Genomic DNA, 230,686 nt, shown 5'->3' on the forward strand with positions numbered 1-230,686 from the left:
CTGCGTTTTTTATACATTTTGTCGCATCCCTAAAAGAATTTATTAAAAGTGCTAAATTGCTAAACCGGTTTAGGTTGCTGATACTAAACCCGTGAAATTTGGATCGGCAATGTTTTTTGCTAAACCGATTTAGTTTGTGTGATCGAGGCGACAATTCAGGCCGCCGACGGGCGGCCATGGGGGGGAATTACAGTTCGTGATGGTAAGGCAGCGCGGTCATTGCGCCTTTCGCCGTCGTGGCTAACGCGCCGCAGCGCTGCGCGAGTCCGATAACCGGAACAAGTTCCTGACCGGCGGCCAGTCCGTAGAGAAGACCGGCCACGAAGGCATCACCTGCTCCGGTCGTATCGACACACTCCACGGAGGTTGCCGGATAGTGTTTCACGGTGCCATCATGCCAGGCAATAACGCCCTCTTTGCCCAGCGTGACCAGCACCAGACGGGCCGGACAGCGGCGCATGAGTGCCTCCAGTCCGGGTTTAACCTGAGCGTCGTGGGTTAAAAACGTCAGCTCCTCAACGGAGAGTTTAACCACGTCTGCGTGCTGCAAAGCCAGTTCGAGACAGCGGCGAAGTTCGTTCTCATCAGCCCAGAGATCCGGGCGAATATTGGGGTCGAAACTGACGTAACCGCCCGCATCTCTGATGGAGGCCATCGCCTGAAACGCCGCTGAGCGGCTCGGTTCTGCGCTTAAGGCGATGGAGCAGACGTGCAGCCACTCACCGGCGCTGAAGGACGGCAGATCGGCGGGTTCCAGAAACAAATCGGCGCTCGGGCGCACCATGAAGGTAAACGAGCGTTCGCCATGGTCATCCAGATCGACAACCACCGTAGAGGTGCGATGCGCAGGGTCAAGGCGCATCTGCCGCACCTCAACCTTCTCATCAGCTAATATCTGATACATAAAGCGGCCAAAAGGATCGTCGCCCACTCTGCCGATAAACGCGCTGTTTCCCCCCAGCCGCGCCACACCAACCGCCACGTTTGCCGGTGCGCCGCCAGGGCATTGCAATAACCTGCCTTCCCCATCTGGCAGGAGATCCACTACGGCATCACCAAGAACCCAGATCTTTTTCATGTCACCCTCTTTGCTAAACAATGTTAAACCGTTTTAGCTATTTAAGCACAGCCTGGCATGAGGGGGAAATAGTCGAGGAAGAATTGTATGGAATGCGTGATCAACGCGTCATATGCGGCCAGTTAATATCAGACACGCCATTCAGCTGTGGGCGCGCAAACAAAAAGCCCTGAAAACGGCGTATTCCAGCAGACTCAAGCCAGAACCACTCTTCGAGCTTCTCGATGCCTTCGGCCACCAGGGTAATTTCAAGGTCGGTACAACAGCTAATGATTGAGCGCACAATCGCCTGCTTCGGACCGCTCAGGTGAATATTGCTGACAATCTCCCGGTCGATTTTAATTTTATCCGGCTGGAATCGGGTCAGCAGAGAAAGTCCGGCATAGCCAGAGCCAAAATCGTCAATGGCCAGACCAATCCCTTCTGCACGCAGCTGTTTGATGGCGCTGTTAAACTTATTGAAACCGGAAATCATCTCGTTTTCGGTCACTTCGATGATCACCTGTTCAGGCTGTAAACCGTGCCTGCCGATCTGTTCGACCAGAAACTCAACCGCGCCAGGCACATTCACCAGCGACATTGGCAGCAGATTCACTGCAATTTTGTGGCTCCCTATCCCCAGCTTTTCGGCCAGCGCAAAGGCATACGCTTTGGTTTGCAGATCGACCTCGTAAATCTTATCCGGGTCGAGAGCATTGAAGAAATGCTCCGGGCTTCCGCCGTCATTTCCTCGGATCAGCGCTTCAAAAGAGCTAATTTTGCCTTCCGAGGGTTCGACAATCGGCTGAAGGGCAAACTGGCAGGGCTGATCGGCAAACGGCCCCAGGGCGTGACTAAAAGAGGTGCTCTCGCGGGAAAGCGTCCATTTCTCCGGTTCGTAGTGTGAGCCAGACGATGTCGATTTATTGCCGGTAATAAACGACTGGATAAATTTAAACACCCGATCGTCAGATGTCAGATAACTCTCGAGCTTGCTGTAATGCAGAACCGATTCCAGAACCTCTTTCTGCGACTGGACCTGCAGATCAAACAGCAGCATACCGACGTTGTCGAAACGTCGGCGCGGACCGTAATCCCGCATGAGCTCCACCACGTCTGCATGCCGTTTATCTTCGCGGATCTTATGGAAGAGCTTCACCACGCTCTCTTCCTTTCCTTCGAGAATTTGCAGGATTTCGCTTCCGTTCGAGAGAAGAATACCGGTGATATTCTGCCCCGTATTACGGATCCTGGCCTTTTCAACCAGCGCGCTGAGCTCTGCAGAGCTGCAGGATAAATTCAACTGGCTTCGATAAATGAGAGTAGTAAGCACAGAATCGGGGTCCGAATATGAGGTAAACGTCTGGACGTTACTGTTTAACATACTTCCCCCTTGCGGCCTAATCTATTCATTAAACCAATTAATTCCCGTCGATGCGCCCGTTAATCCGCTCCTGCATATAGTCGTAAAACGGATTCGACGTGACCCGCATGAGCGCATCCTTTCCGACGCTAAGAACCGATGTCTCGCCCCACAGCGCAATGGTCCCCAGGCTGATGCCATAGCGGTTTTTGACCTCCGGATGACGGCCATACAGATCATCTTCAGGAGGAAACGGGATGGCCACATGCGAGAGCGAATAGACCTCTTGAGGATACGAAGTGGAGAGCGGAACTACAGTTTCACGCGTACTCTCCGCAGGCGTAATCTTAGCAACCGTGTCATCACTGTCTGCCCTGCTATTGGTCACCACCGTGACACTGTAACGCCTTTTTGCCGCAGGCAGGAGATCGGCAAGCGCTGTCCATGAAGAGGGTTTAAACAACGGGCGGAAACTCGCCGCCTGGTTGATATCAAATACCACCAGTTCACTGCCGTTTGCCGGAAGCTGGTCAAACAGCCCCGTCACCACTGCCCGGGTACTGACCGTCGAATCCATGATGGACTGAAACGCTATCACCGGCGCAAGCTGGTCGAGGCGGTGGTTCTGGGCATCATGGCTAAGCTGCTGCTGCAACGCCTGCGTCAGTAACCACGACTGTCGCGCCGCGTTCACCGGAAACGAATTATATTTGTAAGGGTTATATTCTGGAGCAATGTTGAGCCACGCTGCTTTGGCGAATGCCGGTAACATCGCGGGTAGCCCGGCGAATCCGGCAAAACGGGCGAACGCCGTGACGCCAATCATGGGTGACAGCAGAACCAGCTGCTGAGGTTTACGCAACGTCGGGGCGTCGAGCGCATCAAGGGCATACTTCATGGCCAGTGCCCCGCCGTTGGAATACCCCACCAGATGCAGCGGCACCGCGTCACCCGCCAGATGCGTCGCTTCACGTACGGCAAGCCGCGTCGCCGCCATCCACATCTCCCAGTCGACATCCGTTAACGCACCGGGCGCGGTGCCATGACCGGGCAGGCGCGGAACAACGGCGACAAAACCATGCTGCTGATAGTTAACCGCAAGGTGTTTTACGCTGTAAGGCGAATCCGTCAGCCCGTGAAGCAGCACCACCGCTCCGCGTGGTTTGCCTTTTGGCATCAGCACAAATGAACGGTTGGCATCGGGTGAAAATTGTCCGGGCCATACCAGGCTTTGGCGGTTGTAGCGGTTAAGGGGGGTCTGCTCTTCTGCTTCCGTTTTCGCCGTCACCTCGTTTTCCAGCGCGCTGAAAATGGCGTTTTCGCGGGTCAGGTACTGGGCGAAATTTGCCTTGTCCATCTCCTGGACGGACATTTCATCCGCGCGCCAGGTATGCCAGCGGTGCAGTTCCGGCCCCTGCTGCGAGAGATAAACCCGCACGGCGAGCAGTACAAACAGGATAATCCCCAACACCAGGATACTTTTCTTTGCGAACGCAATCAGCCGCACGCTGACACGCCAGGGCCAATTCGCCATGCCGATTTTCCTTTCCAGCTCAGTGTCCTTCAATCTTAACAAAAATGTGAAGGCACTGACGTATTCACCAAAATCATTCTCCTCGGCTTCGACCAATGCACCAAAAGTGAACTACGCTGCACAAATGTTGATCATTGGTTAAACAAATATTGCATTAACTTTGCTGCATAGCGGGTTTTACCCCCTCTGTGAAAATGGCACGCGTCCTGCATTGTTAATCAGGTAACAAAAAAACGGCAATTGACAGCCAGTTAACAGCGAGGCGGTATGACGACACAACCTGAAGTGCTGAGCCGTATCGAAGCGACCTTCAGTCAGCTCACGCCAAGCGAAAAGCGGGTGGCAAGCTGGATGCTGGCGCACGCCGCGCAGATCCCCTTTGAAACGGCAGAAAGCGTGGCGCTGATTACCGGGACCAGCGGGATCACCGTCGGGCGCTTCCTGCGCAAGCTGGGCTACCGCAATCTTGACGATGCCAAAAAAAGCCTGCGCGACCCTTATCAACCCTGGGGCATGAACGAACGTCTTGACTCGTGGCAGCAGCAGCAACCGCTGTCGGACCGCGTTCAGCACTCGCTTTCCCTGGAGATCGACGCGATTACACAGGTGTACCAGCTGGCGCAAAGCGAGGCCTTCAGGCAAGTGGTCAATCAGCTTGCCCGTGCAGACGCGGTATTTGTGCTGGGGATTCAGTCGACGCGCGGGATCGCTAATGCGTTCTTCAGCCATCTGGAATATCTGCGCCCGCGCGTGAGCTACTCAGAAGGGTTATCCGGCAGTTGGGTGGAGTCCCTGAACTCCGGATTTGCGAACCCCTACGTGGTGCTGACCGATACCCGCGCCTACTCCGCTATCGCCCGTCAGTACTGTCGCGTCGCGAGTGAAAAAGGCATTCCGATGGCGCTCATTACCGATATCTGGTGTCCGTGGGCGCGGGATTACCCTATCGATTTACTGCAGGTGAAAACCGATACCGGACACTTCTGGGATTCACTTGCCCCCGTCAGTTGCCTGTTCAACCTGCTGCTCTCGGGCGTGGTGGAAGCACTGGGTGAAGCGCTGCCGGAACGCCTCGCGGTAAACCGACAGCTACAACAAGAGTTTGGTCAATTCGAACGCTAAAGGAGTGGATCAATGTCCGACGAGTATCAACTGGTTGATGTGGCGAAGACGTTTCCCGCGCTGCATATCGATCTTAAATACGCCACCGATAACAACATCACCGGCAGGCCGATTTATCAGGAAGCGCGATGCTTGCTGCATACCGATGCGGCTACCGCGTTAGCGAAATCGATCGGCATTGCTACCCTGGCCGGACTGAAACTGGTGGTCTACGACGCCTACCGTCCGCAGGAGGCCCAGGCGCAGCTGTGGGATGCCTGCCCAAACCCGGAATATGTGGTTGATGTGGCCATTGGCTCGAACCACAGCCGGGGGACCGCCATCGACGTCACCTTGATGGATGAGCGGGGTCACGTGCTGGATATGGGCGCCGGGTTTGACGAAATGCACGACCGCTCGCATCCGTATCACCCTTCCGTACCGCCGCAGGCACAGCGCAACCGCCTGCTGCTCAACGCCATTATGTTTGGCGGCGGATTCGTGGGCATCAGCAGCGAATGGTGGCATTTCGAGCTGCCAAACGCCGCAGGCTACCCGCTGTTAGACGATCAATTTCCCTGTTTTTCGACCACACACGCTGCACGTTAATACTGGAGCCCGGCCATGAAAAGAACGCTTCTGACCACCCTGATCGCCGCTACGCTGGCGTTAACTTCTACCGCTGCACTGGCAGCCGTCCCCAAAGATATGCTGGTGATTGGCAAGGCGGCCGATCCGCAAACCCTCGACCCGGCGGTGACAATTGATAACAACGACTGGACGGTCACCTACCCGTCCTATCAACGTCTGGTGAAATACAAGCCGGGCACGACCGAGGTGGAAGGCGATCTGTCGACGGGCTGGAAAGCGTCCGACGACCAGAAAGAGTGGACATTTACCCTGACGGACAACGCCAGATTCTCCGACGGTACGCCGGTCACCGCCGAGGCGGTCAAGCTATCCTTCGAACGTCTGCTGAAAATCGCTCAGGGCCCGTCGGAAGCCTTCCCGAAAGATCTCAAGATTGAAGCGGTTGATGAGCACACGGTGAAATTTACCCTTAGCCAGCCGTTTGCCCCGTTCCTCTATACGCTGGCGAACGACGGTGCCTCCATCATTAACCCGGCTGCGCTAAAAGCCAATTCCGCCGATGATGCACGCGGTTTTCTGGCGCAGAACACGGCGGGATCTGGCCCGTTTATGCTGAAAAGCTGGCAGAAAGGCCAGCAGCTGGTGCTGGTACCGAACCCACACTGGCCGGGCGACAAGCCGCACTTTAAGCGCGTGTCGGTGAAGATCATCGGCGAGAGCGCATCGCGCCGCCTGCAGCTTTCCCGTGGCGATCTGGACATCGCCGACTCTCTGCCAGTGGATCAGCTTTCCGCCCTCAAGCAGGAAGGCAAAGTGACCGTCGCGGAATACCCGTCTCTGCGCGTGACCTATCTCTATCTGAACAACAGCAAAGCGCCGATGAACCAGGCTGATTTACGCCGGGCAGTCTCCTGGGCGACGGACTATCAGGGGATGGTGAAAGGTATTCTGAGCGGCAACGGCAAGCAGATGCGCGGGCCGATCCCGGACGGCATGTGGGGCTATGACGCCACCGCCATGCAGTACAGCTTTGACGAGGCCAAAGCCAAAGCGGCGCTGGAAAAAGTGAAGGATAAACCCGCCAGCCTGACGTTCCTCTATTCCGACAACGATCCGAACTGGGAGCCGATCGCCCTCTCCACCCAGGCGAGCCTCGGCAAGCTCGGGATTAACGTCAAGCTGGAGAAACTGGCCAACGCCACCATGCGCGACCGCGTGGGCAAAGGCGATTACGACATCGCCATCGGCAACTGGAGCCCGGACTTTGCCGACCCGTATATGTTCATGAACTACTGGTTCGAATCGGACAAAAAAGGGCTGCCGGGCAACCGCTCGTTCTATGAGAACAAAGAGGTCGATGCCCTGCTTCAGGCGGCGCTGAAGACCACTGACCAGGCCGAGCGCACCAAAGACTACCAACAGGCGCAAAAAGTGGTGATTGACGAGGCGGCCTACGTTTATCTGTTCCAGAAAAACTACCAGCTGGCGATGAACAAAGAGGTCAAAGGCTTCACCTTTAATCCGATGCTCGAGCAGGTGTTCAACATCGCCACCATGAGCAAGTAGCGGCTCTCGCCGGGGGAAAATGTATGACGTTCTGGAGCATTCTGCGCCAGCGCTGCTGGGGGTTACTCCTGGTGGTGGCCGGTGTCTGTATTATCACCTTTGTTATTTCACACATGATCCCCGGCGATCCGGCCCGCCTGCTGGCCGGTGACCGCGCCAGCGACGAAATGGTCCAGAGCATCCGCCAGCAGCTGGGGCTGGACCAGCCGCTCTGGGTCCAGTTTGGTCGTTACGTGGACGCGCTGGCGCACGGTGATTTAGGCACCTCCATCCGCACGGGGCGGCCGGTGGCGGAAGATTTGAAGGCCTTTTTTCCCGCCACGCTGGAACTGGCCTTTTGCTCCCTGCTGCTGGCGCTGGTGATTGGCGTGCCGCTGGGCATTTTATCCGCGGTCTACCGTAACCGCTGGCTGGATCACCTGGTGCGGCTGATGGCGATGACCGGCATCTCCACTCCCGCGTTTTGGCTGGGGCTGGGGGTGATTGTGCTGTTCTACGGACAACTGCAAATTCTCCCGGGCGGCGGCAGGCTGGATGACTGGCTCGATCCGCCCGCGCACGTGACCGGGTTTTATCTGCTGGATGCGCTGCTGGAGGGCAACGGCGAGGTGTTTTTCAACGCGCTGCAGCACCTGATTCTCCCCTCGCTCACCCTGGCGTTTGTTCACCTGGGAATTGTAGCGAGACAGGTTCGCTCGGCGATGCTGGAGCAGCTTAGCGAGGATTATATCCGCACCGCCCGCGCCAGCGGCCTGCCGGGCTGGTACATCGTCCTGCGCTATGCTCTGCCCAATGCGATGATCCCGTCGATTACGGTGCTCGGGCTGGCGCTGGGCGATCTGCTTTACGGTGCGGTGCTGACCGAAACCGTCTTTGCCTGGCCGGGAATGGGTGCCTGGGTGGTGACCTCTATTCAGGCGCTGGATTTCCCGGCGGTAATGGGCTTCGCGGTGGTAGTGTCGCTGGCGTATGTCTTCGTCAATCTGGTGGTGGATCTGCTTTATCTGTGGATTGACCCACGAATCGGGCGCGGAGGTGCCGAATGATGTTAACTCAGGAAACGTCCGTACCCGTAAAACCCGCAACGCAGCGCATCAACTGGGCAAAGTTGTTCTGGATGCTGCGCCAAAGCCCGCTCACGCTGATTGGCGGCGTGATTATGCTGCTGATGCTGGCGCTGATGGTGACATCACCGTGGATCGTACCGCACGACCCGAACGCGCTCGACCTGACCGCCCGCCTGCAGGCACCGTCTGCGCAACACTGGTTTGGCACCGATGAAGTGGGCCGCGATCTGTTCAGCCGGGTGCTGATTGGCAGCCAGCAATCCATAACCGCAGGGTTAGCCGTGGTGGCGATCGCGGGCGGTATTGGCTCGCTGCTCGGCTGTCTGTCCGGCGTGCTGGGCGGGCGCGGTGACGCCATTATCATGCGGATCATGGACATTATGCTCTCCATCCCTTCGCTGGTGCTGACGATGGCGCTGGCCGCCGCGCTCGGCCCGAGCCTGTTTAACGCCATGCTGGCGATTGCGATTGTGCGCATTCCGTTTTATGTCCGCCTGGCGCGCGGGCAAACGCTGGTGGTGCGCCAGTTTACCTACGTGCAGGCCGCACGTACCTTTGGCGCATCGCGATGGCACTTGATCAGCTGGCACATCCTGCGCAACGCCCTGCCGCCGCTGATTGTGCAGGCCTCACTGGATATCGGCAGCGCGATCCTGATGGCCGCCACGCTGGGCTTCATTGGTTTAGGCGCGCAGCAGCCCACCGCCGAATGGGGTGCGATGGTCGCCGTTGGCCGCAACTACGTGCTTGACCAGTGGTGGTACTGCGCCTTTCCGGGGGCGGCGATTCTGATCACCGCTGTCGGTTTTAACCTGTTTGGCGATGGGATCCGCGACCTGCTGGATCCGAAATCGGGAGGAAAGCAGTGATGAGTGATGCCGTTTTAGCGATAGAAGATGTACACCTGAGCTTCCCGATTTTTCGCGGAGACGTTCATGCGCTTAACCACGTTTCGCTGGAGATCAAACGCGGGGAAATCGTCGGCGTGGTGGGCGAATCCGGCTCGGGCAAATCGGTGACGGCGATGCTGGCGATGCGCCTGCTGCCGGAAGGCAGTTACCGTGTTCATCACGGAAAGGTCACTCTGCTGGGTGAAAACGTGCTGAACGCCACGGAAAAACAGCTTCGCCAGTGGCGCGGCGCGAAGGTGGCGATGATTTTTCAGGAGCCAATGACGGCGCTCAATCCCACCCGGCGCATCGGCAAACAGATGGTGGAGGTGATCCGCCAGCATCAGCCGCTTTCCCGGCGGGAGGCGCAGCAAAAAGCCGTCAGCCTGCTGGAGGAGATGCAAATCCCCGACGCGGCCAGAGTGATGGAGCGCTATCCGTTTGAGCTCTCCGGCGGTATGCGTCAGCGGGTGATGATTGCCCTTGCCTTCTCTTGCGAGCCGGAGCTTATCGTTGCGGATGAGCCGACCACCGCGCTGGATGTGACCGTCCAGCTGCAGGTGCTGCGGTTACTGAAGCATAAAGCGCGCGCCAGCGGCACCTCGGTGCTGTTTATCAGCCACGATATGGCGGTGGTATCGCAGCTTTGCGACCGGATGTACGTGATGTATGCAGGGAGCGTGATAGAGAGCGGTGCCACGCAGACGTTAATTCATCATCCCGTTCATCCCTATTCCATCGGCCTTCTGCAGTGCGCACCGGAAAACGGCCAACCTCGCGATGTTCTGCCCGCCATTCCCGGCACGGTACCCAACCTCAGCCAGCTTCCGCGCGGGTGTGCATTTCGCGAGCGCTGCTTTGCCGCTGGCGCGAAATGCGGCGAAACGCCCCGCCTGATGCCACATGGCGCTGAAGGCCAACAGGCGGCATGCTGGTACCCGCAACAGGGGGCACACCATGTCTGACATTCTGCTGGAACTGAACAGCGTGCACGTGAACTTTACCGCGCGCAAAAACTGGCTTGGGCGCGTTACCGAGCAGGTTCACGCCCTCAACGGGCTGGATCTCCAGCTCCATCGGGGGGAAACGCTGGGCATTGTCGGAGAGTCCGGCTGCGGCAAAAGCACGCTGGCGCAGCTGCTGATGGGGATGCTCAAACCCAGTACCGGCGTTTGCCAGCGGACACACCATGCTGGTGATATGCAGATGGTGTTTCAGGATCCGCTCTCGTCGCTCGATCCGCGCTTGCCGGTCTGGCGGATTATCACCGAGCCGGTGTGGGTGCAAAAACGCAGCAGCGTACGTGAACGTCGCCAGCTTGCTGAGGACCTGGCGCTGCAGGTCGGGATTCGTCCGGAATACCTCGATCGGCTTCCCCACGCGTTTTCGGGCGGCCAGCGCCAGCGCATCGCCATCGCCCGCGCGCTCTCATCCGATCCTGACGTCATCGTGCTGGATGAACCCACCAGCGCGCTGGATATCTCCGTGCAGGCGCAGATCCTCAATTTGCTGATCAAGCTGCAGCAGCAGCGCAATCTCACCTATGTGCTGATCTCGCATAACGTCTCGGTGGTCCGGCACATGAGCGACCGCGTGGCGGTGATGTATCTGGGGCAAATCGTTGAACTGGGAAGCGCCGCGCAGGTTCTGGGGGATCCTCAGCACCCGTATACCCGGCTGCTGCTGGACTCCGTCCCGAAAACCGGCGTGCCGCTGGATGAAGCGCTGGCGCTGCGTAAAACGGACCTTCCGGGTAACCGCCATCTGCCAGAAGGGTGTTATTTTCGCGACCGTTGCCCGATGGCAACGCAGGGGTGTGAACGTCCTCAGCCGTTACAGCCCTCGCGTGAGGGCCGGAACGTGCGCTGCTGGCGAAATGCGGGTTAGATTTGCGCCATTCCGCCGTCGACAAACAGCTCGACGGCGTTAATAAAGCTGGCCGCGTCGGAGGCCAGAAACGCCACCGCTTTACCAACTTCTCCCGGTGCCCCTAAGCGGCCCAGCGGAACCTGAGCGGCCAATGCGTCGTAAAGCCCCTGGCGTTGGGATTCCGGCACCAGGTCACCCAGTCCTGGGGTTTTGACTGGACCAGGGCTGACGACGTTGACGCGAATGCCTCGCCCCTGCAAATCCAGTGCCCAGGAGCGGGCAAAGTTACGCACGGCGGCCTTACTGGCACTGTACACGCTGAAGTTGGCGGTCCCTTTCACCGACACGGTCGACCCCGTAAGGATGATGGATGAGCCGGTGACCAACAGCGGCAGCGCTTTTTGTACCGTAAACAGTACGCCCCGCACGTTAATGCCGAAGATCCGGTCAAACTGCTCTTCGGTGATGGCCCCGAGCGGCAGCATGTCCCCGCCGCCTGCGTTAGCAAACAGGATATCCAGGTGACCTGCTTCCTGCGCAATTTGGGCGTAGATCCGGTCGAGATCGGCAAGCGAAGAGACGTCTGCACGGATACCCACGGCAGCGGCACCGATGCTGGTGACCGCGGCATCCAGCTCGGCCTGGCGGCGACCGGTGATATAGACCTTAGCACCCTGTGCCGCCAGCTCCTGCGCGGTTGCCAGACCAATACCTGTGCTGCCGCCGGTGACCAGTGCGATTTTTCCTGCGAGCGTTGTGTTCATTGTATTCACCTTTGATAAGGGGGTTGGGTTGAACACACTTTAGCGCTGGCGTTATTGGTGAAAAATGGGCAAAAATGAAAATGACTATTCACACAGAGAAATAATCCGGGGGTTCGCATGGATCAATTACTGGCGATGCGGGCGTTTACGCGAGTCGTCGAATCCGGCAGCTTCACGCGTGCGGCAGATTCTCTGAACATGCCGATCGCCACGCTGAGCAAGCTGGTTAAATCGCTGGAAACGCATCTGGAAACGAGGCTGCTGCACCGGACAACCCGCCGCGTCGTGACGACGCTGGAGGGGACGGAATACTATGAAAAAGCCATGCGGGTGCTGATTGATATTGAGGATATCGACACCTCGTTTCGTGCCTCCTGTTGTACGCCCAAAGGGCATTTACGTATTGACGTCGGCGGCTCCACCGCGCGCGACGTGCTGATCCCCCTGCTGCCGGACTTTATGCAGCGGTATCCGGATATTCGCATCGATCTGGGCGTTGCTGACCGCCCGGTAGATTTGATAGGCGGCAATGTGGACTGCGTGATCCGCGGTGGCCCGCTTGATGATTCAACGCTGATCGCCCGCCGCATCGGGGAGGCGGAAAGGGTGACCTGTGCGTCACCCGACTATGTGAAGCGTCACGGCATTCCCGCGTACCCGCAAGAGCTGCGCAATGGGCACAAGCTGGTGAGCTATCTCTCACCCGTGACCGGGCGGGCGTTTCCTTTTCGCTTCAGAGAAAACGGCGAGGCGCTGGACATCAGCGTGCCGCACTATCTTGGGGTGAACGAAAGCAATGCGCACCTGGCGGCGGCGGTCGCGGGGCTGGGAATTATTCAGACGTTTGGCTACGCGGCCCGTTCCTCTTTGAGAACCGGAGCGTTAGTTGAAATCCTTCATGAATGGCGTCCTGCAGATTATCCTTTTCACGTGGTTTATCCGCAAAACCGGCATCTGACGCATCGCCTGCGGGCATTTATTACGTGGCTGGGTGACGTGTTCCCGACAGCGTTGAAGGGCTAGCCGGGCGGGCGCCCGGCTTTAGACTTAGTTGAGCTTATAGTCCAGCGTGATTTCCGCTTTTAATACCTGCGATACGGGGCATCCAGCTTTGGCCTTCTGGATGATGCCGTCGAATTTCTGGGGGTCAATACCCGGTACGGTGACCTTACTGGTTAGCGCAATTTTTGTGATCGCAAAACCACCGTCGGCCTTGTCCAGTGAGACATCCGCCGTGGTGTCAATGGAATCCGCGGTGAAGCCCGCTTCACCAATCATCAGCGACAGCGCCATTGAGAAACAGGCGGCGTGCGCTGCGCCAATCAACTCTTCCGGGTTCGTGCCCTTAGCGCCTTCAAAACGGGTGTTAAAGCCGTAAGGTTGTTGATTCAGGACGCCACTTTCCGTTGAAACCGTCCCTTTTCCTGATTTGATGTCACCAGACCAGTGTGCCGAACCGTGCTTATGAATCGTCATTCTTGCTCTCCTTTTGGCTTACAAAGGGTTAAGTATAGACTATGCCTCTGGCACTCCCCTGAACCCAGACAATTCCGTAACTTACCTCTGCCCTACCGACAACAAGGATAAACATATGACACTCAAACTCAGGATGGTCCTCGCGGTAACAACGCTGGCTATGTCGCTGTCTCTGCTGGCAAAGACGCCGGAAAACTTTATTTATACCAGTTCAGGCGATCTCGACGCGGCGTTCCCTCTTATTGCGCGAAGCGACATCGGCGGTGTGCAGATCGTTTACAGCTGGCGCGCGCTGGAAAAAGAGAAGGACAGCTATGACTTCTCGCAGATTGAGCAGGATTTGGCGCGCCTCAAGGCCGCCAATAAAAAACTCTTTATTCAAATTCAGGATCGTTTTTTCGAAAAAGATGCCCGCTATGTTCCTGACTATCTGATGAAGGATAAGCAATATGGCGGCGGCATTGCGCCGCAGTTTGATAACCCTGGGGAAGGTAAACCGGTTGGCTCGGGCTGGGTAGCTCAACAGTGGGATCCCGCCGTGCGTCAGCGGTATCAGGCGTTACTGGCGGCCATTGCTAAGCAATTTGATGGCCGCGTGTATGGCGTGAATCTTCCCGAAACGGCGATAGATCTTGACGAGAAAAAACCACCGAAGGGATTTTCATGTGATAGCTATTTTGCCGGAGAAATGGAAAACCTGACCTATGCACGAAAAGCGTTCAGCCAGTCCCATGTCGTGCAGTATGTCAACTTCTGGCCGTGCGAGTGGAATAACGATCGCAATTACATGGGACGCCTGTTTGCCTTCGCCAGCGCCAATAACGTCGGCCTCGGCGGCCCGGATATCGTTCCCAACCGCAAGGCGCACATGAAGAACGCTTACCCGTTCTTCAATCAGTACAAAGGTAAACTGGCCCTCGTCGCCATGGCCGTTCAGGAGCCAACCCTGACCTACCGCAACCCGGCGACCGGTAAACCGTTCACCAAAAATGAGTTTGTGCAGTTTGCAGAGCATTACCTCGGCGCTGATATCATCTTCTGGAGCACGTCATCTCCCTGGCTGAATGCGAAATAGCCATCAGCCCTGCCGTGGGTCGTTTGACAGATAGCGCGCAATTTCGTCCAGAAAGACGCGCAGTGCTGCGGGCTGATATTCCCGGGACTGATAAATACCGTGGATGGCTAAGGTTTTGGGTTTCAGCCCGGTCAGCAACGGGACCAGCGTACCCTGCTCAATTGCGGCGTGTGCTTCCTGCTCTGGCAGCATCGCAATGCCGCAGTTCTTCTCTGCCGCATCCATCAACAACGATGAGATGCTGGCGCTGAGGTTGCCGCTTACGGCGACGCTGACGTTTTCCCCTTCCGGCGTCAGGAAGTGCCACGACTGGCCAGCGAAAAAGCTGTAATGCAGACAGTTGTGCTGCGCTAAATCATCCGCATGTACTGGCATGCCGTGGGTAGCGAGATACTGCGGCGATGCACAGAGTACGGAGCGGCACTCACCCAGCCTGCGGGCAATCATTCCCGGCTCCGGGTTATCTGTGATGCGAATCGCCACGTCAATCCGTTCTCCGACAAGGCTCACCGGGTGGTTGTTCACGTCCAGCTCAACGCGCAGCTGCGGAAACCGGGACAGCAGATCGGGCAGCACCGGCGCGATAATGTGCATAGCGGTAAAATGCGCGCAGGCCACCCGCAGCGTGCCTGAAGGCAAATCTTTTGCCGACTGATCTTCAATTTCCTGCGACAGCTGCGAAAGCGTGCGCGTTTTTTGCAGCACCTTTTCCCCTGCCGCCGTTAGCGTCAGCTTGCGCGTCGAGCGGTTTACCAGCCGCGTTCCCGCCCACTTTTCCATCTGTTCCAGATAGCGGCTGACCATTGGGCGAGAAATACCCAGCGCGCGGGCTGCCGCGCTCAGGCTCCCCAGCTCGCATATTCGGTTATAGACCTGAGCAGCAATAACGCGATCCATACAACACTCCATTTGCTCGATTTATGAAACAAAGCATGTCTTGTTTCAGGAATTCTGGCAAATGCGAATATCCGTACAATAGCGATATTACTGAACAACAGAGACAACAGCATGAAATTCACTCACCTTGCCCTGCTTTCCACCCTTTTTACTCCGGCTGTGTTTGCCGCGCCGTTGACCATTGATACCTATAACCCGCAGGAAAAAGGCATTTTTGCGGTCTCCTCCACGCTGGTCTCCGGCCCGAAAGAGGCGGTGCTGTTTGACGCGCAGTTCAGCGTGAAAGATGGCGAAGCGCTGGTAGAAAAAATCCGCAAAAGCGGGAAAACGCTGAACAAAATTGTGATCACCTCCGGCGATCCGGATTTCTATTTTGGCCTTCAGCCGCTGGTGAAAGCCTTCCCGAATGCCAAAGTGGTGGCCACGCAGCATGTGGTTGACCATATCAAAGCCACCAAAGACGCCAAGCTCGCTTTCTGGGGTCCGCAGATGAAAGACGGCGCGCCAACGGAGCTGGTTGTCCCGCAGGTGCTCGCGTCCACCACGTTTATGGTTGACGGAGAAAAGATCGATATTGAGGAGCCAGACAGCTACGTGGCCTATGTGTGGATCCCGTCAGCGAAGACTATCCTCGGCGGCACCGGCGTCTCCTGGGGCATTCACGTCTGGACAGCGGATACCCAAACGTCGGCTCGCCGTCAGCAGTGGCAGGAAACCCTGGATAATATGGCCGCGCACAAGCCAGAGCGCGTGATCCCGGGCCACTACCTCGGTACGCCGCCTGCCGGAACCGGCGCTATCGACTTTACCCGCACGTATCTGCAGCAGTTTGAACAGGCATTGGCTAAGCATAAGGATTCTACTGGCGTGATTGCCGCGATGAAAAAACAGCAGCCGGACCTGGCCGAAGTCAGTTCTCTTGAGTTAAGCGCTAAGGTGAATACCGGCGAAATGAAGTGGTAAGTTAAAATCTGCTCCTGCTATATTTCCGTGATAGCAGGAGCAACCCGCAAATATCTACCCACTCTCCCATTGATTCCCCCTCCTTTTTAAAAGCACATAAAAGCATGCACTTATGACTTTTTTAATTCTAAGATGAATCTTACACACAGCGCCGGAAATATTTGCCATTCTGAATGTGAATTATATTTTTGCACGCCGTAACATTAAACAGACAACGACACGGAGGCAGCATGTTTACTTATTACCCGGCAAATACTACAGCAGCACAACCGGAACTCGTTAACGCCATTGCGCAGGGTCTTCACGCCGAGCACGGTGCTGTGACTGAAGATGACATTTTGATGGAACTGACCAAGTGGGTGGAATCCACAGACAATGACATCCTCAGTGACATCTACCAGCAGACCATTAACTATGTTGTTAGCGGGCGAAACGCACCTTTGTAAAAACCTGCTAAGCTGGATCTGCAACCTAAGGGGTTACATTTCGTTTGCGTAAGCAAGCTTGTCCTTAAAACTATCAACAGGATTGAGGAGTTAACATGAAATCGAACCGTCAGGCACGCCATATTCTGGGACTGAACTACAAGCTTTCAAACCAACGTAAAGTGGTGATTGAGGGCGACAGTGAAACGCAGGTCACCCACGCCACGGGCAGAAAGCGCCACGCAGGCAAGTAAGTTCCAGTAAGATATTTACGACACCATCGGTAATCCCGATGGTGTTTTTGTTTATGTGTTGCGGTAATTAATATTTAGCTCCTTTATAATACCGCCGGACCGCACCCCGTAGCACAGGCCAGAAAGATGACAAACAGCAGTGTCAGGGACGGATCTTCATAAAAAGAGTGAGTGACATGGACAACAAACTGAAAAAACATCGTTCCTTATACATCCCATACGCCGGACCCGTTTTACTCGAATTTCCCCTGCTCAACAAAGGCAGCGCCTTCAGCATGGAAGAGCGCGGCAGCTTTAACCTGCTTGGCCTCTTGCCTGAAGTGGTTGAAACCATTGAAGAACAGGCAGAGCGCGCCTGGATCCAGTATCAGGGCTTCAAGACGGAAATCGACAAACACATCTACCTGCGCAACATCCAGGACACCAACGAAACCCTCTTCTATCGCCTGGTGCAAAACCATCTCGAAGAGATGATGCCGGTGATCTACACCCCGACGGTGGGTGCCGCCTGTGAACGTTTCTCTGAGATCTATCGTCGTTCCCGTGGGGTATTTATCTCTTATCAGAACCGTCACAACATGGACGATATTCTGCAGAACGTGCCAAACCACAATATTAAAGTCATCGTGGTGACCGACGGCGAACGCATTCTGGGTCTTGGTGACCAGGGCATTGGCGGGATGGGGATCCCAATCGGTAAGCTCTCCTTGTATACCGCCTGCGGCGGCATCAGCCCGGCCTATACTCTGCCGGTGGTGCTGGATGTCGGAACCAATAACCAGCAGCTGTTAAACGATCCGCTTTACATGGGCTGGCGTCATCCGCGTATTACCGACGATGAGTACTATCAGTTTGTCGACGACTTCATCCAGGCCGTGAAACAGCGCTGGCCAGACGTACTCTTGCAGTTCGAAGACTTTGCGCAGAAGAACGCGATGCCGCTGCTGAACCGTTATCGGGATGAGATCTGCTCGTTCAACGACGATATCCAGGGCACCGCCTCGGTGACCGTAGGCACGCTGATCGCTGCCAGCCGCGCAGCCGGTAGCCAGCTGAGCTACCAGAAAATTGTCTTCCTTGGCGCAGGCTCTGCGGGCTGTGGTATTGCCGAGCAGATTATCGCCCAGACGCAGCGTGAAGGGTTAAGCGAAGAGCTGGCCCGCTCCCGCGTCTTTATGGTTGACCGTTTCGGCCTGCTGACCGACGGTATGCCGAACCTGCTGCCGTTCCAGACCAAGCTGGTGCAGAAGCGCGAAAACCTGAAAAACTGGGATACCGACAACGAAGTCCTTTCCCTGCTGGACGTGGTGCGCAACGTGAAGCCGGATATTCTGATCGGCGTTTCCGGACAAACCGGTCTCTTCACCGAAGAGATTATTCGCGAGATGCACAAGCACTGCGAGCGCCCTATCGTGATGCCGCTGTCTAACCCGACCTCACGCGTGGAAGCGACGCCGCAGGACATCATCGCCTGGACCGAAGGTAACGCGCTGGTCGCGACCGGCAGTCCGTTCGATCCGGTGGTGTGGAAGGATAAAACCTATCCGATTGCCCAGTGCAACAACTCCTACATCTTCCCGGGCATTGGTCTGGGCGTGATCGCCTCCGGCGCATCCCGCATCACCGATGAAATGCTGATGTCGGCGAGCGAGACCCTGGCAGGCCACTCTCCGCTGGTCAATGACGGCGAAGGTCTGGTGCTGCCAGAGCTGAAAGACATTCACAAGGTGTCGCGCGCTATCGCATTCGCGGTAGGTAAAATGGCGCAGCAGCAGGGCGTGGCGGTGAAAACCTCTGCCGATGCGCTGCAGCAGGCCATCGACGACAACTTCTGGAAGCCTGAATACCGCAGCTATCGCCGTACCTCGATTTAATTCTGCGCGCCGACCGTTCCCTCTCCAACAGAGAGAGGACCGGAGACCGTAGTGCGGCTTAATCGCCCGGTGGCGCTTCGCTTACCGGGCCTACGGGCCGGGTGTTTTCCCTCTCCCTGTGGGAGAGGGTTAGGGTGAGGGCAACAGACCGCACCATCGAATACCCACTAGCCAAACCCCTTTTCCCCCGCTACACTCCTTTCATCCATTAACCCACTGAATATATAAGGAGGCCAATTATGCTGTACTGTGAAATTTTCAATGTTTCACATACATTTGGTGATCGCACCAGCTCAAGCGTTATCGGTATCGTGCTGCGATAACTTCTGCTTGAGCGAAGACACCAACCCCTGAAATCCCTTCTCTCGGGCTTACTGAGTTATCGTCAGCGATGTTTGACGAGGCATAAACATGCCTGTAACTCTTGGGTAAGCAACAATGAGCACTTTACTCACTGCACAATCTTTACGCGTTGATACGGCGTTTGGCACGCTCTTCGACTCACTCTCCTTTACGCTGAAAAAAGGCGACCGCATTGGCCTGCTGGGCGATAACGGCTGCGGCAAAAGTACGCTGCTGAAGGTGCTGGACGGCACTGACTCCCCTGCTGCCGGAACGGTAGCGCTGGCCGGGCACTGCCTGATGGCACGCGTTGAGCAACATCTCCCGGACGCCATTTTCCCGCTGACCATGCTGGATGCCGTACTCGCACAGCTGCCTTTTACTGAGCGCGACAGCCTGCGCTGGAAAGCCGAAACGCTGCTGGCAAGCATGGGCTTCACGCCGCAGGATATGATGCTGCAATCCGCAACGCTCAGCGGCGGGCAGCATACGCGTCTGCTGCTGGCGCGAGCGTTGATCCACGATCCGGATCTGCTCCTGCTGGACGAACCGAGCAACCACCTCGATTTGCCGACCCTGCTGTGGCTGGAACAATTCCTGCAGAACTGGTCCGGGAGCTTCGTGCTGGTCTCGCACGACAGACAGCTGCTGGATGCCGTCACCAACGGCAGCTGGATCCTGCGCGATAAAATGCTGCACTACTTTGCCCTTCCCTGCACGGCGGCACGCAAGGCGCTTGAAGCAAAAGATGAAAGCGACGCGCAGCGCCATAAGGCAGAGCAAAAAGAGATCGACCGCGTGACGGCCAGCGCGAAGCGGCTGGCAACCTGGGGAAAGGTCTACGATAACGAAGACCTTGCCCGCAAAGCCAAACAGATGGAAAAACAGGTTGAACGGCTCAAAGAGAGCCAGACGGCGCTTACGGCGGGCAGTCAGTGGACGTTAACCCTGCGCGGAGACGCGCTGCGGGCAGACCGTCTACTGGAACTGGAAAACCTCGACGTCCCGCCTGCGCCCGGGTTACCCCCGCTGTTTAACATCGAAATGGCGCGGCTGAAAAGCGGCGATCGCGTGGCGATTGTCGGTCGTAACGGCTGCGGCAAATCGTCGCTGATGAGGCTTATCTGGCAACAGTTTGCCGATAAGCCCGCAGACAGCGGGTTGAAAATCCATCCGCGCGTGTCGCCAGGCTATTACGACCAGACGCTGAACCAGCTGCCGGATGACGCCACGCTGCTCGACGCGCTGGAGCCCTTCGCGCCCGATCCGCAAAACAGGAAGATGGCGCTCATCAGCGCCGGGTTCCCGTGGTCCCGTCACGGGCAAAAAGTCAGCACGCTCAGCGGCGGCGAGCGTTCGCGCCTGCTGTTCGTTGGCCTGACGCTTGCCCGCTACAGCCTGCTGATGCTGGATGAGCCGACCAACCACCTTGATATGGAAGGCAAAGCGGCGCTGGCAGAAACCCTTCAGCAGTTCGAAGGCGGCGTGCTGCTGGTCAGCCATGACCGTCAGTTAATCAGCCAAAGCTGCAACCGTTTCTGGCTGATTGAAGAGGGAATACTGAGCGAATGGCACGATGCCGAAGCGGTGTTTGAGCGGATGCGTGAAAGCGCGGGTCTGGTGACATCCACCGCGCCTGTCATCGCCGCTGAGACAGTTCAACCCTCGCCGTATGACGATCTGCTTGAACGGCTGGTCGCGCTGGAAACGCTGCTGGAAGACGATCTGGCGCGCAAGCCTAAGCATCAAAAACCGCAGCTGCAGGCGCAATGGCGTAAGGAGATTGAGGAGATAGAAGCACAGCTGTAAGTCTGCGCCCGGCGAGCACCTCGTCGGGCCAGCATTTTCCCCCCTTAATTATTAGAGGATCGCCGTATTCTTAATCTGAAATCGAATCAAATGATGGCATTATGTTGCGGCAGCCTTGCATTACCAGGCTAATGTATTAATCCTTAAGGGGTATTACACCTGCTCTACCCGTCATACTTCAAGTTGCCTGTTCGTTGGCTGCACTCGTTCACCCCAGTCACTTACTTATGTAAGCTCCCGGGGATTCACTCCCTTGCCGCCTTCATGCAACTCGAATTATTTAGGGTATATACAGATTCTCATCATGAACAAGGAGATAGACATGAAGGCTGCTGTTGTCACACAGGACCACCAGGTCAACGTTACCGAAAAAACCTTACGTCCGCTAAAGCACGGGGAAGCCCTGTTGAAGATGGAGTGCTGTGGCGTATGCCATACCGACCTCCACGTGAAGAACGGCGATTTCGGCGATAAAACCGGGGTGATCCTGGGCCATGAAGGGATTGGCATCGTGAAGGAAATCGGCCCCGGTGTGAAATCACTGAAAGTTGGCGATCGTGCCAGCGTGGCGTGGTTTTTCGAAGGCTGCGGCCACTGCGAATACTGTAATTCCGGCAACGAAACCCTGTGCCGCGACGTGAAAAACGCCGGCTACTCCGTTGACGGCGGCATGGCAGAAGAGTGCATCGTCACCGCGGATTATGCGGTAAAAGTGCCGGACGGTCTGGATTCGGCAGCGGCCAGCAGCATTACCTGTGCAGGCGTCACCACCTACAAAGCGGTGAAAGTGTCTGGAATCAAACCGGGCCAGTGGATTGCAATTTATGGTCTGGGCGGGCTGGGCAACCTCGCGCTGCAGTACGCCAAAAACGTCTTTAACGCCAAAGTCATCGCCCTTGACGTTAACGACGAACAGCTGAAGCTGGCGGCCAGCATGGGTGCAGATTTGACCATCAACTCCCGCAGCGAAGATGCCGCGAAAATTGTGCAGGAGAAAACGGGCGGCGCACATGCCGCAGTCGTTACTGCTGTCGCAAAAGCCGCATTCAACTCAGCCGTTGATGCCGTGCGTGCCGGTGGCCGCGTGGTTGCGGTTGGCCTGCCGCCGGAAGCCATGAGCCTCGACATTCCGCGCCTGGTGCTGGACGGCATTCAGGTGGTCGGTTCGCTTGTCGGCACCCGTCAGGATCTGCAGGAAGCCTTCCAGTTCGCCGCTGAGGGTAAGGTTGTGCCGAAAGTGACGATGCGTCCGCTTGAGGACATCAACGCCATCTTTAAAGAGATGGAACAGGGCCAGATCCGCGGCCGTATGGTGATCGACCTGCGTTCATAACCGATCATCTTTCATCACCGCTCCTCTCCGGGGCGGTTTTTTTATAGCCATTTTCCGGCAATCCTTATCTTAATTCCTTTGTTCCCTTGTTTTCCCCCGCGCCCGATGATGAATCCGACGCTAACAAGAAGATAACAAAGGAATTCACCATGCAAACCCCATTTCGTCTGCCGCTGCTGACGGCGCTGATTCTGGCGACAACAACAGCCTGGGCAGCAGAAGCGCCCGTTAAAGGCGGTACGCTGATTTATCTGGAGCAACAGGCGCACACCAACCTCTATCCCCCCGCCGGTGGCTTTTACCCGAACGGCGGCATTCTGAATCAAATCACCGACAAGCTGACGTGGCAGAACCCGAAAACGCTGCAGGTGGAACCCTGGGTGGCAGAAAGCTGGACCACCAACGCCGATAAAACCGAATACACCTTTAAGCTTCGTCCCGGCATCACCTTCTCCGACGGCACGCCGCTGGACGCCAACGCCGTGGCGAAAAATTTAGATACCTACGGTTTAGGCAATAAGGCGCAGCGCCTTCCGGTGTCAGAAGTGATCAATAACTACGATCGTAGCGAAGTCATCGACCCGCTGACCGTGAAGTTCTACTTCAAAAAACCATCGCCGGGGTTCCTGCAGGGCACGGCCACCATTGGCTCTGGGCTGGTCTCGCTCAGCACGCTGAAGCGCAACTTCGAAGAGCTGGGGGATGCCCGCCATATCGTTGGCTCCGGGCCGTTTGTGGTTAAAGACGAAAAGCTCGGACGCGAAGTGACGCTGGAAGCCCGTAAAGACTACCAGTGGGGACCGAAAAGCCTGGCGCAACAGGGGCCAGCGAATCTCGACGGCATCAAGTTTATCGTGACCCAGGAGGACAGCGTGCGCGTCGGCGCCCTGCTGGCGGGTCAGGCCGACTTTATTCGCCAGGTGCAGGCGTATGACGAAAAGCAGGCGACCGATCAGGGCTATAAAATCTACGCAGCACCTACGCGCGGGGTGAATGACAGTATCAGCTTCCGCCCGGATAACCCGCTGGTCTCCGATATCCGCGTTCGCCAGGCGCTGCTGCATGCCACCAACGCCAAACAGGTAGTTGAGACCCTCTTCTCGCCTAACTACCCACAGGCGAAGTCGGTGATTGCCGATTCCGCCGCAGGCTTTGTCGATCTCAGCGATAAATTGACCTTTGACCCGGCTAAAGCCACCCGGCTGCTGGACGAGGCGGGCTGGAAAGCGGGAAGCGACGGGATCCGCGCTAAAGACGGTCAACGTCTGGCACTGACGGTATATGAATCCCTGCCGCAGCCGCAAAACAAAGAGGTGCTGCAGCTGGTTGCCCAGCAGTGGCGACAGGTGGGCGTGGCGCTGAGCGTCAAAGCCGGTGACGCAGGCAGTCGCACGCTGGATAACCTTGACCCGCTGAAAACCCCGCTGACCGTCTCCGAAGTGGGCCGCGCCGATCCGGACGTGGTGAAAAGCATGTTCTACCCCGCTAACCGCGACGCGCTGCTGCAAAAAGGCGGCTCCAGCGACAAGGTCAAAAACTTCCGTGACGACAAGCTGAATGAACTGCTGGTGAACATTTCTGCTGAAGTCGATCCACAAAAACGCCTGCAGCTGACGGGAGACGCCCAGCGCTATCTGCTGGATAACGCCTACGTCATTCCGATTTTCGAGGAGCCGCAGGTCTTTGCCGGTGCGCCGTGGTTAAAAGGTGTGAATTTTGAAGCGGTTGGCCGCCCGTCGTTCTACGGCGCGTGGATTGAGAAACACTGAGGAGCTGACGATGCGCCACGCACTTCTTCAACGTCTTGGGCACGGCCTGCTGGTATTGTGGGCTGCCTTTACCCTCTCGTTCGTGTTGCTCCAGGTGCTGCCGGGTGACGCGGTGCTGATCAAATTTCAGAACCCGGATCTGGGACTCAGCCCGGCACAAATCGAGGAAATGCGCGTGGCGTACGGCGCGGACAGCCCGCTGTGGCAGCAATATTTTCATACGCTGCTTGCTATGCTGCACGGTGATTTCGGCTACTCCTTGCAGGCTGGCGTACCGGTTAGCGAGCTAATTGCCAGCAATCTGCCGGACACCCTGAGCCTCGCTCTGCCCGCGTTTGTGCTCGCGGTCCTGCTGGCGTTTGCGCTGGCCTTTGCCTCCCGCCTGCCGGGTCTGCGCTGGTTGAGTAATACCCTTCAGTCTCTGCCGGTCCTGTTTATCTCCTTACCAACGTTCTGGCTGGGGATTGCCCTCATCCAGCTCTTTTCTTTTCAGCTGCGGCTGATCCCGGTGATTAACCCGACGCCGCTGCAGGGGCTGATCCTGCCGATCGTCACCGTCGCGATCCCGATCTCCGCCCCGCTGGCGCAGATTCTGATGCGCAGTCTCGACCAGGTGGCGGCGCAGCCGTTTGTCGCCGTCGCCCGGGCAAAAGGGCTGAGCGAAACCGCCGTCCTGTGGCGTCACGTCACCGGTAACGCCCTGCTGCCGGTCCTGAACATTGCCGGGTTGCTGCTGGGCGAGCTGATTGCCGGGGCGTTGATCACCGAAACGGTTTTTGGCCGCAGCGGGCTGGGACAGCTGACCCAGCAGGCGGTGAATAACCAGGATATCGCCGTGCTTCAGGCCGTGGTGATGATTTCTGCGCTCGGTTTTGTGCTGATTAACCTGATGGTGGATTTGCTGATGCCGCTCTTCGATCCACGCCTGCAAACCGTTACCGGAGGTGCCTCATGAGTCTGGTCGATTACGCTGCCGCCGCGCGCAAACGCGTCCCGACGTGGCAAGGGCTGCAGTGGCAGCCGGGACTCTGGCTGGCCTGGGCGGTCATTATCGCCGCCGCGCTCGCCGCCGTTGCGCCGGGTCTGTTTACCCACTACAGCCCGATTGAAGGGATTGCCGGGGCGCAGCGTCTGGCTCCGCAGGCCGATCACTGGCTCGGAACCGATCAGCTTGGCCGCGACGTGTACGCCCGAATTGTTTACGGCGCGTCGCACTCGCTGAGCGCCGCGCTGGCCGCCGTCACCATGGGGCTGCTGGTCGGCACCGGGCTGGGCGTGGTGGCCGGGGCGTTCGCCGGGCGCGTCGAATCTCTGCTGATGCGTTTTGTTGACGTATTGCTGTCAATTCCGTCCCTGCTGCTTTCCCTGACCGTGATCATCCTGCTCGGGTTTGGCACCGTCAACGCCGCCATCGCCGTGGGCGTCGCCTCGATTGCCAGCTTTGCCCGCCTGGCGCGCGGTGAAGTCGTGCGCATCAGGCATACCGATTACGTCGAAGCGGCGTACGGCAGCGGCGGAACGTTCTTCGCCGTGCTGTGGCGACACATTTTGCCCAACTCGTTAACCGCCGTCCTCGCCTTCGCCACGCTGCAGTTTGGTCAGGCTATCCTGGCGCTGTCTACGCTGAGCTTCCTCGGTTATGGCACTCCGCCCCCCATTCCGGAATGGGGTTTACTGATTGCGGAAGGCCGTAACTATCTCTCAACCGCCTGGTGGTTAACCACCTTCCCCGGCGTGGTGGTCATTGCCGTGGTGCTGGCCACCAACCGTATCAGCCAGCAGTTTAGCGGAGGTCGCTCATGACCGTTCTCTCAGTGGAAAATTTGACGATTAGCTACCGCACCGCCCGCCACTGGCAAGAGGTGGTGCATAACGTCAGCTTTACCCTCAAGCGGGGGGAAATGCTGGCGTTTGTAGGCGAGTCAGGATCCGGTAAAACCAGCACCGCACAGGCGATCATGGGGTTGCTGGCTGACAACGCCCGGCGTGATGCGGGCAAAATCATCCTCAACGGCGAGGAGATAAGCCAGTGGTCAGCTAAACGTCTCGATACCCTTCGTGGCGCGCGGATTAGCCTCGTCCCGCAGGATCCGGGTAATTCCCTCAACCCGGTGAAAACCATCGGTGCGCAGGTGGGTGAAATAATTGAACTACACCAAAAAGTGACCCGCGCCCAGCGTGATGAGCAGGTGCTCGCCCTGCTGACCAAAGTGGGGTTGAGCCACCCCGAACAGCGCATGAAGCAATATCCCCATCAGCTCTCCGGCGGCATGAAACAGCGCGTGTTGATTGCCATCGCCATTGCCCTGCGACCGGACGTGATCGTTGCCGACGAGCCGACCAGCGCGCTGGATGTGACGGTGCAAAAGCGCATTCTGGATCTGCTGGACGCCCTTCGCCGGGAGTCCGGTACCGCCGTACTGTTTGTGACGCATGACCTTGCGCTGGCCGCACAGCGCGCCGACAGGCTGCTGGTGTTCCGCCACGGTGAAGTGCAGGAGCACGGTGCGACCGATGATATCGTCCGCGCCCCGCAGCATGCCTATACCCGCCAGCTGTTAAGCGATTTACAGGGCCAGCGTCTGACTATCGCGCCGGTCTCGGGACGTCCGCTGGTCTCGCCTGCCATTCGCGCGCTGTCCATTAGCAAGCAGTTCTCGTTGGGTAAAGGGCATCAGCTGCAGGCGCTGGACGACGTCAGTTTTGACGTCACGCGCGGCAGTACACACGCGTTAGTCGGCGAATCGGGATCGGGCAAAACCACCCTTGCCCGCATTTTGCTCGGGTTTGAGCAGGCGGACAGCGGGCGGGTGATTATCGATGATATTGATGCCACCACGCTCAGCAGGGAGGCACGTCGACAGCTGCGTCAGAAGATCCAGTTCGTCTACCAGAACCCGTTTGCCTCGCTCGACCCGCATCAGACGCTGTTTGAGATTATTGAAGAGCCGTTGAAAAATTTCGCCCGTCTCAGTAAAGCGGAGCGTAGGACCCGCGTGGAGACGGTTGCGCAGCGGGTGGCTTTGCCGCTTAACGTGCTGGGGCGTACGGCGCGGGAACTCTCCGGTGGGCAGCGCCAGCGCGTGGCCATTGCCCGGGCGCTGATTCTGGAGCCGACCCTTATCGTTCTGGATGAAGCCACCTCCGCGCTGGACGTTACCGTGCAGGCGCAAATTCTGGCGCTTCTCCAGCAGCTGCAGCAACAGCTTGGCCTGACCTATCTCTTTATCACACACGATCTGGCAACGGTTCGCCGCATAGCCCACACCGTCACCGTGCTGCAGGGCGGTAAAGTCATTGAGCATGGCGCCGTTGAGACGTTGTTCAACGCCCCGCAGAACGACTATACCCGCGAACTGATCGACGCTATTCCCCATTTTTCACCCGCTACGGAGGAGTTCGCATGACGCGAAAACGCCTGGGCTTTTTCACTCGCCTGCTTGACGACGCCACGCCAAAGGAGCGCTATCGACTGGCAACCGAACAGATCCGCCACGCCGAACGCCACGGTTTTGACAGCGCCTGGATTGCGCAGCATCACTTTCATGAAAACGAAGGCGGGCTGCCGTCGCCGCTGCTGTTTTTGGCACACGTTGCCGCGCATACCGAAACCATCCGTCTGGGTACGGCCATCATTACCCTGCCGATGGAAAACCCTCTCCGCGTCGCAGAAGATGCCGCCGTGCTCGATTTACTCGCCAATGGACGTCTTGAAGTCGGTTTTGGTTCCGGCGGCACGCCGACCTCTTTTCTGCCCTTTGGCCTGACGTTTGAAGAACGCGGCGCGGTATTCGCTGACCATTTGCACGCGATCCAAAGCGCGTGGCGCGGGGATTCGCTGACCCATCCGGATAACCACCTTTATCCGCCTGCACCACAGCTGGCCGACCGTATCTGGATCGCCACCTTCTCCGTCGACGGTGCCGTGCGCGCCGCGCGGGCCGGTCATGGGCTGATGCTGTCTCGTACCCAGCCTCGCCCCCCTGAACAGTTAGATTTAACGCTCGACCAAATCCAAAACCCGATTGTTGACGCCTATCTTGACGCGCTACCCACCGGTATCGCGCCTCGGATCCTGGCCTCACGTACGGCGTTCGTTGCCGACAGCGATGACTATGCGCTGAAGGTGGCCACGCCGGGCTTAACCCGACAGGCGCAGCAGCATCGCGCGGCGGGCCATAGGGTAACAGGTGACACTGTCACGGATTATCGCAGACAGTTCGATGCGCATATCGGGTCGCCGGAAACGGTATTGAACTCGCTTAAAGCGGACGGCATCCTGGCGCGCGCCACAGATATCTCATTCCAGGTGCATTCGGTAGAACCTTCGCACCGGGACACCCTACGATCGATTGAATTGATTGCAGAACACATCGCCCCCCACATTGTTTGAGGAGACACGTATGGCTTTAAGTCAGGATATTCTCGCCGAACTGGCGGACATCGTGCCCGGTTCGCCGCTGGCAGAGGCGCGGGCCACGCGGGACGCCGCCACGCGTCACGCTCAGGGCAGTTATGAGATTTTATTCAGCCAGCAGGATGCAGCATTTGCGCTGGATGAACGCTTTGCCGTGGCGGCGAAGGTCGCAAAATGGCACAACGCAGAGGCGCTGGCGGCGCACTATGCTGGATTTGGGCTGGCCGATCCGACCTCCGGGCGCCTGACCGCTGCGCTGAACTTCGCCCGTCTGCTCACCTTCTCACCTGTCGACGCCACACCCGGTGCATTACAGGCGCTTGTAAAGGCGGGATGGAGCAATGACGGCATTGTCACCCTTGCTCAGCTTATCGCCTTCGTCAGTTTCCAGAGCCGACTCATTGCCGGGCTGCGTTTACTGAATGATAAACCCGTTGCGGCCAGTGATACGCCCGTCGTTGCGGGGGCATGGCACACCAACGCAGCCACTGCCACGGGTAAAGCGGCCCCCGTCGCGTTCACCCAGCAGGAGCTGGGCTGGGAGCCATGGATTGCCGCTAAACCTCTGGCAGAATTTAACGATGATGAAGTGGCCATTCTCGCCAAATTTGGCCATACGGAATCTGACTATTTCCGCCTGCTGGGGCGCAACCTGCCGGTTCTGGAACAGCGCACGTTAACGGATAAAGGGATTTTTTACACGGCGGGAGGATTACCGCGTGCTGAACGCGAACTGGCCGCGACGGTAGCCAGTAAAATCAACGGCTGCATTTACTGCGCATCTGTCCATGCGCGCAAAGCGAGCCAACTGTCAAAGGACGACGGCGCGGTGGAAACCCTTCTGGCCGTCAGGCCGGGACGCGCACTGAGCGAGGGGCAGTCTGCCCGCTGGCAGGCGGAAATCAACTATGCGGCGGCGCTGTCGGTCACGCCACCGGCCGCCACGCCGGGCCATCTGGCTGAGCTGGAAAAACAGAAACTGGATACGCTTGAACAGCTCGATCTGCTTCAATCAGCCGCGTTCTTTGCCTGGGCCAACCGTCTGATGTTGACCCTGGGCGAGCCCTGGCTTTCCTGAAAAAATCAGGCCAGCGCCCGCGCGTTGGCCTGACGCTTTTTGGCGCAGAGATGGCCATACATCAAAAACGAGGTCATCGCAGCGAAGGACAACAATGCCGCCGGTAGCGTGACATAGCTCCAGCTAAAGCCGAGCGTAATCATCATCCCACCAAAGTATGCTCCTACAGCGCTACCCAGATTAAAGGCCATCTGTCCGCCCGCCGCCCCCAGCATTTCACCCCCTTTCGCATTCTGCAGCAGAAGAATTTGCAGCGGTGCGGAAAGTGCAAACAGGCCTGCACAGCAGACAAAGCCCATCAACAGCGAGGCCGTTTTTAGTTCGCCAAAGGCGAAAAGCAGCAACAGTGAGGCGACAATGATCATGTCGGTGGTGGCAGCAATGCGCAACGGGCTAAACCGCCCCGAGAGTTTTCCGCTCAGCAGATTACCCAACACCATGCCGAGCCCCATCAGCATCATTATGACGGTCATCATGCCTTCGGAGAAACCCGATACATTGACCATAAACGGCTTAACGAAGCTGAACCACGCGAAGACGCCGGCGTTGCCAAACATGGTGGCGGCGAAAATCAGCCAGGGCTCCGGTTTCTTCAGAAAGTGGAACTGCGCGGTCAATTTGATCTCGGATTTATCGTGCAGAGTTGGCACCCACAGCAACACGGAGAGGATCACCAGCACATCAAAGGCAGCAATCAGGAAAAAGGTATAGCGCCAGCTGTACTCATGCCCAATCCACGTCCCGAGCGGTACGCCGACAAGATTGGCAACGGTCATTCCGGCGATCATACCGGCCACCGCGACCGTGACTTTTCCCGGCGGCGCAATTTTGGAGAGGATTATCGCCCCTACGCCGAAAATCGCGCCGTGAGGGAATCCGGAAATTAAGCGGCCTGTCGCCAGCCCGACGTAAGAATGCGAAAGGCTGAATATGGCATTCCCAATGACGCACATCGCCACTAAGAACAACAATGTTGATTTCAGAGAGAACCGGCTGGAAAACAGCGCCACAATAGGTGCGCCGATCACCACGCCGAAGGCGTAAAAGGAGATCATGTTCCCGGCCGAGGGAATCGAGATCCCGGTGTCCTTCGCCAGTTCCGTCAACACGCCCATCACGCCGAATTCGGCCATTCCCAGACCAAACGTACCAAGCGCCAACGAAAAAATTGTTTTTTTCATACTTCAACCACTGGTTAATCACTCGCGACGGGCATTATTGAATAATCTTGTATGGTGAGCCAGTTCAAATCAGCTGGCTGACACGTTAATCCATTAATTCAGGTGGATTACACTTCATAGTGCGGCCTCGCTTTTTCCCCGCGCCGGACAACCTGAGGATGACAGTCATGGGAAGTAAAAAGAAAACCAGTGTCGCTGTTGATGTCGAAACGAAGGCACCGCTTAAGACCAAAGAGTATGAACAAGAGCTTCGTCGCCTTCACGTGGAACTGGTTAAACTCCAGCAGTGGGTCGTCGCCAAAGGATTAAAGGTCTGTATTGTGTTTGAAGGACGCGACGGCGCCGGTAAAGGCGGCACCATCAAAGCGATCACCGAGCGCGTCAGCCCACGCGTCTTCCGCGTTGTCGCGTTGCCTGCCCCTACCGATAAAGAGAAAAGCCAGCTCTACTTCCAGCGTTACGTGCCGCATCTGCCCTCTGCCGGTGAAATCGTCATCTTTGACCGCAGCTGGTATAACCGCGCGGGCGTCGAGCGCGTGATGGGGTTCTGTACCGAGGAGCAGGTGGAGAAATTTTTGGACGGCACGCCGGTCATGGAAAAAGCGATGGTGGATGCCGGAATTATCCTGCTGAAATACTGGCTGGAAGTCACACCAAAAGAGCAGGAGCGCCGTCTGCGCGATCGCATTAACGATGGTCGTAAGATCTGGAAGCTGTCCCCGATGGACATCAAATCTTTCAACCTTTGGGATGAATACACAGTTGCCCGCGACGCGATGTTTAAAGCCACCGACACCGCCTGGGCACCGTGGTTTGTGGCGCGTTCAGAAGATAAAAAGCGCGTGCGGCTAAATATTATTTCGCATCTGCTTAAACAGATCCCATATAAAGACATTCACGTCGAAAAGGTCGACTTGCCGAAGCGTAAAATTGGCAAGTTAAAACCCACGAAATACCCGTTCCGGTATGTTGAGGAGCGGTTCTGATATTACTGGAAGACAGCTCGCAGAATGGAGATTACCAGGTTAAACGGTATTGTTTTTTGTTGGCTGCGGTTGATAATGACCGCACCAACAAAGGAGTTAAAAATGAAATCAAACCGAATCAAAGACTATGGCAAAAATAAGAGCGTGGCGAGTGGCGCCTCCCGTAAGGTCCAGACACCCGAGGCGCGGAGACGACAGCATCAGCAAGATAAGGAGTTCATAAGAGCCATGAATGAATTTACGGCTAAAGCGGGATTATTATCTGACGATCCTTTCTTTGGAGGGATTTAATGTGCTTTCAGTTTGACGTTTACCGTAATCCTTCAGAGAGAACACGCGACTATCAGCCTTATTTTATGATAATTCAACATGACTATTATGATGATTTATCAACAAGACTGATTATTCCATTAAGTTACCATAGTTTTTTACGTGGGCATATCCACGCCGCGACGCCACTGGTGAATATTGATTTTGAACGATATTTCCTTAATACCGCGGGTATAACACACGTGGAGAAAAAGAAACTAAATAATAAAAATTATGTATGCAATCTTCGCAGCGCGAGAAGTACTGTTATTGCGGAAATAGATGCGTTGGTAACCAATACATAACGTAGGCCCGCGCAAGCGCAGCGCCGCCGGGCAAAGCCGACGGCGCAGGTCTTACTTCATCCCTTCCGTACTCTCTTTTTTCGCTTCCAGACGTTCCACATCACGATACCAGCGCGGGTGGTGTTTCTGCGCCCAGCGGCGGCTCACCTTCCCTTCAATCATCCCTTTGATCGACCCTTTCACCCAGAACGCCATATACATATGGATCAGGATGGCGTGGATCAGAATGATGGCCGACGTGGCGTGGATGAGCAGCGCATAGCGAATCACCTGAATCGGGAAATACTGCGCAAAATAAGGACGCCAGATAATCACCCCGGTCACCAGCAGCACAAAAATCATGCTCATGATGGTCCAGAACATCATCTTCTGCCCGGCGTTGTATTTGCCCACCTTTGCGACTTTATGCTCGTTGCCTTTCAGGACTTCAACAATCCCTTTCACCCATGGGATGTCCTGTTTATCCGGGATGTTGTGATGAACAAAACGCACGAACATAAACATCAGCACCACGAAGATCAGCACGCCAAAGAATGGGTGCAGAATTCGCCCCATCTGCGGCGTACCGAAGGTTTCGGTCAGCCACTGCAGTGTCGGGAAGAAGAACGAGATCCCGGATACCGCCACCAGGAAGAAGCAGATCACCACCGTCCAGTGACAGGCGCGGTCGATAAACTTCGTGCGCACAATCATTTTTGACTTACTCATGGTGTTCCTCCTCCTCGTCGTCATCCACCTCTTTGTTTGGCCCGATCCCGATGTAGTGATAAATCAGCCCGGCAAAAGTGGCGATAAAGCCCGCCGCCGAGAGCGGTTTGAGAGCCCCTTTCCACAGGTTGATCGAGGTATCGATCGCCGGATCTTTCGGCAGATTGTGGTACAGCTCCGGCTGGTCGTTATGGTGCAGCACATACATCACGTGCGTACCGCCCACGCCCTGCGGGTTATAAACGCCTGCATTCTCGTACCCGCGCGCTTTCAACTTGTCCACCCGCGCCTGCGCCACGTCCAGCATCTCTTTCTTGGTGCCGAAGTGGATAGCGCCGGTGGGACAGGTCTTGACGCAGGCAGGCTCCTGCCCGACGCTGACGCGGTCCACGCACAGGGTGCATTTGTATACCCGGTTATCCTCTTTATTGAGGCGCGGGATATTAAACGGACAGCCCGCGATGCAATACCCGCAGCCGATGCAGTTGTCCTGCTGGAAGTCGACGATCCCGTTGGCGTACTGAATAATCGCACCGGCAGACGGGCACGCCTTCAGGCAGCCCGGATCTTCACAGTGCATGCAGCCGTCTTTGCGGATTAGCCATTCCAGCCTGCCGTTCTGGTCGGTTTCGCTAAAACGCATCACCGTCCATGATTTGGCGCTCAGATCCGCCGGATTGTCGTAGACGCCAACGCAGTGCCCGACCTCATCGCGGATATCGTTCCACTCCGAACAGGCCACCTGGCAGGCTTTACAGCCCACGCAGGAGGAGACATCGATAAGCTTGGCGACCTCTGCCTTATAATCCCGCGCGCGAGGCGCGGGAGTTATCGGGTTGGTCGCGGAGCGTTTGATAATGTCTTGTGTTTCCATCGCCATTGAATCGCTCCTTACGCTTTCTCGATGTTGACCAGAAACGCCTTGTACTCCGGCGTTTGCGAGTTGGAATCGCCGACGTTAGGCGTCAGGGTGTTGGCGATGTAGCCTTTCTGCGCCACGCCCTCAAAGCCCCAGTGCAGCGGAATACCCACGGTTTCAACCTGCTGACCGTGCACGTTCAGCGACTGCAGGCGGCGAGTGACCACGGCAACGGCGCGAATAAAGCCGCGCTTGCTGCTCACCTTCACGCGGTCGCCGTTGGTAATGCCTTTCGCCTTCGCCAGCGTTTCGCTGATCTCTACAAACTGTTCCGGCTGCGCGATGGCGTTAAGCCGCGCGTGCTTGGTCCAGGTGTGGAAATGCTCGGTCAGGCGGTAGGTCGTTCCGACGTATGGGAATTTGTCCTTCTTGCCCAGGCGCAGCACGTCCTCTTCGTAGATACGCACCACCGGGCTGGAGATCACGTTCGGGTGCAGCGGGTTCGTCCCCAGCGGCGTTTCCATCGGCTCGTAGTGTTCCGGGAAAGGCCCTTCAGCCAGCTTGTCGAGGGCGAACAGGCGCCCCAGTCCTTCCGGCTGCATGATAAACGGCCCGGTGTTGCTGCCCGGCGCGGCGGTGTTGTAGTCCGGGATATCGTTCCCCGCCCACTTCGCCCCGTTCCACTGAATCAGCATACGTTTCGGGTCCCACGGCTTGCCGTTTACGTCCGCAGACGCGCGGTTGTAAAGCACGCGACGGTTCAGCGGCCACGCCCAGGCCCAGCCCAGCGTATTGCCCAGCCCGGACGGGTCGGCGTTATCGCGGTTGGCCATCTGGTTACCCTGCTCCGTCCAACTGCCGGTGTAGATCCAGCAGGACGACGCCGTCGTGCCGTCATCGCGCAGCAGCGCAAAGCTGTTCAGCAGCTGACCTTTCTTCGCCACCAGGTTGCCGCTCGCGTCATAGAGATCCGCCAGCGCCACGCCGTTGTTCTCTTTGGCGACTTCCTCTGACTCAGGATGGTCAGGCTGCTTGTAGTCCCAGCCCATCTTCAGCAGCGGCTCCGCGCCTTTGCCACCTTCAGTGCGGTACATTTCGCGCAGGCGATGGTAAATTCCGGCGAGGATCTCACCGTCATTACGCGCTTCGCCCGGCGCATCCTGACCTTTCCAGTGCCACTGCAGCCAGCGGCCGGAGTTGGCAATAGAACCATCCTCTTCTGCAAAGCAGGTAGACGGCAGGCGGAACACTTCGGTCTGAATCGACGCCGGATCGACATCGTTTGATTCCCCGTGGTTCTGCCAGAAGGTGGAGGTCTCGGTCACCAGCGGATCGATAACCACCATGTACTTCAGCTTGCTCAGGCTGCGAACGACTTTGTTTTTGTCCGGGAAGGAGGCCACCGGGTTGAAGCCCTGGCAGATGTAGCCCGTGACGTTGCCCTTCTCCATCATGTTGAAATACTTGATGACGTCGTAGGCCTGGTCCCACTTAGGCAGCCACTCAAAGCCCCAGTCGTTCTCCTTCTGCGCCGCATCACCGTAGAAGGATTTCATCAGGCTGACGTAGAACTTCGGATAGTTGCTCCAGTAGTTCACCTGATCCGGCAGCGTCGCCTTAGGCGTATTCGCCGCCAGATAGGTCTGCAGATCGGCCTGCTTCTCAGACGGTAGCGTCAGGTAGCCAGGCAGGCTGGTCGACAGCAGGCCGAGGTCGGTCAGGCCCTGGATGTTGGAGTGACCGCGCAGCGCGTTCACGCCGCCACCGGCCATACCCATGTTGCCGAGCAGGAGCTGGATCATCGCCATGGTGCGGATGTTCTGCGCGCCAACGGTATGCTGCGTCCAGCCCAGCGCGTACAGGAACGTGGTGGTTCTGTCGGCGGCGCTGGTTGAAGCCAGCACTTCACACACCTTCAGGAAGTCCGCTTTTGGCGTGCCGCAGATGTTTTCCACCACGTCAGGCGTATAGCGGGATACATGCTCTTTCAGCAGATTCCACACGCAGCGCGGGTGCGTCAGCGTTTCATCACGCATCGCGTAGCCGTTTTCATCGAACTGATAGTTCCAGGACGATTTATCGTACTGGCGTTTTTCGGCGTCATAGCCGCTAAACAGCCCGTCATCAAAGGCAAAATCATCCCGCACCAGCAGATTCGCGTTGGTGTAGTGCTTAACGTACTCCGCGTTAATTTTGTTATTTTCGATCAGGTACAACAGCACGCCGGACAGGAACGTGATGTCCGTACCGGAGCGGATCGGCGCATAGATATCGGCCACCGATGCCGTACGCGTAAAGCGCGGATCGACGACGATCAGCGTCGCATCGTTGTTGTTTTTCGCTTCCATCGCCCAGCGGAAACCGACAGGGTGTGCTTCAGCGGCGTTACCGCCCATCACCACCACGACGTTAGCGTTTTTGATATCAACCCAGTGGTTGGTCATCGCACCGCGACCAAATGTTGGAGCAAGACTTGCTACCGTTGGTCCGTGTCAGACGCGCGCCTGGTTGTCTACCGCCAGCATGCCGAGAGAACGCACAAATTTTTGCGTCAGCATGCCGGTTTCATTACTCGCCGCAGATGCGCACAGCATCCCGGTGGAAAGCCAGCGGTTAACCGTTACGCCCTGCTCGTTCTTTTCAATAAAGTTGGCATCGCGGTCGGCTTTCATTAATTTGGCGATTCGGGAGAAGGCCTCATCCCAGGAGATTCGCTGCCACTTGTCGGAACCCGGCGCGCGGTATTCCGGGTAGCGCAGGCGGTTTTCACTGTGAACGTAGTCCAGCAGCCCCGCCCCTTTCGGGCAAAGTGCGCCGCGGCTCACCGGATGATCCGGATCCCCTTCAATATGGTAAATCGCTTCTCTGGCGTTCTTCGCGCCATCGCCCAGGCTATACATTAAAAGCCCACAACCTACGGAGCAGTATGTGCAGGTGTTACGGATCTCTTTCGCGCGCAGCAGCTTATAGTTGCGTGCCTGAGCCAGCGCCATTTTGGGAGCAAATCCCAGCATCGCGGCTGTTGTTCCGGCCATACCGCCCGCGCAGATTTTGAAAAATTGTCTGCGGCTGACGTCCATTGTTGTCCTCGTGTTCGAATAAGACTTCGCGCCGCAAACTATCAGCAAAGTCCCTGTTTTTTTTGCGTCAAATCAAGGTCGCCTGACTTCGCCCCCTTAATAGTCACCCTCGGCAGATTTAAATACCCCTTTTTGATTAACGGTTTAAGAGAATAATTGGCGACAGCGTCAGGATGAATGCGATACATTTTTCCTTTGATTTTATTGGCGATGAAGACGTAATGGACAGAAAAAGAGCAACGCTCATTGGATTGGCGGCGATACTGTTATGGAGCACGATGGTGGGCCTGATTCGTAGCGTGAGCGAGGGGTTGGGACCCGTCGGCGGTGCCGCGATGATCTACACCCTTAGCGGATTACTGTGCCTGGCAACGGTAGGATTTCCTGATATTCGACGTTTCTCTCCCCGCTATCTCATTGCGGGCAGCGTGCTGTTTGTCAGCTACGAAATATGCCTCGCGCTGTCGTTAGGCTATGCCGCCACGCGATCTCAGGCTATAGAAGTAGGCATGGTCAATTATCTCTGGCCAAGCCTGACGATTGTATTTGCGATTTTGTTCAACGGGCAGAAATCAAACGTGTGGGTGATCCCCGGGCTCGCGATCTCATTGCTCGGCGTCTGCTGGGTATTAGGCGGTGAACAGGGGTTACACGTTGATGAAATCATCCGCAATATCGTCTCCAGCCCGCTGAGTTATGCTCTGGCATTTGCCGGTGCCTTTATCTGGGCGGCCTACTGCACCGTCACCGCCAAATTTGCCAGAGGACAAAACGGGATCACCCTTTTCGTTTTGCTAACGGCGCTGAGTCTGTGGGTGAAATATGCGCTCAGCGATCAGCCGGAAATGGTGTTCAGCATCCCGGTGGTGGTGAAGCTCGTCATGTGCGGTATCGCGCTGGGGTTTGGCTATGCCGCATGGAATATTGGCATTCTCCACGGTAACGTCACCGTCCTGGCGGCGGTCTCCTATTTCACCCCGGTATTATCCGCCGCCCTGGCGGCCGTGCTGTTAAGTTCCCCGCTGTCGTTCTCTTTCTGGCAAGGTGCGCTGATGGTCTGCGCCGGTTCGCTCCTTTGCTGGTATGCGACACGCAAATAATCTCCCCATGCCGGGAGTATTTTTCATCCCGGCAACATAATTAACATTAATTTAAAATGTGAGCCTGCTCAGAATATTTATCAGAATTAGAGTGGCCTGTTTAAATTCTGTTTATATTAGCCTCGTGATGAAAGCTCACCTCTTCTCATATTGACATAAACTGACAACGCATTGTGACTAGTTCACTGCGTATATTAACGAGCTATATAGCACAGAATGCAATAATACATTTCTGGATATGTCAGGAAGTCCGTTATAAATTCAATGCAATAAAATCTTCATGCAACTGTTTTTACTGAACTTAAAATTATCACCTCACCCTTAAAAGATCGTTAATCACGAATATTCCCCTCCTGTACTACAACATATAAAAACTATTTACTGCGTAATATTCATGATGCGTAAATAGTCACTTTATGCGTGAATATTAATCAAATTCGCGGGTTTCACGGCAATTATTCCGATCAGGATCACACTAATTGAAATTATCTTTAATATTTTGAAACTTATTATTGAAAGCAGGCTACAAGATTTTTAAAAATAGTCTGCCATTGACGAACCGCCTCGTTTAGAAATCGTTCAAATTGGCTCAGGAAATACCTAAGAAAATTATAAGGAATGTTTAAGATGAAACTTAAATTAGTTGCAGTGGCAGTCACTTCTATGCTGGCAGCAGGCGTTGTAAACGCGGCTGAAGTTTTTAACAAAGACGGTAACAAACTGGATCTGTACGGCAAAGTAACAGGTCTGCACTATTTCTCTGATGACGCTGACAACGACGGCGACAAAACTTACGTTCGTCTGGGTTTTAAAGGCGAAACGCAGATCAACGACCAGCTGGCCGGTTACGGTCAGTGGGAATATGAGTTCAAGGGCAACCGCTCTGAAGCACAGGGCTCTGACGGTAACAAAACCCGTCTGGCATTTGCCGGTCTGAAATTCAACGAATTCGGCTCTTTCGATTATGGTCGTAACTACGGTGTTGCTTACGACATCGGCGCGTGGACTGACGTTCTGCCAGAATTCGGTGGCGATACCTGGACTCAGACCGACGGCTTTATGACTGGCCGTACCACTGGCGTTGCAACCTACCGTAACACCGACTTCTTCGGTCTGGTTGACGGCCTGAACTTTGCGGCACAGTACCAGGGTAAAAACGACCGTGATGATATCACCGAATCCAACGGTGACGGCTGGGGTCTGTCTTCCAGCTATGAGTTCGACGGCTTCGCGGCAGGTGCGACCTATGCGAAATCCGACCGTACTGACCGTCAGGTTAACGCAGCAAGCGAGCTGAACGCCGGTGGCGAAAACGCAGAAGTGTGGGCAGCGGGCCTGAAGTACGATGCGAACAACATCTACCTGGCAACCACCTACTCTGAAACCCGTAACATGACCGCGTTCGGTAACGGTCACGTAGCGAACAAAGCGCAGAACTTCGAAGTGGTTGCACAGTACCAGTTCGACTTCGGCCTGCGTCCATCCATCGCTTACCTGAAATCCAAAGGTAAGGACATCGGTTCTTATGGCGATCAGGATCTGGTTGAATACATTGATGTTGGTGCGAGCTACTACTTCAACAAAAACATGTCTACCTACGTTGATTACAAAATCAACCTGCTGGACGACAACACGTTCACCAAAGATGCCAAAGTGTCTACCGACAACATCGTGGCTGTGGGTCTGACCTACCAGTTCTAAGATTTGTCAGTACGAAAAGGCCAGCCATCGTCGCTGGCCTTTTTTATTCCAGGCTCTGTTCACTGCCCGCCGCCCGGCGTAGCCAGTTTTGCAGCAGTTTCCCGTCTTCGGTCATATCCGAGTCAGTGCGTACGCAGAGGTAGTAATCCCGTCCGTCGTCGATCGGCAGATCAAAGATCTTTACCAGTTCCCCGCTCTCAAGATACGGAGCAATGAGCGGCTCGCGCATCAGGGCACATCCCAGCCCGGCCTGTACGCCAGCCAGCGTCAGCAAGCCATCCTCAAACATCGGTCCACTGCGGCGCACGGGACGCTTCACCCCCTGCTGCATAAACCATTGCGGCCAGGTCGAGCGCTCCTCATCGTGCAGCAGCGGCATTTGCAGCAGCTGTTCGGGCGTATCAATATGACCGTGAATACGCAAAAACGCGCGGCTGCACACCGGCACCATCTGGCCGGAGATCAGTTTTTCGCTCTGATAGCCAGCCCACTGGCCGTTACCAAAACGAATCGACATATCGGACGCATCGCTCAGGTAGTTACGGTGGTTGGCGTAGACAACGTTGATCTCCGTCTGCGGGTTGGCGCGCATAAAGGTCGGCAGACGCGGAATAAACCACCCCATACCAAACAGCGGGATCAGGCTGATGGTCACCTGACGCGTTTGCGCCTGTTCCACCAGGTGTTCCGTCGCCTGCCGAAGCACGTTGAACGCGGCGCGAATCGAGCGGTAGTAATCCCGCCCCTGCTGGCTCAGGATCAGCCTTCGCCCCTGTCGCTCCGTGAGTGGCATCTGCAGATAGGCCTCCAGCACCTTTAGCTGATGGCTCACGGCGGAGGGGGAGATATCCAGCTCCTGTGCGGCCAGGGTCACGCTTCCCAGCCTGGCAATGGCTTCAAATGCCCGCACGGCCCGAAGCGGCGGATCGTTTGCCAGACGGCTTTCGGCATAGGCTGACACGGCGGTCGACTGTTCTGTTTTATTCATATATTGATTTCTTTAGGCTTTTCACCCTGCTGAAGGGTTTTAATATATTCATGTAAATCATAAAGATAAAACAATACCGGTTTATCATAAGAAATAATATATGTGTATTTTACAATTTTATTCATTTATTGGATGGTAGCCGCTGAAAGAGCAACTTGTCGGGTACGCACGTTGGATACACTGATACAACAACTGATCAACGGCGTGATGCTGGGAAGCATCTACGCGCTGATCGCGCTGGGCTATACCATGGTGTATGGCATTTTGCGCATTATTAACTTCGCCCACGGCGATATTCTGATGGTCGGCGCGCTAACCACGCTTTCCGCCATTAACGTTCTGAACAACACCTTCCCGCATCTGCCGCTGCTGGTGCAGCTGGGCTTTGCGCTGCTGGTTGCCATGGCGGTCTGTGCTCTGCTGGCGATGGCTGTGGAACGCTTTGCCTACCGACGCCTGCGCAACGCGCCGCGTCTGGCACCGCTGATCTCCGGGATTGGCGTCTCGGTGCTGCTGCAAACCGTGGCGATGATTATCTGGACGCGCAATCCGCTGATGTTCCCGCAGATCCTGCCGATGGACCCGATCGCCGTCACGTCCGGCAGCGAAGCCCATCCACCTGCGATTGTTACCGTCACCGGCATCGTGACCGTGGCGCTGGCGCTGACCGTCATGATCGGTCTCTGGCTGTTGGTTGAATACAGCCGCCTGGGGCGCGGCATGCGCGCCGTGGCGGAAAATCCGCGCGTCGCCATGCTGATGGGCGTGAACCCGAACGCGATAATTACCCTCACGTTTGCCATCGGCGGCATCTTTGCCGCGCTGGCAGGCGTGATGATGGCGAGCAACTATGGTAACGCCAGCTTCTCCATGGGCTTTCTGCCAGGGATTAAAGCGTTCACCGCCGCCGTGCTGGGCGGGATCGGCAATATTCGCGGCGCAATGATTGGCGGGATCCTGCTTGGCATCATTGAAGCACTCGGCGCGGGCTACCTGGGTGAACTGACCCACGGCGTGTTCGGCAGTAATTATCAGGATGTCTTTGCCTTCATCGTGCTGATTCTGGTGCTGGTCTTCCGACCGGCAGGCCTGCTCGGCGAACGCGTGGCAAACAGAGCGTAAGGAACACTATGACAACCGTACAACTCCAAACGCCGACCGCGACGCGCAAGTTCTGGTCCGGCATGACGCTGTTCTGCCTCGCGCTGCTGATTGCGCCCGTGGTCGCCAGCCAGATTGGCGGCAACTACTGGGTGCGGGTTATTGACTTTGCCCTGCTTTACATCATGCTGGCGCTGGGGCTTAACATCGTGGTCGGCTACACGGGCCTGCTGGACATGGGCTTTATCGCTTTTTACGCGGTCGGTGCCTATCTGGCCGCCCTGCTTGCCTCCCCGCACCTGTCAGAGGTATTTCCGATCCTCACCGTCTGGTTCCCGGAGGGGTTGCACACCTCCTGGCTGCTGATTATTCCCATAGCGGCTCTGGCTGCCGCAGTGTGCGGCATTCTGCTTGGCGCACCAACGCTGAAACTGCGCGGGGATTACCTGGCGATAGTGACCCTCGGCTTTGGCGAAATCATCCGCATCCTGATGCGTAACCTCGACCGACCGGTGAACATCACCAACGGCGCAAAGGGCATTACCGGCGTCGATACCCTGAACCTGTTCGGCCTGAAGTTCAGCGGCGTATATCACTGGTTTGGTTTCAAAGTGCCCGCCCTGTGGCTGTGGTACTACCTGCTGATGCTGGTGATTGTGGCGATTGTGTTTGTCTGCCTGCGCCTGCAGCATTCGCGCATCGGTCGCGCCTGGCACGCCATTCGTGAAGATGAAGACGTGGCCCGCGCGATGGGCATCAACGTGCGCAACTACAAGCTGCTGGCCTTTGCCATGGGCGCCTCGTTTGGCGGCGTGGCGGGTGCCCTGTTCGGCGCGTTTCAGGGCTTTGTCTCACCGGAGTCGTTTACCTTGCAGGAATCCATTGCCGTGCTGGCGATGGTAGTGCTGGGCGGTATGGGGCATATACCCGGCGTGATCCTCGGCGCGGTGCTCCTGACGGCCCTGCCGGAGCTACTGCGCAGCCAGGCCGCACCCGTTCAGCAGGCGCTGTTTGGCACGGTGCTGGTCGACCCGGAAATTTTACGCCAGCTGTTCTACGGTCTGGCGCTGGTGCTGGTGATGCTTGTTCGTCCTTCAGGCATCTGGCCGGTGCGCCACAAGGAGGTGAAAGCATGAGCCTGTTAACTGTACGCAATATGTCCAAGCGCTTCGGCGGGCTGACCGCCGTGGATGACGTTTCGCTCACCGTGAAAAAAGGCGAAATCTACGGCCTGATTGGCCCTAACGGCGCGGGCAAAACCACCTGCTTCAACCTGATTACCGGGCTCTATCCGGCGGACAGCGGTGAGTTCACCATTGCCGATAAGCCCTATTACCCGAAACAGATTGAAAAAGTCACCGCCGCCGGGATCGCCCGCACGTTTCAGAACGTCAGGCTGTTTAATGAGATGTCGGTACTGGAAAACGTCATGGTGGGCCGCCACGTGCGCACCCGCAACGGTTTATGGGCGGCGCTGAGCCGCAACCGGCGCGCCCGTAAAGAAGAAGCCGAAACGCGCGAGCAGGCGTGGCACTGGCTGGAATACACCGGCATTGCCAAGTTTGCCCACTATCGTGCCTGCGACCTGGCCTACGGGCATCAGCGACGTCTCGAAATTGCCCGGGCGCTGGCAACGGATCCGCTCCTGCTGGCGCTGGACGAACCCGCCGCCGGGATGAACGCGGCGGAAAAAGTGGCGCTCGGCGAACTGCTGACGCGTATTCGTGACGACGGCAGAACCCTGCTGATGATCGAACACGACGTCAAGCTGGTGATGGGCATCTGCGATCGCCTGACGGTGCTTGATTACGGCAAAACGCTCGCCAGCGGCACGCCGGAGAGCGTGCGTCGCGACCCGGCAGTGATTGCCGCCTGGCTTGGAGGCAACGCCCATGTCTGAACTACTGAAGGTTGAACGTCTGGACGTGCATTACGGCGGTATTCAGGCCGTACGCGATGTCTCTTTTACCCTGCGCGAGGGCGAACAGGCTACGCTCGTCGGCGCGAACGGCGCAGGAAAAAGCTCCACCGTGCGCGCCATCACCGGGCTGGAAAACTTTAGCGGCAGTATTGAATTCAACGGTAAAACGGTACGTAAGCACAGGCCCGAATCCCTGCTCCGGGACGGGTTGGTCATGGTCCCGGAAGGACGTGGGATCTTCGCCCGAATGACGGTACTGGAAAACCTGCAGATGGGTGCCTGGCTCAGGCGTGACACTGTCACCGTCAGGCAAGAGATGAATGACATTTTCGAGCGCTTCCCGCGCCTGGGAGAGCGCCAGCATCAGCTCGCTGGCCTGCTTTCCGGCGGTGAGCAACAGCTGCTGGCGCTTAACCGCGCCCTGCTCAGCCGCCCGCGTCTGCTGATCCTCGACGAACCGTCGATGGGCCTTGCCCCGAAGATGGTGGAGAACATTTTTGCCGTTATCGGCGGCCTGCGCGAACGCGGCGTTGCCCTGCTGCTCATCGAACAAAATGCCCGTCTTGCGCTTGAGGTAACCGACAGCGCGTGGGTGATGGACAGCGGCAGCATTGTCCATCATGGCGAGTCGAAAGCGCTGCTCAATGACGACCAGATTGCACAGATTTACCTGGGCGAAATGCCCGTTTAACCACACCAGCCAACATCAGGGAAATATAATGAAAACAGTAAAAATCAGTGCGCTCAGCGCCGCTATTCTCCTCAGCGGTTTTGCCTCGACGGCCGCGTGGGCCGCTGGCAGCGAAACCGTGACCATCGGCCTGGCGGGCCCGCTCACCGGCCCGTCTGCCCGTATCGGTAAAGATCTGGAAAACGGCGCGCAGCTGGCCATTGACGACATCAACAAGCAGCACCCGACCATCGGCGGCAAAGCGGTGACCTTCAAGCTGCAGTCCGAAGACGATCAGTCTGACCCGCGCACCGCCGTTGCCGTGGCGCAGCGTCTGGTGGACAGCGGCGTGGCGGGCGTAGTTGGCCACTGGAATACCGGCACCAGCATTCCGGCCGCACGCATATATCACGATGCGGGCATCGCGCAGGTGGCCCCGGTGGCGACCGGGCACGCCTATACCAAACAGGGCTTTGACACCAGCTTCCGCGTTATGGGCCATGACGATGACGGCGGACAGTTTGCCGGTCAGTACGCGGTCAATACGCTGAAAGCCAAACGCATTGCGGTGATCGACGACCGTACCGCCTTTGGTCAGGGTCTTGCGGACGAATTTATCAAATCGCTGGAAGCTCAGGGCGTGAAGATTGTCGACCGTCAGTACGTTGACGACAAAACCGTGGACTTCAGCGCCGTGCTGACCGCCATTCGCAGCAAAAACGCCGATCTGATCTTCTTTGGCGGCGTCGACAGCCAGGCTGCACCGCTGGCGCGCCGTATCAAACAGCTGGGCATGAACGCCACGCTGATGGGCGCAGGCGGCTTCGTCAGCCAGACGTTCCTTCAGCTGGCCCAGAAAGAAGGCGAAGGCGTTGTCGCCCTCGAACCGGGCCTGCCGGTTGAGCAAATGCCGGGCGGTAAGGCGTTTGAGCAGGCCTACCAGGCGCGCTACCACACGCATATTGAACTGCACGCTCCGTTCGCCTATGACGCCACCCGCGTGCTGGTTGCGGCCATGGAAAAAGCCGACTCCGTCGATCCGACCGAGTATCTGCCTGCCCTGCGTGCCATCAGCTATTCGGGCGTGACCGGACAGATCGCGTTTGATAAAGAAGGCAACCTGAAATCACCGTCGTTCACGGTCTACAAAGTCGTTGATGGCAAGTGGCAGCCGCAGACCGTGCTGGGCGGCGCGAAAGACAAGTAACCGCAGTGAGGCAATGTGATGAGTGATAATAATGAGCTGGGCATTCTCGCCCGCCGCAAAATTGAAGCAGAAATTATTAAGCCAATCTATGAAATCCTGGTGCGGGAGATAGGAAAAACCCGCGCGCAGGCGGTCATAGGCGAGGCCATTGAGCAGGCCGCGATTGACGCAGGCAAAGCGTTTGCCAGCAAAGAGCCCGACGGTGCGGACGTAAAGAGCTTTATCGCCCTGCAGTACCTGTGGGAGAAAGATAATGCCCTTGAAGTTAAGGTGATCGACGCCGACGACCAGCAGTACAACTACAACGTGACCCGCTGCCGTTACGCCGAGATGTACCACGAGATGGGGCTGGGTGAAATCGGTCACCTGCTTTCCTGCGCGCGCGATGAGAAATTTATTGTGGGCTACGCGCCGGACGTGGAGCTAACGCGCACCACCACCATCATGCAGGGCGGCTCGTGCTGTGACTTCCGCTACCGCAGTAAAAAGGACACGGCATGATTCGGGTCAACGCTGAGCGTCTGTGGACAACGCTGGAGATGATGGCGCAGATCGGCGGCACTCCCGCCGGTGGCGTTACCCGTCTGGCCCTGAGCGAGGAGGATCGCATCGCGCGTAACCTGCTGCGCGACTGGGCGCTGGAGGCGGGCCTCACCTGCGACGTCGACAGCATGGGCAATATGTTTATTCGCCGCGCGGGTACAAACCCGGCGCTTGCGCCGGTGATGACCGGCTCGCATGTCGATTCGCAACCTCTCGGCGGCAACTACGATGGTATCTACGGCGTGCTGGCCGGGCTTGAGCTGCTGCGGACGCTGAACGATAACAACGTACAGACTGAGCGCGACATTGTGCTGGTGAACTGGACCAACGAGGAAGGTGCGCGCTTTGCCCCGGCGATGCTCGCATCAGGCGTTTGGGCAGGTCAGCTTTCCGAAGATTTTGCCTACGCCCGGATGGACAGCAAGCGAGTAACGGTACGCGAGGCGCTTGAGGCGATCGGTTATCGCGGCGAAATCCCGGCCCGCGCTTTTCCGGTTCACGCCTGCTATGAACTGCACATTGAGCAGGGACCGATTCTGGAAGATGAATCCATCGATATCGGTCTGGTGCGTGCGGCCATGGGCCAGCGCTGGTTTACCCTCGCGCTGGAGGGTTTCGCCGCGCATGCGGGCACCACGCCCATGCACAGCCGACGCGATGCGTTAACCGCGTTTGCCGAGCTGGCGCTGAAGGTGGAAGAGATTGGTTATCGGCATGCGCCGGACGGTCGCGCAACGATCGGCATGGCGGAGATCACGCCGAACTCGCGAAACGTGGTGCCGTCTCGCGTCGTGTGTAGCGTGGAGTTCCGCCATCCGGAGCAGGATGCGCTGGAAGCGATGGAGGTGGCGCTGCATCAGGCAGCGGAAAGCCTGGCCGCCCGTGGCGTGACGGCTAACGTCGAGCGCATTTTTGACTACGCGCCGATTGCGTTTAACGCGGCGTGTCTGGCCCGCACGGAACACGCCGTGGCGGCGCTGGGCTACTCGTCTAAACCGATGGTTTCGGGTGCCGGGCATGACACCTGTTATGTCAGCAAAATCGCCCCGGCCAGCATGATCTTTATCCCCTGCGAGAAAGGGATCAGCCATAACGAAGCGGAAAGGATCCTGCCGGAGTGGTCAGAGAAAGGGGCCAACGTGCTGTTGCACAGCGTGTTGGCCGCCGCGCAGGAAATCTAAGCCATTACCGCGGCCTGATGCCCTCACCCTCTCCCTTTGGGAGAGGGGACAAACCGGGCGGGTTTTACGGCTTAGGCACCTTCGCCAGGCTAAACCAAATCCCTGTCGCCAGCATCAGCAGCATCGCTCCCGCGCTACCCAACGCCACGCTATGCGAGGTGATAAACGCCGTTTTCGCCGCCTCAATCACCGACTCCGCCAGTGACGGCGCCAGATCCTGCGCCACCTTCACCGCTTCACCAATTGAGGACGAGGCTTTATCTGCAAGCGACGGGTTCAGCCCCTGCGGCAGCTCAATCGACGCCGAGAAGCTGCGGGTTAACAGTAGGCCGAAAATCGCGATCCCCAACCCCGCGCCCAGCTCGTAGGACATGGTTTCAATCGCCCCTGCAGCAGCCGCTTTCTCTTTTGGCGCAGCGGCCATAATCGCAGAGGTCGAGGCCAGCAGCGCGCTGGCCGCGCTAAAGCCGAGCAGAACCATCAGGGCAGACGCCAGCAGCTGCTGAGTGCTGAAATCCAGCATCGACAGGCCGATAAAACTGACCGCGCTCAGCCCCATCCCCCCTGCCGCCACAAGACGCAGACCGAGACGCCCCACCAGAACACCTGCTATCGGGCCGCTAAACCCGCTGGCCACCATCAGCGGCAGCATAAACATGCCCGCCTCAAACGGCGTGAAGCCATGAACAAACTGCAGCTCCTGCGCCATCAGCAGTTCAAATCCCACCAGCGCGATCATCGCCGTCATCGCCATCACCACGCCGCTTAAAATGATGCGGTGGCAAAACAGGCGCATGTCGATCATCGGCACGCGGGCGCGCAGCTGAATGCGCACGAAAATAAACAGCATCACCGCGCCAGTCAGCAGCGTACAGGCCACCAGCCACGGCGACAGCACACCTTTCAACGCGGTTTTAGCGCTGTAGACCAGCAGTAAAATCGCCACGATCAGCATGATCGCATGGCTAATGTTCAACGGCTGCTCAGGCCGCCCCTGCTGCCGGGGAACAAAACGCGCCGCAAGCGTGACAACAATAAGCACGATTGGCACGTTGATCAAAAACACTGAACCCCAGTAGAAGTGTTCCAGCAACATACCGCCAATCAGCGGGCCAAACGCCGCGCCGCCGGAACCCACTGCAGCCCAGACCCCGAGCGCAATATTACGATCCTTCGCGTCGACAAACAGCGTGCGGATCCCAGCAAGCGTGGCCGGAATTATCATCGCTGCGCCTATTGCCAGCGACGCGCGCGCCGCAATCAGCCAGCCCGCAGAAGGCGCAAACGCCGCCGCCAGCGACGACAGGCCAAACAGCGTGCTGCCAATCATGAGCAATCGTTTAAAACCAATGCGGTCACCCAGCGCCCCCATCGGCAGTACCATTCCCGCCATCACCAGCGAGTAAATGTCGATGATCCACAGCAATTCATTGCCGCTGGCGCCCAGCGTCATGCTCAATGTCGGCGCCGCCACGTGCAGCACCGTCGCGTCGATCGCCACCGGGATATACACCAGCACGATAATCACTAACGCTAACCACTGACGAAACATAAATTTCCTTTTCTTTTAAAACATGGACACATGTCCAGGATGCGATCCTACGTAAAGTTGAACGCATGTCCAGCTTTTTGTTACACTCGTTTCGCCCCCATTGAGAGTGAGAAAAACATGCGTTATCTGAGCAAGGACGAGCGGCGTGAAGCCATCCTGCAGGCCGCCATGCGCGTGGCCCTCGCCGAAGGACTGGCGGCCATGACGGTGCGCCGTATTGCCGCTGAAGCCAGCGTGGCGACAGGACAGGTTCACCACCACTTTACCTCCGGTGGAGAGCTAAAGTCGCTGGCCTTTGTTCGCCTGATCCGCGAGCTGCTGGATGCCGACGCGTTGGACGAAAACGCCAGCTGGCGCGAGCGGCTGCATGCCATGCTCGGCAGCGATGACGGCAGGTTTGAACCCTACATTCGTCTGTGGCGTGAAGCCCAAATTCTGGCCATTCGGGATGCCGAAATAAAAGGCGCTTACGTACTGACAATGGAGATGTGGCACCAGGAGACCGTTGCCATTATTCGTGCCGGGGCGGACGCCAGCGAATTTACGCTGACTGACCGTGCAGAAAATATTGCCTGGCGTTTGATAGGGCTGGTGTGCGGGCTGGACGGCATTTACATATTAAATATGCCGGAGATGGATGACGCGGCCTTTAATAAGCATCTTGATAAACTCATTACGCTGGAATTGTTTTAATACCCCTTCCAGAGTATTAATTTTCGTGCATTTTACAATTAGTAACACATTAAGCGACCCCTTAATCCCATTCTAATCTCAGGGGTTCGCTTTTTTATCTATCCTTTCAGATGTATCCCAAAACATCCAATAAACCCTAGTCCCCACTCTCATTTATCTTTTTGTTTTCACTTCGTTTTTATCTCCATTATGGCAAGCAAGAGGGCGATATGTCACCACAAAGTGAAAAGAGTAACCCGCATCTTTTAAGTAACTGGAAACCTGAAAACGCGCAATTTTGGGAGAATAAAGGCAAACATATCGCGCGAAGAAATCTGTGGATCTCGGTGGCATGTTTACTGCTGGCCTTTTGCGTATGGATGCTGTTTAGCGCAATCGCGGTCAATCTCAATAAAGTCGGATTTAATTTCACCACCGATCAACTTTTTATGCTAACGGCATTACCTTCTCTCTCCGGTGCGATATTGCGCGTCCCCTATTCGTTTATGGTACCCATATTTGGCGGACGATACTGGACGGTATTGAGTACCGTCATCCTGATTATTCCCTGCGTCTGGCTGGGAATTGCCATTCAGAGCACCGCGACGCCTTACTGGGTCTTTATCGTGATTGCCCTGCTCTGCGGCTTTGCAGGTGCCAACTTTGCCTCCAGCATGGGCAACATCAGCTTCTTCTTCCCCAAGGCAAAACAGGGCAGCGCGCTCGGCATTAACGGCGGGCTCGGCAACCTGGGCGTCAGCGTGATGCAGCTGGTCGCACCCTTGGTGATATTTCTGCCGATGTTCACTTTCCTCGGCGTGCACGGCGTGCCGCAGGAAGATGGCTCGACGATATGGCTGGCCAATGCAGCATGGATCTGGGCGCCGCTGCTGCTTCTGGCAACCCTTGCGGCATTTTTTGGCATGAACGATATTGCCAGCTCTAAGGCTTCTATTGCCAGCCAGCTCCCGGTGCTGAAGCGCTTTCACCTCTGGCTGCTGAGCCTGCTCTATCTGGCGACCTTCGGCTCGTTTATCGGCTTCTCGGCGGGCTTTGCCATGCTGTCAAAAACTCAGTTTCCGGACGTCAACATCCTGCACCTCGCCTTCTTTGGCCCACTTATCGGTGCGCTGGCCCGTTCAGCGGGCGGGATGATCTCTGACAAACTGGGCGGCGTGCGGGTCACGCTGATTAACTTCGTCTTTATGGCCGTCTTTAGCGCCCTGATCTTCCTGACACTGCCCGGCTCTGGCTCCGGTAGCTTTGTCGCGTTCTATCTGGTCTTTATGGGACTGTTCCTCACCGCCGGGCTGGGCAGCGGATCCACCTTCCAGATGATCGCGATTATTTTCCGTCAAATCACTCTCGACCGCGTCAAAAAGCAGGGCGGCACGGACGAGCAGGCGCAGCACGAAGCGGTGACGGAGACCGCCGCCGCGCTGGGCTTTATCTCCGCTATCGGCGCCGTTGGCGGATTCTTCATTCCCAAAGCCTTTGGCACCTCGCTGGCGATGACCGGATCGCCGGTCGGCGCCATGAAGGTGTTCCTCGTGTTTTACATCGTCTGCGTACTTGTTACCTGGCTGGTGTATGGCCGCAAATCCGCAAAAAAAGAATAACTACACGTCCGAAGCAGGAGAAATGTCATGAGCAAACTGTTGGATCGCTTTCGTTATTTCAAAACAAAGGGGGACAGCTTCGCCAACGGGCACGGGCAGGTATACCACACCAACCGCGACTGGGAGGACAGCTACCGTCAGCGCTGGCAGTTCGACAAGATTGTGCGCTCCACCCACGGCGTGAACTGTACCGGCTCCTGCAGCTGGAAGATTTACGTCAAAAACGGCCTGGTGACCTGGGAAACCCAACAGACCGACTATCCCCGCACCCGCCCTGACCTGCCCAACCATGAACCGCGCGGCTGCCCGCGCGGGGCGAGCTACTCCTGGTATCTCTACAGCGCAAACCGTCTCAAATACCCGCTGGTGCGCCGCACGTTAATTGAACTCTGGCGCGAGGCGCTGGCGCAGCATACCGATCCGGTGCTGGCCTGGGACGCCATCCAGAGCGATCCGCAAAAGGCGCAGAGCTACCGACAGGCGCGCGGACACGGCGGATTTATCCGTTCGAACTGGAAAGAGCTAAACCAGCTGATCGCCGCCGCCAACGTCTGGACAATCAAAAATTATGGCCCGGACCGCGTGGCGGGTTTCTCCCCTATTCCGGCGATGTCGATGGTCTCCTACGCCGCCGGCACGCGCTATCTTTCCCTGCTGGGCGGCACCTGCCTGAGCTTCTATGACTGGTACTGCGACCTGCCTCCGGCTTCGCCGATGACCTGGGGCGAGCAGACCGACGTGCCGGAGTCCGCCGACTGGTACAACTCCAGCTATATCATTGCCTGGGGCTCGAACGTGCCGCAGACCCGTACCCCGGACGCCCACTTCTTCACCGAAGTGCGCTACAAAGGCACCAAAACCGTCGCCATCACACCGGACTTCTCGGAGGTGGCGAAGCTGAGCGACCAGTGGCTGGCCCCCAAACAGGGCACCGACAGCGCCCTCGCTATGGCGATGGGCCACGTGATCCTCAAAGAGTTCCACCTCGATAACCCCAGCGACTACTTCCTCAACTACTGTCGCCGCTATACCGACATGCCGATGCTGGTGATGCTGGACGAGCAGGAGGACGGTCGCGTGGTGCCGGGACGAATGCTGCGCGCCTCGGACCTTGTCGACGGGCTGGGTGAAGCCAATAACCCTGAATGGAAGACCGTCGCCTTTGATATTGCCGGGAACCTGGTGGTGCCCAACGGGTCGATTGGTTTCCGCTGGGGAGAAAAAGGCAAATGGAATCTGGAGCCGCAGGCTGCGGGCCACGAAACCGAACTGACGCTTTCTTTGCTCGTTACCCACGACAGCGTTGCCGACGTCGCCTTCCCCTACTTTGGCGGCAACGAAAATCCGCATTTCCGCAGCGTGAAGCAGGAGCCGGTGCTGACGCGCCGCGTGCCGAGCAAAACCCTGACGCTCGCCGACGGCAGCGAGAAACGGGTGGTCAGCGTTTACGATCTGGTGCTGGCGAACTACGGTCTCGATCGCGGTCTGGAAGACAACAACGCAGCAGCACACTACGGTGAAATCAAAGCCTACACCCCGGCCTGGGGCGAACAGATTACCGGCGTACCCGCTTATCTGATAGAAAAAATCGCCCGCGAGTTTGCCGATACGGCGCACAAAACGCACGGTCGCTCAATGATCATTCTGGGTGCCGGGGTGAACCACTGGTACCACATGGACATGAACTACCGTGGGATGATCAACATGCTGGTCTTCTGCGGCTGCGTCGGGCAGAGCGGCGGCGGCTGGTCACACTATGTCGGCCAGGAGAAGCTGCGCCCACAAACCGGCTGGCTGCCGCTGGCCTTCGCGCTGGACTGGAACCGTCCGCCGCGCCAGATGAATAGCACGTCATTCTTTTACAACCACGCCAGCCAGTGGCGCTACGAGAAGCTGACCGCGCAGGAGCTGCTCTCCCCGCTGGCGGACGCCTCGAAATTCACTGGCCACCTGATTGATTTCAACGTCCGCGCCGAACGCATGGGCTGGCTGCCGTCGGCCCCGCAGCTCAACCTTAACCCGCTGCACATTAAAGCCCGAGCGGAGGCGGCGGGCATGACGCCGCAGGAGTACACCGTACAGGGGCTCAAATCCGGTGACGTGCGTTTCGCCTGCGAGCAGCCCGACAACGGTAAGAACCATCCCCGCAACCTGTTCGTCTGGCGCTCTAACCTGCTCGGCTCGTCCGGGAAAGGCCACGAGTACATGCTGAAATACCTGCTCGGCACCGAGAGCGGCATTCAGGGCGAGGATCTCGGCTCTACCGATGACGTGAAGCCTGAAGAGGTGGAGTGGCAGACCGCCGCCATCGAGGGCAAGCTCGACCTGCTGGTGACGCTCGACTTCCGCATGTCCAGCACCTGCCTGTTCTCGGATATCGTCCTGCCGACCGCCACCTGGTATGAAAAAGACGATATGAATACCTCGGACATGCATCCGTTTATTCATCCGCTCTCCGCCGCCGTCGACCCGGCGTGGGAGTCCCGCAGCGACTGGGAGATCTACAAAGGCATCGCCAAAGTCTTCTCCGAGGTCTGCATCGGGCATCTGGGCACCGAAACCGACGTGGTGCTGCAGCCGCTGCAGCACGACTCTCCGGCGGAGCTCTCCCAGCCGTTTGATATTCAGGACTGGCGCAAAGGCGAATGCGACCTGATCCCCGGCAAAACCGCGCCGAACATTGCGGTCGTCGAGCGTAACTACCCGGAAACTTACGAACGCTTCACCTCTCTCGGTCCGCTAATGGATAAGCTCGGCAACGGCGGAAAAGGCATATCGTGGAACACGCAGAACGAGGTCGATTTCCTCGGCAAGCTGAACTACGTCAAGCTCGAGGGCCCGGCTAAAGGCCGCCCGCGCATTGAAACCGCTATTGACGCCTCAGAGGTGATCCTCGCTCTGGCACCGGAAACCAACGGTCAGGTGGCGGTGAAAGCCTGGGAAGCGCTTGGCGAACTGACCGGGCGCGATCACACCCATCTGGCGCTGAACAAAGAAGACGAGAAGATCCGCTTCCGCGATATCCAGGCGCAGCCGCGCAAAATCATCTCCAGCCCGACCTGGTCCGGACTTGAGAGCGAGCATGTCTCCTACAACGCGGGCTATACCAACGTCCACGAGCTGATCCCGTGGCGTACCCTTTCCGGTCGTCAGCAGCTTTATCAGGACCACGCGTGGATGCGCGCCTTCGGAGAGAGTCTGGTGGCCTACCGTCCGCCGATTGATACCCGAAGCGTTACCCATATGCGCGAGATCCCGCCAAACGGCTTCCCCGAAAAAGCGCTGAACTTCCTGACGCCGCACCAGAAATGGGGCATCCACTCCACCTACAGCGAAAACCTGCTGATGCAAACCCTGTCGCGCGGCGGGCCGATTGTCTGGATCAGCGAAACCGACGCCCGCGAGCTGGGCATTGAAGACAACGACTGGATTGAAGCCTTCAACGCCAACGGCGCCCTCACCGCCCGCGCGGTGGTCAGCCAGCGCGTGCCGCCGGGCATGACCATGATGTACCACGCCCAGGAGCGCATCCTGAACATTCCGGGTTCAGAGGTGACCGGACGGCGCGGCGGGATCCACAACTCGGTAACCCGCGTCTGCCCTAAACCGACGCACATGATCGGCGGTTACGCGCAGCTGGCGTACAGCTTCAACTATTACGGCACCGTCGGCTCCAACCGCGACGAGTTCATCATGATCCGCAAAATGAAAAACATTAACTGGCTGGATGGCGAAGGTCGGGATCAGGTACAGGAGGCGAAAAAATGAAAATACGCTCACAGGTTGGCATGGTTCTGAACCTCGATAAATGCATTGGCTGCCACACCTGCTCGGTCACCTGTAAGAACGTCTGGACCGGGCGTGAAGGCATGGAATATGCGTGGTTTAACAACGTCGAAACCAAACCGGGGATCGGCTACCCGAAAAACTGGGAAGATCAGGAGGAGTGGCAAGGCGGCTGGATCCGCGGCATTCACGGCAAGCTAACGCCGCGCCTCGGCGGCAAAATGGGCGTGCTGTCGAAAATTTTCGCTAACCCCATCCTGCCGCAGATTGACGATTATTACGAGCCCTTCACCTTTGACTATCAGGATCTCCACCGCGCCCCGGAGGGCGATCATCTCCCTACCGCCCGTCCGCGCTCGCTGATTGACGGCAAGCGGATGGACAAAATCGTCTGGGGACCCAACTGGGAAGAGCTGCTGGGCGGCGAGTTCGAAAAACGCGCCCGCGACCGCAACTTCCAGAAGATCCAGAAAGAGATGTACGGCCAGTTTGAAAACACCTTCATGATGTACCTGCCGCGCCTGTGCGAGCATTGTCTGAACCCGAGCTGCGTCGCCACCTGCCCGAGCGGCGCGATTTACAAGCGTGAAGAGGACGGCATCGTGCTGATCGACCAGGACAAATGCCGCGGCTGGCGTCTGTGCATCAGCGGCTGTCCGTACAAGAAAATCTACTTCAACTGGAAAAGCGGCAAATCAGAAAAATGCATCTTTTGCTATCCGCGCATTGAATCCGGCCAGCCGACCGTCTGCTCGGAAACCTGCGTCGGGCGCATCCGCTACCTCGGCGTGCTGCTGTATGACGCGGACCGCATTGAAGAGGCGGCCAGCACCGAGCATGAAACCGATCTGTACGAGCGCCAGTGCGACGTGTTCCTGAATCCAAACGATCCGGCGGTGATTGAAGAAGCGCTGAAACAGGGTATTCCGCAGAACGTGATCGACGCCGCCCAGCGCTCGCCGGTCTATAAAATGGCGATGGACTGGAAGCTGGCCCTGCCGCTACATCCGGAGTACCGCACCCTGCCGATGGTCTGGTACGTGCCGCCGCTGTCACCGATTCAGTCCTACGCCGATGCGGGCGGCCTGCCGCAGAGCGACGGCGTACTGCCTGCCGTAGAGAGCCTGCGCATTCCGGTACAGTATCTGGCAAACATGCTCAGCGCGGGCGATACCGGCCCGGTGCTGCGCGCCCTGAAGCGCATGATGGCGATGCGCCACTACAAACGTTCCCAGACCGTGGAAGGCGTGACCGATACCCGCGCCATTGAAGAGGTCGGCCTGACCGAAGCACAGGTTGAAGAGATGTACCGCTATCTGGCGATCGCCAACTACGAAGATCGCTTCGTGATCCCGACCAGCCACCGTGAAATGGCGCGCGACGCGTTCCCGGAGAAAAACGGCTGCGGCTTCACCTTTGGCGACGGCTGCCACGGCTCCGACACCAAATTCAACCTCTTCAACAGCAGCCGCATTGACGCGATTAACATCACCGAGGTGCGAGAACACGGGGAGGGAGAATAATGCAAATCCTCAAAATCATCGCGCTGCTGATCGAATATCCCGATGAGACCCTGTGGGATAGCCGTGAAGAAGCGCTTTCGTTGATTGAGCAGGACGCGCCCACGCTGCTGCCGTTTACCCGGCAGCATCTGAACGCCCCGCTGCTGGATAAACAGGCCGAGTGGTGCGAGGTTTTTGAGCGCGGTCGCGCAACGTCGCTGCTGCTGTTCGAGCACGTTCACGCTGAGTCCCGCGATCGCGGTCAGGCGATGGTCGACTTGATGAGCCAGTACGAGAAAGCCGGGCTACAGCTGGACTGCCGCGAGCTGCCGGACTATCTGCCGCTCTACCTGGAATACCTCAGCATCGTCACCGACGATGAAGCGCGCGAAGGATTACAAAACGTCGCGCCGATCCTGGCGCTGATTGGGGGACGTCTGAAGCAGCGCGGCGTGGCGCATTACCAGCTGTTTGATACCCTGCTGGCGCTGGCGGGTACGCGGCTTTCCAGCGACAGCGTGGCGAAACAGGTGTCCAGTGAAAAACGGGATGATTCCCGCCAGGCGCTGGACGCCGTATGGGAAGAGGAACAGGTCAAGTTTATCGAAGACAACGCCACATCGTGCGACAGCTCGCCGATGCAGCAATATCAACGACGCTTTAGCCAGGACGTCGCGCCGCAGTACGTGGACGTCAGCGCCGGAGGCCCAAAATGACACATTACCTGAACGTGTTTTTCTATGACATTTACCCCTACATCTGCGCCACCGTCTTTTTCCTCGGCAGCTGGTTGCGCTACGACTACGGGCAGTACACCTGGCGCGCCTCGTCGAGCCAGATGCTCAGCAAACGCGGCATGAACTGGGGCTCGAACCTCTTTCATATCGGGATCCTGGGGATTTTCTTCGGACACCTGTTCGGCATGTTAACCCCGCACTGGATGTACGCCTGGTTTTTACCCGTCGCGGTTAAACAGCAGCTGGCCATGATGGCGGGTGGGGTTTGTGGCGTATTGACGCTGATTGGCGGTTCTATGCTGCTTTACCGCCGCCTGTTCAATCAGCGCGTGCGCGCCACGTCCACCACGCCGGATATCATCATCATGAGCATTTTGCTGATCCAGTGCATTTTGGGGCTGACCACCATCCCCTTCTCCGCACAGTATCCTGACGGGAGTGAAATGATGAAGCTGGTCGGCTGGGCGCAGGGGATCGTGACGTTTAAGGGAGGCTCATCAGAAATGCTGAGCGGCGTGGCGCCGATTTTCCGCATCCATCTGGTGCTGGGGATGACGATCTTCCTGATCTTCCCGTTCACCCGTCTGGTGCACGTATGGAGCGCGCCGTTTGAGTATTTTACCCGTCGGTATCAGGTGGTGAGATCGCGTCGTTGATTTTGTCGGGTGGCGGCTACGCCTTACCCGACCTACGTTCAAACTCATGCAGGCCCGATAAGGCGTAGCCGCCACCGGGCTATAATCAACCTACAGAACTTCCGGTTACCAGAGAGAGAATAAATAACAGAAACAACACTGCGACGATCAGCCCGAACGCAAGCAGCACAGCATGAAAGGTCAGCGTTAGCCCTGAGAATAGAAGTGCCCCAGAGATACCCCAACGGCTCTCCTTGCACATTCCTCCGATGAACGAAAGTCCCAGTGCCACAACAGCGAGTATAATCCCGGCGTTAAGAATAATACTGTCGATATCAACCGTCGTTTTTTCGGTTCGGGCAGCAGGACGCTCTCCCTTTAACCCCGCAATTACCCCTTGTTTTACAGCTGAAACTTTCTCAGCAACAATAACCTCAAGCGCTGGCGGCTTTGGAGAAAACGGTCCGAATGAAAACTGAACGATTGAGAGAATGAGTGCAATTCCCCCCAAAAACATTCCCAATGAACTGAATTTATTTCGTAATACGATTTCCATATCAACATGCCTTCGAGTAATGCCGCCGCGTGAGCTGTAGGCCCGGTAAGGCGTAGCCGCCACCGGGCGATTAAGACTGAAGCATGCCGTTTTGCAGAAGAAAATTCCACCACGGAATGCCACAAACCATATGAATCAGAAACGTGCACAGCGCCACGAGCGTGCCAATGGTCCACCATGACCTGATGTCGTTATACCCGGCGGCGAAGATAATCGGCCCCGCTGCGCCGCCATAGTGAGTGATGCATCCCCCATAGGAGTTGGAAAACAGAATGGCGAGGGCAAGCAGAACGGGTGCCGTTCCGGTGACCAGCCCCACGGTTGCAAAGACCGGCACCATCGCCGCGACGTATGCTCCGCCGGAGGCAAAGAAATAGCGCACCAGCACGCTGAGAAACACGATAATAACGATGGTCATATTCCCCGCGCTGAGAAAATCGAGGTGCGCTGACAAGAAATCAGCCAGCCAGCGGAAAAATCCCTCCTTGCTCAGCGTGGCGCTCAGACCGATGATGCCCCCGTACCACATCAGGGTATTCCAGCCGCCTTTGTTTTTCTGTACGTCGCTCCAGCCGATAATATTAAACAGCAGCGCTGCCCCCATCGCGATAATGGCGACGGCGGATTCATTAAGCCCAAGGTGACGAGAGAAGATCCAGCCTAATAACGCGGCGATAAAAATGACCACCAGCCCCTTCTCTTTGATGCTCATTGCTCCAAGGCTTTGCAGGCCGTTGGTCGCAATTGCGACATTATCAATATGTTTAATTTCCGGGGAGGCAACTCGGTAGCAAATATAGGGAATAATACACAGCATCAATAGCCCCAACGGTGCTCCCGCCAGCATCCACCCAATCCAGCTAATATGAATATGGAAGATATCGGAAATTAGCTGTAGCGCTAACGCGTTTCCGGCAAAGCCCGTTAAAAACATATAGCTGGTCGTTTTAGTGACCATATAGACATTGACCATTAAATAACGCCCAGCCTTGCACGGTGTCTCTTTTGGCGTTGAGCCCAGTACCGTCGCGATGCTGTTGATAATAGGAAAAACCACACCACCTGCCCGCGCGGTATTTGATGGCGTGGCGGGTGCCAGCACCAAATCCAGCAAGGCGGTCACATACCCTAGCCTCAGCGTCGTGCTGCCAAACTTGAGGATAAACCAGTAGGCAAGCCGTTTCCCTAGTCCCGTAGTGACAAACGCCGCGCTCAGCGTAAAGGCGCTAAACACCAGCCATGTCGTGCCCGAGGCGTATCCGCTCAGGACATCCATTGATTTAACAGGAGAATCCGGGAATTTCGTTACGGTAAAACAGGTTAATGCCACCGCGACCAGCATGATGACGGGTTCGGGATACGGTTTAATGACCAGTCCAACGATAGCGGCCAGATATATGCCTGCCAGTATCCACGCCTCTTTGGTTAATCCATCAGGCGGAGGAATAAATATTGATAATAATATTATTACGGCAAGTAAGATTGTTTTTAAAACATTGGATTTAAGCATATCTCACCCATGAGAAAAGGGTCCCTGAATGGCAGGGACGACTCCAGAGAGACGCCTCTGCCGGCTAAATACATTTGCTAGATAAATAATAAGAAACTACAGGCTAACAATCTGGATATTATCACCTTCTGTGTTTTTATATTCTGCCAGGGTGTCAAAACTGAGATAGCGATAGATATTTTCCTGCGCGCCATGAAGTTTATCCGTATAGCTAAAATATTCTTCCACGGTTGGCATTTTACCCAGCATGGCCGCGACGGTGCTTAATTCAGCTGAGGCAAGGAACACTTTCGCATTCGTTCCCAGACGATGCGGGAAATTTCGGGTGGATGTTGATACCACGTTGCTCCCTTCACGCACCCTCGCCTGGTTCCCCATGCACAGGGAACAGCCCGCAGGCTCGATTCTCGCCCCCGCTTTAATAAACTGATTAAAATAGCCCTCGCGGGAGAGCTGTTGGGCATCCATTTTGGTGGGAGGCGCGATCCACAGCCGCGCCTGGCTTGCACTGGCATCGGCCAGGATTTCACCCGCAGCGCGGAAGTGACCAATGTTGGTCATACAGGAGCCAATAAAAACCTCCTCTATCGGCGTGCTGGCCACCTCAGAAAGTAAGCGTGCGTCATCCGGATCGTTTGGCGCGCAGACCACCGGTTCGGTGATTTCATTGAGATCGATCTCAATCACTGCCGCATATTCCGCGTCAGGATCGGCGCGGAGCAGCGACGGGTTAGCCAGCCACGCTTCGATTTCAGCAATGCGTCGTTCAAGCGTGGCGGCGTTCTGATACCCCTGCTTAACCATCCAGCGCAGAAGAGCCGCATTGGAGCGAAGATATTGCGCGACATTCTCCTCCGCCAGTCGCATCACGCACGCGGCAGCGGACCGTTCGGCGGAGGCATCAGCCAGTTCAAACGCCTGCTCTGCGCTTAACGTTTCCAGGCCTTCAATTTCGAGGATCCGGCCCGAGAAAACATTGCGTTTATTCTTTTTCTCGACCGTCAGCAGCCCCTGCTTTCTGGCGTAGAGCGGAATGGCATGCACCAGGTCGCGCAGGGTGATCCCTTTCTGCATCTCTCCCTTAAAGCGCACCAGCACCGATTCAGGCATATCCAGCGGCATGATGCCGGTTGCGGCGGCGAACGCCACCAGCCCGGAGCCGCCCGGGAAGGAGATCCCCAGCGGGAAGCGGGTATGGGAGTCGGCACCCGTGCCTACCGTATCCGGCAGCAGCATGCGGTTAAGCCACGAGTGGATGATACCGTCGCCCGGCTTAAGCGCCACCCCATTCCGGCGGGTGATAAACTGCGGCAGGGTTTCATGCAGCTGAACGTCGACGGGCTTAGGATACGCAGAGGTGTGGCAGAAAGACTGCATCACCAGGTCGGCTGAAAACGTCAGGCAGGCAAGGTCGGTCAGCTCGTCGCGCGTCATCCCGCCGGTGGTGTCCTGAGATCCCACGGTCGTGATTTTCGGCTCGCAATACTGCCCGGGGCGGATCCCCGCCACGCCGCAGGCTTTACCCACCATTTTCTGCGCCAGCGTAAAACCGGCTGCGGATGGCGCAGGGGCTGAGGGCTTGCGGAAGACTTCTGAAGGCGCAAGCATCAGCGATTCCCGCGCTTTTGCGGTCAGGCTGCGTCCGATAATCAGCGGGATCCGCCCGCCGGCGCGCACTTCGTCCAGTAGCACCTCGGTTTTAAGCGTAAAGCGCGTCACCAGAAGCTGGCTTTCCGTCTCACGAATTTCGCCTTTATAGGGATACAGATCGATCAGCATCCCGGTCGTCAGCGCGGAGACGTCCATCTCTACCGGCAGCGCGCCGGAATCTTCCAGCGTGTTGAAGAAAATGGGCGCGATTTTGCCGCCAAACACAAACCCGCCGTTACGTTTATTCGGCACGTACGGAATATCGTTCCCGATGTGCCATAAGATCGAGTTAGTGGCGGATTTGCGCGATGACCCGGTTCCGACGACATCGCCGACGTACGCCAGCGGCCAGCCTTCCTCTTTTAATTCTGCCAGCTGGCGCAAAGGACCGCGCACGCCGGGTTCATCCGGCTCGACCCCTTCCCTGACGTTACTGAGCATGGAGAGCGCGTGCAGCGGAACATCCGGACGTGACCACGCCTCCGGTGCCGGAGACAAATCGTCGGTATTGGTCTCACCGGGAACCTTAAACACCTTCAGGGTAATTTTTTCAGGCATGGCCGGACGGCGCGTGAACCACTCGGCATTAGCCCAGGACTGAAGCACCTCTTTTGCCCGGACGTTGCCGCTCTTCGCTTTGGCTTCCACCTGGCTGAATTTTTCAAAGATCAGGATGGTAGAAGAAAGCTGCCCGGCGGCCAGCGGTGCGAGGTTCGGATGGTCAAGAAGCTCAATCAGCGGCTGGACGTTATAGCCACCCTGCATGGACCCCAGCAGCGTTGTGGCCGCGTCGGGAGAAAGCCCGTTTACGCGATATTCCTGCAATGCCACCTTAAATAAAAAATCGGCTTTTAGCTTTGCTGCGGGATCAACGCCCGGTGGGACGCTGTGGGTTAATAAAGCCAATAATTGTGGATGCTGTGCGGACGCATCATTTATTAAACAATGTATAAGTGCTTCGGTTTGTTCCGCCGTTAACGGTTTCGGGGGAATACCCGACTTTACGCGCGCTTTCTGGTGCTGATGAAAATCATCTAACATAGGTTCTCCTGTTAAAGCTAAAGTTGTTCGCAAAATTCTGTTAATCGTTCGAGTCCGTACGGCCATTCGCCAAAACCGGACTCAGAATTAATATGTCCGGCCTCACCGATATCGATGAGATGGCCGCGCCAGCGCGTAGCCCAATAGTGAGCGCGCGCAAAAGGCATCAGAGGATCGTTTCGGCTGGCAAATATCATGCAGGGGACGGGTAATGGCGTTGGCTGAATGGCCTCTTCGAGGCCGAAAAACGCGGGCTCTGCCGGTGCGACCATCACCACCCCGGCTACGTTTACCCGCCGCGTTTGCAGCAGCCGACATGACGCCAGCGCGCCAAAGCTGTGGCCGACGAGGATGGCGGGCAGCGGGCACATTGCCAGCTCGCGGGTAATGGCGGAGACCCAGTTTTCGATATCGGGCTCTAACCAGTTTTTCTGCTGGATCCGTTTCCAGAAGGGAAAACGCCGCCCCCAACAGCTTTGCCAGTGATGTTCATCGCTGTCTCTGAGACCCGGGACCAGAACAAGGGTGTAAACCTTACTGAGCTGTTGCAGGCGTTGTTCAATCATGACGTTTTCCTGTTACGCTATTCGCGATTATTCGGGTGGAAACTGCGACAATAGCCAGCCAACGGAAATAAGATCGGCGCTACCGCCGGGGCTCAAATTGCGTTTGATAAATTCCGCGTCCATTTTGAGCAGCGCGTTTACTAACTTATCCGCCGTGAGACGTTTTATTTTTAATAACCGCCTCGCATAGCGTCTGGCGTAGATCAGACCTTCTATTCCCCCACGGGAAACCAGATTGGTATCTGGATTCGCGGCCATCAAACCCAGCAGCATCCTCAAGAGCGCCACGTCTTCGGGTTCGCCCTGACCTAACGCGGTGTGCAGGTGCGGGAGACCGGCCTGGCGGACGGTCATAAAACCGCTGGCCGCTTCCCCTCTCGCCCCGGTAAACCCGTATGTCTGGAACTGCTGCTCGCCCTTCGTTCTGGCGATGCCGGTCGTTTTCAGCTCCTGTTCAACGATGCCGGTACAAATAATGCGGGTCTCACGGCATAAACTACGCTGCGTGAGCATTTCATCCCTTTGCGTCAGACGTCCCGCCGCGGCGCACAGCAGCCCCAGCGAGAAGATCCCGCCTTTATGGGTATTCACCCCGCCGGTGGCATTAAACATCGCCTGCTCGCAGGCCAGGCCGGTCGGTCTTATGGCCCGCAGCGTTTGCGGGCCAGCAAGTCGGGCCGTCTCTCTGCCAACGTTAAAGAACGTTGAGAACCAGGGCGCAATCGCCGCGATGCTGGTCATGAACAGCGCAAAATCCATGTCGCTATGCGCCCCGCTGTTTACGCGATCCACCAGACCCGGCTTCGGGGTTAAGTGAATTTCCCGATACATGGCCTCGGCAGCCAGTTCAGCGACGGTGCGCTGAACGTCTGGCGCTTTACGCCTGGCAAGCGAAGTAGTCATCGGTTAACGCCTCGAGTATTCGCGCGAGTTCGGCCTGCGAATGACGCCGCGCGCGCGAGCAAACGTGGGCCGGTTCATGACAGATAAAGCATCTGCGCATCGGCTGCTGGATAGCGTTTCTTTTCAGCAGCCCTGTTTTCGGACACAGCACGTCGATGTCCCACAGGCGTCCCAGAGGATGGTTATCCTCCAGATGCGCCGTGACGTGTTTGATCATCCACGCGGGTGCCGACACCGACCAGAGCGCTTCGGGGCCGGTGACCGGCTGCAGGATCTGATGCCGGCAGACCGTCCACTGATGGGTGCGGAATACCTCGCCGAGCGCCTGATTCGCAGCGGCCATCACCCGCCTGGCCAGGTCGGTATCTTTCACCTCCCCCGGCCAGACCAGCGTGACGGATACAACCGTATGTTCCGACTGAAACAGCCACGCCTGCTGCCGACGGGCTCGCTGCTCTCTGGCGCTCAACACCTGTTCCAGAGAGACTTTCGCGTTCGAGGCTTTATCCGTCATGAGGATTACTCCTTCACCTGACGAACCACGTCAATCACGCTGCCGTCGCGGTAGCGCACCACGCCGACGATACGATCAGTGAACGCAACAGGCTTAGGTTCACCCGAGATGAGCAGCGCCTTTTGATACAACGCGTCGATGTCGACAACGGCCAGCCCGGCGTTAATCAGACGTTCGCGGATCTCCGGGCGCGCCGGGTTAACGGCAATACCGTGATCGGTAACCAAAACGTCAATACTTTCACCCGGCGTCACCAGGGTGGTGACCTGTCTGACGACGGTAGGAATGCGGCTGCGGATCAGCGGGGCAACCACGATGGTGAGATTTGCCGCCGCGGCGACGTCGCAGTGTCCGCCCGATGCGCCGCGCATCACGCCGTCGGATCCGGTCAGGACATTAACGTTAAACTGGGTATCCACCTCCAGCGCGCTGAGGATCACCACGTCCACCCTGTCGCAGCAGGCGGCTTTTGCGGCCGGGTTCGCATAGACGTTGGTGGAGATCTCCACATGGTCGGGATTGACCGCCATGGAGGCTGCTGCCGCGCCGTCAAAGCTTTGCGTATCGAGGATCTTTTCAATTAACCCTTTCTGATGCAGATCGACAATGCTGCCGGTGATCCCGCCGAGCGCGAAGCGGGCGACAATATTGTGCTTGCGCATACGGTTTTCCATAAACCGCGTGCAGGCGGTGGACGCCGCGCCTGAACCGGTCTGAATGGAAAAGCCGTTGCGGAAATAGCCGGAGTGTTCGATAACGTCAGCGGCAGAACGTGCAATCATCAACTCGCGCGGATTGCTGGTCACCCTGGCGGCGCCGACGCTGATTTTTGCCGGGTCGCCGACGCTCTCAATCTGCACCACATAGTCAACCTGATCCTGAATGATACTGGCTGGCAGGTTGGGGAAAGGCTTCAGGGTTTCGGTGAGCAAAACCACCTTTCTGGCATATTTCGCATCGACCATCGCATAGCCGAGAGAGCCGCACTGAGAGGTGCCCCCGTTGCCGCTGGCATTGCCGTATTCATCGCTGCACGAGACCGCCAGAAACGCGACATCAATGGCGATTTCGCCCTTCTGAATCAAATTCACCCGCCCGCCGTGGGAGTGGATCTGCACCGGCTCGTCCATCAGGCCGTGCGAAATCGCATCCGCCAGTTCGCCGCGCATCCCGGAGGTGTAGATTTTGCCGATCACACCATTGCGAATGTGCGCTATAAGTGGCGAATTGCACGACATCAGCGAGCTGGACGCGAGCGTGATCCCCTTCAGGCCGCGCTGAGCCAGCTTATCCATCACGTAATTGATGACCTTATCCCCTTCGCGAAAGGCGTGATGAAAAGAGACAGTCATGCCGTCATGCAGATCGCAGCGAGCCAGCACATCGTCCACGCTGGTAAACAGTTTGCGCTGAGACTTTTGCTGGCTGTCAGCAAGATAAGGCGTCGTCGCGTTAGCGCCGCTGAAGGCGACGTACTCACGGCGAGAGCCAGGAATGTGGTGCAGGGTTTCAGTTTGGTTTTTCATTTTTCATCCTGTCGCTTGCGGTAAAGGGGATTACTGACGAATGCCGGAGGCATTTTTGCGTTCGATCACGACGCGGGCATGGTTGATGATTGGCGCATCGATCATTTTGCCGTTTAGCGAAATCACCCCCAGTCCGTTGCGTTCACCCTCCTCTGCGGCGGCAAGCACGCGCTCTGCGTAATCCACCTCTTCCTGCGTTGGCGCGTAGGCGTTATGAAGAATTTCGATTTGTCGCGGATTAATCAGCGATTTACCGTTGAAGCCCATCCGGCGGATGAGATCCACTTCTTTCAGGAAACCGGCCTCGTCGTTCACGTCGGCGTACACCACGTCGAAGGCGTCAATACCGGCTCCGCGCGCGGCATGTAATACGGCGCACCGGGCATAGAACAGCTCCGTCCCGTCGCCCCGTTCGGTTTGCATATCCATCACGTAGTCAAAGGCGGCCAGCGCAATCCCCATCAGGCGGTCGGAGGATTTCGCAATAGCAACAGCATTAATTACGCCAACGGCAGATTCTATCGCCGCCATTAATTTCGTTGAGCCAACGGGACGCCCGCAGCTTTCTTCGATGCGGACGATTTCACGTTCGAGCTGATGAATATCTTCCGGGGAATCAGTTTTGGGTAAACGAATGACATCGACACCCGCCCTGACGGCGGCTTCAAGATCTTTTAATCCAAAAGGTGTGTTCAGCGGATTAATTCTGACAACGGTTTCAATATCGTTGTACATCGGATGTTGCAGGGCATGAAATACCAGAAGACGGGCGCTGTCTTTTTCTTTTAGCGCGACGGCATCTTCCAGATCAAACATGATGGAATCAGGTTTATAGATAAATGCCGTTGACAGCATGGCGGCACTTGATCCGGGAATAAATAACATACTGCGGCGTAACTTTTTCATTATAACGTTTCCCATGCAATGTCTTCCCGGGCCATTCCTCTGAGCAGAGCAGCCTGCACGCGGGCGCGGATCACGCAGTCCAGCGCGCCTTTATCATCAATAACGACAAGCCCCTGCTCGATGTTGAACGCGGCCAGGGTTTCATTGACAACCTCAGTAATTCGGTCGCCAAATTGCTTATACACTTCGCTCTGGATGACCACATCCAGCCCGCTCTCGACGGGGCTCACCTTCACCATCAGGTCGCTGGACTCCAGCGTTCCCGCCATGGCGGCTTGCACAATTTTCATATCATTTTTCCTGTAATATTGCGGTTAAACCGCTGCCGACATCGGTTCGGATAAACAAGGCTGATGCTGTACCTCTTTATTCAGAAACGCGCGCGTGGTGGCCGGCACCATGCGGCTGGCGGCAGAGAGTTTGTTTTCATTTAATAAACGACGAACGGCTGAAGCCGAGACAGGCACATTATTGCCATCCGTTTTTCTTTCTATTTCGTGTACGCTGACACGCACCGCTGAACACGTTTCGTCTTCCAGCCAGCGGTGCATCGCCCGGTTATATTCCGCAGTTAACGGGCAAAAAGGTTCGGTACCGACAAAACGATGAGTAATATTCAGCGCGGGGGCGATATAACGTCTGAACAGCATGAGGTCAATGGCAGCATAGGCTTTATCGATGACCTGCTTATCTTTCAGGAAATAGCCCGGGAATGTGCCGCGAGAAATAATATACGACGACCCCGGATGAACAGTGACATTCTGCAGATGCCGCGCGCCGTCTCTGACCATCGCAAACCGTTCTTTAAACGAAAAAGCGGAGACATCTTCCTGCACCACGAATACATGCAGCCAGTCGCACCGGCTGGCCGCATGCTCGATAAGATATTGATGGCCCAGGGTGAACGGATTCGCGTTCATCACAATCGCGCCAATGTTTTGCCCGGGTACGAAATGATGGCGACGCAGCTGGCTGCAGTAACGATGAATACCGACCGGCGAATTCTCCATTAATGCCGCACAGTTCTCGATCGTCACCAGGGGATAAAACCCGCATCCGCGAAATGACTTTACGTTATCCGGACAGGTAAAAAGAAAGAGCTGATGTTCGCCGTTTTGTGCCGCCAGAAGCTCGGCCTCATGAATTAACGTCAGGCTTAACGACGTGCCCCGCCACCCGGCATCCACGGCAATGCATTTTAGCGTGTTACCCGCAATGCCGGTGCAGGCGACAAGCTGGTACTGATAGCGCGCAACGATAAATTGCTCAATATCATTATCAATGCCTAAACCGTTGCGGGCCAGGAAGCGGGCTACCTCCTCTCTGGCCTGAACGTTACCGGCTTTAATCACCTCAAATTCTGGCGTGGTGGCGGTGTACATCGTCTCTCTCCTGAGCGTCTAGACGGTTAATTCTTGCTGCTGGGGTTGCGCTTCCACGATGGTGTTCATCAGGCGGCCAATGTTTTCGATTTCAACTTCGACGCGATCGCCATCGCGCATAAACAGAGGCGGATTACGTTTTTTTCCAACACCACCGGGCGAGCCGGTAATGATCACGTCCCCGGCGCTGAGGGAGGTAAACGTGCTGATATAGGCAATAAGATCCGCTACTTTGTGGATCATGCTGCCGGTGGAGTCATTCTGGACCAGCATGCCGTTCAGCCAGGTATAGATGGTCAACGCGTGAGGGTCGGGGATCTCATCTGCCGTAGTCATATACGGGCCGAAGGCGCCGGTTTGCTTCCAGTTCTTACCGGCGGTGAACCAGGCGTGCTGCCAGTCGCGGACGGAACCATCCATGTAGCAGCTGTAGCCTGCGACGTGGCTGAGCGCATTTTCGACGTCAATTCGGGTACCGGGTTTACCGATGATCACGGCCAGCTCGCCTTCGTAATCAAACTCGCTGGAGAGAACCGGTTTTAAAACCGGCCGCGCATGTCCGGTTTGGGAATCAGGAAAGCGGATAAACAGCGTGGGAGCATTATTCGTCTCGGCAAATTCTTTTCTTTTTTCCGCGTAATTCATCCCCACGCAGAAAATCTTTCCCGGCTCTTCTATCACGGGCAGGAAGGTAATGTCTTCAGGCATCATATCCACAGGGCAATCGTGATATTGCCTGGCGACGTCAACCGCATCCCATTGCAGAAGGTCTTTCAATGTCGCATAGTGATGACCGATTTTATTACCCAGATCGATAATGCCGGACTGTGTATAAATTCCGTAGCTTTTACGGCCCTGATGAATATAGCTTGCTAATTTCATAATAATACCCGATTGATATACGTGCTCATTCTGTGTTCACGCCCGGAGGCGTGAACACATTGCCATGCTATTTATTCAGCTGACTGCGCTGGAACCAGCACCTGTTTATTTCCGGATGCCAGATACGTTGCCACCACAACGCCCACGCCAAGTAATGCCAGAATAAATCCGGTCATTCCCTGCCAGCCCATTGAATGGAAGACGAAACCGTTGATAAACCCTATAACCGAACCGCCCATGTAGTAGAAGAATAAATAGAGCGCGACGGCCTGGCCTCTTGCATGCGTTGCGTTTTTACTGACCCAGCTTAAACCGATAGAGTGGCAGCCGAAGAAACAGCCGGTAAAAATCACAGCGCCAACAATGAAGGTGACGACATTTGACGTCAGCGTCAGCAGCATCCCCAGGGCCATCATCAGGAACAGCACGCGCAGGACTTTCATTGCGCCATATTTCGCCGATAATCGACCTGCCTGAGGAGCCGTAAAGAAACTCAGGGCGAAGCTAAAGGAGAGCAGACCCGCGTTTGCTGGTGAAATATGGAACGGCTCGCCTTTCAGGAAGAAGGCCAGATAGTTATATAGTGAGGTAAATGCGCCGAAAATAATGAAGCTGATAACAAACGCCAGCGCCAGATTTTTGTTTTTGAAATGCGATGCCGCCCCTTTCACCATGCGCATTACATTAAGATTTTGCGTAGGCGTAAAGTTTTTCGATTCTGGCAGCAGGAACTTTACCAGAATGGCAACCGCAATCAGGCTGACCGCAAACCCGTAAAAGATGACATTGATTGAAACGTGATCGATCAGCTGGCTGGCGACAATACGCCCGGACATTCCGCCCATCGAATTACCGAAGACAAAATATCCCGTCACGATGCCTGCCGCCACTGGTGCGACCTCTTCACTGATGTAGGCGGTTGCCGCCGCCGCGATGCCGCTCAGCGCCAGACCAATTACCGCACGCAGCGCCACCAGCATCGTCCAGGATTCCACCAGCGGGCATAGCAGCGTCAGAATGCCGCCCAGCAGGAGGGAGACGATAATTAACCGCTTCCTGCCATAGTGATCGGATAACGTCCCGGTAAACAGCAGCCCAATTGCCAGCAGTGCCGTTTCTGCGGATAAGATAATACTCACCTGACTGACCGGGACATTATATTCTACAGCAAGTGTCGGGAGCAGCGGTTGAATAAAAAACAACGAAGCAAGTTCCGCAAGCCCGGATAATGCCAGCGCCAGAATTACACGAATATGCGCGCTGGCTTTTACCGGATCGGGAGCTTTCAGGGTATTGTTAGCATGCGTTAACGCCATAATAACCTCAGTATTATAGTTAAGGTACAGAGTGTGATTTATTTAAGATGAATCAGTTTTTAGTTCAGGTTTTACTTAATCTACTTCAGAGAGCATTTTTTCTGGCACACAAACGACACCTTCAAATAACTTGCGCGACGTGCGAATAACCGCAGCTCGGGTATTTTCGATGTTATTTCCGTCCCTCAGCAACGATACGGATATTTTTCCACTGGGGTGTTCAATATCAATAATATTGGTAAAGCGTTCCTTTGGACGATCGGCAACAATTTTGGCGGCGACGGAGCCTTCAATCAGCGTTGCGGTTGAGATACCAATCGAGCCGGTAATCGCCAGTGATTTATGACAGGTATGCGGCATGAAATAACGCACCTGCAGCGTTCCGCCGTTACGCGCCCGGCTAAGAAGAACCGGTTTAGGGATGACTTTGTTGGACACGTCCCCTAACCCCATCGCCGCGCCAGCCTGGCGGCGCAGTTTCTCCAGCCTTTCCTTAAACGCCCTATCGCCATCTAATTCGGAAGGTGACTCCCCGCCTGTTTTGCCCAGCGCCGAGGCGTCAATCAGAACCATCGGCATCGCCATATCAATACAGGTAACTTCAATGCCGTCTAACATGTTTGTCACGCTGTCTGTTGGCAGCAGTTTCCCCGTTTTCGACCCCGCTGAATTCAGGAAGGTTAAGCCAATCGGTGCCGCTGTACCCGGCACACCGTCGATCTGGGTATCGCCTTCATACACGACGCGATAATCAGGCGTTTGCACTTCGGCATCCACCAGTGTCCCGGTGTTGAGATTGCGGATACGCACCGTCGTCACCGGGCTTTGCGCCATCACCAGCCCTTTTTCAATGGCAAAGGGGCCCACGGCACAAAGCATATTGCCGCAGTTAGGCGTGGTATCGACGCGACGTTCGTTCACCATCACCTGGGCGAATAAGTAATCCACATCCGCGTCCGGACTGTCGGACGGACTGACGATCGCCACCTTACTGGTTTGCGGGCTTCCACCGCCAATGCCGTCAATTTCGAGCTCGTGGCCTGCGCCCATCAGGCTGAGTAAAACCGCATCACGCGCTTCAGTTTCCGCAGGCAGATCGCTGGCCAGAATGACTGGGCCTTTTGAGGTACCGCCACGCATTAATACGCAAGGGATCTTTAACATGTCTTTTTCTCATTTCGCGTTTATCAGGAACGCAATTAGGTTTTCACACTCCCGTTGATAACTCTAATGTCAAAAAAAGCAGGATTAATACGTTTTGCACATTAATAGCCATTACGTTATCGTGGTTATAGGAAAGCAATAATCAGGTGCAGATATGCAGCATGAATTACAGGGAATACAAGCGTTTGTAAAAATTGCAGAAATCGGTTGTTTTACAAAAGCGTCGCAATTTCTTCATATTTCACAACCGGCTTTAACACGCAGAATTCAGAAGCTCGAAGAGAGCCTGGGGACCACGCTGTTTGAACGTTCCACGCGCAGCGTCAAGCTCACAACCGTGGGAAGGGAATTTTTACCTAAAGCGAAGAATTTAATCGATTTTTATGAAAGCGCGATCCTGAGTATTAAAGAGATGGCGACCCATCAGGCAGGGGTTATTACCGTTTCCTGTATCCCGACTGCCGCGTTCTATTTTCTGCCTTCAGTGATACGAGATTATAACAATGACTATCCAAACATCCGTATCCGCATACTTGAGCACAGTGCCAGCGATTGTCTCGAAGCGGTATTAAATGGCGACGCAGATTTCGGCATAAATATGATAAACGTCACACATCCTAATATCGATTTTGCGCCGCTGGTGAATGAACCCTTTGTTCTGGCATGCCGACGGGACAATGAGCTGGCGAAGAAACCGCTGGTGACATGGGACGATCTGGCAGGCATGAAGCTGATCGGCGTAAGGCGCTCCAGCGGGAACCGTTCGCTTATCGATCAGGCGTTCGAGAAAATGGCCTGGAAACCGAACTGGTTTTATGAAGTGCGTCATCTGTCAACGTCGCTGGGGATGGTGGAAGCGGGTCTTGGCGTGTCGGTCGTTCCCAGCCTGGCGATGCCGACCGATGAACATCATGTCCTTGTCAGCCGTCCGCTGATTGAGCCCGTCATACGCCGTACGCTGGGGCTGGTCCAACGCCGTGAAACGCCGCTCAGCCCGGCTGCGGAAAAATTCAGAGAGATGCTTGTTCAACTTTGGTCTGGTGAAAACAACAGCCCCTGGATCAGCAAGTTTATGCAGTAATTTGGCCCAAAAGTACCGTTATTGGTTCTTCAGGTCACTCCTGCCGCTGGAGACGGTGAGGAATAATGGCTCCCGAACACAACACAGAGGGAGTGATCGTGATGAAACCATTTTTTCGTACGGCAGTGATGATCGGCATGATGAGCGCCTTTTCCACTTGTGCTACCGCGCAGGAGACAACCCGCATGAATACCAAAACCATTCGCGCAATAACGGGCGCAGAAGCTACCCCATCCTTATCAGCGTCTGAAACTGCGTTAATCGTGGTGGATATTCAAAACGAATATTACGCATCAAGAGATTTTCGCGGTCAGATGGTGATCCCGGAGGGTGAAAACGTGCTGAAAAACAGCCAAAAACTGGTCACCTACGCCCACCGGGTAGGGATGCCGGTCTACTTCGTTCGTCATATGGGGCCGAAAGACAGCCCGCTGTTTGCCGAGGGCTCTCTCTCTGCGCAGTTCCATAAAGATCTGCAGCCTTCTGCACAAGACGCCATTATCACCAAAGCGACCCCGAGCGCTTTTGTTGGCACCGATCTGGATGCGCAATTAAAGAAAAAAGGGATTAAAAAGGTGATTGTTATTGGCCTGATGACGCATATGTGCATTTCGTCCACCGCGCGTGACGCTGTACCGCTGGGTTACAGCGTGATTATTCCTGAAGATGCAACGGCAACGCGCGATCTGGATGACGGCAAGGGCGGCGTGGTGGATCACAAAACGCTGCAGCGGGCGGCATTAGCCGGTGTGGCCGATGTATTCGCTGAGGTAATGACCACCAAAGGCGTTATGGCACTGCCGGTCACAAAATAAGACCGGACTTGATCCCTGGCGCCAGCCAGACTTCTATACTGGCTGGCACATGGAGGCTTATATGACGTTGAAAATTGGTATTGTGGTATTTGATGGCATCATCCCTTTTCACCTTTCGGTGCCGTATGCCGTGTTTGAAAAAGCGCTCACGCCACAAGGCGACCCCCTTTGTCAGTTAGTCGTTTGCGCCACGACGCCCGGCGTACTGAAAACCAATGCCGGATTTTCGATCGTTGTTGAACGCGGGCTGGATGCGTTGGTCGGAATGGATATGGTGATCGTCCCAAGCTGGGATGTTCCCGAGCGAGCCCCGGATCCCGACCTCCTGCTGGCGCTGCAAAAGGCCCATGCTGCGGGTGCACGCATTGTGGGTTTGTGCATGGGCGCATTTGTGGTTGCCGCCGCCGGGTTACTGGAACATCGTCCTGCGACAACGCACTGGCGATGGGCGGCTGATTTTCAGCGCCTCTATCCCTCCGTGCACATAGATAAAGACGTGCTTTATATTGATGATGGTGACATTGTCACTTCCGCCGGAACGGCGGCGAGTATTGACTGCTGCCTGCATCTGGTGCGTCAGGCATGGGGTGCTGAAGTGGCAAACGGCGTGGCGCGCTTATTGGTTGTACCGCCGCACCGCCAGGGCGGGCAGCGGCAGTATGTCGAGCTGCCGGTTCAGAATACGCGTCGCGGGGATTATTTCACCGATGCGCTGGCCTGGGCGACGGAGAATCTCCAGCTCGCACTCACGCTGGACTGCGTGGCGGAGAAAGCCTGCATGAGCCGACGCAGTTTTACCCGGCGGTTCCAGCAAACCACGGGGGAAAGTTTTTCGCGCTGGCTACTCAACCAGCGCATCATCGTCGCACAGCGCTATCTCGAAAAAACCGACCAGCCGGTGGATGACATTGCCGAGCGCGTCGGTTTTCCTTCGACGACCTCTTTACGCCGTCACTTTCACAATCTGCTCAATACCTCACCTTCCCGCTATCGACGCGAGTTTCGCGGCCGATAGCGAAGTGAGTTATTTTCCCTGCGTTTCAAAACCCGCCATCACGGCCGTGAGCTCAGCCAGTGAAAATCCGTGTTTTGCATCGTCAACGCCCAGTCCAAAGCGTTCCTGCATCAGTCGGTAAAGCGCTTCAGCGTCCGGCAAATGGATCTGCTCCACCACATGGCCATTTTGCCAGTGGGTAAAGTTGAAGTTAGTCAGCGTCAGCTTGCCGCCGTCAGGCAAGTGACGACACATCAGCAGATGGTGACGGAAATGCGACTGCGGCCAGTGCGCCGACCAGAAATTCCCCATCACATAATCACTGAAATACTGCGTCGTCAGGTCAAAATGATACATCGACTGCCAGTGCTCGTGGTGGCGGAACTGCAGCACCCAGTCGTTACCCTCACTCAGCAGACGATACAGCCCGTGCGGCGTCTCTTGTTCTCCATTGGCAATCAAACGAATCGGCGCCGTCAACGTCTGGCCGCCAAACCCTACGTCGGCAATCCAGCGTTCACCGTTAAGCTCCACCAGCAGCAGGCGGTGTGTACGCGGCGGCATTTGCGGCGGATTCGCCAGAACGACGCGCCCCAGCACGCTGCGTACCGTAAAGCCAACTTCGCGCAATACGCGTTCGAACAGGCCGTTTTGCTCAAAGCAATAGCCTCCGCGGCGCGCGGAGACCAGCTTGTCGACCAGATTCTGATCCTCAAGGTGGATCTCTCGCGGCAGGACGACATCAATATTTTCAAAAGGGATCGCACAGTTGTGGTGTAAATGCAGCGCGCGCAGGGTGTCGATATCAACCGCGGTCGGTTGCGTCCAGCCAATGCGAGCGAAATAGGCGGTCAGAAATGGGGACATTAATCAGTTTCCTTTGATTGTGATGTTCTGTTTATAAACTAATTTTATGCGCCCACTTTGATTTACGTGCTTTTTCGTCATACTCATCAAAGTAAATAAGGAGCCTCTATGAATCACTTTCGCCCTGTTGAATTACGTCATGCCAGCCGTCTGCTGAACCACGGTCCGACTGTGCTTATCACCAGTCGGGATGAAAGCCTCGACAAACGCAACGTGATGGCCGCCGCATGGTCAATGCCCGTTGAGTTTGAACCGCCGCGCATCGCGATCGTCGTGGATAAAAGTACCTGGTCACGTGAGCTGATTGAGCGCAGCGGGAAATTTGGTATCGTCATCCCCGGCGTGGCAGCAGCCAACTGGACATACGCGGTCGGTAACGTTAGCGGACGCGATGAAGATAAATTCAACTGCTATGGGATCCCGGTCGTGAACGGTCCTGAACTTGGCCTGCCGGTTATTGAAGAGAAATGTCTGGCGTGGATGGAGTGTCGGTTATTACCTGTAACTTCTGCGGCAGAAAAATATGACACCCTGTTTGGTGAAGTGGTTTCAGCAGCAGCAGACGAACGCGCGTTTGTCGCCGGACGCTGGCAGTTTGACGGGGATAAGTTGAATACGCTGCATCATCTTGGGGCCGGGACGTTTGTGGTGAGTGGGAAGATAGTGAAGGCGTTGGATTGATTTCGTAAATCATATCCTACTGAAATATAAAAATTTTCCATGGCATTTTATGTTTACCACGGCGAAATAAAACGGAGGATATTCTGCAGTTGTTGCATTAGCAATGCTCACACTAAGGAAATATCTATGTCATGGAATAAAAGGGAAGCCGTTTCATATGCCCGCAGTCACGCACATCAAAAAAGCTCTGGTTATTGTGCCCGCGCAGTGGCCGCAGCGATCCGTGCCGGAGGCTTGAAAATTGAAGGAGCTGATGCCAAAGATTTCTGGCGTTCTCTTGAGAAAGCCGGATTCACAAAAACTTACGGCACCCCAATTGAGGGTGATGTTGCTGTTATTGACGCACTCCCCGGCCCACACCAGAACGGACACGCATGCATTTATGATGGTTCTGGAACCTGGTATTCTGATTTCAAACAAAACAGCCTCTATCCTGGGTCAACATATCGAAAGCTCCAACCCAAAATAACTATTTACAGGCACAACTAATATGAAAAAAGCCTTATTGATTTTACTTCTGGGCTCTTGCTCAGCGTTGGCGCAACAAAACGATCCCGTTCAACAGGCTGTTAATTTCAATAAATGGTATGTTAATCAAATTAGCAAGGATGCCTTTCCAATAACTGACAGCCGCGAGATCGATAAATTTGTCACTGCATCCACAATGAAAAAACTTCGTCATGCTCAGGATCCTAACTACGCTGATGATGACTTTTATGACGCGGATATTTTTTTAAAAGCGCAGGATATTGGCAATGACTGGCCCAGCAATGTAGCCGCAATTGCAGGTGACACAGATCCTGTATGCGTAAATGTATATATCGCATTTGGAAAAAAGCAGGATCACATCGTCATTGACTGCATGGTCAAAGAAAATGGAGCCTGGAAAGTACAGTCAGTCGCCAGGGTAGAATTTTCAAGAAACGTTACTGCTACAAAATGACTTAATCGATGAAAAGCTAGGATGCTGATATTTAGAGATCTTTTAGGTCATAAAAGCACATGGTAGCCTAGCGACTACCATGTGCAGTTAATTAACTACTTAGCTCGCCGCGAAATAATCTCATCCGCAACATTCCGCGGTGCTTCTGCGAAATGATGGAACTCCATCGTATAGGTCGCGCGCCCCTGGGACATCGAACGCAGTGTGGTGGCATAGCCAAACATCTCTGCGAGCGGCACGTCGGCACGAATAATCTGGCTGCCGTACTGCTCTGCCATCCCCTGCACCATGCCGCGACGGGAAGAGAGATCGCCCATAATATTTCCGGCGTACTCTTCCGGCGTTTCCACCTCCACGTGCATCACGGGCTCCAGGATGACCGGATCCGCTTTACGCGCGCCCTCTTTGAAGCCCAGGATCGCCGCCATGCGGAAGGCCATCTCCGAGGAGTCGACGTCGTGATACGAACCAAACGTCAGGGTGGCTTTCACATCCACGACCGGATATCCCGCCAGCACCCCAGAGTTCATGGCCTCACGCAGTCCTTTCTCAACGGAAGGAATATACTCGCGCGGCACCACGCCGCCCTTGGTGGCATCTTCAAACTTGAAGCCGCTGCCCGGCTCTAACGGTTCAAGGCTGAGCACCACATGGCCGTACTGCCCTTTACCGCCGGTCTGACGGACAAATTTGCCTTCGATGTCCTTCACCGCTTTACGCAGGGTTTCACGGTACGTTACCTGTGGACGACCAATATTTGCCTCCACGCCAAACTCACGCTTCATGCGGTCGACGATAATTTCCAGATGAAGCTCGCCCATCCCGGAGATAATCGTCTGGCCAGACTCCTCGTCGGTATGGAGTCGGAACGACGGGTCTTCTGCCGCCAGACGCTGCAGCGCGATACCCATTTTCTCCTGGTCGGCCTTGGTTTTCGGCTCGATCGCCAGAGAAATTACCGGGTCCGGGAACTCCATACGTTCAAGCGTGATGACCGCATTAGGGTCGGTCAGCGTGTCACCGGTCGTGACATCTTTCAGACCCACGCATGCCGCGATATCGCCCGCGCGCAGTTCGTCCACCTCGTGGCGATCGTTCGCATGCATCAGCACGATACGCCCGATACGCTCTTTCTTCCCTTTTACCGGGTTATACACCGCGTCGCCTTTGCGCAGCACGCCGGAGTAGACGCGGATAAACGTCAACTGCCCGACGTACGGGTCGCTCATCAGTTTGAACGCCAGCGCCGAGAACGGTTCGTCATCACTCGGATGACGCTCCGCGTGCTGTCCTTTTTCATCCACGCCGTCAATGGCCGGCACGTCCAGCGGCGACGGCATCAGTTCGATCACGGCATCCAGCATGCGCTGCACGCCTTTATTTTTGAAGGCGCTGCCGCACAGCATCGGCTGGATTTCACCGGCAATGGTGCGAATACGCAGCCCCTTAATGATTTCAGCTTCATCAAGATTGCCCGTTTCCAGGTACTTATCCATCAGTTCATCGCTTGCTTCCGCCGCCGCAGAGACCATTTTTTCGCGCCACTCTTGCGCGGTACTGAGCAGATCGTCAGGTACCGGCGCATAGTTAAACGCCATGCCCTGAGTGGCATCGTCCCACAGAATGGTGCGCATCTTGATGAGATCCACCACGCCGGTGAAATGTTCTTCTGCGCCAACCGGGATCACAATCGGCACCGGATTGGCCTTCAGGCGTTCCTGCATCATCCGCACGACACGGAAGAAATCGGCACCCGGACGGTCCATTTTGTTGACGAACGCAATGCGTGGAACCTTGTATTTGTTCGCCTGACGCCAGACGGTTTCCGACTGCGGCTGCACGCCGCCTACTGAGTCATACACCATCACGGCACCATCGAGCACGCGCATGGAACGTTCCACCTCTATGGTGAAATCCACGTGCCCCGGAGTGTCGATGATGTTGATCCGGTGCGGCTCAAACCCCCGGTCCATACCCGGCCAGAAGCAGCTGACCGCCGCGGAGGTAATGGTGATACCGCGCTCTTGCTCCTGAGCCATCCAGTCGGTGGTTGCCGCGCCATCGTGTACTTCACCCAGCTTGTGGCTCATCCCGGTATAAAACAGGATGCGCTCAGTGGTGGTTGTTTTACCGGCATCGATATGCGCGGAGATACCGATGTTGCGATAACGTTCGAGGGGGATGGGTCGGGGCATGATATTTCCTTAAGTCTTCAAGACTGTATTGTGACGACCGGGATGGTCGTATATTCGTTCGTTTGTTATAATAGTCCTATTGTACGAGTATTATCGAACTATTTTTTAACGATTGACCTATTGTTGATATAGCTCAATCTGACATTTCACGCAGGAAAACCATGATCCCAAACCACCCCGAACCTGAACAAATACTCCTGGAAAACGTGCTGTTCGCCCTCGGCAACCCGCTCCGCCTCTCGATAATTCGCAGGCTTGCCGACGGCAGTGAACTGAGTTGCAATGCGCTACGCCCGGAGGATGTAGTGAAATCCACCATGACACACCACTGGCGCGTACTGCGCGACAGCGGCGTTATCTGGCAGCGCCCGCAGGGGCGGGAAAATATGATTTCATTGCGAAGAGAGGATCTGGATGCCCGCTTTCCGGGGCTGATGGAGATACTGCTGCAGGTTAAATAGTCTCTGCCCCTTCAATGCGATAAACGGGGATCCGTCGGGTTGTTTTGGTGAGCGTATCAAACACCTCGGCCTCAGATGTCACTATCCTGATCCCCGTTTTGCGTAACCTCTGAACATCCGCCGCGATGCGCTGAATACCAAACCAGAAAAGCCCGTCGAGCGCCGTCACGGACAGTCCGTTTTCCAGCGCCAGCTTGAGTCGTTCGCGGGGCGCTTTCACCTGCTGGGCGATTTGCCGGTAAGGGACTTCATTACATCCTGTCGCGTCACTGCGCTGGATCCGCGTTTTCAACTGATAGGTAAACTCGTCAGGTATTCCGTTGAGATCCTTTTTAAGGCTATAGACGCAGCCAAAGCGCTTGCCGTTAAACAGAACATTTTTCTGACTAAGCTGAAGCTCGTTTCTGACGCCGTCTATCAGCTGTGGCGCACGGGTGAGGAGAAGCCTGAAGGGAAGCTCGAAGCTGGTCACATAATCCACATTTAGCAGCGCGAGGCGCAAGCGCTCCTCAGCACCGGATTTTTGCTCACGACACTCTTCCAGCACCTCTGCCCACTGGCGCGTCAGGCGTTCCGGCTCGGCGGCTTCGGTAAGGAGATATTTTTCAATCTGGTAATCGACTCTTCCGGTCATAGTGGTGTATCCGGTCGCTGTGGATGGGGTAATTCTATCCAGCGCGGCGACTTTTATAAAGGACTGAACCGCAACGGCATTCACAAAATGCCGTTGTGATTCAGTCTCCTGATATTTCGAATCAGTGCGCCATTATCCAGCCCATCAGCAGCGTGGCGAAAATCACCGTCGATGCGCCGCCGATACGGGTAGCGATTTGCGCGAACGGCATCAACGACATGCGGTTAGAGGCGGATAAAATCGCCACGTCCCCTGTCCCACCCAGCCCGCTGTGGCAGCAGGTAACGATCGCCGCTTCCACGGGATACATATTCAGACGCGATGCAACAAAATAGCCGCTCAGCGCCATCGCAATCACGATCGATCCGCACACCACAACGTAGCCCACCGAGAAGACCGCCACCACGCTCTCCAGCGGCACGTACAGCATGCCCAGACCAATCATCAGCGGCCAGACCAGCGCTGCCGAGACAAACTTATAGCAACTGTGCGCCCCCTGTTCCATGGAACCGGGAATCACCCTGAAATACTTACACAGCACGGCGATGAGGATCATCAGCACCGGACCAGGGATGTGCACAAGTTTTTCAAACAGCCCACCGACGATGAAAAATGCGCACACCATTAGCAGCCCGCCCCCCATCAGGTGGAAATCCGTCTGCTGAACGCTTTGCACCCCCGCAAACAGATTCTGATCGTCCTTGCTGCGGGTTAGCATGCCGTTTCCCGAAAGTGCAGGACGTTTCGTTCCCAGACGCGCCAGCGTACCCGCACAGATGATGGCGAAGATATTACCGACGACGGCGGCAGGGGCCAGCTGTGCGACGTAAACGTCAGGCGCTTGTCCGAGTATGGCCGAATACGCCAGCGACAGTGGCAAAATTCCCTCACCAATCCCGCCGCCAATAATCGGCACGATGATGAAGAAAAATGTGTGGTAAGGCGTATAGCCAAACAGCGAGCCGACGATTAACCCGCTCATTACCGCCATCAGCGTCCCGACAACCAGGGGTACAAACATGCGGATCATCCCCTGGATAAGCAGCACCCGGTTCATCCCCAGAATGCTTCCCACCACCAGGCAGGCAATGACGAAATAGAGCAGATTCGCCTCTTTCATCAGCAGGTGTACGGTATCCAGCGTCTGTTTTTCGAACACGCCAAAATAGACCAGGATGGATGGCACCATCAGGCAGAGAATGGCCGGACCACCGATGTCCTTTAACAGCGGGATCTGACGACCGATTTTGGCAAAGGCGAAACCGAGCGTCATGATCACCGCCAGTCCACCGATCATATTTTTCGGCAGCAGCCCCGCCCATGCGGACGTCGCCACGATGGTCGCAATGCCCACAAACAACATCAGTGGGACAGCGCCCACTTCGGCATTACTCAACCCTAACGTAAAACGCGCGGAGAACGGAGAAGTCGATACAGGATTATCTTTCATATAATCACCTGATTAGTAGGTTCGGATATAAAAACAGGAGTAAAAACCGATAACTCCCGTGTTCAAAAATATTCTTTATATTTAATAATTTTAAATCGCCATTTATAAAATGGTTCAGCATGAAATTAGCACGAGCATTCAGCCAGAAATGTGAAGGCCGTAATGATTTCTTTTTATAAACTTAATTCATCTTTTCGTAAGTAAAGTTATTAATTACCACCCGTATTTTGAAATTAATAAAACCAGACAGAGTGTGACCCTTATCACCACCGCCCTGATTTTTAACCGCTAGATTAGCGCTAAATAAAAAACATAAACGCGCTTAAGAGCAGACCTGCTTCGCAAATCTTATTTAATCCGTTTTAACTATTTCAGGAGTCAACCATGTCTCGCAAAGAAGTGCTGTACACGCCCTATAACGGCGCTGTACTGCTGGAAAACCCATTACTGAATAAAGGCCTCGCGTTCATTAAAGAGGAACGTGATAATTTTAATCTGCACGGCTTATTACCGCATAATGTTGAAACCATTGAAGAGCAGACCGAACGCGCATGGGTACAATTCTGTCATTTCAAAAGTGATATTTCCCGCCACGTTTATCTGCGCAATATTCAGGACACCAATGAGACCCTGTTTTACAATCTGTTGCGGAAACATATGAAGGAGACGCTGCCGATCATATATACCCCAACGGTTGGTGAAGCCTGCGAACATTTTTCTACCATCTATCGTCGGGCGCGCGGGCTTTTTATTTCATGGCCGAATCGCCACCGCATCGATGAAATGCTACAAAGTTTCTCGCGTAATGATATTCGCGTGATCGTGGTGACTGACGGAGAGCGTATTTTGGGCCTTGGCGACCAGGGGATCGGCGGAATGGGCATTCCGATTGGTAAATTGTCATTGTATACCGCGTGCGGTGGTATTCATCCGGCCTCAACGTTACCGATTATGCTGGATGTTGGCACCAATAATCAGCAACATCTGGACGACCCGCTGTATATGGGCTGGCGTCATCCACGCATCAGCGACGAGCAATACGCTGAATTTATGGATATGTTTATCAGTACCGTCAGAGCCCGCTGGCCAACTGTTTTACTACAGTTCGAAGATTTTGCGCAAAAAAATGCGACCCGATTACTCCAGCGTTACCGCGACCAGCTGTGCTGCTTCAATGACGATATTCAGGGAACCGCTGCCGTCACGGCCGGCACGCTGATTGCTGCCGCCCATGCAGCCGGAACCCGCATTCGCGATCAGCGCGTGGTCTTCCTCGGCAGCGGCTCTGCAGGATGCGGTATAGCCGAAAAAATCGTGGCGCTGATGGTCGACGACGGGCTAACCGAGGCCGAGGCCCGCAGCCGGATCTTTATGGTCGATCGTTTTGGCTTACTGACCGACGATATGACCAACCTGCTCGATTTCCAGAAAAACCTGCTTACGGCGCGGGAAGCCATTCGCGACTGGCAGGTGGAATCGTGCAATATTTCGCTGATGGAGGTGGTCAAAAATGCCCATCCAACCGTGATGATTGGCGTATCCGGTCAGCCGGGGCTGTTCAGCGAAACGATAGTTAAAGAGATGCACCGCCACTGTCCGCGCCCTATTATTATGCCCCTCTCTAATCCAACATCACGCGCAGAGGCGCAACCTCAGGATCTGATCGAATGGACGCAGGGTAGCGCTCTGGTTGCGACGGGTAGCCCCTTCTCGCCGGTATTCTGGCAGAACGAACAGTACGACATTGCACAGTGTAACAATGCCTACATTTTCCCCGGTCTGGGGCTGGGGATATTGGCCAGCAACGCGCGGCGGGTTACCGAAGAGATGTTGATGGTGGCGAGCCGCAGCCTGGCGGCACAATCGCCGCTGGTCACCACTGAAAAAGGTGGATTACTCCCTCCCGTCGACCGCATTGACACCGTGTCGCGCAATATCGCGTTTGCGGTCGCCCGGGCAGCGATTGAGCAAGGCGTTGCGGAGGCAATGGATGACGAGACCTTGCTGGCGCAAATCGAAAAAACCTGGTGGCAGGCGGACTATGCGCCGTACCGCAGGTCGGCGCTGTAGTTTCAACGCCGGGTAGCGTTCCCGCCTGCCCGGCAACCCTTACATCGAATACCCAGGCTTCTTGATCAGCTCGTCCAGTTTCGGTCCGATCTCGGTATCCCAGACCTTCGCTTTCCAGTCGGCTTCCTGAACTTCATTCAGCGCCACCGAAATGGAGCGGTCTTTGCTGTTCAGATGGCGCGTAATCACCTCGGCGATATCCGCCGCCAGAGCGTTTTTTTGTTCATCATTCAGATCGCGGGGAAAACATTTGATATCAACGTGTGGCATGTGCAGGCTTCCTGTTGTGGGTGAGCGTTCCACGTTATCAGATAATCTCGTTTGCCTTTAACACCTTGTGCAGTTCCGGCAGCGCACAAACGGAATCGGCAATTGACGTCATATTTGGCGTATTGGCTGCAAACCATTCGTGTCGTGGCCCCCAGGTGCGTGCGACCGCAATATAGACGTCGAGCAGCGTCAGCCGCTCCCCCAGCGCAAAAGGAGACGCGTTAAGTTGGCTATCGAACCACAGATAGAGTGATTTCCGGTACTCAATGCAGTTTTTCTTCAGCTGTTCCGGCGCGTCGGGCACCCAGCGTTCCGGATAATCAGCATAGGTAAAGGTGGGATAGACGTTCGCCACAAACCAGATGAGCAAACGCTGAAACTGCTGGCGCTCGGCCTGGCCGACGGGCGGGGCAAGATCCGGGCAACGGTCGAGCACCATCAGGGCAATGGCCGCGGTTTCTGTCATGATGGCGCCGTTTTCAAGCTCAAGCGTAGGCACCTGACACAGCGGGTTAAGTTTTTGCAGCAGCTCACGCTGCGGGCCGGGCTGGTCAAACCCGTCCACGTTGATAAACTGATAAGGGATATCTGCCAGGGTTAGCATCACTTCGCTGATTGCCGAGCCCCAGCCGGGTACGCCATAGAGTTTAATCATGTTGCCCCCTCCCCCCTCAGGAATGAAAACCCTAAGTATAGAGCACCATTAGTAGGTTATCCCCGGCGGGTTGACCTCCGACTGCGTCACCGCTTCGCCCTGTTCACCCCAGCGCGCCAGCACCTTCTGGTACTCTCCCCGCTTGATCGCACCGTCCAGCGCGGCCTGCAGCGCGTACACCAGCTCATTGCCCTTTTTCGTGGTGGTGGCTACAAACGCCTTCTTCGGCCCTAATCCCACGACGCGCGTTTTTCCGGTGAGCGCCGCTTTGTAGGCCGAGACTGACTGAGGCCCGAAGAACACGTCTGCCCTGCCGGACTGAATATAGAGATTGCCGGAGGCATCGTCCTGGAGATAGACCGGCAGCGCAGGCGTCCGCCCCGCTTTTTTGTTCTCTTCGTTCCAGCCCAGCAGTATGCGCTCCTGATTGGTACCCGAGCCGACAATCACCTTTTTCCCTGCCAGATCTTCCGCGCTTTTGATTGACTGAATCTCGCTGGTGGATTTCACCGAAAACGCCAGCGAATCGACGCGGTAGGTGGCGAAATCAAACTTCTCTTTGCGCTGTTCGGTCACCGCAATGTTCACCAGCGCCACGTCGTAGCGCCCGGAGCTGATCCCCAGCGGCCAGTCTTCCCACGCCGTCGGCACCAGCTTCAGCTTTAGCCCCAGGCTGCCCGCCAGCAGGCGAGCGATATCCGGGTCACTGCCGATGCGCGTGCGGTTATCGCTTGCCAGCAGCGCCAACGGCGGTGAATTGAGGGCTGAAATGGCCACCGTCAGCGTACCCGGTTCAACGAATGTGTAGTTCGCGGGGATCTTCGCCACCGCCTGCGGATCGAGCGTTACCGGCAGCGGCTGCTCGTTGGCTATCACATCAATGCTGGCGTGGCTCACCGTCGTGAAGACCAGCCCCGCCAGAAGTCCATATTTCATCTGCGCTCCTTACAGCACTTTAGACAGAAACTGGCGCGTTCGCGCATGCGACGGACGGTTCAACACCTCGTCGCTACTGCCCTGCTCAACAATTTTCCCGTCAACCATAAACACCACCTGATCCGCGACTTCACGGGCAAAGCCGATCTCGTGGGTGACGACCACCAGCGTGGTGCCGGATCGGGCGAGCTTTTTGATCACGTCCAGCACTTCGCCAACCAGTTCAGGGTCGAGCGCCGAGGTGGGCTCATCAAACAGCATCACGCGGGGGTGCAGCGCCAACGCGCGGGCAATGGCGATACGCTGCTGCTGTCCGCCGGAAAGATGGCGCGACCAGGCATCGGCTTTATCCCGCAGCCCAACCACGTCCAGCAGGCTGTACGCCCTTTCCACCGCCTCTTTTTTGCTGAGCTTTTTATGCGCGATGGGCGCTTCAATCAGGTTTTCCAGCACCGTCAGATGCGGGAAGAGATTAAAGTTCTGGAACACGTAACCTACGTTGACGCGCTGTTTGAGGATCTCCTTCTCCTTCAGCTCGTAGAGCCTGTCACCCTGACGGCGATAACCGATGTAATCCCCGTCAATCTGGATAAATCCTTCGTCAACGCGCTCCAGGTGGTTAATGGTGCGCAGCAGGGTTGATTTGCCGGAGCCGGACGGCCCCAGGATGACCGTCACGGACCCGGGCGGGATCTCAAGTGAAACGTTGTCGAGCGCCTTATGGCGGCCAAAAAACTTGCTGACGCCGGTAATCGAAATATGTCCTTCAGGAGAGGCTTGCATGAACGGGCTCCTGTGCTGGCGTGGAGGTAACGGAACGGACGCGGCGAGTGGCGCGGTTCTGATTGACGGCGGAGCGGCGTTCGCTGCGTGCCAGACCGCGCTCAACAACATACTGAATTGCGGACAAGACGGTGGTAATGACCAGATACCAGGCAGCACCGACCATCAGCAGCGGGATCACCTCCTGCGTGCGGTTGTAGATCATCTGAATGGTATAGAACAGTTCCGGCATCGCCAGGACGTACACCATCGCCGTACCTTTGGCGAGACTGATGATTTCATTGAATCCCGACGGCAAGATGGTGCGCAGCGCCTGAGGCAGAATGATCCGCACCGTACGACGCCAGGCCGGGAGACCCAACGCGGCGGCCGCTTCATACTGACCGTGATCGACCCCAAGGAAGCCCCCGCGAATGATTTCGGCGGTATAGGCGCTCTGCACCAGCGTCAGCCCCACCACGGCGGTAGAGAACTGTCCCAGCACGTTGATGGTGTCGAAGCTGCCCCATGTGATACCGGTGAACGGCACGCCCAGAGAGAGCGTGTCGTAGAGATAGGAGAAGTTGTAGAGAATGATCAGCACCACAATCAGCGGCAGCGACCGGAACAGCCAGATATAGCCCCACGCCAGGCTGTTCAGCAGCCATGACGAGGACAGTCTCGCCAGCGCCAGCAGGCCGCCCAACACCACGCTCAGCGCGGTGCCGATCAGGGTCAGCAGCAGGGTCTGCCCTACGCCTTCGAGGATCACCGGGTCAAAGAACCAGCGGGCGAATACCGCCCACTCCCAGCGCGGGTTAAAGGCCACCGACTGAATCACGACGGCCAGGACAAACAGCGCCACCGCGGCGCCGACGGCCCGCAGCGGATATCGCGCCGGGACCACCTTAATGGTTTCAACGTTGCTCATCGTCGTTCCTCATGCGGTTTTACTGAACGCTTCGCGTACCAGCGTTTTAGTGAAGCGCAGCCGACCGTCAAACGGCGGCTGGCTGTACTCTTCCGGATCCCGGTTCAGATCGAACTGCGCCTGGTAGCCCTGGCTGAGATAGAGCCTCACCGCCTCCGGCTGGCGAAAACCGGTTGTCAGGTAGATTTGGCTATATCCTGCCAGAACCGCCCGGCGCTCAAGCTCCTGCACCACGCGCCCGGCAAGCCCCTGCTGACGCAGGGTTTTGTCCGTCCAGATGCGTTTGATTTCCGCGGTGCGTTCGTCGAAAGGTTTGTACGCCCCGGTGGCGATAATCTTTCCGTCGCGCTCCAGTACGATAAACAGCCCCTGCGGCGCTAAATACCACTCGGTGAGTTCAACTTCCGCGTCTTTAGAGAAATAGTCCCCATAACGGGCGGCGTATTCCCCGAACAGCCCCTCGATGATGGGCTGGAGCTCGGCATCTTCCGGCGAAACGTCACGAAATTGTTCGCTCATGCAGCCTCCTTAATCGCCCAGGCCAGCAGGGTTCACTTCGGACTGAGGAATGCGCTCAACCCCTTCCCCCCAGCGGTTCAGCACTTTGTCGTAATCGCCGTTTTTGATGACGCCGTTCAGCGCGGTTTGCACCGGCTCAACCAGCCCGCTGCCTTTTTTCAGCGTCACCGCAATGTGCGCCGCCTTTGGCCAGCCGCCGTCGACGCTACCCACCAGTTTGGTTTTCCCGTTTAGCGCCGCTTTCCAGGCGCCAATCACGTTCGGACCAAAGTAGGCATCCGCGCGTCCGGACTGCAGCGCCAGCGTTTGTGCCGCATCGTCTTTGGTGTAGATCGGGGTAAAGGGTTTGAGTCCCTTCTTCAGGTTTTCGGCATTCCATGCCAGCAGGATGGCCTCCTGGTTGGTGCCGGAGCCAACGATAATCCGCAGCCCGGCGATGTCCTCCGCCTTCTCAAGCGACGCGATCGGGCTGGTTGATTTCACGTAGAACCCGAGGGAATCTTTTCGGTAGGTGGCAAAATCAAATTTCTCTTTGCGCTCTTTGGTCACGGTGATGTTGCTGATGGCCGCATCGTATTTTCCGGAGGCCACGCCCAGCGGCCAGTCTTCCCAGGAGGTCGGCACCACGTTCAGCTCCAGCCCCAGGCTGTCAGCGACCAGACGGGCGACGTCCACTTCACTTCCCAGCAGCGTTTTGTTGTCATCGGAAAACACCGTCAGCGGCGGTTGATTGAGACCCGCCACCGCAACGGTAAATTTCCCCGGCACGGCGAAGCGGTAATCTTTCGGCAGCTGTGCCACCGCATCGTTGTTTTTGGCGGTATTAACCGGCGTTTTATTGGCCTCGATGCTCACGCCGGTGCCGTTAATATTCACATTCTCTGCCCAGACGGCAGGGGTAAAGGCCAGCGCGAGCGCCAGAATAAGCGATGTTTTCTGCATAGCGGGGTTCTCTTTTATTGTTGTGTGAATTGGTTTTTAGGTTCGTCTAAGCCAAGACTTTCGCGCAGCGTGGTGCCGGGATAGTCGGTCCGAAACAGTCCGCGCGCCTGTAAAACGGGCACCACCTGGTCAACAAAGCGCGGGAAAGTGTCCGGCGTACCGCCCTGAATAATGAAACCGTCCGCCGCATGGCCTTCAAACCAGGCCTGCAGGCCGTCAGCCACCTCTTCCGGCGTGCCGGAAAAGCGCGGGCGCGGTGATGCAGCTTCAAGGGCCACCTGACGCAGGGTTAAGTTACGCTCTGCGGCATTACGCTTAATTTCATCGGTGGTGCTGCGGAAGCTGTTTTTGCCTAAGTCGCCGATATCCGGGAACGGCTCGTCGAGCGGATACTGGCCGAAATCGTGATGCTCAAAATAACGCCCGAGGTAGTTGAGGGCATCGTTAATCGACACCAGCGCCGCCGTGGTTTGATACTGGTTTTCCACGTCATCGGCGTCTTTACCCACAATGACGCTGACGCCCTGGAATATATGCAAATCAGACGCGCGGCGTCCGTTAATTTCCAGCTGCTGCTTCACGTCGCGATAAAAGGCTTTCGCTTCGTCGAGGGTTTCATGATGCGTAAAAATGGCGTCTGCATGTTTCGCCGCCAGTTTTTTTCCGTCGTCCGACGCGCCCGCCTGAAAGACAATCGGTCGTCCTTGTGGCGTTCGACCAATATTCAGCGGACCGGCGACCTGGAAGAAATCACCGTGGTGATCCAGGGTATGCAATTTTGCCGAATCAAAGAATTGGCCACTCTCTTTATTGCGCACAAAGGCGTCGCCCTCCCAGGAATCCCACAGCCCTTTCACGACGTCGAGATACTCGTCCGCAATGCGATAGCGGAGCGCATGCTCGGGGTGCTTTTCACGGGAAAAATTCTTCGCTGAGCCTTCCAGCGGCGAGGTCACCACGTTCCAGCCCGCGCGACCGTTGCTCAGGTGATCGAGGCTGGCAAACTGACGTGCCACGGTAAAAGGCTCGCTGTAGGAGGTGGATAAAGTTCCCACCAGGCCAAGGCGTGAGGTAATACTCGCCAGCGCGGATAACACCGTTAGCGGTTCAAAGCGGTTTAAAAAATGCGGGATCGATTTCTCGTTAATATAGAGGCCGTCGGCCACGAATAAGAAATCGAGTTTGCCCGCCTCCGCTTTTAGCGCCGTCTCTTTAACAAAATCAAAATTGATGCTGGCATCCGCGATTGCCGCAGGATGACGCCAGGCTGACATATTTCCGGATGCACCATGCAAAATGGTTCCCAGCCGCAGTTGACGATGTGCAGACATATTCACCTCAAATAAATTAAACGTGTTGCAGGGCTTTTTCCGCAAGCTGTGCAAAATAGCGGGCAGCGGGTTCAATGAGGGCCTCATCCGGATTAAAGGACGGGTGGTGTAAACCGAACGGGCTGTTGCTGCCAATGCTGACAAACGCGCCAGGAATAGACTGCAGATAGACCGCAAAATCTTCCCCGCCCATGTGCAGCTCCGCGTGCTGGGTTTCGTACCCTGACTCTCTGGCAACAGAGGTGGCGAAATCTGCCCAACGTTCGTCGTTCACCAGCGCGGTCGGTCCGGCATACCAGGTGATGTCGATCTGCGCACTGAAGGCGCTGGCAAACCCGGCGGCGATTTCCCCGACGCGGGCCTTCACGTTTTGCTGCACTTCCGTGCGATGGGTGCGCAGCGTGCCTTCCAGCTCCACGCTTTCCGGCAGGACATTCCAGGTGTTGCCTCCGGCAATGCGCGTTACGCTCAACACCACCGAATCCAGCGTGTTGACGTTGCGGCTGGCAACGCTTTGCAGCGCCGTCACCAGCTGGCTCGCCAGCACAATGGCGTCGTTGCCTTCGTGTGGACGTGCGGCGTGCGCCCCCTTGCCGGTAATGCGGATCACAAAGCGGTCAACGTTGGCATAAAACGGCCCGCCGCGAGTGGCAAACTCGCCCACCGGCAGCCCCGGCTCGTTATGCATACCGAAGATGGCACTAACGTCACGCAGGGCACCGGCCCGCACCATGCTTTTTGCGCCGCCAAAGTTCTCTTCCGCAGGCTGGAACAGGATCCGCACCCGCCCGTCGAGCGACGCTTCACGCTCTTTCAGCTTCAGCGCCGCGCCGAGGATCACGCTGGTGTGGATGTCGTGTCCGCAGGCATGCATCACCCCCGCACGCTGCGAGCTAAACGGCACGCCGCTGCGCTCCTCTATCGGCAGCGCATCAATGTCTGCGCGCAGCGCAATCAGCTTATTACCCGTCCCGATTTCCGCCACCAGCCCGGTTGTCAGGTCATACGGCAGCGGCGTAATGCCAGCATTCGTCAGCCACTGGCGCAGGCGTGCAGTCGTTTCGACCTCCTGTCCGGAGAGTTCCGGGTTCTGGTGCAGCTCACGACGCCAGGCAATCAGTTGTTCGCCAAAACTCATACGGTGACCTCCTTGTTGAGACGCGCTTCGGCAAGCAAACGCAGCGACGCGACGCGCGTTGCCCCCTCCGCGACCGGCGTGTCGATGATAAATTCGTCAATGCCCCACTGCTCGTGCAGGGCGTTCAGTTGTTCAAGCACCGAGTCAGCAGTGCCCGCCAGCAGGGACTGCGCCCGGCGGGCAATACGCACCGGCTCGCTGCCTGCCTGACGCGCAAAGGCGTAGGCCTGTTCTTCGCTGGCGACGGTCACGCGCTGGCCGTTTGCCAGCTCAACGCCCCATACTTCGACCTTCTGCGCCAGCGCGTCGGCCTGCTCCTGCGACTCCGCCACAATGGCCTGCACTGCAACAATCACATCGCGGGTGCTGTTCTGACGCCAGGTTGACACCACCTCTCGCAGCAGTTCCGGATCGCCGTTCAGATGAGCGGCAAAAACAAAGTGCCAGTCAAGTGATGCGGCGAGCAGCGCGCTTTCGGTACTGGCTCCCAGCAGGAACCCCTGCGCAGGCACCGACGGCAGCGGCGTGGCGCGAACGGCCTCCTCCGCCGACTGATTTTCAGGGCGGATCCAGCCGTCCAGCTGCGTCAGCTGTTCTGCAAAGCTGCCTTTTTCCTGAGGATGTAATCCGAGCTGCAATGCGCGGGTAGAGAGCGGGAGACCGCCGGGGGCTTTCCCGACGCCCAGATCCACGCGGCCCGGTGCCAGCGCGGCCAGAAGATTAAAGTTTTCTGCGACCTTATAGGGGCTGTAGTGCTGAAGCATGACGCCGCCCGACCCCACGCGAATGCGCGTTGTTTGCCCGAGGATCCAGGCAATCAGCAGTTCCGGCGAGGGGCTGGCGAGCTGAGGGGTGTTGTGGTGTTCGGCAATCCAGAAGCGGTGATAACCCAGCGTTTCCGCCTGCTGCGCCAGTGTTAAGGTACGTGCCAGCGCATCGGCGGCGGTTTCGTGTTCTGCGACGGGGCTTTTATCCAGAATGCTGATTCGCCATGACATGTTGCGTTCTCGTTTGACTTAACATGTCGTCATTATTAAAGGCGCGATTAACCTCTGAGAAACAATTAATTTACATTTAGTTTGCCGGAAATCAGATATGTAAACCCTGCTAACGGTGTGATTTAAGCGATGAAATCAGCGCCTCCGCCTCCTGCCGACGGGTGATGCGGACAAAGCGAATGTGGGCATATTGCGGATTTTGCATATCGGCTTCGTAGCGTTCGCGATTGCTGCGCCAGGTTTTGAGGGTCCATATGATGATGGAGTCCCGGCTAAAAAACGAGCGGCGGAAGCTTTCACGGTTTCCGGTGCCGGGCCACAGTTCCTGCTGGTGCCATGCACGTTTAAACGCACGCGTCACCGCCTGCCAGAGCGTGCGGGCGAACCCGCAGTCCACCCATACCACCAGATCTACCTCGCGCCATTTCACGGGACGAGTGCGGTTGTAGTTACCGTCGAGCACCCAGCCGGGCGTGGCGGCCAGCGTCTCCGCCAGCGTTTTCAGCAGCACCTCATCGGGCGTTCCCTGCCAGTCAGGACGCCAGTATAGCCTGTCCATCTCGATGTACGGGAGTGACAATTCCCTTGCGATGCGCCGGGCAAGCGTGCTTTTGCCACTCCCGCTGGTGCCGATAATATTGATTTTCACCGTTCCGCCTGACTATGCTGAAAAAAGGATCGCATCATATCCCTTTCTTTTTGTCACCGAAACGCTCATTAGCTAATCATTCGGGTACTGCACGTCACTCACTTTCTCCAGCCACTCAACCGGACTGCCGTTTACCGCTTCGGCGATGGCAATATGAGTCATCGCCGTTTGCGCACACGCGCCGTGCCAGTGCTTGACGCCCGGCGGGATCCACGCGATGTCGCCCTGGTTAAGCGGCTCCGCCTCTTTGCCCCACTCCTGCAGCCAGCCGCGCCCCTGGGTGACAATCAGCGTTTGTCCCAGCGGATGAGTGTGCCAGGCGGTACGCGCGCCCGGCTCGAAGGTCACCGTGGCCCCGCCTACTTTTGCCGGTTCTGTCGCCTGGAACGGCGCATCAATACGCACGATGCCGGTGAACCAGGCGTCTGGGCCCTTTACTGACGGTAATGAACCGCTGCGGATAATTTTCATCATGTACTCCTCATTGGCTGTTGCGTTAACAGTAGCGCAAAGCCATCCGCAGCATTAGAGTGCATAATCAGAACGGAAACATGAACTGAATTCATAAATGAGGGCTAGCCGCCATGTTAAAAGACAATTTCAACGATCTGCTCTCGTTTATGGTCGTCACCCGCGAGCGCAGCTTTACACGAGCCGCGGCACAGCTGGGCGTCTCGCAGTCGGCACTGAGCCATGCGATGCGCAATCTTGAAGCGCGTCTGGACGTTCGCCTGCTGACCCGAACTACCCGTAGCGTGGCTCCTACCGAGGCCGGCGAGCAGCTTTTTATCCGCTTACGTCCCCACCTGATGGAGATCGAACAGGAGCTAACGGCGCTGCGCGATACGCGTGACAGGCCTGCGGGGAATATCCGTATTACCGCGGGTGAACATGCTATGGAGAGCGTCCTTTGGCCGGTGTTGAAACCCTTTATGGCGCAATACCCGGATATTAACGTTGAAGTGACGGTGGATAACGGCCTGACCGATATTGTTGATGGGCGTTTCGACGCGGGTGTGCGCCTGGGTGAACAGGTGGCGAAAGATATGGTGGCGGTGAGGATCGCGCCGGACATGCGCATGGCCGTCGTCGCGTCCGAAGATTATCTGGAGCGCTTTGGCGTGCCGGAAACACCGGAGCAGCTTGCGACGCACCGCTGCATCAATATGCGCCTGCCCACTCTTGGGGGATTATATGCCTGGGAATTTGAACGAGACGGGCGCGGTTTTAGCGTGCGAGTTGAAGGACAGCTTACGTTGAACAGCCTGCCGCAGCGTATCGATGCCGCCGAGAACGGTCTCGGTTTGGCCTACGTGCCGGAAACGTCGGTCAGTAAGGCCGTATCGGAAGGACGGTTAGTTCAGGTCCTCGACGCCTGGTGTCCGACATTTGAAGGATATCACCTGTATTATCCCAGTCGTCGCCAGCACGCGCACGCTTTCAAGCTGCTGCTGGATGCCCTGCGTCAGCCGTCATCGATACCCACAGGTAATTATTAAGCAAACCTGATGATTAAAGCACCGCTTCAACGCGCGTTTTGTCTAAAAACTCGCCACGTTTCAGCGCGTTGTGATCCCCGTCTGCTCTGACCACACGATTTCCTTCGACGTGCATCACTTTCGGCACGGTTATATTTTGCGTCGCTTATCAATTGCGGGTAGGATGCCACGCCATGTTTCGCCTTATCCATACACAGAATGACTGGAAAGGCAGCATGTGTTTGCGCAGAAGCAATCGTTTGTATTGCGTTCTGCCAGGCAGGACTATCACGATAATGGTTCAGACAGGCAAACAGGTAACTCAATGAAAACAAGCAATAAAAGCGCAGCCGATCATCACGCTGCGAAACGTCGCTGGTTGAACTCCCACGAAGAGGGCTACCACAAAGCGATGGGCAACCGTCAGGTTCAAATGATCGCCATCGGCGGCGCTATCGGTACAGGTCTGTTTTTAGGTGCTGGCGCACGTCTGCAAATGGCGGGCCCCGCACTTGCACTGGTCTATCTGGTGTGCGGGATCTTCTCGTTCTTCATCCTTCGTGCCCTGGGCGAACTGGTACTGCACCGCCCGTCCAGCGGCAGTTTTGTCTCCTACGCTCGCGAGTTCCTCGGTGAAAAAGCCGCCTACGTGGCAGGCTGGATGTACTTCGTCAACTGGGCGATGACCGGTATCGTCGACATCACCGCCGTTGCGCTGTACATGCACTACTGGGGCGCGTTTGGCGATGTGCCGCAGTGGGTCTTTGCGCTTGGCGCGCTGGCGATTGTCGGCACTATGAACATGATCGGCGTGAAGTGGTTCGCCGAGATGGAGTTCTGGTTTGCGCTGGTAAAAGTGCTGGCCATCGTGGTGTTCCTGGTGGTCGGTACGGTGTTCCTCGGCAGCGGTAAACCGCTGGACGGCAATGCCACCGGCTTCCACCTGATAACTGATAACGGCGGCTTCTTCCCCCACGGCCTGCTGCCTGCGCTGGTGCTGGTTCAGGGCGTGGTGTTTGCTTTTGCTTCCATTGAGCTCGTCGGTACCGCGGCGGGTGAATGTAAAGATCCGCAGACGATGGTGCCAAAAGCCATCAACAGCGTGATCTGGCGTATCGGCCTGTTCTACGTCGGCTCCGTGGTGCTGCTGGTTCTGCTGCTGCCGTGGAACGCTTATCAGGCAGGCCAGAGTCCGTTCGTGACCTTCTTCTCTAAGCTGGGCGTCCCTTATGTGGGCAGCATCATGAACATCGTGGTACTGACCGCGGCGCTCTCCAGCCTGAACTCTGGCCTGTATTCCACTGGCCGTATTCTGCGCTCCATGTCGATGGGCGGTTCCGCGCCGAAGTTCATGTCGAAGATGAGCAAGCAGCAGGTTCCTTATGCGGGGATTCTGGCGACGCTGGTGGTTTACGTCTTTGGCGTGTTCCTGAACTATCTGGTGCCGTCCCGCGTATTTGAGATCGTGCTGAACGTAGCCGCGCTGGGGATTATCGCCTCCTGGGCCTTTATTGTGGTCTGCCAGATGCGTCTGCGCAAAGCGATCAAAGAAGGCAAAGCGGCTGATGTGAGCTTCAAGATGCCGGGCGCACCGGTGACCTCCTGGCTCACCCTGCTGTTCCTGTTCAGCGTGCTGGTGCTGATGGCGTTTGACTACCCGAACGGTACTTACACCATCGCGACGATCCCGCTGCTGGCGGTTCTGCTGATTGCTGGCTGGTTCGGCGTGCGTAAGCGCGTTCACGAGATCCACAGCACCGCGCCGGTTCATCACGACGATGAAAAGCACGACGCACCGCTGGTGGAAGAAACCTCGCGTTAATAAAAAAGCCGGGTGGCGACTTCGCCTTACCCGGCCTACATATCAAGAATTTGTAGGCCCGGTAAGCGCAGCGCCACCGGGCAATTTCCCCATCAGAGTGCAATACGAATCACATCATCAGGCTGGGTTGCTTCCTGCTGACGGGTCGACTTCTGTTTCACCGTCACATACAGCGTTTTACCATCGGCAGAGAGTGCCAGGCTGTTCGGGTAAACCGGCGTATCGAACGTTTTGGTTAGCTTGTAGGTTTTCGCGTCAATCACACTCACCTTGCCCGCTTCGCGGTGCGTCACGTAGACTTCATTGCGCGTTGGGTTAAACAGGACGGCCAGTGATTCAGGCGCGGCGATCTTCTCCATTACGCTGCCGTCTTTCAGGCTCACCACCAGCACTTCCGGCTGTTTTGAATCGGTCAGGAACGCACGCTGACCGGCGGTGTCCAGGCTCAGGTTAAGGTAGAAATGCTCTTTACCGTCGTCCTGCACTTTTTTACGGCTGATGATTTTGTGGGTGGCAGTGTCAATCGTCAGCAGTTCGCCGTCCGCATTCGTGGTGTAGAGACGTTTCGCCTGCGCATCCAGCGCCAGGCCGGTGCTGTAGGTACCGGTATTAGCGATGGTGTCCTTCAGCTTCAGAGTTGCGCCGTCCACGACCCAAATCACGCTCTCTTTGCCTACCCCGGTGATGTAAACGGTGTTGCTCGCGTCGTCCGCCACCAGCTGGCGCGGCTGCAACGGTTTGACCGTCTCGCTGCGTTTACGATCGTCGAGCACCAGACGCCCTTTCACGTCCCCCGTTTTGGCATCAATAGCCGTCACCGCACCGTTGATGGTGTTACCCAACCACAGCGTCTGGGTGGCGTTATCGAAGGTTGCCCCGAACGGTTTGAGATCGCTATGGATCGCTTGTGTCACGTCCAGCGTGACCGGGTCAAGGCGATAAACGACGCCGCCTTTATCGGTCTTACGGCTTTGTGATGTCGCCACCCACAGCGCGTTCTCCTGCTGGCTCAACGCCATCTCATAAGCCCCTTTGCCGACCGCTTTACGCAGCATCTCTTCTGCAGCATGAACCTGGAACGTACCGGCGAATAATAATGAGCCTAACAGCAGAGAACCGCGCAGGCGCGGCGAGCACAGATGACGTAAAGACATAACAATTCCTTTTTTGAAGAATAAGTGTACTGCTGACATCGCTTCCAACCGGCAGCGTCATCGCGCCGCCTTTATGATAATGAGAATAGTAATCATTAATTCTACAAATGTGGAGTTTTTCTTCCCTTCTCGCCTTTCATTAACGCAATGTGCGGTTATAGTTTTCAAAACATTTACAAAAGATTTAACATGTATGCACATGTTCCATTTGGTTCGTTTCTTCTCCTTAACTGGTTTACTTCATGAAAATCATTATTGCCCGTAAGGCAACTCTCCCGCTGCTGCTGGTTCCTGTTATCCTGGCGCCCCTTGAGGCGATAGGCGCGGATGAGCAGACCATGATCGTCAGCGCCACGCCGCAGACCGTCTCTGAACTGGATACGCCTGCGGCGGTCAGCGTGGTCAATGGCGACGATATGCGTCAGGCAGCGCCACGGATTAACCTGTCTGAATCTCTCGGTAGCGTGCCGGGGCTGCAAATTCAGAATCGCCAGAACTATGCGCAGGATCTGCAGATTTCAATGCGTGGCTTTGGCGCCCGCTCTACCTTCGGCGTGCGCGGTATTCGGATGTACGTGGACGGTATTCCCGCCACCATGCCGGACGGACAGGGCCAGACCTCGAACATCGATCTCACCAGCGTGGATAGCGTGGAAGTGCTGCGCGGCCCCTTCTCTGCCCTTTACGGCAACGCCTCTGGTGGCGTCATTAACATTAATACGCAGACCGGCCAGCAGCCGCCGACCATTGAGGCCAGCAGCTATTACGGCAGTTACGGCACCTGGCGTTACGGCATGAAAGCCACCGGTGCGATGGGCGACGGTACGCATGCGGGCGATGTGGATTACACCGTTTCGACCACCCGCTTCACCACCCATGGCTATCGCGACCACAGCGGCGCGCGCAAGAATCTCGCCAACGCGAAGCTGGGCGTGCGTATTGATGACGTAAGCAAGCTGACGCTGATTTTCAACAGCGTGGACATGAAAGCCAACGATCCGGGCGGTCTTGATTATCAGGAATGGCGTGACAACCCGCGTCAGTCACCGCGCGGCGACCAGTACAACACCCGCAAAACCATCAAGCAGACCCAGGCCGGGCTGCGCTATGACCGTCAGCTGAGCGAGCAGGACGATCTCAGCGTGATGATGTACGCCGGTGAGCGTGAAATGACGCAGTATCAATCCATTCCGTATCAGCCGCAGTTGAGACCAACCCATTCCGGCGGCGTGATTGATATGCAGCGTCACTATCAGGGCGTCGATACCCGCTGGACGCATCGGGGCGAGCTGCTGGTTCCGGTCACCTTTACTACCGGGCTGAACTACGAAAATCTGAGTGAAGATCGTCGCGGGTACGAGAACTTTGTCATGAACAACGGCGTGCCGGATTACGGTGTAAAAGGCGATAAGCGTCGTGACGAACGTAACCTGATGTGGAACCTTGACCCTTACCTGCAAACCAGCTGGCAGTTAACGCAAAAACTCTCTGTCGATGCGGGTGTGCGTTACAGCTCCGTCTGGTTTGATTCCAACGACCATTACGTTACGTCCGCCAACGGCGATGACAGCGGCGAGGCGAGCTACCATAAATGGCTCCCGGCGGGCTCGGTGAAATACGCCGTGACCGACGCGTGGAATCTCTATGCCGCCGCAGGACGTGGATTTGAAACGCCGACCATCAATGAACTCTCCTATCGTCCTGATAACCAGGGCGGGCTGAACATTGGCCTGAAGCCGTCCACCAACAACACCTATGAAGTGGGCAGCAAAACCCGTATCGGCAATGGCCTGCTGACGGCAGCGCTGTTCCGCACCGATACGGATGACGAGATTGTGGTGGATTCCAGCTCCGGAGGCCGAACCAGCTATAAAAATGCCGGTAAAACCCGCCGTCAGGGTGTGGAAGTTTCCCTCGACCAGCAGTTTGCGGAAAACTGGAAGCTGAAAATGGCGTGGACCTACCTTGATGCCACCTACCGTACCAACGTATGCGGGGATGATAACTGCAACGGCAACCGTATGCCGGGTATTGCCCGCAACATGGGCTTCGCATCGTTTGGCTGGCAGCCAGAAGAAGGCTGGTATGCAGGGACAGACGTGCGCTACATGAGCGACATCATGGCCGACGACGAAAACACGGCCAAAGCGCCGTCTTATACGGTTGTCGGACTCAATACCGGGTATAAATTCAATTACGGCAACTGGGGAATGGATCTCTTTGGCCGCGTCGATAACCTGTTCGATAAAGAGTACGCGGGCTCAGTGATTGTCAACGAGTCCAACGGGCGTTATTACGAACCTGCTCCGGGCCGCAACTACGGCGTAGGACTGTCGGTCTCTTATCGCTTCGAGTAAGGATACGCGACGCCCCTCTTCTCTTTTTTATATTTTAACTCCTGTTGGCTAATTGCCAGCAGGAGTTATTCATAAAAAGAATAAATGGATGCGGTAAATAGTCGCGCGCTAAAATAATCTCTCAGTTGAAATATTGCCGCTGTAGCAGATCGTTTGCTTCATCAATCAGCTTATCTATTGCTTTCTTACTCCCTTCAACATCCCTTCTTTCCAGAGCAGAAAGTAAATCTGCGTAATGATAGGTTGATGCCCTGATATCATTCAGCTCCCGGTGGAGATAGTTAATACAGGGACCAATGCGCACCCACAGCTGCTCGATGAGCGCGCTGAGCGTCGGCATCTCCGCGTACTGATACAGCGTAAAGCGGAAAACACGGTTTGCGTATAACGCCTGCTGGACGTTGCCGTTAGACATGGCGTCATGAAAGGCCTCAGACAGCTTGTGCAGCGTTTCCAGCTTGCTCTCCGTCATGTGCTGACAGGCAGCCGCTACCGCCATTGGCTCCAGCTGTTTTCTGATGGCGTTTATTTCGTTATAGCGTTCTAACGTTACCTCAGGCACCAAGAAGGCCTGCGCAGGCGTGGCGTGCAGCGCCCCCGCCGATACCAGACGTAAAAGCGCCTCGCGAACCGGGGTGATACTGGTGCCTAATTTATCGGCGATCTCTTTCGTAATCAGTCGAGCGCCAGGTTTAAGTGAGCCTGTAATTAACGCCCCTTTTAAACTGATCTCAACTTGCATGGTTAGACTGACTCTTTGCGCTTTTTCTAAATGATCCAAATCAAGCATGTTCAATTCCTGTAGCTAATACTTAACGCTATTTTTAAGCGTCGCTTTTTATAACGACGCTGGTTCGATATATCCTGTATCGTCATGCCTGGTGGTGGGAAATGCGTATAAACGCAAAAAAAATACATACACTCTGTTTTTATCGCGCTCTGGCCTTCTATGCTGATGACGCTGGCGCGGTGCCGATATAATTAAAGACAATATATCGTATCTTCACAAATAAATATGGCGGGTTTCCCGCCATATTTTCGTTTATTTATGGTCCGCCGCGACGCGAATCACGACTTTGCCGAAGTTTTTGCCTTCAAGCAGCCCAATCAACGCCTCGGGTGCGTTTTCGAGTCCGTCAGTAACCTGTTCGCGATAATGGATTTTACCTTCCTGTACCCAACGCCCCATCTCGTCCTGGAACTCTTTAATACGGTGTCCGTAGTCCTGGCCGATGATAAAGCCCTGCATGCGAATGCGTTTCTTCAGCAGGGTTGCCATCAACAGCGGCAAACGATCCGGGCCGTCCGGCAGGCGGGTTGCATTGTAGCCGCTGACCAGCCCACATACCGGCACGCGCGCGGCGGTATTCAGTAGCGGCAGTACGGCATCAAAGACTTTCCCGCCAACGTTTTCATAATAAACATCTATTCCCTGCGGGCAGGCTGCTGCCAGCTGCGCGTCAAAATCCGCAGCATGGTGATCCAGGCACTGGTCGAATCCCAATACCTCGACAGCATGGCGGCATTTTTCAGCACCACCCGCGATACCGACAACCCGGCAGCCTTTAATCTTGCCAATTTGCCCGACCGTTGCCCCAACCGGCCCGGTCGCCGCAGCCACCACCAGCGTTTCACCGGCTTTTGGCTGACCGATATCCAGCAGGCCCATATAGGCGGTAAAGCCCGGCATCCCGAGCACGCCAAGCGCCCATGAAGGGTGCGAAGGGTTTTCCCCCAGCTTGACCAGGCCGCTGCCGTCCGAGAGTTCATACTCCTGCCAGCCGCTATAGCCCAGCACCCATTCACCCGGTTTGAAATCCGGGTGGTTCGACTGCTCAACCCGGCTTACCGTACCGCCCACCATAACCGCGCCAATCTCAACGGGCGGAGAATAGGAAGGCGCATCGCTCATGCGACCGCGCATATACGGGTCCAGCGAGAGCCACACCGTGCGTAATAGCACTTGTCCCTCTGTCAGAGCGGGCAGCGGCTGTTCTTCTAAACGGAAGTTATTCGCCACTGGCGCACCGTGTGGGCGCGAGGCCAAAAGCCAGCGTCGGTTTCGCGTGGAAGATTGACTCATAAATCACTCCTTTCTCGTGCAAATGTCTTTTGAGACTAGTCCCTTATCTGGCATGACGCTTTGACATTACGAGCCAGACTGATTGAGGCGAACAACCAGATAAATGCAGGCTTCATCGGTCTCATTAATAAACCGACAGTCATTGGGCGGCCCCAGTTCGAGACAATCTCCGGCCTTCATTTCATGCCGGGTATCCCCTTCCTGAAACACCAGCTCGCCAGACTGCAGCCAGATCAGCTGACGTGCCAGCGCGTAAGATGATGCAGGCATCGGCACATCGCTGCCGGGGGGAAGTTCCACCTGCACGAGATCGATAGGCAAATCGGTGCGCGGCGACACATGACGCCGCACGTAATGCGTTTGCGGATCGCGCCAGACCGGTTGATTCGCCAGGCGCAGGAGTTTGCCCTCCTGCATTTCTGCCCGCGCGATTAACGTAGACATGCTGATGCCAAAGGCACCCGATAACCGGGCAAGCAGCGTCGCCGTAGGGCTACTGTCCCCACGCTCTATCTTATGGATCATCGCGCGCGATACGCCTGCCCGTTCGGCCAGCTCGCTCAGGGACCAGCCTCGCGACTCGCGTTCGATACGAATACGCGCGCTAATCCGTTGATTCATATTGTCTGTCATAGTATTCATCACGTCATACTATAGTGTATGAACAGCATTTCAATGCATTTCAAGGGCAGTTTTTATAACAAAAAAATAGGGTTTATACCGTAGCCGTAAGACGGCACTTTTGCGTACTATTGTGACATCATCGTACCACTATAGTGAACAACTCAGCCTGAGGGTTAATCATGATCGTTCGTCATGCCAGTAAAGAAGATTGCGCCGCTATCGGTGAAATATATAACCACGCGGTTCTGCATACGGCCGCCATCTGGAACGATAAAACGGTGGATACCGATAATCGAATAGCGTGGTTTGAAGCGCGCACGCTGGTGGGTTATCCCGTGCTGGTCAGCGAAGACGATGGCGTGGTAACGGGATATGCCTCCTTCGGCGACTGGCGGGCGTTCGACGGTTTTCGCCACACCGTTGAGCACTCCGTCTACGTACATCCGGACCACCAGGGTAGAGGCATCGGGCGGTTGTTGATGAAGGCATTGATTATTGAAGCGCGAAAAATTGGCAAACACGTCATGGTGGCGGGGATCGAAGCGCAAAACCATACCTCCATTCATCTTCATGAGTCGCTGGGGTTTGTCACCACGGGACAGATGCCGCAGGTGGGGACCAAGTTTGGTCGATGGCTGAATTTAACCTTCATGCAGCTGCAGCTTGACGAGCGCAGCGAACCGGATGCACTCCCATGAATCAATCGCTCACGCTGGCGTTCCTGGTTGCCGCGGGTATTGGGCTGGTGGTGCAAAACACGCTCATGGTGCGCATCACTCAAAGCTCGTCCACCATTCTCATCGCCATGCTGTTGAACTCGCTGGTTGGCATTGTGCTGTTTGTCAGCATTTTGTTGATTAAGCAGGGGTTCACCGGCTTTCATGAACTGGCGTCAACGGTTCGCTGGTGGACGTTGATCCCGGGCCTGCTGGGTTCGTTTTTTGTCTTTGCCAGCATTAGCGGGTATCAGAATGTGGGGGCGGCAACCACCATTGCGGTGCTGGTGGCAAGCCAGCTGATTGGTGGGCTGGTGCTGGACGTGCTGAGAAGCCACGGCATTCCACTGCGCGCGCTGGTCGGCCCGGTGTGTGGCGCGGTGATGCTGGTGGTGGGCGCCTGGCTGGTGGCCCGACGCCAGTTTTGATCGTTACAGTATGGTGCCGCCTTTAGTTAGCTGTTCCTCACGCGCATCCATCTCTTCTTTGTGCTGCTTACCGTGGTGTGAAATCGCGGTGCGCAGGCGCTGCTGCTGGGTATAGCGGTCTTCCCGGCTCAGCTCTGCATCATCGCTGAGTTCAATCAGCAGTTCGTTCATGTGGGTAATCACGCTCTCTTTGATGGCGGCATCCACACGGGCTGTTACGTCGTTTAAATGTGACATTGTCACTCCTTGTTATTGCCGGATGGCGGCTACGCCTTACCCGGCCTACGTTAGACCTGTAGGCCCGGTAAGCGCAGCGCCACCGGGCAACATTGTCAATTCAGCTTCGCTTTGGAGAAATCGCTGCCCATCAGGCTCACGCTGTAACCCGTCACGTTGCTTCGGGTCGCGTAGAAGGTTTTGCCGTTCGCGAGGGCAATCCACGGTGCCTGCTGGTAGAAAATCTCCTGCGCCTGGCCGTAGAGTTTCGCACGCTCGGTCGGGTTGCTGGTCAGCTTCGCTTTATTCACCAGAGCGTCATAACCCTTGTCGCACCAGCGTGCGGCGTTGGATCCGGTTTTGATGCTGTCACAGCCCAGCAGCACGTCGGCGAAGTTATCCGGGTCGCCGTTGTCGGACATCCAGCCAAACAGCGCGGAGTCGTGTTCGCCCTTACGCATGCCGGAGAGATACTCGCCCCACTCGTAAGAGACAATTTTCGCCTTCACGCCCACTTTCGCCCAGTCGGCCTGAATCATCTCAGCGATACGACGCGAGTTCGGGTTATACGGACGCTGAACCGGCATTGACCACAGAGTCACTTCTGCGCCCTTCTCCAGTCCGGCCTGTTTCAGCAATGCTTTCGCTTTTTCAGGATCGTAGCTGTAATCCTTCAGATCTTTGTTGAAGCCCAGCATATTTGGCGGGATCGGCGATTTTGCCACCGTACCCGAGCCCATAAACACCGCGTTCACGATCGCCTTTTTGTCGGTCGCATAGTTCAGCGCCTGACGCACCAGCACGTTATCGAACGGTTTTTTCTCAGTGTTGAACGCCAGATAGCCGACGTTAAGCGCGTCGATCGAATGCAGCGTCAGGTCTTTGTTTTTCTTAATGACGTCAAACTGAACCGGCGACGGCGCAGGGATAATCTGGCATTCGTTGGTCTGAAGTTTCGCCAGACGGGTTTCTACGTTTGGCGTGATAGAGAAGATCAGGTGTTTGGTCGGGACCGCGCCGTCCCAGTAGTTCGGGTTTGCGACGTAGCGGATAAGCGAGTCCACCTTATACTGCTGAAGCACGTAAGGCCCGGTGCCGATTGGCCACGTGTCGACGTTCTCAGGCGTGCCCTTTTTCAGCATCGCATCGGCATATTCAGCGGACAGGATAGAGGCAAAATCCATCCCCCAGTCGGCCAGAAACGCGGCGTTCGGTTCGCTAAGCGTAAACTGGACGTGGTAATCGTCGACCTTTTTCACGTCCTGAATCAGCTTATCCAGCCCCACGTCGTTGAAGTATTCGTAATTGCCCTGCGAGACGTTGTGATACGGATGCTTAGGGTCTTTCTGACGCAAGACCGAGAAAATAACGTCTTCGGCGTTAAAGTCACGGGTCGGCTTGAAGAATTTATTACTATTAAACTTCACCCCTTTGCGCAGGGTGAAGGTATAGGTTTTGCCGTCCGGCGAAATGGTCCATGACTCCGCCAGCGACGGAACGGGGGTGTTTTTCACCGGGTCAAAATTGATCAGGCGGTTATACAGTACCTGAGAGCTGGCGACAAAAGACGGACCCGAACTGGCGATTTGCGGGTTAAACGACTCGGGTGAAGCCTCGGAGCAGTAAATAATGGTATCGGTGTTTGCCGCCCATGCGGCCCCTGCCGGTAAAAGCGTGCTCAACGCGAGAGCAAGCAGTGTTTTCCCTGTAGACATGGTTATAACCCTTTCAGTTTTATTATTGTGAACAGTAATAACAGCACAGCGGTTTTGACCTGACAAATAACGAAACACTATCAGGTTATTCTAAAGCAGAGTTTATTGCTGCTTTTCCACTCAAGAAAAAAGGCGATTTGCCTTAAGTACCATTATTCGTCAAGCACAACCGTCGCGATCAATGCCGTAAGAAATCGGCCCTTTTGGCGTCTCCTCAGCCGTTTGTTTGCGTCCCGGTTTCGTTAAAGTAACGGTGTGAAGAAGTCTATGGGAACAAATCGTGGCAAAAACACTTTTACGCAGCGGTAATCTGGATGATTTTCAGGCCGTTGGCGGCGGCGGACAGGCCGTTTTTGAATCAGCGTTGCAAATCCGTGAAGCGCTTCGGCTGCGCAAACAGCAGGCGATTGTCGACTGCCTGGCCATTCCTCAGGTAAACGATGGCGGCGATCGCGTAGACTGGTATTCCCCCGTTGACGGAACGGTTTCCAGCTGGAAAGCCGCAGAGGAAGATGAGCGTTACCGCGCCCTGCGCTACCTGGAGAACACCCTGACCAGCGTGGAATCGCTGAGTAAAAAGTGTCTGCAGTCACCGAAAACCGCGCAACAGCTGTTTGGTTCCCTGCTGTCAAAAACCTTCCAGTTCCCCGGCGAAAACTTCCTCTATCTGGTCGATGGCAAACCGGTGATCTGCTTCTGGGGCTTTGTGAACCTTAACGAAAACGCCCGTGACGACGTGCTTGATTGCCTGAGGGAATCGCTGATCCCGGAACCTGCGCCCGTAGTCATTGACGATCCCGAGCCAGAGCCCGAGCCCACGCCGGTGATTACTTTTGAACAAGCCGATGAGCCGCTCGTGACGCCCGCGACCAGCGTGCGCATCACCGAGGACGAACTGTACGAGCCGGAACCGCCTCGCGTGATTGTTCCGCTTGTAGCAGAAGATCCGGTCCCCGAAATTGTGCCGAAAAAGCGCCGCGTCCCCCTGTGGTCATTGCCCGTCGCAGCAGTGATTGTTGCGGCAATTGCGACCCCATTACTCTGGCCAAAACAGGCCCCCTCTGCTGAACCTGTCGCCTTGCCGGCAGCACCTGTTGCCATTGCGCCAAAACCCATTAAGCCGGTGGAACAGCTTGCCATGAACCTGCCTCTGCACCAGGCCGAAGTGCTGGAGCCGAAGGTACAAGCGCCCGTCGCAAAACCAGAGCCTGTCGTGATTGCCGCGATCCCGAAAGATGCCATGGTGATGGAGGCAAACCAGGTCAAAGCAGGCTCGACACGGTTCCTGAACGGAACCTGGCGCGCCCTTCTCGACGTGAAAGATCCGGTCACCGGCAAGCCGCCGTCACTGCGCTACCAAATACAGAATAATAAAGGCACCGCGCGCGTGGTTCACGGCGACAACATCGTATGCCGCGTCGAGGTGTTTTCCGGGCTGCACAGCAACGGTGAATTACTGATTAAAACGCGCGGCAACGCCCGCTGCACGGACGGCTCACGCTATCCCATGCCTGAAGTCGCCTGTAAAGCAGGCACCAGCGATGTGGCGGAATGTAGCGCACGTTATGATGCCAACACCGTCGTTCCACTGACGTTCAAGAAAGCAGGTGCGTGATCCTATGCTGGTAACTCTTTGCGACTATAAACAGAGCGTCACGCTCATTGCTAACAGCGGCGTACAGTTCCTTGATTTTGGCCTGACCCCGCAGGACACCGCCAGCAATGGCCGTTTCGTGCGTAAAACGGCAAATGGCCCGCTGCTGCGCCTTGATTTCGACCTGGTGAACGGCCGTTACACGCTCCCGGCGAACGGCGGCAGCCAGCCGGAGGTGGTGAAGCCGGAAAGCACCATTCCACTGCATCAATCTCTGACGGTACTGGACGGCGTCTGGCTCCCGCTACCGTTCCTGCGCTTTAATCCTCCGCGCACCTTCGTTGATGGCCCGGACAACTGGGCTCGCGTGCAGGTGCGTAAACTGGATACCCCGGATGCGGCAGGCAATACGCATCGCGTGACCCTCGCGCTCGACAGCCAGATTGCAGAACACGCCACTTCCGCGCTGTCGCCTGTCGAAAACGACATTCTGAACGGCACCCGTTTCGCCCTCGCCTGGCGCGATGAGGAAGTGGAGAACTTCCTCGATCAGACCTGGATTGACGGCTGGCTGCGCGAAGCCTTTACCCAGTTTGCGGACGGTGTTGAAAAACGCTCTGAGCGCGAGTTGTACCAGGCAATGCGCAGCTTTGAATATCAGGCGCACTGGCTCAATCTCCTGTCGATGCTCGGCGAGCAGTTGACCGTGCCTGAAGTGAAATTTGTCACCCACACGCTCAGCACCCCTGCCATTCCGGTCGACCTGATCCTCGACGTGGGCAACACCCACACCTGCGGCGTCATTATTGAAGATCATGGCGATGCGAACGATGGGCTGCGCCAGACCGCCGAGCTGCAGGTTCGCTCGCTAAGCGAGCCGCAGTTCCTGAATGAGCCGCTCTTCACCAGCCGCCTGGAGTTCTCCGAAGCGCGTTTCGGCAAGCAGCACTTCTCCGTGGAAAGCGGCCGTGAAGATGCCTTCGTCTGGCCGTCAATCGTGCGCGTGGGAGACGAAGCGCGCAAACTGGCGATGCAGCGCCTGGGTACCGAAGGTAACAGCGGTATCTCCAGCCCGCGTCGCTACCTGTGGGACGAAACCCCGGTGGTTCAGGACTGGCGCTTCAGCCAGATGAACAGCAAAACCCAGCGTGAACCGCTGGCGACCGCGTTCCCGCTGATGAACCTGATGAACGATGACGGTGAGCCGCTCTTCACTCTGCCCCAGGATGAACGTCTGCCGGTATTTTCCCCGCAGTACAGCCGCAGCACGTTAATGACCCATATGCTCTGCGAGCTGCTGGCACAGGCGCTGGGGCAGATCAACAGCGTCGCCACGCGCTTGCGCCTGGGCTTCCCGGCGTCTCCGCGTCAGCTGCGCACGCTCATTCTTACCCTGCCCTCGGCCATGCCGAAACAGGAGCGTGAGATTTTCCGTCGTCGCATGTTTGAAGCCATTGCTATCGTCTGGAAAGCGATGGGCTGGCACCCGCAGGATGAAGATTTTGCCAGCCGCAAACAGCAGGAAAAAAGCGTGGTGCCGGTACCTGAAATTCAGATGGAATGGGACGAAGCCAGCTGCGGCCAGCTGGTCTGGCTGTATAACGAAGCCATCTCCCATTTCGGCGGCCAGACGGAAGCGTTCTTCGCTTCCCTCGCCCGTCCGGATCGTGAGCCTGAACCGGGCGTTCAACCCGGACGTTCACTGCGCGTGGCCTCCATTGATATTGGCGGCGGTACGACGGATATGGCGATTACGCACTATCAGTTAGACGACGGTTCTGGTAACAACGTCAAAATTACCCCGCAACTGCTGTTCCGCGAAGGGTTTAAGGTCGCCGGAGACGACACGCTGCTGGACGTGATCCAGCGCTATGTGCTGCCTGCGCTGCAAACCCAGCTGCAGAAATCCGGGATTGCGGACGCTTCCCTGCTGATGGCGTCGCTGTTCGGCGATTCCGGACGCATTGACACGCAGGCCGTGCTGCGCCAGCAAACGGCGCTCCAGCTGTTTATGCCGATTGGACATGCGATCCTCGCCGCGTGGGAATCCAGCGACATTGACGATCCGCTGGCCGGACTGCATGCCACCTTCGGCGATCTCCTTGCGCAAAAACCGACGCGCAACGTCCTGAACTATCTGCAGCAGGCGATCGACCATGCGCTGCCCGCAGGGTCAGAAGCGTTCGATCTCTTTGCCGTTCCGCTGCACGTTAATTTCCGCGAGATGCAGGATGCGATGCTGGCCGGACAGTTCACGCTGGCGTCTCCCCTTCATGCGGTGTGCGAAGCCATTTCCCATTACAGCTGCGATATTTTGCTGATCACGGGTCGTCCGGGCTGCCTGCCGGGTGTTCAGGCGCTCATTCGCCACCTGCAGCCGGTGCCGGTCAACCGCATCGTCTGGCTGGACAAGTATCAGGTGCATGAATGGTATCCGTTCAGCCAGCAGGGGCGTATCGGCAATCCGAAATCAACCGCCGCCGTCGGCGCGATGCTGTGCAGCCTGGCGCTGGATCTTCGCCTGCCGCGCTTCAACTTTAAGGCAGCCGACATTGGCGCATACTCGACGGTTCGCTACCTGGGCGTGCTGGATAACACCATCAATACCCTGCGCGAAGAGAACGTCTGGTACCAGGATATCGATCTCGATAAGCCGGGCGCGAAGCTGGATGCCCGGCTCCATTTCCCGCTACGCGGGAACGTCACGCTCGGCTTCCGTCAGCTTGCAAACGCCCGCTGGCCAGCGACGCCGCTGTATACCCTGAGCATTAACTCTGCTGAACTGGCAAAAGCCATTGCAGGCGACGGCGTGCTGAACGTTCGCCTGAAACTGCGCGGCGGCAGCAAGCACGAAGGGCCGGAGTCCTTCGAGCTCAGCGACGCCTGGCTGCAGGACGGCACGCCGGTTCCCCCGGACGCACTGACCTTTAAACTGAATACCCTGGCCGATCGCCGACACAGCGGCAGCCACTACTGGATTGACAGCGGGAGCGTATACCTGAAATGACTGTGACGACTGCCACCACTCAGGCCTTAATCGGGTGGATTAACGACACGCGCCTGCACGCTCCCATGCTGGATAACGATGCTGATGCCCTGCTGTCACGGGTCACGTCCGCCCAGGCGCGTGAGCAGGCCATTGACCGTGCCCTCCTGAGCCAGAGCAGCATCGGGCTGTACGGCCATTCCCAGGCGGCGAAATCGCATTTACTCACGTCATTGTGCGGCAGCGGTAATGGTCGTCTCAACGTGTCACCCGGCCAGCGCACGTTCGACTATTTTTCACATATCAATCCCGGCCATGCGGCAACGAATATGGCCATTCGTTTTACCCGCGAACAGCGGGATATTGCCGATGAGGCGTTTCCGCTGCGTCTGCGACTGGTGACCGAAGCCGAACTGGTCCAGCTGTTTATTGCTCGCATCACCCTGCACCCGCAGATCCGCCCGGTGGATAAATCCGTGATTGAAACGCGGCTGGAGAAGTGGCGCGCCTTGCGTCAACCGCAGGGCGTTCCGGGGATCACCGCGCAGGAAGTGGGTGCAATCGCCCGTTTCTGGCAGAGCACGGTTCCCGGCGGGAAACAGCACATGGACGATGCCCTGTGGCACCAGTTCGCGCTGCTGATCCCCTCGCTCGATCTCAGCACGCGCGCCAGCGTCTGGTCACTGCTGTGGGGAGAACAACAGGAGTTAACCCAACAGTGGCTTAAGCTCGCCCACGTTCTGCATCAAACCAGCCATGCCACGCTGCTTGCGGCACCCCTTAGCCTGCTGGTGGATAATTTTGGTCTGCCAAGTGAAGGTTTCCTGACTCACGGGGCGTTAACCGCGCCGGAGGCGCAAGAAGCGCTGCTGCACCCGATCAGCGACGGTGACGTGCTAAATGCCATCAGCATTCCCGTTGATATCCTCGCCTTCCTGACCCGTGAGCTGGTGCTGCCGGTAGAGGGATGCGTAATTGATAATGTTGATATTATTGATATTCCTGCGCTGTCTGACGACGGAGCTTCGTTGATGACGCAGGCCAAATGCCTGTGGCTGCTGGAACATTATCGTCAGCAGCTACAGCCCGATGTACTGGTTATCTGTAACGCCACCGCACATCATCAGCAGACGGCTAAAGCTGCGCGAACCCTTCAGAACTGGGTCAAAGAGACGCAGCCTGCGGAAGAATCCGCTCTCCCGGGTCTCGTGTGGGCAATTACGCCACACGACGCGCGTTTTACGACGAAACAGAATCTGGATGAAGCCGTCCAGCACCTGCTGGGCCAGCCGGGTCTGCGCTGGGGTACGCTGCAGGCGCTGGACAGCCACAGCATGCAGCGCATGATTGAGTGGCTTTCTCAGGCCACGCTGCCGTCTCAGCGTCACAAGCGGCTCCATAAGCTTAAAACGCTTTTACAGCAGGATCTGGCGACGCTCATGCAACCTTACCTTGCCCCCGTCACTCAGGATGCAGGGGAAAGACGTTCTCAGGCCGAAAATATGGTGAGAATGCTGCAAAGCAGCGCCGCACGCCACGGTGAACTGCTTGAAGGGCTTTTACCACCGCTCAAAGCCTTTGAAACGCTGCTGGCAGTCCAGCAGCCGCGCGAGGAGCAGGTCAACGGGTTGTTCACCGACGTGATTGACCTGTTCGCGGAAAATACGCAGGAAAGCACCGGTACCGTTCAGACCAAAGATAAAGCACGCCTCGCGCACAAGGTGTGGATTAACCATCTGCGTCAATGGAGCCGCAACGATGCTGCCGCCGCCCGGTTAGGCCTTGAACCGGCGGTTTTACAGCAGGTTGCCGATGTACTTGTCGTCGCCAGTTATCGTCTGGATTTACCTCAGCAACTGCAGCGGATCGTTGAGACGGATAAAAGTAGCGCCGCGCAACTGCATGCGGTGATGGGCAATTTCATTGGCTGGCTGGGTTACGACAACATGCCGGTTACTGGGCGTCCTGCAAGCCGCATCCGTAAAGGCAAGGCAATCTTTGTTACGCCCATCGTGAGCAGTGCCACCCCGCGTCTCGCACGTCTGGGCGAGCAACCCGTCCATGCCGCAACGGCATATGTGTACGACTGGCTGGTTGCGCTTTATACCCGCGCGATAGAGAACATTGATTACCAGCACCCGCATGATGTCCAGCCTGGCGCGCGTCAGGCCTTACAGGCATTATTGCGCTGAACGCTGATTAACAATGTAGCCGCCTTTCTTGCCGGGTGGCGCTGCGCTTACCCGGCCTACATCCTGATATTTTGGCCCGCAGCAGTGCGGGCCATTATCACACCACCATACACCCGGCTAGCGTCTTCGCCAGTGCAGAGGGATTTTCCCAAGACATTGAGTGCCCTGCCGCAGGGATGATTTTCACCTCAACTCCCTTCTGCTTCAGATTCTCCACATCGCCATCAGGAAGCGACAGCTCGCCGAAAATCAACGTCACTGGGCAAGGGAGTGACAGGAACTGCTCCTCCCATTCTGGCTCAACGCCTTCCACCAGACTCGATGCACCGCGCCAGACGGCATAAGGCGCATTGCTTTTCAGGCAACCCACCCACGCCGTCGTTTCCGCGCTCACCATGGCGTCATAACCCTGCGTCAGAAACTGTTGCTCGGTTTGTGCGGCAATTGACCGGCTGAACATTCCCCCACCGGCATGAAAATTGGGTTCTGAGACCATCAGCCCCTTCACGCGCCCCGCCAGCAGCCCCGCCGTTTCGATAGCAATGCTGCCGCCCATGCTGTGGCCGTATAACCAGAAGGCATCCAGTTTAAGGTGATCAATCAGTTCCGCCACAACGTGCGCCTGGTCGGTAGTTTTATAGCTGTAGTGCTCAGGCTTATCGCTGTAGCCGCTGCCGGGCAAATCGATGAGAATCGCTCTGCGCGCGCCAAACAGCGGGTCATGAACGACACGGGGATATTCATAGGAAGAGGCGCAGCCCAGCCCGTGAATGAACACCACGGGATCGCTGGTGCCGGGCAAGTCATGCCAGCGCACGGTGCAACCGGCCTGCTGCGAGTAAAAACTGTTCATAAGCACTCCTTTTACGATTCACTGTGTATTTATACAGTTATCGTATCTGGAATGCCATATTCATCTTTTAAAAATGGAAGCGTGCTTCAGAAAAGCGAGATTAGCAGCGCAACGGGAAAGCTCATTGGCCACGTCGAGCCCACCAGAAAAGCGCTGAGCAGGCGGATACGTTTGCGGTCTTTGGAGAGGAACCAGGTAATTAATGCGCAGAGGGAAGCCATGATTGCGTAAAAAACCAACATCTTTTGATACAACGTCATTCTGTACACCAGAGCCGAAAAAATAACCGCACGCAATATGCGTCATATGTTGATACAGATCAAGTTTTTTCGTTACAGAATAACCACTTAAAATTTATGGATAATAACAATTGAGTATCTTGCGTAACAAACAGGGAGAGCGGGCAATACTCCTTTTCTATAACACGCATCTAGAATGCACTTTTTGATAAGTCCTCTTTTTTTGAAAGGCGTCTAATAAAGGCAGACATTCATGGGAGGTCAAATGCTACGCATTCCGCAGAGTTGTATTCATACCCGTTCCACCCCTTTCTGGAATCGAGACACTGCCCCTGCCGGGATCTTTCAGCGTCATCTCGACACGGGTACCCGTCCGGGCGTTTATCCGCGCCTTTCCGTTATGCAAGGTGCCGTACGCTACTTAGGCTATGCCGATGAACTGACTCCCGAGCCTGACAGCACATTGATTATCAAGGCTGGGCACTTCGGTGTTTTTCCGCCGGAGAAATGGCATCACATCGAAGTCATGTCCGATGACACGTTGTTCAACATCGACTTTTTCGTTGAACCCGAGGTACTGAGGTCGCTTTAAGTGGCTTTCACTTAAGAGGAAATCATTATGCTACGTATTCCTGAGAATTTTGTTCATACCCGCTCCACGCCCTTCTGGGATAAAGACACCGCGCCAAAAGCCCTTTTCACTCATCATAATACTAAAGCCAGCGTCTACGGCCGTTTGTCCGTGATGCAGGGCGCGGTGCGCTATTTTGGCTTCCCGGATGCAGACGCAACAGAACCGGATTTGGAACAGGTGATCGAGGCGGGATCGTTTGGCATCTCACCGCCGGAGAAATGGCATCGCATTGAGTTATTGACCGACGATACCTATTTCAATATCGACTTTTTTGCCGATCCTGACGTTACGCTTCAGGGCGCAGGTATCGGGAAAGTTGTTAATACACATAAGGAGTAACGTCGTGAGTAAAGCAACGTACACCGTGACCGTGACCAACAACAGCAACGGCGTCTCGGTGGATTATGAAACTGACGCACCAATGGAGTTGCTCATCCCCGACGTCGCCGCAGACGTGGTGAAAGATTTGGTGAATACCGTCCGCGCTTACGATACGGAAAATGAGCACGAGGTATGTGGCTGGTAAATAAAACGCCCGGCGATACTGGCCGCCGGGCATGGTTTTTAGTGTTTTATCATCACATGCCGGACAACCGTATAATCCTCAAGCCCGTAGACCGACATATCTTTGCCGTAGCCGGATAATTTCATCCCCCCATGCGGCATTTCGCTCACCAGCATAAAATGGGTATTCACCCAGGTGCAGCCGTACTGCAGGCGCGCACTCAGACGATGAGCGCGGCCCACGTCTTTGGTCCAGACCGATGACGCCAGGCCATATTGCGAATCGTTGGCCCAGGCAAGTACCTGCGCTTCGTCGTCAAATTCCGTCACGCTGACGACCGGACCAAACACCTCGCGTTGAACAATTGCATCTTCTTGCTTTGCCCCGGCCAGCAGGGTTGGCTGGAAGTAGTAGCCCGCCCCCTCGTGTTTACTCCCGCCGGTCACCACGCGGATATGGCTCAGCGCTTTTGCCTCGTCAACCGCGTTGCACACGCGTGACAGGTGTGCGGCAGAGCTGAGTGGGCCAAGTTCTGTCGACTCATCCTCCGGCGCCCCCATTTTCAGGCTGGCGACGGCGGCCCCCAGCTTCTCAACCAGCGCGGCGTAAATGCCCTTCTGGGCATAGATACGGCAGGCAGCGGTGCAGTCTTGTCCGGCGTTGTAGAAACCGAACGTGCGCACGCCTTCCACCACGGCGTCCAGATCGGCATCGTCAAAAACAATCACCGGTGCTTTGCCGCCCAGCTCCATATGGGTACGCTTAATTGAGGAAGCCGTGTGGCTGATAATATGCTCGCCCGTGGCAATCGACCCGGTGAGTGAGACCATGCGGACTTTTTCATGCCCGGTGAGCGGGTCGCCGACGGTTTTACCGCGACCAAAGAGAACGTTAAGTACGCCTGCCGGGAAGATGTCTCTGGCCAGCTCGGCCAGCTTTAAGGCCGTCAACGGGGTAATTTCAGAAGGTTTGATCACCACGCAGTTACCTGCCGCCAGCGCGGGGGCCAGCTTCCAGGCAGCCATCATCAGCGGGTAGTTCCACGGCGCAATGGACGCGACGACGCCTACCGGATCGCGGCGGATCATTGACGTATGCCCTTCAAGATACTCGCCGGCGGCCAGTCCATTCAGGCAGCGCGCCGCGCCCGCAAAGAAGCGAAACACGTCGACCACCGCCGGGATTTCGTCCCCCAGCGCGCAGTGCAGAGGCTTTCCACAATTAAGGGATTCGAGCCGGGCGAACGCTTCAGCATGCGCTTCAATGGCATCAGCCAGCTTCAACAAACACTCGGCGCGGGTTTTAGGCGTCGTTTGCCCCCATTCCCCGAACGCGCGATCCGCAGCCTGAACGGCCGCATCGACCTGCGCAGCTGACGCTTCAGCAATATCCAGCAGTATGTCGCCGGTGGCAGGGTTATAGACCGGCTGCGTTTCCCCTTCACCGGCCACCAGTTCACCATTAATCAGCAGTAGTTTTTGCATAGCATTGTCCTGTTGAAATCAATGTTATTTCCCGCTTTCGGCACCGTTTTCGCCGTCGCGGGTTAGCCACCAGGCTCCCAGAATGGGGATGGTTGTCACCAGCATCACCAACAGTGCAACAACGTTGGTGACCGGTACGTCACGCGGACGACCGAGCTGGTTGAGCAACCACAGCGGTAACGTGCGCTCGTGTCCCGCCGTAAATGTCGTCACGATAATTTCGTCAAACGACAGCGCAAACGCCAGCATCCCTCCGGCCAGCAGCGCCGAGCCAAGGTTAGGCAGCACCACATAGCGAAAGGTTTGCCAGCCGTCTGCACCTAAATCCATCGACGCTTCCACCAGACTCCAGGACGTGCGCCGGAACCGGGCAATCACGTTGTTGAAAACCACCACCACGCAGAAGGTGGCGTGTCCTACAACGATGGTGAAAAATCCCGGCTCAAGGTTGATGGTTTTGAATGCCGTCAGCAGCGCCAGGCCGGTGATAATCCCCGGCAGGGCAATCGGCAACAGCAGCAGCAGAGAGATCGCGTTTTTACCAAAGAACTCGCTGCGCCACAGTGCCGCTGCAGCAAGCGTGCCAAGTACGAGTGCAATGCCGGTTGATAAGCTGGCGATTTTAAGTGACAACGTCACTGATTCGAGAATATCCCCACGCTCTGCCGCCACGCTGAACCACTTGAGCGTTAGCCCCTGCGGCGGGAAGCTGAAAGCCGCGTCCTCAGTATTGAACGCATAAATCGCGATAATCAGCAGCGGGAAGTGAAGGAAGATGACCCCGCCCCACGCGGCCACTTTCAGGAACAACGGTGCGAGATCAGAGTGCATCGAACGCTCCCAGGCGCTTCACGAACGCCAGATAAAGCGAGATCAGCACAATCGGAACCAGCGTGAATGCGGCAGCCATGGGCATATTCCCAATGGCCCCCTGCTGGGCGTAGACCATGTTTCCGATGAAATATCCCGGCGGCCCCACCAGCTGCGGCACGATAAAATCCCCGAGCGTCAGCGAGAAGGTAAATATTGATCCTGCCGCAATCCCCGGAATAGCCAGCGGCAGAACCACGTAGCGGAAGGTTTGGCGCGGACGCGCGCCCAGATCGGCAGACGCCTGTAGCAGAGAAGCGGGTAACCTCTCCAGCGCCGCCTGCACGGGTAGGATCATAAACGGCAGCCAGATATAGACGAAGACCAGAAAGCGGCCCAGCCCTGATGTCGACAATGTGTTACCGCCAATCGCCGGAAGCGTAAGCAGAGAAATCAGGAGCGGCTCAAGCCCCAAATGGCTGAGAAACCACTGTGCCACCCCATCTTTCGCCAGCAGCAGCGTCCAGGCGTAAGCCTTAACGATATAACTCGCCCACATGGGTAGCATCACCGCGATGTAGAAAAAGGCTTTCCACTTACCGCGGGTATAACGCGCCATATACCACGCCATCGGAAACGCGAGGATCGCACTGGCGACAGTGACCGCAAGAGCCATCACCAGCGTGCGCAAGATGATGTCGTAGTTCGCCGGGTTGAAAAGTGCCTGAATGTTCGCAAAGGTGAGATCGGGCGTCACCGACATGGTGAAGTCGTCGAACGTATAGAAACCCTGCCACAGCAGTGTCAGAAGCGAACCCAAATAGACGATGCCAAACCACATCAGCGGCGCGAGCAGGAGCAGGAACAGACCCAGCGAGGGTTTACGCCAGAACAAGGCGGTAATACGGCTTAACCTACCGTGCGGCGCGGGCGTGGGTGAAACGCTCATGTCCATTTCACCTCTCCTCATGAAGCAACACCATGGCCTCGCGTGACCACGAGGCCAGCACCTGCTGTCCGGGTGCAATCCCCGCCTGGAGCGCCCCTCCGGTAAGGTTCGCCTGGCTGACCAGCAGTTTCGCACCGTCAGCCAGACGCAGCTCGAAGCGCGTGGCCGCGCCCTGATACTGTACCGCCTGTACCACGCCCTGCACCTGAACGTCACCGCCCTCATTGAGACGAATATGTTCCGGGCGCAGCGAATACATCCCCTCCATCCCACAGACCTGACGGGCCAATGCAATATCAAAAACGTTAGAGGTGCCAACAAAACTGGCGACAAACGGCGTGCGAGGACGCATGTAAAGTTCGCGCGGGGTATCAACCTGCTCGATACGCCCGTTGTTGAAGACGGCCACCCGATCCGACATGGACAGGGCTTCTCCTTGATCGTGGGTGACGAAAATAAAGGTAATGCCCAGCTCCTGCTGAAGCTTTTTCAGCTCGAACTGCATTTGTTCGCGCAGTTTAAGATCGAGCGCGCCCAGCGGTTCGTCCAGCAGCAGCACGCGGGGTTCGTTCACCAGCGCGCGGGCAATCGCCACGCGCTGACGCTGGCCGCCGGAGAGCTGTGAAGGCTTACGCGCGACGGCAAAACTCAGACCGACCTTCTCCAGCGCCTGACCGGCCAGCGCGTAGCGTTTTTTCTTGTCGACACCTTTAACCATCAGCCCGTACGCCACGTTGTCGAGGATCGACATGTGCGGAAACAGCGCGTAGTCCTGAAATACGGTGTTGACGTCGCGCTCCCAGGGAGGCAATTCGCTGGCTTCTTTGCCGAAGATTTTTATCGCGCCGCCGCTCAACTGTTCAAAACCGGCAATCAGGCGCAGGCAGGTCGTTTTGCCGGAGCCCGAAGGCCCCAGCATGGAGAAAAACTCCCCGTCACGAATGCCAATAGTCACCCCATCCACCGCTCGTACGTCGCCGTACAGACGGGAGACGTCATTAAACTCTACTGCGTACGTCATGTTCTGCTCCCGGACGTTCAACGACCGCCCATGATGGCAATGTAATCCTGCGTCCAGCGGCTGTAAGGGACAAATTTCCCGCCTTCCGCGATCGGCGTTTTCCAGAACATGATTTTTTCGAACTCGTTATAACCGTTGGTTTCGCAGCCTTTATCCCCCAGCAGCGTGCTGGCCTTACAGCCTTCTGCGACCACCGGCAGCGAGCCAAACCAGGCCGCCAGATCGCCCTGCACTTTTGGCGTCAGCGACCAGTTCATCCATTTGTAGGCGCACATTGGGTGTTTTGCCTGCGCGTGCAGCATGGTGGTGTCCGCCCAGCCGGTCACCCCTTCTTTCGGGAAGACGGTGGCAATGGGCTGGTTCTCTGCCTTCAGGGCATTCGCCTGATACGGCCAGGCGCTGGAGGCCACCACGCCTTCATTTTTGAAGTCGCTCATCTGAACGGTGGTGTCATGCCAGTAGCGGTGGATAAGCGCGTGCTGATCGCGCAGCACCTTGAGCACGGCGGCGTACTGTTCTTCGGTGAGCTGGTACGGGTCTTTAATACCTAACTGCGGTTGAGTGGCTTTGACGAACAACGCGGCATCGGCGATATAAATCGGGCCGTCGTACGCCTGCACACGTCCCTGGTTGGTTTTACCGTCAGGCAAATTCTGTTTGGTGAATACCACGCTCCAGCTGTCCGGCGGCGTCGGGAAGGTTTTGGTGTTGTACATCAGCAGGTTTGGCCCCCATTGATAGGGCGTGCCGTAAACTTTGCCGTCGACGTTAAACCATTCCCCTTTCACAATCCGTGCGTCGAGGGTTTTCCAGTTGGGGATCAAATCAGGGTTTATCGGCTGAACGCGTTTCCCCATGATCAGGCGCAGCGAAGCGTCACCGGAGGCCGTGACCAGATCATATCCTCCTTTCGCCATCAGGCTGACCATCTCATCGGATGTGGCCGCCGTTTTGACGTTGACGGTACACCCGGTCTCTTTTTCAAACTGGGTCACCCAGTCATAATTTTTATCCGTCTGACCGCGTTCGATGTACCCCGGCCAGGCAATAATATCCAGTCGTCCTTCCCCGTTGCCGATGGCCTTCGGCGGTTCGGCGGCTTGCGCGGTCATGATTGTCATGCCAAGCGCATACAGGCTGCTGCGGGCAAAAATTTTGCTCATTAGATTTACTCCAGTCGCAATGAAATTTAGCGGCAGCCTTGCCGTAAAAATATCTCCTTAATTAAACGTAGACCGCGCAAATGCGCCGCACCTTTCGGCTAAAGGAAATTTCATCAAGGTGTGACCGAGGGCGCATTCCCCGTTAACTGGATTATAGACAAGGAGTTAGCAGAGGAAGGGAGTATGCAGATTTCCTATGATGCGGCGCTGAGGGATATTCGCAGCGCCGTCATAAAGATAAGGAAGGATTATTTAAAAGCCGACTACGCGATTTATTCCAGCATCTCGCTAATTAATTTTCCCAACTGAATAACAGCCTGTTCTTCCCGTTCTCCCCACGCCCAGGAGGTATTAAACCGGAAAAACGGCGTCCAGCTGTCTGACGTTGAAAACATCTTACCTGGCGCAATGCTGATGTGGTGGACTAACGCTTTCTCGCTCAGCAGCCCGGCATCCAGCTGCGCCGGAAGCTCCAGCCATAAAAAATAGCCACTGTCGTTGTGATGGATTTTGACGCCAGCAGGCATATGGCGCAAAAGCGACTGCCACCCCTGCTGTTTGCGCTCGGCCAGCGTGCGTCGCAGGCGGCGAAGATGGGCGTCATACCGTTTGGTCGCCAGATAATCCACAAGCGCCAGCTGCATGGGTGAGCTGGTTGATAAGGTGCTCATGAGCTGCAGCTGCTGAATGCGTCGCGCATGCTTTCCCGCCGCCACCCATCCGATGCGAAAACCGGCCACCAGACATTTTGAAAATGAGGAGCAGTGCAGCGTCATGTCCTGCCTGTCCCAGGCCTTGGCCGGAAGCGGTTTTTCACGGCCAAAATAGAGTTCGCTGTAGACGTCGTCCTCAATCAGGGTGACGTTATGCTTCGTTAGCAGCGCCACCAGCAAAGCCTTTTTCTCCGCACTCAGCGTGAAGCCAAGCGGGTTTTGACTGTTGGTCATTAGCCAGCAGGCTTTTACCGGATAATCATTCAGGGCCTGTTCAAGGGCATTCAGGTCAATCCCCTCGCGCACGTCGGTCGCTATCGACAGGGCCTTCAGCTTCAGGCGTTCAAGCGCCTGGAGAGCACCATAAAAACAGGGATTTTCAACGATCACCCAGTCACCGGGTTCGGTGACGGCCTGCAGGCTAAGGTTCAGCGCCTCAAGCGCGCCTGCGGTAATGACAATCTCTTCAGGTGAGATGTTCATCCCCTGCTGCGCGTAGCGGCGGGCAATGGCGTGGCGTAGATCGACGTTGCCCGGCGGCAGGTTTTCAATCACGCTCATCGCGGTGGCGGTTTTACTGACGTTCGCCAGCGAGCGGTTAAGCTGCTGAAGCGGAAAGAGGCGCGGATCGGGAAATGCGGAAGCAAACGGCACGACGGAGGGATCGCGGCTGGCCTGCAGCACGTCGAAGATATAGGTGTTGATGTCGACCACTTCATCGCGCATCACCTGAGCCGGAGGAGCAGGCTGTTGCGCAGTCGGGCGCGAGGCAACGTAATAGCCCGATTGCGGTCTGGCGACAATGCGCCCCTGGCTTTCCAGCATCTGATACGCGTGGCCCACGGTCATGAAACTCATGCCGCTGCTCGCCACCTGCTCTCGCAGCGAAGGCAGCTTATCGCCCGGCAGCCATACGCCAAGCTCAATCTGCGAGATAATTTGTTGCGCCAGACGCTGGTATTTTTTCATCAGATTCTCCTTATTGCCGACAGTGTATATCAGCAGGAGAAAAAGAGAAGATTTTGCTAACTGTTATGGAAAGCGTTGTTAATTACTTGCGGTACTCAGTGATATGGCTCTGGGCAGAACGTGCTGCGGCCAGGTGATCGAGTGTAACCATCGACGATTTGCAAAAAATGCATTTCGCGCCGTGAGGATTTTTCTCAGACACATCAAAAACTGAAGTACGGTACTGCGAGCCATGACAGCATGGGCAGCGAAAATGGATATAAGAAGTCATAGGATTCTCCTGTAAACGTAAAAACGTAAATTACTCATGAGCCGATCAGGCAATAATGGTTTTAAACAAAACTAATCGGAAAGTAGATAAAGACCCAAGAGAGGCTGCGGAGAGGCACAACGTGATGAGAACTGCTTTATAAAACTACGTCAGATATTTATTTGGACTCAAAACCAGAAGACCATTAACGCACGACGCAGACGACAACGCAAGCGGTTTAATGCGTAAAATTCATAAAAAGAATTTTCTTATTCTTAATTACCGACCTATATCAGATGAGTTAAATGACGACAGTTTACGAACTGTTATGCATAAATTTTACTTTTCTGCCTCTGATAGTCGACTTTACCCCCCTATACCATAACAGCACACCGTTTGACATTGAGGCTGTGCATGTTTGGTTTAGATGCTTTTCACCTTGCGCGGATACAGTTTGCCTTTACCGTATCCTTTCACATTATTTTCCCGGCCATCACCATCGGCCTGGCAAGCTATCTTGCTGTACTCGAAGGGCTGTGGCTCAAAACAAAAAATCCTGTCTGGCGCTCGCTGTACCATTTCTGGTCGAAGATCTTCGCCGTTAACTTTGGTATGGGTGTGGTCTCCGGGCTGGTCATGGCCTACCAGTTTGGCACTAACTGGAGTGGATTTTCGCAGTTTGCGGGCAGTATTACCGGCCCGCTGCTGACCTATGAAGTGCTCACCGCCTTCTTCCTTGAGGCCGGTTTCCTTGGCGTGATGCTGTTTGGCTGGAACAAAGTCGGTCCGGGTCTGCACTTCTTTGCGACCTGTATGGTGGCGCTGGGGACGATTATATCGACCTTCTGGATCCTCTCCTCCAACAGCTGGATGCAGACCCCGCAAGGCTATGAGATCGTCAACGGTCAGGTCGTACCGGTAGACTGGTTTGCCGTGGTATTTAACCCCTCTTTCCCGTACCGCCTGCTGCATATGTCGATAGCCGCCTTTCTCAGTAGCGCGCTGTTTGTTGGTGCTTCTGCCGCCTGGCACCTGCTGCGCGGTAACAGGACGCCTGCCATTCGCGCCATGTTCTCTATGGCGCTATGGATGACCCTGATTGTGGCCCCCATTCAGGCGATGGTGGGTGATATGCACGGGCTGAACACCTTAAAGTACCAGCCCGCCAAAATTGCCGCCATTGAAGGCCACTGGGAAAACCCGCCGGGTGAACCGACGCCGCTGCTGCTGTTCGGCTGGCCGGACATGGAACAGGAGCGCACCCGTTTTGGGCTGGAGATCCCGGCGCTGGGCAGTCTGATCCTAACCCACAGTCTGGAAAAACAGGTTCCCGCGCTCAAGGAGTTTCCGAAAGAAGACCGGCCTAACTCCACCATCGTCTTCTGGTCGTTCCGCATTATGGCAGGCCTGGGCATGCTGATGTTACTGCTGGGGGTTGCTGCGGTCTGGCTGCGCTACAAAAAACGGCTGTATACCTCTCGTCCCTTCCTGTGGTTTGCCCTGCTTATGGGACCATCCGGATTGATTGCCATCCTTGCCGGATGGGTTACCACGGAAGTGGGCCGCCAGCCGTGGATGGTCTATGGACTGCAGCGCACGAAAGATGCGGTTTCCGCGCACGGCGATCTGCATATGAGCGTCAGCCTGCTGGCCTTCTTCGTGGTTTATACCTCGGTGTTTGGCGTGGGTTATAGCTATATGGTACGCCTGATCAAAAAAGGCCCTCAGCCTCATGAGTCATTTGCCACTGAAGCTGATGGTCGACCTGCTCGTCCCCTTTCCGCCGTTATTACTGAACGTAAGGAGAAGCCATAATGGGAATCGATCTCTCCCTTATCTGGTTTGTGATCATCGTATTCGCCACGTTAATGTACATCGTGATGGATGGATTTGATTTGGGAATTGGCATCCTGTTCCCCGCGACGCAGAACGGCGACGATCGCGATGTGATGGTCAACAGTGTTGCGCCGGTGTGGGACGGGAACGAAACATGGCTGGTGCTTGGCGGCGCGGCCTTGTTTGGTGCCTTCCCGTTGGCTTACGCGGTCATCATCGACGCGCTGACCATTCCGCTGACATTAATGCTGATCGGACTTATTTTCCGGGGCGTAGCGTTTGAGTTTCGCTTCAAAGCCACACCGGCACACCGTCCGTTCTGGGATAAAGCCTTTATTGGTGGCTCGATTCTGGCAACGTTCACCCAGGGCGTGACGGTCGGCGCTGTGATTAACGGATTCTCCGTTACCGGACGCGCGTACAGCGGCGGCCCCTTTGACTGGTTCACTACCTTTAACCTGTTCTGTGGCGCAGGTCTGGTCATAGCCTATGCCCTGTTAGGCTCTACATGGCTGGTAATGAAAAGCGAAAATGCCCTGCAACAGCGGATGCGTGAGGTTTCAAAAACGCTGTTAATCGTCCTTCTGCTATTCATTGCGGCAATCAGTATCTGGACGCCTTTGGCGCAACCGGCTATCGCCGCGCGCTGGTTTACGCTGCCGAATCTGTTTTATCTGCTGCCCGTCCCGGTGCTGGTGGCGATCCTGAGCCTGTGGCAGTGGCGAAGCCTGAAGGATCCTGATAGTCATAATCTGCCGTTTGTGCTGACGCTGGGGTTGATTTTCCTCGGATTCAGCGGTCTTGGGATCAGCATCTGGCCGCACATCATCCCGCCGTCTATTACCTTATGGCAGGCTGCTGCACCACCGCAGAGTCAGGGCTTTATGTTAGTGGGCGCACTGTTGATCATTCCCATCATTCTGGTCTACACCTTCTGGAGCTACTACGTATTTCGCGGAAAAGTACAGCATGGGGAGGGTTATCACTGATGCAACAACCTGTCTGGAAACGTCTGATGTGGCTGGCCATCATCTGGGGCGGTAGCGTCCTGGCGCTGGCCGCCGTAAGTATGTTCTTCCGTATGCTGATGGCGGCGGCGGGATTCAAATCTCACTAACACCTTGTGCCGGGCACCGCGCTGTTGCCCGGTCTCTTCTCGCACTTTCAGATAAACCCCATTAACTCGCGCGGGCGTATGGTTACACTTGGAATAGATTCACAGCATTGATATTTAGAGAAGAAAAATGAAAAAGCTCGTTGCAGTAACTTTTCTGAGCCTGGCCCTGGCGGGCTGCGTTAACCCGGGTAAAGCGTCCGTTCAGCCGGAGCAGCTTCAAAACCACCGTTTTGTGCTGGAAAATGTCGATGGTAAAGCCATCACCAAAACGGCAACGCAGCCTGAAATAAGCTTTAGCGCACTGTCAGATATCAGCCTGATTAAAAACATCACTGTCTCAGGCGTGATGTGTAACAGTTATAACGGACAGGGGAAATTGTCCGAAGGCGCGCTCACCGTCAAAAGTCTGGCGATGACCCGGAAACTGTGCACTGACCCACAGCTTAACGAACTGGATCAGGCCATCGGCGACATGCTGCGCAAGGGCGCACAGGTCGACCTGACTGAAGACCAGTTAACGCTGGCGACAGCCGAAAAAACGCTGATGTTTAAACGCGTTGAGTAATCAGTAGTTACCGCAAGATCCCACGGCAAGCGACTGTTCACTGCAGCGCTTGCCATTTGGCAACGCGCACATACCAATCGCAGACCCATCGAGCTGGCGAGCAACCGATAACGAACCCCCAATCATCGCGCAGTTGGCCTGGCCGGAGCTTGACATCGCGGCTCTCATACCTGGCGTGACGTGCGCCGCCGTTGCCTGCTGAACAGGTTCACTACTACATGCCGACAACAATAACGCGGCACACCCTACCCAAAACGCTGAACGCATGTTCTCTCCCCCATGAATAATGACAAACCTATGCATAATAGGCACGCGGCGCCGCATCGTCGAGAGTGGATGTGCGTATTTATGCGCTCCGGAAACAATTTCTCGCAATTTTTCCGGCAAAAGTTTGATCTACTCATTGATGCCGGGAATATCGAGGACACAAAAGCGAAAATCGCAAAACCTGAGCTTTGCTAAAATAAAAGGATAATTATCAGGGCTTGTTGCCGTTATACAGGCCCCTCTTTTTGCGCAATGTAAGGGTGTCGTCTTATGCAAACTATTGACGGTAATGGTGCAGTCGCGTCAGTTGCGTTCCGTACCAGTGAAGTTATCGCCATCTACCCGATTACGCCAAGTTCCACGATGGCTGAACAGGCGGATGCCTGGGCCGGAAACGGGGTAACAAACGTCTGGGGGGATGTCCCACGCGTGGTTGAAATGCAGTCCGAAGCGGGCGCGATTGCCGCGGTGCACGGTGCGCTTCAGACAGGCGCCTTGTCCACGTCGTTTACCTCCTCTCAGGGATTGCTGCTGATGATCCCGACGTTATACAAATTAGCCGGACAGTTGACGCCATTTGTGCTGCATGTTGCCGCACGTACGGTCGCGACTCACGCCCTCTCCATCTTTGGCGATCACTCAGACGTGATGGCGGTCCGTCAGACGGGCTGCGCCATGCTGTGCGCCAGCAGCGTCCAGGAGGCACAGGACTTCGCGCTGATTTCACATATCGCGACGCTGAAAAGCCGCGTGCCGTTTATTCATTTCTTTGATGGGTTCCGCACATCTCACGAAATCAACAAAATCGTTCCGCTGGCTGACGATACGATCCTCAATCTTCTGCCACAGGCTGAGATCGATGCGCACCGTGCTCGAGCCCTCAATCCGGAACATCCTGTGATTCGCGGAACCTCTGCAAACCCGGATACCTATTTCCAGTCTCGAGAAGCGACTAACCCGTGGTACGACGCGGTTTACGACCATGTTGAACAGGCGATGAATGCGTTCGCCACCGCCACCGGACGGGAGTACAAACCGTTCGAATATTATGGCCATCCGCAGGCGGAACGCGTGATCGTGCTGATGGGCTCTGCCATCGGCACCTGTGAAGAAGTGGTGGATGAACTGCTGACGCGCGGCGAAAAGGTCGGCGTGCTGAAAGTGCGGCTTTATCGTCCTTTCTCAGCTAAACATTTGCTCTCAGCGCTTCCGGAAAGCGCGCGATCCGTTGCCGTTCTTGACCGAACCAAAGAACCGGGTGCGCACGCGGAACCGCTCTATCTGGACGTGATGACGGCCCTGGCGGAAGCGTTTAATAGCGGCGAACGCGAAATGCTGCCGCGCGTTATTGGCGGGCGCTATGGCTTGTCATCCAAAGAGTTTGGCCCGGACTGCGTGCTGGCAGTCTTTAACGAGCTGAATGCAGCGAAGCCAAAACCGCGCTTTACGGTCGGCATTTATGATGATGTGACTAACCTGTCCCTGTCGTTGCCGGAAAACACCCTGCCCTCGACCGCCAAACTCGAGGCGCTGTTCTATGGTCTGGGCAGCGACGGTAGCGTCTCAGCAACCAAAAACAACATCAAAATCATCGGCAATTCGACACCGTGGTATGCCCAGGGCTATTTCGTCTATGACTCCAAAAAAGCGGGCGGGCTGACCGTTTCCCACCTGCGCGTCAGCGAACACCCTATTCGCTCGGCTTACCTTATTTCTCAGGCAGATTTTGTAGGCTGCCACCAGCTGCAGTTTATCGACAAATACCAAATGGCGGAGCGCCTGAAACCTGGCGGTATTTTCCTGATTAACACTCCGTACAGCGTTGATGAAGTCTGGGCGCGGCTGCCGCAGGAAGTGCAGGCGGTGCTGAACCAGAAAAAAGCCCGCCTCTTTGTGATTAACGCCGCCAAAATTGCCCGCGAATGTGGCCTGGCGGCACGTATCAACACCGTGATGCAGATGGCCTTCTTCCATCTGACCAACATCCTGCCGGGCGACAGTGCGCTGATGGAGCTGCAGGGTGCGATAGCCAAAAGCTACAGCAGCAAAGGCCAGGAGCTCGTCGAGCGCAACTGGCAGGCGCTGGCGCTGGCGCGCGAATCGCTGTTTGAAGTACCGCTGCAGCAGGTGAATGCAGCCAGCCCGAACCGCCCTCCGGTGGTGTCCGACGCGGCGCCGGATTTCGTGAAAACCGTAACGGCGGCAATGCTGGCCGGTCTGGGCGATGCCCTGCCCGTCTCGGCGCTGCCGCCAGACGGCACCTGGCCAATGGGCACCACCCGTTGGGAAAAACGTAACATCGCCGAGGCGATCCCGATCTGGAAAGAAGAGCTGTGTACGCAGTGCAACCACTGCGTGGCGGCCTGCCCGCACTCGGCCATCCGTGCCAAGGTAGTTTCACCTGAAGAGATGGAAACCGCGCCGGCCAGCCTGCACTCGCTGGATGTGAAATCCCGCGACATGCGCGGACAGAAATACGTTCTGCAGGTCGCTCCTGAAGACTGTACCGGCTGTAACCTGTGCGTCGAAGTGTGCCCGGCGAAAGATCGTCAAAACCCGGACATTAAGGCCATCAATATGATGTCGCGCCTGGAACATGTTGAAGAAGAGAAAGTGAATTACGACTTCTTCCTGAACCTGCCTGAAATCGATCGCAGCAAGCTGGAACGTATTGATATTCGCACTTCACAGCTGATTACTCCGCTGTTCGAATACTCGGGTGCCTGCTCTGGCTGCGGAGAAACACCGTATATCAAACTGCTTACGCAGCTTTACGGCGACCGAATGCTGATCGCTAACGCCACCGGCTGTTCGTCTATTTACGGTGGTAACCTCCCTTCCACGCCGTACACTACCGACGCTAACGGTCGCGGCCCGGCATGGGCGAACTCGCTGTTTGAAGATAACGCCGAGTTTGGTCTTGGCTTCCGTCTGACCGTCGACCAGCACCGCGCGCGCGTGATGCGTCTGCTGGAGCAGTTTGCCGATAAAATCCCTGCAGAACTGAATGATGCACTTCACTCGGAAGCCACGCCGGATGTGCGGCGCGAGCAGGTGGCTGAACTGCGCAACGCGCTGCAGGGCGTTGAGGGTGCGGAACAATTGTTGACGGATGCTGATGCGCTGGTTGAGAAATCTATCTGGCTGATCGGCGGCGACGGCTGGGCCTACGACATTGGCTTCGGCGGGCTTGACCATGTTCTGAGTCTGACTGAAAACGTTAATATTCTGGTGCTGGATACGCAGTGTTATTCCAACACCGGCGGTCAGGCGTCTAAAGCGACACCGTTAGGCGCTGTTACCAAATTTGGTGAGCACGGCAAACGCAAAGCGCGTAAAGATCTCGGCGTCAGCATGATGATGTACGGCCACGTTTATGTCGCGCAAATTTCACTGGGCGCGCAGCTTAATCAGACCGTGAAAGCGATTCAGGAAGCGGAAGCCTACCCAGGCCCATCGCTGATTATTGCCTACAGCCCTTGCGAGGAGCACGGCTATGATCTGGCTCTCAGCCACGATCAGATGCGTCAGCTCACAGCAACCGGCTTCTGGCCGCTGTACCGGTTCGACCCACGCCGTGCGGATGAAGGCAAACTGCCGCTGGCGCTGGACTCACGTCCGCCATCTGATGCCCTTGCCGAGACGCTTATGCAGGAGCAGCGCTTCCGCCGCCTCAACGCGCAACAGCCTGAAGTGGCAGAACAGCTCTGGAAAGATGCCGCCGCGGATCTGCAAAAACGCTATGACTTCCTGGCACAGATGGCCGGGAAAGCGGATAAATCGACCAGCGAATAACTCTACCCGCCCGGCTTGTCCGGGCTTTTTTTTGTCATAAAAAAAGCCCGATGTATTCACACCAGGCTAATCCAGATAATCACAGAAAACTATTTAGATAACTAAATAATATTCACATCAATTATGGATGAAGAAATCTTAAAGGCATATAACAACGGCGATCTTACCTTTTCTCCCGCGCAATTAATAATTTTAGTTTTGTATGCTTCCGGTTAATACATTCATGAAATCAATCAAGATTTCAACAGTATTATTTGGTTGAGAATTTACTTAAAACGTAACAAATATAATTACGACTCCGCATTGGGACTGATTTAGCATGAGACATCTTTCCTGTATGGAAAGTTCATCTGGTAATTAAATAAAAATGATTGCAAAGGAATATCACTATGCAAAGAAAAGTACTGGCCCTCATGATTCCTGCTCTGTTAATGGCAGGCGCAGCACATGCAGCAGAAATTTATAATAAAGACGGCAACAAATTAGATCTGTACGGAAAAGTAGATGGTCTCCACTACTTCTCTGACGATGCGTCAAAAGATGGCGATCAAACCTATATGCGTCTGGGCTTCAAAGGCGAAACCCAAATCAACAACCTGATGACCGGCTACGCGCAGTGGGAATACAACGTTCAGGCTAACAACACCGAAGGGTCTGATAACCAGTCCTGGACGCGTCTGGCTTTCGCGGGTGTGAAAGTGGGTGATTACGGTTCATTTGATTATGGCCGTAACTACGGTGTGCTGTACGACGTGGAAGGCTGGACAGATATGCTGCCAGAATTCGGTGGCGACTCATACACCTACGCCGATAACTTTATGACCGGCCGTGCAAACGGCGTGGCAACCTACCGTAATACCGACTTTTACGGTCTGGTGCAGGGTCTGAACTTTGCGCTGCAATACCAGGGCAAAAACGAATCCGGCAATAACAATCAGGAAGGGACCAACAACGGTCGTGATACGCGTCATGAGAACGGCGACGGTTTCGGTATCTCTACCACCTATGATTTCGGCATGGGCTTCAGTGCAGGCGCGGCTTACGCCTCTTCTGACCGTACCAACGATCAGGTTACAGGTACAACCGCGGGCGGCGATAAAGCAGATGCATGGACTGCTGGCCTGAAATATGATGCCAACAATATCTACCTGGCGGCAATGTATTCCGAAACCCGCAATATGACACCATACGGTGATAACGAAGGTAATGTGGCTAACAAAACTCAGAACTTTGAAGTCACCGCGCAATATCAGTTCGACTTTGGTCTGCGTCCGGCGATTTCTTACCTGCAGTCCAAAGGTAAAGATCTGGGCAACGGTCAGGGCGATCAGGACCTGGTTAAATATGCTGACGTAGGTGCCACCTACTATTTCAACAAAAACATGTCCACCTATGTTGATTATAAAATCAACCTGCTGGACGAAGACGACAGCTTCTACAAGAATAACGGCATCAGCACTGACGATGTTGTTGCATTAGGCCTGGTTTACCAGTTCTGATCCTACGAGCCCGCAGCTTTCTGCGGGCTCAAAACATCGCTATAGGCCTTTTCTGACCAGCTCAGCGGCTTTGACGAACACCTCATCTTCAACGCCATCGCCCTTCTGTCTGCCGAGTCTGACCAGTTCGTCAACGATACTTTCACGGCTGATCGGCTTCTGCGCTGAAACCAGCCCAATAACGGCAGCCCCAATCGCCAACCCAACCAATCCTGTTTGTTCTTCTTTGTTCTTCATGTTCGCGCTCCCGTGTCCAACAGAAAAGCGTAGCAGGAATACAGTAAAAAGAGTGTTTGTTACGCCAACCGATGCTCATAACGCAGAGAAGTGATAAACCGCCGCCATTGCTACGATGCTCAGGATGACACTTAGCATAAAGTAGGTTTTAAAGGGCTGCTTTTGCGTTTTATGGCGAAAAAGTTGTTGACCCAGAATGGCGCCAGGCCAACCGCCTGTCACCCCAAACGCCAGCAAAGTGGCTTCCGGAACTCTGCGCATGCCCTTTCGCGCCGCCATTTTATCCGCGCCATATATCGCCATCGTCAGCACATTGATGAGCACGAACCACATGACAAGAGGATTCGACGTAAAAAAGCTACCAGTCGCAGCGGAAAACAGAAGCAGATAACAAAAACGATTGAGCGTCATAGCAGTGACCACGGGAATGTTGAGCGTATTCAGATGCCGCAGTATACGAGATAACGTGAATGTTTCAGGTTGACGCTATGTCAATTTGTGCCAACATTCCAATCCGCACCATCAAATTGATTTTCTTAACGATTTTTGTAAAATGCGCATATCCTGAGAGACGAGTTATCTCCATCTGTTTAGTTTTGTAGTCCTCTAAGGTAGCATTACGCAAAGAAGAACGTGAAAAATGCTGGATAAATGCACCAACCTGGCGAAAAGATAAAGGAATTCCAAAATGATTTATGATTGTTTTTTATACTACGATGAAGATATGCTGCTTGAACTTCGCCTCAATACCTTAAACGAAGTCATTGATAAGTTTGTGATTGTAGAATCAACTCACTCATTTACTGGAATTCCGAAGCCTCTCAATTTTAATATCGACAAATTCCCTGAATTTAAAGATAAAATCATTTACGTTGTTTACGATTCACTTCCTAAGCTGAAAAATGGCGTCGAAGGGGAATATGATGCCTGGGCTAACGAAGCAGCGACCAGAAACGCAACAATGCGCGGACTTCGTGATGCTAAGGACGACGATATTATTATCATCTCCGATGTCGATGAGATCTTCACTCCTGAAGCCATTAAGCAAATTAACCCGAAGAAATTATGTACGACGTTCCACATGAATTTTTTCAACTATCAATTTAACCTGCAAGTCTTTAATAAAGATGGCTCTCCGCGCTTGTGCACACTTCCGCGCGCGACGACGTTACGCAATCTTAGATACCGTTTTGGCGGAAAGGCATTTGATTTTAGAAATGTTAAGTCCACTGAAATTTATAAAGACTTTTTGTCAAGACTGACATTCAAATATAGAAACAAGATTGTAAAAAATGCGGGTTGGCACTTCTCATGGGTTATGTCGCCTGAACGCATCTCCAGGAAGATGTCTACGATCTCTCATACTGAACACGATACGCCAGAATTCAATAATCCTGAACACATTATGAAAGTGATTACGAATGCAGAGGATATCTGGGGTCGAGACAGAAAATTAGTCAAGCAGGATCTTAAAAAACCTGAGTTCCCGGCTTATTTAGTCGATAATAAAGAGAAGTTTAAACAGTTCATTATTTAATCAGCAGTTTTGACCAGATAATACCGGGTGCTTTTAATGTTTCTGTCCTACTATAAAGCACTCTCTTTTTTTCCATGATCACAGGAATCGGTCTTGCCCTCTCTGTTGCCATCCCGGGAAGCCTACTACTCTTTATCAATCCAACACCGCTCTAAAACATGCTGGTATTCGCCGCCGGAATCCGTAACATACGCGGCATACTTTTGCCTGCTGGCTTTTATCTGCCAGCGCTAACCCGTCTTTCGACCCTGCTGGCTCCGAAGGTAGTAATAAATGCAACAAAATCAAGATATTAACAAAAAAGAACAATACAACCTGAACAAGCTGCAAAAGCGTTTGCGCCGTAACGTGGGCGAAGCCATTGCGGACTTCAACATGATTGAAGAAGGCGACCGCATCATGGTTTGTCTGTCAGGGGGTAAAGACAGCTACACCATGCTGGAGATCCTGCGTAATCTTCAGCAAAGCGCACCGGTGAATTTTTCCCTGGTGGCGGTGAATCTCGACCAGAAACAGCCGGGGTTCCCTGAGCACATTCTGCCAGAGTATCTGGAGAATCTGGGCGTTGAGTACAAAATCGTCGAAGAAAACACCTACGGCATTGTTAAAGAGAAGATCCCGGAAGGGAAAACGACCTGCTCGCTGTGCTCTCGCTTACGCCGCGGGATCCTCTACCGTACCGCAACGGAGCTGGGCGCGACCAAAATTGCGCTCGGACATCACCGCGACGATATCCTGCAAACGCTGTTCCTGAACATGTTCTACGGCGGCAAGATGAAAGGCATGCCGCCTAAGCTAATGAGCGATGACGGCAAGCACATTGTGATCCGCCCCCTCGCCTACTGCCGTGAAAAAGATATTGAGCGTTTTTCTCAGGCTAAAGGTTTCCCGATCATTCCATGTAACCTGTGCGGCTCGCAGCCGAACCTGCAGCGTCAGGTGATTGGTGACATGCTGCGCGACTGGGACAAACGTTATCCGGGTCGGATCGAAACCATGTTCAGCGCGATGCAGAACGTCGTCCCTTCCCATCTCGCGGATGTAGCGTTATTCGACTTCAAAGGCATAAACCACGAATCAGAAGTGGTTAACGGTGGCGATCTGGCGTTTGACCGGGAAGAAATCCCAATGCAGCCTGCGGGCTGGCAGCCGGAAGAAGATGACAGTCAATTAGAAGAACTGCGTCTGAATGTGCTGGAAGTGAAATAAAACGAAGCGTCTCAGAGAGATATCTGAGACGCTTTTTTCCGTTACTTCAGCAGACGAACGCGGCAGGCTTTGCCTTTAATTTTACCGTTTTGCAGCTGCTTCCAGGCTTTATGCGCCACCGACTGGCGAACCGCCACGTAAACGTGCGCCGGATGAACCGCAATTTTTCCGATATCCGCCCCGTCCAGACCGATATCTCCGGTCAGCGCCCCTAACACATCACCCGGACGCATCTTGGCTTTTTTGCCGCCGTCGATACACAGCGTCGCCATTTCAGCCTCCAGCGGGACAATGCTGATATTGCCCGGGGCGTTCACCCAGTTCAGTTTAATCTGCAGCATTTCAGAAAGGATATTGGCGCGCTGCGCCTCTTCCGGCGCGCAGAAGCTGATGGCGAGACCGCTGTTGCCCGCGCGCGCGGTACGACCAATACGATGGACGTGTACCTCGGGATCCCAGGCCAGTTCAAAGTTAACCACCAGCTCGAGCGATTTAATGTCCAGACCGCGGGCGGCAACGTCGGTCGCGACCAAAACGCGCGCACTGCCGTTAGCAAAACGCACCAGCGTCTGATCGCGGTCGCGCTGCTCCAAATCCCCATGCAGCGACAGTGCGCTTTGACCCGCGGCATTCAGGGCATCGCAGACCGACTGACAATCCTTTTTAGTGTTGCAAAACACCACGCAGGAAGCAGGCTGATGCTGGCTCAGCAGCTTTTGCAGCAGCGAGATTTTGCCGTGCTGCGACGTTTCAAAGAACTGCTGTTCGATGGCGGGCAGAGCATCAACGCTATCAATTTCAATGGTCAACGGATTCTTCTGCACACGACCACTGATTGCCGCGATACCTTCAGGCCAGGTCGCGGAGAACAACAGCGTCTGACGATCCTGCGGCGCAAAGCGGATCACCTCATCAATAGCATCGCTAAAACCCATGTCGAGCATACGATCGGCTTCATCCATCACCAGCGTCTGCAGAGCATCAAGCGAAACCGTCCCCTTTTGCAGGTGATCGAGCAGGCGTCCCGGCGTGGCAACAATAATGTGCGGCGCATGCTGCAGCGAATCACGCTGTGCGCCAAAAGGTTGCCCGCCACAGAGGGTTAAAATTTTGGTGTTCGGCAGAAAACGAGCCAGACGGCGCAACTCTCCGGCGACCTGGTCCGCCAGCTCGCGGGTCGGACACAGAATCAGCGACTGCGTCTGGAATAACGCCGCATCAATATGCTGCAACAGCCCGAGACCAAATGCAGCCGTTTTCCCACTGCCGGTTTTTGCCTGCACGCGTACGTCACGGCCTTCCAGGATGGCCGGCAGCGCAGCCGCCTGTACAGGGGTCATAGTGAGGTATCCCAACTCGTTAAGGTTATCGAGTTGGGCAGCAGGCAGAACGTTCAGGGTAGAAAAAGCGGTCACAGTATTCTCTCGTGGTCATCTTCGCAGTCAGATGGCGCGTATCCTCGCAGATATCAGGGTTGGATGCGACATTTTAATCGGTTCTTCATCAGGCGGCGGGTCCGGCATAGGCTGAGGACGCGGGATAGGATCGGGCATCGGCGTTGGATCGGTAGGTACCGGATCGGACTGGCGTGTATTCATGAATTGCAGTGCGAGTAGCATGCTCATCTCTTCCTCCAGGTTTTTTTGTTGACCCTTTTAGGGTAGTCGCTGGGGAACGGCAGGCAAAAAAAAGCCGACTATTAAGTCGGCGTCGTACGAATCAATTGTGCTATGCAGTAATTCAAAAAAAGGAAGTAAGACAATATGGAGCGCAACGCCCATCGCTTGACGTTGCATTCACCTGCGGGAGTAATATTGCACCTTGCGGGGTCGATGTTTATTGACTTCGCTCAATTAAAATGTCGTTTTGAAGCAATCTACCGACCGAAAAAGTGTAAATTTACAACCATTTACTGCGATGCAACCACCATGCAACACCGCCAATCAAAACCACTAACATGACGCAAAAGGCCGTAAACCCGTAGTGGTACTCTCCGCCGGGTATTCCGCCAAGATTGACGCCAAACAGCCCCGTCAGAAAAGTGCTGGGCAAAAAGACCATCGCCATGAGCGACATCGTATAAGTTCGTCTCGAGAGTGACTCCTGCATCACCTGGGCAATTTCGTCCGCCATCACCGCCGTTCGGGCAATACAGGAGTCAATCTCGTCCAGTCCTCGCCCAAGCCTGTCAGCAATGTCCTGCATTCTTCTACGCTGGTCATCGTTCATCCAGCTCAGCCGCTCGCTGGCCAGTCGCGCGTACACATCGCGCTGTGGCGTCATGTAGCGACGCATGACGATCAGCTGTTTGCGCAAAAGCGCCAGAAAACCGCGTGGGGGGATCTGCTGATCGAGCAGATTGTCCTCCAGGTCGATAATCTTATCGTGCAGTTCTTCGATAAACTCGCTGGCATGATCGGTCAGGGCATCGCAGACGTCCACCAGCCAACTGCCACAATCCGTCGGGCCCGTGCCCTCTTTTAGATCGTTAACCACGTCATCCAGCGCCAGCACCTTACGCTGCCGGGTGGAGACAATCATCCGCTCATCCATATAGAGACGCATGGCAACCAGTTGGTCGGGACGTTCATCCGTGCTGCCATTAATGCAGCGCAGCGTAATTAATGTCCCCTCGCCCATTCTGCTGACGCGTGGCCTGAGGCTCTCTCCTGCTAGCGCATCACGCACGTTATTGGGTAAGAGCGGCGTCGATGCCAGCCACTGGGCACTGTCTGGATGGGTGTAGTTCAAATGCAGCCAGCAGGGATGTTCACTATCAATATCATCGCTGTCTTCCAGCGGCCTCGCACCACCATGGCCATCGAACACCCACGCAAAAACTGCGTCAGGCACGTTAACTTCGGACCCTTTAATGCTCTCCACAGCGCCTCCCGCTTTTCATCTTCACGGTGTCAGTCTAGCTTTCGTCCAGGCTTAAGCAATAGATATGTTCAGCATCGCCCTGAATGCGCTCAGGAATTGTACTTTTCGCAGCAAAGAAAAAGCCTGGCAAGCCAGGCTTTTTATCAGAGAGAGGGGATCGGGGAACGTTGACGTCGCGGTGAGGGCTCATCCGCGAGATGTCGCTGGTCAAGCCGGAAATTACGCGTGCGGGTTTGCAGTTCAATCACCTGGTTACGCAGCACATCGGAGGATCCGTTGAGCTCCTCCACCATGGCGACATTGCTCTGCGTCACGCGTTCCAGTTCAGACAGCGCCTGCGTTATCTGCGAAATCCCCTTTTCCTGTTCTGACGTGGAGGCAGAAATATCGTCCATTAACCGGCTGACGTTGTTCGCCCCCGCCACGATATCCTGCATATTTCTCTCCGCTTGCGAGACAACGTTAACGCCCTGCGTCACGTTATTGCTGGTCACGTCAATCAGCGACTTGATGTTTTTCGCCGCTTCGGCGCTTCGGTGTGCGAGATTACGGACTTCACCCGCCACCACGGAAAATCCTTTGCCATGATCGCCCGCACGTGCAGCCTCTACCGCCGCGTTAAGCGCCAGAATATTGGTCTGGAAAGCGATACCATCGATAAGGGAAATAATTTCCGTCATTTGCAGGGCACAGTCGGTTATAGACTGCATGTTGTTAGCAACCTGCCCCATTAATTGTCCGCCTTTTTGTGCCTGTAACGTCGCGGCATTCGCTTGCTCACTGGCTAAACGGGTATTGTCTGCATTGTTTCGGGTACTCGCTGCCATTTGTTCCATGCTGGCCGCCGTCTGGATCAATGACGCTGACTGCTGCTCGGTCTTTACCGACAGCTCTGCACTGCGGGACGAGAGTTGTTCCGCAAGCGTCATGGCCGTTTGTGAAGAGGATCTGATCTCGCTGACCAGCGTTGCGATGTTACTGGACAAGCTATTAATCCCTGGAATCAAACGTCCTGCGCAGTTATTGCCAAATTCAGGGATAGAGACGCCAAGATTGCCCGACGTCACTTCTTCAATACTTTTCTTCACAGTATTGATCGGCGTCACAAGATATTTTGTCATGTACGCCCAAAGTAAAATCAGAGCGATGAGTTGTGTAGTATTCACGGCAATAAAAAGTGACACGCCATTAGCAAACAATGCAATCACTCCGTTATTAACCAAAAAGAGGCATAAAAGGAAATAGACAATAAAAGTTCTGACACTAATATTTCTTAGCATACATTTTCCCACGACTTTATATTTTTATCGGCATTAAAATTTATAGCATTGCACGATAACTTTGTCCTCACGATCTGCGCGAGTTTGTTGTTTCGCAGTTTGATTAGCGTGATTTCACTTAAGATAGAACAAAAGCGGGTTTTACAGGAAATGCATTGCTCGACATGCTGCCACACTGGTTTATGCTACCCGTACGCGATACTCTGTTCTTACGCCACGCGACAGATATTTATACGTATTTAAGAGGCATTGCACTAAAAGCGGGATACTGTTTAGTCGCACTTAAAAAAGTAATTTGCATAATATATTTTATATTCTTTATTAATTGATAACTCCGTAACTTTTGCGTGGGATGACATAATGCTCAACGTATCGTGGGACCCTGTTTTAATAGCCATTTCTTATTTGGTGGCGTTTATCGCCTCATTTGTGGCTTTAGACAGCGCGGGTAAAATCCCCCTTGCCACCCGTAGGGCCGCGCTATTCTGGCGTATGGCCGGTGGCGTGACCTTAGGTATCGGGATCTGGTCCATGCATTTCATCGGCATGCTGTCGATGAAAATGCCGATGATCATGAGCTACCACCTCTGGCTCACCGTCGTCTCGCTGGGTATTGCCGTCGTTGCTTCTACGCTTGCCATTAATATCGCCGTTCCCGGGAAATCGCTCTCCCCTTATCGACTGATCCTCGCCACGCTGATCCTCAGCGCGGGTGTCGTTTCCATGCACTATGTCGGCATGGCCGCATTAATGCTGAAGGGCAGCATTATCTGGGATCGACGTATTGTCCTCTTATCGGTGCTGATTGCCGTCATCGCATCCGGCGCGGCTCTGTGGTTAGCCTTCCATTTACGGGAAAAGCGTAAAGGCGTGTACATCAACCGCCTTGCGGCTGCGCTAGTGATGGCTGCAGCCATTTGCGCCATGCATTACACCGGAATGTACGCCGCGCATTTCCACGAAATGGAAAACACATTACCGGGCGGTATCAGTGAACTGGGATTATCAATTTGGGTATCCGTCACCACATTATGTTTGCTCGGTGTGATGTTGATTATCTCGCTGATGGATTCACACTGGCGGACTAACCGGCTGACGGATAATTTGCGCCAACTCAACCGACAGCTGGAGTTGCAGGCTCGTTTTGATGTGCTTACCGGACTTGCCAATCGTCACCAGATGGACGTGCGGATGCAGGACTGCCTGCACAGCGCGCTGCTGAGCAAAAAGCCGTTTGCAGTGATATTTTTCGATATTGACCATTTCAAGCGGATTAATGATATCTGGGGTCATCACGTTGGCGATGAACTGCTGATAAACGTGGCTCATCGCGTGACTGCACGGTTAACACGCGAAATGACGCTGGCACGCCTGGGTGGTGATGCTTTCATTTTGCTGGTCCCAGAATGCGATGACGACAAGCTAAACGCGCTGCTTTCCCCCCTGCTGGACGATATCCGCCGTCCACTTTCCCTTTGCGGGCATACGTTAACCATCACGCTCAGTGCAGGGGTAAGCCTCTATCCTCAACACGGTGAAACCCTGCATGAGCTAAAGCTTAAAGCCGATGCGGCGATGCATAACGTGAAAAAGCAAGGTCGTAACGGCTGGGCCATTTATCGCGCAGAGATGTCCACGACGGTTCCGGCTGAACCTGCCTTTTTGCAGGAGCTATCCCTGGCGCTGGAACGCGATCAGTTTGAAATGTGGTATCAGCCAACCTGGCTGGCAGAAGAGAGCGCCATTCACGGGTTTGAGGCGCTGCTACGCTGGCGTCACCCGGAACAAGGTGTTTTACTGCCCAGTCTCTTTTTACCGTCGCTGGAACAAACCGGGTTGATCATTCCCGTGGGTAACTGGGCGATTGAAGCGGCCTGTAAACAGCTGAGTTTCTGGACTGAACAGGGGTTCAGCCAATGGACATTGTCATTCAACCTGTCGCCGATGCAATTTGAGCAGCAGGATATCTTTCATGTTATCTCGTCCACGCTGCAAAAATATAACCTGGCCCCCTCCCGGTTGATCCTTGAAGTAACGGAAAGCACGGCGCTAAAAAACCTCGATCGCAGTATTGAATTGCTCACCGCGTTCAACCAGGCAGGGATTACCGTTTCGATAGATGATTTTGGTACGGGTTATTCGAATCTTCTCATGCTCAGCGTCTTACCGGCGAAAGAGCTGAAAATCGATAAAAGTTTCGTCAGTTCAATGCTTGAAAATGAGAAAAGTAGAAAGCTTGTAGAAACGATAATTACCATCGCCCGGACTCTGGATATGAATGTCGTTGCAGAAGGAATTGAAACCGAAGCGCAGCGGGCAATGCTGGTGAGTCTGGGTTGTGATTATCTCCAGGGGTTCCTGTACTCCCGCCCTTTACCTGCAGAACAGGTTCCGTGGCTGCTGCTGCAAAAAACGGCTGAAAGACAGATTATACCAATCGGTAAAATTCAGGCGGAATCCCCTTTTATTTCACAAAAAAACCACGCCTGATGTGATTAAGTAAGGTATGTTTCAAAGGAGCCCACGCGAGTCAATTCCGGCGTGATCGTCAGGTATACCGTGCCGATGTACAGGAATTCCCTATGTCGCAATATTGCTTCGATGCGCTGAATGTTATTAAAAACCCGGTGTGGCTGATTTCACCCGTCGCAGAAAATATTATATTTGCCAATGCTGCGGCGACTAAACTGATGGGTGATAAAACGTTGACCGAGATGCGCACTGGGATCTATTCCGCTAATGCGCAAACCGCTCTCTCAATGTATGTTCCCGAACTTAAAAGCGAACTGGACATCGTCGAAATACTCACCGTCTGGCGAGACAATCAAGAGAGTACGCTGAGCTGCCGTCTGACGCTTACGCATCTGGCACCTTATGGTGATGTGATTGTGTTTGAGGGGCTTTCGCAGCAGGCGCCTTCCGGGCTTAAAGCCAGCCGTTCAGCAACCTATCAGCGAAAAAAACAGGGATTCTACGCGCGTTTTTTTCTTACTAACAGCGCACCAATGTTGTTAATCGATACGGCACGTGATGGTCACATTGTTGACGCCAACCTGGCTGCGCTTAATTTTTATGGCTACACCCATGAGGAAATGTGCCGTAAACATACCTGGGAAATCAACACGCTTGGGCGCGACGTCTTGCCTATTATGACGGAGATTGCCAGCCTGCCAGGAGGACATAAACCGCTTAATTTTGTCCACCGACTGGCGGATGGTTCGACCCGACACGTACAGACCTACGCCGGCCCGATTGAAATCTACGGCGATAAGCTCATGTTGTGCATTATTCACGATATCACTGAACAAAAGCTGCTCGAGCAGGAGCTGGAACATGCAGCCCTGCGAGATTCAATGACCGGTCTGCTTAATCGCCGACAGTTTTACAACATCACAGAGCAAACCACGCTTTCTCACCTCCCGGCGCAGCAGCAGTTTAGCCTGATGCTGGTAGATACTGATCATTTCAAAAACATCAATGACCTCTTCGGACATCTTAAGGGTGACGAGGTACTCATTTCGCTTTCGCGCATGTTGGAAGCCTGCAGCCGTCCCGATGACTACGTTTTCCGCTGGGGTGGCGAAGAGTTCGTGCTCCTGCTGCCGCGAACACCGCTTGAAACCGCGATGCAGATAGCGGAAACCATTCGTGCCGCGGTAGCACACATTACGATTCCTGGATTGCCCCGCTTCACCGTCAGCATCGGCGTTGCACGACACAACCAGGGCGAAAGCATTGATGACCTCTTCAAACGTGTCGATGATGCGCTCTACCGCGCCAAGAATGACGGTCGCAACAAAGTGCTGGCCGCATGAAGCTGGAGTTGTGGAGAAAGCCCCGTTAGAATCCCAGCCAGGGCTGAAACAGACTTCAGGTGGGTAATCGCTTAGATGGGAAAAACAGAAATACTGCTCACCTTAATTATTCTCTGCCTTATTATATTGGGTTTGTGGTTTATTTTTAGCGGTGAAATTTGGGTGCTGGTCGCCTATTTTGAAAATAGCCTTTATCCCACCATTGAAGCGCCGTAAGGCCCGTTTAATGCCTTGCGCCAGTGATGTCTTACATTACAGTGCTCAATGTGCCGGGTACCCCGCTGGAATATTCAGGCCAGACAGTCCACTGCCAGGAAAAAATGATTTTCCGTCATAATGGCATTCTCTTTTACGCCCTGCTGTTCACGCCGGATAAACCAGCCTTCCTCCGGTGCCATGCTCAGGCAAAACACCTGGTTGATGCCGGGCGCATCAACCCGCATTGTCACACAGCCCCTCTCCGCGCTACGACAGAGTTGCTCCGGCATAATACTAACGCTGCGATCTCCGTTCACCAGCCGGAGGGTGGTGATGTCATACCGGCATATGCCGCTGCTAAGGCTGTAACCAAGAGTACTCAGGTCATGAATATGCTTTGTCGACACAATGACCTCAATTCCACTTCCCTCAAACCACACACAAATCTGTTGTGCCAGCGCATCCATCCGCTGACGGAATGCACTGATTTCACCCTCCGCTGATTCGTGATCGAGCGGGATACTGTCATTTTTCTGCTGTACTTTTTTGAAAAACCGGTCTCTGGCTGACACGTTGTCGTCCCTGTTAACATTTCACACGCTGTTGAGCCAGATTCAGCGTGTGATACGCTGACCGGCCATTATCTTTTTTTCTCAACCGCTCCCTCACTTTCTTTACCGATAATCGGCTCATTCCGCCGTTTTTTGTTTCAGCATTGCATAGCGGGTAATCAGCTGTTGAAGATGCTGTTCCGTCTGGCTATGCAGCGCTGCAGGCCAGGACTGATTTTGCGGTAACACGGACAGCTGACGCAGCTGCTCCTCGACCGGCACAGCGCTGTTGAACGACTGCGACATGGCAAACACGGCCGATTTCAGCTCGCTGACCGTCATGTACTTCCCCTTCTGTTCATCAAGGGCATTCAGCCGCTTCGCCAGCTGCTCTAGCTGCGTCATTCCCTGATGCCAACCATTAAGATTGTCCTCAGCAAGAGCCCCGAGCGTGATCTGTTGCTGCCACTGCTGCACCAGCGGTTTCGCCTGTTCAGGCCACAGCATCAGCGCCTGCTTCAGAAGTTCATCACCATAACTGATGGCCCAGTCCGGCTTTAACTGCACAAGCCGCGTGAGCTGCTGCTGTGTCTGCCTGATGCCCGTATCAGGCGAAGGAGAGGATTGACGGAAAAACCGGATTTGTTCATCCGAAAGCGCTGTGGGTAACGGGGCAAGCGTTGCCGCAAACTGCATCTGCGCTGGGTCAGGCTTATGTATTATCTGCCATCCCAGGACTGTCGTGCCGGACAGTACCAGCATGCTCAGCATTCCGGCAATAAACGGCTTCCAGGGTTTTACGGGCGCTGGAGATTCCGTCTCCATTTGCACATGCGGCTGAGGGTCAGGTTCAATAACAAACACCCGCTTCACTCGATCTGCCTGCGCAAGGGACACGGCCTCACCTGAGAGGCTCACGCCAGCGTTTTCACTGTTTTCCAGCCGGACCGCTGCGTTATGGATCAGTATGCGCAGGTCATCAAGCTGGCTGGTATGCTTTAATTCCAAACGCTGTAATACCTCACCCAGCGCATTCAAATAAGCCTCTGCCTGGTACAGGTGGCTGAGGTCGGCATAGCTCAGCGTCAGGGTACGCATCACCTGCTGTAACCGCTTACTGAGGGAACTGATAATTTCCATCCGGGCATGCACCGGCTGAGGCCACATGTTCCCCCACTGACGTGAGAGGAGCGCATCCAGAATCGCCAGTCCTTCATTCATGCCGTATAAACCGGACAAATGCGTGCGCGCGAGCGTATACCAGGCAGTGGTTTGCAGTTCCACCCCGTTGTGCTCAAACAGCGAAAGGCAGAGCGTTTCCGCGTGCGGCCAGTTTACGTCCGGACGTGCCGGATGCATCAGCTTACTCATTTCATCGCGCAGGGATACATAATCGGCAAGCGTGCGCGGGTCACCGCCAGTGTTAAGGTGACGTTCAGGGTATGTTGTCATGTTGGTTTCAGCCAAAATAAAAACTAGATTGCGGAGCGGGCATCCAGATACTGCTGCTGTTTGAGGTGGCGAATGAGCACGCGCCCTTCGGGCATAAACTCGGTGCCGTACCGTACCAGGCCGATGCCTTTGAGTTCGGCGTCAATGGCATAGCGCAACTCGCCGGGCACGTTCTGCTCCAGCAGTACAACGTCTATCTTTTTCAGGCGTGGCTCATACTTGAGCAGGACGGCAGACAATGTGCCCATGAGCTCATGGGAGGTACCCGGCATGCCCTGCAGGATTTTCGTCATATCGGGCAGCCCGTAATCAGGCAGATGTGCCAGCGTGCCGGCGCGACAGTTTAGAACACGCTGCATATTGTCGAGTACGGACAGAATAACCTGGTTCTGCTCACTGACCTGATTAAGCTCGAGACCACCGGTAAAATTTCTGGTTAACATTTCATACAGCGAAGGTGTGTTATGTCTCTGGGGCATCACTCGTCCTTAAGCGATTGCAGCGTCAGGTGGTTCTCGCCAGCTTCCAAAATGCGCGGATTATCTGGATCCAGATCGCTGCGCTTGATAACCTGCCTCCATGTGTCGTTGGTCATGTCCGGATGGCGGAAAAATCCCACTACCGCGACAAACTGCGCCTCTTCTTCCATCGGCATATCAAGGCTAGCGTCACCGTCCGGCTTCACCACGACATTACGGCTGGTCAGCATGTCGTCTTTCAGAATGCTTGCATCATCCTGAAGCAGTTGCTGGTAAACCGTCTTATCAAAGGTTTTGCGGTCTTTTAGCTGGTAAACCCGAATCACGACAGGTTCAGATAGCGAGTTATTTTCGCGAGCGTCGGTGTTCAGCGCCTTACGCGCCGTGAAATCCAGATGTAGCACCTTAGTCTTTTTGTAGAATACGGTGTTAAAGGCCGATTTTGTGCTGTCTGTGATGCTTTGTGTCACCCCACAGCCTTCCAGGCTGAATGCCAGCAGTGGTAACAGCCAGCGCGCGGTTTTAGTTAAATTTGTACGTAACACGTCGGTTTCCTTGTTGTGGCATTGCTGGCTGCAGGCCAGTGTAATAGCCCAGTTCCGTCGTAAAGGTCTGTGGGATATCATCCGCAGGTTCCCCCTCATCAGCCCCCAGCACGCCATTCATCCCGAGCCAGAAAGGGCCTTCGCCGAGCGGCGGAGCAGCCAGTAGCCAGGTCCGGGTGGTTAGGGTGAGCTTTGCTTTAAAGCGCCAGCCGAGATATACCCGCAGCATGACCAGGAAATCCTGATACAGCAGACCATCCGGTTTCCAGCCCTGAGCCTCTTGTTCGTTATCGGTGGACAGGGCAATCAGCAACTGACTGCTGGCATCCATCGCTTCATCGCCCAGCGGCGTGTTGCCGTCCAGCAGAAAATCGTCATCACCGTAAAAACCCAGTGGCTGACTGACTTCTACCGGACGCAGGCAGTACGGGCTGACCTTCACGGTGGTATCCCGCGCCAGCAGGCTCACCAGGGCCTGCATCCCTTCCTGGGTTTTCCCCGGTTGCTGCAGCACACCCAGCAGCGCCAGAAAGCGGGACACCGGTGTGGCAATGTGGTTCGCGGTACCGGGAATACCCAGCCCCACCAGGCCCAGCAGAGACTGCGAAATGCTGTCGGTCCCGCCAGGCTCAAACGTGGCCGGGTAAGAGTATTTTCGCCAGATACGATAGAACTGCGTCAGGATGCGGTGGCTGAAGATATCCAGAAAGCCCTGCAGCGCGTCATGCCCTTCCCGGCGCTGGGTGATGTCGTCAAGATAGGCGGTTGGCAGTGGTGAATCCACGCCGTACATCCCCATAAACGTGGCGCGGATGAGCGGTGGTTTACTGTCATCCTCTTCGTCATACTCAACGGCTTTTAGTTCGCTTGCCGGAAAGCCCATCCCGGGGTGCGGCGCAAAGCGCACCGGGTCGTCACCAGGATGACTGGTTGAGCCCATCAGCGGCCGGTCCGGATTCAGTTTCTCCAGCAACTGGCAGAAGCGGTAAAAGTTTATCCGGTTAAGGTCAGCCTCCAGCCGCGGGGTCAGCCGGGAATACGGCGGTTGTGCTTCTCTTCCCATTCCAGGCGCTCTCCGGTCGGTTGCAGGATGATAATCAGGCGGTTAAACAGATAAATGTCGGTGTAGAGCGCAAAGAAACGACTCAGCATCTCACCAAACAGGCAGATGTCGCCGCGCCCGGCAAAGCCATGGCTGTCGAGCGTCACCTCAATCTGCACACCGCGCACCAGGTAGCCCTGCTCAAAGCGTTCGGTCTCACAGTGCTTTACGTCAATGATGGCTTCCAGGCGACGGCGGTTCATCTCGTTGTCGGTCCACTCGTACAGCGCCAGGGTGCCGCGCAGCACGTCGGCGCTATCCATCATTGACAGGAATCCGCTGCCAAGATGGCTCAGTACGCGCCAGTGAAAACGGTCCTGTGCGGGCGGATAGCACGGTAGCGTCGGCGCACACAGGTTACGCACCGCGATGCTGGCCGAGGTGGTTTTCATCACTGTATCAAGCACGGTGCTCTGCAATGCACGGCGTGGTAATTGGCCATTGGTGCCAGTGAGCGTCAACGACAGGCTTTCATCTTCCGGCATCGTGTGGTTATCAAACGCTTCGCCGCCAAGAATAAGCCAGGTGTCATGCAGCCCCGACGGACCACGGCGCACGCGGGTGTGGTAGTAATATTCCGGGGCTTCATGGCGCATCATGCCGCCTTTATGGCGGAAGCTTGAAAATGGCACGTACGTATGCTGATTTGAGGACATCACCGAGTCCACAGCGTAAATCTCGGTATGGCCATCCTGCACGCGCATCGGACGCAGCATGTATTCGGTCTGCAGGGAATTAAGCGTCAGCGGGTCAGATTCCAGTGGGAACAGGTTAATCACTGGCACGCAGTTCAGCCGGAGATGCTTTTCGGTAAAGCTGAAGTCATGCTCCCAGCGCTCTGCCAGCACCACGTCGATTTCAAACCAGGGGAGTTCAGCCGGGAAGACCATGCTCTCCAGCCCGCGCAGGCCGGTGAACATAAATTTCTCACGGAAGGTGAAGTACTCCAGCAGCAGTTGATAGCCGCTGAAACTGCTGCCGCCTCTCGGCCACAGGTCGTCGTCATCGCCAAATCCCAGTGCGGTGAAATACCCGTCAATCGGTCTTCGATCTGTATCACCTGGCTTCCGCAGCCACAGGCGCGCAGTATTCATGGTAAAGGCTTCATGCATGGCGCAGGCCAGCGGTGCGTCAGCGTTGAAGTAGAACGGGATCTGACTGAGGTCGACACGGCTCCAGTCAGCAAGACGGCTGCAGTTAAAACGCAGGCTGATGACCGAACGCCCGTCCGGATCAGTCGACAGGCGGGCATGCTCCAGCGCCAGAGGCTGGAGGTTTATTTCTTTAGTTGTGGTGTAGCGACAACGCGTGCCTTTTTCACCAATCGGCCGCGAGTTCACCTCGAAGCCTTTGTCAACACGCATCGGTTCTTTCATCTCACGCCAGTCGGGGGTGAACTCCACCACCGACATCGAGGGAATGGTGCGCAGGTAATGCGGCCATAACAGGCTGACCAGCCCTTCGGTCAGTTCCGGCAGGTCGTCATCGAGCTTCTCGCGCAGGCGTCCCATGAGGAAGGCAAAGCCCTCGAACAGGCGTTCCACGTACGGGTCGCGCGCGCCCGCTTTATCGAGATTGAGCATTGCCGCCTGCTCAGGGTGAGCGCGGGCAAATTCTTCGCCGGCTTCAAGCAGGTAGCGCATTTCAGCGTCAAAATAACGCAGGGTTAAATCGTCCATAAAAACCTGAATATATGTGTTTTAAAGGTATGCCAGGTGTTGTTACCCGCAAAGCACTGCGCTGCCAGCCGGGTCAAGTGCAATCAGACCGGCCAGTAGCTGGTCCATCTCCGGCTGAAGCCGTGACTTTTCGGTTTCACTGCGTGCGGCTTTCATGCGCAGCAGTCTGAGGCGGCGCGATTTCACTTCAAACAACAGCGCCGGTGTCCACTGCAGCAGGGTGATTGTCTGTGCTGCACCATCGAGTTCACCCAGCAGATGCAGCGCCAGATCATTCTTACCTTTCTGCTCGGCCACGCGGGCCATCAGCAGGCGCAGCAACCATTTGTCTTTTGTAGCGTCGGTGTCCGGACGGGTCTGCAGCCAGTGGAGTGTGGCATCCAGACCGTCCGTGTCAGCTTTCTCCAGCGCTTCCGGCTCGAGGGCCAGAATATCGTTGTCCGTCTCACTGACTGTTCTTGGCGGTTCATCGTGCCAGCCGGCCATATCGTCCAGCACGCTCTGGTTTATCCAGTTCAGCGTAACCTCATCGGCAAACGGCGTCCCGTCATTAAAGGCTAGGGTTTCAAGCCCGGTGAGGCGGCGCAGCAGCCCTTTCAGATCGGCGGTGATGATTTCGGCCAGCACATCCTGTCCCGACTTCACCAGGGCCTGATGGATATACCACTGCAAATCCAGCCAGAGGTGACTGGCGCCACGCGAGAAGGTGCTGTCCGCCTCCTCCAGTAACTCCAGCCAGCTCTGCTGCAGGTACAGCCGCTTGAGCAACGCCCGCTCGTCAGCCCTCGGCGGTGCGATGCGCGTTTTCCCTTCGCCATCCGGTGCCGGGATCGCACTCAGCGTGTCATGACGCAGGCTTTTCATCAGCCGGTGCGCCGCAAGCCAGCCATCAGGTTGTTGACGCAGGTAGTCCGTCAGGGTTCGGGCCTGGGCGAGTAAATCCTGACCGGAGGTAATGCGGCTCAGCACCGGTGCATCCTGTTCTGTCGCGTGGGGTGCCGGCCGCATGCGTGTCTGACTGCTGGCGTTCTGCGGTACAACCGCATCCACGCCACCGGCTTTCATCAGGCGGGACTCCAGAGCACTGTACAGGGCATTCAGCTCCGGCGGTGACGCTTCCGGCCCGGTCCCCAGACTGTCGCGGATGAGCAGCAGCGCACCGGCTGTACGCTGTGCATCCTCGCGTACCACTTCCGGCCAGAGAGACAGACTGTCGAGCACACGGGAGCCTGCGAGCCACTCCAGCGCCGGTTTACAGCTTCGCTCACGCTGCGGATGAAGTTGAGCGCCATAGCGCTGTAGCAATCCCGCCAGCAGCTCAAGTCCTTCGGCAAAGCCGGTTTCGCCGTCCTGGTGCAGGCGCGCCCAGCAGTAATAAGTGGCAACCCGGATATCTTTGGTGGTAATGGTCAGCAGCTTTTCAGCAAGCGTGCATATCAGCCCGGTATCAATGCCGGAAAGCTTATTAACTTCTTCGCGAATGCGCTGGAAATCATCGTCATATCTCGGGTCTTCTCCCGTCGGACAGGTCAAGCTGACCGGAGCAAGCCAGCGCTGCCAGCGTTCCGTACGTGTCTGCGCCTGCTGTCGCAGCAGGGTTTCATCCGCCTGACAGGCAGCAACCAGATTCTGTAAAGCGTCCATTATTCGGTTCCGTCCATATCAATGTCTTCCGTACTGGTCATCAGCGCCTGCGACGTGGCCGCACTGTCGACGCTGAAGATCTGATCCGGCAGCGTGAAGTCACTCAGTGCCAGCAACGCCAGCGGCCCGCTGCCCAACTGTGAACGCAGCACCCACTGCAGGGTACGGCCATCCGGCGCGGTAAAACTCATCATCCACTGACTGCGGTCAAGCTGCACACGCTTGCCCTGCTCCAGCCAGCGAATAAAGCCCCAGGTCCCGCTGTAATCCCCGAACAGGCGCGCACCGGCGTTAACTGTGGTCCAGGTCAGCATGGTTCCCGGCTTGTACGTGTCTCCCGGCCAGCGTAAGGACTGCCAGTCAGCCATCTGGTTGAAGTAGTGCAGCTTTTGTCCATCAATGGTCAGCTGCGTTTCCACCACCTGCGGTACCGGACGCGCCTGCAGCTCAAAGGTAATGCCCTGACTGCCGTCGGTGAACAGAATGTCCGACAGCTGGCTCAGCTGGTTTATCGCCCGCAGGAAGGCCGGGTTAAAGCTAAGCCCCTGGCTATTGACCTTATCCGGTACCCACTGGCTGCCCTCCTTGTGCAGTACACCACCGAGCTCCGTCGTCAGGAAGCGCTCTATACGTCCGCTGTCCTTACGCACAAATTCAGCCAACATCGGCAGGGAGGCATCACTTTTACTCGCGGCAAACGGGAAACGTCCGTCAAACGCCGTGTGCCAGTTCGCCACCAAGGAGCGGCTCCACTTGTCGTTGAGGCTCGCCGCCGATGGTTGAAGCACGGTCTCCCAGGCCTGGGTCAGCGGCTGCACAAACATCGTGCTGCCAAAACCACTCCACTCCTCACCGAGGCTTGCTGAAATCAAGCTACCGTATTGCCGGGTGTCGGTCAGGTCCACGCTTTTACCCTGGAACACGGTTTGCGCCAGGGTCTGCATCATCTCCTGCGGATCGGAGGCGCTGGCCACCTGTTGCAGGCGCAGGCGCACGCGGGTGATACGGGTCAGGTAGGTCTGCAGGCTCAGGGAGTTATCAGCCGACATCACGTTGCTGCCCTTGTTTTTACCCAGAAGCTGAAGCAGCGGACCAAAGGTATCATCCAGCGGCCCCTGCGGGCCTGACGCTGACTGGTCAATTGCCGGTTTGTCCTGCCCGCCTACGAGGTCTTTAGCTGATTTGATGATGGAGTCCGAAAGGGCTTCACTCCTCTGGCCAGTCTGTCCCTGCCAGGCGACGGTATTCATTAGGGCAATCAGCGGTGACTGGCGGACATCACTCATCAGCGTCAACTGGTCGGTGACATCCGCAATGTTGTTAGCCGGATTAAGCTGCAGGCTGTTGAGGAAGCTCAGCCAACTGCCGGCAAAGTCAGTGAAGTAGCGTTGGGTCAGACGCGCTTTCAGGGCTTCCGGCGACAGGTCTGAGGAGACGGCTTTCCGGCTGTCACTCAGTACCCAGTCGATTTCATCCCGGCGTGAATTTGCAGCCTTTTCGATAGCCTGCTGAATCCCCCCCTCCCAGGCCTGTCGGGTAAACATGCCCGGCACCACCTCCTCAGTGATGAAAAGCCTGCGCGCATCGGTACCGCCGGTCATGTCATCCAGAGACACATCGGCGAAGTTGCGACGAACAGATTTGAGCATGTTCTCATACAGCGTGGTTTCCGCGTTGCGCCGTCCTATCTGCTGCAGCAGCACCTGGCGGCTCTGGCTGACCAGCTGCGCATCCGGCGTGATTTTCCACTGTGGTTGCGCTGGTAGTTCAGATATATAGAAAGCCAACAAATCCGGTGACAGGCTTTGCCACAGGCCGGTGGAAATACCCTTCCGCGTGGGCTGCACGCTTTTCAGGGTCTGTGCGTAGAATGCGCCATCGGCTTTATCCGGACGGGCCATCATCAGCCAGGCTTTCAGCTGGTCATAGCCCGGTTTGGCCAGCTGTGCCCGCTGGTCGCTGTTGGGGGCAGAATTTGCCAGCGCGCTGAGCTTCTGCTTAAGCACCTCATTTGCCGGGTCGCGTATCAGGCGGTTATTCGCCACGCCGTACCAGGGCAGCATCGCGTCGAGCAGCTGCTGATTATGGTCCAGACCAAGGCGCTGATACCAGGGCGCGCCATCCTGAATACGGTGCTGCAGGCGACCAGCGTCGTTACGCAGTTCGTGCAGGGCCGTCAGCTGGTCGTCCGATACGGAAGGATGCTCCACAAGGGCATGAGCCTGCTCAGCAACAGAGACTATCTCTGACCGATTAACCGCAAACGACAGCAGCGTACCCGCCCCCCAGACACCGATGATGGTCATCAGTGTCCAGGCAAGCGTCCTCTCCCACGCCATACCGACACGGCGGCCACGCACACGGGTGCAGTCGTCAACGATACCTTGCCAGGTTGCCGGCAGGGTCAGGGCATGGTGCTGTGATCCCGGGATATACTGTTCAGCGTCGGCGGTGCTCACTGACGTACCGGCAGTTTCCTTCTCCGGCAGGCTGAACATCAGCCCCCGCAGAGGAACGCGTTGCTGAGCGTCGGAGAGCCATGGCACCAGTTGCTGAGCCCAGCGGACGATACCGCCGTCCTGGAGATACTGACCCAAACGCAGCAGGAAGTCGTGGCCGTTGTTTTCCGCGACCTGATTCATCCCCTGCGTCCGCAGGGCCGGCAGCATCCGCTTAAGCTGACGGGTAATATCATCAGCTTTGGCACGCAGCGGGAAGCTTGCCCCTACCGCCTGCTCAGTGCGTTTTGTCTGCGACCAGTTGCTGTCACACAACTGCCACAGCCAGACCGGAGCGGAATAGCGCAGCAGTTCGCTGATTTTTTCCAGGCCGCATAAATCGTTGTCGCTGATTTGTGGGGTCAGGTTAAGTGACTGAGGTATGACACGGACAATACCGTCCAGCGGGCGTCCGCGGCGCAGTTTGCGCAGCGCGGCGTATTTTTCGTGGTCAGGCTCCGATGCAAGGCTCCCGCCGTAAATCAGCACGGTGCGGTTACCTTCAAGCCACTGCTTCTGTTGCAGGCCGGGAACCAGCTGCTCAATCGCGGCTTCATCGCCGGTGATTAACAGCAGACGGGTTTTGCGGCGCCAGAAAAAGCTATAGAGTCGGCGTAAGTGTGCTTCTACAGGATCCCTTTTATTGAAGTTTTTATACTTATTACGAAAGTTAGCTGTGACGGACTTTCCGTCCCTGATAGGCTGAAAGCGGTATTCTCTTTGAGAGAACCACACACCGAAGTTCATCAACATTAGGAATACGGAAAATAAAAACATGAATAAGAACCAAAGACTCATTTTTTCTTTAGAGGATACCCACCCAAAGATATCCCCATAGTAGTAACACCCTATAAAAGTCAGCACACCAAAGATAATGAAACAGAAGACAAGGCCAGTGACTCTCCATTTTGCTGGCGTACTCAATTTAATGCTCCTTGCTATTATCAAACGGTTTAATGACATTAAAAACATATTCATCACCAATACAGGCGACCATCAAAATAGGCTCATTATTTTTTTCGGATATGAAAAAAGCCAGAGCAAACACCAACCAAAAATGATAATCATCTAACTTACCCAGCTTCAAATCTAAATGCTGTGCCTCATACTCCCATCCAACATTTATAGATAAACATGTAGTTCTTAATACATCTGAAACATTCTGCACATCATTCACACTCATGTTACTAAAAAGAACTTTTGACGTTTTGAGAACGTCTGGCTGATAAGTTACCATGTGAATAAATTCTTGCTTAGCCGAGGTTTTACTACATGCCATCGTTCGCAAAGCGACACCAGTATTTTCATTACTTAGTAATTGATCTGGATTAGTTACCAGCAATATAGAGGCGAATTCCGTTGCATCAGTGTAATACCCCTCAATGCTTTCAATATTTGCAGATATTATTATTAACACTCGCTTAGCTTCTATATTGGATAACATATCAAATTTTTGCTCTAAGGTACCGTCCCAATAATAATAATTATCTAAGCAATCATCAGGAAAACCGATTGCAGCCCAGCATTCTTTAAAGGTGGCAAAGGTAATATTACTACTACCATAGGTGAATATAACATTGAACACACATGATTTTCTTAGACTGTTCAAGGTTGACCTGACAGATGCCAACAACTCATAGATTAGTTGTTCTTCAGTGTACACTTCCTCATTATGCTCTCGTAATTTCAATTTTTGCTCGCTGTATATTTCAATAAAATGAGATGCTGTTATATCTATTTTTGATATTACAGAAGGGAGAAATAAATTACAGATGGGAATATTGATTTTTTTACTAGCCCATTCAATCCAAGTTTCTTTGAACAATTCCGCCTCGCGCTTTTTAGCTTCGAATGCGGACAAACATACACCATAGTAATAAATTCTAACGAAAAGAATAATAGAATAGACACACAACCATAAGAAAAACAAAAAAATAAATAATTCCGATAACTCACTTTCTTCAGCAGGAGCAATGATTTTAGCCCCTCCCCAACTAACCCCTGCAAACGCTAAACCACATAAAAAAGAAAAAAACCACTTCATCCATTTTATTTCGGGAACCTTTTCGCCAGGAGGAATAATCTGTACCGGCCAACTCATATCTCTCTCCACCACTGTAAATAGCACACTTTCCTTAAACTAAAAATAGCTTTCAACAATCTTGACTGCCAATCCTGGCTTTAGCATCTGAGTATGACAGTGGTTTTTTACTACGATTATTAAGCTGATATTTATCAAACGATCCATCCAGATAGAATAGTCTCTGCCTGAGTAGCACATCAAGTCCAAATTCAATAATATCATTATCAGATGGAGAGAAGAATGAATGAAAATACCCCAAGGCAGGGTGCAATAATTTCACTGCCTCGCGCTCACTGAGCCTATCGACAACATTCATTTTTCGATATGCACGCAAAATAGTATTAACAATCGATATTCTATTCATTTGTTCTAAATTTAACTCTGTTAATCCAAGTGAGTAATTTAATTTTCTTTTACATGCGCAATCCCCATTCACTATTTGAGCGACACCATATCCATCAAGGTAAGACCATGTGTTAATATTGCTTAACAATTGCTGCTTTTGCCAATTATCCAAAACAGGCATCAATGGACACAATACTGATGGATCAAAATAGCGAAGTAATATATCACCAACTGATTTAATCGACTGCACGGCAGTTAAAGCGATTTGTTCAGCCAACTGCTCACCTGTTAATTCGGTCGAGATCCATGCACAAACGCTACGCCCTTGTCCTGAATCAAGCATCTCGTTTTTCAGTTCATTTAATGAATGATAAATACTGTCATTAAATAATTCCTCATCCCTTTCATTTATCGTTTGAAGCGGAAAAAGGGAAAGTGGTAAAGCGTCCTGAAGTTCGCCCTGATGAAATGCAACAGAATAATATTTGTAGTTCTTAAGGACATCGTGCAAAAAATTATCTGGCTGATACTGTTTTAAAGATGAATCTATCAAAAGAAAGCATTGACCATTTTTTCCAAAAGCAGCATTGGTGATCTTATCTTTTACATTGTGAAAAAAGTCACTACTCATAATCAACCCCACTAGACTAATATTAAAAATATCCACCATAGCTTCTTAATAATTATATTTATGTCAATAAGATTTATAACTTCGTTTTCGTTCATCAGAAATATTGTTCTTTAAGAGTAAAACCAAACCTCACCAGAATATACAAACCCGTTACTCAGACCCACTTATTAAATACTAGAAAAAGATTACAAAACCCCGCCCCCCGAAAGAACTGACGCGAGGTAATTTCTGCCAATTACCGCACGATGCTTATTTCTTCGTAGTCAAGCTTTAATCCCTTTGCTTTTCGATAATGTATTTACCGCTATATTTCATCTCTGAAAATAATTCTTTATCAAATTTATAGTGCAACTTCAGAAAATCCTGATGAATATGGCCAAAATCCACGATATTCTCCTAGACTTCATCTTCTGCGATAACTGCGTATAAGTCAGAAAAAATCACCCGATAATTCATGAACAACTTTCTATGACTGGCGACAATCAGGAATAATAGCTATCTGTTTCATTAAATATTCGCCATTCATTAGGATATTTCCGTCTTATTTTGTGTGGAGAATATCAGATCATACTCAGGTCTCTCTGGACATAGATTCAGATCAATTCATTAACACTGATTAATGAATACGCAAAAGCTGTTCAAAAAAGAACTTGCCATCCTCTATCTCTAACAAGTAACAACACTGTACGTATTTATTTAGTAGTATAACCAATTCTCAGAGGAATAAATGAACCTCCCACTGGGACAGGCAGGTTTACTTTTATCTCCTGGTTCACCCCCTCCTCTTTACTTTTCAGATGTTGCTCACGCTGTTTCGTTATTTTATTGAGATTGACTGTTGCAATACTTTCCATCCCAAGTAAATGAAAAATTTCTTCCGCTAACTTACAACGTGTAGGAGCACAGGTTTTATAAGCTGCAATAGCAATCGCTCCAGTAAAAAGAAAAGCCAGCCCTAGCATCATCATGAGAAAAACAAAATATTCTTTCCAAAAATTCAACTGTCCCCAGCCCACCTCATTTGAGGATTTAACAAGGCAAATACATGCAAACATAAAGATGAGTATAGCTGTTAAAATAATCATATTTTTAATCCGCCAAAGCATATGCGCAATATGCCCCATATCACATTTCGGACATATCGAGACTATCCGCTCTTTCGGTAACGCAATGGCATAGACCTCATAATGGTCATGCTGCCACTCAATAACCATGTCTACATTATCGCTAGCCTGAAGTCGGGTGACACCCACCCAACCACGAAACGGCTGACCATTAATCATCCCCTGTACATATTCCGCCGAATCATTTGAAGATTCACTTTCAGCCATCATCACAGCCCCGACGCCAAGACTTCCTGTAACTATCGCAGCACCGGCAACCGCAACTCTCTGCCCGTCATTTATCTCCGGCATAGTGTGGGTCCGGTAGGCATTTGCATCAAAATACTCCCTGAATCTCTCATAGCGAAAAGACTCCAGTTTCCCTGATATTTTCTTCAGAGGGCCATAAGGCGGTAATACCGGCGGAGGGGGAAGCTCCCGCGTCCACGGTCTGCCGTTCATCACCTCAATCTCCTGCTTTGTACGCAGGTCTGCTAATTTCTCTGGCTCAACAAACCGCGAACATACCTGCTGATTTTCAACGGAATTCATGAGATATCCTTTATTGCTTCTTCCAGGGCTTTATTCTGGTCAGCCACACTGCGGTTGAAGGGTGCTGTTCCAAATACGCATTTCTTACACCATATCTGAAGCTCGTCGTCTGAAATCCAGGCCACAACCACCTGCAACAAAGTTATTGCCACCATGGCTTCCCAGGTCAATAAAATCGCCAGAACTCTGACTTCAAAATATCTTTCTACCAGCTTTTCTGAAATGAATTCCGCACCAGAAACATACCATTACTGACAATACTGGTGGCAGTAGCTTGCTTTACTGCCGATTTAGTAGTAAAACCAGCTCTCAGATGAATAAATGAATTCAGCACTAGGGCAGGCGGGTTTATTCTCATCATCCGGATCATACCACTCCCCTTTATTTTTCAGTTGTTGCTCACGTTCTTTTGTTATTCTATTGAGGCTGACCGTTGAAACACCTCTCATCCCAAGCAAATGAAATATCTCCTCAGCCAGTTTGCAGCGTGTTGGCGCGCAGGCCTTATAAGCAAAGAATGCAATTAACCCTGAAAGCCCCCCTCCCCCCAACAATGCTATAATATACAACCAAAAGTATGTGGTGATAAATGACTCAAGGCTTTTCCAGGTGCCTTCAATCACTTCACTCAGAAGTCCCGCAAAAAGCACCGAGAAGAAAAAAATCCCCGTGAGAATAAACATGTTTTTAATCCGCCAAAGCATATGCGCGATATGCCCCATATCACATTTCGGACATATTGAAACTATACGCTCTTCCGGTAACGCAATGGCATAGACCTCATAATGGTCATGCTGCCATTCAACAATCATGTCCACGTTATCTCCCACTTTTAGTCGGGTTACACCTACCCAGCCGCGAAATCGCTGACCATTAATCATCCCCTGCACATATTCCGCCGAATTATTCGATGATTCGCTTTCTGCCATCATTACAGCACCTACCCCAGGACTCCCTACAACAATCGCTGCAACCGCAGCCGCACCTCGCTGCCCGTCAGTTATCTCCGGCACAGAGTGGGTCCGGTAGGCATCTGCATCAAAATACTCCCTGAATCTCTCATAGCGAAAAGATTCCAGTTTCCCTGATATTTTCTCCAGAGGTCCATAAGGCGGCAATACCGGCGGCGGCGGGAGCTCACGCGTCCACGGTCTGCCGTTCATCACCTCAATCTCTCGCTTCGTACGCAGGTCTGATAATTTTTCTGGCTCAACAAAACGGGAGCATATCTGATGCAGCTCTTCTGTATTCATGAAATATCCTTTATTGCTGCTTCCAGGGCTTTATTCTGGTCCGCCACACTGCGGTTGAAGGGTGCTGTGCCAAACACACATTTCTTACACCACACCTGGAGCTCATCGTCCGATATCCAGGTCACAACCACCTGCAGCAAAGTTATTGCCACCATGGCCTCCCAGGTCATTAAAATCGCCAGAACTCTGATTCCAAAATATCTTTCTATGAGTTTTTCAGAAATGTATTCCGCACCAGATGCCATTTTGGCGGCTAATTTCTTTTTGCCCATATTTTTTACGACTGGGCTCATTGCTTCCAGCAGAAGACCGACCGATTTTGTGACAGTAAGGACATCCACAAATGTTTTTCCCCCCATTACAACCATCAGGAATAAACGATTATTCTGAAACTCTGCTTTCATTGAAAGCCAATCTGTATACACAGAAACCAAAGACGCAACACCACACGCTGCTGCCCCAACCCCCTTGACCCACGACACCGTAAGCTCACGGGCTTCCAGTCCTTTCTCTATTGCCGGTAAAATAACTGACGTCCCCTGGCTCACCATCGCCAGCCCGCTGGCCATCAGGCTCGCTAATGGCTTCTTATCATCCCTGACCTGTCCGCACAGGTAGATAAAATCCATTGCGTTCAGCACCAGCAACAGACTGTTTATCCCTGCCAGTCGGTATTCACCTTTTCCTTTCTCTGTTGCAAAATGTTCCTCCAGCCTGCTGCTCATCGTCTGTTTAATCGCAGTCACTTCATTCTGGTTCGCCATAAAGCGCCCGCTGCTGCGAATACCTGCCAGCACCGTCTGGCGCAATGCCGGGGCATCTTTCAGATACGCATTCACTACCGAGTGAACTTTTTCTGAAGGTATTCCCGCCCTTACCATAAATATCAGCCTGAACGCCGTAGTCGCCAGCTTCTCGCCTGCCTTATCCACCAGCAGAATGCGGCTTACCCTGTCTCCCACCGTGACGATAAACGCATCCGTGTTGAAGAGCTGTACTTCCAGTTTGCTGGCATTTTCCCGCAGCCCCTTCACGACAGTGTTCATCGATTTCTGGTAATACCCCTCCAGCTTTTTCATATTGCTGACCTGCTGCATCAGGGTTGTCGTTATGGCGGTCGCTGTCAGCGAAGTCACGTCTTCATTTTTTTTCGCTTTCACCGTCAACAGATAGGGCTCCAGCTCACTGATTAACTGCGGGTTATTGGCCGCCACATGCCGCCACAGCAGATTCCCGCGATTTTTAGTGCTGTACTCATTCCACCAGCCGTCTATCTTTGCGGCCCCTGCCGGACAGCTGTTAATCCCGTGCATGGCCATCCCCACCGCTGACTGGTAGAACAGCCCTGCCCGCTGCGCCTCACAGTGGAAATCATCCAGCGTTGCCAGCAGTACCGGTGCACTGAGCCAGTTCACCACGCTGACGATACGCTTCTGAAAGATGGCGTTAACCGCATCAACCAGGCTCGTGTAGCAGGTATCAAAGTTCGCCTGTCGGGTTGTGTTGAGCTTTTTCTGATAGGGCGCCCAGCTCTGTGCCCGGACTCCACTGAAATCCTGTGAGGGTTCAGGCAAATTTAAGGCCAGCTCCTCATCGACCTGCGCCTGTATCGCGGCCACCCGCCGCTGGTGAGCTGCCAGCGGTTCGGGTGGACTCATCAGCACGCTCTCCGGGTATGATGCCGTCACGTTTTGTGCATGCCAGCTTCTGACCAACCTGTCATCTGCCCTGATTTGTGCCAGCACATCAGGCTTACTCTGATAGCGCTTCTCAAGGATCTGCAACCGTGAATCCAGATATTCTTCAGTCAGCATGGGGCCATCAATTCTCCGGCCCCGCATCGCGTCCTCAAGAGACTCAGCATTACCTTCCAGCAGCGTTCTGACGGCGTCGAGGTTTGTTTTGGTGGCGAACTCAAGCTCACGCTCCTGCAGAAACTGCGCCTGTCGCCCCAGCACATCCTGGCTCCAGCCGTTTAGCTCATGGACAATCCCCACCGGATCCCAGAGTGGAAGCAGCAGCGGCGTCATTCCCTCACTTCGATTTTCCATGGCCGTGACCGTCGCGGCTGCCCTGCCACTGCGGTTTTGCACCCACGGATACAGGCTGGACTGCATTTTCACCACATCATGGCTGACCCGCCATGGGTCATCCATTGTTGGATCCCAGAGTGATGATACCCGGCTGACATTTACCACTTTCACATCATTCGGACCGGGCAGCAGACCTGAAACAGAAGGTACCTGATAGTCCAGCACCTGATTCAGGCTTGATACGGTGACATCGGTTCCTGTTTTTGTGCGCTGAGCCCCCGCCACCGAAGGCATCACTTTCTGCATTCTCGCGATGCGATCCTCAGGTCTGGTGCGATACCGGTCGAGCGTCTCCTGCTCCCACGGATACTGGCTGAACGCAAACCACACATTGCCGCACTTATCCGGAGATTCAATACTCATAAACTCGACGTTTTGCGCAATATGTTCGCCCGTTTCACACAGCGCCTTATCCACCGGGGCAGGATTAGACACCACCTGCTGCAGCCACAATGAACCGTCCGACGCAACGCTGTAGCACTGCCAGTAATTGGTGCCCTGTTTTCCCTTTTCATAGAAAACGTAAAGATAACCCTGACGAAGCGCGCGGAGGGTATACTTTTCGTTATTGGCGAGCTTTATCTCCGTGACATGCGAATCATTCGCCCATCCAGGTAAAGTGGTATTAATATACTCCGGTACAACAGCATAACGTACCGGCAATATCGTCAGGCCTTTCGTTGTGCATAACCCCTGGCATGCCATATTCATGTCCTTTATAATTGAGCCTGAAAATAAGAATCCTTATTTAGCCAGTGAAAAAATTAGAGCCTGCTATCACTTTATGGTCGGAACACTGACAGAGAACACGGTCCTGATCCTGTACCAGAAGTATGCCATTACTGACGATACCCACGGCAGTGGCCTGGATAGGGAATATTCCCTTGCATACAGTACAGATGGCTTTATCATTATTTTGCGCCACCTGTTTTCCCTCACTGAAATAGTTGGCAGTTGCAGAAATTATTTTCCCGGCACTCGTCCTGTCGCCTAAGACAGCTAATTTTATAGTCATCTTTTCCCCTCAAAAATTAGCTAAGTATCACCACAGCTCCTTGCTGTTGAGCTGCAGAAATTACTCCGGGTTTGCAACCAGAAGGTAGCGAAAGCGTTGAATTTAATTTCGCTGTAGATTGCTGTTGTACCACAATACATTTCAACGTGACGTTTTTTTCAGTACCAACTTCAACCCCCGCATCACTTAACCGCATAAATGACCCGCCACAAACTAATAATATTTCTTTCTTGGCTGATATGACAACACTGTTGTTTGAACTGCCTACGGACAGCTTTTCTTTAGCAAATAGATTCAGCTCATCCGACTGGGCCTGTATATCTACTTTGCCTTCCGAGGCATAAATTTTTATTCCCAGCTTGTGGGCGAATAAGCTCAGAATATCTCCTACCGCCAGAGTAAACTTTTTGACAATACTAATGTCTGCATTTTGACCAGCGGTAACAATTAGATTTTCCCCCGCCGAAACTTGTACGCTCGCTGGGGTGACCTGCGCAATACCTGAGGGGGCAGACAGAAGTAATGCTTGCTGTTTAAGATCATTAAGTGTTTGATTCATTAATGTTGTTTGTTTCTCAAGATCGGCTAATTCCGCCTGGGCTGCTTGGGCGGCGTGACGCAATCCAGACGTTACCTCTCTGGCAGCATCAAGTTCTTTGAGCGCAGCTTGCATTTCGCGCTGCAGTCCCTGCGCCTTCGCCTGGCCGTCAGCACTGATAAATATCCCTTTCTGCGCCCGGATGGCTCCCCAGCTGTCGGTTCTGAGCTCAAACCCCTCGCCGCGCTGCTGTTTTTCGCTGTCAACCAGATGACCGAGATTCAGCTGGCTCTTGCCGCCGTACTCCGTGCTGACCTTGATATGCTCTTTCCCGCGCTCGTCATCGAGGCGGATTTTGTTGTTCGCCGGGGTGCGCAGCACGTTACGTTTGTAGTTGCGGATGGTGACGTGGTCACCGTGCGCCGAGTCGTGCAGCACGCCGGCAATGTACGGCCGGTCCGGGTTGCCGTCCTCAAAGCCAATCGCCACTTCGGTGCCTGCCAGCAGCGGCAGGTGCAGACCGTAGGTGTCACCGGCATACGGGCGGGACTGACGGACCCACAGGCTCTCGAATCCGGTCTCCCAGTTATCGCGATCAAACAGCATATTGACGCGGTAACGGCCGTCTTTATCGATATGCCCGTAGGTGTCATTTTCGGTGGTACTGGTGACGCGGGCCGGTAAGGTGCCGGCCATCACCGGATGACTGCCTGGCTCCGGTCTGAAACAAAAGTCCGCGCTGTCCGGGATACCGTCAAACCTGACGCCAAAGTCTGCATCACGCTGCGCATGGCAGTGCATCGCCGTGATAACCACGCCCTGCGCAAACACGTCTGCCACTTCGTACCCGCCGGTGACTTTCAGTACCTGACCCGGAGAGAGCGTCGGGCAACTGGTGATGGCCCGGGCCTGCGTCTGGCCATTCAGGTAACGTTCGTGACGAATGCGGGCATAGAACGCCCCGGACTCCGGCGCCGGATTACGGTCATATGCGCTGCCGGGTGTCAGGTAGTTATCGGCCCAGTGATAGGCATCACCGTACGTGGTGGCATCCCCGCCGGTCGCGTCCACCCGGGAATTCATGTCCTCCGTGGCCTGACGGTAGTTGTAGTCGCGGGTGCTGACCTGCTTCTGCACCACGTTATGGTGGCTCTCCATCTCCCACACCGAGTCCACACCCTGCGAATGTTGCCCTGACGGTGGCACCGACGGCAGCGTCAGGCCTTTCTCATACCCCTGCTGGCTGTCGTAAAACTCCACCACGTCGATGTTCAGGCGCGTATCGGTGGTGAAGCGGAACCAGATGCCTACCTCGCCCAGCAGACGGGTGATAAAGTGCAGGTCGTTCTCTCCGTACTGCATCACCTGCTCGCGGCGCGGGTACTCTTTTGAGAGTGAGAATAGGAAATCCTGTCCGCGCATGCCGTGACGCTCGCGCAGGATTTTCTCCACAATCTGCGGGACGGACATATCCTGGTAAATGGCGTTCTGGTGCGAGCGATCGAGCAGCGCCAGGCGCGGCCGGAGCGTCAGGGCGTAGCGGGTTTCATCTTTTGAAGTACCAAGGCGCTCAAAACCCGTCACCACCCCCTGAATCACCCGCACTGGTTGCTGTATTTTGATACCGTATCCCTGGTCAACCGGGGCCTGCAGAGTCAGCGAACCAGGCTTCATCAGCATCATCTCTTTGCTGATGGCGTGGTTACCGCTGGTGAACTCAATACGGTAGCTGAACGGTGTGCTCAGGGCTTCATCGCCTTCAAACGCCAGCACATCGGGCTCCGCATCACATCCCTTCACCAACAATTGGTGATGGTTATGGCTGAATCTTAGTTGAGAATTATTACTCATGCGTTCACTCCCTGTCGCACATCAAACGCCAGTCCGATACCCTCTTCCTCGCACCATCCCAGAGTCAGGGAAGCTGGTTTCTGTTTCGCGGCCATATGAGTCAGCAGCTGCTGACTCAGTACCGGCAGAATTTGTTGATTGAGCAGGCTGTCAACGTTGCGCGCGCCGGTGTCCGGCAGCAGGCAGGCGGCGGTCAGGGCGTCATACAGGCTCTCATCAATCTGTGTGGTCAGGCCGTAGTGTCGGTTCAGACGTTTACTGACCTGTACGAGTTTCATCTCAACGATGGTCCGCATGGCCACTTCGGCCAGCGGGCGATAAATCACGGTCTGGAAGCGCGCCAGCAGCGCCGGCTGGAAGTGGTCACGCAGCACCGGACGCAGCAGTTCGTGCAGTTCCGGCTCGGTAGCCTCTGGCTGTTCATCCAGCATCTGCATGATGTGGTCGCTGCCGAGGTTGGAGGTCATCAGGATGACCGTGTTGCGAAAATCGATTTCCCGCCCCTCGCCGTCGCGCATAAAGCCGCGGTCAAACACCTGGTAGAACAGGTTCATCACATCCCGGTGCGCCTTTTCCACTTCATCCAGCAGCACCACGCTGTACGGACGTTTGCGCACGGCCTCAGTCAGAATTCCGCCCTGTCCGTAACCGACATAGCCTGGCGGGGAACCCTTGAGCTGGGAGACGGTGTGCGGCTCCTGGTATTCAGAGAGGTTGATGGTAATCAGGGATTTCTCGCCGCCGTACAGTTCATCAGCAAGCGCCAGCGCCGTTTCGGTCTTGCCAGTGCCGCTCGGACCGGTCAGCAGGAACACGCCCTGCGGGCCGTTCTCCGGCGCGAGGCCGGTTTTTGACGCGCGCAGGCGCTGCGCGATGGCATTCAGCGCCGCATCCTGGCCCACCACGCGTTTACCGAGACTGGTTTCCAGGCTCAGCAGCTCCGTCTGCTCGTCCTTCATTAATGACGAGAGCGGCACACCGGTCCAGTCGGCAATCACCGTGGCGACGGTGCGCACGTCCACGTCCAGCCCCAGCAGCGGGTTATTCTGCTGCACGTCGGTAAGGTCTGTCTGCAGGCCGGCAATTTCCGCCTGACGGGAGATGTCCGCGCGGCAGGCGAGCAGTGCTTCCGTGAGTTTCAGCTCCTGGGCGTACTGCGTTTCCAGTGCGTCGAATTCCACGATGATGCGGACTTCTTCCTGCTCAATGGCCTCCAGACGTTCACCGGGAGTGGGGTTGCCCACCGCGATATCCTCCATCAGCGCCTGCTTTTCCATCGCCAGGGCCGTGAGCTGCGCCTTCATCCGGGTCAGCGGCTCCGGCAAGGTGTCAAGACTCATGCGCACGCGGGCGGAAGCCGTGTCCAGCAGGTCCACCGCCTTGTCCGGCAACTGGCGACCTGTCAGGTAACGTCTGGACAGGGTGACCGCCGCCCTGACCGCCTCATCGGTAATATGTACACCGTGGTGCTGCGCGTAGCGGGATTTCAGCCCCCGCAGCATCAGGCAGGCGGTGTCGTCGTCCGGCTCATCCACCTTCACCATCTGGAAGCGCCGCTCCAGTGCGGCGTCGCGCTCGAAGTACTGTTTGTACTCGCTCCAGGTGGTGGCCGCAATGGTGCGCAGTTCTCCGCGGGCGAGCGCGGGTTTCAGCAGATTAGCCGCATCGGCTCCACCCGCCTGGTTGCCTGCCCCGATAATGGTGTGGGCCTCGTCAATAAACAGCAGCACCGGTAGCGGCGACTGCTGCACTGCCTCAATGATGTTTTTCAGGCGCTGTTCAAATTCGCCCTTCACGCCCGCGCCCGCCTGCAGCAGACCAAGGTCAAGGGTGCGTACCGAGACCGGCCTCAGCGCATCCGGGACGTTGCCCTCCGCGATGCGCAGCGCCAGACCTTCCACCAGGGCGGTTTTACCCACGCCCGGCTCACCCACCAGAATCGGGTTGTTCTTGCGGCGACGGGAGAGAATGTCCACCATCTGGCGAATTTCATTGTCGCGGCCGAACACCGGGTCGATTCGGCCCTCGCGGGCGCGGGCGGTGACGTCGAGGGTGAACTTGTCCAGCGCGTTCTGCAGCGCCGGGTTCAGTTCCCCCTCCTTTATATCTGCATCAACCGGACGGCCGACAAACGCCACTTCCCCGCCCTGTGCCCGTTCCGCCTCCTGCTGTACTTCCGGACGCTCGTCAGACTGCGCATCCAGAAGCCCGCGCAGACGCTCCAGCTGGCTCTGCCCCAGCGTCAGCAGCGGCCAGAGACCATCACAGCGCGCCCGCGATGGTTTCTCCGTCAGGGCCATCAGCAGGTGAATGCTGCGTATCTGCTCTTCGCCCGCCAGCGACGCCCGCAGCCAGGCGTCCTGCATCAGGCTCTGAATACTGTCGGAGAGCTGCGGACGGCTGCGCACTGAACGGGGCAGCGTGTCGAGAAATGCCAGCAAATCCTGCCAGATGGCGTCCATATCCCATTCGTAGCGCCGTGCCAGCACCGTCAGGTCGCCCTCGCCCTGCTCCAGCAGCTTCAGCAGCCAGTGCTCGGGCAGGATTTCGGCGTGGGCGCGGGTCTGGCACAGGGAAGCCGCGCCCTCCATCGCACGGGCGCAGTAAGGGTTCAAACGACGTAACAGGACGGCGGGATTTTCCATGAGACTCTCTCTCTTTATCAGTTCCGGACACGCTACCGCCCGTCGCTGTTCACCAAAGCGCATCAGGTCAGGCAGGCAGATTGTGTTTTTCTTTGCTCAACACCTGTTTCTCAGGCGCTCAGTAAAGAAAAATGCGGACAGAGAAGCTCTGCCCGCTTGCGACTTACGCGGTGGCGCGTTCGTTCCAGCTGTCGGAATGAATGATGTTGCCGTCCTTGTAGGTCCAGGTGATTTTTTCGTAGCGCAGCTCAATCTGCTCGAGGTGGTTGTGCTTCTCGAACGCCGGATCCTTGATGTCGTGCATCTTCGGATTCACTTTAACCAGCTTCACGTTTTCCAGTTTGGTGTTGAAGTACTCCACTTCCTGACCCGCGTCGTTGATTTTGTACCATTTGAACTCAGCCGACTTCAGTGTCTGGCCTGTGGTCACCGCCTTGTACAGATACGGGCTGGAGGAGTCGATTTCCTTGGTGAACAGGAACGGCGTGTGGATACGGGTGCCGGTTAGCTTGCCGGTGTTGTTGTCGGTCGGGATGTACAGGTTGTGCTCCTGAGCAACAACTTCGATGCTGCCTTCACGGTCCTTCACGTCCACGGAACCTTTGATGTCCGCGCCGCCGTCGTCCTTCAGCCACAGATAAACAGGAATTGCCATGTTAATTACTCCATTTCATTTTTTGACGCGCCATCATCCGATGACGCGGGTGTGTTGCCCGGCAGCTGGCAGGCATTCGCCTGCGGCACCAGACTGATTTCGACACGGCGGTTCAGCGCCCGGCCTTCCGCCGTGTCGTTGGTGGCGACAGGACGGCTTTCGCCGTAGCCCTGCACCGCAAAACAGCTCTCCGGCACGTCGCCGGTATCGCGCATCCAGTCACGCACGGACTCCGCACGCTTAAGGGAGAGCACCTGGTTGGACTGGTCATCCCCCGTGCTGTCGGTATGGCCCGCCACCACAATCAGCCAGCCGGGCTTTGCCTTAATCCCTACCAGCGAGTTCACCAGCAGCTTCACCGAGCCGGGTTTCAGGGCCCATTTGCCGGTATCGAACAGCGACATGCTGTCGAGGCGGATGATTTTTGGCGCGACCTTTTCCACAGGCTTCGGTGGCGGAGGCGGCGGCACATACGAGCGGATCGCTTCCAGCACCGGTATGCGCAGACGTTCCCCCCGATAAAGCCCCAGGCCCAGCCGGGCCGGTACACCATTGCGCGCCTGCTCATCCAGCAGCGCCGCATCCTCGCGCAGCACCTGTACGGCGCTGGCTTTCGGACCGTAATCATCCATGGCGATGCTGTTGTAACGGACAATATCGAAGCTCACGCGTTGCAGCAGCTGGCGATTGTTCCAGCCACTGCTGAGCAGTGCGGCAATGGCCGCCAGCGTGAAGATCCCAAGCGCACAGCGCCAGGTTCGCTCACGCGGCGTCAGACCCCACCCTTCCAGCAGTAATGGCAGAATAAAATCCGGGAACAGGGAAATCACCGTACTGTCCGTTCCCACCGGCTGCCAGCCAGACACCTGCTGCATCGCGGTGTGACGGGAAAGCCATGTCGTCCAGGCCGATGTGGCCAGGCTTCCGGCCAGGATCGGCCCCATTCCCCACAGCACCGCAACAGGTGCAATGACCGGCACATCGGGGTTCTCCTCCATAAAGACGGCCTGGACATGCTGACGGAACCAGTTCATCAGACTGTTCATCAACACCTGCTGCTGCATCGCAGGCGTTCCGCCGGTGGTAACCCATTCAGCAACAGAACCCGGGGCTGTAGATTCACGCCAGACCCTCACGCCTTCACCCGGGAAAACCGCTTGCCAGAACACGTCATTCGTCATCGCGCTGCCGACCTGCCCATTCAGCACCAGCGGCACAGAATGACCGGTTGCTTTACGCAGCTGGCTGATGTGCCAGCGCAGGGTCAGCAGGCGACTGGTCAGGGCTTCGCTGTCAGGGTGCTGCTGCGGACAGACACTGACCATCACCGACAGCTGACGTCCCCAGTCAGGACGTAACCACAGTATCTGACGGGCAGCCTGCGCCAGATCCTGATGATCCTCCACGCGGATCCAGCATCCCTGCGTAACTGTGAGTACCGGTGACTGCTGCGGCCAGGCCAGCGGCAGATCGCCACAAACCAGCACCACGGGCTGACGGTAAGTGGCGTCAGGCAGGTCCTCCAGACGCAGGGTGACATCATGCTGTTCACGGCGACTGGCGACAGTCCGGAATGCCAGGATAAGCCCCAGAACGGTAAACAGAACGAGTACCGAAACCCACCTGGATACCGGCAGAAAACCCAGGCAGAGCACGGTACTTAGCAGGGCGGCCCACAGCGCAAGCCCGCGCTGTTGTAAAGGACTCATTTCACGACTCCCGGCAACAGGGTCTGCAGCGTCTGATCCAGCCAGCGATCCAGCCCCCACCAGAGTGCAGCCACCACCACCACACTCAGGCCGATACGCACGGGCCACGACGACAGCCAGCCCATTTTCCGTCCGGCACGGCTTTCCGCCAGTACGGGGTGAGCCGGTGGATAGCTGAACGGCGTGACATGTTCACTGAGTGCACTGACGAGTTTCTGGCGCTCCGGGTCGCTCAGGGAGCGGAAACCGCCGAGGAACCCCAGCAGCATGACCCGCTGGAAGCAGGTCACGACTGCAGGATCCGGAGCCGGTTCACGCAGCACATCGCACATCCGGTCGCACAGCGTGTCACCGGCGTCCATGGTGCCGAGGAAGTGCCCCTGCAGGGGAATGTCATACCACTGCACGCAGGCATCATCCTCCACACCGCGACCTTTGACCGCCTCATCCAGCAGCGCACATTGTGCGGTGAGAATATGCCGGCAGCTGGCTTCATCGAGTTCGCCCGCTTTCAGCTCACGCTGCACGCGCTCCACATCAGCAATGCAGCGCTCCCAAAGCGTACGCCCTTCCCCATTCTGGAATGTTGGGCCGTGACGCAGGCTGATCACCTGCAGCCAGGTGTCCTGCAGCAGGGCATCAATATCAATGGACGCGGCAGCGCCGCGTTTACGCTCACTCATGTTCTCAGCACCGCAAAGAGTTCCAGTTCAGGCTCGCCGAGCATGCCCGGAACGTAAAACATGCAAGTGCCGCCCTGGAGCATTTCAGTGGCCTGAGGATGAGAGACATCAAGGCTGAAATACTGATTTTCCAGACGTAACGGAATGGCTGCCGGTACATGGCGCAGCGGGGTCAGCGGCACGCCCACCCGCGATGAATTGACGATACTTCTGACATGATCGGGGCTGCCGACCTTGCACTGGCGCGGGAACTGCTCCTGCAGCTGTGCCACCGGCACCGGTGAACGCACGGAGAGGTAGTAATCCGCCCCTTCACGTAGACGCGGGTCATGCAGACGGGCCTGCCAGAAGTGCAGCCGGGCATCGTGCTCAAGCTCAATCGCCACCACCCGCGACGGCAGGCTGGCTTCCAGCAGGTCGCCTAGTAAATCAAACAGCGGCGGGAAAACGTTATTCAGCTGCTCATGCTGCCAGACCGGGATCGCACTCACCTGGTGCTCCAGCGAAAAGGTCAGCAGGCTGCCCGCCAGGCGGGCCAGCTCCGGATACATGCGCTCAGGCGGACTTTTCAGATGTCGCTGAAACTGTCCCAGCACTGGCTCAGCACTGTTCAGGGCATTGAGCAGCCAGAACAGGGACACATCGGCCACGGCAAAATCGGCCATCCGCTCATTGCTTTCCCGGCGCATGGCCATCAGCCGACTCAGGCGTACACGTAGCTGGCTCATCAGCTGTTGGAGCTGAGTTACCAGCCAGCGGCTGCCCTGGATGGCCAGGAGCGGGGGGAGAAACGTCTCATCAGGCTGCCACACTCCCTGCAGATCCTGCTGCAGGCGGGCGACCGGACAGGTCAGGTAATCGCTGTTGTCCTGATGTGCGAAACGCAGCGTCAGCTCCGGGCGTATCACCGCAATCTGGCGGGTATCGTCCCCGAAGGTATTGCGGACGTCCTGCCAGCGCTGGCGATAGCGAACAGGGCGCCCGGCCACCTCATCAGGTTTCAGGCAGTTGCCACCATTCGCCCGCAGCAGCGGAAGCGCCAGAACCACCACCACCTCCTGTGATTCGCTCTCAAGCGCCAGCACCGGCGGCAGATCGTCAGCATTATCCGTGTCGATAAGCGTCCCGTCAGGGAAACGAATGTGAAGATGACGGGCCTGCAGGCGGCACAGTTTCAGTGCATCCGGTTCGAAAGTGGCATCAATCACTCCCCAGGGATGGGAGAGGCCTAACCGGGCAATGCATTCCTCAGTCCAGGCCGCATACGCGGCCTGTTGCTGGAAGTGCTGGGGAGAGACCATCTGGCCCCTGCCCCATAACGGTTGTTCCGTTTTCATTGGCTTCCTGCCTTAGCTTACGCTTTCGCTTTCGGCATCTGGCTCACCAGAGACAGGTTCACGTCCATGCCTTCCACCTGGAAGTGTGGCACCGCGAACAGCTTCACGCGGAAGAAGCCCGGGTTGTCCTCGATATCTTCCACCACCACTTTCGCATCGCGCAGCGGGTGTGAGGCCTGCAGCTCGTCGCCCGGATCGGTCATTTCAGTCACCAGACCACGCACCCAGGTGTTGAGTTCAAGCTCCAGCAGACGTCGATCCTTGGTGGTACCGATGTTTTCGCGCTGAATAAGCTTCAGGTAATGCGCAATGCGCGACAGCAGGAAGATGTATGGCAGACGCGCGTTGATGCGGCTGTTGGCGGTGGCATCCGCGGTATCGTACAACGCCGGTTTCTGGGCAGAGTTAGCCGAGAAGAAGCAGGCATAATCGCGGTTTTTGTAGTACGACAGAGGGATAAAGCCCAGGTTGGCAAATTCAAACTCGCGGGTTTCCGGGATCATCACCTCCGACGGGATTTTCACCTGGTTACCGGTGCCAAGGTCATACAGGTGGATCGGCAGATCTTTCACCGCGCCACCGGCCTGCGGGCCACGGATCTGCACGCACCAGCCATTTTTGATGAAGCTCTTCACCATGTTCGAGGCGAAGGAGAATGACGCACTGGTCCACAAATACTTCTCGTGATCCGGGCCCTTCACCTGCTCGACATAGTTGAAGCTACGCACCGGCACGGTGTCCGGACCGTACGGCAGACGCCCCAGCACGCGCGGCATCACCAGGCCGATATAGCGTGAGTCGTCGGTGTCACGGAAGGATTTCCACTTAATGTACTCAGCGCGATCGAAGTAGTTGCCGATATCTTTAATCGCTGCAACTTCTTCCATGGAGTCTTTCAGGAAGAATTTCGGGCCGACGGCACCGATAAACGGCATGTGTGCAGCAGCAGACACTTTAGAGATGTTGCGCAGCAGCGCCACGTCCTGCGGACTGGCATCGAATTCATAGGAGGAGATCACAGAACCAATTGGCTCTCCGCCAGGGGTGTCATATTCGGCGGTATAGGTGTGCCAGTAGAGTCCGCTCTGAATCAGTTCCGGTGCGTCTTCGAAGTCCTGACGCAGATCGTCTTTCGAGACGTCCAGAATTTCAGTCTTCACGTTCTGGCGGTAGTCAGTGCTGTCCACCAGTTGCTTCAGGCCGCGCCACAGTGATTCCACCTTCTGGAACTCTTGATGGTGCATTACTGCGTCCAATTGGCGACTGATCTGGAAATCCAGCTCAGCGATGTGGTGGTCAATCAGCGTTTTGTCGAGTTTCTCGACCTGCTGGCCGGACTTGCGGATGCAATCCATAAATACCTGCATCGCCGCCGTCAGGCGCTCGCCTGCTGGCGCGTCAGAAAGTGCCGCATCATCCAGAAACGCGTTAATATCACCCAAGCTTGAGGCCGGGGTCAGGTTGATTTTTTCAAACAGGGAGGCGTAAACGCTCTCTTTTGCAAGTACGGTGGTCTGCCCCTGTACGGAGGCGGTTTCAGAATTTACAGACATCAGCATATTCCCGGTTAATCCATTAAATAACGCACGCCGCTTATTTCGGGGCCAGTGCACTCATTTCGTCGCGTAATTCCTGAGACAGCGCCGGGTCTTTAAGAATTTTCTCGAGTTCTTTTCTGAAAGTAGCGTTATCAAGGAGATTAGATTTCAGATCGCGTAATAAATTACGCATCGCCAGCATGGCACGGAGTTGAGGGATCTGACGGGCCACCTGTTCCGGTTCGAAATCTTTAATATCGGAGAAACTCAGCTTCACGTTCTCTTCCGAACCATCCCCTGCCAGCGTATTCTGCACACTAAGGTTTACTTCCGGGTTAAATTCCGAAAGTACGCTATTAAAGTTATTTTTATTGACGTTGATTTTTTCTCTTTCAGATAATGGACGACTTTCTTTGCCATTACTGAAATCACCGATGGTGAGGAGTTTAAGCGGCAGTTCGACTTTCTTCTGTGCGCCACCAGTGTGCAGAGCCAACTTTAAATTTATGCGTGCCTTCGGCACCTCGTTCTGGAACGTATCGGCCATAGCGGTCCCTTTCCTTAAGGAATGTTTGTTGAAAATAACGACGTTTCTTTACAAATCCATATTAGAACAAAACACTACACAAGATCAACTAAACAGATCATAGATCTGATATAAGACTTTTATTAAGAATTTTCATCCATTAACGATTAACACATAACACTACTAAAACGTAAACAACACACTAAACTAACTTTTTACTTACAGAAAGATGGAATTAAAATCCACTAGCGATGGAAACATCCTCTTTATATCAAAGAACACGCAGATTATTGATATAAATCAATGAATGAATACAGCGGTATATGCCCTCATGATTGAGAAATTTCTGAACCCTCAAATTACAGCACGATAATTTTCTTAAAAGCATCAACAATAAAAAAGTCCAATACTGGACAAAAAATAATTCCGAGAACGTAATCAAAATATGTTTATCATTCGCGCCATGAATATATTATTTAGACGAATAATTTTCCAAATAGTAATCGCACCTCAGATACCTGATAGTAATATTTCGTAAGAGTCAACGAAAGGTTTATTCCAATCATGGCGCGATTGTCAATATAAAAACGTCATAATAAGATCCCCCAGACTAAATTGCTGGGTACCATTCGTCGGATGTCGTTGCGGCGGGAGAGTGTCAAATAAAGAAACTGGCGCTGTAAGCGCGCCAGCTCAGGTTTAGCGGTAGTAGCCTCAGGCTAACAGGCACTGATTAGTGCTTTTCGATATACATCGTCCGGCTATAGGCTACGTCTTCGGGGTTATTAATCGGATAACCTTTCACCCACGGCTTGATCAAACGTCCATTGGTATACTGATAAATCGGGGCTATCGGCGCTTTCTCGGTCAGAATTTTTTCCGCCATGTTGTAATCTTCGTTACGCGCTTTCTCAGTGGTTTCAAGCGTCGCCTGGTTGATAATCTTGTCGTAAGCCGGGTCTTTGAAACGGGAAATATTGCCGCTGTGGGTTGAGGTCAGCAGCGAAAGGAACGTCGACGGCTCGTTGTAATCCCCTACCCACGACGCGCGGATCACATCAAAATTACCGGTGTTGCGACTGTCAATGTAGGTTTTCCACTCCTGGTTTTGCAGTTTGACATCCACACCCAGGTTTTTCTTCCACATTGATGCCACGGCGATGGCAATTTTCTGGTGGTTTTCTGATGTGTTGTACAGCAGAGTTAGCTTCAGCGGACGCTGCGGACCGTAACCTGCCGCCTGCAAAAGCGTCCTTGCTTGTGCGTTTAACTCCTGCTGCGACATCTGCTCAAAAGGCGATGTCTCCGGCGTAAAGCCTGCCGTGACGTCAGGAGTGAAATGCCAGGCTGGTTTTTCACCTGTACCCAGCACTTTTTCCGCCATAATACGCCTGTCGATTGTCATGCTCAGCGCGAGGCGTACGCGGGCATCAGCCGTTGGGCCTTTCTGCGTGTTGAACGCATAGTAATAGGTGCCCAGCTGCGGCGGCGTATACACCTGCCCCGGAATATCCTTCAGCAGCTTCTGATACATATTTTTTGGGAACGACTCGGTGATATCAATATCGCCCGCCAGATAACGTTTTGTGGCTGAAGACTCTTGGTTAATGGGCACAAAAGTGACTTTTTTCAGCACCGTTTTGGCGTTATCCCAGTAGTGTTCATTCGGCTCCACCACCAGCTTCTCGTTGACCACACGATCTTTCAGCACATACGCACCGTTCCCCACAAGGCTGCCCGGACGCGTCCACTCTTTACCACTTTCAACATTGGCTTTCTGGACTGGATAAAACGCAAAGTTAGCCGTCAGGTTGCTGAACCAGGGCAGCGGCTTATCCAACTGTACGCGCAACGTTTTGGCATCGACGGCCGTAACGCCAAGTTTATCAGGCGCGGCTTTACCATCGATAATCGCCTGCGCGTTGTTGATACCCGCCAGCGCCGCAAACCACGCAAACGGTGAGGTGGTTTTTGGGTCAACCAGACGCTGCCAGCTGTAGACAAAATCCTGTGCCGTCACGGGCGTGCCGTCAGACCATCGGGCGTTATCTCGCAGCGTGAAGGTCCAGACGCGGTTATCGTTGCTCTGCCAGCGCGTGGCCACGCCGGGGGTCAGTTCCCCTTTTTCATTCTGATTCACCAGGCCTTCATAAAGGTCACGGATCACCTGAATTTCAGGCAAACCTACGGCCTTAGCCGGATCGAGCGAAGCCGGTTCGTCTTTAATGTGTCTCACCAGTTCCTGTTTTTGCGCCAAAACAGTGCCCTGCGGCACATCAGCAGCGTACGAAAGTGAAGAAAGTCCGCACAGCCAGAGTGCAGTACAGAGACGCGAAACAGGATGCTTCATAAGATCCCCTTGATTGAATTCAGATAACCAGCAGATGCGTAATTATTTGTTTCACAAATGAGAAAAGCAAATACCTTCATCCGGAAAGTTGATATCTGGCAATTTTCTGCGAACACGGAAACTATTTGATAAACAGCAAGTTTTGCACAACACTGCCAGTAGAGACATTTTTATCAGGATTTCGTATGACAATCACCCGACCAAGAGCACAACGTGGTGCTTTTCCGCCTGGCGCTGAGCAATATGGCCGTTCTTTTTTTGGTGCATCTTTGATCTGGTTTCCTGCCCCGGAGGCGGATCGTAACAGCGGTCTGATCATTGCCGGTACGCACGGCGATGAGAATTCATCCATTGTCACGCTGTCGTGCGCGCTGAGGACACTGACACCCGAACTGCGGCGTCATCACGTGATTTTGACCGTCAATCCGGATGGCTGTCAGCTTGGGTTGCGTGCCAATGCGAGGGGGATTGACTTAAACCGCAATTTTCCGGCAGCAAACTGGCGCGCCGGTGAGACGGTGTATCGCTGGAACAGCTCCGCTGAAGAGCGCGATGTGGTCCTGTTGACGGGAGACACCCCCGGCTCGGAGCCGGAGACGCAGGCGTTATGCCAACTCATTCATAAGATCCACCCGGCCTGGGTTGTCTCGTTCCATGATCCGCTGGCCTGTATCGAAGATCCGCGCCATACGGCGCTGGGTCAGTGGCTGGCTGAGGCATTTGCCCTTCCGCTAGTGACCAGCGTGGGTTACGAAACACCAGGCTCGTTCGGCAGCTGGTGCGCTGACCTGGGGTTGCATTGTATCACCGCAGAATTCCCGCCTATCTCGTCTGATGAAGCCAGCGAAAAGTATCTCAAAGCGATGACAGAACTTCTGCGGTGGGAACCTCAGAGATGAAGCACGCCCGTGGTAAAATTCAGCGCGGGTGAGACGTCAACCGCCAGCCATGTTGGGCCATCCAGGTCGGCAAAACGCACTTGATTTGCCAGCGGTAGCGCAGCGCCAATCGCCCGGGATGTGCACAACATGCATCCCAGCATGAGGGTAAATCCCTGCTCCTGCGCCGCTTTTGCCAGCGCAAGCGCTTCGGTTAATCCGCCCGTTTTGTCGAGCTTAATATTAACCATCTCATAGCGGCCTTTAAGGCTGTCCAGGCTGTCGCGGGTGTGACAACTTTCATCTGCACAGACAGGAAGTGGATGAATGAAATTCGCCAGGGCGGCATCCTCATGCGCCGGTAAAGGCTGTTCGAGCATGGCAACGTCAAGATCGGCCAGCAGCTGGCAACGTGCAGCCAGTCCCTCGCTATGCCAGGATTCATTCGCATCCACAATCAGCGTTGCCTGCGGCACTGCCGCACGAATGACAACCATCCGTTCACTGATTAATCGATCGTCGAGCTTAACCTTCAATAACCTTGCTCCAGCGTCATAAAGCGCTTTCGCACTGGCAGCCATCTGTTCTGGTTCACCGATAACGACCGTCTGCGCGGTCACCACCGCACCCGGCAACGTAATCCCCAGGTGCGAGGGCAAGGTTGTCTGCTGCTGCGCAGCCTCCAGGCTCCACAGTGCGCAGTCAATCGCGTTGCGCGCTGCCCCGGCGGGCAGTCGCTGTTGTAACGCCTCGCGGGTAAGACCCGTTTGCAGATCGGGCACCAGGGTCATGATCTGGGCCATCACCGAAGCAAGGCTCTCGCCGTAACGAGGATAAGGCGTGCATTCACCTACCCCCTTAATGCCCTCCTCCTCTATTTCGACCACCACGACGCAGGCTTCACTGCGACTGCCGCGGGAGATCACAAACGGGGTATGCAATGGCCAGGCTTCTTCATAAACCTTTACGCTTCTCATCACTGACTCCTTGCAGCCGGTAAGGCATAAAAATTGGTTTGCCGTGTTATCCGCGGATGGCATACACTAGCCCCGACGTTAACTATATGTAAACAGGAAGATATCTATGTCACAACTCGTTCATTTCCAGGGCAACCCGGTCACTGTTGCAGGTGCCATTCCGCAGGTGGGTAACAAGGCGCAGGCTTTTACGCTGGTGGCTAAAGATCTGTCTGACGTCACGTTGAGCCAGTTTGCTGGCAAGCGCAAAGTCCTGAACATTTTCCCAAGCATCGATACCGGCGTTTGTGCCGCATCCGTGCGTAAATTCAACCAACTGGCAACAGAAATGGACAACACCGTGGTGCTGTGCATTTCCGCTGACCTGCCGTTTGCCCAGTCTCGCTTCTGCGGTGCTGAAGGTCTGAGCAACGTCATTACCCTTTCTACCCTGCGCAGCCCTGATTTCCTCGAGAAATACGGCGTTGGCATTTCTGAAGGCGCCCTGAAAGGCCTGGCGGCACGTGCGGTTCTGGTCATTGACGAAAACGACAACGTTGTTTTCAGCGAACTGGTAAACGAAATCACCACCGAGCCGGATTACACTGCTGCGCTGGACGCCCTGAAAGCATAATGATTGCTTAGCATTCTATAAAGTTTAGCATTGTCCTGAAACCTCGCGTCGGCGGGGTTTTTTATTGCCAGAATTGCTGAATCGTTAAGGCATAAATACTTTTGCCTCACACTTCTCATGTAAATATTGTTTAGGAGACAAACAAACAAGAGAGTCAAATCTCATTTTTCAGGTAAAAAAGCCGTTATTTTCTCACCAGTGAACCGCATCACATTTCCCCTCCCCTCTAAATATTAGATTTGCTGACGTATTCAAATAATCGTTTCAGCAAAAAGGGATAAATATGAAAATTAAACTGGCGTTGACGGTGGTTGCAGTACTGATTTCGGGTCATGTCTCGGCAAAAACATGGGTGCTGACAAGCGCTGAAAGCGGTGTGGAAAAAGGAAACTGGCGAATTTCGAGTGATGAGCTGAACGCTAAAGGGCCGGACTTCAGCATCGAACAAAAAGTTCTCCACGGCGGTAAGCAGGAAGGCAGCAAAATCATTGTTATTAGCAGTAAAAGTGGCCTGACAATAACGTTGAGTCCAACCCGTGGTATGAATTTACTGCGTGTGGAGGGTTTTGGGTCAAAACTGGGCTGGAACTCCCCGGTTAAAGAGGTCGTTAACCCGGCATTTATCAATCTGGAAAGTCGAAATGGACTCGGCTGGCTGGAAGGTTTCAACGAAATGATGGTTCGCTGCGGCTATGAGTGGACAGGCCACCCGGTAACAGCGGACGGGCAGATTTACACGCTGCACGGTAAGGCGGGGAATACGCCGGTATCTCAGGTTGAAGTCGAGGTGGCTGATGCTGCACCGCATGAAATCCGCATTCGCGGTCTGATTAAAGAGAGCACCTTCAAAAAAGCCGACCTGCAAACGATGACCGAACTGCGTTATGTTCCCGGAAGCAACCAGTTCATCCTGCATGATGTCCTGACCAACCATGCTGACTACCCGCACGACTATCAAATCATCTACCACAGCAACTTTGGCACGCCGATCCTTGAAGAAGGCGCTCGCTTCCTGGCTCCGGCCGCCAGCGTGAGTCCTTTTAACGATTACGCCAAAGCGGGTCTGAACGGCTGGCAAACCTATGCCGGTCCGACAAAAGGGTTTGATGAGATGGTCTTTAATATCACGCCGCTGGCTGACAAAGATCGCCAGACCCTTGCTGCGGTGGTCAACAAAGCGGGTGATAAAGGGGCATCAATTCAGTTTGATACTCGCCAGTTGCCGGTTCTGACGTTGTGGAAAAATACCGACACGTTGAAGCAAGGCTATGTCACGGGTATTGAACCCGGTACCAGCTACGCCTACCCGGTCACGATTGAACGCGAGCAGAAACGCGTGAAGCAGCTGGAACCTGGCGCAAGCACCCAGTTCGATCTCACCTATACCCTGCTTCATAACCAGGATCAGGTGAAAGAGGTGGAGAACAGGATCGCGGCGATTCAGGGTGAAACAATACCAGACCTCGTTGCCACCCCAATCGCGAAGGAATAAGTGGATATTCAAAAGCCTCCCTGCGGAGGCTTTTGCTTTTATTCGTCGCCTTTCTTATGGTTCAGCCCATACTCACGCAGCTTATTCGCAATCGCGGTATGTGACACCCCAAGCCGCTTGGCCAGCTTGCGTGTGCTTGGATAGCTACGATACAGCTGCGTCAGCACAGAGCGCTCAAAACGACTGGTGATATCGTCGAGCGAGCCTTCCATCGCCTCTTCACCTACCGACACCGTCCCGGCATCGTAATCCGGCAACAGGATATCCTGAGGCCGCAGCTCGTATCCTTCCAGTTGAGTCAACGCGCGATACACGGCGTTCTTCAACTGACGAATATTGCCCGGCCAGCCGTAGCGCGTCAGCACCGTGCCCAGATCTGCAGAAAGCTTCGGACGCGGCACCCCCTGCTCATCCGCAAAACGGGCCACAAACAGCTCCGTCAGCGGGATGATGTCTTGCGGACAATCGCGCAGCGGCGGGATGTTAAGCGTCAGCACGTTCAGACGATAATAGAGATCTTCCCTGAATACCCCCTTTTGCACCAGCTCCACCAGGTTTTTCTGGGTGGCGCAAATAACGCGAACGTCGACGTGGACTTCATGGTCCTCACCCACGCGACGGAAGGTTCCGTCGTTCAGGAAGCGCAGCAGCTTGGTCTGCATCCGTGCAGACATCTCGCCGATTTCGTCCAGCAGGACCGAACCGCCGTTGGCCTGTTCGAAGAATCCTTTTTTCCCTTCCGGCGCATGGCCAAACAGTTCACTTTCAACGGCATCTTCAGGGATCGATGCGCAGTTCAGTGCCAGGTAAGGTTTTGCCGCCCGCGGGCTGGCCATATGTACGGCATGCGCGAGTAAATCTTTCCCGGTTCCCGTGTCCCCCGTTATCAGCAAGGGTGCCGTCAAACTGGCAAGCTTACGTGCCTGATCGACCACATGACGCATTTTCGGGCTCACGGCAATAATCTGGCTGAATGCGCCGACGTCCTGGCTGGAAATATTCTGCAGTTGGCGTCCCATACGGACGGTGGAACGCAGCATGATCACGGCCCCCGTGAGGACACGACTGTCGTTTTCCCCTTTCAGGTAGACAGGCGTGATCTCCATCAGGAAATTTTGCCCGTTAATGACGACATGTTCGCTGTGGGTGTTTTGCGGGTTACTGTCCAGCCAACGCTGGAAGTTAAAGCCGGGGATCAACTGCGTAGCGTGATGATTGCTGAGTTTCTCCTGACTCTGCGCAAAAAGCTGGCAGCTCGCCAGATTCACGCGCTCAACTTTACTTTTCAAGTCGAGAGACAAGAAAGGTTCAGGCATGGCTTCCAGCAGCGCGCTCAGCGCCAGGTGCTCTCGCTCTGACGGCATCCAGGGGATGGTACGGACATCCGTAACGCCAGCGATACGGCGGATTTCCCCCATCAGGCTACTGAAGGTGTTGAATTCAATTTCGGCAAAATTGAGGTAAATTCGCCCGACAGGATCGATCTCAATGCCACGTAAATCAATGCTACGTAAAACAAGAAGATCGAGTAACTCGCGGGTCAGACCGAGACGGTCCTCACAAAAGACTTCCAGACGCATGGGAAATTCACCATTCTTAGCCATTAACGCTAAAATGATATGTCAGATCACGGTATTCTGGAAGGTGGCTGTCAACAAATATTGACAGCCAGCACGAATAGTAAACAAAGCCTTTACGGGGTCGGTTTCTTATTGAGCGTATCTTTCAGTTGCCCAATGAGCTCACGACGGAAATCGCCCAGACGAGGCTTATCACCATCGATCCAGGGCAGCGGACGGCATACTTCCATCGCTTTGATCCCCAAACGAGCAGTCAGCAAACCGGCACCAATCCCCTGAGCAGCACGTGCGGACAGACGCGCCGCCAGATCTTGTGACATCCAGTCCATACCCACTTCACGAACCAGCTCGCTGGCACCGGCAAACGCGATATTCAGCAGCACCAGCTTGAACAGCCGCAGACGGCTGTAATAGCCCAGTTCGATGCCGTACAGATTTGCAATACGGTTAATCAAACGCAGGTTACGCCAGGCGATAAATGCCATATCCACCAGCGCCAGCGGGCTGACGGCAATCATCAGCGTGGACTCCGCCGCCGAACGGCTGATTTCACGTCGCGCCTGCGCATCCAGCACCGGCTGCACCAGGTGGGAATAAAGCGTCACCACTTCACGATCGTTCTGAGTCTCATGAATGGCGGCATACCAGCGCTGAAGCGCCGGGTGCGACTTGTCTATACCGGCCTGTGCGGCCAGTTTCTCACAAAAGTCCCGGCCCTTTCCCGTACCGTGGCTGTGAAGCAGATCCCGGGCGATATCTCGCTCGTGCGCGCGCTGTCGTAAACGCCACAGACGCCGCCACTCGGTAGCAACCGACCCGACACCCGCCCCCACAATCAGCGCACCCGCAGCGCATCCACCCAGCGCAACCCAGTCCTGGGTTTGCCAGGCGTTGATCGTCCACTGAACACCCTGACCCACCACGCTTACGCCAAATAACGCCAGCCCGGCAGTGACCATCTTCCGCCACAGGCTACGTTTCGGGCGTAAGGCCGCTTCAACCACCGCTTCAGCCGGACCGTCCTCGACGCTGGGCTCTTCAGTCAGCACTGGAGCAAAGTTATCAGCCTGCGCGCCGTTAAAGGTTTGCGCCGTTTTAAACGCCTCCTGATGCTCTTTCTCAAGCGTCCCGGTAAAGTCAATGCGCGGTTTTAACGGTTCCGTCATCGCAATTTATCTCCAATCAAAAATTCCAGAGCCGCATCCAGACGAATGTGCGGTAACGGCCGATCGACGCTCATGGTTTGTGGCCGGAAGGCTTCGAACTGGAAGCCCTGGTTTTGCCAAAATGCCTGCCCCGGCAGACGAGCCGGTACCTCCCCCGGATAGACGGTCAACGGTTCACCGTCGCTGAGACGGTTGCCCCGCAGTGCAGGGATCTTTTCGCCATTAACGTCTATCAACCCGCTCTGTGTCGCCTGTACCGAGGCCAGCCCGAGGCAGTCCATACCGATCCCTTCAAACGCAGCGTTCTGCCAGGCATCCTGCACCAGCTGCTGCAGCAGCGAGACCAAATTGGCATGCTGATCGACCGTCACGTGGTCGGCCTTGGTGGCGGCAAAGAGCAGTTTATCGATCACCGGCGAGAACAGACGGCGGAACAGCGTGCGCTGTCCATAATGAAAACTTTGCATCAGTTGCGTCAGCGCAAGGCGCATATCGTTAAACGCCTGCGGTCCGCTGTTGAGCGGCTGAAGGCAGTCCACCAGCACGATCTGGCGGTCGAAACGTAAAAAATGATTTTTATAGAAACCTTTAACCACTTTTTCGCAGTAGTAATTGTAGCGCTCGCGCAGCATCCCGGCGTTGGTGTGCTTGTCCGCTTGCGCCAGCTTTGATTCCCCGTATGCATCCACATCCGGCCAGGGGAAGAACTGCAGTGCGGGTGCCCCCGCTAAGTCTCCCGGCAGAACAAAACGACCTGGCTGGATGAAATGCAGCCCTTCCTGTTTGCACTGATGCAAATACGCCGTCCAGGCCTCGGCAATCGTTGCCAGCCGGTTTTCATCCGCAGGGGCCAGGGGATCTAACCCCTCGCACAGCTGTCGCCATTTTGCCGACCACCCGGCACGTTGCCCCTGCAATAATCCCGTCATCTGGCGGGACCACGTCAGATAATCCTGGGCCAGCATTGGCAAATCAAGCAGCCACTCACCAGGGTAATCCACAATTTCCAGATAGAGCGTCGACGTATCCTTGAAGTGGCGCATGAGAGATTCATTGGAGCGAAAACGGAGCGCAAGGCGAATTTCACTCACGCCGCGCGTCGGCGTCGGCCACGTCGGCGGGTCGCCATAAAGCTGTGCCAGCCCTTCATCATAGGTAAAACGAGGAATGCCGAAGTCGCGCTGTGGCACGCGCTTAACGCCCAGCAAACGCTCTTCGCGCACGGCGCTTAGCAGCGGCAGCCGTGCACCGGCGTGCAGATTCAGCAGTTGGTTCACCATCGCCGTGATGAACGCCGTTTTGCCGCTGCGGCTGAGTCCCGTCACCGCCAGACGCAGATGGCGATCCACACCGCGGTTCACCAGAGAGTTGAGTTCGTTTTTAAGTCGCTTCATCGCCGTCCTTCATTGCGTGGAAACCTGAAATGCATGGCTTCAGAATACAATAAATGGGGGCAGATCGTTGATTATCAATTCTTATTTATTGCTATTGCCGTTTTCTCTCCAGTAAGATGAACGGCATTGCTGTTTGTCTGGAGTGAGAGGTGTATGTCACCCACTATCTATGATATCGCCCGGGTTGCTGGCGTTTCAAAATCAACCGTGTCGCGCGTTCTGAATAAACAAACGAATATTTCTCCTGAAGCGCGTGACAAAGTGTTGAAGGCGATTGACGAATTAAATTATCAGCCCAACAAACTTGCCCGCGCCCTGACCTCTTCTGGCTTCGACGCCATTATGGTAATTTCAACGCGTTCAACCAAAACGACTGCCGGTAACCCTTTTTTCTCTGATGTACTTCATACCATTACGGCAAAAGCTGAAGAAGAAGGTTTTGACGTTATTTTGCAGACGTCTAAAAGCAGTGAAGACGACCTGCTAAAATGTGTGAATAAAATAAAGCAGAAAATGATTAAAGGGATCATTATGCTGAGTTCACCGGCCGATGAATCTTTTTTTACTACCCTGGATGCGTATGGCGTACCGGTAGTTGTCATCGGTAAAGTGGAAGGCGATTTTACGAATATTTACTCCGTCGACACGGATAATTTTCATGACAGCGCCACGCTAACAGATAATTTTATTAAAAACGGACGGCATAAAATTGCCTGCCTGCATGCACCGCTTGATTATCATGTTTCTATCGATCGTCTTTCAGGCTATAAAGCCAGTCTGGAAAAGAATAACATTGCTATTAATCCAGACTGGATCATTGATGGCGGGTATACACACGAGAGCGCGCTTACTGCGGCCATTCAATTATTGTCCTCGCCCACGCCGCCTGACGCGGTATTTGCGACTGACAGCATGAAGTTACTTGGTCTTTATCGCGCGGCGGATGAGTTAAACCTGATGATCCCAGAGCAGGTTGTGGTTGCGGGATACAGCGATCCGATGCTGTCACTCATTCTCACGCCTGCACCTGGAGGCTTTGATATTCCTACCCGCAAGCTGGGCGAAGAGAGTTGCGATCTGCTATTTAAGCGTATCGCCGGTCATCCTGCGCCACAAAAGGTACTCGTTGATACCCATTTTTCACTTGCAGCCTCCCTACGGTAATACCAGGGGCGGTTAGCCCCTGGCATTGTGTCGATCAAAATGCGTAATTCACGCCAACGCCCGCATAGTGGAAGCGGTCGCTGTCACCTTCATCATGGTTTTCCCACTCATAGGCGTATTCCAGCGTCATGGATAAACCATTGTTGAAATCGTAAGCGTAGAGGAGACCGAGTCGGTTGAAATCGTGTCCTTCTCGCTCAGGATCGTCCTGCCAGTCCCAGTTCGACCAGCGATCAAGCCCAAGGCGGGTATAAGGCGTAAGCGTCGTCTGGCCTAATGAAATGGGCAGATACGCACGAATTTCCTGCGTCGAAAACTCGCCGTTATCACGTGAACTGTCCATATTGAAACCGCGCTCTAAATAGTAATTCACTTTAGCCGCAAAGGTTTCGTTGATGGTCCAGGTAAAGCCCGTTTCGGTTTCGACACGGCTGTCAGAATACCCTGTTTTTTCCAGGTCATTGGCAAACTGATACATGGCAAACCAGCCGCCAAAACGCCAGTCATCGGTTAATTTAATATCCCAGTCAGGCTGAATTTTATAGCGCTGCATATTAGCGCTACCGTCTTTCGCCCCCTTTTCATCTTTGAAGTGATATCCATAATTACGGAAACCACCCGTCAGGCCGAGTGTGAAATCATCCGTTCCAATAAAGCGATAGCGCAATTCTAATTCAGGACGGTCGAAATAGGTTCCACGGGTCATACTGCTGTAATCAACCGGCCCTTCCTGATACATCGCCATCGAAATTGTCCACGCATCCCAGGTGGCGTTAAACCAGACGGAGGGTTCATACAGACCATCTTTATCGTCGCCCTGACCTTCTACGTTTTCAATTTCATACATTGCACCGATATTAAACGCCCAGTGTTTTGATGTTTCTTCGGCTTGCGCGCAGCTAACCCCTGCGCACAGCACGAGCGCAGCACTTCGTAGTAGAGTACTCATTAAAATATTCCTTTATAATTAACAAACAAAAAAACCGGAAATTTGCATTTCCGGCAAACACCTTTCTTATCTAATAGCCGCTTCGGTATCCGCGTCGAAGAAATGGCACTTATTCATATCAAACTGGATGCCGATAGTGTCTCCGGCAACGTAGTCATTGGCCGCACCCGCCCGAACAACCAGTTCATGCCCACCGACAGTGGCATAAAGCATAAACTCCGCACCCGTCAACTCGGCTACGCTCACTTTCGCGGCGATGTCTTCCCCCTGGCGCTGAAGCGTCAGAATATCTTCCGGTCGGATCCCAAACACCACGGCTTTACGCTGATAGCCAGCAGCGTTCAGTGCCGCAAGCTTCTCTTCCGGGATTTCCAGACGCAGTGTTTCCGTCACAAAATAACGGTCGTCTAACGCCCCGCGAATGAAGTTCATGGCGGGTGAACCAATGAACCCGGCGACAAACATATTCGCGGGCTCGTTATACACCTGCTTAGGTGCCCCCACCTGCTGAATGAAGCCGTCCTTCAAAATTACGATGCGTGTGGCCATCGTCATCGCTTCCGTCTGATCGTGGGTCACGTAAATCATCGTGGTATTGAGTTTCTGGTGCAGCTTGCTGATTTCTGCGCGCATCTGCACGCGAAGCTTGGCGTCGAGATTGGAGAGTGGTTCATCCATCAGGAAGACACCGGCTTCACGCACTATCGCCCTGCCTAATGCCACACGCTGCCGCTGGCCGCCGGACAACGCGCCAGGTTTACGCTTGAGATACTCACGCAATCCGAGGATTTGAGCTGCCCAGTTAACGCGCTCTTCAATAACCGCAGGCGCAATTTTTTGCATCTTCAGGCCAAACGCCATGTTGTCGTAGACCGTCATATGCGGATAAAGCGCATAGTTCTGAAAAACCATCGCGATATCGCGAGACTTGGCGGGGACATCGTTCATGCAGACGCCGTCTATCACCAGTTCACCAGCGCTGATCTCCTCCAGTCCGGCGATCATGCGCAGCGTCGTCGATTTACCGCATCCAGATGGCCCGACGAAGACGATGAACTCCTTGTCCTCAATTTCGAGGTTGAAATCCTTCACCACGTGGACCTGGTTATCGTAGATTTTCTGAATGTGTTTCAGAGACAGTTGAGCCATTATTAATTCCTTATCAATGCCGTCCGGGACGCCCAGAAATCCGTCAGGCATTTCCAGGTCAGTTCCCGCGTTGAATGAAGTTGTAATCCCGCATGGTTCAGGCCAGGTCCAATCCCAACCGACAACATCCCTGCCGCATTGATCGCTTCAACACCCGCCGCCGCATCTTCGATACCGATGGCCTCTTCAGGGCGGACATTCAGCCCTGCGCAGGCAGCGAGGAAGATCTCCGGGTCAGGTTTTGAGCAGGTAATACGAGAAGCATCTGCGCAAAAATCAAAAGCCTTATGAATGCCCAACGCCTGTAATATGCCGGGGGCGTTGAGGGAAACGGAGGCCAGCCCAATTTTCATTTTCGCCGCGCGAATATCCGCCAGCACTTCGCGGATACCCGGAAGCAGCGAATCTTGCGTCAACGACGCCAGGGACTGGACATAGAGATCGTTTTTCTTCCCGGCAAGCGCGAGGCATTCCTTGTCGTCAAACGCCCCCTCTTTTCCACCGTGTCGCAGGATCCGCTGAAGGGAATCCATGCGGCTAATTCCCTTTAGCTGCTCGTTAAACACCTCGTCGATGGTGATACCAATCTCCTGTGCCACGCTACGCCAGGCCAGGAAATGCAGATGTGCGGTATCGGTGATCACGCCATCCAGATCAAATACAACTGCCTTAAGCGTCATAGCGCCCCTCCCTGGTAGCGGTCCCATTCATTGGCGTAAGAAAATCCGTACGTGCAAAGGCCTGAAGCCCCGAGACGTTAAGGGTTTTACCCCATAGCGTTAACGTGACAGGTGCAGAGGATTCAACGGTCAACGCATCATGTTCAAATGAGAAACGCATTTGCGCGTTTCGCCACCGCAGCGGGAAGCTCAGTTTTCGCCAGTGGGTAGGCAATTTCGGCGCGAGATGAAGTTCCCCTTCCACAATCTGCACCCCGGCAAAACCCTGAATAACGCCAGACCAGATGGCACCTGTCGCGGCGGCGTGAATACCGTCATCGCTGCTGTGGGGATCGTCACCCAGGTCGATAGCGACACCGTCACGCCATAAAACATATGCCCCTTCAGTGTCGCCGCAACGCGCCGTCACTATCCCGTGAATGGCCTTGCTCAGCGAAGAGTCATGTATGGTGCGTGGCTCGTAGAAAGCCAGGTTGGCAGCGCACTGTTGTGGTGTAAACCTTTCCGGCAGCAGGTAGTTGAGCATCACCACATCGGCCTGTTTGAGGATCTGCATCTCATTCACTTCAGCGCGAGAGTAATCAAGCAAAATGGTTTGTTTACCCGCTTTTGCTTTGTAGCGACTCAGATCGATAGCCGGTTTCGCCATGAAGGTATCATCCTGAGGAAGGACACCTTCGGCATTCGCCTCCGGGAGCCATAAACGCGTCAGAAAACGGGTGGCATTTGCCAGGAAAACGGCATCGTCACGACCAAACATCGACATAAACTGGCGTGCGCAGGCGACGTTATGCCAGGCCAGATAGTTGGTGTAAGCGTTGTTGTTGACGTGTTCGGTGTATTCATCCGGCCCGATCACATCATGGATTTCCAGACGACCGTTGGCTTCGACGGCACGCCCCATCCAGAACGTCGCCGTCTCGATCAGCAACGTCAAACCTTCATTGCGCATAAAGGCGTCATCCCGTGTCGCCTGCCAGTAAGCGACAACGGCCCACGCGATATCCGCCACAATGTGGTGTTCGGCCAGTGCAGAGGCCACTTTCTGACGTTTGCCCGTACGAATGTTGATTGCCGCAAATTCCGGCGTCTCTTCCTGACCGCTCGCGGCGCTTTCCCACGGGAACAGCGCGCCAGGCCAACCGTTACGACGCGCCTTTTCACGTGCTCCGGAGAGATTAAGCCAGCGATAGCGCAGCAGGTTGCGGGCAATCTGTGGACGGGTGAAAAGATGGAAAGGCAGCAAGAAAATTTCGGTATCCCAGAAGATGTGACCTTTATACCCTTCTCCGGTCAAACCTTTGGCGGCGATACTGCTTCGCTCGTCATGCGCTGGCGTCATGGTTGTCAGATGCCAGACGGCATAATCAAGCGCCATCTGATCCTGTTTGTCGGTGGATGTCACGTCAACCCGCGCGTCACGCCAGACGTTCTCCCAGGCACGCGCGGAGTTCTCCAGCAGCGATGCATACCCTTTTGTGGCACATACTTTTAGATCGGCCAGCGCATTGCGCGCATAGGTTTCCTGCGAGAGCGTTTTGTCCTTGCGGTGAGTGATCCACACCAGTTTTTCAAGTGTGACAGTGTCACCGGCAGGAAGCGTCAGCGAATGGTGTGCCATGACGCGGCGATTTTTCGCGCTAAAGCAGCTGTCGCTGCTGCCCGACGACAGACGGCAGCTTGTTGAGATTACCACCTCTGCAGCGCGATCCTGGGTTTCATAGACGCCCTGCAGATAATGCTGGTCAAAAACTCTGACAGAAACTTCATCCAGATGCTGTCTGCCGCTGTTGGTTTGGGTCGCATCAATGCCTGTTTTCAACACCACCTGGGATGCAGCATCCAGCGGCGTGATCGACAGTTGCATTGCCGCCAACGGCAGTTGATCGAGTGACACAAAGCGACGGCTATCCAGACGATAGCGCTTCCCATCGGGCGCGCGCCAGAGAACCGTGCGACGCAGTTCGCCGTTGGCAAAATCCAGCTCGCGCTGCCAGCTCAGGATATCCCCTGACAGGAGGGTAAAATTCACGCCATCCAGTTCAACTTCGATACCGGTGATATCCGGCAGGTTGATCAGTTCATTGGTCTCGTTCCGACCTGCGCGATGATACAGCCCCGCCAGATACATTCCTCTGGTTTGCTGGGTATAGTCTTCCTCATGCGCAGCGCGAATGCCCATATAGCCATTGCCGCAGGCCATAACAGAAGCGAATTTGTTCAGGCTATGTGGACAAAAGCCCGGATCGGTTAATACAGACACGTTCAGCATAACGTCACGCTTTCCCCTGTTTCTGCTGATTCATAGAGCGCGGCAACAAGCTGCTGGATAACCAGCCCCTGCTCCGCATCAGCAATCATGACCGGCTCTCCCTGCACGTGACGAACAAAGGCGTCCATACTGCGCAAATGGCGTTGGTCGTCAGCCTCTTCGCGCTGCGTGAGGGACTGTAATACCCCGGCCTCGTCAGTGTAAATGTGTGCCGGGAACAGCGTTGCCCCGGCCTTTTCACCGCAGAATGAGACATTCATGATCGACTGCTCGCGAATATTCAGGGCAAACGAGGTATCCAGACGCAGGATGCCGCCGTTGCAGAATTCAATTGTGCCGAACAGCGCATCTTCGACGGTAAACTGAGCCGGATCCCACTCACCAAACTGGCCACTGTTTTTCCTGTTTCCCAGTCGCTGGAAGCTGTGCGCCGTGACCCGTTTTACTGCCGGGAACCCCAGTACATACATCGCGGCATCCAGCATATGAATGCCGATATCGATCAACGGTCCGCCGCCCTGCAACGATTTGTTCGTAAAGACGCCCCAGCCCGGCACGCCACATCGACGCAGCGCCTGCGCCGTCGTGAAGTAGATCTCGCCCAGGACGCCATTCAACACGGCCTCACGCAGCAATTGCGTATCGCGTGCAAACCGGTGGTGAAAATCATACGCCAGCACTTTTCCCGCCTTACGGGCAGCGGTACGCATCTGTTCGGCCTGCTGTGGCGTCATGGCGGGCGGCTTTTCACACATGACATGGCATCCGGCGTCGAGCGCCGCCATAACATGTTCAAAGTGAAACCGGTTAGGTGAACAAACGCTCACCACATCCGGTCTGACCGTCTCCAGCATGGTTCGCGCATCCTGCCATGCAGACGGGATCCCATGACGTTCCGCAAACGCCTGTGCCTGTTCAGGGCGGCTGTCCATGACAGCCACCATCTGAACATCACTGCGCGTGGCGTAATACGAGGCATGAACTTTGTCCGCGACCTGGCCGGCGCCAATGATGGCGACGCGCAGAGGCGAAGGTGTTGAAGCACTCATCACGCATGTCATCCTTGGCATTCACGCAAATAGGTGAGCGAATCCTGATAAGCCTGCGCAGGATTGTCAGCACGAACACGACACTCATAGACCACGTAACCCTGATAATCGTCAGCGCGCAGCCGATCGAACAGGCTGGCAAAATCGAGGCTGCCGCTGCCCGGCTGGTAGCGGTGGTTATCTGCAATGTGCACATGCCCCAGCAGATCGCGGTTGTGGTGCAGCGCATCCGTTAGCGAGTCTTCTTCAATGTTCATATGATAGAAATCACCGATGATCTGCACGTGTTTGAGCGCATTCTCTTCGATGTAACGACGCGCATCCGCCAGGGTGTTGATCATATGGTCCTGATAGCGGTTCAGCGGCTCCAGGTATACCGTTGTCCCGGTGCGTGCTGCCACTTCATCCAGCCAGCGCAGGGAGGCGCTGACTGCTTTGCGGTCACCGTCCAGGCTGCGTGGAGAGGTCATTGGCGGCAGGCGGAAGGTAAACATGCCCCAGGCGGCAGGGACGATAATCCCCTTGCCGCCCACCTCTGCCAGCGCCTCCAGGATACGTTCAATCTGCTGTAAACCGTTAAGACGGCGTTCCTCTATAAAGTCACCGATCCAGCCGTCGTATCCGCCGCAGGCCGTCGTCACCGGCAGGCCAGTCGCGTTGATAGCCGCTTTCACTTCATCAAGATTTTCTACCAGAAGTCGGCCATCGATTTCGTAGCCATCAAAACCCATCGCTTTGATGTACTCGAATTTTTCCATGATGTTGGTCGGGAAAAAGGCCTGGTTTTGTGTTGCGATCTTCATTGCTTGCTCTCCTTAGCTTAAAAAGTGACGCCCATTTTGATGCTCAGTTCAGGGTGCTGGTCGACATATTTCATGTAGCTCTCGGGGCTGGTGGTGAAAGTGACAACCGGGTCGATCAGATCCTCGCAATTGAGATAACCGTTCATCAGCAATTCCCAGCAGGTTTCTTCAATGCGCTTGCGGCTCCAGCGCGGGTAATCCGGGTTGGGTTCGCTGCAGGCACGGGAGAAGACAATTTTCGCATTGTTGAAATGCGCTTCGCGGCCGAGGTTGAATCCTGCTGCAAAGGGTTTGGCGAACGCCACGTAGGAGAGGGTTCCGCCGTAAGCGAGACCGCGCAGAGCAGATTGCAGCGCATCGGCAAAACCACTGGTTTCGATGATCACATCTGCACCCTGCTTACCGGTCAGTTTTTTAATTTCAAGACCGACATCAGTACCGATTGGGTTCAGGTAGTGGTCCGCGCCATGACGGCGAGCAATCTCACAGCGATGTTCAATAGGATCGACACCGATGACCACTGACGCGCCCGCTTTCTTCGCCAGCTGAATCGCGATCTGACCAATCGCCCCCAGCCCGACAACAACCACAAAATCACCTACACGGACATTGGCATCACGCACGCCGCTCATGGCGAATTGCGCCGGATCGTAGCAAACGGCATTTTTCCAGGACGAACCCTTCGGCATTTTGCGCAGCTTGTAGTTGTTGACCGCGTTAACAATGACCGTTTCCTGCAATGGACCGTAGCAGCAGACGCTGTCGCCGATCTGGTATTCCGTCACGTCAGCACCGCATTCGATAATCTCGCCGACGATCATGTTCCCCAGCTGGAATTTACCGAACTCAATACCGCGGGCCGCGCCCTCCTCACGTGGCGTGAACATCTGCCACTCGGCGTTGAACTCTTCATCGATAAACGGGCTTGCCGCGCGGAAATCCACCACTTCTGTACCGTGCTTCGGGGCACCAAAGCGGGCACGAATTTTCACTTCGTGAACGGCAACAGGACGATCTTCATATTCCACCAACGCCGCCACACGAGGCGCTGTCGCAACTAACTTTTTCATGACTTACTCCTTGTTAAAATTGGCCGCCTCAGCCCTTCACGCCACCGGCGGTCAAACCACTTTTAATAAAACGTTCAGACAGCGCGTACATGATGACCACAGGCAGTGCCGTCACCAGCGATGCCGCCATCATGCGACCCCAGATGTAATCTGGCGTGCTAAAGAGCGTGTTCAGCCCTACCGGCAGGGTGAAATTGCTGGCGCTGGACAGGAAAATGGAGGCAAACAGATAGTCGTTCCACGCCACCATGAAGCAGTAGACAAACACCGACACCAGACCAGAAATCGCCAGCGGCACGGTGATGCGGAAGATGATTTGCAGCCGGTTAAGACCGTCCATCATCGCGGCTTCTTCTATCTCATCCGGAATGGTGTCGAAGTAACTGCGCAGCATGAATACCGCCGTCGGCAGCGTCTGGGTCACCATGGTGATAATCAGCGCCAGTTCGGTATCGTAGATCCCGAGTGCAGTGATGATTTTGAACAGCGGCACCACCAATAAAATTCCGGAGAACATGTAGACGGTGTAAAAACTCGCATTTATCGTCGTGCGCCCTTTAAAACGCAGTTTGGACAAGGCGTAGGCACCTAATGTACCGAGAAACACCGCAATCACTGATGCAGTCAGCGACACCACCATGCTGTTGCGGAAGTAATCCACAAACGGGAAAATCAGTGGGTTAAAGATGTCGACGTAATGCTGTAACGTCCACTCCTGCGGCAGAATCGTCGGATGCAGCGAGATCGCCTCTTTGGCGATTTTAAACGACGTCATCAGCATCACGAAGAACGGGAACAGCGTGATGATGAGGAACATCGCCAGCCCCAGATAAAAACCGATACGGCCCAGCACGCGTTTATTTGTTGCCATTGAGGTTTACCCTTTTTCTGGTCAGCAGAATGACGGCGAAGATGATCACGAACAGCACCACGGAGATAGCGGCGGCTTTACCCAGATCGTTGAAGGCAAAGGCCGTTTTATAGAGATAGACGCCCAAAATATCGACCTTCGTTGTCAGCAGATAGACATCCGCAAACATGTAGAACATCCAGATGGTTCGCAGCGTAACCACCGTTGCCAGAACCGGCATGATCGCGGGCAGCGTGACAATGCGAAAACGCTGCCAGGCATTCGCGCCATCCATTTCAGCCGCTTCATATAACGACTTATCAATGGTCTGCAAAATGGCCAGAAACGAGATGAACGCATAGGGGAAATAGCGCCAGATGGCAAACAGCACCACCAGCACAAAACTGCTGCCGGGGTTGTCAAACCACAGCGGTGCCTGGTCATACAGATGCAGCAGGTCAACGCCCAGATAGTTCACAATGCCGTAGCCGTTGTTGAACATGTACTTCCAGGCAAACACCAGCGAAATTGACGGTGTAACGTAGGATAAAATCACCAGTGAACGGGCCGTTTTGCGCAGGCGAAATTCACGGTTAAAGAAGATGGCGACGGCCAGCCCAAGGCCCGTACTGCCCATAACGACCAGCGCGGTGTACCAGAACGTCATCCACAGCGAGTGCCAGAACGCAGCATCGCTCAGAATACGGATGTAGTTATCCAGCCCAACAAACACGGCATCGATGCGCGGGTTGAGCGGCAAGCGTAAGAAACTGATTTCAATGTTGGAAATCATCGGCCAGGCCACCAGGCCCCCCAGCAAAATCAGGCTGGGGGCCAACAGCAGCATGGCGAAAGGCATATCTGAACGACCAGAAAACAACGTCTTCATAATTCCCTTCGCAAAGCGCTCCTATCGTTGTGAAATCAGGTCAGTCAGTCGCTTCTGGCTGTTGCTTAACGTTGCACTGAGATCTTGTTGACCTACCGTGACGTTATGCACCATAGAACTGATAATGCCGGAACCCGTGACATCGCCCATGCGGGTGAAGTTTTTATCACCCACGGCACCAAACACCTGCACGTTCGGGAACTGGGCGATCAGCTCGTAAGGCAGTTGCCCAAACGCTTTAATCACATCGTTGTTTTTCCAGGTTTCAGTGCCCACAACCCGTTTGTTCACGGGCAACGCTGCACCAGGCGACATCATGACCCAGTCTGTTGCGTTCTGAGCCTGCTCCATCCAGGTGACAAATTTCTCTGCCGCTTTAGTTTCCTCTTCGGTTTGGCCTGTGGTGATCGTCAGTGATGTGATCATGCCGTAGACCGCAGAGGATTTTTCAGTCGGGACCACAAAGCCCAGGTTCGCGGGATTGCCGTCTTTGAAGACCGCCGGAAGGATGTAGGTGGAATAAACGGCCATCGGCGCGGAGCCGTTCATAAAGGCGTCTTTGATCTCCATGACATCGTTTGACCCAGGCATGGTGGTTGCCGCCAGCGCTTTATAAAAGGCCAGCGCTTTCGTCATCTCTGGCGTATCAATCTCCACGTCGCCTTTCGCATCAAAGACGTTTGCGCCACCCGAAAGGGCGAACTGGGAGAATGCCTGTTCCGTCATCACACTTTCTGCCGTTGGCAACGCAATGCCGTAGTGTTTCTTGCCCGGATCGTTGAGTTTCTGACTGGCTTGCAGCAACTGCTCCCAGTTATGCGGCTCTTCAATGCCCGCAGACGCCAGGATGTCTTTGTGGTACCAGACGCCGGACAGCCAGGCACTGACAGGAACGCCGGTCCACGCTGTGCCGTCTTCAGTACGAACCACGCGAAGAATGCCGTCGTAGAAGGTGTCTTCACCGACGGCTTTAATCGCTTCACCGATCGCGTCCCGATCCAGCAACTGCTCTTTGTCCATCACCTTTGCGTAGTCATGGCTGACTTCGATCACTTCCGGCAATGCGCCGGTACGGGCCAGAGTGATGACCTTAGTGTTGTAGGCATCCTCTTCCACCGGTACCTGTTTCACCGTGATGGTTGGGTTTTCCTTCTCGAATTTCTCAATCAGTTTCGTAATGACGGCCTGACGTTCCTGCTCCACCGACGAATGCATAAATTCAATGGTGACGTTCGATGGCTTGTCGTCCTTACATCCTGATATCAGGGCGCACGAAACCAGTGCTGACAGCAGCACAATTTTGGTCATCTTCATTTTTGAGGTCCTTTTTAGTTTTCTTTAATCCACATCACCTGCCATGGATTAAGGGTCAGAGTCGTACCGCTAATATTCTGTTTCGCAATCAGCTCCGTACCGGATATCCCTTCAGAATTCACGGTCTGAATATGTTGGCTAAAGTTAAATAATGCCGTTATTCGCTCACCCTTTTCGGTCACGCGAATAATTTTTAGAATATGTTTACCGGATGTTTCGAAAAGTGCGTGACTGTCTGGATGAAATACCTGCTCCGCTCTGCGAATCGCAATCAATTCGCTTAGTTGTTTAAATATTTTATGGCGGATGCCTGTTTTGTTTGAGAGTTCTGAATCAATCTCACTGGCAATGTATTTCTTGCGGTTGATTGCGCGATTATATCCTAGTCGCTCAACGCCTTCATAATCATTACGTGAGCCCAGCGCACTCTGAATATAAATGGCAGGCACGCCAGGGAAACTCAATAAGACCGCATGCGCCAGAATAAAACGTGCAATACGTTCGTTATCAGTTGCATTTTTCGGGCTTAATGCATCCAGGTAGGTAACATTAATTTCATAAGGACTTCGCGTGCCGTCAGGGTTATTTTTCCAGTTGACCAGAGCCCCTTCCTGCTGAAGTTTTTCCACCAGCGAAAGGATGTCGGATTCAGGTAAAATCCCGCGTAACGGATTCAGGCCGATACCATCATGCGAAGCTAAAAAATTAAACCAGGTGGTTTTCGTGGATGGGAGTTCCAGCGATGAGGCCCACTGGCTCAGGGTGCGGACATCCTGACGATGGATGGCATGCAACACCAGCGGTGGTAAAGAGAACTGATACACCATCTGCGCTTCATTTTCGCCGTTGCCGAAATAAGAGATGTTGTCTTTATGCGGAACGTTTGTTTCGGTGATGATGACCGTTCCCGGTGCCACAGCCTCGGTAATCGCGCGGAATAGCTGGATGAGCTGGTGGGTTTGTTCCAGATGGATGCAGTGTGTCCCGGGGATTTTCCACATAAAACCCACGGCATCGAGACGGATGTAATTCGCCCCTTCCATCAGGTAATGAAGCAGTACATCCACCATGGCAATTAACACGTCCGGCGAAGCAAAGTTCAGATCGATCTGGTCTTCGCTAAAGGTGGTCCACAGGTGGCGGACGCTGCCGTCATGAAGCGTAAAAGGCGTCAGAAGCGGTAACGCTCGCGGGCGCGTCACGGCGGATAAGTCTGTTTGCGGATCGACAGAAATAAAGAAATCTTCATAGCCAGGCGTTTGCTGTAGATAGTTTGCAAACCATTGGCTTTTTGCCGACATATGATTGCACACGTAATCAAACATCAGGCTGGCGGACTGTTTTAATTCAGCAATATCTCTCCAGGTTCCGGTTTCTGGTGCCACTTCATGATAATCGATAACAGAAAAACCATCGTCAGAGGACCACGGATAAAAAGGCAGAAGATGGACATGAGAAAAGGAATGAGAAAGCCACTTATTATAAAAACGGGTAAACACAGGCAGCGCGTTCTCCCCTGCTGCCGAAAACTGATCGGCATAGGTAATGAGGACGACATCTTTTTCATCCCAGCCAGATTTACGTTTTTCCGTAATAAGAGAAGCGGCATTACCGATTTTTTCCAATAACACCTTGCGGTGTGTATCAGTAAAGGTTTCCCCGTAAATAAGATCAATGAGTTTATTAATTTTTGCGTTCACTTTGTTTTCCATGGTAGCGGTCCCACGGATCGCAATCTACTCCCATGAAAAATATCTGTCAACGGACCAGGAAGCATAAAATGGCCCTGACAAAGCAGCGCAGAGCAGTAATGTGAGCTACAGCAAAGAAAGAATAAAAAGACAGAGGTGCCAGGCAGAAACGCCGCTAGCCCTTCTCTCGGGTGAGAAAGGGCTAACGCAATCAGGAAGGGTCAGGAAAAGTATCGACGAGAAACGCGTTTTGCCAGTTTCTGCAGCATCGGTTCCAGCGCCACGGCAAGCAGCATTCTGACCGGTTTACGGGCAACAGATTTTATCGCCCAGCCCGCCACACCGGCCGGACCGTAACGCAACGCTGTCAGCAGGACCAGTTTACCTGCGATTTTCAGGCCGGGTTTTACCTTCTGACCGGCCTGTTGCCAGTTTTGTTTCATTAATGTTCTCTCTTAAAGCTGACGAAAACGGCTTCTCAGCGTAAAGGTATCAGAGGTGATATAGCGCTCCATTTCCCGCAGCCGCTTCTCCCCTTCAGCCAGTTGATCATCAACGGCGTTGAGCAGATCGCTGCTGGTCGGTGCGCCTTCCGCCGCCAGTTCACCGTCAGGCATGGGGTCGAGCACAAACGACAGCACGATATAGGCCACCAGAGTAATAAAAGCCAGACCAAAGAAAATCGATAATACCGTCACCACACGCACCAGTTTCACCGGTACATCGAGATAATGGGCCAATCCAGCACAAACGCCGCGTACCATGCCCTGCTGCGGGATGCGCCACAATTTTTTGTTCAGGTTCAGTCCAGACATTAACGCTCCCTCCAGTTCGGATGTTCTGCATCCAGGATCGCTTCCAGCGCCTGAATGCGATCGCGCATCTTATTCGCCTGATCGGTAAGCTGCACAAGGCGTTGTTGCTCACTCTGAGAAAGCTCTCCACGCGAAGAACGGTTACTGTAGTGCAGCCATAACCAAATCGGCAGAACGAACAGCACGAAAATGGTCAGGGGAATTGCCAGAAAAAGCGCGCTCATGTGTACTCCTTGTTTTATGATGCGGCACGCTCAGGTGCCGCACGAATTATTACTGGTTGTCTTGCTTCATTTTGGCTTTCAACGCCGCCAGCTGCTCGCTGATTTCGTCGTCGGCTTTCAAATCGGCAAACTGCTGATCCAGCGTTTTTTGCTTACCGATACTGTGACTTTCCGCTTCCGCTTCCATGTGGTCGATACGGCGTTCGAAAGATTCGAAACGGGCCATCGCTTCGTCCAGCTTACCGCTGTCCAGCTGACGGCGAACGTCACGGGAAGAGCTTGCCGCCTGGTGGCGAAGCGTCAGCGCCTGCTGACGAGCGCGGGTTTCGCTGAGTTTATTCTCAAGCTCGCCGATCTCTTTCTTCATACGAGAGAGCGTGTCATCAACCAGCGTCACTTCGTGTTCAAGCGCGGTTACAACATCTGACAACTTCTGTTTTTCAATCAGCGCGGCACGAGCGAGGTCTTCTTTATCTTTACGTAACGCCAGTTCGGCTTTTTCCTGCCATTCGTTGAGCTGGGTGGTCGCCTGCTCAATGCGACGCGTGAGCTGCTTTTTCTCAGCCAGCGCACGAGCGGAGGTGGAACGCACTTCAACCAGCGTGTCTTCCATTTCCTGAATCATCAGACGCACCAGCTTCTGCGGATCTTCCGCTTTCTCAAGCAGTGAGTTGATGTTGGCGTTCACGATGTCGGCAAAACGAGAAAAAATACCCATAATCAAATCCTCTTATTTCTGTTATCGGGCGATGCCCTGCTACAGAGATAATACAAATCCCATGCCAACTTTTTACCTTATTGATATTATTAGATGTGATTGATATTTGCACATTATGGCACTATCCTCACCTGGTGAATATCACTAAGGAGTGGTTAATTTCATCATGACCGGATACAAAGATAACTTACTGGGTGAAGCGAACAGTTTTCTTGAAGTTCTTGAGCAGGTTTCGCGCCTGGCGCCTCTCAATAAACCAGTGCTAATTATCGGCGAGCGCGGTACGGGTAAGGAACTGATAGCCAACCGTCTCCACTATTTATCCGGGCGCTGGGATGGGCCATTTATTTCCCTTAACTGCGCGGCGTTGAATGAGAATCTGCTCGACACTGAACTGTTTGGTCATGAAGCGGGTGCGTTTACCGGTGCACAAAAACGCCATCCCGGACGGTTCGAGCGTGCAGATGGCGGCACACTGTTCCTCGATGAACTGGCGACAGCCCCAATGCTGGTTCAGGAAAAGCTGCTGCGCGTCATTGAATATGGCGAGCTGGAGCGCGTCGGCGGAAGCCAGCCGCTGCAGGTTAACGTGCGTCTGGTCTGCGCGACCAACGCCAATCTGCCGGAAATGGTGGCGGAAGATACATTTCGCGCAGACCTGCTCGACAGGCTGGCGTTTGACGTCGTACAACTGCCGCCGCTGCGTGAAAGGCGCAGCGACATCATGCTGCTGGCAGAGCAGTTTGCCATCCAGATGTGCCGTGAGCTGGGTCTGCCTCTTTTCCCCGGCTTCAGCGATTACGCCACAGAAACCCTGCTCGGCTACCCGTGGCCGGGGAATGTTCGTGAACTGAAAAACGTGGTAGAGCGTTCGGTTTATCGCCACGGCAGCAGCGAAACCGAACTGGACAACATTATACTCGACCCGTTTAAGCGCAACGCTCAGCCCGCTGTTGTGCCTGTCGATAACACTGACGTGCCGTCTCTGCCGCTCGATTTGCGTCAATTTCAGCATAAGCAGGAACAGCAGTTACTGGAACAGAGCCTCCAGCAGGCGAAATATAACCAGAAACAGGCGGCTGATTTGCTGGGTCTGACCTACCATCAATTAAGGGCATTGCTCAAAAAGCATCAAATGCGCTGACATTATCAGCACTTATCTGCAGACATTTTTACGAAGCAGGTGTAAGTGCGATACACTTTGCAGATCGAACCTAAAAACCTTAAAAATTATGCGTCTGGTTTTATCGTCCTTGTTGGCACTCGGTCTGTTCAGCAACCTGGCTGTTGCTGCGCCTGAGCGATCTGCGCTCCCTGATATTCGCGATAGCGGATTTGTCTATTGCGTCAGCGGGCAAGTTGATACCTTTAACCCGCAAAAAGCGGGTAGCGGCCTGATTGTCGATACGCTGGCCGCACAGCTTTACGACCGTCTGCTTGATGTTGATCCCTATACCTACCGCCTGGTGCCAGAGCTTGCTGAGAGCTGGGAAGTGCTGGATAACGGCGCAACCTACCGTTTCCATCTCCGCGATGATGTCGACTTCCAGCGCACGCCATGGTTTACCCCCACCCGCAAACTGAACGCGGATGACGTGGTGTTTACCTTCCAGCGCATCTTTGACCGTAACCATCCGTGGCATAACGTTAACGGCGGAAACTTCCCCTATTTCGACAGTCTGCAGTTTGCCGATACCGTCAAAAGCGTGCGCAAGCTGGATAACCGGACGGTGGAGTTCCGGCTGGTTCGCCCGGATGCCTCTTTCCTCTGGCATCTGGCAACACACTATGCGTCAGTGATGTCGGCAGAATACGCGGCTACGTTGACGAAAAAAGATCGCCAGGAACTGCTCGACCGCCAGCCTGTCGGCACGGGCCCGTTCCAGCTGGCAGAGTATCGTGCCGGGCAGTTTATTCGCCTGCAGCGTCACGAACATTTCTGGCGCGGCACGCCGCTGATGCCCCAGGTGGTTGTCGATCTGGGCTCTGGCGGTACAGGACGTCTTTCGAAGCTGTTAACCGGTGAGTGCGATGTGCTTGCCTGGCCAGCAGCCAGCCAGCTGACCATTCTGCGTGACGATCCGCGTCTGCGCCTGACATTGCGTCCGGGGATGAATATTGCCTATCTGGCGTTCAACACCGACAAACCGCCGCTGAACAATCCTGCCGTTCGCCACGCGCTGGCGTTAGCGATCAATAACCAGCGTCTGATGCAGTCGATTTACTACGGTACCGCAGAAACGGCGGCTTCTATTTTACCGAGAGCCTCCTGGGCCTACGACGGCGAAGCTAAAATTACGGAATACAATCCGGCGAAAGCGCGCGAACAGCTCAAGGCTCTGGGAGCGGAAAACCTGACGCTGCAACTCTGGGTGCCGACCAGTTCACAGGCGTGGAACCCAAGCCCGCTGAAAACAGCGGAACTGTTGCAGGCCGATATGGCGCAGGTGGGCGTTAAAGTGATCATCGTCCCTGTCGAAGGTCGTTTCCAGGAGGCTCGCCTGATGGATATGAACCATGATTTGACGCTGGCGGGCTGGTCTACCGACAGTAACGACCCGGACAGCTTCTTCCGCCCGTTGCTCAGCTGCGCCGCGATTAACTCACAGACCAACTACGCGCACTGGTGTCATCGGGAATTTGATGCCGTGTTACAAAAAGCGCTCGCCTCACAACAGCTTGCGTCGCGTATAGAAGCCTACGACGAAGCTCAGGATATTCTGGCTCGGGAACTCCCGGTGCTCCCGCTGGCCTCATCCCTGCGTTTGCAGGCCTATCGGTACGATATTAAAGGGCTGGTACTGAGTCCGTTTGGCAACGCCTCCTTCGCAGGGGTCACTCGTGAAAAAGAGCAAGAGGTGAAGAAACCATGATCATATTTACCTTGCGCCGTCTGCTGTTGCTGTTGGTTACGCTGTTCTTTTTGACCTTCGTGGGCTTTAGCCTGAGCTATTTCACACCCCACGCCCCGCTTCAGGGATCGTCACTGTGGGATGCGTGGCTGTTCTGGTTTAACGGCGTACTGCATTGGGACTTCGGGGTTTCCAGCATTAACGGACAGCTGATTTCAGAACAGTTGAAAGAGGTTTTCCCGGCGACCATGGAACTGTGCATCCTGGCTTTTGGCTTTGCTTTGCTGGTGGGCATTCCCGTGGGGATGCTGGCGGGCATTTATCGCAATAAATGGCAGGATAAATTTATCAGCGCCATTGCCCTGCTCGGCTTCTCAATCCCGGTATTTTGGCTGGCGCTGCTGCTCACCCTCTTCTTCTCTCTGACACTGGGCTGGCTGCCGGTTTCCGGGCGATTCGATCTGCTTTATACGGTTAAAACGGTGAGCGGTTTTGCCATCATCGATGCATGGCTTTCGGATTCGGTCTGGCGCGATGAGATGATCATGAGTGCGCTGCGTCATATGGTGCTGCCGGTTCTGACTTTAGCCGTTGCGCCTACCACCGAAGTGATCCGCCTTATGCGCATCAGCACCATTGAGGTGTTCGATCAAAACTACGTCAAAGCTGCCGCCACGCGCGGGCTGTCGCGTCTGACTATTCTGCGTCGCCATGTGTTGCACAATGCGCTGCCGCCGGTTATTCCCCGCCTGGGATTACAATTCTCTACCATGCTCACGCTGGCGATGATCACGGAGATGGTCTTTAGCTGGCCGGGTCTGGGGCGCTGGATGATCAACGCCATTCGCCAGCAGGATTACGCAGCGATCTCCGCCGGTGTGATGGTGATTGGCTCCCTGGTGATTATTGTGAACGTTCTTTCCGATATTTTGGGTGCCATGGCCAACCCTCTGAAGCATAAGGAATGGTATGCCTTACGATAGCGTATACAGTGAAAAGCGCACGCCCGGTGCGCTACGTACCGTGTGGCGTAAATTCTATGGTGACACCACGGCTATGATTGGCCTTTACGGCTGCGCTGGCCTGGCCTTGCTGTGCGTGTTGGGTTCGTGGTTTGCACCCTATGGCATCGATCAGCAGTTTCTTGGCTATCAACTTTTGCCGCCTTCGTGGTCACGCTATGGTGAAGTCTCCTTCTTCCTCGGGACTGACGATCTTGGGCGTGACGTGTTAAGCCGTCTTCTGAGCGGCGCGGCCCCAACGGTGGGCGGTGCGTTTGTGGTTACGCTGGCGGCCACGATCTGCGGCCTGGCGCTGGGCATTTTTGCTGGCTCTACTCACGGCCTGCGTTCGGCGGTACTGAACCACATTCTGGATACCCTGCTCTCTATTCCGTCTTTGCTGCTTGCCATTATCGTCGTGGCGTTCGCTGGGCCACATCTGTCACACGCGATGTTTGCCGTCTGGCTGGCAATCCTTCCGCGCCTGGTTCGCTCGGTATACAGCCTGGTGCATGATGAACTGGAAAAAGAGTACGTTGTCGCGGCCCGTCTGGACGGCGCGACAACGTTTAATATTTTGTGGTTTGCCGTATTGCCGAACATTGCTGCCGGACTGGTCACAGAGATCACCCGCGCCCTGTCGATGGCCATCCTGGACATCGCCGCGCTGGGTTTCCTCGATCTGGGGGCGCAACTGCCCTCCCCTGAATGGGGTGCAATGCTCGGTGATGCCCTGGAGCTTATCTATGTCGCACCGTGGACCGTCATGCTGCCAGGGGCGGCCATTATGGTGAGCGTACTGCTGGTCAACCTGCTGGGCGACGGCATTCGCCGTGCGATTAATGCGGGGGTGGAATAATGCCGTTACTTGATATCCGCAACCTGACAATCGAATTCAAGACCGGTGAAGGCTGGGTGAAGGCAGTGGACCGCATCAGCATCACGCTTGCTGAAGGCGAAATCCGCGGGCTGGTTGGAGAGTCTGGCTCCGGTAAGAGCTTGATCGCCAAAGCCATCTGCGGCGTGGCGAAGGACAACTGGCGCGTCACCGCTGACCGCATGCGCTTTGATGATATCGACCTGCTGCGCCTCTCCCCTCGGGAACGCCGCAAGCTGGTGGGTCATAACGTGTCGATGATTTTCCAGGAGCCGCAATCCTGTCTCGACCCGTCCGAGCGCGTGGGTAAACAGCTGATGCAGAACATCCCCGGCTGGACCTATAAAGGACGCTGGTGGCAGCGTTTTGGCTGGCGCAAGCGCCGTGCCATTGAGCTACTGCACCGTGTCGGGATTAAAGATCACAAAGACGCGATGCGCAGCTTCCCTTACGAACTGACCGACGGCGAATGTCAAAAAGTGATGATTGCCATCGCGCTGGCAAACCAGCCGCGCCTGCTGATTGCCGATGAACCCACAAACGCGATGGAGCCCACCACGCAGGCGCAAATTTTCCGCCTGCTGACGCGTCTTAATCAGAACAATAACACCACCATTTTGCTGATCAGCCATGACCTGCAGATGCTGAGCAAATGGGCGGATAAAATTGACGTGATGTATTGCGGTCAGACGGTCGAAACTGCCGTCAGTGAAGATCTGGTGAATACACCGCATCATCCCTACACCCAGGCACTGATCCGCGCGATACCGGATTTCGGTAGCGCGATGCCGCATAAAAGCCGTCTGAATACCTTGTCGGGTGCCATTCCCCTGCTGGAGTCGTTGCCTATTGGCTGCCGTCTGGGACCACGTTGTCCCTACGCTCAGCGTAAATGCATTGAGACGCCACGTCTCACAGGGGCGAAAAGCCATCTGTACGCCTGTCATTTCCCGCTGAACATGGAGAGAGAGTGAAATGGTCGAAACCTTACTGGAAGTTCGTAACCTGAGTAAGACCTTTCGCTACCGCACAGGGCTCTTTCACCGCCAGACCGTAGAGGCGGTAAAGCCGTTGAGCTTCACGCTGCGCGAGAAACAGACGCTGGCGATCATTGGCGAGAACGGTTCCGGAAAATCCACGCTGGCGAAAATGCTGGCGGGCATGGTTGAGCCAACCGATGGCGAAGTGCTGATTGACGATCACCCGCTAGAATTTGGTGACTACTCTTTCCGCAGCCAGCGCATCCGCATGATCTTTCAGGATCCGTCTACTTCCCTGAATCCGCGCCAGCGAATTTCGCAGATCCTGGATTTCCCGCTGCGGTTGAATACCGACCTGGAGCCTGAAGCCCGGCGTAAACGCATCGTCGAAACGCTGCGTTTGGTCGGACTGCTTCCCGATCATGTGAGCTACTACCCGCACATGCTGGCGCCGGGTCAGAAGCAACGTCTGGGGCTGGCACGCGCGTTGATTCTGCGTCCAAAGGTGATTATTGCCGATGAAGCCCTTGCCTCGCTGGATATGTCGATGCGTTCGCAGTTAATTAACCTGATGCTGGAATTACAGGAAAAACAGGGTATCTCTTATATCTACGTGACCCAGCATCTTGGCATGATGAAACACATCAGCGACCAGGTCATGGTGATGCACCAGGGTGAAGTTGTCGAACGAGGAAGTACGGCTGATGTGCTGGCCTCTCCGCTGCACGATTTAACGAAACGGCTCATCGCCGGGCATTTCGGTGAAGCATTGACCGCCGATGCGTGGAGAAAAGATCGATAAGCACGGGTCAACTGAGTGGTCGGATTAACTAAGCACGCGACACGTGATATTATCGCCGCGTTTTAACGACGATTGCCCCGCTAAGATGGCGATCGCCACAACAATGAATATAAGGATTAAAGCTATGGGTTTTCTTTCCGGTAAGCGCATTCTGGTAACTGGCGTTGCCAGCAAACTGTCCATCGCATACGGCATCGCACAGGCAATGCATCGCGAAGGCGCTGAGCTGGCGTTCACCTACCAGAACGACAAGCTGAAAGGCCGTGTTGAAGAGTTTGCCGCGCAGCTGGGTTCCAGCATTGTTCTGGAATGTGACGTTGCACAAGACGAAAGCATCGATGGCATGTTTGCTGAACTGGCTAAAACGTGGGAGAAATTCGACGGTTTCGTTCACTCCATCGGCTTCGCGCCTGGCGATCAGCTGGACGGCGACTACGTGAACGCGGTGACCCGTGATGGCTTCAAAATCGCTCACGACATCAGCTCCTACAGCTTCGTTGCGATGGCAAAATCCTGCCGCGCGATGTTGAACCCGGGCGCAGCCCTGCTGACCCTGTCCTACCTGGGCGCAGAGCGTGCTATCCCTAACTACAACGTGATGGGTCTGGCTAAAGCCTCTCTGGAAGCCAACGTTCGCTACATGGCGAATGCAATGGGTCCTGAAGGCGTGCGCGTTAACGCCATCTCTGCAGGTCCTATCCGCACCCTGGCCGCTTCCGGTATTAAAGATTTCCGTAAAATGCTGGCACACTGCGAAGCGGTTACCCCGATTCGTCGTACTGTTACCATTGAAGATGTGGGTAACTCTGCAGCTTTCCTGTGCTCTGACCTCTCTGCGGGTATCTCCGGCGAAGTGGTTCACGTTGACGGCGGTTTCAACATCGCTGCCATGAACGAGCTGGAAATCAAATAAGCGCGTGACTCTCTTCCCGTCCGGGAAGAGAGTTTCTCTCCCCCTGCTGTGCTCTTCGTTATTCCCTTCTGTTATTTGTTATCACCTAACAATATTTTTCCCCTCATCCGCCTTACGCCAGGATATTGATCGCCATTTTGAGATCAAGGAACGCCCATGGAACAACGCCGCTTTTCCGGCAAAGGCCACTGGTATCATGAAACCCAGTCCAACCACTCGCAAACGGATGTCCTGCCTTTGGTGCCCGAAGCCGCTAACGTCGACGATCGTTTTTTGCTCGATTTAGAACTCCCTGAAAAGATTGTCACCGCCTGCCATGGCTGGCTCGCTCCCGCCAGGGCCTTGTGCCACCTTCTGTTCCCGCTCAATATTGAGGTTAACCGACTACACACGCTTAGTGCGTACGACAGACTCAGCACGGCGTTGACGGTCGCTCAGGCGTGTGGTGTTCAGCGACTCTGTAACCACTACGCTGCCCTGCTCGCCCCCCTTCCTGGTCCTGACTCCTCACGCGAAAGCAACCGCCGCCTGGCACAAATCACGCAATATGCCCGCCAACTTGCCAGCTCACCAGACGTCATTGACCACAAAGCGCAGCTACAGCTCGATGAAGTGGGTCTGACAACCTATGACATTGTGCTGATCAACCAGATTATCGGCTTTATTGGCTTTCAGGCGCGCGTTGTGGCGGTGTTTCAGGCGTTACTGGGGCATCCTGTACGCTGGTTGCCCGGACACCATATTCCGCCGCATTCCTTACCGGTGACTATTCGTGTCTGGACCCCTGTACTGCCCGTCGTCGAACTGCGCTACGCGACCCCATTCCAGCTTGAGTCGCTTTCACGCTGGCAAGCAGAGCCGGAACTTCAGGCGCTCACGCCGGTGCTGAGCCATGAGCCTGCGCTACTCAACCTGACGGGCGAGATTTTGAGCAATCACCGTCAAAGCGAGCCACAAACGCACGGGGCGCTTACTGCGGCAGTCGAGCTACTGACCCGTTCACCGGATCGTTTTAGCGCGGCACAATTCACGCCGCTGATTGATGTTGGGATCCCCGATATCCGCGCCATCAATCTGCTTACTCAAAGTGCATTTACTGGCTGGCTCGACCGCCTGCGAGTGGCGCTTGGCAAAGCGGAATAACCATACTTTTTACCCAAAGAGCGCTTGCTGAAGCAGTAAGATTCGCGTAAAACTGTCAGCCGCTCAATGGCTACGAAAATAGAACATTATGTTTCAGGACAACCCGCTGCTAGCGCAGCTTAAACAGCAACTGCATTCCCAGACGCCGCGTGCAGAAGGGGTCGTAAAAGCCACGGAAAAGGGCTTTGGCTTCCTTGAAGTTGACGGGCAAAAGAGCTATTTCATCCCGCCTCCGCAGATGAAAAAAGTGATGCACGGCGATCGCGTCACAGCGGTTATTCATACGGAAAAGGAACGCGAGTCCGCCGAGCCAGAAGAACTGATTGAACCTTTCCTGACTCGCTTCGTGGGCAAGGTACACAGAAAAGATGACCGTCTTTCCATCGTGCCGGACCATCCCCTGTTGAAAGATGCTATTCAGTGCCGTGCTGCGCGTGGCGTTGAGCATGATTTTAAAGAGGGTGACTGGGCCGTTGCTGAAATGCGCCGCCACCCTCTCAAAGGCGACCGTGGTTTCTATGCTGAGCTGACGCAATTTATCACCTTCGGCGACGACCACTTCGTCCCGTGGTGGGTAACGCTGGCGCGTCACAATCTTGAAAAAGAGGCGCCAGACGGCGTCGCGACAGAAATGCAGGACGAAGGTCTGTCACGCCGTGACCTGACCGGTCTGGACTTTGTCACCATCGACAGTGCCAGCACCGAAGACATGGACGATGCACTGTTTGCAGAAGAGACTGCGGATGGCAAAGTGCATCTGACCGTCGCGATTGCCGATCCTACCGCCTGGATTGTCGAAGGCAGCAAACTGAACGATATGGCAAAAGTGCGTTCGTTCACCAACTACCTGCCGGGCTTCAATATCCCGATGCTGCCGCGTGAACTCTCTGACGATCTCTGCTCGCTGCGCCCGAATGAAGTGCGCCCGGTACTCGCCTGCCGCATGACTATCGCCGCCGACGGCACGATTGAAGACGATATCGAATTCTTTGCTGCGACCATCGAATCCAAAGCCAAGCTGGCCTATGACGACGTGTCCGACTGGCTGGAAAACACCGGCACCTGGCAACCTGAAAACGATGCCATTGCCGCGCAAATTCGACTGTTGCATCGCGTGTGTCTGAACCGCAGTGAATGGCGTAAAACCCATGCGCTGGTCTTTAAGGATCGTCCGGACTACCGTTTCGTGTTGGGTGAAAAAGGCGAAGTGCTGGATATCGTTGCTGAACCACGCCGCATCGCTAACCGTATTGTTGAAGAAGCCATGATTTCGGCCAACATTTGTGCCGCCCGCGTATTGCGCGACAAGTTAGGCTTCGGCATCTATAACGTGCATACCGGATTCGATCCGGCTAACACCGAGGCGCTGGCTGCCCTGCTGAAAACGCATGACGTGCATGTCGATCCTGAAGAAGTGCTGACGCTGCAAGGCTTCTGCAAACTTCGTCGCGAACTCGATGCGCAACCATCCGGTTTCCTCGACAGCCGTATTCGCCGCTTCCAGTCCTTTGCCGAAATCAGCATCGAACCGGGCCCGCATTTCGGTCTGGGGCTTGAAGCCTATGCCACCTGGACCTCTCCGATTCGTAAGTACGGCGACATGGTAAACCATCGCCTGCTGAAAGCGATTATCAAAGGGGAATCGGTCGCGCGTCCTCAGGATGATTCCACCGTACAAATGGCCGAGCGCCGCCGCCTGAACCGTATGGCTGAACGTGATGTCGGTGACTGGCTGTACGCGCGCTTCCTGAATGATAAAGCTGGAACGGATGCCCGCTTCCCGGCGGAAATCATTGATATCAGCCGCGGCGGTATGCGCGTACGTCTGGTGGACAACGGTGCCGTTGCTTTCATTCCTGCGCCATTCCTGCATGCTGTTCGCGACGAACTGGTGTGTAGCCAGGAAAACGGAACCGTGCAAATCAAAGGCGAAACGGTTTACAAAGTCACTGACGTGATTGATGTCAATATCGCTGAAGTTCGCATGGAAACGCGCAGCATTATTGCGCGCCCGGTCGCCTGATAAGCTGTTAAATTGTCGACCCTTTCCTTCATGGATGGGTCGACAAACTCTTCTCTCATCACAAACCACAAAATCACTGACTATTTTCAGTCTCCTCCCGCCCAAAATCGCCATAATTATCTACATTAAAAGAATCCCTTCATATTCGATTACGTGTTTTTTATACGCTGAGTATCCTTTTTTACCTGACTCGTTTTATTATTAGAAATCAGGGAAAAAACAATAAGTTCACTTCGGTTTTGCCGCTGGATCACAACGGAAAGTCGACAACAAATGAATGATTTGTGCGCTAATGAGCAGCTGCGGGAGAAAACAGAATGGACGATTTGGAGCAGAATTTGCTGTTTCGTTACATGGGAACCCACAGTCCCTGGTGGCGACTGACCGCTGACAGCAATGCTCTGCATCTCTCCACCAGTGAAAATGCCGATGTGACGCAAGTGATCGCGCTGAATGATGAACAGGCCGCGCTCATCCGTCAGTTAACCGTCATCACCTCCAGTATCTCGATGACCCTCTCTTTGTACGGTGAAGATGTTCCTGTCCATCTGGTCGGGCGCAAAATTACCCGAAACGAGTGGGCCGGTACAGCCTCTGCCTGGCACGATACCCCTTCCGTTGCGCGCGATCTGGCGCAGGGTCTCTCTTTTGCCGAACAGGTTGTCTCAGAAGCCAATTCAGTTATCGTTATCCTGGACCAGAACGGGAATATCCAGCGCTTTAACCGCCTGAGTGAAGAGTACACCGGGCTGAAAGAGCACGAGGTGATCGGGCAAAACGTCTTCAAACTGTTTATGACCCGCAGCGAAGCCGCTGCCTCAAGACGTAATATCGCCGGTTTTTTTCGTAACGGCAGTTCCTACGAAGTTGAACGCTGGGTCAAGACCCGCAAAGGGCAGCGATTGTTTCTGTTCAGAAACAAATTTGTTCACAGCGGCAGCGGTAAAAATGAAATTTATCTTATCTGTTCCGGTACCGATATCACGGAGGAGCGGCGTGCTCAGGAACGCCTGCGCGTGCTGGCCAATACGGATACCATCACCGGACTGCCAAACCGAAACGCGATCCACGAGCTGATTTCCGATGCCATCGCCACCCGGGGAGACACTCAGGTCGGCGTGGTCTATCTCGACCTGGATAATTTTAAAAAGGTTAACGATGCCTATGGGCACATGTTTGGCGACCAGTTATTGCAGGCCGTCGCCCTTGCCATTCTGAGTTGCCTGGATGAAGGTCAGGTGCTGGCGAGACTCGGGGGTGATGAGTTTATTGTGATGGCAACCGATACCTCGCAGGGCTCACTGGAAGCCATGGCATCACGTATTTTGAGCCGGTTACGACAACCCTTCCGCATCGGCTTAATTGAAATTTACACCGGCTGCTCTCTGGGCATCGCCCTTGCCCCGCAGCATGGCAACGACCGCGAGAGCGTCATCCGCAACGCGGATACCGCGATGTATACCGCGAAAGAGAACGGGCGAGGCAAGTTCTGCGTTTTCTCTCCAGAGATGAACCAGCGCGTGTTCGAATATCTTTGGCTGGATACCAACCTGCGCAAAGCGCTGGATAACGACCAGCTCTTAATCCACTATCAGCCGAAAATGACCTGGCGCGGTGAAGTCAGAAGCCTGGAAGCGCTGGTGCGCTGGCAATCGCCAGAGCGCGGACTTATTCCTCCGCTGGAATTTATCTCTTACGCTGAAGAGTCCGGCTTGATTGTGCCGCTCGGTCGCTGGGTTATGCTGGACGTGGTGCGTCAGGTGGCTAAATGGCGCGATAAAGGCATTAACCTGCGGGTAGCGGTTAACGTATCAGCGCGTCAACTGGCAGACCAGACGATATTCAGTGACCTGAAACAGGCGCTGAAGGATCTGAATTTTGAATATTGCCCTATCGATGTTGAACTGACCGAGAGTTGTCTTATCGAAAACGAAGAGCTGGCCCTTTCGGTCATCCAGCAGTTCAGCCAGCTTGGGGCGCAAATTCATCTGGACGATTTCGGTACAGGCTATTCATCCCTGTCACAGCTGGCGCGTTTTCCTATCGATGCCATCAAGCTCGATCAGTCGTTTGTGCGGGATATCCATAAACAATCCATTTCGCAGTCTTTGGTCCGTGCGATTGTGGCCGTTGCTCAGGCACTGAATCTGCAGGTCATTGCGGAAGGCGTGGAGAGTGCAAAAGAAGACGCCTTTCTGACTAAGAACGGCGTCAACGAACGGCAAGGTTTTCTGTTTGCTAAGCCGATGCCCGCTGCCGTTTTCGAGCGATGGCTAAAGCGCTATCAGTCACGAAAGATGCGTTAACTGGCCTGGCGTAACCCCGCCGCCTGATGGCGGTTTTGCAGCATAACCAGACGTTCCATATAAGCGATATCTTTCGGTTCAAGGCAAAACGCGGCATCGACCCAGTCTTCTGTAATATCCATCAGTTCACTGCGTGGCAGCTGCAAAACGCGGGTGCGGGCGCGCAGCATTGCCCTGACGCCGTTCAGTTTCGGCTGCAGCGTGTCGATAAATGTTCGTACGGTGACGTAGCTTTGTCCCGGTTCAAACAGCACATCCACCAGTCCGTGCTGTTCGTACCACTCAGCCGTATGGGATTCCCCTTTGTAAATGAGCTCCTCTGCCAGCTTCATGCCTGAGCGGCGTGCAACGAGCGAATAGCCCCCCATTCCGGGGAAAAGATTAAAGGCGATCTCCGGGAACCCTAACCGGGCATCGCGCTGAGCCAGGAGAAAATGGTGCGCCAGCGCAGCCTCGAAGCCGCCTCCCAAGGCGCTCCCTTCGACCATCGCCAGCGTAATTGCCCCGGAATCAAAACCCCGTGATGCGGCGTGTACGCAATCAACGCAGGCACGCGCATATGCACGTAATGCTTCCCGGCGCCCGTTTTGAATACAGTCTACGAAGAACTGCAAGTCCCCACCGGCGTTATACATATCGGGTACCAGCGATCCGGTAACCCAAAAATCGACCACAAAACCGGACTGGCGAACCAGCCAGGAAAGATTCATGATCTCCTCTATTAATGCGTGGTTGAAGCAAGGACGCGGTTGCGACCGCAACATCATCCAGACAGTGCGACGCTCCGCCTCATAATAGCCCGCCAGCTGAGTGAAACGTTCAGTATTGGTAAACAGTGTGCAGGTTGCTTGATTGATAACGGTCATAGTCTAATTCCTCTTAAAAAAAAGCGCCTTGCGCGCAGTTTTAGACTAATCCACTCATTAACCCCGCTGCATGAGAGGGAATAAATTTATCACTTTCATTTATGTAATTTAGTTATTGCATTTTTTCCCTTCTCTTTTGTTCCCATTTTCTGCATCATTGAAAATATTAACTTTTCGCTCCTGGGGTGAGATTATGTCTGACATTGATGCACTGACTGTGGCACGACGTATTGATACGGTGCTGGATATCCTGGTTGCGGGTGATTATCACTCTGCGATCCGTAATCTTGAGATCCTGAAATCAGAGTTAATGGCTCACAAAGATTCCGATTCCGCGCCAGAAAGCGCTCAGCCAAAAGCCCCGTGGGAAGTTTGACTCCACCGTTTCCGACCTCGTTTTGCTTTTTAAATGGATGCTATGAATTCCCGACAACAAATCATTTTGCAGATGGTCATCGATCAGGGGCGCGTAAGCGTGGTCGATCTCGCTAAAACGACCGGCGTTTCTGAAGTCACAATCCGTCAGGATCTTAACCTTCTGGAAAAACAGAGCTACCTGCGTCGTGCGCATGGTTATGCCGTCCCACTGGACAGTGAAGACGTTGAAACCCGCATGATGAACAATTATGCCCTCAAGCGAGAACTGGCAGAATTTGCTGCATCCTTAGTGAACAATGGTGAAACGGTCTTTATTGAGAATGGCAGCAGTAACGCCCTTCTGGCACGTACCCTGGCCGATCAAAAAGACGTTACCATTATCACCGTCAGCAGCTATATCGCGCATCTGCTGAAGGAGACGCGCTGTGAGGTCATTCTGCTGGGCGGTATTTACCAGAAGAAAAGTGAAAGCATGGTGGGTCCACTCACTCGTCAGTATGTCCAGCAGGTTCATTTCAGCAAAGCGTTCATTGGTATTGATGGCTGGCAACCTGACACCGGGTTCACCGGCCGGGATATGATGCGTTCTGACGTGGTTAATGCCGTGCTGGAAAAAGAGTGTGAAGCAATTGTCCTTACCGACAGTTCTAAATTCGGTTCCGTACATCCCTATATGATGGGCCCGATAAACCGTTTTAGCCGCGTGATCACTGATGAACGGCTGAGTGATGAACATCGCCAGCAGCTTGAGCATGACGGCCTGACCGTCGATATTGTGAGAAAATCTGCCTGACTCTCCTCTGCGCCTGAATAACGGGCGCAAATCTCTCCTTCTCTCTGAGATGATTCCGAAGCCTGCTTTAAGAGTTTTTACCTGTTTAACCTGAGCTAAAGGGGTAAAATTATTATTAGCGATATAACAGGAAGTGACTATCACTTGCGTGATTACGTAACACCTGCGCGACTAGCTTTCACGGAAAACAGAATTTAAGTATGACTATTGTCTATACTTAAAGCGCACTTCTTTCCGTGAATCGATAATTCAGGAGAAAGTATTATGACCTTTACCAGCAAAAAAATCGCTGCCGCTGTTCTGGCAATTACAGTAGCTATGTCCCTGAGCGCCTGCTCTAACTGGTCTAAACGTGACCGTAACACCGCGATTGGTGCGGGTGCCGGTGCTCTTGGTGGTGCGGTATTAACGGATGGTAGTACGCTGGGTACATTAGGTGGCGCTGCTGTCGGCGGTATTATCGGTCACCAGGTGGGCAAATAATCACCATAACGGCTCTCACCGGTCTAATAATATATTCAGTATTTTTCAGGTCTGACTTACACACGTATAAAGAGCCACGGTTAACGCCGTGGCTCTTTTAATTTAGCCGCCCGCCAGTTTAACTTTCATTCCTTTGGCTTCGAGCAGCGTTTTAATTAAATCGCGTTTGTCGCCCTGAATTTCGATCACGCCATCTTTCACGGCACCGCCGCAGCCGCATTTCTTTTTTAATTCTGCGGCCAGTTTAGCCAGCTCCGCATCATCCAGATCGATACCGGTAATCAAGCACACTCCCTTGCCCTTGCGACCACTGGTCTGACGCTGGATGCGCACGATGCCATCACCTTTAGGACGTTCAGCTTTCTCTTTTGGCTCATCGATACGCCCGGTTCCGGTGGAGTAGACCAGGCGGCTGTTGGAATCGCTCATCAGGCACCCTTTTTCAATGACGCGTTGATCGCTTTTAGCGTCTGCGCCGGATCCGCAGATTGCGTAACGGGACGGCCGATCACCATATAATCCACACCTGCAGCCAACGCTTGCTCTGGCGTCATAATACGGCGCTGATCGCCAACCTCACTGCCCGCGGGACGAATACCCGGCGTGATAAGCTTAAATTGTTGGCCCAGTTCGGATTTGAAGCGCACCGCCTCCTGGGCTGAACAGACTACCCCATCGAGACCGCAGTTTTGCGTCAGACGAGCCAGACGTTCAGCTTGCTCAGCAGGTGACAACGTCACGCCAAGATCGCGCAGGTCAGATTCATCCATGCTGGTCAGCACGGTGACCGCAATCAGGAGCGGTGCATCTTTGCCGAAGGGCACCAGCGCCTCGCGCGCGGCGGTCATCATACGCGCCCCACCCGATGCATGGACGTTGACCATCCACACACCAAGCTCGGCTGCAGCAGCGACGGCATGCGCAGTGGTGTTGGGAATATCATGGAATTTCAGGTCCAGGAAAACGTCAAACCCACGCTGCTGAAGATCGCGGACAATTTGCGGACCAAACAGCGTAAACATCTCTTTGCCAACTTTCAGACGGCAATCTCGCGGATCGATACCATCCACAAAGGCCAGCGCGGCGTCGCGGTTATTGTAATCAAGCGCAACAACAACAGGAGAATCAGTAATTACGCGGGAAGCGGAGGAAGTAACAGACGTCATGACCAGCCCTTTTCGTCTATGGGCGCGCAGCGGCGCGGAACAGATAAACGGCCTGCATTCTACCTGCCAGCGGTGGAAATTGACAGAATCGATTTCCTTTCCTGCCTGACCGAAAAATTGCACGGTGCTGACTCAGTGGCAAAAACCCAACAGTATGTTGTAACTAAAATGGGACGTTTTAAAAAATTACTGCCCGTCAAGACCACGAATCGGCTTGATGGTTGACCAGGCCCGGCACGAAGGACAGTGCCAGTACAGCGTATAGGCAGTAAAACCGCACTTCTGGCAACGGTAGCGCGGCTTACTGCGTACCTGCTCGCCGACCATATCGCGCAGCACCATCAGGCTCTCTTTGGCACGCCCTTCTTCTGCGTCGTTCAGGTGGTAATCCATCAGCTTATGGAACACCCGCATGGTCGGATGGCGCTGCAGCTGACGCGTAATATAAACCTGCGCGGTGTCGCTTCCCTCATACTGCTCAACAACGTCTGAGAGCATCAGTTCAGCGGTGGCGCCAGTATTTTCTTCCACGCAACGACGCAGAAATGCTACCCACTCATCCTGCTTGTCGAGCTGTTGATAGCAGGTTTGCAGCATTTCCAGCGTCTCACTGACCAACTCTTTATCCTGGTCGATAACCCGCAACAGGCTTTCAACGGCTTTGGCGTAGTCGCCATTCGCCATAAAGACGCGCCCCATCATGATGGAGATTCGCGCGCTGTTGCGATCCGCAGCGGCGCCTTTCTTCAGCAGTGCCATGGCTTTATCCATGTCGTCGTTGCCCATCTGCTGAAGCGCCAGTTCGCAATAGAAGTGAGCAATTTCTACGCGTTGCTTATCTTTGCCAAGCTTCACCAGACGTTCGGCTGTATCTATGGCTTTTTGCCATTCGCTGGTCGCCTGGTAAATCTGCAGTAACTGCTGGAGCGCACTGATACGGAAGTCGGTCTCATCAACCAGTTGGGTGAACATATCTTCGGCACGGTCGTACAGCCCCGCCGCCATGTAATCACGTCCCAGCTGTTGAACGGCCAGCAAGCGTTGATCGTAGGTTAACGACGCGCTTTCCATCAGCGTCTGGTGAATACGAATAGCGCGATCAACCTCACCGCGCGAGCGGAACAGGTTGCCCAGGGTGAGATGCGCTTCTACGGTGCCCGTATCCTCTTTCAACATATCAAGGAACAGATCAACCGCTTTATCCTGTTGATTGCTCAGGAGGAAGTTCACCCCCGCAACATAGTCGCGGGAGAGTCGGTTGGCCTCATCCTGTTTTGTTTGTTGCGCACTTCTGCGGCCCATATACCAGCCATAGGCTGCGGCTACAGGCAAAAGCAGAAACAACAACTCCAGCATATTCGATTATTCCTTGGCTACCGGCACACCAGAACTCTCCGGAATGTCAGTCGCGGGCGCAATTTGATGTTCAAGGCGTTTGATTTTACGTTCAGCGCGCACAAGCGAAACACGAACTTTAAGCCAGAAGAGACCACACACCAGCCAGCCGATGATAAAACCGGCGGCAAACAGGACCGCGAGCAGGCTCGATACCCGGTACTCGCCCTGTGCAAGCAGATAGTTAAAGGTCACCTGCTGATCGTTTTGCGCACCTAAGGTGACGGAAATAACAAAAATCGCCAACACCAGTAAGAAAATGAGTAAATATTTCACATGACTTCCCGTTATGTGGTTCAAGCGAATAAAGTCTGTTCAACTCACCGCAATCAGCCTTATAAACTACCATTTTAGTGACGGGGGCGAAACGGAAAAAGTTGCGCGCCCGTCATGGATTTATGGGCAAAATACGGAAAATCAACCTTCAGACACCGCTTTGCTCACGCTCGGCGATTTCTTCCTTCTCTTCCGGTGGCGGCGTCAGCGGCCCACAGAATCGTTCGGCAAGCCAGGTGGCTAACGTTACCAGCAGCCAGGAAATCAGCGTGGCCACGACTAAATCACGCGGCCAGTGCATCCCCAGCAGTAAACGGCTCCCCATCACGCCGGTTGCCCAGACTAACAGAATCGCAATAGTGACCGTCCGGCGCCGCGGCCACAATAACCCGACGCCGAGTAACGCCCAGCTTGCTGCAAACATCGTGTGTCCGGAAGGAAACGCGAAACCGGTCTCTTTTTGCCAGTGTTTACGCAAAAATGCCGGAATATCCTGTTGTTCTGCAAGCTGCTCTTTTACCAGCGCACCGCGATCTTTACGTTTTAAAGTGTAGAACTCATCCACCGGCACATGGTGCGTTTTTTCCATCCAGATGACGAAAGGACGCGGCTCCTGTACACGATCCTTAACCCAGGATTTTACGCCCTGACCCACCAGAATGGCCCCGCCGAGGATAGCAAATAACACCAGCGCTGCGCGCAGACGAAAACGCAGGCACCACAGGAACCAGGCGCAGAGAAGAACATGCGTGATGATCCCCCACGGCTGTGTCACCGTTTCCGTTATCCAGTATAACGTTTTCAGCCACATGGCGTTTTGGCCCGGCTGCCACATCCAGCCGGAGCACCATACAACCAAAGGCATCACAAGTAGTACGGCCGCACCCGCTGCCGTTCGTCTGGCGATTGAAAGCATGTCTTCTCCTTTTATGCTAAGCACCACAATCATAACTGAAATTCATCCATGTGGTGGATATGTCGGATCGTGCGTTTAACGCGCGTATAGCATGGTGGTGATTAGGCGAACTTGAGAAGCTTGTGGCAAAATGAACAGATAGAGAAAGCCAAACAGGCAGACGGCACGAAACGTGTCAGCCGATTCTGGAGAATCACATGCAGCTTAAACGTGTGGCAGAAGCCAAACTGCCAACCCCATGGGGCGATTTCCTGATGGTGGGTTTTGAAGAACTGGCAACCGGACAAGATCACGTCGCGCTGGTCTATGGCGACATTTCAGGGCAGACGCCGGTGCTGTCCCGCGTACATTCAGAGTGTTTGACCGGCGATGCGCTGTTCAGCTTGCGCTGTGACTGCGGTTTCCAGCTCGAAGCCGCCCTCTCGCACATTGCGGAAGAAGGCCGTGGCGTTCTGCTGTATCACCGTCAGGAGGGGCGTAATATTGGTCTGCTGAATAAAATCCGCGCTTATGCGCTACAGGACCAGGGTTACGACACGGTAGAAGCCAACCACCAGCTGGGCTTTGCCGCTGACGAACGCGATTTCACCCTGTGTGCAGATATGTTCAAGCTGCTGGGCGTGGACGAAGTGCGTCTGTTGACCAATAACCCTAAAAAGGTCGAAATTCTGACCGAGGCGGGGATCAACATTGTCGAACGCGTGCCGCTGATTGTCGGACGTAACCCGAAAAACGCGCACTACCTCGACACCAAAGCCGCAAAGATGGGCCATCTGCTCAGCGAGTAAACCTGAAAGCCCGGCTTTAAAAGCCGGGCGTTTTTCATCAATCCAGCATCTTACGAATCACATAGTGCAAAATACCGTCGTTCTGGTAATAGGTCAGCTCTGTTGCCGTATCGATGCGGCAACGGCATTCCAGCACCTCAATCTTCCCATCTGCCCGCGTTAGCTTCACCGGAACCGTTTTACCCGGCTGCAGGTTTTGCAGACCGCTAATGTCAATCTGCTCCTCCCCGGTCAGGCCCAGCGTTTTACGGGTGACGCCCTGTGGAAATTCGAGAGGCAGGATCCCCATCCCGATCAGATTAGAGCGGTGAATACGTTCGAACGATTCGGCGATGACCACCCGAACCCCGAGCAGGCGCGGACCTTTCGCTGCCCAGTCGCGGCTTGAGCCAGAGCCGTACTCTTTCCCGGCGATGACCGCCAGCGGCGTACCTTCCTGCTGGTATTTAACGGCCGCATCATAAATAGAAACGACCTCTGTACCCGGCAGATGACGCGTCATGCCGCCTTCCACACCCGGCACCATTTCATTACGGATACGAATATTGGCAAACGTCCCGCGCATCATCACTTCATGGTTACCCCGGCGAGAGCCATAGGAGTTAAAGTCGCGGCGTTCGACACCCCGGCTTTGCAGATAGCGTCCAGCCGGGCTGTCGGCTTTGATGCTGCCTGCCGGTGAGATGTGGTCTGTGGTGACAGAATCCCCCAGCATCGCGAGAATGCGCGCGCCGTGGATATCCTGAAGCGGCGCAGGCTCTGCCAGCATTTCATCGAAGAATGGCGACAGGCGGATATAGGTTGAATCATCCTGCCAGTCATAGGTATCCGAGCCGACGATGTTGATGGCTTTCCATTCCGGCGTGCCTTCAAACACCTCCGCATACTCTTTGCGGAACATTTCGGTCGACACTTTTTCTACCGCACGCGCAATTTCTCGCGACGACGGCCAGATATCTTTCAGATAGACCGGCTCGTTCCTGCGATCGTGACCAATCGGATCGGTAACCAGGTTGATGTTCATATTCCCGGCCAGCGCGTAAGCCACGACCAGCGGCGGTGATGCCAGCCAGTTGGTTTTGACCAGCGGATGAATACGACCTTCAAAGTTTCGGTTGCCCGAAAGCACTGCACCAACGGTCAAATCGCCCTGCTTGATCGCCACTTCAATCGGTTCCGGTAGCGGACCGGAGTTACCGATGCAGGTGGTACAGCCATAGCCAACCAGGTTAAAACCCAGTTCATCCAGATACGGGGTCAACCTGGCCTGCGCAAGATAATCGGAAACCACTTTTGAGCCCGGCGCGAGAGAGGCTTTCACCCATGGCTGAGGCTTGAGGCCCAGCTCCACCGCTTTTTTCGCCAGCAGCCCGGCGGCCATCAGTACGCTTGGGTTGGAGGTATTGGTGCAGGATGTAATTGCGGCGATGACCACAGCGCCATCAGGGAGCTGATACTGATGCCCGTTCATGACATAGTCGACCGGACGGTGATCCTTTTGTGCCGTATTCACTTCCAGCTCGTTGCTGGCCGCAAACGCCTTTGGCACATCGTTCAGGGCAACGCGATCCTGAGGCCGTTTTGGCCCCGCCAGACTCGCTTCAACCGCGCCCATATCCAGCGCCAGCGTGCTGGTAAAGACCGGTTCATCCCCGGGATTGCGCCACATGCCCTGCGCTTTAGTGTAGGCCTCGACCAGCGCCACCTGTTCTTCGCTGCGACCACTCAGACGCATATATTCCAGCGTGACATTATCGATTGGGAAAAAGCCGCAGGTTGCGCCATATTCCGGCGCCATATTGGCGATAGTGGCGCGATCCGCCAGCGGCAATGAATCAAGTCCGTCGCCGTAGAATTCAACAAACTTGCCAACCACGCCATGCTTACGCAGCATCTGGGTAACCGTCAACACCAGGTCCGTGGCGGTAATCCCTTCTGAGAGCTTACCTGTTAGTTTGAAACCGACGACGTCAGGAATGAGCATGGAGACAGGTTGCCCAAGCATCGCCGCTTCCGCTTCGATGCCGCCGACACCCCAGCCCAAAACGCCCAGGCCGTTGATCATGGTGGTATGGGAATCCGTACCGACCAGCGTATCCGGGTAAGCGACCCATTCCTTATCCTGTAATTCGCTCCAGACGGCTTTGCCAAGATATTCGAGGTTCACCTGGTGACAGATGCCGGTGCCCGGTGGAACAACGCTGAAGCGGCTGAAAGCCTGCTGTCCCCACTTCAGGAAAACATAGCGTTCATGATTACGCTCCATCTCTAGACGCACGTTCTCACCAAACGCATCATCATCGCCAAAATGGTCAACGGTCACCGAGTGGTCAATAACGAGATCGACGGGGGAAAGTGGATTCACTTTTGCCGTATCGCCCCCCAGACGTTTTACCGCTTCACGCATGGCGGCTAAATCAACGACGGCAGGTACGCCAGTGAAATCCTGCATCAGGACCCTTGCCGGGCGATAGGCTATTTCTCTGTCAGCATGGGCATCCTTGAGCCATCCTGCCAGAGCGTGAATGTCCTCGGCGGTGACAGACTCTTCATCCTGCCAGCGCAGGAGGTTTTCCAGTAAAACTTTCAACGACTTGGGTAACCGCGAAATGTCTCCAAGCGTGTTGGCTGCCAGCGGCAAGCTATAGTAATGCCAGGTTTTATTTTCTGCCTGCAACGTATCCTTACTGGCTTCGCGTAGGGTTAACGACATAAGCTCCTCCTTAATCACAGGGAAACCCTGACAATCATCAGGGCCGTAATTAAAGATAACACAAAGATGTCGTAACGTTTTGATAACAACCCAAATTGATAAATCCAGGAAGGTTCTGGTGAAGCATAAAAACAAAAAACCCCGCCGCAGCGAGGTTTTAGCATTTAGTGGATAGCCAGCCAGATAAGCTGACACCAGAAGAGAATCGACACGGAAAAAACGCCGATCCATGACCAGTATTTGAGAGTTGTCATGTTATTCATCATAGGGACACCAGGCTTTAATTATTAAAGATTCCGAGGTCAGCCCTCAGGTCTATATTGCTGATGTGTATTTATTAAAGAGTACAAAAGCACAGAGTCTTTATTCAGACTATTTGCATCATTACGCAAAAAAACTAAATTATTGTTTTTTGGGTTCGTCTTCCGCGAACACATCAATAAATGCTTGCTGCTGTGCTGTCAGTTTCCAGGACGCTGGTACTGTAGTCGCAGGTGCTTTGCGAGCTTTGTGCCCGTTGTCACGGTGTTGACACACTGGTTTTAGCGTTTCTGAACGTACCGTCACTGCCATATTCAACCCCAATATTTCCAGGCCAGGAGAGCAACCACCACCCAAAACAGGGTAGAGACGAGAAAGACCGCCAGCCAGGCTTTACGCTTGAGCGCAGGATCCCTTTGCGGTTCTTCACTTCCTGAAGGCATTGCTAACCTCATACAATCGACATCGCTTATCATTTTAGGACCAAACAATTGGTACAATTAATCATCTGATGAGATAAATCCTAAAGAAACTTTAGCCGAAAAGCCAGTGAATTTACGTATCTCTTCCCGCGAATATTCAATCTTTTGACCAGAAATAAATAATTGAAAAGAAATATTTGCGTAGGCGTAAAATACTTTCTACTTTTGTCGCCAATTCGCGACATTAAAACCACACAGTCCTAATGGGTACTGGCATTATATGGCACTAAAGTGCAGATGATGATAATTCTGATTTAGGTTTGAGAGGTTATTTCGGTATCTCTCCGCAGGGGAAAGATACCGGGAGTGATTATTTGGCAGGAAGTTTGATGTCTTTAAACATCTCTTCGATATCTTCGTTTGAGCGCAATGCAACGGCGGTATCAACCACGTCGCGTGTTAAATGCGGGGCGAAGCGTTGAATAAAATCATACATGTAGCTGCGCAGGAAAGTACTGCGGCGGAAGCCAATCTTGGTCGTGCTGTGGCTGAAAACATCATGCGCATCAAGGCGTACCAGATCCGGGTCGGAAACCGGGTCAACCGCCATACTGGCAATCACCCCTACTCCCAGTCCCAGACGTACATAGGTTTTAATCACATCGGCGTCGGTTGCGGTAAAGACGATACGCGGCGTTAAGCCCGCGCGGTTGAATGCCGTATCAAGCTCAGAACGCCCGGTAAAGCCGAACGTGTATGTCACGAGCGGATATTGCGCCAGCTCTTCAATCGTCACAGAACCTTTACCCGCCAGCGGGTGGTCAGGCGTCACGACAATGGAGCGGTTCCAGTGGTAGCACGGCAACATCACCAGATCGTCATAAAGATGAAGAGCTTCCGTGGCGATGGCAAAGTCCGCATTGCCCTTGGAGACCGCTTCAGCAATTTGCGTCGGAGAGCCCTGGTGCATATGCAAAGAGACGCGCGGATAACGCTCGATAAAGCCTTTAATGACGCCTGGCAGCGCATAACGCGCCTGCGTGTGGGTGGTTGCGATGTAGAGCGAGCCTTTATCAGGCCAGGTATGCTCCCCCGCCACGGATTTAATCGCATCGACTTTGGAAAGCACTTCCCGCGCAATCCGAATAATTTCCTGCCCGGCTGGCGTCACCTGTGTGAGGTGCTTACCGCTACGGGCGAAAATCTGGATGCCTAACTCATCCTCCAGCATGCGAACCTGTTTGCTGATGCCTGGCTGCGAGGTATAAAGCCCCTCAGCGGTAGAAGAGACATTAAGGTTGTGATTCACCACCTCAACAATATAACGAAGCTGCTGTAATTTCATGCCAGACCATCCGATTTAGCGCACGCGGGTCAATCGCTTAAGACGATTTGATAATAAGAAAAGGGTTAACTATAACCACTATATCATTTATAGCCTGACTGTATAGTACGTAACAAAAAATAATAACAACGTAATAAAAAAGGGCCGGAGATCCGGCCCTTTCACAGGTAAGTTACGGTAAGTGAAGATTATTTCTTGCCTTCAACCCACTTGCCGTCAACAAAGAACGCCGACCAGCCGGTCGCTTTACCCTCTTTCTCCGCAGCCACATACTGCTGCTTCGTTTTACGGCTAAAACGCACAACGGTCTTGTTGCCTTCTGGATCCTGCTGTGGCGCGTCGGCCAGATAACGCAGTTTTTCCGGCAGGCGATCGCGGAAGCGATGCAGCTCTTCCACCAGCGGCGCACGCGTTTCACGTGATTTCGGGAAGGTGTTGGCCGCCAGGAAAACACCGGCAGCACCGTCACGCAGCACGAAGTAAGCGTCTGATTTCTCACACGGCAGCTCTGGCAGCGGAACCGGATCTTCCTTCGGAGGAGCCACTTCACCGTTACGCAGAATTTTACGCGTGTTTTTACAGTCGTCGTTGGTGCACGCCATGTACTTACCGAAGCGCCCCATTTTCAGGTGCATTTCAGAACCGCACTTCTCGCACTCAACGATCGGGCCATCATAGCCCTTAATGCGGAACTCACCTTCTTCGATCTCATATCCGTCGCAGGTCGGGTTATTACCGCAGACGTGCAGTTTGCGTTTAGGATCGATCAGGTAGCTGTCCATCGCCGTGCCGCATTTCTGACAGCGACGCTTGGCGCGCAGGGCGTTGGTTTCTGCATCGTCACCTTCCAGCACGTTGAGCACTTCGTTCTCAGGTACCAGGTTGATGGTGGTTTTGCAGCGCTCTTTCGGTGACAGCGCGTAACCGGAGCAGCCCAGGAACACACCCGTGGTTGCGGTACGGATACCCATCTTGCGCCCACAGGTTGGACAGTCAATGCTGGTCAGGACCATCTGGTTAGGCAGCATGCCGCCCTCTTCAGGGTCTTTCTCTGCTTTCTCAAGCTGGTCAGTAAAGTCGCTGAAGAAACTGTCGAGAACCTTCTTCCACTCCGCCTTGTGGCTGGCAACCTCATCGAGGCTGTCTTCCATCTGCGCGGTGAAGTCGTAGTTCATCAACTCGCGGAAATTAGCTTCCAGACGGTCAGTGACAATCTCACCCATTTTTTCAGCGTAGAAGCGACGGTTTTCAACACGGACGTAGCCACGATCCTGAATGGTCGAAATGATCGACGCATAGGTCGACGGACGACCGATCCCGCGTTTTTCCAGCTCTTTAACCAGCGAGGCCTCACTGAAACGTGCAGGCGGCTTGGTGAAGTGCTGTGCCGGAACCAGATCGACAAGCGACAACTCGTCGCCTTTATTAACCGCAGGCAGCGTTCTGTCTTCATCGCCTTTACGCAGCGCAGGCATCACTTTGGTCCAGCCATCGAAGCGCAGAATACGACCGCGCGCCTTCAGGCGGAAATCACCCGCGCCGACGGTCAGCGTTGTGGAGTCGTACTTCGCAGGCGTCATCTGGCAGGCGACAAACTGGCGCCAGATCAGCTGATACAGCTTCTGCGCATCCGCTTCCATATCTTTTAACGATTCCGCGAGGACGGAGACGTCAGAAGGACGAATTGCTTCGTGCGCTTCCTGGGAATTCTCTTTGCTGGCGTACTGATTCGCACTTTCCGGCAGGTATTTTTTGCCGAAATTGTCACTGATATAGCCGCGAACCATATTAACAGCGTCCTGGCTCAGGTTGGTGGAGTCAGTACGCATGTAAGTGATGTAACCCGCTTCATACAAGCGCTGCGCCATCATCATGGTTTTCTTCACGCCGTAACCCAGACGCGTGCTCGCCGCCTGCTGCAGCGTTGAGGTGATAAACGGCGCACCAGGCTTGCTGCTGGTCGGTTTATCTTCACGATCCAGCACCTGATAACGTGCTTTTTCCAGCAGCGCCACCGCAGCCATAGTCTGGTCACGGTTTTCAGGACGGAAAGGTTTGTCGTTGTGATGACTGACCTGCAGCGGCAGGGCATCGCCACCGGGCGTGGTGACATTGGCGTCAACTTCCCAGAACTCTTCCGGCACGAAGGCTTTAATTTCGCGTTCGCGCTCGACGACAAGACGTACGGCTACGGACTGCACACGACCGGCGGACAGACCACGCGCAACCTTTTTCCACAGCAGTGGCGAAACCATGTAGCCCACGACACGGTCCATAAAGCGACGTGCCTGCTGCGCGTTTACACGGTCAATGTTCAGTTCGCCCGGCTTCTCAAACGCCTGACGAATCGCATTCTTAGTAATTTCGTTAAACACTACACGGCTGTAGCGTTTGTCGTCACCCCCGATCACTTCCCGCAGGTGCCAGGCAATGGCTTCCCCTTCGCGGTCAAGGTCGGTTGCGAGATAGATGTGGTCTGCTTTTTCAGCAAGCTGCTTCAGCTCGTTAACGACTTTTTCTTTACCTGGCAGCACTTCATATTGTGCATCCCAGTTATGCCATGGGTTAACACCCATGCGGTTGACAAGCGCGCTACGTTCATCCTTTTTAGGCTTTTTAGCCCCTTTGGTGGAGGTAGAGTCTGCGCTCTTTTTGCTGGCTGAGCCACTGGTCGGCAAATCGCGGATATGACCGACGCTGGACTTAACCACGTAGTCATTACCCAGATACTTATTGATCGTTTTGGCTTTTGCCGGGGACTCAACGATGACGAGAGCTTTACCCATATTCACCTTTACCTAATTTAATTCTTCCAGGAATACGCCGCACGTTGATTTCCCTTCCGCTGACGACGAGCCATTGATATTGCGACTGCGCCAGGGGATATCAACCCCTTTGTCTTACTGGACGTCAGAAAGATAACATCCAGGTTATTGACTTATCGGGTATTTTTCTCGCACTTAATATAATTCGTGACGAATTCCCGGTCGAATGTCAAGCAATTCTGTTGCCAGAATGACGAAAGCGCACACTGTACCTGATAAAATTCGTTACGCAACTTTATTAGCATGCAAAAGCAAATCATGCCAGCCAGACCCCTTCGCCTTACCCTCTCAGATTACAGGGAAAATTTGCCCCCAACGCGCCCCGGGCGTAAACTACTGTCATTGTTTAAGGAGTGGATTATGCACAGTACGACCCAACCTATTGACCGAGCGTCTCTGCTTATTGAAGCAAATAAACTCATTCGCGATCATGAAGACACCCTGGCGGGCATTGAAGCGACTGGCGTGGAACAGCGTAACGGCGTGCTTGTTTTCAGCGGTGAATATTTCCTTGATGAACAGGGTTTACCCACCCCGAAAAGCACCGCGGTATTCAACATGTTTAAATACCTGGCGCATACGCTCTCAGAGAAATATCACCTGATCGATTAATGCAAAACGCGAGGCAATTGCCTCGCGTTTTTGTTTACAGCAGCGGTTTTTGACCGCGCTGTAGCCAGCGTAGCAGCAAGCGATCTGCACTTTCTGCGGCACTATTGGTAAAGCGGTCCAGCAGACGCTTACGCTGGGTGAAGCGCACGCCAACCAGTTCGCGCCCTTCCATCAGGTTCAAGAGCAGATCGTCACTGGTCCCCACCTCGTCCACCAGCCCTTTCTCCTGGGCCTGCGTGCCGTACCAGTGTTCACCTGTTGCTACCTGCTCAATATCAAGCGAGGGGCGCATACGGTGCACAAAATCTTTAAACAAGTGGTGGGTTTCGTTCAGGTCTTCGCGGAATTTTTGACGCCCTTCTTCCGTGTTCTCTCCCAGCAGCGTCAGGGTGCGTTTATACTGCCCCGCGGTGTGAAGTTCGATATCAATCTCTTTATTTTTCAGGAAGCGGTTAAAGTTCGGGATCTGCGCGACCACGCCAATTGAGCCAATGATAGAGAACGGCGCCGCGACAATTTTGTCCGCCACGCAAGCCATCATATATCCACCGCTCGCGGCCACTTTGTCCACGGCTACGGTCAGCGGGATCTGTTTTTCACGCAGGCGCTGCAGTTGAGAAGCCGCCAGTCCGTAACCGTGGACCACCCCGCCAGGACTCTCAAGACGGACCACCACCTGATCCTCCGGTTTCGCTACCGCTAATACCGCCGTCACTTCTTCCCGCAGGGAGGAGACTTCATGCGCATCCATGCTGCCTTTAAAATCGAGCACATAGACGCGAGGTTTTGCCTCATCCTGCGGCGCGGCAAGCTTCGCTTTTGCCTTAGCCGCTTTGGCTTCCTGTTTATGCTTTTTCTTCTGCGCTTTAAGCCAGAGTTTCTGTTGATGGCTATCAAGCAGCGCCAGAGACATCTCTTCCTGCATTTCTTTATACTGCTCGCTCAGGCGGGTGATGCGTAACTCCCCACGCTGACGCTTGCGCTGCGTCAGGTTGACAATCAGAACGGCAACCACCGCAATGGCAATCACCACCGTCGCGATTTTGGCCAAAAACAACCCATATTGAGAAAGTAATTCCACGCGTTCCACCTTGATTTAACCACGAATCTTTCACGGCAGTGTACAACAGCCCTGCCCATGCGTCTCGCTCGTGACATTACCTCTGCGAGCCGCCTTCAGGAATCCCCGGTCTGGAGTTTAAATATTTGCAAATTGTTAATTTTACAGTAATGCGTCCTGTAGACTGATTGAATTATTAGGCTAATTCGGGCATAAAGCCGAAAAGTCATAAAAGAAGGCGCCATCAAGCTCCAGTGCGCCAGAGGAGTCACCGTGCATTATCAACCGCAAAAAAATCTGCTCCAGAACCGGATCATACTTGTCACAGGTGCCAGCGACGGCATTGGTCGTGAAGCCGCCCTGACGTACGCTGAATATGGTGCCAGCGTCATTCTGACGGGTCGTAATGAAGAAAAACTCAGGGGAGTCGCTCAGGAGATTGAATCTGCTGGCGGCATCGCTGCTTCCTGGTACACCCTCGATTTACTGACCTGCACGCCCGCTAGCTGTCAGGAACTTGCCCAGCGCATCAGCACTCATTATCCCCGTCTGGACGGCGTGTTGCATAACGCTGGCTTATTGGGCGAAGTACGCCCGATGGATGAACAAGATCCTGAGATTTGGCAGCAGGTAATGCAGGTAAACATTAATGGAACCTTTTTCCTCACCCAGGCGTTGCTTCCTTTATTGCTCAATTCTGAGTCTGGTTCGCTGGTCTTCACCTCTTCCAGCGTAGGCCGTGAGGGACGCGCTAACTGGGGGGCGTATGCCGTCTCGAAATTTGCGACCGAAGGCATGATGCAGGTGCTGGCGGAGGAGTATCAAAACCGTCATCTGCGCGTAAACTGCATTAACCCTGGCGGAACGCGGACAAAAATGCGCGCCAGCGCTTTCCCGACGGAAGATCCGCAAAAGCTGAAAACGCCGGCAGACATTATGCCGCTCTATCTCTGGCTGATGGGTGATGACAGTCGCCGTAAAACCGGGATGACTTTTGATGCCCAACCCAACCGCAAACCAGGGATTTCGCAATGAGTGATGAACGCCACCAGCAGCGCCAGCAGCGTCTGAAAGAACAGGTTGATGCACGCGTTGCCGCAGCCCAGGACGAACGTGGGATCCTCATCGTATTTACCGGCAACGGTAAAGGGAAAACCACCGCCGCGTTTGGCACGGCGACACGCGCCGTCGGGCACGGGCAGAAAGTGGGCGTGATCCAGTTTATCAAAGGCGAATGGCCCAATGGCGAGCGCAATTTACTTGAGCCTCACGGCGTTGAATTTCAGGTGATGGCCACCGGATTTACCTGGGACACGCAGAACCGGGAAACCGATACAGCCGCCTGCCTCGCCGTCTGGGAGCATGCAACGCGAATGCTGGCCGATCCCTCGCTGAATATGGTTCTGCTGGATGAGATAACCTACATGGTCGCCTCCGACTATCTGCCGCTGGACGCCCTGCTGGATGCACTGAAGAACCGCCCTGCGCACCAGACGGTTATCATCACGGGACGCGGGTGTCATCGGGATATTATTGAGCTGGCAGATACCGTCAGCGAGCTGCGTCCGGTCAAGCATGCGTTTGATGCAGGTATCAAAGCGCAAATTGGGATTGATTACTAAAGAAAAAAGCCCGGTGCGTTCACCGGGCTTTTAGATTAACCGTTGTTATTACGGCTGCCGGAGCGGCGGTTGCTGCTCACCTGGCTGTGACGCTTCACCGCGCGACGAATCTGATTCGCCTTCATGCGACGACGATCTTTTTCAACCGCCACTTTAGAGGTGGTTTCCGGCGTCAGGCCGACCAGCTCGCGCAGGTAGTTGGTTTGCGTCAGATCCAGTTCGGTATAACCACCGCGTGGCAGTCCTTTAGGTAGCAGAATGTCACCGTAACGGACACGGATCAGACGGCTCACCTGGACGCCAACTGCTTCCCAAAGACGACGCACCTCGCGGTTACGGCCTTCGGTCAGGGTCACGTTGTACCACTGGTTAATGCCTTCCCCACCGGTAAACTTGATAGTTTTGAAGGCCGCGGGGCCATCTTCCAGCTGAACGCCACGCGACAGGTCGCGCAGTTTATTTTCGTCAACCTGGCCAAATACACGCACGGCGTATTCGCGTTCTACTTCGCGGCTTGGGTGCATCAGACGGTTTGCCAGTTCACCATCGGTGGTAAACAGCAGCAGGCCGCAGGTGTTCACGTCCAGACGGCCTACGGCGATCCAGCGAGCGCCACGCAGCTTAGGCAGACGGTCGAACACCGTCGGGCGACCTTCCGGGTCGTTGCGGGTACACAGCTCGCCTTCCGGCTTGTAGTAAGCCAGCACGCGGCAGATCTGTTCGGCGGACTCTTTCACGGAGATAAGATGACCGTCGATGCGGATCTTCAGCCCCGGGACGATTTCTACGCGGTCACCCAGCGTGGCGATTTTACCGTCCACACTCACGCGACCCGCTTCAATAATGGCTTCAATTTCACGGCGCGAACCGTGGCCAGCACGCGCCAGCACTTTCTGTAACTTCTCGCTCATTGAGCTTCCTCAGGTGTCGCCTTCACAGGCGTCGAATCAGGTCAAAAGAGGGCCGGGCCCTGCTTTGATGGCCGC

At 54.8% G+C, this 230,686-nt stretch carries 206 protein-coding genes and 3 pseudogenes (1 of these 209 only partly in view); 91 read left to right on the forward strand and 118 right to left on the reverse strand.

Going from position 1 to position 230,686, the window contains the following annotated elements; genetic code table 11:
- From ACTJJA_RS06950 to ACTJJA_RS06965, 4 genes are all read right to left on the reverse strand, one after another.
- Positions 1-17 carry the 5' end (the start) of a carbohydrate porin gene (locus tag ACTJJA_RS06950; protein ID WP_440667031.1) on the reverse strand. It extends 1,501 nt beyond the left edge of the window, so the window shows 17 of its 1,518 coding nt (coding positions 1-17); its start codon is at positions 15-17; its stop codon lies off the left edge, out of view.
- Between the two features lie 170 nt (positions 18-187).
- The gene (locus ACTJJA_RS06955) at positions 188-1,078 is read right to left on the reverse strand and encodes an aminoimidazole riboside kinase (RefSeq protein ID WP_440667033.1); all 891 of its coding nucleotides are present in this window, start codon (positions 1,076-1,078) and stop codon (positions 188-190) included.
- 100 nt (positions 1,079-1,178) lie between these two features.
- On the reverse strand, positions 1,179-2,390 hold the full coding sequence (locus tag ACTJJA_RS06960; RefSeq protein ID WP_440667717.1) for a diguanylate phosphodiesterase: 1,212 nt from the start codon (positions 2,388-2,390) through the stop codon (positions 1,179-1,181).
- Between the two features lie 88 nt (positions 2,391-2,478).
- A complete protein-coding gene (locus tag ACTJJA_RS06965; protein ID WP_440667035.1) occupies positions 2,479-3,954 on the reverse strand; it encodes an alpha/beta hydrolase in 1,476 nt (491 codons plus the stop codon).
- A 267-nt stretch (positions 3,955-4,221) separates the two neighbouring features.
- Here ACTJJA_RS06965 and ACTJJA_RS06970 point away from each other — a divergent pair, with 267 nt between their 5' ends.
- From ACTJJA_RS06970 to ACTJJA_RS07000, 7 genes are read left to right on the forward strand one after another with little or no spacing between them, the layout of a single operon-like run.
- Positions 4,222-5,076, forward strand: a complete 855-nt coding sequence (locus ACTJJA_RS06970) for a MurR/RpiR family transcriptional regulator (protein WP_440667037.1) — start codon at positions 4,222-4,224, stop codon at positions 5,074-5,076.
- A gap of 12 nt (positions 5,077-5,088) precedes the next feature.
- Positions 5,089-5,664: a D-alanyl-D-alanine dipeptidase gene (gene ddpX, locus ACTJJA_RS06975; RefSeq protein WP_440667039.1), complete on the forward strand. Its 576-nt coding sequence runs from the start codon at positions 5,089-5,091 to the stop codon at positions 5,662-5,664.
- Positions 5,665-5,679: 15 nt separating this feature from the next.
- On the forward strand, positions 5,680-7,212 hold the full coding sequence (locus ACTJJA_RS06980) for an ABC transporter substrate-binding protein (protein WP_440667041.1): 1,533 nt from the start codon (positions 5,680-5,682) through the stop codon (positions 7,210-7,212).
- A 23-nt stretch (positions 7,213-7,235) separates the two neighbouring features.
- A complete protein-coding gene (locus ACTJJA_RS06985; RefSeq protein WP_042717629.1) occupies positions 7,236-8,258 on the forward strand; it encodes an ABC transporter permease in 1,023 nt (340 codons plus the stop codon).
- The gene (gene ddpC / locus ACTJJA_RS06990) at positions 8,255-9,148 is read left to right on the forward strand and encodes a D,D-dipeptide ABC transporter permease (protein WP_215229869.1); all 894 of its coding nucleotides are present in this window, start codon (positions 8,255-8,257) and stop codon (positions 9,146-9,148) included. Before ACTJJA_RS06985 ends, ddpC begins: the two co-directional genes overlap by 4 nt.
- Positions 9,148-10,134 carry an ABC transporter ATP-binding protein gene (locus tag ACTJJA_RS06995; protein WP_440667043.1) on the forward strand — a complete coding sequence of 329 codons (987 nt, stop codon included), beginning with the start codon at positions 9,148-9,150 and terminating at the stop codon, positions 10,132-10,134. The genes ddpC and ACTJJA_RS06995 overlap by 1 nt, the downstream gene beginning before the upstream one ends.
- The gene (locus ACTJJA_RS07000; protein WP_100166613.1) at positions 10,127-11,056 is read left to right on the forward strand and encodes an oligopeptide/dipeptide ABC transporter ATP-binding protein; all 930 of its coding nucleotides are present in this window, start codon (positions 10,127-10,129) and stop codon (positions 11,054-11,056) included. Before ACTJJA_RS06995 ends, ACTJJA_RS07000 begins: the two co-directional genes overlap by 8 nt.
- On the opposite strand, the gene ACTJJA_RS07005 is transcribed toward ACTJJA_RS07000, so the two are convergent.
- Complete coding sequence (locus ACTJJA_RS07005) at positions 11,053-11,802, reverse strand: SDR family NAD(P)-dependent oxidoreductase (protein ID WP_108417417.1); 750 nt, start codon at positions 11,800-11,802, stop codon at positions 11,053-11,055. The two genes, ACTJJA_RS07000 and ACTJJA_RS07005, sit on opposite strands and share 4 nt — an antisense overlap.
- Before the next feature lie 117 nt (positions 11,803-11,919).
- Here ACTJJA_RS07005 and ACTJJA_RS07010 point away from each other — a divergent pair, with 117 nt between their 5' ends.
- Positions 11,920-12,825, forward strand: coding sequence for a LysR family transcriptional regulator (locus ACTJJA_RS07010; RefSeq protein WP_440667046.1), 906 nt, complete (start codon positions 11,920-11,922; stop codon positions 12,823-12,825).
- 24 nt (positions 12,826-12,849) lie between these two features.
- Here the strand turns inward: ACTJJA_RS07010 and ACTJJA_RS07015 are convergent, their stop codons facing one another.
- Positions 12,850-13,278 (reverse strand): OsmC family protein, encoded by a 429-nt coding sequence (locus tag ACTJJA_RS07015; RefSeq protein ID WP_010431333.1) that lies wholly within the window; start codon positions 13,276-13,278, stop codon positions 12,850-12,852.
- Positions 13,279-13,393: 115 nt separating this feature from the next.
- Between ACTJJA_RS07015 and ACTJJA_RS07020 the strand changes: the two genes are divergently transcribed.
- Positions 13,394-14,353 carry a hypothetical protein gene (locus ACTJJA_RS07020; RefSeq protein ID WP_440667048.1) on the forward strand — a complete coding sequence of 320 codons (960 nt, stop codon included), beginning with the start codon at positions 13,394-13,396 and terminating at the stop codon, positions 14,351-14,353.
- Positions 14,354-14,356: 3 nt separating this feature from the next.
- On the opposite strand, the gene ACTJJA_RS07025 is transcribed toward ACTJJA_RS07020, so the two are convergent.
- Positions 14,357-15,250: a LysR family transcriptional regulator gene (locus ACTJJA_RS07025; RefSeq protein WP_440667050.1), complete on the reverse strand. Its 894-nt coding sequence runs from the start codon at positions 15,248-15,250 to the stop codon at positions 14,357-14,359.
- A 111-nt stretch (positions 15,251-15,361) separates the two neighbouring features.
- On the opposite strand from ACTJJA_RS07025, the gene ACTJJA_RS07030 reads away from it, so the two are divergent.
- The 12 genes from ACTJJA_RS07030 (at position 15,362) to ACTJJA_RS07085 (ending at position 29,514) form a co-directional block, all read left to right on the forward strand.
- Positions 15,362-16,213 (forward strand): Vmh family MBL fold metallo-hydrolase, encoded by an 852-nt coding sequence (locus ACTJJA_RS07030; protein ID WP_440667052.1) that lies wholly within the window; start codon positions 15,362-15,364, stop codon positions 16,211-16,213.
- A gap of 230 nt (positions 16,214-16,443) precedes the next feature.
- A complete protein-coding gene (gene bdm, locus ACTJJA_RS07035) occupies positions 16,444-16,659 on the forward strand; it encodes a biofilm-dependent modulation protein (protein WP_010431341.1) in 216 nt (71 codons plus the stop codon).
- A 95-nt stretch (positions 16,660-16,754) separates the two neighbouring features.
- Positions 16,755-16,892 (forward strand): stationary-phase-induced ribosome-associated protein, encoded by a 138-nt coding sequence (sra, locus tag ACTJJA_RS07040; RefSeq protein WP_013096533.1) that lies wholly within the window; start codon positions 16,755-16,757, stop codon positions 16,890-16,892.
- Between the two features lie 176 nt (positions 16,893-17,068).
- Positions 17,069-18,766 carry an NAD-dependent malic enzyme gene (locus tag ACTJJA_RS07045; protein ID WP_089598514.1) on the forward strand — a complete coding sequence of 566 codons (1,698 nt, stop codon included), beginning with the start codon at positions 17,069-17,071 and terminating at the stop codon, positions 18,764-18,766.
- A gap of 438 nt (positions 18,767-19,204) precedes the next feature.
- Complete coding sequence (locus ACTJJA_RS07050; protein ID WP_440667055.1) at positions 19,205-20,917, forward strand: ABC-F family ATP-binding cassette domain-containing protein; 1,713 nt, start codon at positions 19,205-19,207, stop codon at positions 20,915-20,917.
- Between the two features lie 322 nt (positions 20,918-21,239).
- Positions 21,240-22,250 (forward strand): alcohol dehydrogenase AdhP, encoded by a 1,011-nt coding sequence (gene adhP, locus ACTJJA_RS07055; protein ID WP_440667057.1) that lies wholly within the window; start codon positions 21,240-21,242, stop codon positions 22,248-22,250.
- 149 nt (positions 22,251-22,399) lie between these two features.
- The gene (locus ACTJJA_RS07060; RefSeq protein ID WP_440667059.1) at positions 22,400-24,019 is read left to right on the forward strand and encodes a TIGR04028 family ABC transporter substrate-binding protein; all 1,620 of its coding nucleotides are present in this window, start codon (positions 22,400-22,402) and stop codon (positions 24,017-24,019) included.
- Between the two features lie 10 nt (positions 24,020-24,029).
- On the forward strand, positions 24,030-24,974 hold the full coding sequence (locus ACTJJA_RS07065) for an ABC transporter permease (protein WP_126817019.1): 945 nt from the start codon (positions 24,030-24,032) through the stop codon (positions 24,972-24,974).
- The gene (locus ACTJJA_RS07070; protein WP_089598521.1) at positions 24,971-25,822 is read left to right on the forward strand and encodes an ABC transporter permease; all 852 of its coding nucleotides are present in this window, start codon (positions 24,971-24,973) and stop codon (positions 25,820-25,822) included. Before ACTJJA_RS07065 ends, ACTJJA_RS07070 begins: the two co-directional genes overlap by 4 nt.
- Entirely contained in the window at positions 25,819-27,426 is a 1,608-nt protein-coding gene (locus tag ACTJJA_RS07075; protein ID WP_440667062.1) for a dipeptide ABC transporter ATP-binding protein, read from the forward strand. Before ACTJJA_RS07070 ends, ACTJJA_RS07075 begins: the two co-directional genes overlap by 4 nt.
- Complete coding sequence (locus ACTJJA_RS07080) at positions 27,423-28,412, forward strand: putative FMN-dependent luciferase-like monooxygenase (protein WP_440667064.1); 990 nt, start codon at positions 27,423-27,425, stop codon at positions 28,410-28,412. The genes ACTJJA_RS07075 and ACTJJA_RS07080 overlap by 4 nt, the downstream gene beginning before the upstream one ends.
- Before the next feature lie 10 nt (positions 28,413-28,422).
- Entirely contained in the window at positions 28,423-29,514 is a 1,092-nt protein-coding gene (locus ACTJJA_RS07085; RefSeq protein ID WP_440667066.1) for an alkylhydroperoxidase domain protein, read from the forward strand.
- Positions 29,515-29,519: 5 nt separating this feature from the next.
- Here the strand turns inward: ACTJJA_RS07085 and araJ are convergent, their stop codons facing one another.
- Positions 29,520-30,695, reverse strand: coding sequence for an MFS transporter AraJ (gene araJ / locus ACTJJA_RS07090; RefSeq protein WP_440667068.1), 1,176 nt, complete (start codon positions 30,693-30,695; stop codon positions 29,520-29,522).
- 167 nt (positions 30,696-30,862) lie between these two features.
- On the opposite strand from araJ, the gene ppk2 reads away from it, so the two are divergent.
- The 3 genes from ppk2 to ACTJJA_RS07105 all read left to right on the forward strand — a co-directional run bounded on the left by ppk2 (position 30,863) and on the right by ACTJJA_RS07105 (position 32,295).
- Positions 30,863-31,681: a polyphosphate kinase 2 gene (gene ppk2 / locus ACTJJA_RS07095; RefSeq protein ID WP_440667070.1), complete on the forward strand. Its 819-nt coding sequence runs from the start codon at positions 30,863-30,865 to the stop codon at positions 31,679-31,681.
- 102 nt (positions 31,682-31,783) lie between these two features.
- Complete coding sequence (locus ACTJJA_RS07100; RefSeq protein WP_440667071.1) at positions 31,784-31,972, forward strand: hypothetical protein; 189 nt, start codon at positions 31,784-31,786, stop codon at positions 31,970-31,972.
- The gene (locus ACTJJA_RS07105) at positions 31,972-32,295 is read left to right on the forward strand and encodes a CcdB family protein (RefSeq protein WP_440667073.1); all 324 of its coding nucleotides are present in this window, start codon (positions 31,972-31,974) and stop codon (positions 32,293-32,295) included. Before ACTJJA_RS07100 ends, ACTJJA_RS07105 begins: the two co-directional genes overlap by 1 nt.
- Before the next feature lie 51 nt (positions 32,296-32,346).
- Here the strand turns inward: ACTJJA_RS07105 and fdnI are convergent, their stop codons facing one another.
- From fdnI to fdnG, 3 genes are read right to left on the reverse strand one after another with little or no spacing between them, the layout of a single operon-like run.
- Positions 32,347-33,003: a formate dehydrogenase-N subunit gamma gene (fdnI, locus tag ACTJJA_RS07110; RefSeq protein ID WP_108417402.1), complete on the reverse strand. Its 657-nt coding sequence runs from the start codon at positions 33,001-33,003 to the stop codon at positions 32,347-32,349.
- Entirely contained in the window at positions 32,996-33,883 is an 888-nt protein-coding gene (fdxH, locus tag ACTJJA_RS07115; RefSeq protein WP_042713864.1) for a formate dehydrogenase subunit beta, read from the reverse strand. Before fdxH ends, fdnI begins: the two co-directional genes overlap by 8 nt.
- Positions 33,884-33,894: 11 nt before the next feature.
- Entirely contained in the window at positions 33,895-36,942 is a 3,048-nt protein-coding gene (gene fdnG, locus ACTJJA_RS07120; protein ID WP_440667075.1) for a formate dehydrogenase-N subunit alpha, read from the reverse strand.
- Positions 36,943-37,163: 221 nt separating this feature from the next.
- Here fdnG and yddG point away from each other — a divergent pair, with 221 nt between their 5' ends.
- The gene (gene yddG, locus ACTJJA_RS07125; RefSeq protein ID WP_218401223.1) at positions 37,164-38,042 is read left to right on the forward strand and encodes an aromatic amino acid DMT transporter YddG; all 879 of its coding nucleotides are present in this window, start codon (positions 37,164-37,166) and stop codon (positions 38,040-38,042) included.
- 627 nt (positions 38,043-38,669) lie between these two features.
- Positions 38,670-39,743: a porin OmpC gene (gene ompC, locus ACTJJA_RS07130; RefSeq protein ID WP_421510399.1), complete on the forward strand. Its 1,074-nt coding sequence runs from the start codon at positions 38,670-38,672 to the stop codon at positions 39,741-39,743.
- Positions 39,744-39,786: 43 nt separating this feature from the next.
- Here the strand turns inward: ompC (ACTJJA_RS07130) and ACTJJA_RS07135 are convergent, their stop codons facing one another.
- The gene (locus ACTJJA_RS07135) at positions 39,787-40,731 is read right to left on the reverse strand and encodes a LysR substrate-binding domain-containing protein (protein ID WP_042715064.1); all 945 of its coding nucleotides are present in this window, start codon (positions 40,729-40,731) and stop codon (positions 39,787-39,789) included.
- 171 nt (positions 40,732-40,902) lie between these two features.
- Here ACTJJA_RS07135 and ACTJJA_RS07140 point away from each other — a divergent pair, with 171 nt between their 5' ends.
- Genes ACTJJA_RS07140 through ACTJJA_RS07170 form a run of 7 tightly spaced genes read left to right on the forward strand, consistent with a single transcriptional unit; the run spans position 40,903 to position 47,354 of the window.
- On the forward strand, positions 40,903-41,853 hold the full coding sequence (locus ACTJJA_RS07140) for a branched-chain amino acid ABC transporter permease (protein WP_421510401.1): 951 nt from the start codon (positions 40,903-40,905) through the stop codon (positions 41,851-41,853).
- 8 nt (positions 41,854-41,861) lie between these two features.
- Entirely contained in the window at positions 41,862-42,968 is a 1,107-nt protein-coding gene (locus ACTJJA_RS07145; protein ID WP_421510402.1) for a branched-chain amino acid ABC transporter permease, read from the forward strand.
- A complete protein-coding gene (locus ACTJJA_RS07150) occupies positions 42,965-43,732 on the forward strand; it encodes an ABC transporter ATP-binding protein (RefSeq protein ID WP_440667079.1) in 768 nt (255 codons plus the stop codon). Before ACTJJA_RS07145 ends, ACTJJA_RS07150 begins: the two co-directional genes overlap by 4 nt.
- Positions 43,725-44,444: an ABC transporter ATP-binding protein gene (locus ACTJJA_RS07155; RefSeq protein WP_420984507.1), complete on the forward strand. Its 720-nt coding sequence runs from the start codon at positions 43,725-43,727 to the stop codon at positions 44,442-44,444. Before ACTJJA_RS07150 ends, ACTJJA_RS07155 begins: the two co-directional genes overlap by 8 nt.
- Positions 44,445-44,472: 28 nt before the next feature.
- Entirely contained in the window at positions 44,473-45,630 is a 1,158-nt protein-coding gene (locus ACTJJA_RS07160; RefSeq protein WP_046889614.1) for a branched-chain amino acid ABC transporter substrate-binding protein, read from the forward strand.
- An 18-nt stretch (positions 45,631-45,648) separates the two neighbouring features.
- Entirely contained in the window at positions 45,649-46,131 is a 483-nt protein-coding gene (locus tag ACTJJA_RS07165; protein WP_046889613.1) for an L-2-amino-thiazoline-4-carboxylic acid hydrolase, read from the forward strand.
- The gene (locus ACTJJA_RS07170; protein WP_440667082.1) at positions 46,128-47,354 is read left to right on the forward strand and encodes a Zn-dependent hydrolase; all 1,227 of its coding nucleotides are present in this window, start codon (positions 46,128-46,130) and stop codon (positions 47,352-47,354) included. The genes ACTJJA_RS07165 and ACTJJA_RS07170 overlap by 4 nt, the downstream gene beginning before the upstream one ends.
- 64 nt (positions 47,355-47,418) lie before the next feature.
- On the opposite strand, the gene ACTJJA_RS07175 is transcribed toward ACTJJA_RS07170, so the two are convergent.
- Positions 47,419-48,906, reverse strand: coding sequence for an MFS transporter (locus tag ACTJJA_RS07175; protein ID WP_010431424.1), 1,488 nt, complete (start codon positions 48,904-48,906; stop codon positions 47,419-47,421).
- A 117-nt stretch (positions 48,907-49,023) separates the two neighbouring features.
- Between ACTJJA_RS07175 and ACTJJA_RS07180 the strand changes: the two genes are divergently transcribed.
- The 6 genes from ACTJJA_RS07180 to narI all read left to right on the forward strand — a co-directional run bounded on the left by ACTJJA_RS07180 (position 49,024) and on the right by narI (position 57,878).
- On the forward strand, positions 49,024-49,599 hold the full coding sequence (locus tag ACTJJA_RS07180; RefSeq protein ID WP_089600051.1) for a TetR family transcriptional regulator: 576 nt from the start codon (positions 49,024-49,026) through the stop codon (positions 49,597-49,599).
- Positions 49,600-49,808: 209 nt separating this feature from the next.
- Positions 49,809-51,197 (forward strand): NarK family nitrate/nitrite MFS transporter, encoded by a 1,389-nt coding sequence (locus ACTJJA_RS07185; protein WP_440667085.1) that lies wholly within the window; start codon positions 49,809-49,811, stop codon positions 51,195-51,197.
- 27 nt (positions 51,198-51,224) lie between these two features.
- Positions 51,225-54,965 (forward strand): nitrate reductase subunit alpha, encoded by a 3,741-nt coding sequence (locus ACTJJA_RS07190; RefSeq protein ID WP_440667087.1) that lies wholly within the window; start codon positions 51,225-51,227, stop codon positions 54,963-54,965.
- Positions 54,962-56,506: a nitrate reductase subunit beta gene (narH, locus tag ACTJJA_RS07195; RefSeq protein ID WP_440667089.1), complete on the forward strand. Its 1,545-nt coding sequence runs from the start codon at positions 54,962-54,964 to the stop codon at positions 56,504-56,506. The genes ACTJJA_RS07190 and narH overlap by 4 nt, the downstream gene beginning before the upstream one ends.
- A complete protein-coding gene (gene narW, locus ACTJJA_RS07200) occupies positions 56,506-57,201 on the forward strand; it encodes a nitrate reductase molybdenum cofactor assembly chaperone (RefSeq protein WP_440667091.1) in 696 nt (231 codons plus the stop codon). Before narH ends, narW begins: the two co-directional genes overlap by 1 nt.
- Positions 57,198-57,878, forward strand: a complete 681-nt coding sequence (gene narI, locus ACTJJA_RS07205; protein WP_047348394.1) for a respiratory nitrate reductase subunit gamma — start codon at positions 57,198-57,200, stop codon at positions 57,876-57,878. Before narW ends, narI begins: the two co-directional genes overlap by 4 nt.
- 85 nt (positions 57,879-57,963) lie before the next feature.
- On the opposite strand, the gene ACTJJA_RS07210 is transcribed toward narI, so the two are convergent.
- The 13 genes from ACTJJA_RS07210 to ACTJJA_RS07270 form a co-directional block, all read right to left on the reverse strand.
- Positions 57,964-58,413, reverse strand: coding sequence for a hypothetical protein (locus ACTJJA_RS07210; RefSeq protein WP_440667093.1), 450 nt, complete (start codon positions 58,411-58,413; stop codon positions 57,964-57,966).
- Positions 58,414-58,483: 70 nt separating this feature from the next.
- On the reverse strand, positions 58,484-59,923 hold the full coding sequence (locus tag ACTJJA_RS07215; protein ID WP_440667095.1) for an anion permease: 1,440 nt from the start codon (positions 59,921-59,923) through the stop codon (positions 58,484-58,486).
- Between the two features lie 96 nt (positions 59,924-60,019).
- Complete coding sequence (gene acnB, locus ACTJJA_RS07220) at positions 60,020-62,614, reverse strand: bifunctional aconitate hydratase 2/2-methylisocitrate dehydratase (RefSeq protein ID WP_440667097.1); 2,595 nt, start codon at positions 62,612-62,614, stop codon at positions 60,020-60,022.
- Positions 62,615-62,631: 17 nt separating this feature from the next.
- Positions 62,632-63,180, reverse strand: a complete 549-nt coding sequence (locus tag ACTJJA_RS07225) for an RBBP9/YdeN family alpha/beta hydrolase (RefSeq protein WP_348578575.1) — start codon at positions 63,178-63,180, stop codon at positions 62,632-62,634.
- A gap of 27 nt (positions 63,181-63,207) precedes the next feature.
- Positions 63,208-64,083 (reverse strand): triphosphoribosyl-dephospho-CoA synthase CitG, encoded by an 876-nt coding sequence (gene citG / locus ACTJJA_RS07230; RefSeq protein ID WP_440667099.1) that lies wholly within the window; start codon positions 64,081-64,083, stop codon positions 63,208-63,210.
- Positions 64,058-64,597 (reverse strand): citrate lyase holo-[acyl-carrier protein] synthase, encoded by a 540-nt coding sequence (citX, locus tag ACTJJA_RS07235; RefSeq protein WP_440667101.1) that lies wholly within the window; start codon positions 64,595-64,597, stop codon positions 64,058-64,060. The genes citG and citX overlap by 26 nt, the downstream gene beginning before the upstream one ends.
- A gap of 5 nt (positions 64,598-64,602) precedes the next feature.
- The gene (gene citF / locus ACTJJA_RS07240; RefSeq protein ID WP_440667103.1) at positions 64,603-66,123 is read right to left on the reverse strand and encodes a citrate lyase subunit alpha; all 1,521 of its coding nucleotides are present in this window, start codon (positions 66,121-66,123) and stop codon (positions 64,603-64,605) included.
- Positions 66,124-66,153: 30 nt separating this feature from the next.
- Positions 66,154-67,029 (reverse strand): citrate (pro-3S)-lyase subunit beta, encoded by an 876-nt coding sequence (gene citE / locus ACTJJA_RS07245; RefSeq protein ID WP_440667105.1) that lies wholly within the window; start codon positions 67,027-67,029, stop codon positions 66,154-66,156.
- Positions 67,029-67,319, reverse strand: coding sequence for a citrate lyase acyl carrier protein (gene citD / locus ACTJJA_RS07250; RefSeq protein ID WP_023335831.1), 291 nt, complete (start codon positions 67,317-67,319; stop codon positions 67,029-67,031). The genes citE and citD overlap by 1 nt, the downstream gene beginning before the upstream one ends.
- A gap of 24 nt (positions 67,320-67,343) precedes the next feature.
- Positions 67,344-68,411 carry a [citrate (pro-3S)-lyase] ligase gene (gene citC, locus ACTJJA_RS07255; RefSeq protein ID WP_440667107.1) on the reverse strand — a complete coding sequence of 356 codons (1,068 nt, stop codon included), beginning with the start codon at positions 68,409-68,411 and terminating at the stop codon, positions 67,344-67,346.
- 18 nt (positions 68,412-68,429) lie between these two features.
- Entirely contained in the window at positions 68,430-69,293 is an 864-nt protein-coding gene (locus tag ACTJJA_RS07260) for a fumarylacetoacetate hydrolase family protein (RefSeq protein ID WP_440667109.1), read from the reverse strand.
- A 71-nt stretch (positions 69,294-69,364) separates the two neighbouring features.
- Entirely contained in the window at positions 69,365-70,609 is a 1,245-nt protein-coding gene (locus tag ACTJJA_RS07265; protein ID WP_440667111.1) for an MFS transporter, read from the reverse strand.
- 75 nt (positions 70,610-70,684) lie between these two features.
- Positions 70,685-71,773 carry a 4-oxalomesaconate tautomerase gene (locus ACTJJA_RS07270; protein ID WP_440667113.1) on the reverse strand — a complete coding sequence of 363 codons (1,089 nt, stop codon included), beginning with the start codon at positions 71,771-71,773 and terminating at the stop codon, positions 70,685-70,687.
- A 154-nt stretch (positions 71,774-71,927) separates the two neighbouring features.
- On the opposite strand from ACTJJA_RS07270, the gene ACTJJA_RS07275 reads away from it, so the two are divergent.
- From ACTJJA_RS07275 to ACTJJA_RS07285, 3 genes are all read left to right on the forward strand, one after another.
- Positions 71,928-72,854: a LysR family transcriptional regulator gene (locus tag ACTJJA_RS07275; RefSeq protein ID WP_303568669.1), complete on the forward strand. Its 927-nt coding sequence runs from the start codon at positions 71,928-71,930 to the stop codon at positions 72,852-72,854.
- Between the two features lie 101 nt (positions 72,855-72,955).
- Positions 72,956-73,669, forward strand: coding sequence for an isochorismatase family protein (locus ACTJJA_RS07280; protein WP_440667115.1), 714 nt, complete (start codon positions 72,956-72,958; stop codon positions 73,667-73,669).
- A gap of 61 nt (positions 73,670-73,730) precedes the next feature.
- Positions 73,731-74,684, forward strand: coding sequence for a GlxA family transcriptional regulator (locus ACTJJA_RS07285; protein ID WP_440667117.1), 954 nt, complete (start codon positions 73,731-73,733; stop codon positions 74,682-74,684).
- A 9-nt stretch (positions 74,685-74,693) separates the two neighbouring features.
- Here the strand turns inward: ACTJJA_RS07285 and nhoA are convergent, their stop codons facing one another.
- Positions 74,694-75,530 (reverse strand): N-hydroxyarylamine O-acetyltransferase, encoded by an 837-nt coding sequence (gene nhoA, locus ACTJJA_RS07290; protein ID WP_440667119.1) that lies wholly within the window; start codon positions 75,528-75,530, stop codon positions 74,694-74,696.
- 108 nt (positions 75,531-75,638) lie between these two features.
- On the opposite strand from nhoA, the gene ACTJJA_RS07295 reads away from it, so the two are divergent.
- The 3 genes from ACTJJA_RS07295 (at position 75,639) to ACTJJA_RS07305 (ending at position 77,154) form a co-directional block, all read left to right on the forward strand.
- Entirely contained in the window at positions 75,639-76,211 is a 573-nt protein-coding gene (locus tag ACTJJA_RS07295) for a flavin reductase family protein (RefSeq protein WP_440667121.1), read from the forward strand.
- Between the two features lie 126 nt (positions 76,212-76,337).
- Complete coding sequence (locus tag ACTJJA_RS07300; protein ID WP_421510413.1) at positions 76,338-76,700, forward strand: CHAP domain-containing protein; 363 nt, start codon at positions 76,338-76,340, stop codon at positions 76,698-76,700.
- A gap of 1 nt (position 76,701) precedes the next feature.
- Positions 76,702-77,154 (forward strand): DUF3828 domain-containing protein, encoded by a 453-nt coding sequence (locus tag ACTJJA_RS07305; RefSeq protein WP_440667123.1) that lies wholly within the window; start codon positions 76,702-76,704, stop codon positions 77,152-77,154.
- A gap of 95 nt (positions 77,155-77,249) precedes the next feature.
- On the opposite strand, the gene fusA is transcribed toward ACTJJA_RS07305, so the two are convergent.
- Positions 77,250-79,349, reverse strand: coding sequence for an elongation factor G (gene fusA, locus ACTJJA_RS07310; RefSeq protein ID WP_440667125.1), 2,100 nt, complete (start codon positions 79,347-79,349; stop codon positions 77,250-77,252).
- Positions 79,350-79,510: 161 nt separating this feature from the next.
- On the opposite strand from fusA, the gene ACTJJA_RS07315 reads away from it, so the two are divergent.
- Entirely contained in the window at positions 79,511-79,810 is a 300-nt protein-coding gene (locus tag ACTJJA_RS07315; RefSeq protein ID WP_047023136.1) for an ArsR/SmtB family transcription factor, read from the forward strand.
- On the opposite strand, the gene ACTJJA_RS07320 is transcribed toward ACTJJA_RS07315, so the two are convergent.
- Positions 79,803-80,444 carry a helix-turn-helix domain-containing protein gene (locus ACTJJA_RS07320; RefSeq protein ID WP_440667127.1) on the reverse strand — a complete coding sequence of 214 codons (642 nt, stop codon included), beginning with the start codon at positions 80,442-80,444 and terminating at the stop codon, positions 79,803-79,805. The genes ACTJJA_RS07315 and ACTJJA_RS07320 overlap by 8 nt on opposite strands.
- Before the next feature lie 121 nt (positions 80,445-80,565).
- A complete protein-coding gene (locus ACTJJA_RS07325) occupies positions 80,566-81,894 on the reverse strand; it encodes a 2-hydroxycarboxylate transporter family protein (protein WP_440667129.1) in 1,329 nt (442 codons plus the stop codon).
- A gap of 384 nt (positions 81,895-82,278) precedes the next feature.
- On the opposite strand from ACTJJA_RS07325, the gene ACTJJA_RS07330 reads away from it, so the two are divergent.
- On the forward strand, positions 82,279-83,964 hold the full coding sequence (locus ACTJJA_RS07330; protein WP_440667131.1) for an NAD-dependent malic enzyme: 1,686 nt from the start codon (positions 82,279-82,281) through the stop codon (positions 83,962-83,964).
- A gap of 39 nt (positions 83,965-84,003) precedes the next feature.
- Here ACTJJA_RS07330 and pptA read toward each other — a convergent pair whose 3' ends face one another.
- The 11 genes and pseudogenes from pptA to ACTJJA_RS07385 all read right to left on the reverse strand — a co-directional run bounded on the left by pptA (position 84,004) and on the right by ACTJJA_RS07385 (position 93,566).
- Complete coding sequence (gene pptA, locus ACTJJA_RS07335) at positions 84,004-84,234, reverse strand: tautomerase PptA (protein WP_440667133.1); 231 nt, start codon at positions 84,232-84,234, stop codon at positions 84,004-84,006.
- Between the two features lie 37 nt (positions 84,235-84,271).
- On the reverse strand, positions 84,272-84,889 hold the full coding sequence (locus tag ACTJJA_RS07340) for a glutathione S-transferase family protein (protein ID WP_440667135.1): 618 nt from the start codon (positions 84,887-84,889) through the stop codon (positions 84,272-84,274).
- 48 nt (positions 84,890-84,937) lie between these two features.
- Positions 84,938-85,825, reverse strand: coding sequence for an ABC transporter substrate-binding protein (locus ACTJJA_RS07345; protein ID WP_440667137.1), 888 nt, complete (start codon positions 85,823-85,825; stop codon positions 84,938-84,940).
- 9 nt (positions 85,826-85,834) lie between these two features.
- Positions 85,835-86,608, reverse strand: coding sequence for an amino acid ABC transporter ATP-binding protein (locus ACTJJA_RS07350; protein WP_440667139.1), 774 nt, complete (start codon positions 86,606-86,608; stop codon positions 85,835-85,837).
- Complete coding sequence (locus ACTJJA_RS07355) at positions 86,592-87,518, reverse strand: amino acid ABC transporter permease (RefSeq protein ID WP_182945460.1); 927 nt, start codon at positions 87,516-87,518, stop codon at positions 86,592-86,594. The genes ACTJJA_RS07350 and ACTJJA_RS07355 overlap by 17 nt, the downstream gene beginning before the upstream one ends.
- A gap of 9 nt (positions 87,519-87,527) precedes the next feature.
- Positions 87,528-88,037, reverse strand: a complete 510-nt coding sequence (locus ACTJJA_RS07360; RefSeq protein WP_010431475.1) for a GNAT family N-acetyltransferase — start codon at positions 88,035-88,037, stop codon at positions 87,528-87,530.
- Positions 88,038-88,046: 9 nt separating this feature from the next.
- A pseudogene (locus ACTJJA_RS07365) lies at positions 88,047-90,310 on the reverse strand (NtaA/DmoA family FMN-dependent monooxygenase).
- 16 nt (positions 90,311-90,326) lie between these two features.
- Positions 90,327-91,448 (reverse strand): amidohydrolase, encoded by a 1,122-nt coding sequence (locus tag ACTJJA_RS07370; protein ID WP_010431480.1) that lies wholly within the window; start codon positions 91,446-91,448, stop codon positions 90,327-90,329.
- A complete protein-coding gene (locus ACTJJA_RS07375; protein WP_440667142.1) occupies positions 91,445-92,446 on the reverse strand; it encodes an LLM class flavin-dependent oxidoreductase in 1,002 nt (333 codons plus the stop codon). Before ACTJJA_RS07375 ends, ACTJJA_RS07370 begins: the two co-directional genes overlap by 4 nt.
- Before the next feature lie 109 nt (positions 92,447-92,555).
- Positions 92,556-93,095 carry an AAA family ATPase gene (locus ACTJJA_RS07380; protein ID WP_440667143.1) on the reverse strand — a complete coding sequence of 180 codons (540 nt, stop codon included), beginning with the start codon at positions 93,093-93,095 and terminating at the stop codon, positions 92,556-92,558.
- 72 nt (positions 93,096-93,167) lie between these two features.
- Positions 93,168-93,566 carry a (R)-mandelonitrile lyase gene (locus ACTJJA_RS07385; RefSeq protein ID WP_440667719.1) on the reverse strand — a complete coding sequence of 133 codons (399 nt, stop codon included), beginning with the start codon at positions 93,564-93,566 and terminating at the stop codon, positions 93,168-93,170.
- A 113-nt stretch (positions 93,567-93,679) separates the two neighbouring features.
- On the opposite strand from ACTJJA_RS07385, the gene ACTJJA_RS07390 reads away from it, so the two are divergent.
- Together ACTJJA_RS07390 and ansP are read left to right on the forward strand one after the other, a co-directional pair.
- Entirely contained in the window at positions 93,680-94,594 is a 915-nt protein-coding gene (locus ACTJJA_RS07390; RefSeq protein ID WP_440667145.1) for a LysR family transcriptional regulator, read from the forward strand.
- A gap of 304 nt (positions 94,595-94,898) precedes the next feature.
- Positions 94,899-96,395 carry an L-asparagine permease gene (gene ansP / locus ACTJJA_RS07395; RefSeq protein ID WP_010431489.1) on the forward strand — a complete coding sequence of 499 codons (1,497 nt, stop codon included), beginning with the start codon at positions 94,899-94,901 and terminating at the stop codon, positions 96,393-96,395.
- A 92-nt stretch (positions 96,396-96,487) separates the two neighbouring features.
- On the opposite strand, the gene yncE is transcribed toward ansP, so the two are convergent.
- A complete protein-coding gene (yncE, locus tag ACTJJA_RS07400; RefSeq protein ID WP_440667147.1) occupies positions 96,488-97,549 on the reverse strand; it encodes a 7-bladed beta-propeller protein YncE in 1,062 nt (353 codons plus the stop codon).
- Between the two features lie 242 nt (positions 97,550-97,791).
- Between yncE and pqqU the strand changes: the two genes are divergently transcribed.
- Positions 97,792-99,906, forward strand: coding sequence for a TonB-dependent receptor PqqU (gene pqqU / locus ACTJJA_RS07405; protein ID WP_440667149.1), 2,115 nt, complete (start codon positions 97,792-97,794; stop codon positions 99,904-99,906).
- A gap of 121 nt (positions 99,907-100,027) precedes the next feature.
- Here pqqU and ACTJJA_RS07410 read toward each other — a convergent pair whose 3' ends face one another.
- The 3 genes from ACTJJA_RS07410 to ACTJJA_RS07420 form a co-directional block, all read right to left on the reverse strand.
- On the reverse strand, positions 100,028-100,696 hold the full coding sequence (locus ACTJJA_RS07410) for a GntR family transcriptional regulator (RefSeq protein ID WP_440667150.1): 669 nt from the start codon (positions 100,694-100,696) through the stop codon (positions 100,028-100,030).
- Between the two features lie 252 nt (positions 100,697-100,948).
- Positions 100,949-101,989, reverse strand: a complete 1,041-nt coding sequence (locus ACTJJA_RS07415; protein WP_440667152.1) for an NADP-dependent oxidoreductase — start codon at positions 101,987-101,989, stop codon at positions 100,949-100,951.
- 66 nt (positions 101,990-102,055) lie between these two features.
- The gene (locus ACTJJA_RS07420) at positions 102,056-102,631 is read right to left on the reverse strand and encodes a helix-turn-helix domain-containing protein (protein WP_089600100.1); all 576 of its coding nucleotides are present in this window, start codon (positions 102,629-102,631) and stop codon (positions 102,056-102,058) included.
- 161 nt (positions 102,632-102,792) lie between these two features.
- Here ACTJJA_RS07420 and ACTJJA_RS07425 point away from each other — a divergent pair, with 161 nt between their 5' ends.
- On the forward strand, positions 102,793-103,311 hold the full coding sequence (locus ACTJJA_RS07425; protein ID WP_440667154.1) for an N-acetyltransferase family protein: 519 nt from the start codon (positions 102,793-102,795) through the stop codon (positions 103,309-103,311).
- Positions 103,308-103,757 carry a DMT family transporter gene (locus ACTJJA_RS07430; protein ID WP_042716194.1) on the forward strand — a complete coding sequence of 150 codons (450 nt, stop codon included), beginning with the start codon at positions 103,308-103,310 and terminating at the stop codon, positions 103,755-103,757. Before ACTJJA_RS07425 ends, ACTJJA_RS07430 begins: the two co-directional genes overlap by 4 nt.
- A gap of 3 nt (positions 103,758-103,760) precedes the next feature.
- Here ACTJJA_RS07430 and ACTJJA_RS07435 read toward each other — a convergent pair whose 3' ends face one another.
- Together ACTJJA_RS07435 and ACTJJA_RS07440 are read right to left on the reverse strand one after the other, a co-directional pair.
- The gene (locus tag ACTJJA_RS07435; RefSeq protein ID WP_010431507.1) at positions 103,761-103,994 is read right to left on the reverse strand and encodes a YdcY family protein; all 234 of its coding nucleotides are present in this window, start codon (positions 103,992-103,994) and stop codon (positions 103,761-103,763) included.
- A 95-nt stretch (positions 103,995-104,089) separates the two neighbouring features.
- Positions 104,090-105,688, reverse strand: a complete 1,599-nt coding sequence (locus ACTJJA_RS07440) for an ABC transporter substrate-binding protein (protein WP_440667157.1) — start codon at positions 105,686-105,688, stop codon at positions 104,090-104,092.
- 280 nt (positions 105,689-105,968) lie between these two features.
- Between ACTJJA_RS07440 and ACTJJA_RS07445 the strand changes: the two genes are divergently transcribed.
- The 3 genes from ACTJJA_RS07445 to ACTJJA_RS07455 are packed head-to-tail and all read left to right on the forward strand — an operon-like array spanning position 105,969 to position 112,460.
- Positions 105,969-107,303 carry an SrfA family protein gene (locus tag ACTJJA_RS07445; RefSeq protein ID WP_440667159.1) on the forward strand — a complete coding sequence of 445 codons (1,335 nt, stop codon included), beginning with the start codon at positions 105,969-105,971 and terminating at the stop codon, positions 107,301-107,303.
- 4 nt (positions 107,304-107,307) lie between these two features.
- Positions 107,308-110,289: a virulence factor SrfB gene (locus ACTJJA_RS07450; RefSeq protein WP_440667161.1), complete on the forward strand. Its 2,982-nt coding sequence runs from the start codon at positions 107,308-107,310 to the stop codon at positions 110,287-110,289.
- Positions 110,286-112,460, forward strand: coding sequence for a virulence factor SrfC family protein (locus ACTJJA_RS07455; protein WP_440667163.1), 2,175 nt, complete (start codon positions 110,286-110,288; stop codon positions 112,458-112,460). The genes ACTJJA_RS07450 and ACTJJA_RS07455 overlap by 4 nt, the downstream gene beginning before the upstream one ends.
- Positions 112,461-112,557: 97 nt before the next feature.
- Here ACTJJA_RS07455 and ACTJJA_RS07460 read toward each other — a convergent pair whose 3' ends face one another.
- Together ACTJJA_RS07460 and ACTJJA_RS07465 are read right to left on the reverse strand one after the other, a co-directional pair.
- Positions 112,558-113,313 (reverse strand): alpha/beta fold hydrolase, encoded by a 756-nt coding sequence (locus ACTJJA_RS07460; protein WP_440667165.1) that lies wholly within the window; start codon positions 113,311-113,313, stop codon positions 112,558-112,560.
- Between the two features lie 86 nt (positions 113,314-113,399).
- A complete protein-coding gene (locus ACTJJA_RS07465; protein WP_042716204.1) occupies positions 113,400-113,573 on the reverse strand; it encodes a GhoT/OrtT family toxin in 174 nt (57 codons plus the stop codon).
- Positions 113,574-113,817: 244 nt separating this feature from the next.
- On the opposite strand from ACTJJA_RS07465, the gene ACTJJA_RS07470 reads away from it, so the two are divergent.
- The 3 genes from ACTJJA_RS07470 to ACTJJA_RS07480 are packed head-to-tail and all read left to right on the forward strand — an operon-like array spanning position 113,818 to position 114,712.
- Positions 113,818-114,144, forward strand: a complete 327-nt coding sequence (locus ACTJJA_RS07470) for a DUF1971 domain-containing protein (protein WP_108417515.1) — start codon at positions 113,818-113,820, stop codon at positions 114,142-114,144.
- A 27-nt stretch (positions 114,145-114,171) separates the two neighbouring features.
- Positions 114,172-114,525 (forward strand): DUF1971 domain-containing protein, encoded by a 354-nt coding sequence (locus ACTJJA_RS07475; RefSeq protein ID WP_212474002.1) that lies wholly within the window; start codon positions 114,172-114,174, stop codon positions 114,523-114,525.
- A 4-nt stretch (positions 114,526-114,529) separates the two neighbouring features.
- Positions 114,530-114,712: a DUF1869 domain-containing protein gene (locus ACTJJA_RS07480; protein WP_010431529.1), complete on the forward strand. Its 183-nt coding sequence runs from the start codon at positions 114,530-114,532 to the stop codon at positions 114,710-114,712.
- A 38-nt stretch (positions 114,713-114,750) separates the two neighbouring features.
- Here the strand turns inward: ACTJJA_RS07480 and patD are convergent, their stop codons facing one another.
- From patD to ymcF, 7 genes are all read right to left on the reverse strand, one after another.
- Positions 114,751-116,175 (reverse strand): aminobutyraldehyde dehydrogenase, encoded by a 1,425-nt coding sequence (gene patD, locus ACTJJA_RS07485; RefSeq protein ID WP_440667168.1) that lies wholly within the window; start codon positions 116,173-116,175, stop codon positions 114,751-114,753.
- Between the two features lie 24 nt (positions 116,176-116,199).
- Entirely contained in the window at positions 116,200-117,006 is an 807-nt protein-coding gene (locus ACTJJA_RS07490) for an ABC transporter permease (RefSeq protein ID WP_440667170.1), read from the reverse strand.
- Entirely contained in the window at positions 116,996-117,934 is a 939-nt protein-coding gene (locus ACTJJA_RS07495; protein ID WP_374040842.1) for an ABC transporter permease, read from the reverse strand. The genes ACTJJA_RS07490 and ACTJJA_RS07495 overlap by 11 nt, the downstream gene beginning before the upstream one ends.
- 7 nt (positions 117,935-117,941) lie before the next feature.
- Positions 117,942-118,955, reverse strand: a complete 1,014-nt coding sequence (locus ACTJJA_RS07500) for an ABC transporter ATP-binding protein (RefSeq protein WP_440667172.1) — start codon at positions 118,953-118,955, stop codon at positions 117,942-117,944.
- Between the two features lie 17 nt (positions 118,956-118,972).
- Entirely contained in the window at positions 118,973-120,118 is a 1,146-nt protein-coding gene (gene ydcS / locus ACTJJA_RS07505; protein ID WP_431138585.1) for a putative ABC transporter substrate-binding protein YdcS, read from the reverse strand.
- Positions 120,119-120,390: 272 nt separating this feature from the next.
- Positions 120,391-121,800, reverse strand: coding sequence for an aminotransferase-like domain-containing protein (locus ACTJJA_RS07510; RefSeq protein WP_010431538.1), 1,410 nt, complete (start codon positions 121,798-121,800; stop codon positions 120,391-120,393).
- 82 nt (positions 121,801-121,882) lie between these two features.
- On the reverse strand, positions 121,883-122,071 hold the full coding sequence (gene ymcF, locus ACTJJA_RS07515) for a cold shock small protein YmcF (protein ID WP_052302284.1): 189 nt from the start codon (positions 122,069-122,071) through the stop codon (positions 121,883-121,885).
- Positions 122,072-122,464: 393 nt separating this feature from the next.
- Here ymcF and ACTJJA_RS07520 point away from each other — a divergent pair, with 393 nt between their 5' ends.
- From ACTJJA_RS07520 to hslJ, 4 genes are all read left to right on the forward strand, one after another.
- The gene (locus ACTJJA_RS07520; protein ID WP_440667175.1) at positions 122,465-123,865 is read left to right on the forward strand and encodes a cytochrome ubiquinol oxidase subunit I; all 1,401 of its coding nucleotides are present in this window, start codon (positions 122,465-122,467) and stop codon (positions 123,863-123,865) included.
- The gene (gene cydB, locus ACTJJA_RS07525; RefSeq protein WP_440667177.1) at positions 123,865-124,875 is read left to right on the forward strand and encodes a cytochrome d ubiquinol oxidase subunit II; all 1,011 of its coding nucleotides are present in this window, start codon (positions 123,865-123,867) and stop codon (positions 124,873-124,875) included. The genes ACTJJA_RS07520 and cydB overlap by 1 nt, the downstream gene beginning before the upstream one ends.
- Positions 124,875-125,003, forward strand: a complete 129-nt coding sequence (locus ACTJJA_RS07530; protein WP_042713512.1) for a DUF2474 domain-containing protein — start codon at positions 124,875-124,877, stop codon at positions 125,001-125,003. Before cydB ends, ACTJJA_RS07530 begins: the two co-directional genes overlap by 1 nt.
- Positions 125,004-125,130: 127 nt before the next feature.
- Positions 125,131-125,568: a heat shock protein HslJ gene (gene hslJ / locus ACTJJA_RS07535; RefSeq protein WP_440667179.1), complete on the forward strand. Its 438-nt coding sequence runs from the start codon at positions 125,131-125,133 to the stop codon at positions 125,566-125,568.
- Here hslJ and ACTJJA_RS07540 read toward each other — a convergent pair whose 3' ends face one another.
- Positions 125,569-125,835 carry a putative hemolysin gene (locus ACTJJA_RS07540; RefSeq protein WP_010431552.1) on the reverse strand — a complete coding sequence of 89 codons (267 nt, stop codon included), beginning with the start codon at positions 125,833-125,835 and terminating at the stop codon, positions 125,569-125,571. It abuts the gene before it with no gap.
- Positions 125,836-126,105: 270 nt separating this feature from the next.
- Here ACTJJA_RS07540 and nifJ point away from each other — a divergent pair, with 270 nt between their 5' ends.
- Both nifJ and ompC (ACTJJA_RS07550) read left to right on the forward strand, forming a co-directional pair.
- Positions 126,106-129,630: a pyruvate:ferredoxin (flavodoxin) oxidoreductase gene (gene nifJ / locus ACTJJA_RS07545; protein ID WP_440667181.1), complete on the forward strand. Its 3,525-nt coding sequence runs from the start codon at positions 126,106-126,108 to the stop codon at positions 129,628-129,630.
- A gap of 389 nt (positions 129,631-130,019) precedes the next feature.
- Positions 130,020-131,129, forward strand: a complete 1,110-nt coding sequence (gene ompC, locus ACTJJA_RS07550) for a porin OmpC (RefSeq protein ID WP_440667182.1) — start codon at positions 130,020-130,022, stop codon at positions 131,127-131,129.
- Positions 131,130-131,168: 39 nt separating this feature from the next.
- On the opposite strand, the gene ACTJJA_RS07555 is transcribed toward ompC (ACTJJA_RS07550), so the two are convergent.
- Positions 131,169-131,366 (reverse strand): hypothetical protein, encoded by a 198-nt coding sequence (locus tag ACTJJA_RS07555; protein ID WP_042713506.1) that lies wholly within the window; start codon positions 131,364-131,366, stop codon positions 131,169-131,171.
- A gap of 75 nt (positions 131,367-131,441) precedes the next feature.
- Positions 131,442-131,777, reverse strand: coding sequence for a DUF1294 domain-containing protein (locus tag ACTJJA_RS07560; RefSeq protein WP_212474009.1), 336 nt, complete (start codon positions 131,775-131,777; stop codon positions 131,442-131,444).
- Between the two features lie 277 nt (positions 131,778-132,054).
- Between ACTJJA_RS07560 and ACTJJA_RS07565 the strand changes: the two genes are divergently transcribed.
- From ACTJJA_RS07565 to ttcA, 3 genes and pseudogenes are all read left to right on the forward strand, one after another.
- Positions 132,055-132,903, forward strand: a complete 849-nt coding sequence (locus ACTJJA_RS07565; RefSeq protein WP_440667185.1) for a benzoate transporter — start codon at positions 132,055-132,057, stop codon at positions 132,901-132,903.
- A gap of 142 nt (positions 132,904-133,045) precedes the next feature.
- Positions 133,046-133,147 (forward strand): annotated as a pseudogene (locus ACTJJA_RS07570) (site-specific integrase); the annotation flags it as partial.
- Positions 133,148-133,176: 29 nt separating this feature from the next.
- Entirely contained in the window at positions 133,177-134,112 is a 936-nt protein-coding gene (ttcA, locus tag ACTJJA_RS07575) for a tRNA 2-thiocytidine(32) synthetase TtcA (RefSeq protein WP_440667187.1), read from the forward strand.
- Positions 134,113-134,153: 41 nt separating this feature from the next.
- Here the strand turns inward: ttcA and dbpA are convergent, their stop codons facing one another.
- From dbpA to ACTJJA_RS07595, 4 genes are all read right to left on the reverse strand, one after another.
- A complete protein-coding gene (gene dbpA, locus ACTJJA_RS07580) occupies positions 134,154-135,527 on the reverse strand; it encodes an ATP-dependent RNA helicase DbpA (RefSeq protein WP_440667189.1) in 1,374 nt (457 codons plus the stop codon).
- Between the two features lie 27 nt (positions 135,528-135,554).
- A complete protein-coding gene (gene ynaL / locus ACTJJA_RS07585; protein WP_269475491.1) occupies positions 135,555-135,710 on the reverse strand; it encodes a proline-rich small protein YnaL in 156 nt (51 codons plus the stop codon).
- Positions 135,711-136,011: 301 nt separating this feature from the next.
- Entirely contained in the window at positions 136,012-136,995 is a 984-nt protein-coding gene (gene zntB / locus ACTJJA_RS07590) for a zinc transporter ZntB (RefSeq protein ID WP_440667191.1), read from the reverse strand.
- Between the two features lie 143 nt (positions 136,996-137,138).
- Positions 137,139-138,116, reverse strand: coding sequence for a methyl-accepting chemotaxis protein (locus ACTJJA_RS07595; RefSeq protein WP_440667193.1), 978 nt, complete (start codon positions 138,114-138,116; stop codon positions 137,139-137,141).
- 519 nt (positions 138,117-138,635) lie between these two features.
- Here ACTJJA_RS07595 and ACTJJA_RS07600 point away from each other — a divergent pair.
- The 3 genes from ACTJJA_RS07600 to ACTJJA_RS07610 all read left to right on the forward strand — a co-directional run bounded on the left by ACTJJA_RS07600 (position 138,636) and on the right by ACTJJA_RS07610 (position 142,306).
- A complete protein-coding gene (locus tag ACTJJA_RS07600) occupies positions 138,636-140,765 on the forward strand; it encodes a putative bifunctional diguanylate cyclase/phosphodiesterase (protein ID WP_440667195.1) in 2,130 nt (709 codons plus the stop codon).
- A 92-nt stretch (positions 140,766-140,857) separates the two neighbouring features.
- Positions 140,858-142,090 (forward strand): diguanylate cyclase domain-containing protein, encoded by a 1,233-nt coding sequence (locus ACTJJA_RS07605; RefSeq protein WP_440667197.1) that lies wholly within the window; start codon positions 140,858-140,860, stop codon positions 142,088-142,090.
- A 75-nt stretch (positions 142,091-142,165) separates the two neighbouring features.
- On the forward strand, positions 142,166-142,306 hold the full coding sequence (locus ACTJJA_RS07610; RefSeq protein ID WP_010431575.1) for an Ecr family regulatory small membrane protein: 141 nt from the start codon (positions 142,166-142,168) through the stop codon (positions 142,304-142,306).
- A 74-nt stretch (positions 142,307-142,380) separates the two neighbouring features.
- Here the strand turns inward: ACTJJA_RS07610 and ACTJJA_RS07615 are convergent, their stop codons facing one another.
- The 23 genes and pseudogenes from ACTJJA_RS07615 to ACTJJA_RS07725 all read right to left on the reverse strand — a co-directional run bounded on the left by ACTJJA_RS07615 (position 142,381) and on the right by ACTJJA_RS07725 (position 175,145).
- Positions 142,381-142,860: a hypothetical protein gene (locus ACTJJA_RS07615; RefSeq protein WP_440667200.1), complete on the reverse strand. Its 480-nt coding sequence runs from the start codon at positions 142,858-142,860 to the stop codon at positions 142,381-142,383.
- A 117-nt stretch (positions 142,861-142,977) separates the two neighbouring features.
- Positions 142,978-144,291, reverse strand: a complete 1,314-nt coding sequence (locus tag ACTJJA_RS07620) for a VasL domain-containing protein (protein WP_440667202.1) — start codon at positions 144,289-144,291, stop codon at positions 142,978-142,980.
- Between the two features lie 23 nt (positions 144,292-144,314).
- Positions 144,315-144,770, reverse strand: coding sequence for a type VI secretion system baseplate subunit TssE (tssE, locus tag ACTJJA_RS07625; protein ID WP_440667204.1), 456 nt, complete (start codon positions 144,768-144,770; stop codon positions 144,315-144,317).
- The gene (gene tssJ, locus ACTJJA_RS07630; protein ID WP_440667206.1) at positions 144,770-145,315 is read right to left on the reverse strand and encodes a type VI secretion system lipoprotein TssJ; all 546 of its coding nucleotides are present in this window, start codon (positions 145,313-145,315) and stop codon (positions 144,770-144,772) included. Before tssJ ends, tssE begins: the two co-directional genes overlap by 1 nt.
- Entirely contained in the window at positions 145,293-146,378 is a 1,086-nt protein-coding gene (gene tssG / locus ACTJJA_RS07635; RefSeq protein ID WP_440667208.1) for a type VI secretion system baseplate subunit TssG, read from the reverse strand. The genes tssJ and tssG overlap by 23 nt, the downstream gene beginning before the upstream one ends.
- Complete coding sequence (gene tssF, locus ACTJJA_RS07640; RefSeq protein WP_440667210.1) at positions 146,342-148,096, reverse strand: type VI secretion system baseplate subunit TssF; 1,755 nt, start codon at positions 148,094-148,096, stop codon at positions 146,342-146,344. Before tssF ends, tssG begins: the two co-directional genes overlap by 37 nt.
- Positions 148,097-148,138: 42 nt before the next feature.
- On the reverse strand, positions 148,139-149,740 hold the full coding sequence (gene tssA / locus ACTJJA_RS07645; RefSeq protein ID WP_440667212.1) for a type VI secretion system protein TssA: 1,602 nt from the start codon (positions 149,738-149,740) through the stop codon (positions 148,139-148,141).
- A pseudogene (locus ACTJJA_RS07650) lies at positions 149,740-152,862 on the reverse strand (ImcF-related family protein); the annotation flags it as partial. The pseudogene ACTJJA_RS07650 and the gene tssA, both read right to left, overlap by 1 nt.
- A gap of 301 nt (positions 152,863-153,163) precedes the next feature.
- Complete coding sequence (locus ACTJJA_RS07655; RefSeq protein ID WP_440667215.1) at positions 153,164-154,339, reverse strand: hypothetical protein; 1,176 nt, start codon at positions 154,337-154,339, stop codon at positions 153,164-153,166.
- A gap of 52 nt (positions 154,340-154,391) precedes the next feature.
- Positions 154,392-155,297 (reverse strand): hypothetical protein, encoded by a 906-nt coding sequence (locus ACTJJA_RS07660; RefSeq protein ID WP_440667217.1) that lies wholly within the window; start codon positions 155,295-155,297, stop codon positions 154,392-154,394.
- 692 nt (positions 155,298-155,989) lie between these two features.
- Positions 155,990-156,952 (reverse strand): putative type VI secretion system effector, encoded by a 963-nt coding sequence (locus ACTJJA_RS07665; RefSeq protein ID WP_440667219.1) that lies wholly within the window; start codon positions 156,950-156,952, stop codon positions 155,990-155,992.
- Positions 156,953-157,242: 290 nt separating this feature from the next.
- Positions 157,243-158,205, reverse strand: a complete 963-nt coding sequence (locus tag ACTJJA_RS07670) for a putative type VI secretion system effector (protein WP_440667221.1) — start codon at positions 158,203-158,205, stop codon at positions 157,243-157,245.
- Positions 158,202-161,009 carry a T6SS effector BTH_I2691 family protein gene (locus ACTJJA_RS07675; RefSeq protein ID WP_440667223.1) on the reverse strand — a complete coding sequence of 936 codons (2,808 nt, stop codon included), beginning with the start codon at positions 161,007-161,009 and terminating at the stop codon, positions 158,202-158,204. The genes ACTJJA_RS07670 and ACTJJA_RS07675 overlap by 4 nt, the downstream gene beginning before the upstream one ends.
- A gap of 37 nt (positions 161,010-161,046) precedes the next feature.
- Complete coding sequence (locus ACTJJA_RS07680) at positions 161,047-161,313, reverse strand: PAAR domain-containing protein (protein WP_440667225.1); 267 nt, start codon at positions 161,311-161,313, stop codon at positions 161,047-161,049.
- Between the two features lie 16 nt (positions 161,314-161,329).
- A complete protein-coding gene (locus tag ACTJJA_RS07685; protein ID WP_440667227.1) occupies positions 161,330-163,702 on the reverse strand; it encodes a type VI secretion system Vgr family protein in 2,373 nt (790 codons plus the stop codon).
- Positions 163,699-166,347: a type VI secretion system ATPase TssH gene (gene tssH / locus ACTJJA_RS07690; RefSeq protein WP_440667229.1), complete on the reverse strand. Its 2,649-nt coding sequence runs from the start codon at positions 166,345-166,347 to the stop codon at positions 163,699-163,701. The genes ACTJJA_RS07685 and tssH overlap by 4 nt, the downstream gene beginning before the upstream one ends.
- Before the next feature lie 163 nt (positions 166,348-166,510).
- Positions 166,511-167,002 carry a type VI secretion system effector Hcp gene (gene hcp, locus ACTJJA_RS07695; RefSeq protein ID WP_042716788.1) on the reverse strand — a complete coding sequence of 164 codons (492 nt, stop codon included), beginning with the start codon at positions 167,000-167,002 and terminating at the stop codon, positions 166,511-166,513.
- 5 nt (positions 167,003-167,007) lie between these two features.
- Complete coding sequence (locus ACTJJA_RS07700) at positions 167,008-168,711, reverse strand: OmpA family protein (RefSeq protein WP_440667231.1); 1,704 nt, start codon at positions 168,709-168,711, stop codon at positions 167,008-167,010.
- Positions 168,708-169,394 (reverse strand): type VI secretion system protein TssL, short form, encoded by a 687-nt coding sequence (gene tssL / locus ACTJJA_RS07705; protein ID WP_440667233.1) that lies wholly within the window; start codon positions 169,392-169,394, stop codon positions 168,708-168,710. Before tssL ends, ACTJJA_RS07700 begins: the two co-directional genes overlap by 4 nt.
- The gene (gene tssK, locus ACTJJA_RS07710; protein WP_440667235.1) at positions 169,391-170,731 is read right to left on the reverse strand and encodes a type VI secretion system baseplate subunit TssK; all 1,341 of its coding nucleotides are present in this window, start codon (positions 170,729-170,731) and stop codon (positions 169,391-169,393) included. The genes tssL and tssK overlap by 4 nt, the downstream gene beginning before the upstream one ends.
- A gap of 17 nt (positions 170,732-170,748) precedes the next feature.
- Positions 170,749-172,284 (reverse strand): type VI secretion system contractile sheath large subunit, encoded by a 1,536-nt coding sequence (tssC, locus tag ACTJJA_RS07715; protein WP_440667237.1) that lies wholly within the window; start codon positions 172,282-172,284, stop codon positions 170,749-170,751.
- Between the two features lie 40 nt (positions 172,285-172,324).
- Entirely contained in the window at positions 172,325-172,816 is a 492-nt protein-coding gene (gene tssB, locus ACTJJA_RS07720) for a type VI secretion system contractile sheath small subunit (RefSeq protein ID WP_440667239.1), read from the reverse strand.
- Positions 172,817-173,528: 712 nt separating this feature from the next.
- Positions 173,529-175,145, reverse strand: a complete 1,617-nt coding sequence (locus ACTJJA_RS07725) for a peptide ABC transporter substrate-binding protein (RefSeq protein ID WP_440667241.1) — start codon at positions 175,143-175,145, stop codon at positions 173,529-173,531.
- Between the two features lie 185 nt (positions 175,146-175,330).
- Between ACTJJA_RS07725 and mpaA the strand changes: the two genes are divergently transcribed.
- The gene (mpaA, locus tag ACTJJA_RS07730) at positions 175,331-176,044 is read left to right on the forward strand and encodes a murein tripeptide amidase MpaA (protein WP_100166174.1); all 714 of its coding nucleotides are present in this window, start codon (positions 175,331-175,333) and stop codon (positions 176,042-176,044) included.
- Here mpaA and ycjG read toward each other — a convergent pair.
- The gene (gene ycjG, locus ACTJJA_RS07735) at positions 176,035-177,000 is read right to left on the reverse strand and encodes an L-Ala-D/L-Glu epimerase (RefSeq protein ID WP_440667243.1); all 966 of its coding nucleotides are present in this window, start codon (positions 176,998-177,000) and stop codon (positions 176,035-176,037) included. The genes mpaA and ycjG overlap by 10 nt on opposite strands.
- A gap of 106 nt (positions 177,001-177,106) precedes the next feature.
- Between ycjG and tpx the strand changes: the two genes are divergently transcribed.
- Positions 177,107-177,613, forward strand: coding sequence for a thiol peroxidase (gene tpx / locus ACTJJA_RS07740; RefSeq protein WP_089600823.1), 507 nt, complete (start codon positions 177,107-177,109; stop codon positions 177,611-177,613).
- A 283-nt stretch (positions 177,614-177,896) separates the two neighbouring features.
- Entirely contained in the window at positions 177,897-179,105 is a 1,209-nt protein-coding gene (locus ACTJJA_RS07745) for an aldose 1-epimerase family protein (RefSeq protein WP_440667246.1), read from the forward strand.
- Positions 179,106-179,143: 38 nt separating this feature from the next.
- Here the strand turns inward: ACTJJA_RS07745 and tyrR are convergent, their stop codons facing one another.
- From tyrR to ACTJJA_RS07760, 3 genes are all read right to left on the reverse strand, one after another.
- Positions 179,144-180,685 (reverse strand): transcriptional regulator TyrR, encoded by a 1,542-nt coding sequence (tyrR, locus tag ACTJJA_RS07750; RefSeq protein WP_440667248.1) that lies wholly within the window; start codon positions 180,683-180,685, stop codon positions 179,144-179,146.
- Between the two features lie 113 nt (positions 180,686-180,798).
- Positions 180,799-181,851 carry a TIGR01620 family protein gene (locus tag ACTJJA_RS07755; protein ID WP_440667250.1) on the reverse strand — a complete coding sequence of 351 codons (1,053 nt, stop codon included), beginning with the start codon at positions 181,849-181,851 and terminating at the stop codon, positions 180,799-180,801.
- Entirely contained in the window at positions 181,848-183,245 is a 1,398-nt protein-coding gene (locus ACTJJA_RS07760; protein WP_042714924.1) for a YcjX family protein, read from the reverse strand. Before ACTJJA_RS07760 ends, ACTJJA_RS07755 begins: the two co-directional genes overlap by 4 nt.
- A gap of 153 nt (positions 183,246-183,398) precedes the next feature.
- Between ACTJJA_RS07760 and ACTJJA_RS07765 the strand changes: the two genes are divergently transcribed.
- A complete protein-coding gene (locus ACTJJA_RS07765; protein ID WP_440667252.1) occupies positions 183,399-184,409 on the forward strand; it encodes a LacI family DNA-binding transcriptional regulator in 1,011 nt (336 codons plus the stop codon).
- 34 nt (positions 184,410-184,443) lie between these two features.
- Here the strand turns inward: ACTJJA_RS07765 and ACTJJA_RS07770 are convergent, their stop codons facing one another.
- The 15 genes from ACTJJA_RS07770 to pspA form a co-directional block, all read right to left on the reverse strand.
- Positions 184,444-185,358 (reverse strand): OmpG family monomeric porin, encoded by a 915-nt coding sequence (locus ACTJJA_RS07770; protein WP_440667254.1) that lies wholly within the window; start codon positions 185,356-185,358, stop codon positions 184,444-184,446.
- A gap of 66 nt (positions 185,359-185,424) precedes the next feature.
- Positions 185,425-186,507: an ABC transporter ATP-binding protein gene (locus ACTJJA_RS07775; protein ID WP_278435284.1), complete on the reverse strand. Its 1,083-nt coding sequence runs from the start codon at positions 186,505-186,507 to the stop codon at positions 185,425-185,427.
- A gap of 2 nt (positions 186,508-186,509) precedes the next feature.
- On the reverse strand, positions 186,510-187,187 hold the full coding sequence (gene pgmB, locus ACTJJA_RS07780) for a beta-phosphoglucomutase (RefSeq protein ID WP_440667256.1): 678 nt from the start codon (positions 187,185-187,187) through the stop codon (positions 186,510-186,512).
- A complete protein-coding gene (locus ACTJJA_RS07785) occupies positions 187,177-189,459 on the reverse strand; it encodes a glycoside hydrolase family 65 protein (protein ID WP_440667258.1) in 2,283 nt (760 codons plus the stop codon). Before ACTJJA_RS07785 ends, pgmB begins: the two co-directional genes overlap by 11 nt.
- Complete coding sequence (locus ACTJJA_RS07790) at positions 189,453-190,511, reverse strand: Gfo/Idh/MocA family protein (protein ID WP_440667260.1); 1,059 nt, start codon at positions 190,509-190,511, stop codon at positions 189,453-189,455. Before ACTJJA_RS07790 ends, ACTJJA_RS07785 begins: the two co-directional genes overlap by 7 nt.
- A 5-nt stretch (positions 190,512-190,516) precedes the next feature.
- Positions 190,517-191,311: a sugar phosphate isomerase/epimerase family protein gene (locus ACTJJA_RS07795; RefSeq protein ID WP_440667262.1), complete on the reverse strand. Its 795-nt coding sequence runs from the start codon at positions 191,309-191,311 to the stop codon at positions 190,517-190,519.
- Positions 191,312-191,328: 17 nt separating this feature from the next.
- On the reverse strand, positions 191,329-192,381 hold the full coding sequence (locus ACTJJA_RS07800) for a zinc-dependent alcohol dehydrogenase (protein WP_440667264.1): 1,053 nt from the start codon (positions 192,379-192,381) through the stop codon (positions 191,329-191,331).
- Between the two features lie 28 nt (positions 192,382-192,409).
- The gene (locus tag ACTJJA_RS07805; RefSeq protein WP_440667266.1) at positions 192,410-193,252 is read right to left on the reverse strand and encodes a carbohydrate ABC transporter permease; all 843 of its coding nucleotides are present in this window, start codon (positions 193,250-193,252) and stop codon (positions 192,410-192,412) included.
- On the reverse strand, positions 193,239-194,120 hold the full coding sequence (locus ACTJJA_RS07810; RefSeq protein ID WP_089600651.1) for a carbohydrate ABC transporter permease: 882 nt from the start codon (positions 194,118-194,120) through the stop codon (positions 193,239-193,241). Before ACTJJA_RS07810 ends, ACTJJA_RS07805 begins: the two co-directional genes overlap by 14 nt.
- A gap of 21 nt (positions 194,121-194,141) precedes the next feature.
- Entirely contained in the window at positions 194,142-195,434 is a 1,293-nt protein-coding gene (locus ACTJJA_RS07815) for an ABC transporter substrate-binding protein (RefSeq protein WP_440667269.1), read from the reverse strand.
- 14 nt (positions 195,435-195,448) lie between these two features.
- Positions 195,449-197,146 carry a sugar phosphorylase gene (locus ACTJJA_RS07820; RefSeq protein WP_440667271.1) on the reverse strand — a complete coding sequence of 566 codons (1,698 nt, stop codon included), beginning with the start codon at positions 197,144-197,146 and terminating at the stop codon, positions 195,449-195,451.
- Between the two features lie 200 nt (positions 197,147-197,346).
- Positions 197,347-197,568, reverse strand: a complete 222-nt coding sequence (pspD, locus tag ACTJJA_RS07825) for a phage shock protein PspD (RefSeq protein WP_010431696.1) — start codon at positions 197,566-197,568, stop codon at positions 197,347-197,349.
- Between the two features lie 12 nt (positions 197,569-197,580).
- A complete protein-coding gene (pspC, locus tag ACTJJA_RS07830) occupies positions 197,581-197,940 on the reverse strand; it encodes an envelope stress response membrane protein PspC (protein WP_089600645.1) in 360 nt (119 codons plus the stop codon).
- The gene (gene pspB, locus ACTJJA_RS07835) at positions 197,940-198,164 is read right to left on the reverse strand and encodes an envelope stress response membrane protein PspB (RefSeq protein ID WP_010431698.1); all 225 of its coding nucleotides are present in this window, start codon (positions 198,162-198,164) and stop codon (positions 197,940-197,942) included. The genes pspC and pspB overlap by 1 nt, the downstream gene beginning before the upstream one ends.
- Before the next feature lie 49 nt (positions 198,165-198,213).
- Complete coding sequence (gene pspA / locus ACTJJA_RS07840; RefSeq protein WP_010431699.1) at positions 198,214-198,882, reverse strand: phage shock protein PspA; 669 nt, start codon at positions 198,880-198,882, stop codon at positions 198,214-198,216.
- A 166-nt stretch (positions 198,883-199,048) separates the two neighbouring features.
- Here pspA and pspF point away from each other — a divergent pair, with 166 nt between their 5' ends.
- From pspF to pdeR, 10 genes are all read left to right on the forward strand, one after another.
- Positions 199,049-200,026 (forward strand): phage shock protein operon transcriptional activator, encoded by a 978-nt coding sequence (pspF, locus tag ACTJJA_RS07845; protein WP_440667274.1) that lies wholly within the window; start codon positions 199,049-199,051, stop codon positions 200,024-200,026.
- Positions 200,027-200,114: 88 nt separating this feature from the next.
- Positions 200,115-201,755, forward strand: a complete 1,641-nt coding sequence (gene sapA, locus ACTJJA_RS07850; protein WP_440667276.1) for an ABC transporter substrate-binding protein SapA — start codon at positions 200,115-200,117, stop codon at positions 201,753-201,755.
- Positions 201,752-202,717, forward strand: coding sequence for a putrescine export ABC transporter permease SapB (sapB, locus tag ACTJJA_RS07855; protein ID WP_440667278.1), 966 nt, complete (start codon positions 201,752-201,754; stop codon positions 202,715-202,717). The genes sapA and sapB overlap by 4 nt, the downstream gene beginning before the upstream one ends.
- Complete coding sequence (gene sapC, locus ACTJJA_RS07860) at positions 202,704-203,594, forward strand: putrescine export ABC transporter permease SapC (RefSeq protein ID WP_089600639.1); 891 nt, start codon at positions 202,704-202,706, stop codon at positions 203,592-203,594. The genes sapB and sapC overlap by 14 nt, the downstream gene beginning before the upstream one ends.
- Positions 203,594-204,586, forward strand: coding sequence for a putrescine export ABC transporter ATP-binding protein SapD (gene sapD / locus ACTJJA_RS07865; protein ID WP_440667281.1), 993 nt, complete (start codon positions 203,594-203,596; stop codon positions 204,584-204,586). Before sapC ends, sapD begins: the two co-directional genes overlap by 1 nt.
- Before the next feature lies 1 nt (position 204,587).
- Positions 204,588-205,394, forward strand: coding sequence for a putrescine export ABC transporter ATP-binding protein SapF (gene sapF / locus ACTJJA_RS07870; RefSeq protein WP_440667283.1), 807 nt, complete (start codon positions 204,588-204,590; stop codon positions 205,392-205,394).
- Between the two features lie 124 nt (positions 205,395-205,518).
- Positions 205,519-206,307 (forward strand): enoyl-ACP reductase FabI, encoded by a 789-nt coding sequence (fabI, locus tag ACTJJA_RS07875; RefSeq protein ID WP_010431723.1) that lies wholly within the window; start codon positions 205,519-205,521, stop codon positions 206,305-206,307.
- Positions 206,308-206,463: 156 nt separating this feature from the next.
- Positions 206,464-207,450 (forward strand): CMD domain-containing protein, encoded by a 987-nt coding sequence (locus ACTJJA_RS07880; RefSeq protein WP_440667285.1) that lies wholly within the window; start codon positions 206,464-206,466, stop codon positions 207,448-207,450.
- A gap of 88 nt (positions 207,451-207,538) precedes the next feature.
- Positions 207,539-209,473 carry an exoribonuclease II gene (locus ACTJJA_RS07885; RefSeq protein ID WP_440667287.1) on the forward strand — a complete coding sequence of 645 codons (1,935 nt, stop codon included), beginning with the start codon at positions 207,539-207,541 and terminating at the stop codon, positions 209,471-209,473.
- A gap of 317 nt (positions 209,474-209,790) precedes the next feature.
- Positions 209,791-211,779 (forward strand): cyclic di-GMP phosphodiesterase, encoded by a 1,989-nt coding sequence (gene pdeR, locus ACTJJA_RS07890; RefSeq protein ID WP_100166150.1) that lies wholly within the window; start codon positions 209,791-209,793, stop codon positions 211,777-211,779.
- Here pdeR and ACTJJA_RS07895 read toward each other — a convergent pair.
- The gene (locus tag ACTJJA_RS07895) at positions 211,776-212,645 is read right to left on the reverse strand and encodes a crotonase/enoyl-CoA hydratase family protein (protein ID WP_440667289.1); all 870 of its coding nucleotides are present in this window, start codon (positions 212,643-212,645) and stop codon (positions 211,776-211,778) included. The two genes, pdeR and ACTJJA_RS07895, sit on opposite strands and share 4 nt — an antisense overlap.
- Before the next feature lie 193 nt (positions 212,646-212,838).
- On the opposite strand from ACTJJA_RS07895, the gene ACTJJA_RS07900 reads away from it, so the two are divergent.
- From ACTJJA_RS07900 to osmB, 3 genes are all read left to right on the forward strand, one after another.
- Positions 212,839-213,021 carry a YciZ family protein gene (locus ACTJJA_RS07900; RefSeq protein WP_440667291.1) on the forward strand — a complete coding sequence of 61 codons (183 nt, stop codon included), beginning with the start codon at positions 212,839-212,841 and terminating at the stop codon, positions 213,019-213,021.
- A gap of 42 nt (positions 213,022-213,063) precedes the next feature.
- Entirely contained in the window at positions 213,064-213,816 is a 753-nt protein-coding gene (gene yciT / locus ACTJJA_RS07905; protein WP_420984758.1) for a DNA-binding transcriptional regulator YciT, read from the forward strand.
- A gap of 264 nt (positions 213,817-214,080) precedes the next feature.
- Positions 214,081-214,299, forward strand: coding sequence for an osmotically-inducible lipoprotein OsmB (osmB, locus tag ACTJJA_RS07910; protein ID WP_010431738.1), 219 nt, complete (start codon positions 214,081-214,083; stop codon positions 214,297-214,299).
- Positions 214,300-214,401: 102 nt separating this feature from the next.
- Here the strand turns inward: osmB and yciH are convergent, their stop codons facing one another.
- The 5 genes from yciH to pgpB form a co-directional block, all read right to left on the reverse strand.
- Entirely contained in the window at positions 214,402-214,728 is a 327-nt protein-coding gene (gene yciH, locus ACTJJA_RS07915) for a stress response translation initiation inhibitor YciH (RefSeq protein WP_010431741.1), read from the reverse strand.
- On the reverse strand, positions 214,728-215,465 hold the full coding sequence (pyrF, locus tag ACTJJA_RS07920) for an orotidine-5'-phosphate decarboxylase (RefSeq protein ID WP_221550257.1): 738 nt from the start codon (positions 215,463-215,465) through the stop codon (positions 214,728-214,730). Before pyrF ends, yciH begins: the two co-directional genes overlap by 1 nt.
- 186 nt (positions 215,466-215,651) lie before the next feature.
- The gene (lapB, locus tag ACTJJA_RS07925; RefSeq protein ID WP_120158299.1) at positions 215,652-216,821 is read right to left on the reverse strand and encodes a lipopolysaccharide assembly protein LapB; all 1,170 of its coding nucleotides are present in this window, start codon (positions 216,819-216,821) and stop codon (positions 215,652-215,654) included.
- Between the two features lie 6 nt (positions 216,822-216,827).
- Positions 216,828-217,136: a LapA family protein gene (locus ACTJJA_RS07930; RefSeq protein ID WP_010431755.1), complete on the reverse strand. Its 309-nt coding sequence runs from the start codon at positions 217,134-217,136 to the stop codon at positions 216,828-216,830.
- 148 nt (positions 217,137-217,284) lie between these two features.
- Positions 217,285-218,052: a phosphatidylglycerophosphatase B gene (gene pgpB, locus ACTJJA_RS07935; protein ID WP_100166145.1), complete on the reverse strand. Its 768-nt coding sequence runs from the start codon at positions 218,050-218,052 to the stop codon at positions 217,285-217,287.
- A gap of 197 nt (positions 218,053-218,249) precedes the next feature.
- Between pgpB and ribA the strand changes: the two genes are divergently transcribed.
- Entirely contained in the window at positions 218,250-218,840 is a 591-nt protein-coding gene (gene ribA / locus ACTJJA_RS07940; RefSeq protein WP_013096372.1) for a GTP cyclohydrolase II, read from the forward strand.
- A gap of 37 nt (positions 218,841-218,877) precedes the next feature.
- Here ribA and acnA read toward each other — a convergent pair whose 3' ends face one another.
- From acnA to topA, 5 genes are all read right to left on the reverse strand, one after another.
- On the reverse strand, positions 218,878-221,553 hold the full coding sequence (gene acnA, locus ACTJJA_RS07945; RefSeq protein WP_089600610.1) for an aconitate hydratase AcnA: 2,676 nt from the start codon (positions 221,551-221,553) through the stop codon (positions 218,878-218,880).
- Between the two features lie 164 nt (positions 221,554-221,717).
- Positions 221,718-221,816, reverse strand: a complete 99-nt coding sequence (gene ymiC, locus ACTJJA_RS07950; RefSeq protein ID WP_042713577.1) for a small membrane protein YmiC — start codon at positions 221,814-221,816, stop codon at positions 221,718-221,720.
- 312 nt (positions 221,817-222,128) lie between these two features.
- Positions 222,129-222,269, reverse strand: coding sequence for a YmiA family putative membrane protein (locus tag ACTJJA_RS07955; RefSeq protein WP_213327741.1), 141 nt, complete (start codon positions 222,267-222,269; stop codon positions 222,129-222,131).
- 337 nt (positions 222,270-222,606) lie between these two features.
- Positions 222,607-223,581: an HTH-type transcriptional regulator CysB gene (gene cysB, locus ACTJJA_RS07960; protein ID WP_010431770.1), complete on the reverse strand. Its 975-nt coding sequence runs from the start codon at positions 223,579-223,581 to the stop codon at positions 222,607-222,609.
- 188 nt (positions 223,582-223,769) lie between these two features.
- Positions 223,770-226,367 carry a type I DNA topoisomerase gene (gene topA, locus ACTJJA_RS07965; protein ID WP_100166143.1) on the reverse strand — a complete coding sequence of 866 codons (2,598 nt, stop codon included), beginning with the start codon at positions 226,365-226,367 and terminating at the stop codon, positions 223,770-223,772.
- 399 nt (positions 226,368-226,766) lie between these two features.
- Here topA and ACTJJA_RS07970 point away from each other — a divergent pair, with 399 nt between their 5' ends.
- The gene (locus ACTJJA_RS07970; protein ID WP_010431772.1) at positions 226,767-227,018 is read left to right on the forward strand and encodes a YciN family protein; all 252 of its coding nucleotides are present in this window, start codon (positions 226,767-226,769) and stop codon (positions 227,016-227,018) included.
- 34 nt (positions 227,019-227,052) lie between these two features.
- Here the strand turns inward: ACTJJA_RS07970 and sohB are convergent, their stop codons facing one another.
- On the reverse strand, positions 227,053-228,099 hold the full coding sequence (gene sohB / locus ACTJJA_RS07975; RefSeq protein ID WP_440667298.1) for a protease SohB: 1,047 nt from the start codon (positions 228,097-228,099) through the stop codon (positions 227,053-227,055).
- 252 nt (positions 228,100-228,351) lie between these two features.
- On the opposite strand from sohB, the gene ACTJJA_RS07980 reads away from it, so the two are divergent.
- Positions 228,352-229,113, forward strand: coding sequence for a YciK family oxidoreductase (locus ACTJJA_RS07980; RefSeq protein WP_126546007.1), 762 nt, complete (start codon positions 228,352-228,354; stop codon positions 229,111-229,113).
- Positions 229,110-229,700, forward strand: coding sequence for a cob(I)yrinic acid a,c-diamide adenosyltransferase (gene cobO / locus ACTJJA_RS07985; protein WP_440667300.1), 591 nt, complete (start codon positions 229,110-229,112; stop codon positions 229,698-229,700). The genes ACTJJA_RS07980 and cobO overlap by 4 nt, the downstream gene beginning before the upstream one ends.
- A gap of 35 nt (positions 229,701-229,735) precedes the next feature.
- On the opposite strand, the gene rluB is transcribed toward cobO, so the two are convergent.
- On the reverse strand, positions 229,736-230,611 hold the full coding sequence (gene rluB, locus ACTJJA_RS07990) for a 23S rRNA pseudouridine(2605) synthase RluB (RefSeq protein WP_008502809.1): 876 nt from the start codon (positions 230,609-230,611) through the stop codon (positions 229,736-229,738).
- Between the last annotated feature and the right edge of the window lie 75 nt (positions 230,612-230,686).

The sequence above is a fragment of the Enterobacter sp. 22452 genome, from assembly GCF_052045065.1.
Taxonomy (GTDB): Bacteria; Pseudomonadota; Gammaproteobacteria; order Enterobacterales; family Enterobacteriaceae; genus Enterobacter; species Enterobacter mori.

Coding starts and splice junctions, on each gene's coding strand:
- ACTJJA_RS06955 (WP_440667033.1), bottom strand. CDS start 1,078: ATGAAAAAGATCTGGGTTCTTGGTGATGCCGTAGTGGATCTCCTGCCA.
- ACTJJA_RS06965 (WP_440667035.1), bottom strand. CDS start 3,954: ATGGCGAATTGGCCCTGGCGTGTCAGCGTGCGGCTGATTGCGTTCGCA.
- ACTJJA_RS06970 (WP_440667037.1), top strand. CDS start 4,222: ATGACGACACAACCTGAAGTGCTGAGCCGTATCGAAGCGACCTTCAGT.
- ddpX (WP_440667039.1), top strand. CDS start 5,089: ATGTCCGACGAGTATCAACTGGTTGATGTGGCGAAGACGTTTCCCGCG.
- ACTJJA_RS06980 (WP_440667041.1), top strand. CDS start 5,680: ATGAAAAGAACGCTTCTGACCACCCTGATCGCCGCTACGCTGGCGTTA.
- ACTJJA_RS06985 (WP_042717629.1), top strand. CDS start 7,236: ATGACGTTCTGGAGCATTCTGCGCCAGCGCTGCTGGGGGTTACTCCTG.
- ddpC (WP_215229869.1), top strand. CDS start 8,255: ATGATGTTAACTCAGGAAACGTCCGTACCCGTAAAACCCGCAACGCAG.
- ACTJJA_RS06995 (WP_440667043.1), top strand. CDS start 9,148: ATGAGTGATGCCGTTTTAGCGATAGAAGATGTACACCTGAGCTTCCCG.
- ACTJJA_RS07000 (WP_100166613.1), top strand. CDS start 10,127: ATGTCTGACATTCTGCTGGAACTGAACAGCGTGCACGTGAACTTTACC.
- ACTJJA_RS07005 (WP_108417417.1), bottom strand. CDS start 11,802: ATGAACACAACGCTCGCAGGAAAAATCGCACTGGTCACCGGCGGCAGC.
- ACTJJA_RS07010 (WP_440667046.1), top strand. CDS start 11,920: ATGGATCAATTACTGGCGATGCGGGCGTTTACGCGAGTCGTCGAATCC.
- ACTJJA_RS07015 (WP_010431333.1), bottom strand. CDS start 13,278: ATGACGATTCATAAGCACGGTTCGGCACACTGGTCTGGTGACATCAAA.
- ACTJJA_RS07020 (WP_440667048.1), top strand. CDS start 13,394: ATGACACTCAAACTCAGGATGGTCCTCGCGGTAACAACGCTGGCTATG.
- ACTJJA_RS07025 (WP_440667050.1), bottom strand. CDS start 15,250: ATGGATCGCGTTATTGCTGCTCAGGTCTATAACCGAATATGCGAGCTG.
- ACTJJA_RS07030 (WP_440667052.1), top strand. CDS start 15,362: ATGAAATTCACTCACCTTGCCCTGCTTTCCACCCTTTTTACTCCGGCT.
- bdm (WP_010431341.1), top strand. CDS start 16,444: ATGTTTACTTATTACCCGGCAAATACTACAGCAGCACAACCGGAACTC.
- sra (WP_013096533.1), top strand. CDS start 16,755: ATGAAATCGAACCGTCAGGCACGCCATATTCTGGGACTGAACTACAAG.
- ACTJJA_RS07045 (WP_089598514.1), top strand. CDS start 17,069: ATGGACAACAAACTGAAAAAACATCGTTCCTTATACATCCCATACGCC.
- ACTJJA_RS07050 (WP_440667055.1), top strand. CDS start 19,205: ATGAGCACTTTACTCACTGCACAATCTTTACGCGTTGATACGGCGTTT.
- adhP (WP_440667057.1), top strand. CDS start 21,240: ATGAAGGCTGCTGTTGTCACACAGGACCACCAGGTCAACGTTACCGAA.
- ACTJJA_RS07060 (WP_440667059.1), top strand. CDS start 22,400: ATGCAAACCCCATTTCGTCTGCCGCTGCTGACGGCGCTGATTCTGGCG.
- ACTJJA_RS07065 (WP_126817019.1), top strand. CDS start 24,030: ATGCGCCACGCACTTCTTCAACGTCTTGGGCACGGCCTGCTGGTATTG.
- ACTJJA_RS07070 (WP_089598521.1), top strand. CDS start 24,971: ATGAGTCTGGTCGATTACGCTGCCGCCGCGCGCAAACGCGTCCCGACG.
- ACTJJA_RS07075 (WP_440667062.1), top strand. CDS start 25,819: ATGACCGTTCTCTCAGTGGAAAATTTGACGATTAGCTACCGCACCGCC.
- ACTJJA_RS07080 (WP_440667064.1), top strand. CDS start 27,423: ATGACGCGAAAACGCCTGGGCTTTTTCACTCGCCTGCTTGACGACGCC.
- ACTJJA_RS07085 (WP_440667066.1), top strand. CDS start 28,423: ATGGCTTTAAGTCAGGATATTCTCGCCGAACTGGCGGACATCGTGCCC.
- araJ (WP_440667068.1), bottom strand. CDS start 30,695: ATGAAAAAAACAATTTTTTCGTTGGCGCTTGGTACGTTTGGTCTGGGA.
- ppk2 (WP_440667070.1), top strand. CDS start 30,863: ATGGGAAGTAAAAAGAAAACCAGTGTCGCTGTTGATGTCGAAACGAAG.
- ACTJJA_RS07100 (WP_440667071.1), top strand. CDS start 31,784: ATGAAATCAAACCGAATCAAAGACTATGGCAAAAATAAGAGCGTGGCG.
- ACTJJA_RS07105 (WP_440667073.1), top strand. CDS start 31,972: ATGTGCTTTCAGTTTGACGTTTACCGTAATCCTTCAGAGAGAACACGC.
- fdnI (WP_108417402.1), bottom strand. CDS start 33,003: ATGAGTAAGTCAAAAATGATTGTGCGCACGAAGTTTATCGACCGCGCC.
- fdxH (WP_042713864.1), bottom strand. CDS start 33,883: ATGGCGATGGAAACACAAGACATTATCAAACGCTCCGCGACCAACCCG.
- yddG (WP_218401223.1), top strand. CDS start 37,164: ATGGACAGAAAAAGAGCAACGCTCATTGGATTGGCGGCGATACTGTTA.
- ompC (WP_421510399.1), top strand. CDS start 38,670: ATGAAACTTAAATTAGTTGCAGTGGCAGTCACTTCTATGCTGGCAGCA.
- ACTJJA_RS07135 (WP_042715064.1), bottom strand. CDS start 40,731: ATGAATAAAACAGAACAGTCGACCGCCGTGTCAGCCTATGCCGAAAGC.
- ACTJJA_RS07145 (WP_421510402.1), top strand. CDS start 41,862: ATGACAACCGTACAACTCCAAACGCCGACCGCGACGCGCAAGTTCTGG.
- ACTJJA_RS07150 (WP_440667079.1), top strand. CDS start 42,965: ATGAGCCTGTTAACTGTACGCAATATGTCCAAGCGCTTCGGCGGGCTG.
- ACTJJA_RS07155 (WP_420984507.1), top strand. CDS start 43,725: ATGTCTGAACTACTGAAGGTTGAACGTCTGGACGTGCATTACGGCGGT.
- ACTJJA_RS07160 (WP_046889614.1), top strand. CDS start 44,473: ATGAAAACAGTAAAAATCAGTGCGCTCAGCGCCGCTATTCTCCTCAGC.
- ACTJJA_RS07165 (WP_046889613.1), top strand. CDS start 45,649: ATGAGTGATAATAATGAGCTGGGCATTCTCGCCCGCCGCAAAATTGAA.
- ACTJJA_RS07170 (WP_440667082.1), top strand. CDS start 46,128: ATGATTCGGGTCAACGCTGAGCGTCTGTGGACAACGCTGGAGATGATG.
- ACTJJA_RS07175 (WP_010431424.1), bottom strand. CDS start 48,906: ATGTTTCGTCAGTGGTTAGCGTTAGTGATTATCGTGCTGGTGTATATC.
- ACTJJA_RS07180 (WP_089600051.1), top strand. CDS start 49,024: ATGCGTTATCTGAGCAAGGACGAGCGGCGTGAAGCCATCCTGCAGGCC.
- ACTJJA_RS07185 (WP_440667085.1), top strand. CDS start 49,809: ATGTCACCACAAAGTGAAAAGAGTAACCCGCATCTTTTAAGTAACTGG.
- ACTJJA_RS07190 (WP_440667087.1), top strand. CDS start 51,225: ATGAGCAAACTGTTGGATCGCTTTCGTTATTTCAAAACAAAGGGGGAC.
- narH (WP_440667089.1), top strand. CDS start 54,962: ATGAAAATACGCTCACAGGTTGGCATGGTTCTGAACCTCGATAAATGC.
- narW (WP_440667091.1), top strand. CDS start 56,506: ATGCAAATCCTCAAAATCATCGCGCTGCTGATCGAATATCCCGATGAG.
- narI (WP_047348394.1), top strand. CDS start 57,198: ATGACACATTACCTGAACGTGTTTTTCTATGACATTTACCCCTACATC.
- ACTJJA_RS07210 (WP_440667093.1), bottom strand. CDS start 58,413: ATGGAAATCGTATTACGAAATAAATTCAGTTCATTGGGAATGTTTTTG.
- ACTJJA_RS07215 (WP_440667095.1), bottom strand. CDS start 59,923: ATGCTTAAATCCAATGTTTTAAAAACAATCTTACTTGCCGTAATAATA.
- acnB (WP_440667097.1), bottom strand. CDS start 62,614: ATGTTAGATGATTTTCATCAGCACCAGAAAGCGCGCGTAAAGTCGGGT.
- ACTJJA_RS07225 (WP_348578575.1), bottom strand. CDS start 63,180: ATGATTGAACAACGCCTGCAACAGCTCAGTAAGGTTTACACCCTTGTT.
- citG (WP_440667099.1), bottom strand. CDS start 64,083: ATGACTACTTCGCTTGCCAGGCGTAAAGCGCCAGACGTTCAGCGCACC.
- citX (WP_440667101.1), bottom strand. CDS start 64,597: ATGACGGATAAAGCCTCGAACGCGAAAGTCTCTCTGGAACAGGTGTTG.
- citF (WP_440667103.1), bottom strand. CDS start 66,123: ATGAAAAACCAAACTGAAACCCTGCACCACATTCCTGGCTCTCGCCGT.
- citE (WP_440667105.1), bottom strand. CDS start 67,029: ATGAAAAAGTTACGCCGCAGTATGTTATTTATTCCCGGATCAAGTGCC.
- citD (WP_023335831.1), bottom strand. CDS start 67,319: ATGAAAATTGTGCAAGCCGCCATGGCGGGAACGCTGGAGTCCAGCGAC.
- citC (WP_440667107.1), bottom strand. CDS start 68,411: ATGTACACCGCCACCACGCCAGAATTTGAGGTGATTAAAGCCGGTAAC.
- ACTJJA_RS07260 (WP_440667109.1), bottom strand. CDS start 69,293: ATGAAATTAGCAAGCTATATTCATCAGGGCCGTAAAAGCTACGGAATT.
- ACTJJA_RS07265 (WP_440667111.1), bottom strand. CDS start 70,609: ATGGCGTTAACGCATGCTAACAATACCCTGAAAGCTCCCGATCCGGTA.
- ACTJJA_RS07270 (WP_440667113.1), bottom strand. CDS start 71,773: ATGTTAAAGATCCCTTGCGTATTAATGCGTGGCGGTACCTCAAAAGGC.
- ACTJJA_RS07275 (WP_303568669.1), top strand. CDS start 71,928: ATGCAGCATGAATTACAGGGAATACAAGCGTTTGTAAAAATTGCAGAA.
- ACTJJA_RS07280 (WP_440667115.1), top strand. CDS start 72,956: ATGAAACCATTTTTTCGTACGGCAGTGATGATCGGCATGATGAGCGCC.
- ACTJJA_RS07285 (WP_440667117.1), top strand. CDS start 73,731: ATGACGTTGAAAATTGGTATTGTGGTATTTGATGGCATCATCCCTTTT.
- nhoA (WP_440667119.1), bottom strand. CDS start 75,530: ATGTCCCCATTTCTGACCGCCTATTTCGCTCGCATTGGCTGGACGCAA.
- ACTJJA_RS07295 (WP_440667121.1), top strand. CDS start 75,639: ATGAATCACTTTCGCCCTGTTGAATTACGTCATGCCAGCCGTCTGCTG.
- ACTJJA_RS07300 (WP_421510413.1), top strand. CDS start 76,338: ATGTCATGGAATAAAAGGGAAGCCGTTTCATATGCCCGCAGTCACGCA.
- ACTJJA_RS07305 (WP_440667123.1), top strand. CDS start 76,702: ATGAAAAAAGCCTTATTGATTTTACTTCTGGGCTCTTGCTCAGCGTTG.
- fusA (WP_440667125.1), bottom strand. CDS start 79,349: ATGCCCCGACCCATCCCCCTCGAACGTTATCGCAACATCGGTATCTCC.
- ACTJJA_RS07315 (WP_047023136.1), top strand. CDS start 79,511: ATGATCCCAAACCACCCCGAACCTGAACAAATACTCCTGGAAAACGTG.
- ACTJJA_RS07320 (WP_440667127.1), bottom strand. CDS start 80,444: ATGACCGGAAGAGTCGATTACCAGATTGAAAAATATCTCCTTACCGAA.
- ACTJJA_RS07325 (WP_440667129.1), bottom strand. CDS start 81,894: ATGAAAGATAATCCTGTATCGACTTCTCCGTTCTCCGCGCGTTTTACG.
- ACTJJA_RS07330 (WP_440667131.1), top strand. CDS start 82,279: ATGTCTCGCAAAGAAGTGCTGTACACGCCCTATAACGGCGCTGTACTG.
- pptA (WP_440667133.1), bottom strand. CDS start 84,234: ATGCCACACGTTGATATCAAATGTTTTCCCCGCGATCTGAATGATGAA.
- ACTJJA_RS07340 (WP_440667135.1), bottom strand. CDS start 84,889: ATGATTAAACTCTATGGCGTACCCGGCTGGGGCTCGGCAATCAGCGAA.
- ACTJJA_RS07345 (WP_440667137.1), bottom strand. CDS start 85,825: ATGAAATATGGACTTCTGGCGGGGCTGGTCTTCACGACGGTGAGCCAC.
- ACTJJA_RS07350 (WP_440667139.1), bottom strand. CDS start 86,608: ATGCAAGCCTCTCCTGAAGGACATATTTCGATTACCGGCGTCAGCAAG.
- ACTJJA_RS07355 (WP_182945460.1), bottom strand. CDS start 87,518: ATGAGCAACGTTGAAACCATTAAGGTGGTCCCGGCGCGATATCCGCTG.
- ACTJJA_RS07360 (WP_010431475.1), bottom strand. CDS start 88,037: ATGAGCGAACAATTTCGTGACGTTTCGCCGGAAGATGCCGAGCTCCAG.
- ACTJJA_RS07370 (WP_010431480.1), bottom strand. CDS start 91,448: ATGAGTTTTGGCGAACAACTGATTGCCTGGCGTCGTGAGCTGCACCAG.
- ACTJJA_RS07375 (WP_440667142.1), bottom strand. CDS start 92,446: ATGTCATGGCGAATCAGCATTCTGGATAAAAGCCCCGTCGCAGAACAC.
- ACTJJA_RS07385 (WP_440667719.1), bottom strand. CDS start 93,566: ATGAAAATTATCCGCAGCGGTTCATTACCGTCAGTAAAGGGCCCAGAC.
- ACTJJA_RS07390 (WP_440667145.1), top strand. CDS start 93,680: ATGTTAAAAGACAATTTCAACGATCTGCTCTCGTTTATGGTCGTCACC.
- ansP (WP_010431489.1), top strand. CDS start 94,899: ATGAAAACAAGCAATAAAAGCGCAGCCGATCATCACGCTGCGAAACGT.
- yncE (WP_440667147.1), bottom strand. CDS start 97,549: ATGTCTTTACGTCATCTGTGCTCGCCGCGCCTGCGCGGTTCTCTGCTG.
- pqqU (WP_440667149.1), top strand. CDS start 97,792: ATGAAAATCATTATTGCCCGTAAGGCAACTCTCCCGCTGCTGCTGGTT.
- ACTJJA_RS07410 (WP_440667150.1), bottom strand. CDS start 100,696: ATGCTTGATTTGGATCATTTAGAAAAAGCGCAAAGAGTCAGTCTAACC.
- ACTJJA_RS07415 (WP_440667152.1), bottom strand. CDS start 101,989: ATGAGTCAATCTTCCACGCGAAACCGACGCTGGCTTTTGGCCTCGCGC.
- ACTJJA_RS07420 (WP_089600100.1), bottom strand. CDS start 102,631: ATGAATACTATGACAGACAATATGAATCAACGGATTAGCGCGCGTATT.
- ACTJJA_RS07425 (WP_440667154.1), top strand. CDS start 102,793: ATGATCGTTCGTCATGCCAGTAAAGAAGATTGCGCCGCTATCGGTGAA.
- ACTJJA_RS07430 (WP_042716194.1), top strand. CDS start 103,308: ATGAATCAATCGCTCACGCTGGCGTTCCTGGTTGCCGCGGGTATTGGG.
- ACTJJA_RS07435 (WP_010431507.1), bottom strand. CDS start 103,994: ATGTCACATTTAAACGACGTAACAGCCCGTGTGGATGCCGCCATCAAA.
- ACTJJA_RS07440 (WP_440667157.1), bottom strand. CDS start 105,688: ATGTCTACAGGGAAAACACTGCTTGCTCTCGCGTTGAGCACGCTTTTA.
- ACTJJA_RS07450 (WP_440667161.1), top strand. CDS start 107,308: ATGCTGGTAACTCTTTGCGACTATAAACAGAGCGTCACGCTCATTGCT.
- ACTJJA_RS07455 (WP_440667163.1), top strand. CDS start 110,286: ATGACTGTGACGACTGCCACCACTCAGGCCTTAATCGGGTGGATTAAC.
- ACTJJA_RS07460 (WP_440667165.1), bottom strand. CDS start 113,313: ATGAACAGTTTTTACTCGCAGCAGGCCGGTTGCACCGTGCGCTGGCAT.
- ACTJJA_RS07465 (WP_042716204.1), bottom strand. CDS start 113,573: ATGACGTTGTATCAAAAGATGTTGGTTTTTTACGCAATCATGGCTTCC.
- ACTJJA_RS07470 (WP_108417515.1), top strand. CDS start 113,818: ATGCTACGCATTCCGCAGAGTTGTATTCATACCCGTTCCACCCCTTTC.
- ACTJJA_RS07475 (WP_212474002.1), top strand. CDS start 114,172: ATGCTACGTATTCCTGAGAATTTTGTTCATACCCGCTCCACGCCCTTC.
- patD (WP_440667168.1), bottom strand. CDS start 116,175: ATGCAAAAACTACTGCTGATTAATGGTGAACTGGTGGCCGGTGAAGGG.
- ACTJJA_RS07490 (WP_440667170.1), bottom strand. CDS start 117,006: ATGCACTCTGATCTCGCACCGTTGTTCCTGAAAGTGGCCGCGTGGGGC.
- ACTJJA_RS07495 (WP_374040842.1), bottom strand. CDS start 117,934: ATGAGCGTTTCACCCACGCCCGCGCCGCACGGTAGGTTAAGCCGTATT.
- ACTJJA_RS07500 (WP_440667172.1), bottom strand. CDS start 118,955: ATGACGTACGCAGTAGAGTTTAATGACGTCTCCCGTCTGTACGGCGAC.
- ydcS (WP_431138585.1), bottom strand. CDS start 120,118: ATGAGCAAAATTTTTGCCCGCAGCAGCCTGTATGCGCTTGGCATGACA.
- ACTJJA_RS07510 (WP_010431538.1), bottom strand. CDS start 121,800: ATGAAAAAATACCAGCGTCTGGCGCAACAAATTATCTCGCAGATTGAG.
- ymcF (WP_052302284.1), bottom strand. CDS start 122,071: ATGACTTCTTATATCCATTTTCGCTGCCCATGCTGTCATGGCTCGCAG.
- ACTJJA_RS07520 (WP_440667175.1), top strand. CDS start 122,465: ATGTTTGGTTTAGATGCTTTTCACCTTGCGCGGATACAGTTTGCCTTT.
- cydB (WP_440667177.1), top strand. CDS start 123,865: ATGGGAATCGATCTCTCCCTTATCTGGTTTGTGATCATCGTATTCGCC.
- ACTJJA_RS07530 (WP_042713512.1), top strand. CDS start 124,875: ATGCAACAACCTGTCTGGAAACGTCTGATGTGGCTGGCCATCATCTGG.
- hslJ (WP_440667179.1), top strand. CDS start 125,131: ATGAAAAAGCTCGTTGCAGTAACTTTTCTGAGCCTGGCCCTGGCGGGC.
- ACTJJA_RS07540 (WP_010431552.1), bottom strand. CDS start 125,835: ATGCGTTCAGCGTTTTGGGTAGGGTGTGCCGCGTTATTGTTGTCGGCA.
- nifJ (WP_440667181.1), top strand. CDS start 126,106: ATGCAAACTATTGACGGTAATGGTGCAGTCGCGTCAGTTGCGTTCCGT.
- ompC (WP_440667182.1), top strand. CDS start 130,020: ATGCAAAGAAAAGTACTGGCCCTCATGATTCCTGCTCTGTTAATGGCA.
- ACTJJA_RS07555 (WP_042713506.1), bottom strand. CDS start 131,366: ATGAAGAACAAAGAAGAACAAACAGGATTGGTTGGGTTGGCGATTGGG.
- ACTJJA_RS07560 (WP_212474009.1), bottom strand. CDS start 131,777: ATGACGCTCAATCGTTTTTGTTATCTGCTTCTGTTTTCCGCTGCGACT.
- ACTJJA_RS07565 (WP_440667185.1), top strand. CDS start 132,055: ATGATTTATGATTGTTTTTTATACTACGATGAAGATATGCTGCTTGAA.
- ttcA (WP_440667187.1), top strand. CDS start 133,177: ATGCAACAAAATCAAGATATTAACAAAAAAGAACAATACAACCTGAAC.
- ynaL (WP_269475491.1), bottom strand. CDS start 135,710: ATGAATACACGCCAGTCCGATCCGGTACCTACCGATCCAACGCCGATG.
- ACTJJA_RS07595 (WP_440667193.1), bottom strand. CDS start 138,116: ATGACAAAATATCTTGTGACGCCGATCAATACTGTGAAGAAAAGTATT.
- ACTJJA_RS07600 (WP_440667195.1), top strand. CDS start 138,636: ATGCTCAACGTATCGTGGGACCCTGTTTTAATAGCCATTTCTTATTTG.
- ACTJJA_RS07605 (WP_440667197.1), top strand. CDS start 140,858: ATGTCGCAATATTGCTTCGATGCGCTGAATGTTATTAAAAACCCGGTG.
- ACTJJA_RS07610 (WP_010431575.1), top strand. CDS start 142,166: ATGGGAAAAACAGAAATACTGCTCACCTTAATTATTCTCTGCCTTATT.
- ACTJJA_RS07620 (WP_440667202.1), bottom strand. CDS start 144,291: ATGACAACATACCCTGAACGTCACCTTAACACTGGCGGTGACCCGCGC.
- tssE (WP_440667204.1), bottom strand. CDS start 144,770: ATGCCCCAGAGACATAACACACCTTCGCTGTATGAAATGTTAACCAGA.
- tssG (WP_440667208.1), bottom strand. CDS start 146,378: ATGGGAAGAGAAGCACAACCGCCGTATTCCCGGCTGACCCCGCGGCTG.
- tssF (WP_440667210.1), bottom strand. CDS start 148,096: ATGGACGATTTAACCCTGCGTTATTTTGACGCTGAAATGCGCTACCTG.
- tssA (WP_440667212.1), bottom strand. CDS start 149,740: ATGGACGCTTTACAGAATCTGGTTGCTGCCTGTCAGGCGGATGAAACC.
- ACTJJA_RS07655 (WP_440667215.1), bottom strand. CDS start 154,339: ATGAGTTGGCCGGTACAGATTATTCCTCCTGGCGAAAAGGTTCCCGAA.
- ACTJJA_RS07660 (WP_440667217.1), bottom strand. CDS start 155,297: ATGAGTAGTGACTTTTTTCACAATGTAAAAGATAAGATCACCAATGCT.
- ACTJJA_RS07665 (WP_440667219.1), bottom strand. CDS start 156,952: ATGAATTCCGTTGAAAATCAGCAGGTATGTTCGCGGTTTGTTGAGCCA.
- ACTJJA_RS07670 (WP_440667221.1), bottom strand. CDS start 158,205: ATGAATACAGAAGAGCTGCATCAGATATGCTCCCGTTTTGTTGAGCCA.
- ACTJJA_RS07675 (WP_440667223.1), bottom strand. CDS start 161,009: ATGAATATGGCATGCCAGGGGTTATGCACAACGAAAGGCCTGACGATA.
- ACTJJA_RS07680 (WP_440667225.1), bottom strand. CDS start 161,313: ATGACTATAAAATTAGCTGTCTTAGGCGACAGGACGAGTGCCGGGAAA.
- ACTJJA_RS07685 (WP_440667227.1), bottom strand. CDS start 163,702: ATGAGTAATAATTCTCAACTAAGATTCAGCCATAACCATCACCAATTG.
- tssH (WP_440667229.1), bottom strand. CDS start 166,347: ATGGAAAATCCCGCCGTCCTGTTACGTCGTTTGAACCCTTACTGCGCC.
- hcp (WP_042716788.1), bottom strand. CDS start 167,002: ATGGCAATTCCTGTTTATCTGTGGCTGAAGGACGACGGCGGCGCGGAC.
- ACTJJA_RS07700 (WP_440667231.1), bottom strand. CDS start 168,711: ATGAGTCCTTTACAACAGCGCGGGCTTGCGCTGTGGGCCGCCCTGCTA.
- tssL (WP_440667233.1), bottom strand. CDS start 169,394: ATGAGTGAGCGTAAACGCGGCGCTGCCGCGTCCATTGATATTGATGCC.
- tssK (WP_440667235.1), bottom strand. CDS start 170,731: ATGAAAACGGAACAACCGTTATGGGGCAGGGGCCAGATGGTCTCTCCC.
- tssC (WP_440667237.1), bottom strand. CDS start 172,284: ATGTCTGTAAATTCTGAAACCGCCTCCGTACAGGGGCAGACCACCGTA.
- tssB (WP_440667239.1), bottom strand. CDS start 172,816: ATGGCCGATACGTTCCAGAACGAGGTGCCGAAGGCACGCATAAATTTA.
- ACTJJA_RS07725 (WP_440667241.1), bottom strand. CDS start 175,145: ATGAAGCATCCTGTTTCGCGTCTCTGTACTGCACTCTGGCTGTGCGGA.
- mpaA (WP_100166174.1), top strand. CDS start 175,331: ATGACAATCACCCGACCAAGAGCACAACGTGGTGCTTTTCCGCCTGGC.
- ycjG (WP_440667243.1), bottom strand. CDS start 177,000: ATGAGAAGCGTAAAGGTTTATGAAGAAGCCTGGCCATTGCATACCCCG.
- tpx (WP_089600823.1), top strand. CDS start 177,107: ATGTCACAACTCGTTCATTTCCAGGGCAACCCGGTCACTGTTGCAGGT.
- ACTJJA_RS07745 (WP_440667246.1), top strand. CDS start 177,897: ATGAAAATTAAACTGGCGTTGACGGTGGTTGCAGTACTGATTTCGGGT.
- tyrR (WP_440667248.1), bottom strand. CDS start 180,685: ATGCGTCTGGAAGTCTTTTGTGAGGACCGTCTCGGTCTGACCCGCGAG.
- ACTJJA_RS07755 (WP_440667250.1), bottom strand. CDS start 181,851: ATGACGGAACCGTTAAAACCGCGCATTGACTTTACCGGGACGCTTGAG.
- ACTJJA_RS07760 (WP_042714924.1), bottom strand. CDS start 183,245: ATGAAGCGACTTAAAAACGAACTCAACTCTCTGGTGAACCGCGGTGTG.
- ACTJJA_RS07765 (WP_440667252.1), top strand. CDS start 183,399: ATGTCACCCACTATCTATGATATCGCCCGGGTTGCTGGCGTTTCAAAA.
- ACTJJA_RS07770 (WP_440667254.1), bottom strand. CDS start 185,358: ATGAGTACTCTACTACGAAGTGCTGCGCTCGTGCTGTGCGCAGGGGTT.
- ACTJJA_RS07775 (WP_278435284.1), bottom strand. CDS start 186,507: ATGGCTCAACTGTCTCTGAAACACATTCAGAAAATCTACGATAACCAG.
- pgmB (WP_440667256.1), bottom strand. CDS start 187,187: ATGACGCTTAAGGCAGTTGTATTTGATCTGGATGGCGTGATCACCGAT.
- ACTJJA_RS07785 (WP_440667258.1), bottom strand. CDS start 189,459: ATGCTGAACGTGTCTGTATTAACCGATCCGGGCTTTTGTCCACATAGC.
- ACTJJA_RS07795 (WP_440667262.1), bottom strand. CDS start 191,311: ATGAAGATCGCAACACAAAACCAGGCCTTTTTCCCGACCAACATCATG.
- ACTJJA_RS07800 (WP_440667264.1), bottom strand. CDS start 192,381: ATGAAAAAGTTAGTTGCGACAGCGCCTCGTGTGGCGGCGTTGGTGGAA.
- ACTJJA_RS07805 (WP_440667266.1), bottom strand. CDS start 193,252: ATGGCAACAAATAAACGCGTGCTGGGCCGTATCGGTTTTTATCTGGGG.
- ACTJJA_RS07810 (WP_089600651.1), bottom strand. CDS start 194,120: ATGAAGACGTTGTTTTCTGGTCGTTCAGATATGCCTTTCGCCATGCTG.
- ACTJJA_RS07815 (WP_440667269.1), bottom strand. CDS start 195,434: ATGAAGATGACCAAAATTGTGCTGCTGTCAGCACTGGTTTCGTGCGCC.
- ACTJJA_RS07820 (WP_440667271.1), bottom strand. CDS start 197,146: ATGGAAAACAAAGTGAACGCAAAAATTAATAAACTCATTGATCTTATT.
- pspD (WP_010431696.1), bottom strand. CDS start 197,568: ATGAAACAAAACTGGCAACAGGCCGGTCAGAAGGTAAAACCCGGCCTG.
- pspC (WP_089600645.1), bottom strand. CDS start 197,940: ATGTCTGGACTGAACCTGAACAAAAAATTGTGGCGCATCCCGCAGCAG.
- pspB (WP_010431698.1), bottom strand. CDS start 198,164: ATGAGCGCGCTTTTTCTGGCAATTCCCCTGACCATTTTCGTGCTGTTC.
- pspA (WP_010431699.1), bottom strand. CDS start 198,882: ATGGGTATTTTTTCTCGTTTTGCCGACATCGTGAACGCCAACATCAAC.
- pspF (WP_440667274.1), top strand. CDS start 199,049: ATGACCGGATACAAAGATAACTTACTGGGTGAAGCGAACAGTTTTCTT.
- sapA (WP_440667276.1), top strand. CDS start 200,115: ATGCGTCTGGTTTTATCGTCCTTGTTGGCACTCGGTCTGTTCAGCAAC.
- sapB (WP_440667278.1), top strand. CDS start 201,752: ATGATCATATTTACCTTGCGCCGTCTGCTGTTGCTGTTGGTTACGCTG.
- sapC (WP_089600639.1), top strand. CDS start 202,704: ATGCCTTACGATAGCGTATACAGTGAAAAGCGCACGCCCGGTGCGCTA.
- sapD (WP_440667281.1), top strand. CDS start 203,594: ATGCCGTTACTTGATATCCGCAACCTGACAATCGAATTCAAGACCGGT.
- sapF (WP_440667283.1), top strand. CDS start 204,588: ATGGTCGAAACCTTACTGGAAGTTCGTAACCTGAGTAAGACCTTTCGC.
- fabI (WP_010431723.1), top strand. CDS start 205,519: ATGGGTTTTCTTTCCGGTAAGCGCATTCTGGTAACTGGCGTTGCCAGC.
- ACTJJA_RS07880 (WP_440667285.1), top strand. CDS start 206,464: ATGGAACAACGCCGCTTTTCCGGCAAAGGCCACTGGTATCATGAAACC.
- ACTJJA_RS07885 (WP_440667287.1), top strand. CDS start 207,539: ATGTTTCAGGACAACCCGCTGCTAGCGCAGCTTAAACAGCAACTGCAT.
- pdeR (WP_100166150.1), top strand. CDS start 209,791: ATGGACGATTTGGAGCAGAATTTGCTGTTTCGTTACATGGGAACCCAC.
- ACTJJA_RS07895 (WP_440667289.1), bottom strand. CDS start 212,645: ATGACCGTTATCAATCAAGCAACCTGCACACTGTTTACCAATACTGAA.
- ACTJJA_RS07900 (WP_440667291.1), top strand. CDS start 212,839: ATGTCTGACATTGATGCACTGACTGTGGCACGACGTATTGATACGGTG.
- yciT (WP_420984758.1), top strand. CDS start 213,064: ATGAATTCCCGACAACAAATCATTTTGCAGATGGTCATCGATCAGGGG.
- osmB (WP_010431738.1), top strand. CDS start 214,081: ATGACCTTTACCAGCAAAAAAATCGCTGCCGCTGTTCTGGCAATTACA.
- yciH (WP_010431741.1), bottom strand. CDS start 214,728: ATGAGCGATTCCAACAGCCGCCTGGTCTACTCCACCGGAACCGGGCGT.
- pyrF (WP_221550257.1), bottom strand. CDS start 215,465: ATGACGTCTGTTACTTCCTCCGCTTCCCGCGTAATTACTGATTCTCCT.
- lapB (WP_120158299.1), bottom strand. CDS start 216,821: ATGCTGGAGTTGTTGTTTCTGCTTTTGCCTGTAGCCGCAGCCTATGGC.
- pgpB (WP_100166145.1), bottom strand. CDS start 218,052: ATGCTTTCAATCGCCAGACGAACGGCAGCGGGTGCGGCCGTACTACTT.
- ribA (WP_013096372.1), top strand. CDS start 218,250: ATGCAGCTTAAACGTGTGGCAGAAGCCAAACTGCCAACCCCATGGGGC.
- acnA (WP_089600610.1), bottom strand. CDS start 221,553: ATGTCGTTAACCCTACGCGAAGCCAGTAAGGATACGTTGCAGGCAGAA.
- ymiC (WP_042713577.1), bottom strand. CDS start 221,816: ATGAATAACATGACAACTCTCAAATACTGGTCATGGATCGGCGTTTTT.
- ACTJJA_RS07955 (WP_213327741.1), bottom strand. CDS start 222,269: ATGAGGTTAGCAATGCCTTCAGGAAGTGAAGAACCGCAAAGGGATCCT.
- cysB (WP_010431770.1), bottom strand. CDS start 223,581: ATGAAATTACAGCAGCTTCGTTATATTGTTGAGGTGGTGAATCACAAC.
- topA (WP_100166143.1), bottom strand. CDS start 226,367: ATGGGTAAAGCTCTCGTCATCGTTGAGTCCCCGGCAAAAGCCAAAACG.
- ACTJJA_RS07970 (WP_010431772.1), top strand. CDS start 226,767: ATGCACAGTACGACCCAACCTATTGACCGAGCGTCTCTGCTTATTGAA.
- cobO (WP_440667300.1), top strand. CDS start 229,110: ATGAGTGATGAACGCCACCAGCAGCGCCAGCAGCGTCTGAAAGAACAG.
- rluB (WP_008502809.1), bottom strand. CDS start 230,611: ATGAGCGAGAAGTTACAGAAAGTGCTGGCGCGTGCTGGCCACGGTTCG.